Origin of the sequence: Aedoeadaptatus coxii, from assembly GCF_001553115.1 — a bacterium.
Taxonomy (GTDB): Bacteria; Bacillota; Clostridia; order Tissierellales; family Peptoniphilaceae; genus Aedoeadaptatus; species Aedoeadaptatus coxii.
Genome location: NZ_KQ960182.1, coordinates 1 through 230,686, shown reverse-complemented (window position 1 = coordinate 230,686; position 230,686 = coordinate 1). Strand labels below are relative to the sequence as shown.

At 43.4% G+C, this 230,686-nt stretch carries 239 protein-coding genes, 2 tRNA genes and 2 pseudogenes (1 of these 243 cut by a window edge); 154 read left to right on the top strand and 89 right to left on the bottom strand.

All coding sequences use genetic code 11. The features are described from left to right. The 17 genes from HMPREF1863_RS08015 to HMPREF1863_RS07935 all read left to right on the top strand — a co-directional run. Positions 1 to 276: the 3' portion of a hypothetical protein gene (locus HMPREF1863_RS08015; protein WP_068369762.1), read on the top strand. It extends 39 nt beyond the left edge of the window; 276 of the gene's 315 nt are visible here — the last part of the coding sequence; its start codon lies off the left edge, out of view; its stop codon occupies positions 274 to 276. 12 nt (positions 277 to 288) lie between these two features. Further along, a complete protein-coding gene (locus HMPREF1863_RS08010) occupies positions 289 to 672 on the top strand; it encodes a hypothetical protein (RefSeq protein WP_068369759.1) in 384 nt (127 codons plus the stop codon). 184 nt (positions 673 to 856) lie between these two features. Next, positions 857 to 1,588 carry a hypothetical protein gene (locus HMPREF1863_RS08005; RefSeq protein WP_198142736.1) on the top strand — a complete coding sequence of 244 codons (732 nt, stop codon included), beginning with the start codon at positions 857 to 859 and terminating at the stop codon, positions 1,586 to 1,588. A 316-nt stretch (positions 1,589 to 1,904) separates the two neighbouring features. Beyond that, positions 1,905 to 2,735, top strand: a complete 831-nt coding sequence (locus tag HMPREF1863_RS08000; protein ID WP_068369753.1) for a transporter substrate-binding domain-containing protein — start codon at positions 1,905 to 1,907, stop codon at positions 2,733 to 2,735. Between the two features lie 49 nt (positions 2,736 to 2,784). Next, positions 2,785 to 3,450: an amino acid ABC transporter permease gene (locus HMPREF1863_RS07995; protein WP_068369750.1), complete on the top strand. Its 666-nt coding sequence runs from the start codon at positions 2,785 to 2,787 to the stop codon at positions 3,448 to 3,450. Positions 3,451 to 3,459: 9 nt separating this feature from the next. Next, on the top strand, positions 3,460 to 4,284 hold the full coding sequence (locus HMPREF1863_RS07990; protein ID WP_068369747.1) for a DUF169 domain-containing protein: 825 nt from the start codon (positions 3,460 to 3,462) through the stop codon (positions 4,282 to 4,284). After that, a complete protein-coding gene (locus tag HMPREF1863_RS07985) occupies positions 4,277 to 5,011 on the top strand; it encodes an amino acid ABC transporter ATP-binding protein (protein ID WP_068369744.1) in 735 nt (244 codons plus the stop codon). Before HMPREF1863_RS07990 ends, HMPREF1863_RS07985 begins: the two co-directional genes overlap by 8 nt. Positions 5,012 to 5,253: 242 nt before the next feature. Beyond that, on the top strand, positions 5,254 to 6,207 hold the full coding sequence (locus HMPREF1863_RS07980) for a substrate-binding domain-containing protein (RefSeq protein WP_068369741.1): 954 nt from the start codon (positions 5,254 to 5,256) through the stop codon (positions 6,205 to 6,207). Between the two features lie 112 nt (positions 6,208 to 6,319). Next, positions 6,320 to 7,180 (top strand): phosphate ABC transporter permease subunit PstC, encoded by an 861-nt coding sequence (pstC, locus tag HMPREF1863_RS07975; protein WP_068369738.1) that lies wholly within the window; start codon positions 6,320 to 6,322, stop codon positions 7,178 to 7,180. After that, positions 7,177 to 7,998, top strand: coding sequence for a phosphate ABC transporter permease PstA (pstA, locus tag HMPREF1863_RS07970; RefSeq protein ID WP_068369735.1), 822 nt, complete (start codon positions 7,177 to 7,179; stop codon positions 7,996 to 7,998). The genes pstC and pstA overlap by 4 nt, the downstream gene beginning before the upstream one ends. Next, entirely contained in the window at positions 7,995 to 8,753 is a 759-nt protein-coding gene (pstB, locus tag HMPREF1863_RS07965; RefSeq protein ID WP_068369732.1) for a phosphate ABC transporter ATP-binding protein PstB, read from the top strand. Before pstA ends, pstB begins: the two co-directional genes overlap by 4 nt. A 13-nt stretch (positions 8,754 to 8,766) precedes the next feature. Further along, positions 8,767 to 9,438, top strand: a complete 672-nt coding sequence (gene phoU, locus HMPREF1863_RS07960) for a phosphate signaling complex protein PhoU (protein WP_068369729.1) — start codon at positions 8,767 to 8,769, stop codon at positions 9,436 to 9,438. Between the two features lies 1 nt (position 9,439). Further along, on the top strand, positions 9,440 to 10,117 hold the full coding sequence (locus HMPREF1863_RS07955) for a winged helix-turn-helix domain-containing protein (protein WP_068369726.1): 678 nt from the start codon (positions 9,440 to 9,442) through the stop codon (positions 10,115 to 10,117). Then, positions 10,114 to 11,811: a sensor histidine kinase gene (locus HMPREF1863_RS07950; RefSeq protein ID WP_068369723.1), complete on the top strand. Its 1,698-nt coding sequence runs from the start codon at positions 10,114 to 10,116 to the stop codon at positions 11,809 to 11,811. The genes HMPREF1863_RS07955 and HMPREF1863_RS07950 overlap by 4 nt, the downstream gene beginning before the upstream one ends. Before the next feature lie 44 nt (positions 11,812 to 11,855). Continuing rightward, positions 11,856 to 12,533 carry a response regulator transcription factor gene (locus tag HMPREF1863_RS07945; protein WP_068369720.1) on the top strand — a complete coding sequence of 226 codons (678 nt, stop codon included), beginning with the start codon at positions 11,856 to 11,858 and terminating at the stop codon, positions 12,531 to 12,533. Continuing rightward, a complete protein-coding gene (locus HMPREF1863_RS07940; RefSeq protein WP_068369717.1) occupies positions 12,533 to 13,963 on the top strand; it encodes a sensor histidine kinase in 1,431 nt (476 codons plus the stop codon). The genes HMPREF1863_RS07945 and HMPREF1863_RS07940 overlap by 1 nt, the downstream gene beginning before the upstream one ends. A gap of 1 nt (position 13,964) precedes the next feature. Continuing rightward, positions 13,965 to 14,156: a hypothetical protein gene (locus HMPREF1863_RS07935; RefSeq protein ID WP_068369715.1), complete on the top strand. Its 192-nt coding sequence runs from the start codon at positions 13,965 to 13,967 to the stop codon at positions 14,154 to 14,156. A 48-nt stretch (positions 14,157 to 14,204) separates the two neighbouring features. Here HMPREF1863_RS07935 and HMPREF1863_RS07930 read toward each other — a convergent pair whose 3' ends face one another. After that, a complete protein-coding gene (locus HMPREF1863_RS07930; protein ID WP_068369712.1) occupies positions 14,205 to 17,648 on the bottom strand; it encodes a pyruvate carboxylase in 3,444 nt (1,147 codons plus the stop codon). Between the two features lie 132 nt (positions 17,649 to 17,780). Between HMPREF1863_RS07930 and cbiB the strand changes: the two genes are divergently transcribed. The 18 genes from cbiB (at position 17,781) to HMPREF1863_RS07840 (ending at position 31,293) form a co-directional block, all read left to right on the top strand. Beyond that, positions 17,781 to 18,698: an adenosylcobinamide-phosphate synthase CbiB gene (cbiB, locus tag HMPREF1863_RS07925; protein ID WP_068369709.1), complete on the top strand. Its 918-nt coding sequence runs from the start codon at positions 17,781 to 17,783 to the stop codon at positions 18,696 to 18,698. A gap of 9 nt (positions 18,699 to 18,707) precedes the next feature. After that, on the top strand, positions 18,708 to 19,463 hold the full coding sequence (locus HMPREF1863_RS07920) for a sirohydrochlorin cobaltochelatase (protein WP_068369706.1): 756 nt from the start codon (positions 18,708 to 18,710) through the stop codon (positions 19,461 to 19,463). After that, positions 19,456 to 20,160: a precorrin-2 C(20)-methyltransferase gene (locus tag HMPREF1863_RS07915; protein ID WP_068369703.1), complete on the top strand. Its 705-nt coding sequence runs from the start codon at positions 19,456 to 19,458 to the stop codon at positions 20,158 to 20,160. The genes HMPREF1863_RS07920 and HMPREF1863_RS07915 overlap by 8 nt, the downstream gene beginning before the upstream one ends. Before the next feature lie 56 nt (positions 20,161 to 20,216). Further along, the gene (locus HMPREF1863_RS07910) at positions 20,217 to 21,176 is read left to right on the top strand and encodes a pyridoxal phosphate-dependent aminotransferase (RefSeq protein WP_068369700.1); all 960 of its coding nucleotides are present in this window, start codon (positions 20,217 to 20,219) and stop codon (positions 21,174 to 21,176) included. Beyond that, positions 21,148 to 21,768 carry a precorrin-8X methylmutase gene (locus tag HMPREF1863_RS07905; protein WP_068369697.1) on the top strand — a complete coding sequence of 207 codons (621 nt, stop codon included), beginning with the start codon at positions 21,148 to 21,150 and terminating at the stop codon, positions 21,766 to 21,768. Before HMPREF1863_RS07910 ends, HMPREF1863_RS07905 begins: the two co-directional genes overlap by 29 nt. Beyond that, positions 21,765 to 22,820, top strand: coding sequence for a cobalt-precorrin-5B (C(1))-methyltransferase CbiD (cbiD, locus tag HMPREF1863_RS07900; protein ID WP_068369694.1), 1,056 nt, complete (start codon positions 21,765 to 21,767; stop codon positions 22,818 to 22,820). The genes HMPREF1863_RS07905 and cbiD overlap by 4 nt, the downstream gene beginning before the upstream one ends. After that, positions 22,817 to 23,416: a precorrin-6y C5,15-methyltransferase (decarboxylating) subunit CbiE gene (gene cbiE / locus HMPREF1863_RS07895; RefSeq protein WP_068369691.1), complete on the top strand. Its 600-nt coding sequence runs from the start codon at positions 22,817 to 22,819 to the stop codon at positions 23,414 to 23,416. The genes cbiD and cbiE overlap by 4 nt, the downstream gene beginning before the upstream one ends. A gap of 25 nt (positions 23,417 to 23,441) precedes the next feature. Continuing rightward, positions 23,442 to 23,942 (top strand): precorrin-6Y C5,15-methyltransferase (decarboxylating) subunit CbiT, encoded by a 501-nt coding sequence (cbiT, locus tag HMPREF1863_RS07890; protein ID WP_198142734.1) that lies wholly within the window; start codon positions 23,442 to 23,444, stop codon positions 23,940 to 23,942. Continuing rightward, a complete protein-coding gene (cobM, locus tag HMPREF1863_RS07885) occupies positions 23,939 to 24,691 on the top strand; it encodes a precorrin-4 C(11)-methyltransferase (protein ID WP_068369685.1) in 753 nt (250 codons plus the stop codon). The genes cbiT and cobM overlap by 4 nt, the downstream gene beginning before the upstream one ends. Further along, complete coding sequence (locus HMPREF1863_RS07880; RefSeq protein WP_083508578.1) at positions 24,688 to 25,665, top strand: cobalt-precorrin 5A hydrolase; 978 nt, start codon at positions 24,688 to 24,690, stop codon at positions 25,663 to 25,665. Before cobM ends, HMPREF1863_RS07880 begins: the two co-directional genes overlap by 4 nt. Further along, positions 25,662 to 26,390: a precorrin-3B C(17)-methyltransferase gene (gene cobJ / locus HMPREF1863_RS07875; protein ID WP_068369679.1), complete on the top strand. Its 729-nt coding sequence runs from the start codon at positions 25,662 to 25,664 to the stop codon at positions 26,388 to 26,390. Before HMPREF1863_RS07880 ends, cobJ begins: the two co-directional genes overlap by 4 nt. Further along, positions 26,387 to 27,142, top strand: coding sequence for a precorrin-6A reductase (gene cobK / locus HMPREF1863_RS07870; protein WP_068369675.1), 756 nt, complete (start codon positions 26,387 to 26,389; stop codon positions 27,140 to 27,142). Before cobJ ends, cobK begins: the two co-directional genes overlap by 4 nt. Further along, complete coding sequence (locus HMPREF1863_RS07865) at positions 27,111 to 27,371, top strand: cysteine-rich small domain-containing protein (RefSeq protein ID WP_068369672.1); 261 nt, start codon at positions 27,111 to 27,113, stop codon at positions 27,369 to 27,371. Before cobK ends, HMPREF1863_RS07865 begins: the two co-directional genes overlap by 32 nt. Then, on the top strand, positions 27,361 to 28,431 hold the full coding sequence (gene cobT / locus HMPREF1863_RS07860) for a nicotinate-nucleotide--dimethylbenzimidazole phosphoribosyltransferase (protein ID WP_068369670.1): 1,071 nt from the start codon (positions 27,361 to 27,363) through the stop codon (positions 28,429 to 28,431). Before HMPREF1863_RS07865 ends, cobT begins: the two co-directional genes overlap by 11 nt. Further along, positions 28,428 to 28,955: a bifunctional adenosylcobinamide kinase/adenosylcobinamide-phosphate guanylyltransferase gene (cobU, locus tag HMPREF1863_RS07855; RefSeq protein WP_068369669.1), complete on the top strand. Its 528-nt coding sequence runs from the start codon at positions 28,428 to 28,430 to the stop codon at positions 28,953 to 28,955. The genes cobT and cobU overlap by 4 nt, the downstream gene beginning before the upstream one ends. After that, the gene (cobS, locus tag HMPREF1863_RS07850; RefSeq protein WP_068369667.1) at positions 28,952 to 29,680 is read left to right on the top strand and encodes an adenosylcobinamide-GDP ribazoletransferase; all 729 of its coding nucleotides are present in this window, start codon (positions 28,952 to 28,954) and stop codon (positions 29,678 to 29,680) included. Before cobU ends, cobS begins: the two co-directional genes overlap by 4 nt. Further along, complete coding sequence (locus tag HMPREF1863_RS07845; RefSeq protein WP_068369665.1) at positions 29,677 to 30,201, top strand: histidine phosphatase family protein; 525 nt, start codon at positions 29,677 to 29,679, stop codon at positions 30,199 to 30,201. The genes cobS and HMPREF1863_RS07845 overlap by 4 nt, the downstream gene beginning before the upstream one ends. Positions 30,202 to 30,330: 129 nt before the next feature. Next, positions 30,331 to 31,293 (top strand): S-layer homology domain-containing protein, encoded by a 963-nt coding sequence (locus tag HMPREF1863_RS07840; RefSeq protein ID WP_068369663.1) that lies wholly within the window; start codon positions 30,331 to 30,333, stop codon positions 31,291 to 31,293. A 70-nt stretch (positions 31,294 to 31,363) separates the two neighbouring features. On the opposite strand, the gene glmS is transcribed toward HMPREF1863_RS07840, so the two are convergent. Beyond that, on the bottom strand, positions 31,364 to 33,184 hold the full coding sequence (gene glmS, locus HMPREF1863_RS07835; RefSeq protein ID WP_068369661.1) for a glutamine--fructose-6-phosphate transaminase (isomerizing): 1,821 nt from the start codon (positions 33,182 to 33,184) through the stop codon (positions 31,364 to 31,366). Between the two features lie 310 nt (positions 33,185 to 33,494). On the opposite strand from glmS, the gene HMPREF1863_RS07830 reads away from it, so the two are divergent. The 19 genes from HMPREF1863_RS07830 (at position 33,495) to pyrR (ending at position 49,442) form a co-directional block, all read left to right on the top strand. After that, positions 33,495 to 34,244: a peptidylprolyl isomerase gene (locus HMPREF1863_RS07830; protein ID WP_068369658.1), complete on the top strand. Its 750-nt coding sequence runs from the start codon at positions 33,495 to 33,497 to the stop codon at positions 34,242 to 34,244. 112 nt (positions 34,245 to 34,356) lie between these two features. Beyond that, positions 34,357 to 35,694: a GTP pyrophosphokinase gene (locus tag HMPREF1863_RS07825; protein WP_068369655.1), complete on the top strand. Its 1,338-nt coding sequence runs from the start codon at positions 34,357 to 34,359 to the stop codon at positions 35,692 to 35,694. Between the two features lie 8 nt (positions 35,695 to 35,702). After that, on the top strand, positions 35,703 to 36,194 hold the full coding sequence (gene msrA / locus HMPREF1863_RS07820; RefSeq protein WP_068369650.1) for a peptide-methionine (S)-S-oxide reductase MsrA: 492 nt from the start codon (positions 35,703 to 35,705) through the stop codon (positions 36,192 to 36,194). A 45-nt stretch (positions 36,195 to 36,239) separates the two neighbouring features. After that, complete coding sequence (locus HMPREF1863_RS07815) at positions 36,240 to 37,679, top strand: aminoacyl-histidine dipeptidase (RefSeq protein WP_068369646.1); 1,440 nt, start codon at positions 36,240 to 36,242, stop codon at positions 37,677 to 37,679. Positions 37,680 to 37,681: 2 nt separating this feature from the next. Then, a complete protein-coding gene (locus tag HMPREF1863_RS07810; RefSeq protein ID WP_068369643.1) occupies positions 37,682 to 38,008 on the top strand; it encodes a DUF1292 domain-containing protein in 327 nt (108 codons plus the stop codon). Between the two features lie 10 nt (positions 38,009 to 38,018). After that, entirely contained in the window at positions 38,019 to 38,924 is a 906-nt protein-coding gene (locus tag HMPREF1863_RS07805) for a tRNA modification radical SAM protein MnmL/YtqA (protein ID WP_269746521.1), read from the top strand. 16 nt (positions 38,925 to 38,940) lie between these two features. Further along, positions 38,941 to 39,366 (top strand): hypothetical protein, encoded by a 426-nt coding sequence (locus HMPREF1863_RS07800; protein WP_068369637.1) that lies wholly within the window; start codon positions 38,941 to 38,943, stop codon positions 39,364 to 39,366. A 122-nt stretch (positions 39,367 to 39,488) separates the two neighbouring features. Next, positions 39,489 to 40,037 carry a DUF6648 family protein gene (locus tag HMPREF1863_RS07795; RefSeq protein WP_157065105.1) on the top strand — a complete coding sequence of 183 codons (549 nt, stop codon included), beginning with the start codon at positions 39,489 to 39,491 and terminating at the stop codon, positions 40,035 to 40,037. Between the two features lie 18 nt (positions 40,038 to 40,055). Next, complete coding sequence (gene glyA / locus HMPREF1863_RS07790) at positions 40,056 to 41,288, top strand: serine hydroxymethyltransferase (RefSeq protein ID WP_232300141.1); 1,233 nt, start codon at positions 40,056 to 40,058, stop codon at positions 41,286 to 41,288. Between the two features lie 146 nt (positions 41,289 to 41,434). After that, positions 41,435 to 42,742, top strand: coding sequence for a ribosome biogenesis GTPase Der (der, locus tag HMPREF1863_RS07785; protein WP_068369629.1), 1,308 nt, complete (start codon positions 41,435 to 41,437; stop codon positions 42,740 to 42,742). Further along, positions 42,739 to 43,323 (top strand): glycerol-3-phosphate 1-O-acyltransferase PlsY, encoded by a 585-nt coding sequence (gene plsY, locus HMPREF1863_RS07780; protein WP_068369627.1) that lies wholly within the window; start codon positions 42,739 to 42,741, stop codon positions 43,321 to 43,323. Before der ends, plsY begins: the two co-directional genes overlap by 4 nt. A gap of 4 nt (positions 43,324 to 43,327) precedes the next feature. After that, a complete protein-coding gene (locus HMPREF1863_RS07775; protein WP_068369625.1) occupies positions 43,328 to 44,332 on the top strand; it encodes an NAD(P)H-dependent glycerol-3-phosphate dehydrogenase in 1,005 nt (334 codons plus the stop codon). Next, positions 44,329 to 45,624, top strand: a complete 1,296-nt coding sequence (locus HMPREF1863_RS07770) for a biotin/lipoyl attachment domain-containing protein (protein WP_068369623.1) — start codon at positions 44,329 to 44,331, stop codon at positions 45,622 to 45,624. Before HMPREF1863_RS07775 ends, HMPREF1863_RS07770 begins: the two co-directional genes overlap by 4 nt. Before the next feature lie 22 nt (positions 45,625 to 45,646). Beyond that, positions 45,647 to 46,327: a YggS family pyridoxal phosphate-dependent enzyme gene (locus tag HMPREF1863_RS07765; RefSeq protein ID WP_198142732.1), complete on the top strand. Its 681-nt coding sequence runs from the start codon at positions 45,647 to 45,649 to the stop codon at positions 46,325 to 46,327. 10 nt (positions 46,328 to 46,337) lie between these two features. Next, positions 46,338 to 46,811 (top strand): cell division protein SepF, encoded by a 474-nt coding sequence (locus HMPREF1863_RS07760; protein WP_068369620.1) that lies wholly within the window; start codon positions 46,338 to 46,340, stop codon positions 46,809 to 46,811. 1 nt (position 46,812) lies between these two features. After that, positions 46,813 to 47,574, top strand: a complete 762-nt coding sequence (locus tag HMPREF1863_RS07755) for a YlmH family RNA-binding protein (protein WP_068369618.1) — start codon at positions 46,813 to 46,815, stop codon at positions 47,572 to 47,574. A 13-nt stretch (positions 47,575 to 47,587) separates the two neighbouring features. Beyond that, on the top strand, positions 47,588 to 48,043 hold the full coding sequence (gene lspA, locus HMPREF1863_RS07750; protein ID WP_068369615.1) for a signal peptidase II: 456 nt from the start codon (positions 47,588 to 47,590) through the stop codon (positions 48,041 to 48,043). Continuing rightward, positions 48,040 to 48,945, top strand: coding sequence for an RluA family pseudouridine synthase (locus tag HMPREF1863_RS07745; RefSeq protein WP_068369612.1), 906 nt, complete (start codon positions 48,040 to 48,042; stop codon positions 48,943 to 48,945). Before lspA ends, HMPREF1863_RS07745 begins: the two co-directional genes overlap by 4 nt. Then, positions 48,930 to 49,442, top strand: coding sequence for a bifunctional pyr operon transcriptional regulator/uracil phosphoribosyltransferase PyrR (gene pyrR / locus HMPREF1863_RS07740; protein ID WP_068369609.1), 513 nt, complete (start codon positions 48,930 to 48,932; stop codon positions 49,440 to 49,442). The genes HMPREF1863_RS07745 and pyrR overlap by 16 nt, the downstream gene beginning before the upstream one ends. A 45-nt stretch (positions 49,443 to 49,487) precedes the next feature. Here the strand turns inward: pyrR and HMPREF1863_RS07735 are convergent, their stop codons facing one another. Then, entirely contained in the window at positions 49,488 to 50,213 is a 726-nt protein-coding gene (locus tag HMPREF1863_RS07735) for an MTAP family purine nucleoside phosphorylase (protein ID WP_068369606.1), read from the bottom strand. 35 nt (positions 50,214 to 50,248) lie between these two features. On the opposite strand from HMPREF1863_RS07735, the gene HMPREF1863_RS07730 reads away from it, so the two are divergent. The 6 genes from HMPREF1863_RS07730 to HMPREF1863_RS07705 are packed head-to-tail and all read left to right on the top strand — an operon-like array spanning position 50,249 to position 54,926. Next, a complete protein-coding gene (locus HMPREF1863_RS07730; protein ID WP_232300140.1) occupies positions 50,249 to 51,340 on the top strand; it encodes a s-methyl-5-thioribose-1-phosphate isomerase in 1,092 nt (363 codons plus the stop codon). A gap of 1 nt (position 51,341) precedes the next feature. Further along, positions 51,342 to 51,941, top strand: coding sequence for an HD domain-containing protein (locus HMPREF1863_RS07725; protein WP_068369601.1), 600 nt, complete (start codon positions 51,342 to 51,344; stop codon positions 51,939 to 51,941). Continuing rightward, positions 51,919 to 52,614, top strand: a complete 696-nt coding sequence (locus HMPREF1863_RS07720) for a response regulator transcription factor (protein WP_408605346.1) — start codon at positions 51,919 to 51,921, stop codon at positions 52,612 to 52,614. Before HMPREF1863_RS07725 ends, HMPREF1863_RS07720 begins: the two co-directional genes overlap by 23 nt. Before the next feature lie 4 nt (positions 52,615 to 52,618). Further along, on the top strand, positions 52,619 to 54,025 hold the full coding sequence (locus HMPREF1863_RS07715) for a sensor histidine kinase (RefSeq protein WP_068369595.1): 1,407 nt from the start codon (positions 52,619 to 52,621) through the stop codon (positions 54,023 to 54,025). After that, positions 54,022 to 54,564, top strand: a complete 543-nt coding sequence (locus HMPREF1863_RS07710) for a hypothetical protein (RefSeq protein WP_068369592.1) — start codon at positions 54,022 to 54,024, stop codon at positions 54,562 to 54,564. The genes HMPREF1863_RS07715 and HMPREF1863_RS07710 overlap by 4 nt, the downstream gene beginning before the upstream one ends. An 8-nt stretch (positions 54,565 to 54,572) precedes the next feature. Next, positions 54,573 to 54,926, top strand: a complete 354-nt coding sequence (locus tag HMPREF1863_RS07705; RefSeq protein WP_068369589.1) for a hypothetical protein — start codon at positions 54,573 to 54,575, stop codon at positions 54,924 to 54,926. 133 nt (positions 54,927 to 55,059) lie between these two features. Here HMPREF1863_RS07705 and ychF read toward each other — a convergent pair whose 3' ends face one another. Then, positions 55,060 to 56,145, bottom strand: coding sequence for a redox-regulated ATPase YchF (ychF, locus tag HMPREF1863_RS07700; protein WP_068369587.1), 1,086 nt, complete (start codon positions 56,143 to 56,145; stop codon positions 55,060 to 55,062). 119 nt (positions 56,146 to 56,264) lie between these two features. On the opposite strand from ychF, the gene HMPREF1863_RS07695 reads away from it, so the two are divergent. The 28 genes from HMPREF1863_RS07695 (at position 56,265) to guaB (ending at position 80,752) form a co-directional block, all read left to right on the top strand. Beyond that, a complete protein-coding gene (locus tag HMPREF1863_RS07695; RefSeq protein WP_068369584.1) occupies positions 56,265 to 57,560 on the top strand; it encodes an ABC transporter ATP-binding protein in 1,296 nt (431 codons plus the stop codon). Further along, the gene (locus HMPREF1863_RS07690) at positions 57,560 to 58,372 is read left to right on the top strand and encodes an ABC transporter permease subunit (protein ID WP_068369581.1); all 813 of its coding nucleotides are present in this window, start codon (positions 57,560 to 57,562) and stop codon (positions 58,370 to 58,372) included. Before HMPREF1863_RS07695 ends, HMPREF1863_RS07690 begins: the two co-directional genes overlap by 1 nt. Positions 58,373 to 58,417: 45 nt before the next feature. Beyond that, complete coding sequence (locus HMPREF1863_RS07685) at positions 58,418 to 59,257, top strand: HAD-IIB family hydrolase (protein WP_068369579.1); 840 nt, start codon at positions 58,418 to 58,420, stop codon at positions 59,255 to 59,257. Further along, positions 59,247 to 60,110, top strand: a complete 864-nt coding sequence (ylqF, locus tag HMPREF1863_RS07680; protein ID WP_068369577.1) for a ribosome biogenesis GTPase YlqF — start codon at positions 59,247 to 59,249, stop codon at positions 60,108 to 60,110. The genes HMPREF1863_RS07685 and ylqF overlap by 11 nt, the downstream gene beginning before the upstream one ends. Next, positions 60,091 to 60,714 (top strand): ribonuclease HII, encoded by a 624-nt coding sequence (locus HMPREF1863_RS07675; RefSeq protein WP_068369570.1) that lies wholly within the window; start codon positions 60,091 to 60,093, stop codon positions 60,712 to 60,714. Before ylqF ends, HMPREF1863_RS07675 begins: the two co-directional genes overlap by 20 nt. Before the next feature lie 57 nt (positions 60,715 to 60,771). Further along, a complete protein-coding gene (locus HMPREF1863_RS07670) occupies positions 60,772 to 61,146 on the top strand; it encodes an Asp23/Gls24 family envelope stress response protein (RefSeq protein WP_068369568.1) in 375 nt (124 codons plus the stop codon). An 18-nt stretch (positions 61,147 to 61,164) separates the two neighbouring features. Further along, positions 61,165 to 61,665 carry a transcription antitermination factor NusB gene (gene nusB, locus HMPREF1863_RS07665; protein WP_157065102.1) on the top strand — a complete coding sequence of 167 codons (501 nt, stop codon included), beginning with the start codon at positions 61,165 to 61,167 and terminating at the stop codon, positions 61,663 to 61,665. Beyond that, positions 61,649 to 62,980: an exodeoxyribonuclease VII large subunit gene (gene xseA, locus HMPREF1863_RS07660; protein ID WP_068369562.1), complete on the top strand. Its 1,332-nt coding sequence runs from the start codon at positions 61,649 to 61,651 to the stop codon at positions 62,978 to 62,980. The genes nusB and xseA overlap by 17 nt, the downstream gene beginning before the upstream one ends. After that, positions 62,970 to 63,179 carry an exodeoxyribonuclease VII small subunit gene (gene xseB / locus HMPREF1863_RS07655; protein ID WP_068369559.1) on the top strand — a complete coding sequence of 70 codons (210 nt, stop codon included), beginning with the start codon at positions 62,970 to 62,972 and terminating at the stop codon, positions 63,177 to 63,179. The genes xseA and xseB overlap by 11 nt, the downstream gene beginning before the upstream one ends. Continuing rightward, on the top strand, positions 63,166 to 63,945 hold the full coding sequence (locus tag HMPREF1863_RS07650; RefSeq protein WP_068369556.1) for a polyprenyl synthetase family protein: 780 nt from the start codon (positions 63,166 to 63,168) through the stop codon (positions 63,943 to 63,945). The genes xseB and HMPREF1863_RS07650 overlap by 14 nt, the downstream gene beginning before the upstream one ends. A 4-nt stretch (positions 63,946 to 63,949) precedes the next feature. Further along, the gene (locus tag HMPREF1863_RS07645; protein ID WP_068369547.1) at positions 63,950 to 64,744 is read left to right on the top strand and encodes a TlyA family RNA methyltransferase; all 795 of its coding nucleotides are present in this window, start codon (positions 63,950 to 63,952) and stop codon (positions 64,742 to 64,744) included. Position 64,745: 1 nt separating this feature from the next. Further along, positions 64,746 to 66,413: a DNA repair protein RecN gene (recN, locus tag HMPREF1863_RS07640; RefSeq protein ID WP_068369542.1), complete on the top strand. Its 1,668-nt coding sequence runs from the start codon at positions 64,746 to 64,748 to the stop codon at positions 66,411 to 66,413. Continuing rightward, positions 66,410 to 66,964 (top strand): NUDIX hydrolase, encoded by a 555-nt coding sequence (locus HMPREF1863_RS07635; RefSeq protein WP_068369535.1) that lies wholly within the window; start codon positions 66,410 to 66,412, stop codon positions 66,962 to 66,964. Before recN ends, HMPREF1863_RS07635 begins: the two co-directional genes overlap by 4 nt. Then, positions 66,948 to 67,745: a purine-nucleoside phosphorylase gene (locus HMPREF1863_RS07630; protein WP_068369532.1), complete on the top strand. Its 798-nt coding sequence runs from the start codon at positions 66,948 to 66,950 to the stop codon at positions 67,743 to 67,745. The genes HMPREF1863_RS07635 and HMPREF1863_RS07630 overlap by 17 nt, the downstream gene beginning before the upstream one ends. A gap of 2 nt (positions 67,746 to 67,747) precedes the next feature. After that, positions 67,748 to 69,058, top strand: coding sequence for a thymidine phosphorylase (locus tag HMPREF1863_RS07625; RefSeq protein WP_068369529.1), 1,311 nt, complete (start codon positions 67,748 to 67,750; stop codon positions 69,056 to 69,058). After that, a complete protein-coding gene (locus HMPREF1863_RS07620; protein WP_068369525.1) occupies positions 69,036 to 69,653 on the top strand; it encodes a site-2 protease family protein in 618 nt (205 codons plus the stop codon). The genes HMPREF1863_RS07625 and HMPREF1863_RS07620 overlap by 23 nt, the downstream gene beginning before the upstream one ends. After that, a complete protein-coding gene (locus HMPREF1863_RS07615) occupies positions 69,653 to 70,384 on the top strand; it encodes a segregation and condensation protein A (RefSeq protein WP_068369522.1) in 732 nt (243 codons plus the stop codon). The genes HMPREF1863_RS07620 and HMPREF1863_RS07615 overlap by 1 nt, the downstream gene beginning before the upstream one ends. Then, entirely contained in the window at positions 70,374 to 70,895 is a 522-nt protein-coding gene (gene scpB / locus HMPREF1863_RS07610; protein WP_068369520.1) for an SMC-Scp complex subunit ScpB, read from the top strand. Before HMPREF1863_RS07615 ends, scpB begins: the two co-directional genes overlap by 11 nt. Beyond that, positions 70,892 to 71,602 (top strand): pseudouridine synthase, encoded by a 711-nt coding sequence (locus HMPREF1863_RS07605; protein ID WP_068369517.1) that lies wholly within the window; start codon positions 70,892 to 70,894, stop codon positions 71,600 to 71,602. The genes scpB and HMPREF1863_RS07605 overlap by 4 nt, the downstream gene beginning before the upstream one ends. Next, positions 71,593 to 72,150, top strand: coding sequence for a tRNA 5-(aminomethyl)-2-thiouridylate-methyltransferase MnmM (locus HMPREF1863_RS07600; RefSeq protein ID WP_068369514.1), 558 nt, complete (start codon positions 71,593 to 71,595; stop codon positions 72,148 to 72,150). Before HMPREF1863_RS07605 ends, HMPREF1863_RS07600 begins: the two co-directional genes overlap by 10 nt. After that, the gene (locus HMPREF1863_RS07595; protein WP_068369507.1) at positions 72,151 to 73,365 is read left to right on the top strand and encodes a BaiN/RdsA family NAD(P)/FAD-dependent oxidoreductase; all 1,215 of its coding nucleotides are present in this window, start codon (positions 72,151 to 72,153) and stop codon (positions 73,363 to 73,365) included. Continuing rightward, positions 73,362 to 74,018, top strand: coding sequence for a (d)CMP kinase (cmk, locus tag HMPREF1863_RS07590; RefSeq protein WP_068369506.1), 657 nt, complete (start codon positions 73,362 to 73,364; stop codon positions 74,016 to 74,018). The genes HMPREF1863_RS07595 and cmk overlap by 4 nt, the downstream gene beginning before the upstream one ends. After that, complete coding sequence (locus HMPREF1863_RS07585; protein ID WP_068369497.1) at positions 74,008 to 74,592, top strand: lysophospholipid acyltransferase family protein; 585 nt, start codon at positions 74,008 to 74,010, stop codon at positions 74,590 to 74,592. The genes cmk and HMPREF1863_RS07585 overlap by 11 nt, the downstream gene beginning before the upstream one ends. Beyond that, positions 74,558 to 76,651 carry a bifunctional 4-hydroxy-3-methylbut-2-enyl diphosphate reductase/30S ribosomal protein S1 gene (locus tag HMPREF1863_RS07580; RefSeq protein WP_083508574.1) on the top strand — a complete coding sequence of 698 codons (2,094 nt, stop codon included), beginning with the start codon at positions 74,558 to 74,560 and terminating at the stop codon, positions 76,649 to 76,651. Before HMPREF1863_RS07585 ends, HMPREF1863_RS07580 begins: the two co-directional genes overlap by 35 nt. 49 nt (positions 76,652 to 76,700) lie before the next feature. Continuing rightward, positions 76,701 to 77,273, top strand: coding sequence for a DUF5317 family protein (locus tag HMPREF1863_RS07575; RefSeq protein WP_068369493.1), 573 nt, complete (start codon positions 76,701 to 76,703; stop codon positions 77,271 to 77,273). Beyond that, positions 77,257 to 78,057, top strand: a complete 801-nt coding sequence (gene cdaA, locus HMPREF1863_RS07570; protein ID WP_068369491.1) for a diadenylate cyclase CdaA — start codon at positions 77,257 to 77,259, stop codon at positions 78,055 to 78,057. The genes HMPREF1863_RS07575 and cdaA overlap by 17 nt, the downstream gene beginning before the upstream one ends. Further along, positions 78,050 to 79,225, top strand: coding sequence for a CdaR family protein (locus HMPREF1863_RS07565; protein WP_068369488.1), 1,176 nt, complete (start codon positions 78,050 to 78,052; stop codon positions 79,223 to 79,225). The genes cdaA and HMPREF1863_RS07565 overlap by 8 nt, the downstream gene beginning before the upstream one ends. A gap of 69 nt (positions 79,226 to 79,294) precedes the next feature. Then, positions 79,295 to 80,752 (top strand): IMP dehydrogenase, encoded by a 1,458-nt coding sequence (guaB, locus tag HMPREF1863_RS07560; protein ID WP_068369485.1) that lies wholly within the window; start codon positions 79,295 to 79,297, stop codon positions 80,750 to 80,752. A 36-nt stretch (positions 80,753 to 80,788) separates the two neighbouring features. Here guaB and HMPREF1863_RS07555 read toward each other — a convergent pair whose 3' ends face one another. Genes HMPREF1863_RS07555 through HMPREF1863_RS07545 form a run of 3 tightly spaced genes read right to left on the bottom strand, consistent with a single transcriptional unit; the run spans position 80,789 to position 83,182 of the window. Beyond that, entirely contained in the window at positions 80,789 to 81,514 is a 726-nt protein-coding gene (locus HMPREF1863_RS07555; RefSeq protein WP_068369482.1) for an ABC transporter permease, read from the bottom strand. Positions 81,515 to 81,522: 8 nt separating this feature from the next. Beyond that, positions 81,523 to 82,278 carry a hypothetical protein gene (locus HMPREF1863_RS07550; protein ID WP_068369474.1) on the bottom strand — a complete coding sequence of 252 codons (756 nt, stop codon included), beginning with the start codon at positions 82,276 to 82,278 and terminating at the stop codon, positions 81,523 to 81,525. Next, the gene (locus HMPREF1863_RS07545; RefSeq protein ID WP_068369471.1) at positions 82,271 to 83,182 is read right to left on the bottom strand and encodes an ABC transporter ATP-binding protein; all 912 of its coding nucleotides are present in this window, start codon (positions 83,180 to 83,182) and stop codon (positions 82,271 to 82,273) included. The genes HMPREF1863_RS07550 and HMPREF1863_RS07545 overlap by 8 nt, the downstream gene beginning before the upstream one ends. A 128-nt stretch (positions 83,183 to 83,310) precedes the next feature. On the opposite strand from HMPREF1863_RS07545, the gene HMPREF1863_RS07540 reads away from it, so the two are divergent. The 5 genes from HMPREF1863_RS07540 (at position 83,311) to HMPREF1863_RS07520 (ending at position 87,889) form a co-directional block, all read left to right on the top strand. Then, positions 83,311 to 84,006: a response regulator transcription factor gene (locus HMPREF1863_RS07540; RefSeq protein WP_068369468.1), complete on the top strand. Its 696-nt coding sequence runs from the start codon at positions 83,311 to 83,313 to the stop codon at positions 84,004 to 84,006. Positions 84,007 to 84,016: 10 nt separating this feature from the next. Further along, entirely contained in the window at positions 84,017 to 85,315 is a 1,299-nt protein-coding gene (locus tag HMPREF1863_RS07535) for a sensor histidine kinase (protein WP_068369465.1), read from the top strand. 85 nt (positions 85,316 to 85,400) lie between these two features. Next, complete coding sequence (gene purE / locus HMPREF1863_RS07530; RefSeq protein WP_068369462.1) at positions 85,401 to 85,892, top strand: 5-(carboxyamino)imidazole ribonucleotide mutase; 492 nt, start codon at positions 85,401 to 85,403, stop codon at positions 85,890 to 85,892. A 1-nt stretch (position 85,893) separates the two neighbouring features. Then, positions 85,894 to 87,558, top strand: a complete 1,665-nt coding sequence (locus tag HMPREF1863_RS07525; protein WP_068369902.1) for a formate--tetrahydrofolate ligase — start codon at positions 85,894 to 85,896, stop codon at positions 87,556 to 87,558. Positions 87,559 to 87,571: 13 nt separating this feature from the next. After that, positions 87,572 to 87,889, top strand: a complete 318-nt coding sequence (locus HMPREF1863_RS07520; protein ID WP_068369460.1) for a YerC/YecD family TrpR-related protein — start codon at positions 87,572 to 87,574, stop codon at positions 87,887 to 87,889. Between the two features lie 47 nt (positions 87,890 to 87,936). Here the strand turns inward: HMPREF1863_RS07520 and HMPREF1863_RS07515 are convergent, their stop codons facing one another. After that, the gene (locus HMPREF1863_RS07515; RefSeq protein WP_068369457.1) at positions 87,937 to 89,688 is read right to left on the bottom strand and encodes an Rqc2 family fibronectin-binding protein; all 1,752 of its coding nucleotides are present in this window, start codon (positions 89,686 to 89,688) and stop codon (positions 87,937 to 87,939) included. A gap of 67 nt (positions 89,689 to 89,755) precedes the next feature. Here HMPREF1863_RS07515 and HMPREF1863_RS07510 point away from each other — a divergent pair, with 67 nt between their 5' ends. Genes HMPREF1863_RS07510 through HMPREF1863_RS07440 form a run of 15 tightly spaced genes read left to right on the top strand, consistent with a single transcriptional unit; the run spans position 89,756 to position 104,258 of the window. Continuing rightward, the gene (locus HMPREF1863_RS07510; RefSeq protein WP_068369449.1) at positions 89,756 to 90,604 is read left to right on the top strand and encodes a YicC/YloC family endoribonuclease; all 849 of its coding nucleotides are present in this window, start codon (positions 89,756 to 89,758) and stop codon (positions 90,602 to 90,604) included. A 17-nt stretch (positions 90,605 to 90,621) separates the two neighbouring features. Beyond that, positions 90,622 to 91,239, top strand: coding sequence for a guanylate kinase (gene gmk / locus HMPREF1863_RS07505; protein WP_068369445.1), 618 nt, complete (start codon positions 90,622 to 90,624; stop codon positions 91,237 to 91,239). Continuing rightward, a complete protein-coding gene (gene rpoZ, locus HMPREF1863_RS07500) occupies positions 91,236 to 91,523 on the top strand; it encodes a DNA-directed RNA polymerase subunit omega (protein WP_068369442.1) in 288 nt (95 codons plus the stop codon). Before gmk ends, rpoZ begins: the two co-directional genes overlap by 4 nt. After that, complete coding sequence (gene coaBC, locus HMPREF1863_RS07495) at positions 91,516 to 92,709, top strand: bifunctional phosphopantothenoylcysteine decarboxylase/phosphopantothenate--cysteine ligase CoaBC (protein ID WP_068369441.1); 1,194 nt, start codon at positions 91,516 to 91,518, stop codon at positions 92,707 to 92,709. Before rpoZ ends, coaBC begins: the two co-directional genes overlap by 8 nt. A 36-nt stretch (positions 92,710 to 92,745) precedes the next feature. Continuing rightward, positions 92,746 to 95,055, top strand: a complete 2,310-nt coding sequence (gene priA, locus HMPREF1863_RS07490; protein WP_068369439.1) for a replication restart helicase PriA — start codon at positions 92,746 to 92,748, stop codon at positions 95,053 to 95,055. 14 nt (positions 95,056 to 95,069) lie between these two features. Continuing rightward, positions 95,070 to 95,549, top strand: a complete 480-nt coding sequence (gene def, locus HMPREF1863_RS07485; RefSeq protein WP_068369436.1) for a peptide deformylase — start codon at positions 95,070 to 95,072, stop codon at positions 95,547 to 95,549. 2 nt (positions 95,550 to 95,551) lie between these two features. Next, positions 95,552 to 96,469: a methionyl-tRNA formyltransferase gene (gene fmt, locus HMPREF1863_RS07480; protein ID WP_068369433.1), complete on the top strand. Its 918-nt coding sequence runs from the start codon at positions 95,552 to 95,554 to the stop codon at positions 96,467 to 96,469. Next, positions 96,469 to 97,155 carry a zinc metallopeptidase gene (locus HMPREF1863_RS07475; protein ID WP_068369430.1) on the top strand — a complete coding sequence of 229 codons (687 nt, stop codon included), beginning with the start codon at positions 96,469 to 96,471 and terminating at the stop codon, positions 97,153 to 97,155. The genes fmt and HMPREF1863_RS07475 overlap by 1 nt, the downstream gene beginning before the upstream one ends. Then, entirely contained in the window at positions 97,155 to 98,438 is a 1,284-nt protein-coding gene (gene rsmB, locus HMPREF1863_RS07470) for a 16S rRNA (cytosine(967)-C(5))-methyltransferase RsmB (RefSeq protein ID WP_068369427.1), read from the top strand. Before HMPREF1863_RS07475 ends, rsmB begins: the two co-directional genes overlap by 1 nt. Continuing rightward, complete coding sequence (rlmN, locus tag HMPREF1863_RS07465; protein ID WP_068369416.1) at positions 98,410 to 99,435, top strand: dual-specificity RNA methyltransferase RlmN; 1,026 nt, start codon at positions 98,410 to 98,412, stop codon at positions 99,433 to 99,435. Before rsmB ends, rlmN begins: the two co-directional genes overlap by 29 nt. Positions 99,436 to 99,439: 4 nt before the next feature. Then, a complete protein-coding gene (locus HMPREF1863_RS07460; protein ID WP_068369414.1) occupies positions 99,440 to 100,144 on the top strand; it encodes a PP2C family protein-serine/threonine phosphatase in 705 nt (234 codons plus the stop codon). 4 nt (positions 100,145 to 100,148) lie between these two features. Further along, the gene (pknB, locus tag HMPREF1863_RS07455) at positions 100,149 to 102,110 is read left to right on the top strand and encodes a Stk1 family PASTA domain-containing Ser/Thr kinase (protein WP_068369412.1); all 1,962 of its coding nucleotides are present in this window, start codon (positions 100,149 to 100,151) and stop codon (positions 102,108 to 102,110) included. After that, positions 102,110 to 102,994 (top strand): ribosome small subunit-dependent GTPase A, encoded by an 885-nt coding sequence (rsgA, locus tag HMPREF1863_RS07450; RefSeq protein WP_068369410.1) that lies wholly within the window; start codon positions 102,110 to 102,112, stop codon positions 102,992 to 102,994. Before pknB ends, rsgA begins: the two co-directional genes overlap by 1 nt. Beyond that, on the top strand, positions 102,985 to 103,626 hold the full coding sequence (rpe, locus tag HMPREF1863_RS07445) for a ribulose-phosphate 3-epimerase (protein ID WP_068369408.1): 642 nt from the start codon (positions 102,985 to 102,987) through the stop codon (positions 103,624 to 103,626). Before rsgA ends, rpe begins: the two co-directional genes overlap by 10 nt. After that, on the top strand, positions 103,623 to 104,258 hold the full coding sequence (locus HMPREF1863_RS07440) for a thiamine diphosphokinase (protein WP_068369405.1): 636 nt from the start codon (positions 103,623 to 103,625) through the stop codon (positions 104,256 to 104,258). The genes rpe and HMPREF1863_RS07440 overlap by 4 nt, the downstream gene beginning before the upstream one ends. Positions 104,259 to 104,309: 51 nt before the next feature. Here HMPREF1863_RS07440 and HMPREF1863_RS07435 read toward each other — a convergent pair whose 3' ends face one another. Both HMPREF1863_RS07435 and rpmB read right to left on the bottom strand, forming a co-directional pair. Beyond that, positions 104,310 to 105,257, bottom strand: a complete 948-nt coding sequence (locus HMPREF1863_RS07435) for a 2-hydroxyacid dehydrogenase family protein (RefSeq protein WP_068369403.1) — start codon at positions 105,255 to 105,257, stop codon at positions 104,310 to 104,312. A gap of 57 nt (positions 105,258 to 105,314) precedes the next feature. Continuing rightward, positions 105,315 to 105,506, bottom strand: a complete 192-nt coding sequence (rpmB, locus tag HMPREF1863_RS07430) for a 50S ribosomal protein L28 (RefSeq protein WP_068369399.1) — start codon at positions 105,504 to 105,506, stop codon at positions 105,315 to 105,317. A gap of 143 nt (positions 105,507 to 105,649) precedes the next feature. Here rpmB and HMPREF1863_RS07425 point away from each other — a divergent pair, with 143 nt between their 5' ends. Genes HMPREF1863_RS07425 through HMPREF1863_RS07400 form a run of 6 tightly spaced genes read left to right on the top strand, consistent with a single transcriptional unit; the run spans position 105,650 to position 111,256 of the window. Beyond that, a complete protein-coding gene (locus tag HMPREF1863_RS07425; RefSeq protein WP_068369396.1) occupies positions 105,650 to 106,003 on the top strand; it encodes an Asp23/Gls24 family envelope stress response protein in 354 nt (117 codons plus the stop codon). A gap of 8 nt (positions 106,004 to 106,011) precedes the next feature. After that, positions 106,012 to 107,658 carry a DAK2 domain-containing protein gene (locus HMPREF1863_RS07420; protein ID WP_068369393.1) on the top strand — a complete coding sequence of 549 codons (1,647 nt, stop codon included), beginning with the start codon at positions 106,012 to 106,014 and terminating at the stop codon, positions 107,656 to 107,658. 37 nt (positions 107,659 to 107,695) lie between these two features. Continuing rightward, a complete protein-coding gene (gene recG / locus HMPREF1863_RS07415) occupies positions 107,696 to 109,723 on the top strand; it encodes an ATP-dependent DNA helicase RecG (protein ID WP_083508570.1) in 2,028 nt (675 codons plus the stop codon). Positions 109,724 to 109,779: 56 nt separating this feature from the next. Continuing rightward, positions 109,780 to 110,334 (top strand): 16S rRNA (guanine(966)-N(2))-methyltransferase RsmD, encoded by a 555-nt coding sequence (rsmD, locus tag HMPREF1863_RS07410; RefSeq protein WP_068369379.1) that lies wholly within the window; start codon positions 109,780 to 109,782, stop codon positions 110,332 to 110,334. Positions 110,335 to 110,337: 3 nt separating this feature from the next. Beyond that, positions 110,338 to 110,817, top strand: coding sequence for a pantetheine-phosphate adenylyltransferase (coaD, locus tag HMPREF1863_RS07405; protein ID WP_068369376.1), 480 nt, complete (start codon positions 110,338 to 110,340; stop codon positions 110,815 to 110,817). Between the two features lie 4 nt (positions 110,818 to 110,821). Then, positions 110,822 to 111,256, top strand: a complete 435-nt coding sequence (locus HMPREF1863_RS07400; RefSeq protein WP_068369373.1) for an ATPase — start codon at positions 110,822 to 110,824, stop codon at positions 111,254 to 111,256. A gap of 23 nt (positions 111,257 to 111,279) precedes the next feature. Here HMPREF1863_RS07400 and HMPREF1863_RS07395 read toward each other — a convergent pair whose 3' ends face one another. After that, a complete protein-coding gene (locus HMPREF1863_RS07395) occupies positions 111,280 to 112,407 on the bottom strand; it encodes a nucleotidyltransferase family protein (protein ID WP_068369370.1) in 1,128 nt (375 codons plus the stop codon). Between the two features lie 96 nt (positions 112,408 to 112,503). Here HMPREF1863_RS07395 and HMPREF1863_RS07390 point away from each other — a divergent pair, with 96 nt between their 5' ends. The 3 genes from HMPREF1863_RS07390 to rpmF all read left to right on the top strand — a co-directional run bounded on the left by HMPREF1863_RS07390 (position 112,504) and on the right by rpmF (position 114,472). Further along, positions 112,504 to 113,694 (top strand): acetate kinase, encoded by a 1,191-nt coding sequence (locus HMPREF1863_RS07390; RefSeq protein ID WP_068369367.1) that lies wholly within the window; start codon positions 112,504 to 112,506, stop codon positions 113,692 to 113,694. A gap of 62 nt (positions 113,695 to 113,756) precedes the next feature. After that, positions 113,757 to 114,281 (top strand): YceD family protein, encoded by a 525-nt coding sequence (locus HMPREF1863_RS07385; RefSeq protein WP_068369364.1) that lies wholly within the window; start codon positions 113,757 to 113,759, stop codon positions 114,279 to 114,281. 2 nt (positions 114,282 to 114,283) lie between these two features. Then, positions 114,284 to 114,472: a 50S ribosomal protein L32 gene (gene rpmF, locus HMPREF1863_RS07380; RefSeq protein WP_068369361.1), complete on the top strand. Its 189-nt coding sequence runs from the start codon at positions 114,284 to 114,286 to the stop codon at positions 114,470 to 114,472. Between the two features lie 36 nt (positions 114,473 to 114,508). Here rpmF and HMPREF1863_RS07375 read toward each other — a convergent pair whose 3' ends face one another. Then, the gene (locus HMPREF1863_RS07375) at positions 114,509 to 115,738 is read right to left on the bottom strand and encodes an aminopeptidase (protein ID WP_068369358.1); all 1,230 of its coding nucleotides are present in this window, start codon (positions 115,736 to 115,738) and stop codon (positions 114,509 to 114,511) included. Positions 115,739 to 115,915: 177 nt separating this feature from the next. On the opposite strand from HMPREF1863_RS07375, the gene rpsB reads away from it, so the two are divergent. From rpsB to HMPREF1863_RS07220, 31 genes are all read left to right on the top strand, one after another. Then, the gene (gene rpsB / locus HMPREF1863_RS07370; RefSeq protein ID WP_068369355.1) at positions 115,916 to 116,692 is read left to right on the top strand and encodes a 30S ribosomal protein S2; all 777 of its coding nucleotides are present in this window, start codon (positions 115,916 to 115,918) and stop codon (positions 116,690 to 116,692) included. Between the two features lie 81 nt (positions 116,693 to 116,773). Beyond that, positions 116,774 to 117,418 carry a translation elongation factor Ts gene (gene tsf / locus HMPREF1863_RS07365; RefSeq protein ID WP_068369352.1) on the top strand — a complete coding sequence of 215 codons (645 nt, stop codon included), beginning with the start codon at positions 116,774 to 116,776 and terminating at the stop codon, positions 117,416 to 117,418. 13 nt (positions 117,419 to 117,431) lie between these two features. Next, positions 117,432 to 118,139 (top strand): UMP kinase, encoded by a 708-nt coding sequence (pyrH, locus tag HMPREF1863_RS07360; RefSeq protein WP_068369349.1) that lies wholly within the window; start codon positions 117,432 to 117,434, stop codon positions 118,137 to 118,139. Between the two features lie 12 nt (positions 118,140 to 118,151). Continuing rightward, on the top strand, positions 118,152 to 118,712 hold the full coding sequence (gene frr, locus HMPREF1863_RS07355; protein WP_068369346.1) for a ribosome recycling factor: 561 nt from the start codon (positions 118,152 to 118,154) through the stop codon (positions 118,710 to 118,712). 50 nt (positions 118,713 to 118,762) lie between these two features. Beyond that, positions 118,763 to 119,476 carry an isoprenyl transferase gene (locus HMPREF1863_RS07350; protein WP_068369338.1) on the top strand — a complete coding sequence of 238 codons (714 nt, stop codon included), beginning with the start codon at positions 118,763 to 118,765 and terminating at the stop codon, positions 119,474 to 119,476. Continuing rightward, a complete protein-coding gene (locus HMPREF1863_RS07345; RefSeq protein WP_068369334.1) occupies positions 119,476 to 120,246 on the top strand; it encodes a phosphatidate cytidylyltransferase in 771 nt (256 codons plus the stop codon). The genes HMPREF1863_RS07350 and HMPREF1863_RS07345 overlap by 1 nt, the downstream gene beginning before the upstream one ends. An 8-nt stretch (positions 120,247 to 120,254) precedes the next feature. Then, complete coding sequence (gene rseP, locus HMPREF1863_RS07340) at positions 120,255 to 121,253, top strand: RIP metalloprotease RseP (protein WP_068369331.1); 999 nt, start codon at positions 120,255 to 120,257, stop codon at positions 121,251 to 121,253. A 15-nt stretch (positions 121,254 to 121,268) separates the two neighbouring features. Then, positions 121,269 to 122,327, top strand: coding sequence for a flavodoxin-dependent (E)-4-hydroxy-3-methylbut-2-enyl-diphosphate synthase (ispG, locus tag HMPREF1863_RS07335; RefSeq protein WP_068369329.1), 1,059 nt, complete (start codon positions 121,269 to 121,271; stop codon positions 122,325 to 122,327). After that, positions 122,317 to 126,543 carry a PolC-type DNA polymerase III gene (locus HMPREF1863_RS07330; RefSeq protein ID WP_068369328.1) on the top strand — a complete coding sequence of 1,409 codons (4,227 nt, stop codon included), beginning with the start codon at positions 122,317 to 122,319 and terminating at the stop codon, positions 126,541 to 126,543. The genes ispG and HMPREF1863_RS07330 overlap by 11 nt, the downstream gene beginning before the upstream one ends. Before the next feature lie 83 nt (positions 126,544 to 126,626). Continuing rightward, positions 126,627 to 127,085 carry a ribosome maturation factor RimP gene (locus HMPREF1863_RS07325; RefSeq protein ID WP_068369327.1) on the top strand — a complete coding sequence of 153 codons (459 nt, stop codon included), beginning with the start codon at positions 126,627 to 126,629 and terminating at the stop codon, positions 127,083 to 127,085. Positions 127,086 to 127,102: 17 nt separating this feature from the next. Continuing rightward, positions 127,103 to 128,389: a transcription termination factor NusA gene (gene nusA / locus HMPREF1863_RS07320; protein ID WP_068369323.1), complete on the top strand. Its 1,287-nt coding sequence runs from the start codon at positions 127,103 to 127,105 to the stop codon at positions 128,387 to 128,389. Positions 128,390 to 128,415: 26 nt separating this feature from the next. Then, on the top strand, positions 128,416 to 128,685 hold the full coding sequence (rnpM, locus tag HMPREF1863_RS07315) for an RNase P modulator RnpM (protein WP_068369320.1): 270 nt from the start codon (positions 128,416 to 128,418) through the stop codon (positions 128,683 to 128,685). A 23-nt stretch (positions 128,686 to 128,708) separates the two neighbouring features. After that, positions 128,709 to 131,096, top strand: a complete 2,388-nt coding sequence (gene infB / locus HMPREF1863_RS07310; RefSeq protein WP_068369317.1) for a translation initiation factor IF-2 — start codon at positions 128,709 to 128,711, stop codon at positions 131,094 to 131,096. Further along, a complete protein-coding gene (gene rbfA / locus HMPREF1863_RS07305; RefSeq protein ID WP_068369315.1) occupies positions 131,097 to 131,459 on the top strand; it encodes a 30S ribosome-binding factor RbfA in 363 nt (120 codons plus the stop codon). Continuing rightward, the gene (locus tag HMPREF1863_RS07300; protein ID WP_068369312.1) at positions 131,452 to 132,441 is read left to right on the top strand and encodes a DHH family phosphoesterase; all 990 of its coding nucleotides are present in this window, start codon (positions 131,452 to 131,454) and stop codon (positions 132,439 to 132,441) included. Before rbfA ends, HMPREF1863_RS07300 begins: the two co-directional genes overlap by 8 nt. Then, entirely contained in the window at positions 132,438 to 133,313 is an 876-nt protein-coding gene (gene truB, locus HMPREF1863_RS07295) for a tRNA pseudouridine(55) synthase TruB (protein ID WP_068369302.1), read from the top strand. Before HMPREF1863_RS07300 ends, truB begins: the two co-directional genes overlap by 4 nt. Before the next feature lie 7 nt (positions 133,314 to 133,320). Further along, complete coding sequence (locus tag HMPREF1863_RS07290; protein ID WP_157065100.1) at positions 133,321 to 134,262, top strand: bifunctional riboflavin kinase/FAD synthetase; 942 nt, start codon at positions 133,321 to 133,323, stop codon at positions 134,260 to 134,262. Between the two features lie 96 nt (positions 134,263 to 134,358). Further along, on the top strand, positions 134,359 to 134,625 hold the full coding sequence (gene rpsO / locus HMPREF1863_RS07285; protein ID WP_083508568.1) for a 30S ribosomal protein S15: 267 nt from the start codon (positions 134,359 to 134,361) through the stop codon (positions 134,623 to 134,625). 53 nt (positions 134,626 to 134,678) lie between these two features. Continuing rightward, positions 134,679 to 136,796 (top strand): polyribonucleotide nucleotidyltransferase, encoded by a 2,118-nt coding sequence (gene pnp / locus HMPREF1863_RS07280; RefSeq protein WP_068369292.1) that lies wholly within the window; start codon positions 134,679 to 134,681, stop codon positions 136,794 to 136,796. 40 nt (positions 136,797 to 136,836) lie between these two features. Next, entirely contained in the window at positions 136,837 to 137,280 is a 444-nt protein-coding gene (gene dut, locus HMPREF1863_RS07275; protein WP_068369287.1) for a dUTP diphosphatase, read from the top strand. A gap of 66 nt (positions 137,281 to 137,346) precedes the next feature. Next, positions 137,347 to 139,584, top strand: coding sequence for an FtsK/SpoIIIE family DNA translocase (locus HMPREF1863_RS07270; protein ID WP_068369284.1), 2,238 nt, complete (start codon positions 137,347 to 137,349; stop codon positions 139,582 to 139,584). Then, complete coding sequence (gene rimO, locus HMPREF1863_RS07265) at positions 139,581 to 140,906, top strand: 30S ribosomal protein S12 methylthiotransferase RimO (protein ID WP_068369281.1); 1,326 nt, start codon at positions 139,581 to 139,583, stop codon at positions 140,904 to 140,906. Before HMPREF1863_RS07270 ends, rimO begins: the two co-directional genes overlap by 4 nt. Then, complete coding sequence (gene pgsA / locus HMPREF1863_RS07260) at positions 140,890 to 141,423, top strand: CDP-diacylglycerol--glycerol-3-phosphate 3-phosphatidyltransferase (RefSeq protein WP_068369278.1); 534 nt, start codon at positions 140,890 to 140,892, stop codon at positions 141,421 to 141,423. Before rimO ends, pgsA begins: the two co-directional genes overlap by 17 nt. Before the next feature lie 8 nt (positions 141,424 to 141,431). Continuing rightward, the gene (locus HMPREF1863_RS07255; protein WP_068369273.1) at positions 141,432 to 142,688 is read left to right on the top strand and encodes a competence/damage-inducible protein A; all 1,257 of its coding nucleotides are present in this window, start codon (positions 141,432 to 141,434) and stop codon (positions 142,686 to 142,688) included. After that, positions 142,675 to 143,712 (top strand): recombinase RecA, encoded by a 1,038-nt coding sequence (gene recA, locus HMPREF1863_RS07250; RefSeq protein WP_068369268.1) that lies wholly within the window; start codon positions 142,675 to 142,677, stop codon positions 143,710 to 143,712. The genes HMPREF1863_RS07255 and recA overlap by 14 nt, the downstream gene beginning before the upstream one ends. 3 nt (positions 143,713 to 143,715) lie before the next feature. Further along, a complete protein-coding gene (locus tag HMPREF1863_RS07245; RefSeq protein ID WP_068369265.1) occupies positions 143,716 to 144,696 on the top strand; it encodes a metallophosphoesterase family protein in 981 nt (326 codons plus the stop codon). Next, positions 144,693 to 146,132, top strand: a complete 1,440-nt coding sequence (locus HMPREF1863_RS07240) for an AAA family ATPase (RefSeq protein ID WP_068369262.1) — start codon at positions 144,693 to 144,695, stop codon at positions 146,130 to 146,132. The genes HMPREF1863_RS07245 and HMPREF1863_RS07240 overlap by 4 nt, the downstream gene beginning before the upstream one ends. Continuing rightward, positions 146,133 to 146,372: a hypothetical protein gene (locus HMPREF1863_RS07235; protein WP_068369259.1), complete on the top strand. Its 240-nt coding sequence runs from the start codon at positions 146,133 to 146,135 to the stop codon at positions 146,370 to 146,372. Then, positions 146,369 to 147,037 carry a hypothetical protein gene (locus HMPREF1863_RS07230; RefSeq protein ID WP_068369256.1) on the top strand — a complete coding sequence of 223 codons (669 nt, stop codon included), beginning with the start codon at positions 146,369 to 146,371 and terminating at the stop codon, positions 147,035 to 147,037. The genes HMPREF1863_RS07235 and HMPREF1863_RS07230 overlap by 4 nt, the downstream gene beginning before the upstream one ends. An 89-nt stretch (positions 147,038 to 147,126) precedes the next feature. Next, complete coding sequence (gene rny, locus HMPREF1863_RS07225; protein ID WP_068369253.1) at positions 147,127 to 148,668, top strand: ribonuclease Y; 1,542 nt, start codon at positions 147,127 to 147,129, stop codon at positions 148,666 to 148,668. Between the two features lie 57 nt (positions 148,669 to 148,725). Further along, positions 148,726 to 149,721: a tyrosine recombinase XerC gene (locus HMPREF1863_RS07220; RefSeq protein ID WP_068369251.1), complete on the top strand. Its 996-nt coding sequence runs from the start codon at positions 148,726 to 148,728 to the stop codon at positions 149,719 to 149,721. A gap of 528 nt (positions 149,722 to 150,249) precedes the next feature. On the opposite strand, the gene HMPREF1863_RS07215 is transcribed toward HMPREF1863_RS07220, so the two are convergent. The 4 genes from HMPREF1863_RS07215 to HMPREF1863_RS07200 all read right to left on the bottom strand — a co-directional run bounded on the left by HMPREF1863_RS07215 (position 150,250) and on the right by HMPREF1863_RS07200 (position 151,674). Then, positions 150,250 to 150,528, bottom strand: coding sequence for a DUF1648 domain-containing protein (locus HMPREF1863_RS07215; RefSeq protein WP_068369249.1), 279 nt, complete (start codon positions 150,526 to 150,528; stop codon positions 150,250 to 150,252). A gap of 18 nt (positions 150,529 to 150,546) precedes the next feature. Beyond that, a complete protein-coding gene (locus tag HMPREF1863_RS07210) occupies positions 150,547 to 150,981 on the bottom strand; it encodes a hypothetical protein (RefSeq protein ID WP_068369246.1) in 435 nt (144 codons plus the stop codon). Next, positions 150,968 to 151,183 (bottom strand): helix-turn-helix transcriptional regulator, encoded by a 216-nt coding sequence (locus tag HMPREF1863_RS07205; RefSeq protein ID WP_068369899.1) that lies wholly within the window; start codon positions 151,181 to 151,183, stop codon positions 150,968 to 150,970. Before HMPREF1863_RS07205 ends, HMPREF1863_RS07210 begins: the two co-directional genes overlap by 14 nt. 161 nt (positions 151,184 to 151,344) lie before the next feature. Further along, positions 151,345 to 151,674, bottom strand: a complete 330-nt coding sequence (locus tag HMPREF1863_RS07200) for a LysM peptidoglycan-binding domain-containing protein (RefSeq protein WP_068369243.1) — start codon at positions 151,672 to 151,674, stop codon at positions 151,345 to 151,347. A 154-nt stretch (positions 151,675 to 151,828) separates the two neighbouring features. On the opposite strand from HMPREF1863_RS07200, the gene lexA reads away from it, so the two are divergent. Continuing rightward, on the top strand, positions 151,829 to 152,452 hold the full coding sequence (gene lexA, locus HMPREF1863_RS07195; protein ID WP_068369240.1) for a transcriptional repressor LexA: 624 nt from the start codon (positions 151,829 to 151,831) through the stop codon (positions 152,450 to 152,452). Between the two features lie 74 nt (positions 152,453 to 152,526). Here lexA and HMPREF1863_RS07190 read toward each other — a convergent pair whose 3' ends face one another. The 18 genes from HMPREF1863_RS07190 to HMPREF1863_RS07105 form a co-directional block, all read right to left on the bottom strand. After that, positions 152,527 to 153,756, bottom strand: a complete 1,230-nt coding sequence (locus HMPREF1863_RS07190; protein WP_068369237.1) for a methionine gamma-lyase family protein — start codon at positions 153,754 to 153,756, stop codon at positions 152,527 to 152,529. Then, on the bottom strand, positions 153,746 to 154,651 hold the full coding sequence (gene miaA, locus HMPREF1863_RS07185; RefSeq protein ID WP_068369233.1) for a tRNA (adenosine(37)-N6)-dimethylallyltransferase MiaA: 906 nt from the start codon (positions 154,649 to 154,651) through the stop codon (positions 153,746 to 153,748). The genes HMPREF1863_RS07190 and miaA overlap by 11 nt, the downstream gene beginning before the upstream one ends. After that, positions 154,648 to 156,474 carry a DNA mismatch repair endonuclease MutL gene (mutL, locus tag HMPREF1863_RS07180; protein WP_068369230.1) on the bottom strand — a complete coding sequence of 609 codons (1,827 nt, stop codon included), beginning with the start codon at positions 156,472 to 156,474 and terminating at the stop codon, positions 154,648 to 154,650. The genes miaA and mutL overlap by 4 nt, the downstream gene beginning before the upstream one ends. Continuing rightward, entirely contained in the window at positions 156,467 to 159,022 is a 2,556-nt protein-coding gene (gene mutS, locus HMPREF1863_RS07175) for a DNA mismatch repair protein MutS (RefSeq protein WP_068369229.1), read from the bottom strand. The genes mutL and mutS overlap by 8 nt, the downstream gene beginning before the upstream one ends. Beyond that, positions 159,009 to 160,385, bottom strand: coding sequence for a tRNA (N6-isopentenyl adenosine(37)-C2)-methylthiotransferase MiaB (miaB, locus tag HMPREF1863_RS07170; protein ID WP_232300139.1), 1,377 nt, complete (start codon positions 160,383 to 160,385; stop codon positions 159,009 to 159,011). Before miaB ends, mutS begins: the two co-directional genes overlap by 14 nt. 96 nt (positions 160,386 to 160,481) lie before the next feature. Beyond that, on the bottom strand, positions 160,482 to 161,027 hold the full coding sequence (locus HMPREF1863_RS07165; RefSeq protein WP_068369225.1) for a rubrerythrin family protein: 546 nt from the start codon (positions 161,025 to 161,027) through the stop codon (positions 160,482 to 160,484). Between the two features lie 90 nt (positions 161,028 to 161,117). Further along, positions 161,118 to 162,185, bottom strand: coding sequence for a peptide chain release factor 1 (prfA, locus tag HMPREF1863_RS07160; RefSeq protein ID WP_068369220.1), 1,068 nt, complete (start codon positions 162,183 to 162,185; stop codon positions 161,118 to 161,120). A gap of 1 nt (position 162,186) precedes the next feature. Then, positions 162,187 to 163,005, bottom strand: a complete 819-nt coding sequence (gene prmC / locus HMPREF1863_RS07155) for a peptide chain release factor N(5)-glutamine methyltransferase (RefSeq protein WP_068369217.1) — start codon at positions 163,003 to 163,005, stop codon at positions 162,187 to 162,189. Next, entirely contained in the window at positions 162,996 to 163,919 is a 924-nt protein-coding gene (locus HMPREF1863_RS07150; protein ID WP_068369214.1) for a DUF1385 domain-containing protein, read from the bottom strand. The genes prmC and HMPREF1863_RS07150 overlap by 10 nt, the downstream gene beginning before the upstream one ends. 50 nt (positions 163,920 to 163,969) lie before the next feature. After that, on the bottom strand, positions 163,970 to 164,167 hold the full coding sequence (gene rpmE, locus HMPREF1863_RS07145; protein ID WP_068369212.1) for a 50S ribosomal protein L31: 198 nt from the start codon (positions 164,165 to 164,167) through the stop codon (positions 163,970 to 163,972). Positions 164,168 to 164,244: 77 nt separating this feature from the next. Further along, complete coding sequence (glpX, locus tag HMPREF1863_RS07140) at positions 164,245 to 165,213, bottom strand: class II fructose-bisphosphatase (RefSeq protein ID WP_068369206.1); 969 nt, start codon at positions 165,211 to 165,213, stop codon at positions 164,245 to 164,247. Next, positions 165,206 to 165,862 (bottom strand): fructose-6-phosphate aldolase, encoded by a 657-nt coding sequence (fsa, locus tag HMPREF1863_RS07135; RefSeq protein WP_068369203.1) that lies wholly within the window; start codon positions 165,860 to 165,862, stop codon positions 165,206 to 165,208. The genes glpX and fsa overlap by 8 nt, the downstream gene beginning before the upstream one ends. Next, positions 165,862 to 166,719: a class II fructose-1,6-bisphosphate aldolase gene (locus HMPREF1863_RS07130; protein ID WP_068369200.1), complete on the bottom strand. Its 858-nt coding sequence runs from the start codon at positions 166,717 to 166,719 to the stop codon at positions 165,862 to 165,864. The genes fsa and HMPREF1863_RS07130 overlap by 1 nt, the downstream gene beginning before the upstream one ends. A 15-nt stretch (positions 166,720 to 166,734) precedes the next feature. Then, the gene (gene ispF / locus HMPREF1863_RS07125) at positions 166,735 to 167,211 is read right to left on the bottom strand and encodes a 2-C-methyl-D-erythritol 2,4-cyclodiphosphate synthase (protein ID WP_068369198.1); all 477 of its coding nucleotides are present in this window, start codon (positions 167,209 to 167,211) and stop codon (positions 166,735 to 166,737) included. Next, positions 167,208 to 167,909 carry a 2-C-methyl-D-erythritol 4-phosphate cytidylyltransferase gene (ispD, locus tag HMPREF1863_RS07120; RefSeq protein WP_068369195.1) on the bottom strand — a complete coding sequence of 234 codons (702 nt, stop codon included), beginning with the start codon at positions 167,907 to 167,909 and terminating at the stop codon, positions 167,208 to 167,210. The genes ispF and ispD overlap by 4 nt, the downstream gene beginning before the upstream one ends. Then, the gene (locus HMPREF1863_RS07115) at positions 167,902 to 169,350 is read right to left on the bottom strand and encodes a peptidoglycan D,D-transpeptidase FtsI family protein (RefSeq protein WP_068369192.1); all 1,449 of its coding nucleotides are present in this window, start codon (positions 169,348 to 169,350) and stop codon (positions 167,902 to 167,904) included. Before HMPREF1863_RS07115 ends, ispD begins: the two co-directional genes overlap by 8 nt. Next, a complete protein-coding gene (locus HMPREF1863_RS07110; protein WP_068369190.1) occupies positions 169,331 to 170,596 on the bottom strand; it encodes an FtsW/RodA/SpoVE family cell cycle protein in 1,266 nt (421 codons plus the stop codon). Before HMPREF1863_RS07110 ends, HMPREF1863_RS07115 begins: the two co-directional genes overlap by 20 nt. Before the next feature lie 7 nt (positions 170,597 to 170,603). After that, the gene (locus tag HMPREF1863_RS07105; protein WP_068369188.1) at positions 170,604 to 171,041 is read right to left on the bottom strand and encodes an FHA domain-containing protein; all 438 of its coding nucleotides are present in this window, start codon (positions 171,039 to 171,041) and stop codon (positions 170,604 to 170,606) included. 122 nt (positions 171,042 to 171,163) lie between these two features. Between HMPREF1863_RS07105 and HMPREF1863_RS07100 the strand changes: the two genes are divergently transcribed. Genes HMPREF1863_RS07100 through HMPREF1863_RS07085 form a run of 4 tightly spaced genes read left to right on the top strand, consistent with a single transcriptional unit; the run spans position 171,164 to position 173,303 of the window. After that, positions 171,164 to 171,772 carry a RecX family transcriptional regulator gene (locus HMPREF1863_RS07100; protein WP_068369185.1) on the top strand — a complete coding sequence of 203 codons (609 nt, stop codon included), beginning with the start codon at positions 171,164 to 171,166 and terminating at the stop codon, positions 171,770 to 171,772. Beyond that, positions 171,763 to 172,053 (top strand): GIY-YIG nuclease family protein, encoded by a 291-nt coding sequence (locus HMPREF1863_RS07095; RefSeq protein WP_068369180.1) that lies wholly within the window; start codon positions 171,763 to 171,765, stop codon positions 172,051 to 172,053. Before HMPREF1863_RS07100 ends, HMPREF1863_RS07095 begins: the two co-directional genes overlap by 10 nt. Next, positions 172,022 to 172,810 (top strand): threonine/serine exporter family protein, encoded by a 789-nt coding sequence (locus HMPREF1863_RS07090; RefSeq protein ID WP_068369178.1) that lies wholly within the window; start codon positions 172,022 to 172,024, stop codon positions 172,808 to 172,810. The genes HMPREF1863_RS07095 and HMPREF1863_RS07090 overlap by 32 nt, the downstream gene beginning before the upstream one ends. A 1-nt stretch (position 172,811) precedes the next feature. Then, the gene (locus HMPREF1863_RS07085; protein WP_068369176.1) at positions 172,812 to 173,303 is read left to right on the top strand and encodes a threonine/serine exporter family protein; all 492 of its coding nucleotides are present in this window, start codon (positions 172,812 to 172,814) and stop codon (positions 173,301 to 173,303) included. Between the two features lie 46 nt (positions 173,304 to 173,349). Here the strand turns inward: HMPREF1863_RS07085 and HMPREF1863_RS07080 are convergent, their stop codons facing one another. From HMPREF1863_RS07080 to HMPREF1863_RS06815, 55 genes and pseudogenes are all read right to left on the bottom strand, one after another. Continuing rightward, positions 173,350 to 173,766 carry a SoxR reducing system RseC family protein gene (locus HMPREF1863_RS07080; RefSeq protein ID WP_068369174.1) on the bottom strand — a complete coding sequence of 139 codons (417 nt, stop codon included), beginning with the start codon at positions 173,764 to 173,766 and terminating at the stop codon, positions 173,350 to 173,352. Between the two features lie 4 nt (positions 173,767 to 173,770). Next, entirely contained in the window at positions 173,771 to 175,549 is a 1,779-nt protein-coding gene (aspS, locus tag HMPREF1863_RS07075; protein WP_068369172.1) for an aspartate--tRNA ligase, read from the bottom strand. A gap of 8 nt (positions 175,550 to 175,557) precedes the next feature. After that, positions 175,558 to 177,090 (bottom strand): Mur ligase family protein, encoded by a 1,533-nt coding sequence (locus tag HMPREF1863_RS07070; protein WP_068369169.1) that lies wholly within the window; start codon positions 177,088 to 177,090, stop codon positions 175,558 to 175,560. Further along, positions 177,087 to 178,466 (bottom strand): coproporphyrinogen dehydrogenase HemZ, encoded by a 1,380-nt coding sequence (hemZ, locus tag HMPREF1863_RS07065; protein WP_068369164.1) that lies wholly within the window; start codon positions 178,464 to 178,466, stop codon positions 177,087 to 177,089. Before hemZ ends, HMPREF1863_RS07070 begins: the two co-directional genes overlap by 4 nt. After that, positions 178,463 to 179,086 (bottom strand): MBL fold metallo-hydrolase, encoded by a 624-nt coding sequence (locus HMPREF1863_RS07060; RefSeq protein ID WP_068369161.1) that lies wholly within the window; start codon positions 179,084 to 179,086, stop codon positions 178,463 to 178,465. The genes hemZ and HMPREF1863_RS07060 overlap by 4 nt, the downstream gene beginning before the upstream one ends. Then, a complete protein-coding gene (dtd, locus tag HMPREF1863_RS07055) occupies positions 179,086 to 179,535 on the bottom strand; it encodes a D-aminoacyl-tRNA deacylase (protein ID WP_068369159.1) in 450 nt (149 codons plus the stop codon). Before dtd ends, HMPREF1863_RS07060 begins: the two co-directional genes overlap by 1 nt. 9 nt (positions 179,536 to 179,544) lie before the next feature. Beyond that, entirely contained in the window at positions 179,545 to 181,701 is a 2,157-nt protein-coding gene (locus HMPREF1863_RS07050) for a RelA/SpoT family protein (protein WP_068369156.1), read from the bottom strand. Further along, complete coding sequence (recJ, locus tag HMPREF1863_RS07045; protein WP_068369153.1) at positions 181,702 to 183,423, bottom strand: single-stranded-DNA-specific exonuclease RecJ; 1,722 nt, start codon at positions 183,421 to 183,423, stop codon at positions 181,702 to 181,704. It abuts the gene before it with no gap. Beyond that, positions 183,420 to 184,781 (bottom strand): thioether cross-link-forming SCIFF peptide maturase, encoded by a 1,362-nt coding sequence (gene scfB, locus HMPREF1863_RS07040; RefSeq protein WP_068369150.1) that lies wholly within the window; start codon positions 184,779 to 184,781, stop codon positions 183,420 to 183,422. Before scfB ends, recJ begins: the two co-directional genes overlap by 4 nt. Positions 184,782 to 184,828: 47 nt before the next feature. Beyond that, positions 184,829 to 184,975, bottom strand: a complete 147-nt coding sequence (scfA, locus tag HMPREF1863_RS08995) for a six-cysteine ranthipeptide SCIFF (RefSeq protein ID WP_083508566.1) — start codon at positions 184,973 to 184,975, stop codon at positions 184,829 to 184,831. A gap of 8 nt (positions 184,976 to 184,983) precedes the next feature. After that, a complete protein-coding gene (gene yajC, locus HMPREF1863_RS07035) occupies positions 184,984 to 185,313 on the bottom strand; it encodes a preprotein translocase subunit YajC (protein ID WP_068369147.1) in 330 nt (109 codons plus the stop codon). Positions 185,314 to 185,322: 9 nt separating this feature from the next. Then, entirely contained in the window at positions 185,323 to 186,444 is a 1,122-nt protein-coding gene (gene tgt / locus HMPREF1863_RS07030) for a tRNA guanosine(34) transglycosylase Tgt (RefSeq protein ID WP_068369144.1), read from the bottom strand. Continuing rightward, complete coding sequence (gene queA / locus HMPREF1863_RS07025) at positions 186,441 to 187,472, bottom strand: tRNA preQ1(34) S-adenosylmethionine ribosyltransferase-isomerase QueA (RefSeq protein ID WP_068369141.1); 1,032 nt, start codon at positions 187,470 to 187,472, stop codon at positions 186,441 to 186,443. Before queA ends, tgt begins: the two co-directional genes overlap by 4 nt. 12 nt (positions 187,473 to 187,484) lie before the next feature. Further along, positions 187,485 to 188,723 (bottom strand): SpoIID/LytB domain-containing protein, encoded by a 1,239-nt coding sequence (locus HMPREF1863_RS07020; RefSeq protein WP_068369138.1) that lies wholly within the window; start codon positions 188,721 to 188,723, stop codon positions 187,485 to 187,487. Next, positions 188,720 to 189,730 carry a Holliday junction branch migration DNA helicase RuvB gene (gene ruvB / locus HMPREF1863_RS07015; protein WP_068369135.1) on the bottom strand — a complete coding sequence of 337 codons (1,011 nt, stop codon included), beginning with the start codon at positions 189,728 to 189,730 and terminating at the stop codon, positions 188,720 to 188,722. The genes HMPREF1863_RS07020 and ruvB overlap by 4 nt, the downstream gene beginning before the upstream one ends. A 9-nt stretch (positions 189,731 to 189,739) precedes the next feature. After that, positions 189,740 to 190,330 (bottom strand): Holliday junction branch migration protein RuvA, encoded by a 591-nt coding sequence (gene ruvA, locus HMPREF1863_RS07010; protein WP_068369132.1) that lies wholly within the window; start codon positions 190,328 to 190,330, stop codon positions 189,740 to 189,742. A 7-nt stretch (positions 190,331 to 190,337) separates the two neighbouring features. Next, on the bottom strand, positions 190,338 to 190,832 hold the full coding sequence (gene ruvC, locus HMPREF1863_RS07005) for a crossover junction endodeoxyribonuclease RuvC (RefSeq protein ID WP_068369128.1): 495 nt from the start codon (positions 190,830 to 190,832) through the stop codon (positions 190,338 to 190,340). Positions 190,833 to 190,870: 38 nt separating this feature from the next. Then, entirely contained in the window at positions 190,871 to 191,626 is a 756-nt protein-coding gene (locus tag HMPREF1863_RS07000; RefSeq protein WP_068369125.1) for a hypothetical protein, read from the bottom strand. Positions 191,627 to 191,684: 58 nt separating this feature from the next. Continuing rightward, entirely contained in the window at positions 191,685 to 192,683 is a 999-nt protein-coding gene (gene asnA, locus HMPREF1863_RS06995) for an aspartate--ammonia ligase (RefSeq protein WP_068369122.1), read from the bottom strand. Positions 192,684 to 192,905: 222 nt separating this feature from the next. Next, positions 192,906 to 193,541 carry a zinc dependent phospholipase C family protein gene (locus tag HMPREF1863_RS06990; RefSeq protein ID WP_198142729.1) on the bottom strand — a complete coding sequence of 212 codons (636 nt, stop codon included), beginning with the start codon at positions 193,539 to 193,541 and terminating at the stop codon, positions 192,906 to 192,908. A gap of 62 nt (positions 193,542 to 193,603) precedes the next feature. Further along, positions 193,604 to 195,271 (bottom strand): glycosyl hydrolase family 18 protein, encoded by a 1,668-nt coding sequence (locus HMPREF1863_RS06985; RefSeq protein ID WP_068369116.1) that lies wholly within the window; start codon positions 195,269 to 195,271, stop codon positions 193,604 to 193,606. A gap of 66 nt (positions 195,272 to 195,337) precedes the next feature. Then, entirely contained in the window at positions 195,338 to 195,682 is a 345-nt protein-coding gene (gene rplS / locus HMPREF1863_RS06980) for a 50S ribosomal protein L19 (protein WP_068369113.1), read from the bottom strand. Next, the gene (gene trmD / locus HMPREF1863_RS06975; RefSeq protein ID WP_068369110.1) at positions 195,669 to 196,418 is read right to left on the bottom strand and encodes a tRNA (guanosine(37)-N1)-methyltransferase TrmD; all 750 of its coding nucleotides are present in this window, start codon (positions 196,416 to 196,418) and stop codon (positions 195,669 to 195,671) included. Before trmD ends, rplS begins: the two co-directional genes overlap by 14 nt. Next, positions 196,415 to 196,915, bottom strand: a complete 501-nt coding sequence (rimM, locus tag HMPREF1863_RS06970; RefSeq protein ID WP_068369107.1) for a ribosome maturation factor RimM — start codon at positions 196,913 to 196,915, stop codon at positions 196,415 to 196,417. The genes trmD and rimM overlap by 4 nt, the downstream gene beginning before the upstream one ends. Next, complete coding sequence (locus HMPREF1863_RS06965; RefSeq protein WP_068369104.1) at positions 196,899 to 197,138, bottom strand: KH domain-containing protein; 240 nt, start codon at positions 197,136 to 197,138, stop codon at positions 196,899 to 196,901. The genes rimM and HMPREF1863_RS06965 overlap by 17 nt, the downstream gene beginning before the upstream one ends. Before the next feature lie 309 nt (positions 197,139 to 197,447). Then, positions 197,448 to 197,693 (bottom strand): annotated as a pseudogene (gene rpsP / locus HMPREF1863_RS09280) (30S ribosomal protein S16); the annotation flags it as partial. 23 nt (positions 197,694 to 197,716) lie between these two features. Next, positions 197,717 to 199,054 carry a signal recognition particle protein gene (gene ffh, locus HMPREF1863_RS06955; RefSeq protein ID WP_068369101.1) on the bottom strand — a complete coding sequence of 446 codons (1,338 nt, stop codon included), beginning with the start codon at positions 199,052 to 199,054 and terminating at the stop codon, positions 197,717 to 197,719. Further along, positions 199,044 to 199,403, bottom strand: a complete 360-nt coding sequence (ylxM, locus tag HMPREF1863_RS06950; RefSeq protein ID WP_068369098.1) for a YlxM family DNA-binding protein — start codon at positions 199,401 to 199,403, stop codon at positions 199,044 to 199,046. Before ylxM ends, ffh begins: the two co-directional genes overlap by 11 nt. A gap of 73 nt (positions 199,404 to 199,476) precedes the next feature. Further along, positions 199,477 to 200,646, bottom strand: coding sequence for an alanine racemase (alr, locus tag HMPREF1863_RS06945; RefSeq protein ID WP_232300138.1), 1,170 nt, complete (start codon positions 200,644 to 200,646; stop codon positions 199,477 to 199,479). 65 nt (positions 200,647 to 200,711) lie between these two features. Further along, positions 200,712 to 202,181, bottom strand: a complete 1,470-nt coding sequence (ftsY, locus tag HMPREF1863_RS06940; RefSeq protein WP_083508562.1) for a signal recognition particle-docking protein FtsY — start codon at positions 202,179 to 202,181, stop codon at positions 200,712 to 200,714. Next, on the bottom strand, positions 202,144 to 205,713 hold the full coding sequence (gene smc / locus HMPREF1863_RS06935; protein WP_068369095.1) for a chromosome segregation protein SMC: 3,570 nt from the start codon (positions 205,711 to 205,713) through the stop codon (positions 202,144 to 202,146). The genes ftsY and smc overlap by 38 nt, the downstream gene beginning before the upstream one ends. A 4-nt stretch (positions 205,714 to 205,717) precedes the next feature. Then, positions 205,718 to 206,692, bottom strand: coding sequence for a radical SAM protein (locus HMPREF1863_RS06930; RefSeq protein ID WP_068369092.1), 975 nt, complete (start codon positions 206,690 to 206,692; stop codon positions 205,718 to 205,720). Beyond that, on the bottom strand, positions 206,679 to 207,350 hold the full coding sequence (gene rnc / locus HMPREF1863_RS06925) for a ribonuclease III (protein WP_068369090.1): 672 nt from the start codon (positions 207,348 to 207,350) through the stop codon (positions 206,679 to 206,681). Before rnc ends, HMPREF1863_RS06930 begins: the two co-directional genes overlap by 14 nt. Beyond that, complete coding sequence (acpP, locus tag HMPREF1863_RS06920) at positions 207,350 to 207,577, bottom strand: acyl carrier protein (RefSeq protein ID WP_068369087.1); 228 nt, start codon at positions 207,575 to 207,577, stop codon at positions 207,350 to 207,352. The genes rnc and acpP overlap by 1 nt, the downstream gene beginning before the upstream one ends. Positions 207,578 to 207,593: 16 nt before the next feature. Beyond that, positions 207,594 to 208,529 (bottom strand): phosphate acyltransferase PlsX, encoded by a 936-nt coding sequence (gene plsX / locus HMPREF1863_RS06915; RefSeq protein WP_068369085.1) that lies wholly within the window; start codon positions 208,527 to 208,529, stop codon positions 207,594 to 207,596. 303 nt (positions 208,530 to 208,832) lie between these two features. Continuing rightward, positions 208,833 to 208,916, bottom strand: a tRNA-Leu gene (locus tag HMPREF1863_RS06910). 38 nt (positions 208,917 to 208,954) lie between these two features. Next, positions 208,955 to 209,031: transfer RNA gene (locus HMPREF1863_RS06905), tRNA-His, on the bottom strand. Between the two features lie 56 nt (positions 209,032 to 209,087). Then, positions 209,088 to 209,666: an RdgB/HAM1 family non-canonical purine NTP pyrophosphatase gene (gene rdgB / locus HMPREF1863_RS06900; RefSeq protein ID WP_068369082.1), complete on the bottom strand. Its 579-nt coding sequence runs from the start codon at positions 209,664 to 209,666 to the stop codon at positions 209,088 to 209,090. Between the two features lie 37 nt (positions 209,667 to 209,703). Then, positions 209,704 to 210,942, bottom strand: a complete 1,239-nt coding sequence (locus HMPREF1863_RS06895; protein WP_068369079.1) for an N-acetylmuramoyl-L-alanine amidase — start codon at positions 210,940 to 210,942, stop codon at positions 209,704 to 209,706. An 89-nt stretch (positions 210,943 to 211,031) separates the two neighbouring features. Further along, entirely contained in the window at positions 211,032 to 212,033 is a 1,002-nt protein-coding gene (locus tag HMPREF1863_RS06890) for an AIR synthase family protein (protein ID WP_068369076.1), read from the bottom strand. An 8-nt stretch (positions 212,034 to 212,041) separates the two neighbouring features. Beyond that, entirely contained in the window at positions 212,042 to 213,514 is a 1,473-nt protein-coding gene (locus HMPREF1863_RS06885) for a hypothetical protein (protein WP_068369074.1), read from the bottom strand. 58 nt (positions 213,515 to 213,572) lie between these two features. Beyond that, on the bottom strand, positions 213,573 to 214,274 hold the full coding sequence (locus HMPREF1863_RS06880) for a prepilin peptidase (RefSeq protein ID WP_068369070.1): 702 nt from the start codon (positions 214,272 to 214,274) through the stop codon (positions 213,573 to 213,575). Further along, positions 214,271 to 214,636, bottom strand: a complete 366-nt coding sequence (locus tag HMPREF1863_RS09160; RefSeq protein ID WP_332309971.1) for a prepilin-type N-terminal cleavage/methylation domain-containing protein — start codon at positions 214,634 to 214,636, stop codon at positions 214,271 to 214,273. The genes HMPREF1863_RS06880 and HMPREF1863_RS09160 overlap by 4 nt, the downstream gene beginning before the upstream one ends. Positions 214,637 to 214,645: 9 nt before the next feature. Then, complete coding sequence (locus tag HMPREF1863_RS06870; protein WP_068369064.1) at positions 214,646 to 215,833, bottom strand: type II secretion system F family protein; 1,188 nt, start codon at positions 215,831 to 215,833, stop codon at positions 214,646 to 214,648. Positions 215,834 to 215,840: 7 nt separating this feature from the next. Continuing rightward, on the bottom strand, positions 215,841 to 217,178 hold the full coding sequence (locus tag HMPREF1863_RS06865) for a GspE/PulE family protein (RefSeq protein ID WP_068369061.1): 1,338 nt from the start codon (positions 217,176 to 217,178) through the stop codon (positions 215,841 to 215,843). Further along, positions 217,165 to 219,255: a type I DNA topoisomerase gene (gene topA, locus HMPREF1863_RS06860; protein WP_068369058.1), complete on the bottom strand. Its 2,091-nt coding sequence runs from the start codon at positions 219,253 to 219,255 to the stop codon at positions 217,165 to 217,167. Before topA ends, HMPREF1863_RS06865 begins: the two co-directional genes overlap by 14 nt. Before the next feature lie 23 nt (positions 219,256 to 219,278). Beyond that, the gene (gene dprA, locus HMPREF1863_RS06855) at positions 219,279 to 220,355 is read right to left on the bottom strand and encodes a DNA-processing protein DprA (RefSeq protein ID WP_068369055.1); all 1,077 of its coding nucleotides are present in this window, start codon (positions 220,353 to 220,355) and stop codon (positions 219,279 to 219,281) included. Beyond that, entirely contained in the window at positions 220,343 to 221,869 is a 1,527-nt protein-coding gene (locus HMPREF1863_RS06850; protein WP_068369053.1) for a YifB family Mg chelatase-like AAA ATPase, read from the bottom strand. Before HMPREF1863_RS06850 ends, dprA begins: the two co-directional genes overlap by 13 nt. Before the next feature lies 1 nt (position 221,870). Beyond that, on the bottom strand, positions 221,871 to 222,230 hold the full coding sequence (locus HMPREF1863_RS06845; protein ID WP_068369049.1) for a YraN family protein: 360 nt from the start codon (positions 222,228 to 222,230) through the stop codon (positions 221,871 to 221,873). A 574-nt stretch (positions 222,231 to 222,804) separates the two neighbouring features. Continuing rightward, a pseudogene (locus HMPREF1863_RS06840) lies at positions 222,805 to 222,951 on the bottom strand (sigma-70 family RNA polymerase sigma factor); the annotation flags it as partial. 262 nt (positions 222,952 to 223,213) lie between these two features. Continuing rightward, positions 223,214 to 223,447 carry a transcriptional regulator gene (locus HMPREF1863_RS06835; protein ID WP_068369046.1) on the bottom strand — a complete coding sequence of 78 codons (234 nt, stop codon included), beginning with the start codon at positions 223,445 to 223,447 and terminating at the stop codon, positions 223,214 to 223,216. A gap of 12 nt (positions 223,448 to 223,459) precedes the next feature. Then, the gene (feoB, locus tag HMPREF1863_RS06830) at positions 223,460 to 225,481 is read right to left on the bottom strand and encodes a ferrous iron transport protein B (protein WP_068369041.1); all 2,022 of its coding nucleotides are present in this window, start codon (positions 225,479 to 225,481) and stop codon (positions 223,460 to 223,462) included. Between the two features lie 3 nt (positions 225,482 to 225,484). Beyond that, positions 225,485 to 225,709, bottom strand: a complete 225-nt coding sequence (locus tag HMPREF1863_RS06825) for a FeoA family protein (protein ID WP_002416391.1) — start codon at positions 225,707 to 225,709, stop codon at positions 225,485 to 225,487. Beyond that, positions 225,696 to 227,444 (bottom strand): ABC transporter ATP-binding protein, encoded by a 1,749-nt coding sequence (locus tag HMPREF1863_RS06820; protein WP_012290752.1) that lies wholly within the window; start codon positions 227,442 to 227,444, stop codon positions 225,696 to 225,698. The genes HMPREF1863_RS06825 and HMPREF1863_RS06820 overlap by 14 nt, the downstream gene beginning before the upstream one ends. After that, on the bottom strand, positions 227,437 to 229,203 hold the full coding sequence (locus tag HMPREF1863_RS06815; protein WP_068369038.1) for an ABC transporter ATP-binding protein: 1,767 nt from the start codon (positions 229,201 to 229,203) through the stop codon (positions 227,437 to 227,439). Before HMPREF1863_RS06815 ends, HMPREF1863_RS06820 begins: the two co-directional genes overlap by 8 nt. A gap of 216 nt (positions 229,204 to 229,419) precedes the next feature. On the opposite strand from HMPREF1863_RS06815, the gene HMPREF1863_RS06810 reads away from it, so the two are divergent. Next, positions 229,420 to 230,391 carry a helix-turn-helix transcriptional regulator gene (locus HMPREF1863_RS06810; protein WP_068369035.1) on the top strand — a complete coding sequence of 324 codons (972 nt, stop codon included), beginning with the start codon at positions 229,420 to 229,422 and terminating at the stop codon, positions 230,389 to 230,391. Positions 230,392 to 230,686: the final 295 nt, after the last annotated feature.

Genomic DNA, 230,686 nt, shown 5'->3' with positions numbered 1-230,686 from the left:
GCGGCCCTACTTGCGACCTCTTGTCCGTGGCAAGCCTTTGCAGAGAGAAACCAACCCGTCGCACCGCCACCGGTGACGGCAGCACCTGGAAACGAGGATTCAGGAGCTAACAACGAGAACCCAATTGAAAGTCAAAACAAAGACAACAACGTCAAAAATGGCAAACACCGTTACGACCTGGACATCATCGGCCTCGACAAAGACGGCAAAAAAAGTCTTGATAACACGCCGCCTGCGGTCGACCACCAAGAGTATATGGCTGTTATCTACAACTGATCCGGACTAAAAATGGGATCCGACGGCAACGCCTATGACCGCAAGACCGGAAAACTCGTATATGCTCCCCCGGAAGTAAAATACGATGTCGTGGTAAGCTACAAAAACAAAGAAACTAAGCAAGACACTGTCGATGTCTATTCCATGTTTGGCTTTAAAGGCTTTGAGAAGTACCAAGGCAAACAAATCAACTATCAAGATAAATCCGGCTACCATCAACCCAATTACTACGATTACTCCCTAAAAAACTACAATGTTCGCAATGTAATGGATAAACCCATCATGGGCATAATCCCCGAAGATGCGAAGGTAGAAATCATCGAGTATTCCAAACCGGTATTTTCCGATGATAGGAATAATAAAGGGTTTCGTAATCTTGATTTTTTATTATTTTAATAGAATAATGTAGTTATTGAAATCGGCACTGAGAGGGGGATATATGGACTTTTATTTTTGGATATGGACAATTCCGGCGGTGCTATTTTTTATTGGTTTCGTTTATTTAAAGACTCGACAACCTTCTACGCCAAAGAATAAACAAGGGATAGAGAAAACGACTTCGCCGACGGATCGGGATCGAATGATTTCCTCATTAGCTTTAGATGAATCGAGTGAAGATTTGGAAGAGATTATCCAATCGGCTCGAAATGCTTACAAAAGCATCTATGATGCCCTACTTGCAGGCAATATCAGCGAAGAAGTCGCATTATTTTTGGCGCAACTTACCATTACGAATCCATATCTATTGAGGGAGAGCCAAATGAAGGCGGTGTTTCGTTTGGAGGTGCTTATGGAAAAAGGCGACATTCATAACGAAGACGGAACACTATGGAATTTACAATTGTTGCGAGGAATTTTAAATACCCTTGCCGATCACTTTCTGAAAGAAATAGGCCCCGGTTTCTATTCATACGGAGGATATACCGAAGGAAGAGATTTCGGCGAAAAGTTTGAACTGATAAAAACACTGCTAAAAGGTGTCGACATAAAGGAGAAGCTACCCGATTCAGAACCTGAGGCTATAACATCCCGTTTAGAGGAAGAAGAGGTGTGGAGAGCAGAGGATGAATTATTTGAACTCTGGATTGTGCATACCATTATTCGAGAAGAAGAGCGATTAAGAAAAGAACGGGAAGGCGGCAGGAGCATCTTTACCCATAAAGAGGAACATTCCGATGACTACGAACCAGATCTCTTATATGACGAGGAGTATGACGGCGCGGAAGATGAAGCGGAAGTTTACGACGACTATGATAACTATTGGGATGGTTATGATAGCGGCGATGTAGATGATTTGGATTTGGATGTTTAAATTAGTATAGTTAATATTTATAGAGTGCTTATTGTTAATCTAACCACGTTCCGTGATTATTATTCAATTGAGCGTCTTATATTTTTAGGAATGTTTAATCGACTAGAAATTTTTATATCATCAAAAATCACGAAACTTTTATTCCTTCTTTAAAGATTAAAAAACAACAATAAACACCGGAAAGATAGTTAAGAGTAGCGAGTTATAGATTTTACCAATAGCTAATAAATGTATAATGTAAAACACAATAGTATTAAAGCTATTAAAAATTATGGTAATGGTATAATGAAACTATCAATATTTTAGGAGGAATGATATGAAAAGACATTTTAAACTCATAGCTCTTGTGAGTGCACTAGCCATGGTACTTACAGCTTGTGGCAGTCAAAAAAATGCCGCCGACAACAAAGCCAAAGAAGGCGAAGCAACCGAGGCTAAAAAGACAATTACCGTTGCTGCCAACAACTCTTTCTATCCCGTTATCTATACCAATGATAAAGGTGAGCTTGAAGGTTTTGAACACGACGTATTAATGGAAATTGGTAAGCGTGCAGGTTATGAAATAAAATTTGAACCGCTTGAAGATTACTCCGTAATGTTTGAAGGTTTAGATTCCGGAAAATTTGACACCATTGCCGGCCAAATCTCCGTTACTCCTGAAAGAGAACAAAAATATACATTCAGTGATGTATATTGCTACAATGCCATTAAGTTAGCGGTACGTGGCGATGATCCTGCAAAATCTATTGACGATATGCAAGGTCGTAAGGTATGTATTGCATTCGGTACCGAACTTGAAAATATGATGAATAAAATCAATGAAAAATTCCCCGAAGGCAAAAAAATCCAATTAGTTACCACTGAAGGTAATATTTATGAAGAACTTAAGGCCGGTCACTATGACGGTTTCCCCATTACAGTTTTAACATTTGATGAAGTTAACGAAAAAGGAAACTATGGCTTTAAACTTATCGGTGAACCTTTAAACATTGTTAAGACGGCTTTCCCCTTCAAAAAAGATGCAGATCCTGAAATGGTGAAAGCAGTTAACAAAGCGCTAGAAGAAATGAAACAAGATGGTACTTTAAGTAAACTTTCCGAAAAGTACTATAAACGAGATGTAACTCAAGAACAAGTTACCGAATAAAAGAAGAGGAGTATTCTTGGGAATACTCCTTTTTAAATAAGGAGCATTTATGGATTTTGATTTTGCTTTCTGCTCGAGGATCTTTCCGAAACTTTTAGTTAAGATTCCGTATACGTTGTTTTTAGGATGCTTAGCTTTTCTGATTGCTTTTGTACTTGGTTTAATTTTGGAGCTGGTCAGCAGTTCCAAGAATAAAATCTTTTCGGGATTTGCTAAAATTTATATTTCGTACTTTCGATCGACCCCCTACATCACCCAGCTATTTATTTTTTACTTTGGCTTGCCTCAGTTGTTTGAACCTATGAAACATGTAACGGCAGAAACCGCTTTAATTGTTACGGTCGCTATGAATTCTTCCGCTTTTATATCAGAAATTATTCGTGGAGGCTTGTTATCAGTAGAAAAAAATCAAAAAGAAGCGGCGAAGGCATGCGGTATGTCTATGTATCAAATTTATAAAGAAATTATTTTACCTCAAGCCTTTGTATACGCTTTTCCGGCCTTGGGAAATACGTTTATAATGATGATTAAAAATACAGCAATCGGCTTTACCATAGGTGTTGTAGATATTTTGGCTCAGGCTAAAATATATGCATCGTCCTCCTTGAAGTTTTTTGAAGCGTATATTATAGTCGGCCTGGTCTATTGGGTAGTACTTTTATCTGTTTCTCGATTACTAAAAATTGCTGAAAAGCGAATATGTGTCTTTATGTAAGGAGCCATTATGAAGAACGAAGAAGTTAATCGTTTTAAAAAAGCGTTACGATTAAAAAGAAATGTAATAGGTGTGCGGTTTTTGTATTTTCCTTCTGATTATGAGAATTGCAAAGCGCCTCAATCAACTTACAAAGTCAGTTATTGTAAATTAACGAAAATTGCCATAGACGGGAATCATTTTAAAGCGAATGAATCGAATATTATTTGTCGCTGTGCGATAGAGGCTATTGGCTTGGATCGAAAAATGGAAGGCGTTAATTCCGGTCAGAGATACTACAGTTTAAATCTTTATGAATCTCGATCAGTTGCAAAGATTGTAACGGATACGATTGAAAATATCGATCAAACAATTGTCGGTATTGAAATGGGTCCTTTGGAAGAAATGGAAGAAGCGGATTTAGTTATTTTTATGTGTACGCCTTATCAACTTATGCGTGTAGTACAAGGCTATTCTTACAAATGGGGAGTACCGAAAAATATATCTATGGCAGGTAATCAAGGAATGTGTGCCGATTTGACGGCGGCACCTTTTGTTCACAATGATATGAATTTTTCCGTTCTATGCGCCGGTACCCGCAAAATGTGTGGGTGGGGAGAGGATGAAATGGGTGTAGGATTGCCTATTCAGCAATTTACTCCCTTAACAGAAGGCGTTATTGCTACAATGAATTACATTGAGTATCCCGATCATAAGCAAGAGATACGAGATTCGCTTGTAGAAGAAGATGAGCTTGGGGTAATAGTTGATGATAATCTTCATTACGGTAAATTGGGTAAAGATTATATCAATCCTAAGCGATTCAATGATTTAAAGAGGGGAAATCATGATTAAGGTTGAACATCTTTCCAAAAGCTTCAACGGAGTTCCGGTTTTTGAAAACTTAAATTTTCAGGCTAAAAAAGGGGAAGTAGTGAGTATTATTGGCCCATCGGGAACCGGAAAATCCACTTTCTTACGATGCATTAATTTTTTAGAAACTCCTGATAAAGGCACTATAGAAATAGACGGATTGAAAGTCGATGCGGAGCAATTTACGGAAAAGAGCGCAAAAGCCATACGGTTAAAGACTTCCATGGTATTTCAAAATTATAGTTTATTTAAAAATAAAACAGCCCTTGAAAATATAATGATCCCCCTTGTACTTGTTCGAAGAATGGAAAGCAACGATGCAAAGAGATTAGCTATGGATTATTTGCAACAGGTCGGTTTATTGGAGAAGAAGGATGCTTATCCTTCCAGACTTTCCGGTGGCCAACAACAGAGAATAGGAATTGCTCGAGCGATGGCTGTGAATCCCAAAGTGATGCTTTTAGACGAGCCGACATCATCTTTAGATCCGGAATTAGTTGGAGGGGTACTGGAAATTTTAAAAAAGGTGACAAACAAACATAGCTACACGACTCTAGTAGTGACGCACGAAATGAAATTTGCCCGAGACGTTTCGGATCGCGTTATCTTTATGGATAAAGGAAACATTGTGGAAGAGGGTTCACCGGAAGAAATCTTTACGAATCCTAAAAATACTAGAACCCGTGAGTTTTTGAGGACCTTAATTTGAGGCGTCCCCTTTGTTGGATAGGGAATGTGAAAATAATTTAATTCTAAGAAACCTGATTGAGAAATCGTCTTAAGGTGCAGAGGCCTATGCACATGGGAATAGATGAGAACATTTTAAATTTATGAAGCCGATAACAAGATCATCTCAAAGCTTTACATTGATTTAACAATTGAATGACGTTCCCATAATGGAGACTCGTTACAATGCCATTAGCATGATGAAAGTTTTCTTAGGAGGTAAATATGAAAAAGATGAAGAATTTTAAATTGGCTGTCGGTGCGTCTCTTTTAGCCTTGACCCTTGTCGCTTGTGGAGGTAACGATCAAGGAAATAAGGAAAATGACGGATCGAATGCTAAAGGCAATCAAGTGGAAGCAAGTGATAAGGGCGGCGATACTGCTAATTTGGATAAATTAGGCCAAGTAGCCGTCATTACTCGAGAAGACGGCTCCGGCACCCGCGGCGCGTTTACTGAAATTGTAGGCCTTGTGGAGAAAAATGGCGACAAGGAAACGGACACGACGACTCAATCTGCCGCCGTTCAAAACTCTACTAACGGCGTATTGACCACCGTGGCCGAAAATCCGTCGTCCATCGGCTACATTTCCCTCGGTTCACTAAACGATACGGTACACGCGTTAAAGGTGGAAGGTGTGGAACCGTCGGCGGAAACTATTTTAAGCGGCGACTATAAATTGGCTCGCCCCTTCCTCTTGGTAACGAAAGGTGAACCGAAGAGCGGTTCTCTCGAAGAGGACTTTATAAAATTTGCCCTCTCCAAACAAGGACAAGAGATCGTCGAAAAAGCAGGGTATGTAAAAAATGAATCGGCTGAGGATTATAGCCCTTCCAACGTTTCCGGAGAATTGACCGTCGCCGGTTCCACTTCCGTAACCCCCCTTATGGAAAAGCTGGTCGAAGCGTATAAAGGTTTAAATTCCAAGGCATCGATTCAAATTCAATCCAACGGTTCTTCCGCAGGTATTACCGCCGCGGCGGAAGGAACGGCTCAAATCGGCATGTCCTCGCGGGAATTAAAGGACGAAGAAAAATCGAAAGTACAAGGTACGGTTCTTGCACAAGACGGAATTGCCGTCGTCGTCAATAAGGAAAATCCCCTAAAAGAAATAACGCTTGAACAAATTAAATCTATTTTTAAAGGTGAAGTCCAAGATTGGAAAGAACTGGCGAAATAGGATCTAGGCAAGGCCCCGAAAGGGGTCTTTTTTCTTTACATAGATCTTACAAAAGTAAGACGCGATATTAAACTCTCCTTGGTAAAGTAAAGTTAACAAAAGGAGGTAGTCAATGCATTCAAAACCATATGAAAAAATGTGGGAATTTATTTTTCTCATCAGCTCTCTTTTATCTGTACTTTCCATTGTCGTGATTTGTTACTTTATTTTTAAAAACGGCGTGCCTTTTATTTTGAAGACGGGGCCGAGCCATTTTATTCTTGGAAAAGAATGGCGACCGACGTCGACGCCTGCAAGTTTCGGTATTTTACCCATGATTTTAGGCTCCGTGATGGTGACCTTCGGCTCGATTATTATCGGCGTCCCCATCGGTGTGTTGACGGCGATTTTCATGGCCTTTTATTGTCCCGAAAGGCTTTATAAGATTTTAAAGCCTGCGGTGAATTTAATGGCGGGGATTCCCTCCATTATCTACGGCTTTTTCGGGCTAATGGTTTTTGTTCCCATCGTACGCGGGTGGTGGGGCGGCACGGGGATGACGGCCTTTACCGCATCGGTTTTGCTGGGGATTATGATTTTGCCGACGATCATCGGCCTTTCGGAAGCCGCTCTTCGTTCGGTTCCTACGTCCTATTATCAAGGCTCTGTCGCACTTGGCGCTACCAACGAGCGCAGTCTTCTTCGCGTCGTGGTCCCGGCGGCGAAATCGGGCATTTTATCGGCAGCGATTTTAGGCATCGGCCGCTCCATCGGCGAAACCATGGCGGTGATTATGATTGCGGGCAACCAGCCTACCATTCCTACGGATATTAAACACGGCGTGCGTACCATGACGGCAAATATTGTGCTGGAAATGGCCTACGCAAGCGGGGCACACAGAGAAGCGCTAATCGCCACCGGTGTCGTGCTCTTCGTATTTATTCTGGTCATTAATATGGTATTTAACGTGGCTAAAAGGAGGATGGCATCATGAAAAACCGTTCGCTGGCGGCGAAGGTAATGATTATGGGAAGTGCCTTCGTTACCTTTGCCATACTCGCCATTTTAATCGGCTATATTGTCATTAAAGGCGCTCCTCACTTAACCGCCGAAATGTTTGAGCGAACCTATACCACTGAAAATGTGTCCATGTTTCCCGCCATTATTACCACGCTGATCGTCGTCGTGCTTTCCCTTATTGTGGCGACGCCCATCGGCATTTTTACGGGATTTTATTTGGTGGAGTATGCGAAAAAGGGAAGCAAGATCGTTCGTCTGATTCGCCTGGCCACGGAGACGCTTTCGGGGATTCCGTCGATTATCTACGGCTTGTTCGGTATGTTGTTTTTTTCTATCGCACTGAAACTCGGCTATTCGATTTTATCCGGTGTGTTTACGTTGGCTATTATGATTCTTCCCCTTATTATCCGCTCTACGGAAGAATCCCTTCTCGCTGTTCACAGCAGCTTGCGCAGCGGATCGCTGGCTCTCGGCGCCGGCAAATTGCGCACCATTGTACGCGTCGTATTGCCCGTCGCCATGCCCGGCATTTTATCCGGCGTTATTCTCGCCATCGGCCGTTGCGTCGGCGAAACGGCGGCTCTTATGTTTACCCTGGGGACGACGACGGATATGCCCACGAGTTTATTATCCAGCGGAAGAACCCTTTCCCTTCATATGTATGTATTGTCTTCCGAGGGGCTCTTTGTCGATCAGGCTTTTGCGACGGGCTTTATCCTCATCGTTCTCACTTTAGTAATCAACAGCCTGAGTACGTTTATCGGAATTAAATTATCGGGAGGAACTAAATGAATCGCCCTAAACTGTTAGTAAAAGATGTGAATTTGTGGTACGGAAATTTTCAAGCGCTTAAAAATATTAATTTGAATTTACAAGAAAATGAAATTACCGCTTTTATCGGCCCGTCAGGCTGCGGAAAATCGACGATGCTGAAATGTTTAAATCGCATGAATGATCTGGTGGAGGATTGTCGTATCGAGGGGGATATGCTTTTAGACGGAGAGGATATTTATGCATCGAATTACGACGTTAATTTATTGCGTAAACGTGTGGGCATGGTGTTTCAAAGCCCGAATCCTTTCCCCATGAGTATTTTCGATAATATCGCTTACGGCCCCAGGACCCACGGCATAAAAGATAAGGAGAAGTTGGAAGAAATCGTGGAGAAGTCATTGAGAGGCGCCGCCATTTGGGACGATTTAAAGGACAAGCTCCACCAAAAGGCCACGTCACTTTCAGGCGGTCAGCAACAAAGGGTGTGCATTGCCCGCGCTCTCGCCGTGGAGCCGGAAGTGCTTTTAATGGACGAGCCTACATCGGCATTAGATCCCATTTCAACTTTAAAAATCGAAGAGTTGGTACAAGACCTGAAAAAGGCTTATACTATTGTTATGGTAACCCACAATATGCAACAGGCGGCGAGGGTGTCGGACAAGACGGCCTTTTTCTTAACGGGAGAGGTCATCGAAATGGACGATACAGAAAAAATATTTGCCAATCCGAGAGATTCCAGAACTGAAGATTATATTACCGGTCGATTCGGCTAAAGGGGAGGACAACATGAGAAAGCAATACGATATGGAATTGAACGAACTCAATACCAAGCTGGTAGACATGGCGGCTTTTGTAGAGCAAGCAATTTCCGATTCCTTAAAGGCGCTCGAAAAGCGTGATAAAGAGCTTGCCCTTCGCGTATCGCGAAATGATCGGGAAGTGGATCGCATGGAGCGGGAAATAGAAGATATGTGTTTAATACTGCTCTTGCGTCAACAACCTGTAGCGGGGGATCTGCGCTTTATTTCCGCAGCCCTTAAAATTATTACCGATCTCGAACGGATAGGCGATCAAGCGCAGGATATTTGCGAAATCTCTATGACCATGGATCCGAAGCCGATTGCATCGCCCTTGACAATGATTACGGAAATGTTTAAAGAATCTTCCACCATGATTAAAATGGCCGTGGATTCTTATATTACGAAAAATGAAGATCTTGCCAATGAATGTATTCGTCACGACGATGTGGTGGATACTCTTTTCATCGACGCCAGATCGCACATTATAAAAGAATTACAAGGGGGACATAGCGATCCGGAAGAGCTGATCGACCTGTTGCAAATTGCAAAATATTTGGAAAGAGTCGCCGATCATGCTGAAAATATCGGGGAATGGGTCATCTTTTCCCTAACCGGCCACCATAAAGATTACTTGGGCATCGAAACCTTTGGGGTGTAATATGATTTACTGCGTTGAAGACGAAGAAAACATTCGCGATTTGATTATCTACGCTTTAAAGAGTAAATATGAGGATGTTCGCGGCTTTGAATCCGGCGAGGAGCTTTTTAAGGCTTTAAAGGTGGAGTTGCCTGAACTTCTCCTTTTGGATATTATGCTCCCCGGCGAAGACGGCATTCAAATTTTGGATCGCATTCGTTCCGATAAAACCACGGCGGACATCCCCGTCATTATGCTTACGGCCAAGACGTCGGAGTTGGATAAGATCGTAGGCCTGGACAGGGGAGCCGATGATTACATTACCAAGCCTTTCAGCGTGCTGGAGCTTTTGGCCAGGGTAAGGGCGGTGTTACGCCGTGCAAAGCCGAAGAAGGAAGACCTATCCGTTCTTTCCATCGACGGGGTCATCATCAATGAAAAAGAGCACACCGTCACCGTCGACGAGGAAGAAATCGCCCTAACCTTTAAGGAATTCGAGTTGCTTCTCTATCTTTTCCGTAATAAAAACATCGTACTGAACCGGGAAAAAATCATGTCCAACATTTGGGGCTATGATTTTGAAGGGGAGTCGCGAACGGTGGATGTCCACATCGCTTCCATTCGTCAGAAGTTAAAGGATAAGGCCTACCTTATCGAGACGGTGCGCAATGTAGGTTACAAAGTGGGATATAAACAATGAATAAAACGGTGCGCCTATTAAGCGTCCTTATTGCCTTTGTGATCGCCTTGGTATTTCAGTTGGCGGCATCGGTGGAGAGCAACCACAGAGAAGGGGCTTTAAAAGAAGAATCTGCGAATAAGTTTATAAATATCCTTCGTGAAGAAGAAGTGACCCGGCGCGTCGCTATTTTAAATAATAGTGGCGGACGGGAATATTTGCTTTATTTGGACGGGGAGGGCAAGGTTCTTTTCAGCAATTTATCGGCCGAAAAGGAAAATGCCCTTAGAAAAAACCGTGGAACGAGGGGAGTCGACGAATCGTGGCATGAGGTAAGCGAAAGTTCTTTGGAAAAGGGCTATTTCAGAAAAGTTAATTTCCGCGATGGAAGCTCTCTATTTATCGGGATAAATCAAGAATCGCTGACGGCGACGAATTTACATTTCTTGCCCTACACTCTTTTACTTACGATGATCGCCGCCACTTCCCTTTATCACCTTTGGCAATATGCGACCTATCGGGATAGAAGTCAAATTAAACAGCTTTTTAGGCAATTCAGACATTATGTCGTGGACCATCATTATCAAATGGAGTTACCGCCTCAATTATTGGATTATGAGGCCATTTTAATCGACGAATCCTCCCGTTTGCGTCATCGTTTGGGGAGTTTGGAATCGCAACTCCAAGGCTTAAACGACATGATCGGCAATATGACCGAAGGTGTTATTCTCGTCGGCGACGATGAGAAAATTATTACCATTAACTATGCGGCGGTCAAACTTTTAAACGGCTCCATTCACAGCCAATACATTAACAAGGATTTCGACAAACTCTGCGGAAGCGGCGATTTCAACGAGGCCTTTCACCATATTTTTGCCGGGCGAAAAAAAGAAATTCGCAAATTCGAAATGGAAGGCTTTATTATTAAATGCTTTTTTGATCCCGTGTTTAACGGAAGTGGCGGCCTTTACGGCATGTTGCTTCTTTTAATCGACGAAACCCAACAAAGTTTGGCGGAGCGCAGCAGAAGGGAGTTTACATCCAATGTGACCCATGAATTAAAGACGCCTTTAACTTCCATTAGTGGCTATGCGGAGCTTCTTCGTTCGGGTATGGTGAAGGAAGAAGATCGGGATCGCTTTTTGGATATTATTCTGAAAGAATCAGATAATTTATTCCGCTTGATCGACACGGTCATATCCTTTTCCAGATTAGAGGAAAAGAACAGGGCGGAAGAATATCGCACGGTGGACATCGAGGGGCTTCTCGCTGAAATTATCGCGCATTTTGCCCCGGAGATTAAGCATAAAGAACTGCGCGTCGACTTGAAACCAGGGAAGGATAACAGGCTGTATACTCATCCTGTTTTGATGAAAGAGCTGTTAACCAATCTCGTCGACAATGCCATTGCCTACAATGTAGAAGGTGGATCCGTTACCATCACCATCAACGACGGGGACGAAAATGATTTTATTCTCACCATTGAAGATACGGGCATCGGTATTTCCTACGACGATCAAAGGCGAATCTTTGAGCGTTTTTACATGGTGGACAAATCCAGATCCTACAACGAAAAATCCACGGGGCTCGGCCTCGCCATCGTCAAACATAATGTGGAAAATTTAAAAGGCACCATCGATTTAAAATCTCAATTAAATCATGGCTCCGTGTTCACCCTCCGTTTTCCGAAAAGCGGTACAGTTTCCACACATTAATTTCACGAAGAAATTATAGTATAATAAGGATACTGGAGGTGACTATGTATAAAATTTTAGTCGTCGATGACGAGGCGAAAATTCGCGAAGTCATTAGAACCTACGCCGAATTTGAAGGCTATGAGGTTATCGAAGCGGTAGACGGTATGGAAGCTGTGGAAATTTGCCACGACGAAGATTTCGACGTCATCGTCATGGACATTATGATGCCCCGTCTCGACGGTTTCAGCGCCTATAAAGAAATAAAGAAAGAAAAAGACATCCCCGTGTTAATGTTAAGCGCCAGGGGAGAGGAATACGACAAGCTCTACGGCTTTGAAATCGGCATCGACGATTACGTCGTGAAGCCATTTTCACCTAAAGAACTTATGGCCCGTTTGTCGGTGATCATTAAGCGCCATCAACACGTGCGGGAAAATCATTTACTGGAGTTCGACGGTCTCGCCATCGATTTAGACGGCAGGGAAGTTTACGTCGATCACAAACCTGTGGAAATGACGCCGAAGGAATTTGATCTCCTCGTGTTTATCGCCGAAAATCAAAACATCGCCTTGAGCCGCGAAAAGCTCTTGAACAAAGTATGGGGCTACGATTTTTACGGCGACGATCGCACGGTAGATACGCATATTAAAATGCTTCGAAACAGCATCGAGCCTTACAGAGATTACATCGTCACCGTACGGGGAGTAGGCTATAAATTTGTCGGAGAAAGCGGTAAATAGTGAAACGGCATAATATCGTGGATCAAAAGAGCATAAGGGTAAAATTTTGGCTGTACTTTTCAGGTATGGCCATCTTTATATTGATTCTTCTCTGGCTCTTGCAGATCGTCTTCATTAATTCCTTTTACGAATCCATGAAAATTCGCGATACGGAAACGGTGGGGCGCGCCGTCACGCGGCAATTCGGGAAAAAAGATTTCGAGGAAACCCTTCTTCGCTACAGCTTTGAAAAGAATTTGAGCCTTCAGGTTTACAATGATCAGGGCGGGCTCGTGTTTCCTTTAAATCCATTGGATTATATTTACAGGCCCATGTTGTCGAAGGATGATTTTTTCACTTATTTTCTTCCCCTTTTAAAGGAGAATAAGACGGAAGAAACCTATGTGGCAGACTACAAGTATGAGGATTCCTCCTCCATTCTTTACGTTTCCTATTTGGGAGAGCAAGCAGGGGAGCGATTTTTCCTCGCTGTTTCGGCCAATGTGGATCCGGTAGATTCCACTGTGGATATTTTAAAAAATCAGTTGATCATCGTAAGTTTTATTTCGATTTTACTCGCCTTTATTATTTCTTATTACCTTAGCTCCCGTCTCGCCAAGCCTTTATCGGACATGGCCATGACGGCGCGAGCCTTGGGGCAGGGCGATTTCTCCGTGCAATTTAAAGAGCAGGAGTATACGGAGATCAACGATTTGGCGAAGACCCTGAACTACGCGACAGGCGAGCTGACCGACGCTCTGGAAATGCGGAAAGATCTTATCGCCAATGTCAGTCACGATTTTAAAACGCCTTTAACGGTTATTAAATCTTATGGCGAAATGATTCGCGACATTTCCGGCGACAATAAAGAACTGAGGGAAAAACACACCCAAACGATTTTGGAAGAGGTGGATTATCTGACGAATTTCGTCAACGATCTTCTGGATCTTTCCCGAGTGGAAAGCGGACTGGGAACCTTGAGCCTTACCGATGTTAATTTAAGAGAACTTACGGAAGAAGTATTGGCTCGTTTTAAAAATTTGAAGGAGAAAGGTTACGTCTTCCGAATTCACGGCGACGGCATCATGGTATGCGACAGTAATAAAATTCGCCAAGTCATTTATAATTTCATTAGCAATGGCATCAATTATTCCCAAAATAAGAAAGAAATCGACATTTACATTATTTCAGAGGGTCATTTGATCAGCTACTGCGTAAGAGATTACGGCAAGGGCATTTCAAAAGAGGATCAGGACTCCATTTGGGAGCGCTTTTACCGCGGACGGGATCACCACGAGCGTCAAATGGTCGGTACGGGCTTGGGACTGTTTATCTGCAAAAATATTTTGGAACTACACGGCTTCCGTTACGGTGTAAAATCGGCTGTAGGTGTAGGAAGTACCTTCTATTTTCAAGGACCTCTCGGTAAAAATGAAAAAGGGGAGGCATAAGATGAGGAGAAATCAATTTGGAATACTGGCGCTGATCCAGTTATTTGTGGCTATTCTCGCCGGCGATATTCTCGTGAAACAATTCTTTTTTAATCGTGATGTTAACATGAATGCTTTCTTTGTCGCCGTGGCGCTGATCATTGCCTTAGGGAGCAGCTATCGATCCTACAAAAAATACAAAGAAATGAAGTAAATCAAAAAGCGACCGAGTTTAACTCAGTCGCTTTTATAATGGATTGATTTAGTCTTCGCCTTCGAGTTCGATTAAAAGTTGGCCGCTTTCGATGCTGTCGCCTTCTTCAACGGAGATATGTGCGATGACGCCGTCGCGAGGCGAAATAACATTGGTTTCCATCTTCATGGCTTCGAGAACCATAAGAGGTTGCGATTCCTTCACTTTATCGCCTACGGAAACATTGATCTTTGCCACAGTACCGGGAATGGAAGCGCCGACTTGATTCGGATTATTTTCATCTGCCATTAAAGTATCGCTTACGCCGGTGCTGACCATGGGGCGCGTGTGGTCTTCGATATCCACGCTACGTCTGGAGCCGTTGATTTCGAAAGTAACGGTGCGTTTGCCGTCGTCTTTCAAACGTCCTACTTCGACGAGGGTGACGATCATCTTTTGACCTTCATCTACGGAAATTTCAGCGGTTTCGCCTTCTTGTAAACCGTGGAAGAAAACGTCGCTGCCCATGCGCCATAATTGATCGTATTTAGTAAAGTTCGTAACGTACTCTTCAAATACTTTCGGGTAAAGGGAATAGCTGGTGACGTCGCGATCGCTGGGCTCGTGATCCATAATGGTGCGTAAATAATTTTTATCCGCTTCGTAATCTTCGGGATCTAAAAGTTTACCCGGGCGAACCGTAATGGGTTTTTCGTCTTTTAATACGATTTTTTGGAGTTTTTCCGGGAAGCCGCCATATGGTTGACCCATCATACCTTTAAAGTAGGTGACGACGGAATCCGGATAGTCGAGGTTGGCGCCTTTTTCGTAAATATTTTCAGGCGTTAAGTCATTTTGTACCATGAAAATGGACATGTCGCCGACCATTTTAGAGGAAGGCGTTACTTTAATAATATCGCCGACCATTTGGTTGACATCTTTGTACATTTCCTTAACTTCTTTAAATTTATGACCCAAACCGAAACTTTCTACTTGAGGTTTCAAGTTGGAGTATTGGCCGCCGGGAATTTCGTATTTGTAAATTTCGGTAGTGCCGCTCTTTAAGTCGGATTCGAAATTTTCGTAAACCGGGCGAACAGCAGCCCAATAAGCAGAAATGCGGTCGATGGCGTCGAGATCGATTCTCGTGGAACGGGAGGTATTTTCAAGTGCCGCCACGACGGAGTTAAGTGCCGGTTGAGAGGTAAGCCCGCTCATGGAGTTAATGGCCGTATCGGCAATGTCGACGCCGGCTTCGGCTGCCATTAAAACGGTAGCGACGCCGTTTCCGGTGGTGTCGTGGGTGTGCAGATGAATAGGAATGGAGATTTCGTTTTTAAGGGCTTTGACGAGTTTGTGGGCGGCGTAGGGTTTTAAGAGACCGCTCATGTCCTTGATGCCGATAATATGGCAACCGACTTTTTCCAAATCTTTAGCCAAGTTTACATAGTATTCCAGAGTATATTTGTCTCGTGTTTCGTCGAGAATATCGCCGGTGTAGCACATGGTGCCTTCTGCAATTTTTCCGTTGGCGATGGTTTCTTCAATGGCGAGACGCATGCCTTCGATCCAGTTGAGGGAGTCGAAAATACGGAAAATATCGATGCCGCCTTCAGACGATTCTTTAATGAACTTCTTAACGACATTGTCGGGATAGTTTTTGTAGCCGACGGTGTTATTGCCGCGAACGAGCATTTGCATTAAAAGATTGGGCATGGCTTTGCGAAGAACGTCCAGACGATGCCAGGGGTCTTCGTGTAGGAATCGATAGGCTACATCGAATGTAGCGCCGCCCCACATTTCCATACTGAAAATATCGCGGATATTGTAGTTCATGGATTTGGCGACTTTTAAAAGGTCGACTGTACGCATACGTGTCGCCATTAAGGATTGATGAGCGTCGCGCATGGTGGTGTCCGTTAAAAGTAAGCGATCTTGATCTAAAATCCATTGGGAAAGTTTTTTAGCTCCCAACTCGTCGAATATTTGCTTGGATCCCTTAAAAGGCTCTTCCTTATAAGGGGGCACGACGGGAACGTCAAAAGCTTTTTTGCGGGAGGTATTATCGTTGACGACGATGTTTCCAATATGTTCCATGACGCGGAGTTCTCTGTCGGTGGAGGTGCTGATATCGAAAAGTTCGGGATGTTCAGCGATGAAGCCCGTGTCGCAAATACCTTCTCTAAATTCTTTTGTATTGAGTACGTTTAAAAGGAAGCCGATATTGGTTTTTACGCCGCCTACTTTGATTTCCCTTAGGGAGCGAATGGCCTTGTTTACCGTGTCGCTCCAAGTACGGCCTTGGGTAATGACCTTCACGAGAAGGGAATCGTAGTAAGGACTGATAACGGCACCTTGGAAGCCGTTGCCGCCGTCGAGACGAACGCCGAAGCCGGAGGAAGAACGATAAAGGGTAATTTGTCCTGTGTCCGGAGCAAAGTTATTGAGCGGGTCTTCGGTAGTGACGCGGCATTGAATGGAAAATCCGCGGGGCACGATGGCATCTTGAGAGGGAATGTTAATGGGCTCGTCGGACAATGCATAGCCTTGGGCGATTTGGATTTGAGCTTGAATAATATCGATGCCCGTTACCATTTCAGTAACCGTATGCTCTACTTGAATACGTGGGTTGACCTCGATAAAGTAGTGATTGCCGGAGCTGTCCACTAAGAATTCAACCGTACCTGCGGAACGGTAGCCCAGGTTTTTCGTAATTTTCAAAGCGTCGTTACAAATGTCTTCGCGAATTTTTTTGTCCACTGCGAAAGCGGGCGTAAATTCGACGACCTTTTGGTGGCGACGTTGAATGGAGCAGTCCCGTTCGTGAAGGTGGACTACATTGCCGTATAAGTCGCCGAGAACTTGCACTTCGATATGTTTCGGGCGATCCAAATATTTTTCGATAAACATGGAATCATTGCCGAAAGCTTTTTTAGCTTCACTCTTAGCGGAGTGGAATTGATCTAAAAGTTCTTCTTCGCTGTAAACGACGCGCATACCGCGACCGCCGCCGCCGGCTGCCGCTTTAATCATGACGGGGTAGCCCGCTTGTTTTGCAAATTCAAGTGCTTCCGTGTCGGAATGAATGGGCTCTTCGACGCCGGGAATGGTTTTAACACCGGCTTCTCTGGCGATGATTTTAGATGAAATTTTATCGCCCAATTGGCGCATGGTTTCGGGGCGTGGACCGATGAACACGATGCCTGCCTCTTCGCATTTTTGTGCGAAATCGGGATTTTCCGCTAAAAAGCCGTAACCCGGGTGAATGGCATCGACACCTTTATTTTTAGCGAGATGAATAATTTCGTCGATATCCAAATACGCGTCGACGGGATTTTTTCCCTTGCCGATTTGATAGGATTCATCCGCTTTCGTTCGGAACAGGGATAGACTGTCTTCTTCGGAATATATGGCCACAGAACGAATTCCTAATTCGCGACACGCTCTAAAAATACGAATCGCAATTTCGCCACGGTTGGCGACGAGAATTCGTTTAAATTTTCTCTTTTCCATAGTAACCTCCTTGTACCTATTAGGACTATTATAGCCCTTTAAAGCGTGAAGATGCAACTTTACCTCCCTATTTCGGTGAAGATATTGTTCTTAACACCTGCCCATGGTAAACTTACTACAGAAAGGATAATCATGGAAATTTTAGCAGCATTTCTACTAGATATAGTGTTTGGCGATCCGGAATGGATTCCCCATCCCGTAGTCCTTATGGGTCATTGGATTCAATGGGTTTACGGCTTGATTTTAAAACGTCCGCGAAGCCAACAGAAGACCCTCGGGATTGTAATAGCTATCCTAAATTGCGGACTTACGTTTTGCATTACCTATTTTTTAATCAATAAGTTGCCGCCTCTTTTGTCCCTTGCCGCGACTCTTTATGTTTTTTACACCTCACTTGCGGCGAAGACCCTTGCCGATGAAGGGGAGGGCGTTATGATGAAATTAAATTCCTCCCTAGAGGAAGGGCGCACGCAACTTTCTCGTATCGTCGGTCGGGATACGACTCATCTTTCGGAAAGAGAGATCATTCAAGCGACGGTGGAAACCGTTGCGGAAAATACATCGGACGGAATTGTGGCCCCTTTATTTTACGGGCTTCTCTTCGGGCCGGCCGGCGCCTTTGCCTATAAGATGATCAACACCATGGATTCCATGGTAGGTTATCGCAACGAGCGTTACAAAGAAGTGGGTTACGGCGCGGCGAAACTGGACGATTTGGCGAATTTAATTCCCGCACGACTGACGGCCTTTTTATTTTGCGTCGCAGCGGGGAGTTTGGAAAGTTTAAAGCGTGGCTTTAGGAGTGTAAAGAAATTTCACTCCGCCCATTTAAGCCCCAATGCAGGATGGCCGGAAGCTGCCGTCGCAGGAATTCTGGGAATCGAATTGGGAGGCGGCCACTTTTATTTTGGCGAATATGTGGAAAAGCCCACTATCGGCTATGCACTTAAAGAGTCCGAGATAAACGATATTCGATGTACCATCGATCTTATGTGGCGCGTCACGTTTTTCTTTGTCATCATCTGCATGGCAATTGACGCCCTATATTAAGGAGGAAAAATGAAAGCATTGATTATTGCCACCTTCGGCAGTACGCACCGAGACGCACTGGAGCGCGATTTAAAACCGGTGTGCGATCACATTAAAAACTTGGTGCCCGAATGGGAGACTGCTTTGGCATTTACATCCCGTATGGTTATTCGGCGCATCGAATCTCGAGACGGCGAAAAGTTTATGGATGAAATCGAGGCAATCGACTACTTCATTTCAAAGGGTTATAAAAAAGAAGATATTTACATTCAGCCTCTACACTTAATTCCAGGGATCGAATATGAAAAACTTTCTAAACACGTAAGAGACGGTGTCCACGTAGGGGAACCTTTATTCGCCCATAAGGAAGATATTTTACATTTTGCCGAAAAGGCCGAAGATGTATTTCGTGGGCCTGCGATTTTTGTCGGTCATGGAAGCCGCCATGAAGCCGATGAAATGTATATTTCTCTCGACGAGGAGTTGAAGTCGAGAGGTCTTGCCATGGCGGTATCCACCTTAGAGGGCGAGCTTACGGAAGAACCGGTCTTTGATCTCTTTGAACGTAAGGGATGGAGGGAATTAAACCTTTATCCCTTGCTTCTTTTGGCAGGCGACCATGCGAAAAATGATATTGCCGCTGAAAAAGATTCCTATCGCGAAGAATTGGAAGGGAGAGGTTTCAAAGTCCACACATCATTAGATGGCCTTGGAACCTATCCTTTTATTCAAAAAATGTACGGCGAAAAATTGGTAAAACTAATAGGAGAAAGCGATCATGCGTAAATTAATAGGTATCGGCGTCGGACCCGGCGCAGAGGATTTAATAACCCTTAGAGCCCTTCGCTATTTGGAACGAGCCGACCATATTTTTGTTCCTCGTAATAAGGGCAAGACGCGAGCCTACGATATTGTAAAAGATTTTATCGACGAAGAAAAAGTTGTATTTATCGAATTTCCCATGGGGGAAGATATAAGAGAAATTTACGAAGATTCCGCGCGATTAATTGATGAGACGACAAAAAGCGGAGAGCTTTCCGTCCTTATTACACTAGGCGACGGAACGATTTACGCCACCCTACTGGAAGTATTCCATCGCTATCCATCAACGGATATTCAAATGGAACTTGTGCCGGGGATTCCCGCTTTTTTGGCGGCCATTAACGGCATCGTCGAGGCTCTCGTTAAAAAAGGCGATTCCTTTTTACTCGTAGATAATTTGGAAGATGAAGAAAATGTAACCGCCGACATGGTGGCGGTTTTAAAAACCACAAAAGGTGATGAAATTTTCAGCCAATTAAGGGCAAAGGGTTACTATCCCTTATATTTTGAAAACATTGAAACGGATCACTGGGTTATGACTGACGATTCCAAAAAATGCGAGGATCGCAAAGCGTATATGAGTTTAATTTTAGGGAGGAAAGAACCGTGGAACATGGCGGTGATATTGAATCGTATAGGGGATCGCATAAAGGTCCTATAATCGACTTCAGCTCCAATATTAATCCCCTCGGGATACATGAAAAAGTCAACAGGGCCATGAAAAATGCGCTGGGATCAGCGGATCGTTACCCCGATCGCTATTATCGCGCATTGAAGAAATCTCTCGCGGTATTTATGGGCTGCGATGAAAAGAACCTCGTCGTAGGAAACGGAGCCATGGAAATTATCGATGGTTGTATTCGAATGTTCCCCGGCATTTACATCGCCGAGCCGTGTTTTAACGAATATGAGAAAATTGTAAAAAACGAGGGGAAAACCGTCAGTCGTTTTCACATGGATCCGCCATTTCGCCTTTCTGTCGACGACTTTATTCGTAATATGCCTGGCGGCGTTCTCACGATTTTAACCAACCCCAACAATCCAACGGGCTATGTGCTTAAAAATGATGAAATCGAAAAAATATATCATGCGGTGGAATCCAATGACGGGTATTTATTAATCGATGAGACATTTATCGATTTCGTCGACTTACCAAATGTAAACCCTTCCTTTGGGCTATCATATCCACGTATGATAAAAGTCCGTGCCGCCACAAAAAGCGCCGCTTTGGCCGGCGTACGATTAGGATTCGCCGGTATGCCCCATAAATTAAAAGAAGAGTTTGAAGCACGCCAATTGCCCTGGACGGTGAACTGTATGGCGTCGGAAGCGGGGCAGGTATTAGAGGATTTAGACGATTATTTTAAAAACACGAAACGCTACGTTGCCGAGGAACGGGTACGGTTATTGGAAGCTGTGAACAGTTCAGCAGTCGGCAAGGCTTTTAAAGGTGAGGCGAATTTTATCCTGATTGAATTAAAGACTATTTCCACAAAATATGCTTTTAACTTTTTATTGGAAAGAGGAATATTGGTACGAACCTATTCCGATGCTGTTTTAAAAGATTATATTCGCATTGCCGTTCGGAAAATAGAAGAGAACAATCAATTTATCGACGCATGGAAATCATTGGAAAGGAGTGCAGCCCATGTACATCAAGCAACCGAAGGAAATTGAAATGACCTCAATGGATTTAATCGAAGCTTATATGGAAGATGTTGAATTTAAGCCGGAGGAACTTCCCATTGTCATGCGCATGATCCACACCACAGGAGATGTAGATTATCGCTTTATAATTGATTTTCATCCGAAGTTTATTGAATCGGCAAAAGTATCTATATCAAACGGCTTGCCCATTTATACGGATACAAATATGGGCCGTGCAGGTGTGAATAAAAAAGCTCTGGAAGCCAGCGGCTGTGAACTTATGACCTTTATTTCCGACGAGGATGTGGCGGAAGAGGCTAAATCTCGGAAAACGACGCGGAGCATCGTCGCATTGGAAAAAGCGGTAGAGAAGGGATGTAAAGCTTTTATGATCGGCAATGCGCCTACGGCACTTTTCCGCTTGTTGGAGTTGATCGATGAGGAGAGAGTAGAGCCCGATTTCGTCATCGCCGTGCCCGTCGGTTTTGTCGGCGCCGAGGAATCGAAAGATGCTATAGGCAACTACGATATTCCCTACATTCGAACATTGGGAACCAAGGGAGGATCCAATGTAGCGGCCTCGATTTTAAACGCTCTTTTATACGAGGTCGTCGGACGATGAGATCTACCATCGTCGACGGAAAATCCATGCGCATGGGCTATACGACGGGCACGTGCGCCGTGGCGGCGACACAAGCTGCCATTACCTCTCTCGAAAGTGGGGAGACCGTCGATCTCGTTCGCGTGCAGGTTCCGGCGGGAGATGTTCTCGCCATCGAAACGAGGGAAATTTCGCGAACCCATGAGCGCGCCACCTATTCCGTTATAAAAGATAGCGGCGACGATCCCGACATTACCGACGGCATGGAACTGCAGGTCACTGTGGAAAAGACCGAGGATGGAAAGATTACCTGGCGGAAAGGTATGGGCGTCGGCGTTTTTACCGAAGACAGTTTATTTGGAACGGCGGGAGAACTGGCTATTAATCCCGTGCCGAAAAAAGAAATTAAGAAAATTTTAGAGGAGCATAAAGGCGAGGGCATCGCCATCGAAATCAATATTCCCGAGGGAGAAGCTTTGGCGAAAAAGACGTTTAATCCTCGGCTGGGAATCGTCGGCGGCCTTTCCATTTTGGGAACGAGCGGTCTCGTGCGGCCCATGAGTAAAGATGCCTATGTGGCGACGATCAATATGGAGTTGGAGTCCTTAAAACATCTCGGCGTGAAGAGCATTGTGTTGACGCCCGGACATTACGGCGAAAACTACGCTAAAAAACATTACGAAAATGATCGAGTGGTACAAGTATCCAATTATTTCGGCGACGCTTTGTGTCTTGCACGGGACAAGGGATTTCAAAAGATTATCGTCTTAGGTCATATTGGGAAAATGGCCAAACTCGCCATCGGTATTTTTCAAACCCACTCCGCCGTCGCCGACGGCCGTATGGAGTCGCTGGCTTATTACTTATTTAAGATGAATGCGCCGAGAGAATTTATTGAATCCGTGGAAAAAGAAGTTACGGCGGAACGTGCCCTTATCCGTTGCCGAGAAGAGGGCTACGGCGACATTTTAGAGGTAATGGAGCGGGGAATCGAGGAGCGTGTTAAACGCTATTTAAAGCGAGAGGATATGGACATTCACGGGAAGATTTATACCATGGAGGATTTATCATGATTACCTTAGTAGGGGCCGGACCGGGAAGCCGTGGCTCCATGACCCTCGATGCCATTGAGGCCATTCAATCGGCAGATCGTGTCGTAGCCTTTCCCCGATTAAAGGAAAGTTTGGCATTTATTCGCGACGATATCGTTGAAATCCGACGCATAAGTGAAGCGGAAGAAGCCGTCGGTGACGATCATCTCGCCGTCGTCGTAAGTGGCGATCCTCTGTTTTACGGTTTGGCCGCTACACTAAAGCGCCGCGGTATGAACATCCATCGCGTCGTACCGGGGATCAGCAGCATGCAGTATGCTGCATCGAAGTTGCAAATTCCATGGGATAGTATGACATTTTATTCTTTTCACGGCAGGGAGAAAAATGTCGATTTCCTTTTGCGACAAAAGATTTCTTGCGTACTACTGGATAAACATTATTCCCTGACGGAACTTTCCGCCGACTTAAAAGAAAAAGGCGCAGAGGGAATGATCCACGGCGCCAGTTATCTTTCCTACGACAATGAAATGATGGAGACGAAAGCTATTGGCGAAAGTTTCGCCATTGAAGGCGATTTGGCATTAGGGGTGATTGAGCTTGCATTGGATGAAGGATGAAGATTATATAAGGGGAAAAGTTCCTATGACGAAATCGGAGGTACGTACTCTTACTATGGCGGACTTTGATTTAAGTTCAGGCATGGATTTTCTCGATATCGGATCGGGCACGGGCTCCATTGCCATCGCTGCCGCATCCCTCGGCTGCCATGTGACGGCATCGGAATGTAACGAGGAAGCGCTGGATTTAATCGCTATAAACGGAGAGCGCTTCGGAGTGGATCTTACTATTTTACCGGGGAAGGCACCGGATTCCCTTGGCGACAAAATCTATGACCGCATTTTCATCGGCGGAAGCAGGGGAAATTTGAGAGAGATATTGAATTACAGCCATGGTCACTTAAAAACAGGTGGAATTTTATGCGGAAATTTTGTGACCCTTCAAAATGTGGAAACCATGCGGCGCTTTTTAAAGGAAAAAGGATATGAGATGACGGTAAAACATATCGCCGTGTCGCGAGAAGATAAAATCGGAATTTTGCGCGCGGAAAACGGCGTCTTTTTATTGAAAGGAATTAAAAGATGATTGCATTTGTGGGAGCGGGCCCGGGGGATGTGGATCTCATTACCGTAAAAGGAAGAAAGTTAATCGAAGAAGCTGATGTCATCATTTATGCCGGAAGTCTTGTGGACTCCGCCCATTTAAATTTTGCAAAAGAAGGCGCTCGATTTTTCAACAGTGCCACTATGCATTTGGATGAGGTGCTCGACGTTATGCGCATCGCCGATTCACGTAAAGAAAAAGTAGTGCGTCTTCATACGGGAGATCCCAGCGTTTACGGCGCCATTCAGGAACAAATGGACGCTCTAGAGGAAATGGGTATTTCCTACAAGGTGGTGCCCGGCGTCAGTTCCTTTTCTGCGGCGGCTGCCTCTATCGAAAGGGAACTTACCCTGCCGGGCGTGAGCCAGACAGTCATTCTAACCCGTAAAGCAGGGCGAACCCTCGTTCCGGAAAAGGAATCTATTCCTTCTCTCGCAACCCACCGCGCCAGCATGTGCATTTTCCTTTCCGCAGGACAAATTCCTTCTCTCGTAGAGGATCTTTTAACATCTTATGAACCGACGACGCCTATTGCCGTAGTTTACAAGGCGAGCTGGGCGGATGAAAAAATTATACGCTCCACCTTGGAGCATGTCGTAGAAGATGTGAAAGCCGAGGGCATTACGAAGCATGCTCAAATTCTCGTAGGCGATTTTTTAAAGGGAGATTACGAAAAGAGCAAACTTTACGACAAACATTTTTCCACGGATTTTCGAAAGGGCGTACAGTGAAAGCGGCGGTATTAGTTTTTTCACCACAGGGAGCGGAGTTGGCCGCTCGCCATTTATCCGAATACGATCTATACGGGAAGAATTTCGGAAACAATGTGTCGAAGGAAGATTTCGAGGCAATTTTCAACACATACGATCGCATTATTTTTATCGGGGCGGTTGGCATCGCCGTGCGGTATTTGGCGTCCGTCCTTCGCGACAAGCGTAAGGATCCTGCGGTGGTCGTCATCGATCCTACCGGACAATACGTCATTTCGGTTTTAAGCGGCCACTTAGGTGGTGCCAATGATTTCGCTAGAGAGATTGCGGCAATAATCGGCGCCGTGCCCATTATTACGACGGCATCCGATCATTTGGGCTACACTTCCATCGATCTTTTTGCAAAAGAAAATAATTATGTCATCGCCGATATGAAGCGCATGAAAGAAATTGCGGCGGCCATGGTGTCGGGCAAGCCGGTCTATTTTTATTCCGAGAGGAACGTTCGGCCGGATTATCCCCATATAGTTCAAGCACATTCTATTGAAGAAGCTCTCGAACGCAAGGGTATCGTCGTATCTTACGATGCCCTTTGTATGGACGACGGCCTTCAGTTAATCCCGAAGGTACTTCATCTTGGAATCGGCTCAAAAAAGGGGACGAAGGTTGAAGATTTAACGGCTCTTGTCGAAAAGACTTTTGTGGAAAACGGATGGGATTTACGGGCAATATCGGTTGCCCATACCATCGATATTAAAGGCGACGAAGAATCCATTAAAACCTTTTGCAAAGCGGCGGCTATTCCATTAAATGTGTATGATGCAAAGACCCTTTCCAAAAAGGAATCTTTCTGCGGCGGTAGTGATTTTGTAAAACAAACTGTGGGCGTAAAAGCCGTGTCCTGCCCGGCGGCCCTTATGGGCGGCGAGCGATTACTCGTGGAAAAAGTATCGTCTTCAGGTTTAACTTTAAGCGTAACGGAGGAAATAAAGTGAGGAAACTATACATTATCGGCATCGGTCCTGGAGGAAAAGAGCATTTCACTACGCACATGGCGGACTGTCTCAAAGATTCCGAGGCCATCGTCGGCTACACGCCGTATTTGGACTATGTAAAGGATTTTACGGAGGGGAAAGAGTGTTATTCCACGGGCATGAAATCAGAGATTCAGCGCTGTCAAAAGGCCATCGATCTTGCAAAATCCGGGATCACCACTTCCATTATTTCCACTGGCGATGCCGGGCTTTACGGCATGGCGGGGCCAATATTACAGATGGCGTCGAAAGAAGATATAGTGATCGAAGTCGTTCCCGGCATTAGCTCCAATTTTGCGGCGGCTTCTCGCGTAGGGGCGCCTATTATGCACGATTCGGCGACCATTAGCCTTTCCGACTTAATGACGCCCTACGAGCTTATTATGGAGCGCGTACGTTTGGCGGCGCGCGGCGATTTCGTCATCAGTTTCTATAATCCCAGGTCCAAGGGAAGAGCGGATTATTTGGAAAAGGCCTTTGCCATTTTAAAAGAAGAAGGCTTTTCCGGCGATCGACCGGTTGCCGTGGTAAAAGACGCCTGTCGGGAAGGGGAAGAAATCACCCTCGCCACCATCGATACGATAGATTACGAGAAAATAGATATGAAGACCATGGTTATCGTCGGCAACAAGACGACCTATGTGGAAAACGGCTATATGATTACGCCGAGAGGCTACGAATTATGAAAATGTGGATCATCGGCGGCACCTCGGAAGGTGTGCGTCTCGCCAAGACGCTAGATCCTCGTACCTATATTGTCTCTGTCGTGACCGAGGAAAGTCTGGAATTTCTTCCTGAAGAAGCGGAAGTTCACATCGGCTCCATGGATAAAAACGGCATGGTGGACTTTATTAAAGATCACGATATTTGCGCCGTAATCGACATGAGCCATCCCTTTGCGAAGATCGTTTCGAAGGAAGGAAGGGGCGCTGCCGAAATATGTGCGATTCCTTATTATCGACATCTACGCCCTCTCGGCGAAGGCGGCGACATCCTATTTAAAGATTATGCTTCCTGTGCCGAGTATATTTCCAAACACAAAGGCACCTTTTATTTTACGACAGGTTCCAAACACAGTGATTTGTTTCAATCGGCGCGAGGAGAGAACCGCCATATTTATCGCATAATTCCGTCGGAAAAGAGCATCCATATATTAAGAGAGGCGGGCGTGGAGATGAAGGATATGGTGGCTATGCTCGGGCCCTTCGATTACGCTATGAATTACGCCCTTTTTAAACATGCCGAAGCCGATTACTTAGTGACGAAAAACAGCGGAGAAGGCTCCGGATTTTACGAAAAAATAAATGTGGCCAAAGATTTGAACATGACATCCCTCGTCATTTCCACGGAAGGGGAAGAAGGCTACGATTTCGACGAGCTGTCGGCTATTACGGAAAGGATTTCCAATGAAATACTCCTATCGCTTTTACACCAATAGGGACTGTAAATATTTCCCCTGCCACGAATATAAAGGGGATTTTAACTGCATGTTTTGCTATTGCCCTCTTTATTTATTAGACAGAGAATGCGGCGGCAATTTTCAGTATGTCGGCGGCGTAAAAGATTGCTCGAATTGTTTCATTCCTCACACGGTTAAGGGTTACGATTATATTAACGACAGACTGCGAGAGGAAATCGAAAAGAGGAAAAAAACGCATGCTGAATGAGTATCTCGAAGCCATTATTCCGGCCGACAAGAAAAGCATGGAAGAAGCCGAAAAATATTGGGATAAACGAACCCATCCCATCGGTTCTTTGGGAAAGTTGGAAGAGATGACCATTCGCCTTGCGGGAATACAAGGTCGAAAGATTCCCTCTCTTTCAAAAAAATCGATTATCGTAATGTGTAGCGATAACGGTGTGGTAGCGGAAGATATCAGTTCGTCTCCCCAAGAGTTTACGCAAATGCTCGCCAATGCCATGGCACGGGGAGAAACGGGGGTCGCCGCCCTTTCCCGCCACGTGGGCGCCGATTTATGTATTGTGGACATGGGAATGCTCAAGACTATGGAGAGGGAAGAAGGAATTATCGACGGCGTTATAAGTGAGGGGAGCGGAAATATTTCCGTAGAAAACGCCATGACACGGGAAGAAGCCATTCGGGCGATCGACATGGGCATCGCCATTGCCGAAAAGGAAATAAAAAATGGCTCCTCCATTTTAGGAACGGGTGAGCTGGGCATCGGCAACACCACCACGTCATCGGCACTTCTCGCCGCCATGACGTCGGCGCCGATTGAAGATTGCGTAGGATACGGCGCAGGCATTAGCGACGTACAACACGACAAAAAACTCCGCGTGGTCGAGAGGGCGTTGAAAAGACTTTCTCCTGAAAACGACACGATCGACATACTGGCTTCCATCGGCGGGTTTGACATTGCGGGCATCGTCGGCGTCTTTATTGCCGGCGCTTATTATCGTGTACCCGTCGTCGTCGACGGCCTTATTTCCGGTGTGGCGGCTCTCGTTGCCATTGAACTTAATGAGCATGTACGAGATTATCTTTTTGTTTCCCATAAAAGTGCTGAAAAGGCATCGAATGTATTGTTTCGCGCACTTAAAATGGAGCCGAGTTTAGATCTCGCCATGCGTCTCGGAGAGGGAAGCGGTTGTCCGCTCTTTTTTCAACTGTTAGAAACGGCCATTGCGTGTATGACCGGCATGGGTTCTATAGCAGACAATGCCATCGATCCGAATCGCTTAGTTAGTTTAAGGGGGAAAAAATGAAGCTCATAACGGGAGGCGCACGAAGCGGCAAAAGCACTTTCGCCGAATCCTTAATGAAAGATTTTGACGAAGTCTGTTACATTGCTACGGCACGAACATCCGATGATGACGAGATGAACGAGCGCATTGCCAAACATCGGGCGAGAAGACCCGATCATTGGCACACGCTGGAAGGGGATCGCAATCTCGCGACAAAACTTCCCATAGTCGACGCCGTTCTTCTCGATTGCGTCACCGTCCTTATCAGTAATTATCTTTATGACGCAGGGGAAAAACTTGGGGAAGAGTCCCTGCAAAAAGTGGAAGACGACGTTAAGGCGGAATTAAAGGAACTCTGCGATGTTTGCGAAAGAGAAAATAGGGAGCTCGTTCTCGTTACTAATGAAGTGGGGAGCGGCATCGTACCCATGCATCCCCTTTCTCGTGCCTTTCGTGATATTCAAGGGCGTGTCAATCAATTTTCAGCCTCGAGCGCCGAGGAAGTGTACCTCGTCGTGTCGGGAATTCCGGTGAAGATTAAATGAACAGCTTTTTTCTGGCCCTTCAATTTTTAACGCGATTTCCCATTCCCTATGAAACGAATTTTAACGAGTCGGAAGCGGGGAAAAGTTTATTTTGGTTTCCATTTATTTCGGCATTTATGGGTTTTCTCGTAGGCTGCGCTCAAAACATTACCTTCCCCATTGCGCCACAGGTTTCAGGTTTTGTCGCCCTTATGGTTCTGTATTTATTAAATGGCGGACTCCACCTCGATGGCCTCGCCGATACCGCCGACGGCTTTTTGTCCTATCGCGATCGTGATGAGACCCTCCGAATTATGCACGATTCCACCATCGGCACATACGGCGTCGTCGCCCTCGTCTTCCTATTACTCGGCGAGTACGCGGTCTTTTCCTCCGTTATGATAAGCCCCGTAAACTTAGCCATATTATTGGCGTCGTCGCGTATAGGCGTATTGTTTTCTATTTATTTCTTTCCCACAGCGACGTCCTCGACATTGGGGAATTTTTTTAAGCAAAAGAGTAAACCTCTATCCTATATTTTTCAATGGGTCATGTTGTCTGGCGCTATATTGATCATTCGTAAGCCGCAAATGATTTTATTTCCAATAGTTGCTCTTTTGTTCAGCTACTTTTTCAGCCGAGTGTCGATGAAAAAAATCGGCGGCGTCTCAGGGGATGTATACGGCGCCATTATGGAACTTTCCACCCTCTTGCTGCTGCTTATTTATGGGGGGTGGATGGCATGACCATTTATATGATGCGCCACGGGAAAACCGAAGCCAATGTGAAAAAATATTACGCAGGAAAAGACGAACCTATTCTGCCCATAGATCCGAAGCGAATTCACGACATTGCTAATACTGTGAGGGATCTTAATATCCGTTCGATAGTGGCGAGTCCTTACCTGCGAACGAGGGAAACGGCGAAATGTATCGGCAATGAATTACATCTTCCCGTTACCATCAATCGCGAAATTTACGAAATCAATTTAGGCGTCTTGGAAAACAAAACGTTTGAAGAAGCTTTCGCTATTTACGGCGATGCCTTACAGCCATGGATCGACGATCCTTTTACGAACGGTCCGCCGCAAGGGGAGAGCCTCGAAGAAGTTTACGATCGTGCGGCAAACTTTCTTTCAACGGCTCGAGACGATACTCTTTACGTAAGCCACGACGGTTTTATTCGTGCCGTACGCTGCGTATCGTCGGGGGATATCCGTCATTTTTTCGATTATAAAATTGAAAACCTTGAAATTGTAACGATTTAACGTGGCTTAAAATGGTTTCAATTTTGTTACAAATTCAAAGATATACTTTTTCCTAACCTTCCTTTCTGCTATAGTTTCTATGACTTAGAGAAAGGAAGTTTTAAATTGAAACATATAAAGAGAAAATTAATGGCAAGTATTTTAACGGTACTTATGTTGTTTACCTGCACAGGTGCTTTTGCTGCAGGTTACGAGAATCCGCAACTTGTTTCCGTGCAACTTAAGAAAAACGCAAACGGAGTTTACGATCGCTTTGAAATGGCATGGCAAAACCCCGGTTGGGTTCAAAAAAAATTAAGCGAGGGAAAAGTTGTAAGCTATGAAATCGACGGAAAAGTAAATTATAAACCCTGGTCCTCGACGAAGGGGCAAGTGCTTGCAGGTCATTTGAAGAAAAAAGAGATCAAGAACGTAAAGATCGACATTCCTTCAAATGCCTTGGCAGACTTTACATCGGTGGACATTAAGAGTAATCTTTACAGCTTCCGTGTACGCTATACCTGCGGTAAAGAAACCAGCGCTTACAGCGTGCCCGTTGCCGTAGGTTTTCGTCCAGGATTCTCCAACGCCAGCGAATGGTCCATGGAGGAACTCACCTCGGCGGGAAAAAATGGATTTATCCCCGCATCCGTTAAGGCCGATATGAAAAAAGACATTACCCGTCAGGAATTTACGGAAGTGATCGTCCGCGTTTACGAAAAAGTCAGTCGCGTTCATTTGGTGGCAGGGAAGAGTCCGTTTAAAGATACCAACAATGAAGCGGTAACTATTGCGAGCCGTTTGGGGATCGTAAGCGGCACGGGAAATGGAAAATTCAATCCCAATGCAAAGATCACTCGTCAAGATATGGCGGCGATCCTCAGTCGTTTCCTCAAAGTTCTCCATATAGAAGGAAACAGTACAGTACAAAAACCCTTTAAGGATCACAATCAAATCAAACGCTACGCCGTCGAGCCGGTATACAGCTTACAAAGTATGAACGTCTTTTCAGGCTATAATGACAATACCTTTAGACCTTTAACCAACGCCTCGAGAGAACAAGGCGTCGTGTTGGGAGAACGAATTTACCACTTTGTAAATTCTGAAAAATAAAACTAAATCTGAAGATAAAAAATGCCCTTCGACTTTTGCAGATCGAGGGGCATTTTGTATGTTTGTAAGATTATTCTACCGTTACGGACTTCGCCAAGTTTCTAGGCTTATCCACGTCGTTCCCTAAAAGCTTACTTACTTTGTAAGCGAGGATTTGTTGAGGAAGAACGGCGAGGATAGGGGCGTACAAGTCGTCGATTGGCGGAACGCGTATGGTGGCGTCGGCGACTTCGTCGAATTGGGAGCCTTCTTCGTCGGTAATGACGATGGTATACGCGCCGCGAGATTTAACTTCTTTAATATTGGAGATACTCTTTTCCGCAAGATCACTTTGGGTAATAATGGTCACTACGGGAACGCCCTCTTCAATAAGGGCGATGGAGCCGTGTTTTAATTCGCCGGCCGCCATGGATTGAGCATGAATATAAGAAATTTCCTTAAGCTTTAATGCACCTTCTTTGGCGCTTAAATAATCGATGCCCCGTCCTAAATAGAAGACCGCATGATGTTTCGATAGCCGCTCGGCAATAGGATCGAGAGTGTCGATGTCTTTCAAAATGGTTTCGATTTTTTCGGGAACGGATTCGAAAGTATCGATGGCTTTTTTGACATCGTCTTTAGAATATGTTCCCAATTTATAGCCGAAGTCTAATGCCAAGAGGTAAAGACTTAAAAGCTGAGTGGAATAGGCCTTGGTACTGGCGACGGAAATTTCCGGGCCCGCATCACAGTAGAGGACCTTGTCGCTTTCGCGATCTACGCTGGAGCCTACCACATTGGTAATGGCGAGGACTTTAGCGCCTCGTTGTTTCGCTTCCCGAAGGACGGCGAGGGTGTCGCCGGTTTCGCCCGATTGGCTCACGACGATGAGTAGACTCTTTTCATTTAAGAATTTCATATTGTAGCGGAACTCCGAAGCGATATCGGCGGTAATTTCTTTGCCGATAGCATCTTCTATGGCGCGCTTACCCACTTGAGAAGCGTGGAAGGCTGTGCCGCAAGCGGAAATATAAATGTGATCGAAACCTTCAAGTTCTTCTTTTGTAAAGGATTGATCCTTAAGATCGATAAAGCCGTCGGTTACTTTACGGCGCAAACAATCTTTAATCGCCTTCGGTTGCTCGTAAATTTCTTTGAGCATGTAGTGATCGAATCCTTCTTTTCCGGCACTTTCCATGCTCCATTCCACTTTTTTAACGGGGCGTTCTACAGGTTTTCCTCCGTTAAAAATATGGTAGCCTTCGCCGTCAATGGTGACCACATCGTCGTTTTCAAGATAAATCACATCGCGCGTATAGGCGAGAAGAGCGGGAACATCCGATGCGGCAAAAATGCCGTCGTCACAAAGTCCCAAAATTAACGGGGATTCGCGACGTGTGACGATAAGCTTTTCGGGATCATCACCGGATAGAACCGCCAAGCTGAAAGTACCGGTCAGTTCTTTTATGGATTCTTCGACAGCCGCTTTTAAATCGCCTTTAAACTTAGACGCAATTAAATTGGCGACCACTTCCGTATCGGTATCCGAATTGAAAGTGAAGCCTTTTTTAATCAAATCATCTTTTAAGGTTTGGAAATTTTCAATAATCCCGTTGTGTACGACGGCTATTTTTCCGTCGCTGCTTACATGAGGGTGGGCATTGGATTCCGTCGGGACGCCGTGGGTAGCCCAACGGGTGTGTCCGATACCCACATTGCCCTTTAACGGGTGTTTTTCAAGCTTTTCTTCGAGAGCGCCCAATCGGCCCGCAGCTTTTGTGACGCAAAGCTTTCCGTCGTCGATGACGGCAATACCTGCGCTGTCGTACCCGCGATACTCTAATTTTTCAAGGCCTTGAATAATACGTTCTTCCGCATTTTTCGAGCCGTTAAATGCTACAATTCCACACATAATATCCTCCTTATTTGAGGGGGAGCTGCCGTATTGATTTTGTGCAACGGTTGCCCGATGTTTTGTACAATACTAAGGTTGCAGACCTATGAAGCATCCGCCGATGATTTCGATCACTTCATTCCTCGTCCACCATATAGGTGCTGGCGCTTGATCGTCTTCTCCCCATCATTTTAGTTTAGTATCTTGTATTATATCATAGTCTGATAAAAGGTTAAATAAAGGGAATCTTGACGCTTTCCCTCGGTCTTGTTATCATAAATTGATATGATTTTCCGAAAAGATCACTTATTCAACATAGGAGGTTGACATGACAGAAGAAAATAAAGTACTTGCTTCGGTAGACGGAATGGACATTCACGAATCCGACGTCGATGCTTATTTAAAGAGCATGAATCCCCAAATGGCTATGCAATTCCAAGGGGAAGAAGGTAAAAAACACGTATTGGACGAATTGATTCGCCAAGAGCTTTTATTAAAAGATGCCCTCGACAATAAAATGGATGAAGAAGAAGAATTTAAGAAGGTGTTTGAAGATACGAAACGTTCCTTATTAAAATCCTACAACTTCTCCAAAGCCATTGAAGGCGTGGAAGTTTCCGACGACGAAACGAAAGCTTTTTATGACGAAAACAAACAGTTCTTTAAAAAGCCCGAATCCGTTCATGCCGCTCATATTTTAGTGGACAACGAAGACAAGGCAAAGGAAATCGCGCAAAAATTAGATGAAGGCGCTGATTTTGAAGAACTCGCCAAAGAACACTCCACCTGCCCCTCCAGCGAAAGAGGCGGCGACCTCGGCAGTTTCGGTCGCGGTCAAATGGTTCCCGAATTCGACGAAAAAGTTTTCGCCATGAAAGACGGCACCATTTCCGAACCGGTTAAAACGCAATTCGGTTACCACATTATTAAACGCATCGGCAGCGAGCCGGAAGTCGTTCGCGATTACGATGAAGTAAAGAGCGAAATCAATATGGAAATTACCCGTCGTAAACAACAAGAAAAATACTTGGAAAAAGTAAATGGCCTTGAAAAGAAATACAATGTCGTAAGAAAATAAAGAAAGTGGCTTCGGCCACTTTTTTTGTGTGCTCAAATGTGATCTTAGATTTTGCTGTGAGAGCGTTTTCGAAATAGTATGTTATAATATAGACTATCAGGAGGACATTTTAATGGAACAAGATTTATTCGCGTTTATCGATCGCGCCACGGAACTTTTAAAGATCAAAATGGATCACATCGTCGCCTTAAACCGCGAGCTGGAGAATTTCTTCGTCGTGGAATTCGGCGATATGGACAGCTTCCTGGCCGTAAACTCTCGGATCAAGTCTCCGAACTCCTTACGCGAAAAAATTATACGCAATAATTTTTACATGTACTACGATAGCCCCCTTAAAATGATGTTTGCCATTCAGGATATTGTCGGTCTTAGAATCGAGTGTCGATTTACAGACGACGAGGTGGGAATTTATCGGGCTATTTTAGAAAAGTTTAATATTCCGGCGGGGGACGGTTACTACCGCTCGCCGGGACATAAACACATATATTTGAACTTGGATACCTTCCAACCTATGTTGCAGAAAAACGGGTTCGGGATTTATAAAATCGACGGTTACATCGTAGATGAAGGTTTTAAATTAAAGTTTGAGCTCCAAATCAAGTCTCTGGTCAATGTATTCTGGGGCGAAATTGATCACAAAGTGCTCTATAAAAACTTTAACTACATGCTTACGGAAGATTTCTTTGAAGACATTATGCACTCTATTAAAGACAACCTCGCCATGATCGACCGCCAGCTGAAAATACTTTATGAACACGTGAATGATATGGATTCTTCAGCTGCCGTCACCAATCACAATCAGGTAAAGAGTTTGCTTTCAAAAATCATTCACGACATTTTCATTGGATGGGTGCGAAAGGATTTAGGCTTTGTCGTCGATTTAAACGACATTTCCGATATTGCCGTCGATTATCTCGTTTATAAAAACCACTATCTTTTGGATTATGACGACGGCGAAAACTTCATTCGTCTCCTTAATCGCGTAAACACTATTGAACAAGACAGTTTTAATGTAGAGGAGTTAGTAGTTCTCGACAGACGACCGATTTTTTCAACGGATTTTACTTCCCGAGTGGGAAGTGCCGTTTACGACGTGCTCAATAGGGATTTTAGCTGGAGCCTATTCTTTAAAATCGTTACGGCCATGGAGCAAAATGATCCGAGAAGTGATTTCGAAGAATTTTTCCGATATATGGAAAAAAGACTTATAAAAACAATTCAAACCGAAATTAAAAAAGATTCCTTTAGCGAGGAAGAATTTAGTGTCATCGAGAGCTTTGTTTTGGATTGTTTAGCAAGTAATTTTGAAAGCGACCCGTCGTTTGACAATCTAACCGAGGGGTGTTTCAAACAATCTCGCCACACCATGGCGCAATTTTTCAGAAACATCAATACCTTTAATGACTTTAAGGACAATCGAGAGCGCATTGAGCGCATGCTCAGACATTAGGAGGTATTATGGCAAACATTGTCTTGGCAGGAGGCTGCTTTTGGGGACTCGAAGAATATTTTCAACGAACCGAGGGTGTCCTGGAAACGCAGGTGGGTTACGCGAACTCCAATATCGATCACCCGAGCTATGAAGAGGTTTGTGCGGGAAAGAGTAAAGCCGCCGAGGCCGTTAAAATTGAATACGATGAAAGGATTTTGCCCACACAAAAGCTTTTGAATATTTTCTACTCCATTATCGATCCCTACAGCTATTTCAGGCAGGGAATGGACATCGGCAGACAGTATCGCACGGGAATTTATTACGAGCCTGGGGATGAACGAAAAGCTTTGTTCTTAAAAGATAAAGAAGACCGTCAAAAACAATCGACGCGAAAAATTTGGGTGGAGGTGGAGCCTTTGGATAATTTCTGGCCGGCGGAAGAATACCATCAACGTTATCTTCAAAAAAATCCGGGCGGCTATTGCCATATTCCTTTGCCCGATAAAGTTGAAAAGTAATGACGAGTTTCGTCTTTTCGTGTAAGATAAAGAAGAGGTGATATTGTGATAAAAGGATTAAAGGGAGATTCTCCCGTACTCAAGTTTTTTGCCGACATTACGGATATTCCACGATGCAGCAAAAATGAAGAACAAATCAGCAACTATTTGAAACAGTGGGCTCTTGATCGCAAGCTCGAAGTGATTCAAGATCACGTCAATAACATTATTATTAAAAAGCCTGCGTCGAAAGGTTATGAAGAAGAACCGATTACGATTTTGCAGGGCCACATGGATATGGTTTGCGGCGCGATAAAGGGCTATGAACACAATTTCTGCTCCGACCCCATTGAAGCGGTCGTCGAAGGGGATCGCATTATCGCCAAGAACACGACACTCGGCGCAGACGACGGCATCGCCATTGCGATGATGCTCGCGTTATTAGACGGCGATTATCCCCATCCGGCGCTCGAATGTTTAATCACTGTTGATGAAGAAACCAATATGACCGGCGCCCATGAATTGGAAGGCGAACACCTTCAAGGTCGCCGTTTAATCAATATCGACTCGGAAGAAGAAGGCATTATTACCGTCGGTTGTGCCGGCGGACTCATTAACAATGTCGTCTTCCAAAAAGAATTCAAAGAAACAGAAAAAGCTACATTCCTGAAAGTGGAACTCGGCGGTCTGCGCGGCGGACACTCCGGAAGCGACATTCAAGAAGCCAGGGGAAACGCAATTATACTTTTAGCCAGAATCTTAAAAATGGCCTATGAACATCACGACTTCGATATAGCCGACTTCCACGGAGGCTCCCGACCCAACGTCATACCTCAAGATGCCGAAGCTGTTATCGCTCTCGAAAGCGAGGAAATCGACGGCGTCGTAAAGGCTTTAAACGAAGCGGCGGACATTATTAAGAGCGAATACATTGCCACTGATCCGAACGCACATTTGACCATTACGGAAGCGCCTTCTCAAAAAGTGTTGACCCGAAAAGTTTCCGACGGTATTCTAAATTACCTCGTTACCACGCCGAACGGCGTCAATACCTTTAGCAAAAAAATCGAAGGCTTGGTAGAATCTTCCACCAATATCGGCGCTGCTATCAGCTCCGACGACACTTTCGCTTTCTCTTCTCAAATTCGAAGCGATGTGGAAACGAAGATTCTGGAAATTGCCATGAAGAATCGTACGGCGGCGGAAGTAAACGGCGGCGTATTTGAAAAGCTTTCGGCCTATAAACCCTGGGAATACGCCGAAGAATCTCCCTTAAGAGAGAAAGCCGTTAAAATCTGGAAAGACCTTACAGGCGATGAACCGACGGTGGAAATGATCCACGCCGGCTTGGAATGTGGTATTCTACAAGACAGTATCGCTAAGATGGATATGATTTCCATCGGCCCGGATATGGACGGCGTCCATGCACCCGGAGAAAACTTATCGATTCAATCGACGGAAAAGATATTTAACTATCTTTTGAAATTATTAGAACTGAAAGGATAATTATGAGCCACGAACACCATCACGATCACGACTGCAACTGTGGTCACGATCACCACAACGAAGAAGTAGAAGTCATTACCCTTACCTTAGATGATGACAGCGAATTGGAATGTGCCGTTATCGGCATTTTCCCCTTCGAAGAAAAAGATTATATTGCCCTTATGCCTCTTGACGGCGATGAAGTCGATGAAGATGCGTCGGTACTTCTTTACGAATACAATGAAGTCGGTGACGATGATTTGGAACTCGTTTTTATCGAAGATGAAGACTACTTCAATAAAGTAGCCGACGAATTCGAAGCCCTCTACGCAGACGAAGACGACGAGTAGGGAGTTCACTATTACGACGTTACCTTATCTAAGTTACGGAGCGTATTCGCAAAAAACCTACGGTATGAAAGTTTACAAAATCCCCATTCACTTAAAAGGTACCTGCCCTAATCGGGACGGTACCAAGGGAAGGGGAGGCTGTATATTTTGTGGCGAGGAAGGCGGAAGTTTCGACTGGGTTCAGGGAAGTATAAGAGAGCAATATCGCCAGAACAAAGAGCGTATCGCCAAGCGCTACAAAGCGAAGGGCTTTATCGCTTATTTTCAAAATTTCACGGGCACCTATCTTCCAATCGAAGACTTTCGAAAAAGTTTGGAGGAGATTGCCCTTGAACATCCTCTCGGCGTATCCATTTCGACGCGGCCCGATTGTTTGGGAGACGAATACCTTGATTGCGCGGAAACTTTATTCGGCGCAGACAATGTGACGTTTGAACTGGGTCTTCAATCGGCTAACGACGAGACTCTCGCCCTTTTAAATCGAGGCCACAGTGTAGAAGACTATCGTCGCGGCGCTTGTCACTTAAAGGAAAGAGGCTTTCGCTTATCGACCCATATGATTTTGGATCTGCCCTGGGACGATGACGAGGATATTGTAGAAGGCGCAAAGCTTTTAAACCGTGTTCGATCCGACGAGGTTAAAATTCATAACCTTTACGTTCCCAAGGGAACGAAACTTGCCGAATTATATCGTTCAGGTGAATTTCAACCGATACAAATGGAATCGTTCATGGAAAGGGTCATTATGTTTTTGGAGCATCTCGATCCCGAAATGGTGATCGGAAGAATGCTTGGAAGGGCTCCCGAAGAGAATGTTCTCTTCGCCAATTGGGGCCGTAGTTGGTTTTATATACGCGATGAAATCATTCGTCGCATGGAACGGGAAGGCAGGCGACAAGGTCGCTTGTTCCGGTAAAGAAAGGAAGATAATCATGATTCGTTACATCTTAGGAGCAAAAGGCGCAGGTAAAACAAAATGGCTTATCGATCATGCAAATGAAGATCACGAAGGCGGCAACGGAAACATTGCCTTTGTAGAAGTAGACGACGATCACATTTTCAGTCTCGATTACAATGTACGTCTTATTAATGCAACTAATTACGGTTTAACCACACTGGATCATTTCTACGGCTTTATTTGCGGTATGCTCGCCATGGACTATGATTTACAAAAAATTTACGTCGACGGCATTTACAAAGTCATCGATCTTACCATTGAAGACTTGGAAGACCTTACCAAACGCTTGGAAGCACTTAAAGTTGAAAACTGCAAAGTTTACATTAATGTGGACTATGTAGAAAGCGAAATGCCGGACAGCTTAAAAGAATTTTGTGAAGAAGTTTCTCTCGAAGCATAGGTTTTAGACAGGGGATCGTATGAAGTCAAACAAAAACATCGTCCGCGTGATTGCCATTATTTTATGTATTGCTATGCTTTTACCGGTACTGATCAATGCCTTTTTCTGATGACAGTATACTAATGGAGCCAATATGCGATAAGTGGTTTCAACATTTCATTGAACGACGCCTTGCGTTGATTCGCGCGTACGAGCGAGGTGATTTAAATAAAAAAGAGTTTTTAAAGTCCAATTTAAAAGACATCGATAATTGCAATGTACGTCCTTTTTTTATCGTAGACCGCTTGGAGAAGGGGATCTTCAACTATCAGTATTACAATGCCTTGGCGAAACACTATCGCATGGAGGCGCGAAAAGTGAAGCATTGCCGACGCTCTAAGAGGGACTACACCCACTATTTGTCTCTCGCGGAAAAATACTACGGTAAAAAAGACGAGACGATTCTGGATATCCTTAAATTCATGAATTACGATGCTCTTTACGGCTATTTCATTCATTGCCAAAATAAAAAATTGGAAGATCAACTCTTTGAAATCGTGTTTGTCGATTACCCCGAGTATATTTTGCACTCAAAATCGAAACGCATATACGAAATCCTCTGCGATCACAATGTGTTTCACAAGGAGAAGAAGCGTTCAATAATCGATAGTTACATTAACGACAGTTACTAAATGGAAGAGAGGGGTACTTTGGATTACAAAAATTTACAGGTGAGCGATCCTGCAATTTATGAACTTATTCAAAAAGAGACGGAGCGTCAGCAATCCCATATCGAACTGATTGCATCGGAAAATTTTGTTTCGAAATCCGTCATGGAAGCGATGGGATCTCCGCTCACTAATAAATATGCCGAGGGACTCCCCGGGAAGCGCTATTACGGCGGATGTGAAGTGGTGGATCAAGTGGAGCAATTGGCAATTGATCGCTTGAAGGCTCTTTACGGAGCGGATCACGCCAATGTTCAACCCCATAGCGGCGCCAATGCCAATATGGCGGTATACCTCGGTTTACTAAAACCGGGTGATCGTATTCTCGGTATGAACTTAAGTCAAGGCGGCCACTTATCTCACGGAAGCCCGGTCAATATTTCGGGCAAATATTTTGACGTCGTGGACTACGGCGTGGATAAAGATACGCAGCGCATCGATTACGATGCCTTTGAACACGCCGTTAAAGAATACAAACCGAAGCTCGTCATCGGCGGAGCATCGGCTTATCCTCGAAAAATCGACTTTAAGCGCATGGCGGATATCGTAAAAGCGAGCGGCGCCTATTTTATGGTGGACATGGCGCATATTGCCGGCTTAGTCGCCACAGGTTATCACGAAAACCCTGTGGACTACGCCGATGTGGTAACGACCACGACTCATAAAACACTTCGCGGCCCACGGGGCGGGGCGATTTTATGCAGAGAAGAACTCGCCAAGACTATCGACAAGGCCGTGTTCCCCGGACTACAAGGCGGCCCCTTGGAACACGTCATCGCAGCTAAGGCGGTATCCTTTCATGAAGCAGCTCAACCGGAATTTAAAACCTATTGCGGTCAAATTATTGCCAACGCAAAGGCTATGGAAAAAGTCTTTTTGGAAGAAGGCATCGATCTGGTTTCCGGCGGCACCGACAATCACTTGCTCCTCATCGACGTACGTTCGTTGAACATGACGGGTAAAGAGGCCGAAGCCCTTTTAAACGAAAGCGGTCTCGCCGTCAACAAAAATACCATTCCTTTCGATCCCGAAAGCCCGATGGTAACCAGCGGTATTCGCATCGGTACACCTGCCATGACGACGATCGGCGCTAAGGAAGAAGATGCAGCCTTTGTCGCAAAGATTATGGCCGATGTTATGAAAAAATCCATCGACTCCACGGAAGCGAAAGCTCGCGTCAAAACTTTCTGCGACAAGTTTCCCCTATACAAATAATGAAAGGACTCTTAGGAGTCCTTTTTCATTTGCGCCGGTCTTTCAACCTGCGTTGAAAGCTTAATTTAGCGATGTTATAATAAACAGTAATGGATAAAACTTTAATCGTACGGCTACGATAAAATAAATTGCGGAGGTGAGCGGCAATGGAAAGACCGATCGTTTGTATTTTAGGCCGCCCAAATGTAGGGAAGAGCACACTTTTTAATGTGCTGACACAATCAAAAATTTCAATAACCGAAGATACGCCCGGCGTAACTCGGGATCGTATATATGCCAAGGCAACGTGGCTAAATCACGAATTTACATTAATCGACACAGGTGGGCTGGATCCTTCTTCTGACGAAGTATTTATGCCTGAAATTATCGCCCAAGCGGAAGTGGCTGTAGAAAACGCGGAGGTCATTCTCTTTCTCGTCGACGGAAAAGACGGGTTAACGGAAGTGGACAGAGAAGTGGCGGACTACATTCGTCGCTTCGGCAAAAAAGTGCTCCTCGTCATTAATAAAATGGATTCCAAACTGGCTCGAGATCATTTGTACGATTTCTACGAGTTAGGTCTCGGCGAACCTTTTATTATCAGCGCCGAACAATCTCGCGGCATCGGCGATCTACTCGATGCCACTGTGGCATCTTTCCCTGAAGTCGACGATGACGACCATCGTGACGAAATTAAAGTGGCCTTTATCGGCAAACCTAATGCCGGGAAATCCTCTTTGGTAAATCGTATTTTAGGCGAAGAACGCTCCATCGTTACGAATATTCCGGGCACGACGCGGGATTCGATTCACTCTTTCTTCGAATACGAAGAAACGGATTACGTCTTAATCGATACGGCCGGCCTTAGAAAGCGCAAGAAGATCAATGAAAAAGTAGAGCGCTATTCCGTCGTACGCACGTTACGCAGCATCGAACTTGCCGATGTCTGCGTGCTTCTCGTAGATGCGACAGAGGGTATAAGTGAGCAGGATTCCAAAATCGCAGGCTACGCCCACGACAACAAGAAGGCCATGATTATTGCCGTCAATAAGTGGGATGCCGTGGAAAAAGATACCTACACCATGAAACATTTCGAAGCGGAGGTTCGACGAGAGCTTCCTTTCCTGAATTATGCCCCCATGATTTTCATTTCGGCATTAAAAGGTACGCGGGTTAAGAAACTTCTGGATCTTATTCACGTGGTCAATAATAATTATTCGCTTCGCATACAAACAGGTGTGCTGAACGACATTATGAACCGCGCGGTCTTAATGAATCAGCCGCCCAGCGATAAGGGCAAGCGGGGCAAATTGTATTACGCCACACAGGTTTCAGCCCGTCCGCCGAAATTTGTGCTTTCGGTGAATGATAAGGAATTATTCCACTTCACCTATCTACGCTTTCTGGAAAATCAAATTCGTGCGGCCTATCGTTTCGACGGCGTGCCCATTATTATGGAACTTAAAAACCGATGAAGACGGCACTACTTTTCTTTTTATGTTATTTGATCGGCACCATTTCCGGCGCCTACATTGTGGGCATGCTCTTTCGTCATAAAGACATTCGTAAGGAAGGGAGCGGCAACGCCGGAACGACAAATGCTATACGGGTCATGGGCAAGAAATTAGGCTATACGACATTTGCCATCGACGTATTAAAGGGCGTTGCGGTCATGCTATGGGTAGCGCCTATGCTCGACGAATCCATTCGTCTCTTCGCAACACTTTTTGTCGTACTGGGTCATGATTACCCCTTTTATTTAGGCTTTCGCGGCGGAAAAGGCATCGCCACAACCTTCGGCGCATGGGGTACCATTGCGCCGCTATATGTAGCCATTGCCGCTGTAGGCGGTATTTTGACCGGGAAAATTAGCCGCTATGTAAGTTTAGGTTCTTTGGCATTTCTTTCCGTCGTGTCGATTTTAATGATTTTTTCTTGGAGAGGTAGCACATGGAATGTGCTTGCTATCGTACTCGTTTGGATTCTCGGCTTCCTTCGCCATCGCAGCAACATACAACGCATAAGAGAAGGAACAGAGAATAAAGTGGGAGGTTGATTGTTTGAACATCGGAGTTATCGGATCGGGTAGCTGGGGGAGCGCCATAGGAAATTTATTGGCGACCATCGGCCACGACGTTCATATGTATACCAGAAGCGACGAGCAATATCGTCGCATGAAAGAGTATGGCGACAACCCTCATTATTTAAAAGATTTTCACTTTGCCCCTTCCGTTCAATTTCACTGTAATTTCGACGAAGCTGTTCGAGATACGGACGTAATTGTCCTTGCCGTACCTACAGCCGCTATTCGGGAGACGATGGAAAAGATCAGAGACAACGGATCCCGCGCTATTATCGTCAATTTAGCAAAGGGATTGGAGCAAGGGAGCCATTTACGGGTATCGGAAATAGCGAAAGCTATTCTTCCCGAAAATCCTTTTGTCGTCTTATCCGGGCCCTCCCATGCGGAAGAGGTGGCCAAGCTTTTGCCCACTACCGTTCTCGTGTGTTCGGAAAATAAGGACATCGCCCTTAAAGTTCAAGATCTCTTTACATACGATGCCTTTCGCGTCTATGTGCAAGACGACATGATCGGCGTCGAAATAGGCGGTGCGCTAAAAAATATTATTGCATTAGGTGCCGGCTTATCGGACGGATTAGGTTACGGCGACAACGCCAAGGCGGCCCTTATGACGCGAGGTATTACGGAAATTCAGCGCCTTGGCATCGCCTTAGGCGCCAAGCCCGTAACCTTCCAAGGGCTTTCTGGGATTGGCGATTTAATTGTAACCTGTACCAGCGTTCACAGCCGCAATTGGCAATTCGGGAATCGTATCGGCAAGGGCATGGATGTAGAGGAAGCCATCGAGGATATCGGTCAGGTTGTAGAAGGTTATAAGACCACAAAAGCTGCCTACGAATTGGCGAAGGATATGGGAATCGAAATGCCCATTACGGAAAAGCTGTACAAGGTTCTCTACGGCGGACTTGAACCGCGCCGTGCCGTTTTGGATCTTATGCAACGACCCAATAAACACGAAAACGAGAAGATCTTTTTATTATGAAGCGACCGGGAAATTACAAAACAAAACTGCGACGCAAACGTCGATCGAAAATGCGTCGACGGCGACTTTTATTCTTCCTCTTAGCATTGATGATCGTCGCCGCCATTTCCTTTCTTATCTACACTAAATTTGTGGTGGCACCTAAAACGGCTATGCCGCAGGTCGTGGAATATCGTGATGTGGTAAAAGGCAAAGGATACTTGATTTTTGATGAGAAAGTCGTTTTTACAAAAGCCAACGGCATCGCCATTTACAATGTGCAAGAGGGAAAAAAAGTAGCTAAAAACGTCGCCGTGGCGGATATTAACGTCATGAACGACAACTCCAAGGTGAAGGATCAATTAATCCGCATTCAGGCAGCTATCGATTTTAAAAACGACAGTTCAAATGAGGAGGAAAAAGAAGACAAACAGCGTGAGGATGAGACGGTCATTCGTAACATTCAACGCTTTATTCGCGACGAAGATTATGAAAAACTTGTCTCCTCCATTAACACCTTGGATTTAAGTACGAAACATACGGTAAATGTTTCGGAATTGAACGAGCTTTTAAAGCTTTCCATTTCAGATCTTGAAGAAGAAAAAGAAAAGCTTACGGAAAAGATCGCCTCTACGAGCAACGATTATAAATCACCCATATCCGGCATCGTCAGCTATACGTTCGATGATTTCAAAAAAGACCTATCCCTTGAACTCCCCGATGAAACCTTTACGGCGGATTACTTGAAAAAGGTCAACGTAACCGAAATTACGAGGGGAAAGAGCAAGGTCAAGGAGAAGAGAGCCTTCTTCCGCTGTATCGGCGATACTTTTTATAAAATTGCACTTCCCATCGACGATGTGCGACTCTTGAGCCCTTATGTCGGAAAATTTGTACCCGTACGTATCGGAAAAGTTATGACTCAAGCATACGTTAAGGACATTAATGAAGATGACAGTGGCACCGTCGCCATTTTGGAATTAAAAGACCACCTGCAACAAGTTTACGTACCTCGAAATCAAAAGGTAGTGGTCATTAAGGACACCCTTCCGGCAGTAAAAGTGCCGAAAGAGGCCGTCGTAAAAGGTAAAAAAGGTCAGATGGGCGTTTACGTTAACGCCGTACGCCACTTCGTAAAATTTATTCCCGTCGACGTATTAGCGGTGCGAGGGAATTATGCCATATTAAGTCTGGGCGACAGCAAACAAACCGTAGCCGTTTCAGGCGGCAAGCGCGGCAAAACCATTCGCCCGAATGATGAGATTATTACCGAGCCTAAAAAAGTAAATCGGGATAAGATAGTGTATCAATAAGGAGTTGGTAAATTTGTCCGTTATGGAAGAGAATCTGAAGCGCGTGCGCGAAGAAATAGAGAAAAGCCGTGAGCACAGCGTAACAGGCGAAGAGGTAAAACTCATTGCCGTTACGAAAACCCACGGCGTCGATGCTATTGAGGAAGCCATTAAACTCGGCGTTACCGATATTGGAGAAAACAAAGTTCAAGAGCTTACGGAAAAAATGGACATTATCGGCGATAAGGTTCGCTATCATATGATTGGAAACTTGCAATCAAATAAGGTAAAATATATCTATCGAGATGTCGCTCTAATTCATTCGCTGGATCGTTTGTCTCTGGCAAAGGAAATTGAAAAGCGCGCCGAGCAAACCGATCATATTGTTCCCTGTTTGGTACAGGTCAATATAGGCGATGAAGCTTCCAAGGGGGGCTTGGCTTACGACGGCGTGTTGCCTTTTTTAGAATCCATTCTCGACTATGAACACATCAAAGTCGAAGGATTAATGGCAATTGCACCGAATGTAGAGGATGAGGCGTATTTAAGAAAACTATTTCGAAAAATGTTCGCCCTCAAAGAAGACATTGAAAGACGCCGGTATGAAGGGGTTCATATGAATCATCTTTCCATGGGCATGAGTAATGATTTTACCATTGCCATTGAAGAAGGCGCGAACATGGTACGTGTGGGCAGTCGTATTTTTGGAAAACGACATTATTAAGGAGGAAGACATGGCAGATTTCGGCAGTAAATTAAAAAAAGCATTTGGTTTTGGTGACGATTACGATTACGATGACGAGTACGAATACACAGAAGATGAGAAATTCCAAACAACGGAAGTAGAACCTATTACGACGACTCGTACACAAAAAGCGGCTCCTTCCGTTCGCCACAAAGATAACGGCAGCGTCCTCAGTATTCAAACCAAGGCGTCAATGGTTATTACCATTCACGAACCTTTAAGTTACGATGAGTCGCCGAAGATTGTAGACGATCTTAAAGAACACAAGGCTGTCGTTTTAAACTTTGAACAATTGGATCTCGACGTTAAACGGGAAATTTTCGATTTCGTAAACGGCGCTCTTTATGCCATCGAAGGCAAGATTCAAAAGGTAAACAAAGACATTTTCATTCTTGCACCGGCAAACATCGCCATCGACGGTTTAAAAGAAGAGCTTCAAAACTCGGGCATTTTCCCCTGGTAATATGCTCGACAAGAATTTAATCTTACAACATATTCAAGAACCTGAAAAAATCACTATGCTGCGTCATATCCTTGATTTACCGGAGATCGCTTCGAGAAATTATACAGTGACAGCTAGTGATTTTTTAGATCCTTACGAGCAACGACTCGTACAATCCATTCTTCATCATTTTCCCGATGTCGACGCCCATTTCTATCCGGAAGGGGAGAGAGAACGTAAAATCATCGTATTTTCACCGCCCTTTGTCGAAACGAGCGAGGAAGTGGTAGCCTTTAAATTTCAGCCTAAGGAAGAAGTGAGCCATCGGGAGGTTTTGGGATCAATAGTATCCATCGGCATCGAGAGAAGCAAAATCGGCGACATTGTCATAGAAGACGGAGTCTATGTCTTTGCAAAAAGGGAAATTGCCAATTTCATCGCACTCACCCTAACAAAAATAAGACATCAGCCGGTAAAGGGGGAATTGATTCCGGTTGACGACGTACCCGTTCCCGAAGAGCCTTGGCTAAAAAATACGGCGGTAGTACAATCCATGCGAATCGACGCCGTCGTGCGTGCCGTTACACATTTTTCACGAGATGATATTCGGGGAAAACTCGCTAAAGGCTTTATTAAAATTAACTTTAAGTCGATTAAAAAGGCTCATGAAGAAGTTAAGCCGGGGGATCTCTTGTCGGTTAGAGGCTTTGGCCGCATCGCCGTATTCGATGATATAGCCGTAACGAAAAAGGGAAAAGTCAGATTTACCTACGGAACATTATAACAATAGGAGAACTATGGTCAGTATATTATTAATTGCACTTATCGCGCTGGACCAACTAAGTAAATTGTGGGTTCTTGCCAATTTAAAAGGAGCGGAAGCTATGGAAATCATTCCTAATTTCTTCCAACTCCTTTACGTGGAAAATCGCGGAGCCGCCTTCGGTATTTTACAAGACGGGCGTCCGCTTTTTATCGTGATTACCCTCGCCGTTATCGGCGGTTTGGTTTACGGCCTTTACGGCAAACGACACGAACTTAGCCGCGTCATGGAAATAGCCCTTGTCTTAATCTTAGCCGGCGCCATCGGAAACTTTATCGATCGATTGCGTCTACACTATGTCGTAGACTTTTTATCCTTCGACTTTTTCGGCCATCCCTTTGCCGTTTTTAATTTGGCAGACAGCATGATTGTCATCGGCACTCTTCTTCTTATCATTCAATTATTTTTGAAAGAAGAGAAAGCGTCATGAAGACCCGTTTATTTGTAGCTGACCGGGGTGGTGTTCGTCTGGATATCTATTTGGCGGATCAGCTGGAAATGAATCGCTCCCAAATAAAAAACGGCATAACATCCGGTCGAATTCTCGTCAACGGAAAAAAAGTAAAGGCGGGCTACAGTTTAAAAACGGGGGATGAAATTCACTTCGAGGAAGAAGAGGAGCACGTGATCGAGCCGAAAGATTTAGGCGTGAACATACTCTACGAAGACGACTACATTGCCTGCGTTGACAAACCTTACGGCCTCGTCGTGCACCCCGGCGCCGGGGAAGAAGAGGAAACCCTGGTTCATCACATCCTCTGGCGTTTCGGCAAAGTGGCAAAGGGCAGCGATCCCTTGCGACCCGGCATCGTTCATCGCCTGGACAAAGACACCTCCGGCGTCATGGTCGTCGCCAAGACAGACGAAGCCTATGACGGCCTTATAGAATGTTTTAAAACGCGAGCCGTGGAAAAACGCTACGACGCCATTTGCCACGGTGTGATTCGTGAAATGGGAACCATCGATTCTCCCATAGGTCGTGATCCTCGCCGTCGCACACAAATGGCGGTGAACGTTCATCCATCCAAACCTGCTCACACGATTTACGAGCCGGTCATGGGTTTTCGCGATTCCACATTATTAAAGGTGCAGATTTTAACGGGAAGAACCCATCAAATTCGCGTTCACTTGCAATCTATACATCACCCCGTGGTCGGAGATCCCATTTACGGCGTTAAAAGAGAACGTAACGGAAAGCTTCTGCTTCACAGTGCAAGCATCAAATTTCGCCACCCCATAACCGACGAAATAATCTATGCGGAAGCTCCCATGCCGGAACGTTTACTTTCATATATACGAAAGGAGGAAGGCGACCTATGCATAAAATACTAGACGAACTGGCCATTAAGCGCGCCATCGCCCGCATTGCCAACGAAATAATCGAAAGCAATAAAGGGCTCGACGACGTGGTGTTGATCGGCATCATAACGAGGGGAGAATTTTTGGCTCGTCGCCTTTGTGAAAAGCTGGAGGAAATTGAAAACATTCGCGTCCCCGTCTACAGTCTTAATCCGGAATTTTTCCGAGATGATCGTCGCCATCACGATTTTACAGTCATGGACTTTATGGGAAAAATCGACGATAAGCGCGTCGTATTAGTTGACGACGTACTTTACACCGGCAGGACAGTGCGCGCCGCTATGGATGCCTTAATGGTGAAAGATCGTCCGCGATCGGTACAGCTGGTAGGTCTCGTGGACAGAGGCCATCGGGAACTCCCCATTCGCGGTGATTTTATCGGAAAAAATGTTCCCACATCCCAATCGGAAAAAATAATCGTTCATTTAAAAGAATACGACGGGGAAGACGTCGTGTATGTATCGGAATGAGAAGAATAAAACTCACGCATCGAAAAGGTGCGTGAGTTTTTGCATTTAGAGCAAATCGATTCGCGTCTCTCTCGGTTTGCGATCGGAGGTAAAGACTTTGTCGATGGCGTCGATGATCTGTCTGCGAACGGTTTTGGATTTAGTAATGATCATGTCATCGCTGACGCCGGTGCAGTAGTTAACGACGTGATTGATGTTGGCGTAGTGAAGGCCAAGTTCCCTTGCAAGGACTACTTCCGGAACATTGGTCATGCCTACGACGTCGCCGCCGATGGATGCGTAAAATTTTATTTCCGCTTTCGATTCAAAGCGAGGGCCTTCTGTAGAAACGTAGACGCCACGTGGCAATGTTTCGCCGAAAGCGCGTTCGAATTCTTCGTTTAGAATAGGATCGTAAGGCGTATCCATGGCGATGTGCTTCGCTTCGTTGTGATCACCGTCATAAAATGTATTGGGTCTTGATTTCGTAAAATCTAAAAAATCTTCCGATAAAACGACGGCGTCGGGGCCGAATTGTTTTTTCAAACTTCCCACGGCACTGATGCCGTAAACTTCCGTGACGCCTAATTCTTTCAGTGCCCAAATGTTGGCGCGGTAAGGTACTTGATGGGGTGGAATGGTATGATCGGCTCCGTGACGGGAGACGAATACGTAGGGTTTGTCTTTTGGAAAAAAGATTTTCGCGTCGCCGTAGGGAGTGTGCATTAATTTTTCTTCGGCGTTTTGAAAGGGGGCTTCAAAGCCTGTTCCGCCGATAATTCCGTAATACATATTGACCTCGTTTCTCTCGTTTCTATTCTTCCGTTATGGTACTATTATACATGGAAAGTGAGGGAAATATGGACTTTGATCGAGATCTTGCCTATATGTTGCAGGCAAAGCACGTGGCCTATTATGAAGACGGATTGGTATCGATTTTAGATCGACGCATTTATCCCGTCAAAATTGAATATGTTCGCTGCAAAACCTATGTAGAGGTTCGCGACGCCATTCGCGCTATGGTGACGCAATCGGCCGGGCCTTATACGGCGGCGGCCATGGGCATGGCGTTGGCGGCGTATGAATCGCGGCATTTAAAAGGCGATGCACGCTATGGATTTTTAAAGGAAGCGGCTCACTGCATTGCCCATGCGCGTCCTACGACGTCGGGGCGAATGGCGCAGGTAACATCGGGCTCTTTGGAAGTGGCAAAAAAATATTTAGACGATGAGCATCTGGATGATATTTTGCGCGATTATGCGCTGAAATCCATGGAGCGGCGCTACAGTGCCATCGATCGCGTGGCAGAGCATTTTATGCCCGTTATTCCCGATGAAGGTACGATCATGACGCAATGTTTCGGCGAAACGATTATCGGTATGTTGGCTCGCCATATTAAAAGGAGCGACAAAAAGATTCGCTTTGTCTGCCCGGAAACCCGTCCTTTTTTACAAGGTGCCCGCTTTACGGCTTCGGTATTTAAGGATATGAACATGGACGTTACGGTGATTACGGATAATATGGTGGCAGCCTATATGGAAAATGAAGGGGTAAGCCTTTTTACTTCAGCGGCGGATTCTATTTGTATGGACGGCACTATTGTCAACAAAGTGGGAACGCATCAAATTGCTATTTTATGCCGACACTTCGCCATTCCCTATTATGCTACGGGAATTCCCGATATGCACATTCATAGCGCGAAGGATATTACCATTGAAATGCGAGATCCTGAAGAAAGTTTATCGGCCCACGGCATAAAGCACACGCTGGATGGCGTAAAGGGTTATTATCCCGCCTTCGATGTGACGCCTCCGGAACTGGTAACCGGTATCGTAACGGATCTCGGCATTTTCGAATCGAATGATTTAAAACGCTATGAAGAATTAAAAGGAGAGGGCGATTTTTATTTCGCCGTGTAATATGGACGCAGATTTAAAACGACAAATCGATTTTATTTATACACTGGAAAAAATGAAGACCGTCTACCGAAGGACCCACTTAGTTTTCGGCGATCGCTACGAAAATGATGCGGAGCATAGCTTTCACATCGCCGCCATGGCGTTGATTTTAAAAGACCATGCGCCGTCCAATGTGGATATAGGACGTGTCGTATCCATGCTCTTATTTCACGATGTAGTGGAAATCGAAGCGGGGGATACTTTCGCGTACGATAAGGAATTAAACAAATCTAAGCGGGAGAGGGAAGTGGCGGCGGCAGACAAGCTATACGGATCGCTTCCGAAAGATTTAGGCGACGAATTTCGAAATTTGTGGGAAGAATTTGAAGCGCAGGAAACGCCGGAATCTCATTTTGCCCTGGCCATGGATCGCATGGAACCCATTCTTTTAAATGCGGCGCGGGACGGCGGCAGCTGGAATGAACACCACATTCGCTACGAGGATGTGTTGGATCGTATTGCGCCCATTAAGCGCTATCCGAAACTCTATGACGTGATTTTAAGAAAAGTAGATGATTATTTTAATGAAGAGGTAAATCATGACAAAGATATTACTGGTTGAAGATGAAACTTCTATTCGCAAATTTATAAAAATCAACTTGGAGCGAGAAGGCTTTGACGTATACGAAGCAGGAAGCGGCGAAGAGGGCCTCGACATCGCCAAAGAAAAACAGCCGGACATCGTCCTGCTCGATATTATGCTTCCGGGAATCGACGGTTTTGAAGTGTGCGATCGCTTGCGCGCATCGTTCCCCGGTCTCGGCATTATTATGCTGACGGCTAAGGCGGAAGATTACGATAAGATTATGGGCCTTCAAAGCGGTACGGACGATTACCTCACAAAGCCCTTTAACCCTACGGAGCTTACTTTGCGCATTAAATCTCTGGAGCGTCGCATTGGAAAGGATGTGGCGGCGAAAAAGGGGAATCGTTATTTGGAAAGCGGCGATTTTAAAATTGATGTTTACGGCCATAAATTTTATAAAGGGGAACGAGAGATCGAACTCACCCCTACGGAACATGAAATCGTCAAGCTTTTCATGAATAATGTCAACCGCGCCCTAAGTCGCGACGAAATTTTAAACGCCGTTTGGGGCGAAGAATTTTTAGGCGACAGTAAAATTGTCGATGTGAACATCCGTCGTTTGCGTTCGAAAATTGAAGAGGATGCCGCCCATCCCGTGTATATTGAAACGGTTTGGGGCGTAGGCTATCGTTGGAAAATAAATAATTGATTCTATGAAACATTCTATTCGAGCGGTCATTACGCGAAATTTCGTCGCCCTTATCCTCTTAACGGTTAGTTTGCTCGACGTATTTTTGATCTTGGGTTTTCGCCAATATACTTATAACGGCGTGCGTTATTATTTGGAACAGCAATTAAACAGTTCCTATTATACTTACGAGCGCTATTTTAAAAACGTCGATTTGGAAATGCTTTTAGAGAGCGATTACAATATGATTTTTAATCAGTCGGGAGGACAGGTGCAGTTAATCGGCAATGATGGGCAGCTCCTTTACGATTCCATCGGCGCCATTAACGACCCCGTTAAAGATTATCCTGATGTGCAATCGGCTTTAAAAGGTCAGAGCGGATCGCGGGTCGGTAAAGTAGCCTATTCCGATACGCCGGTGCTTTCCGTATCCCGTCCTTTGTTTTCGGAAGATCATGGACTCTTAGGCGTCTTGCGCTATACTTCGTCTTTGGCGCCTGCCCATCGATCGGTGTTGACGCTGACGCGGTATTTACTTATGCTTACCTTTTTGGTCATCCTTATTTCGGTAATCGTCAGCCGATTTTTGGCGAAGGGCATAACCAGGCCTATTGAAGAAATTCAATCTACCGCCATTCAGTTGGCGGACGGGCAGTACAAAAAACGGATTTACATGAAGCGCGACGATGAACTGGGGCAGCTCGCCCAATCCATTAATACATTAGCGGCGGAAATCGTGAGGAAGGAGCAGGTGAAGAATGATTTTATTTCTTCCATCAGCCACGAGCTTCGCACGCCCTTAACTTCTATTCGCGGATGGGCCGCTATTTTAAAGGACACGGACCCGGAAGATAAAGAAGTGCTCACGGAAGGCTTTCATATTATCGAAAGCGAAACGGAAAGACTTTCAAAAATGGTGGAGGAGTTATTGGATTTTTCGCGCTATATTTCCGGGCGCATCACCCTTAAAAAGGATCAATTCGACATTACCTCTACCTGCGAAGGCATTTTAAAACAAATGGAACCTAGAGCGCGGAAGCAGGAAATTCATCTGATTAATGAGGTCAACGACGATATTGTTCTCGTTACAGCCGATGAAGATCGTATTCGCCAGGTACTCATTAATCTTATCGACAATGCCATTAAATTTACCGATCCCGGCGGTTGGGTTTTACTGGAGGCTCGGAAAAATTATCCCAATTACGAAATCATCGTTTCCGATAACGGCGTAGGCATGGATGAAAATGAATTGCGCCTTGCCAAAGAAAAATTCTATAAGGGCAAGCATTCCAATTCCCATTCGGGCCTCGGCCTTTCCATTGCGGAAGAGATTATAAAACTCCATAACGGCGAAATTCAAATCGTCTCGGAGAAAAATGTGGGAACGTCGATTCGCGTTTTTATTCCCTTGGAAAACGAGGCTGTATCATGAAACGATTAAAATATTTACTTCTGATGCTATGTGCCCTTATGTTGACATCCTGCACCTCTGTTGACAGGGAATACCAGCTGATCGAGCGCCCGGAAATCAACCGTTCGCCCCTTCAGGGACGGTGGATTGTAACGAGTGTGGAGGCTCAAACAAATGATGCAAATGATCTCCAATCCATTGTCGGCTCCGATGCGATTTTTGCTCCTCACGCCGTGGTGTTTGCGTCTCAAAAAATCGTCGATCCCGAATATACGGTTAAAAAAGGTAAAACTGACTATTTAATGAAAGTAGGGTATAATAAGACGAAAGAAGACCTGGATATTTCAAATGACAGTCTCTTTGTCATTACCATTTACGATAAAGAGCGCCCGCTTTTTACCGTCTATCGCGAAAAAGAGGACGTCGCCTATATCGATATCTATGGTAACTTATTGCAATTGGTTAAGACCAAGCGTAGTCTCGACGATCAACAGCTTCAAAATTTATTGAAAACTTTAAACTCCGATGCGCGATATTATTCCGGCGCTATGGAGAAGTAGGAGGCAGCATGTTATCTAAAATTTCAGAAAGTTTAAACGGCAATTTCACATATTTGATCATTTTGATCCTGGCCGTTATTATCGGTATTGTCGTCACCTTTATTATTAATATGGCCGGTAAGCGCATGCGTTTTTTACGTTATGTACCGGGGCTTGCCCTCGTGTTTATCGGTATGTTTTCCCTGATGATAGTATTGAACCATCTGTTCGACAGGGGAAGCTTAATGAACATTTACGTGGCGCTGGTATGCGTTACGTCGGGAATATGTTCCTTATTATTTGCTCTTTGCATCGGAATTTATAACAAAGACCGCTATCCCGAAATGTATAGCCCCGACGATCGTCGACGTCGCGACGCGTAAAAGAAGCTCCCTTTGCAAAGGGAGCTTTTTAAATGGCTTTTAACAGAATCAACAATAACATTGATAGAATTAGAAAAAGAATATACTAAAAACAGCTCAATCGTAAAACTGAAACGGTTGAGCTGTTTTTTAATTACACATTAAATTTGAAATTGACTACATCGCCATCGACCATGACATAGTCTTTTCCTTCGCTGCGAATCCAGCCTTTTTCCCGAGCATGGGGGATGGAACCGGCTTCTACGAGTTTATCATACGAAATGGTGTCGGCCTTTATAAAGCCACGTTCGATGTCGGTGTGGATTTTACCTGCCGCTTCGGGGGCTTTGGCACCTTTGCGAATGGTCCAAGCGCGTGTTTCCATTTCTCCTGTGGTAAGGAAGCTGATAAGACCGAGCAAGCTGTAGGAAGCTTTCACTAACCGATCCAGTCCGGAATCGTGGAGGCCCATGGCATCTAGGTATTCCGCCTTATCCTCGTCATCCAGCGCAGCGATTTCTTCTTCAATGGCAGCGGAAATGACAATAGTTTCGTCGTCATCTTTAGAAGCAAATTCCCGTACGCGATCGACGTATTCGTTGCCTGTCAGAATATCATCTTCCGATACATTGGCAGCGTAAATAACCGGCTTCATCGTCAAGAGGCTGAAAGAGGAAAGCATTTTAAGCTCATCTTCACTGTAATCTAAAGAGCGGGCAGGCTTTTCAGCTTCCAGTGTGGCGATCATTTTTTCGATTAATTCTTTTTCCGGTTGTAAACTCTTATCGCCTTTTAATTGCTTTTTAACCCGTTCCAGACGTTTTTCCAAAATTTCCAAATCGGAGAAAATAAGTTCGAGGTTAATGGTTTCGATGTCGCGAATAGGATCGACACTGCCTTCTACGTGAATAATATTTTCATCGTCGAAGCATCGTACCACGTGAACGAGAGCATCTACTTCTCGAATGTGGGATAAAAATTGATTGCCCAATCCTTCACCTTTGCTGGCGCCTTTTACAAGACCGGCTATGTCGGCGAATTCGATAGTGGCGTAAATGATTTTTTTCGATTGGCTAATGGCGCTTAGTTTATCTAAACGGCGATCTTTTACTTCCACCATGCCAACATTCGGCTCGATCGTCGCGAATGGGTAGTTGGCGGCTTCGGCGCCTGCTTGGGTTATGGCGTTAAATAAAGTAGACTTACCTACATTGGGCAGTCCGATAATTCCTAATTTCATTGTCGTCTCCTCTTTTTATAATCGAATCCATTATAACATAGAAATTCTTGTATTTTCAGCGGATCGTTTCCATTTTATTCCTTCATCATGTATAATATGAGAGAAAAGAGAGGTGAAACATGAGTGCTATAGTAGTTAGTGAACTCACAAAAAAGTTTCGTCGTCAATTAGTTTTTAACAACTTTAATCTGGAAGTATTTGATGGCGAAATATTTTCAGTTATGGGCCTTTCCGGCTCGGGAAAGACGACATTGGCACGCATTTTATTTAATTTTTATAAACCGAACAGGGGCAGCGTTACCGTGTTCGATATGAGTGCGCAAAAGGAAGCGAAATCGGTTAAGGAATTTACGAGCTATATTCCGGAAGATGTTTGGATCTACGATAATTTAAAACCTGTCGCTTTATTTAAACATACTCTTGCATTCCACGGATTGAAAAATACAGACGATATTCAATCCTTGATGGAATATTTTGAATTGGATAATAAACATAAATTTATCGACTTGACGGATTCCGAACGGAAGCGCGTCGCTATCGTTAATGCCCTGATTACGAAGCCTAAGCTTTTGATCATCGACAATCCTACAAAAGATTTGAATCACGCCATGATGGATAAGTTATTTACGCATCTGAAACGTCTTCAACGTTCTGAAGGTTTATCGGTTTTACTTTTAACCGATGATCTTTCCGTCGGTCAACGTTTCGGCGATCGCGGTGCGTATATTTCCGGCGGCCGCCTCGTTGGGCTCGAGTACTTGAAGGAAAAGAAGAACAACGATAAAGTCCTTCGCATCTTCGATGAATTGGTTTCAGTACCGGCTTTTGAATCCATCGGTTGTGAGCTGATTAAGGACGAATCCGGCGACATTCAATTTTTCTACGACGGCTATTTGCCTACACTTACCACGGTGCTCCACCAAGAAAAAATCAAGAACTTTACCCTTGAAGATGCTCTTTTGGAAAATAAAATTAATTCTTTCGAGTACGGTGACGGATCCAAGAAAATGGCGAGTGTGCCTACAGCCGATGAAGAGGCAGACAAGGCCATGGATAACGATGACACGATTTTGGCATATGATGAAAAATTAATCGAAGACCATAAGGAAGCAGATGACGAATTAACGAATGATTCCGTCGACGAAGCCGGCGAAGGGGACGAAGAAATTTCTGCAGAACCTTTAGATGAAGAATCTCATGACGCTTCCTTAGCGGAAGATCGTGACGCAACCATTGTCATGGATCGCGAAACCATTGAAGCGGCAGATGGTGTTGAACGGGAAAATCCGGTCGATCCTTACAACAGCGACAAATTAATTCACGACAGCAGAAAAACTGCTCCCATTACGGCAGTAGATGACGACGCGTTGGCGGAAGAACAACTTAAATCTGAAGCCGGGAAGGAGGAGGAATAATGGTTTTTGGTCTTGAAATGAAAAGCAATCGAGGCAAAATGATCTGTTGGTGTTTAATCGTTTCCATTTTAACCGCTTTACTAATGGCCTTTTTCCCATTACTGCAAGATGGCAATTTATTATCCCTGGCGAACAGTTTTCGCGACGGTTTTTCCCCTAATATTCAAGGGGTACTCGGTTTAACCGATAATTTGGCGTTCGATAAATTCACCGAATACATTCCCTTTATTTTCCAATACTTGGGAATCCTCTTTGCTATTTTCGCCATTCAATTAGGCGCAAGAGCACTGTCGAAAGAACAAAGTGCAGGTACGATTGAATATCTTTATGCGAACCCGGTCACTCGAACGGAAATTTTCAGCGGAAAATTTTCCGCCAATATGATGCTTTACGGTTTGACCCTTTTGATTGTCATCATTATCGGTTCCTTAGCATCTTATATTTTCGGCATTCGCGACATTCGAAACTTGGTGCTCGTCATGTTGCAAGTGTTTATTTGCATCTTGCTGCTCGGTTTTGAATTTTTATCCATCGGCTTTTTCTACTCGTCAATTTCCTCTCGTTCATCCCATGCGGAAGGTGGATCCTTACTTTTATTTATTGCCATCTTCTTAGTTTGGGCGGCCCTTACCTTAATGGGCGGAAATTTAGTGGCGATCGCAGGTCTTTTCCCGTTCTCAGCGCTTAATCCGCTATATATGGCCGTCGGCTCCGGTTTCCAATGGGCCGGCATCATTGCCAATATTGTTATAGGCGTTTTATTCTGGGTAATAGGATGTATGATCTACAAAAGCAAAGAACTTAAATTTTAAGCAAGTGAGCGACTCCGAGAGTCGCTCTTTTATTCGAGGAGATATATGATTCAATTAATTGCACTGGATTTTGACGGCACCATAGCGGCTAGAAAACAGCCCGTTGACGAAACTATGGTGAACTATATTAATAAATGGAAAAAAGATTATGTGGAAACCGTCATTGTAAGCGGAAGACCTTATCGTTCCTTGAAGCGGGAATTGGAACCGATTCAAGAAGATGTGTATATTGTTTCGAATAACGGTAATTTAATACGTACGAAAAATTCCGAGCAAACACTTTATAAAAATACATTTTCTAAAGATAAGATAAAACCCATCGCCGAAGCCATGATCGCCAGGGGAATTCACCCTATTTTTCACGTGGACAGTTACTTTAAGGGCTACGATCTCGTCACGTTATTCGATACGACGGAAAGGGAAGCGTCTTATATTTCTTTTTACGAGAATTTATACAAGCGCATGACACTGGACGAGGTGTTGGAAGAAGATGTTCTCGTTATGGCAGGTTATACTACAGCCGATGTGTTCTACGATCTGGAAAAAGACGATGCGTTAACTTCCGGGAAGATGACGGCTCATCTTTTAAAGAGCCGCGACAAAAAACTTTCTTTAATCGAGATAATCGGAAACACCAATAAATGGAACGGTCTCGAAAAGCTTGCGGAAATGAAAGGGATCCATGCGAAAGATATTATCGCTTTCGGCGACGATATGAACGACGAATCTATGATCGAACACGCAGGCATTGGCGTCGCTATGGCGTCTGCTCCCGATGAAGTAAAGGCAAAGAGCGATATAATCTGCGAGGAGCCGCCGGAACACTATGGCGCCTTTAAATTGGCGGATAAGATTTTGAATGAGGAGGTAACCGTTGAATATTAACTGGTATCCCGGGCATATGAAAAAAACCATTGAGTCCATTCAATCGGTAAAGAGTCAATGCGATATCGCCATTGTTTTATTGGATGCCCGCATTCCTATGAGCAGTTACAACCCCTTGCTCGACGATACATTTGCCGATTATCCCGTCCTCTATTTATTAAACAAATCCGATCTCGCCGATCCCGATGTTACGGAAGATTGGATTCGATACTTCAAAAGTAGGGAAGATACATCGGCCATTCCATGGACGGCGACAGGCAAAGCCAATATGCGTGCTCTTGTAAAAGCTATTGAAGAGTTAGCTGCGCCCATCCGTGAAAAAGAACGTGCCAAAGGCATGCAAAAGCGCAAACTGCGGGTCATGGTAACGGGCATCCCCAATGTTGGGAAATCAACTTTTATCAATCAATTGGCGGGAAAAAAATCTGCCGCCATCGGCAATCGACCGGGTATTACGAAGACGAATCAATGGATTCGTCACCATTCCGAATTCGATTTATTGGATACGCCGGGCGTGTTATGGCCTAAACTGGATCCGCCCATTCGCGGCCGCCATTTGGCCTTTACGGGATCCATTAAAGATGAAATTATGGATAGAGAAACATTGGCTTTTGAACTTTTAAAAGAAGGAATGGACAAGTTTTACGAATTGATCGCGAAGCGTTACGATTTAAAAGACAACTATTCTGAAGCCATCGAATTGATGGATGGGATCGGCAAGCGCCGCGGCTGTCTAATGCGGGGCGGCGAAATCGACTACACGAAAGTTGCATCGATTATTCTCGATGAGTTTCGAAACGGTACATGGGGTCGCATTAGTTTGGAGCAAGTAGATGACCGACACACACTTTGATTTGGAAGCGCTGAAAGGCCAATACGATTACATCGCCGGCATCGACGAAGTGGGAAGAGGTTGTTTATTCGGCGATGTAGTGGCGGCCTGTGTCATTATGCCGCTGGATCATATGATCGAAGGGATTACGGATTCGAAAAAACTGTCGCCTAAAAAGCGCGCCCTCTACGAAGATGCTATTTTATCGGAAGCCGTCGCCTATGGTTATGGACGTGAAACACCGGAGGTCATCGACCGAATCAATATAAAACAAGCCACCCGTCTTGCTATGAAATCAGCTGCAAAGGAGGTTTTGGATCAAGGATTTCGGGATAAGTCCATATTATTTTTAATCGACGCCGAAACCATCGATCTCGATATTCCTCAACAAGGCGTCATTCACGGCGACGATATATCCTACACCATCGCTTGTGCCTCGATTCTCGCCAAAGAATATAGAGATCGCCTGTGCCTTCAATGGGAAGAAGCATATCCGGGATACGGCATTGCGGGGCATAAAGGTTACGGCACAAAGAAACATCGAGAGGCGATTTTAGAACTTGGGCCGAGTCCCATGCATCGTCGTTCCTTTTTAACCAAGATATTAGCCCATAGAGAAGGCTAGGCACTTGGTTTTTCAGGTCTTGCATTTATGGTATAATGTGAGCAATAGGAGGAAACTATGGTAGAAAAATATTTTGTCGATCCCACCGGGAATTCGAATGTAAAAATAGCAGACGACGTCGTAACGCGTATTGCGCAAGAAGCGGCAATTCGTGTCGAAGGCGTTTATAATAGTTACACTACACGGCGAGAAATGGTTGGCGAACTTTTAACCGGTCGCAACCCGTCGAAAACAAAAATTACAGGCGACGAAATGTCCAGTATCGTGGATATTTCCATTGTCGTCGAGTACGGCAAAAACATCGTAGAAGTTGCGGAAAAAGTTCAAGACGCTGTAAAAGAAAGCCTCGAAAACATGACCGACATCGCAATCGAAGCGGTAAATGTGCACATTAGCGGAGTAAGAGCGGAACACGAAAATCAAGCTGTTTAAATAGGGAAGGAAGCGCCTGTGAGTCGAAAACTGTCAAGAATTGCCATGATGAAAATACTCTTTGCCATGGAACATCGAAACGAATTCGATGACGACGTCATGGAGTCGTTTTTCGAGACTCAATGGGAAGAGTCGGAAATCGAAAAAATTTATAATCATGTTTTCTCAGGTAAAGCCCTTAAACAACGGCTGGAAAGTAGCTCCGAGTCGCCTTTAAATGAAGACGAGATTCTTTATTGTCGGGAACATATCGGGGCGTTGGTTCGCCATTTGGGAACTATCGACGAGCTGATCGCGAAAAATCTTAAAGATTGGACGCTGGATCGGTTAACGATCGTAGACCTTTCCATTATTCGCCTCGCCGTTTATGAAATTCTCTATTGCGATGATATTGCCAATGCCATTTCTGTAAACGAGGCTGTCGATATTGCTAAAATCTTCAGTACAAAAGACAGTGCTCGCTTTATTAACGGCATACTGGGTTCAATTTTGCGACAAAGTAATGATCAAGCCAATTAGCATTTCGGAACTATTAGACTACACGAAAAAAATAGTAAAATCCGATTACATTTTAAGAAAAGTGCGGGTGAAGGGTGAAATCGCTGAAATCGCTACGGCGCAAAGCGGTCACCTTTACTTTACGTTAAAAGACGACAGTGCTCGGCTTTCTTGCGTCATGTTTCGTGACGATCTAGTGGATAATGTTACGCAACAAGTGGGCATGGAAGTTGCGATCGACGGTTATGTCGATATTTATTCGCCTTCCGGACGCCTTCAATTGATTGCTAAAACCATGGAACCTACGGGTCAAGGCGCACTTTATAAACTTTTTCTTGAATTAAAAGACCTTCTCGAAAAAGAAGGTCTATTTGATATGGATAAAAAACGGCCCCTTCCCGAAAAGCCGTTAACCGTCGGCATGGTCACCAGTACGGCAGGAGCTGCGCAACACGATTTCCTCAGCGTGGCGGCGGCGAGAAATCCTGCGGTTTCGGTCATCATTTCTCCGAGCCGCGTTCAGGGAGAAGATGCCGGCAAAGAATTGGCACGCGCTTTTGAAAGGCTTGATGCGCGAGATGATATTGATTTAATCATTATCACTCGAGGCGGCGGATCCATGGAAGATCTATTTTGCTTTAACGACGAAAATCTTATTCGCGCCATCGACAAGAGACGCCATCCCGTAGTTTCGGCAGTAGGCCACGAAGTAGACACCACCTTGTGCGATTTTGTCGCGGATGTACGTGCGGCGACGCCGACTCACGGCGCGGAGATCATCATTCCGCAAGGGAAAGATATTTTGGAAGAGGCGAAGGCTCAGCTTCTTTCTATGGAGAATGGCCTCGGTCATCGCCTGAGGGATTATGCTCAAGCGCAACAATCTCTGTATTTTCGCCTGAAACACGCCATCTCTTTGGAGTCGGTGGCACATAAAATGGAATTGGCGAAAGAACTCAAGCGGCGTATGGTACGTCAAATGGAGAAAGTCTTAGAAGAGGAAGGAAGGGAAGGGGAATATCTTCTTAAAAGGATATACAAGGTACCTCTTCAAAGACGAGCATTAGAAGAGAGAGCGCTAATAGAAGATGGCCGGCTTAGAATCAATAAAGCGTTACTTAACGGATTCAATCGAGAAAGAGAACGGTTGGAATTATTAAAACTCCGCATTAAATCCGTTGGCGAATCAAAGCGTTCGCCGAGAGTAGTAAAAGACGGCAGGGGAATCCAAAGCATTCACGACGTGGAAGTCGGCGATAATCTTTCGATAGCATTAATCGACGGAACGGTCGATGTTTCTGTAAAGGGAATCATGAGGTATAGAGATGAATTATAGAGAAAAATCCGAAAAGCTTGAAAAAATGGTCGAGCAAATGGAAAATGACGATTTAACATTGGAAGAAATGGTCGCCTTATACGAAAAGAGTACGGCACTTTACAAAGAGCTCGAAAAAGACCTTTCCTCTTTGGAACAAAAGGTGCGCATTTTAACGGATGGGATGGAAAAGAAAGAAGAAGACGATGAATCGATTTGATACGCGTTTAAAAGAGTATTACAATTCTATTCAACTTGCAGCCGAAGAACTCAGAGAATCCATGGTGTATTCACTTTTTACCGGCGGTAAGCGGATTCGCCCGAGGATCTTTTACACCGTTTTGGAGGATTTACATTACAAAGGCGAAGCGGATTTTTATTTTGCCGCAGCTATGGAGTCTATTCATACATACAGTTTAATTCACGACGATCTACCTGCCATGGACGATGACGATATGCGTCGCGGCCAGCCGACAAATCACAAAAAATTCAACGAAGCCCTCGCTATTTTGGCAGGAGACGGTTTACTTTCTCAAGCGGGAGAGCTTGCTGCTCAGGGAGCCATGCTGGAGCCGAAGGGCGGTATTTTAGCCATGACGTATTTATTTAAAGCGGCAGGTACTACAGGTATGGTGGACGGCCAGACCCTGGATATTCGCGAAGGAGCTTCCTCCGGCGATGAGGTAATTTACTCGAAAAAGACGGGTGCTTTATTAGGCGGATGCTTTGCCATGGCAGGCGCTCTTTCGGGGAAGGATTCATCTTTCTGCGACAAGCTCTATCGCGTCGGTGAAACATTGGGGATAAGCTACCAATTTCAAGACGATTATTTGGATTTGGTAGAAGACGGAAAAGACGGAGAACAAGCATTTTTTACGGATAAAGCCGAACGCTACACGTCGGAATGTTTGGGACTTTTAAAAGAGTTAGGTGAGTTTCCCGAGACGGAAGCTCTTATATTAAAAATATTAAAACGGGATCGGTGATGACATGAGAGAGAGGGCAGACCTCTTATTGGTGAAAAAACATTTAGCGCCTTCTCGTGAAAAGGCAAAGACCATGATTATGGCGGGAGAAGCTTTTGTCGGTACGGAGCGTATAGCAAAGGCGGGACAAATGCTCGATGAGGATGTGGAGATTACAATCAAGGGCCACAGCTTGAAATATGTTTCTCGAGGCGGTTTTAAGCTGGAAAAAATCCTCGAAGACTATACTATTGATTTAAAAGACCACGTCTGCATGGATATCGGATCATCTACAGGAGGTTTTACCGACTGCATGCTGCAACACGGAGCAAAAAAAGTATATGCTGTCGATGTTGGCTATAATCAGCTCGCCTACGAGCTTCGCGTCGATCCGAGGGTCGTCGTAATGGAGCGCACCAATGTCCGTCATCTGGATAAAGAGCAATTGGCAGATGCTATCGACTTTATCTCCATTGACGTGTCTTTTATCTCTCTCGAACTCGTCTTACCGAAAGCCGTTTCATATTTGGAAAAGCCCGGTCGTATTTCCGCCCTTATTAAACCGCAATTTGAAGCCGGAAAAGATAAGGTAGGGAAAGGCGGCATCGTCAGCGATCCGAAAGTACACAGAGAAGTGCTTGAAAAAATCGTCGCCCTTGCAAAGGGTCTCGGCATGACCATCGAATCTTTAACTTTTTCGCCCATTCAAGGAGCAACGGGAAACACTGAATTTTTAATGCTAATGACCAATGGAGAGACCGATCGAAAGCCAATGAGCGTCGATGAGGTTATAAAAGCGTCGAAGGAGGAATTTCACTAACATGTTTTTACGTCTTCAAATCGACAATTTTGCTATTATTGAACATTCCCGTATCGAGTTTCACGACGGCTTTTCAGTGTTGACCGGGGAAACCGGCGCAGGGAAATCCATTATAATGGACGCCATCGGTTTATTACTCGGCGGTCGAGCACAAAAAAATATGATTCGAAAGGATGCGGAATTTTCTTCGATCCAAGGCGTTTTTATGACTAAAAATGAAAGAGCATTGGATTTTCTCGCAGAGAACCGTATTCCATATGAAGACGTGATTATTGTGGAAAGGGTCTTATTTAGAGATCGCCCCTCTATTTCCGAGATCAACGGCAAAACCGTAACCAATTCACTTTTGCGTGAATTCGGTTCCATTTTGGCGCTATCGGGTATGCAGGGAGAGAACAGTTTTTTGATCGATCCTAAGTTTCAGCTGGAACTGATCGATACTTTTTGCGGAAAGGATCATGTAGAAACTTTAAAAGAATTAAAGGGTGATGTCGCCGACTTTAAAGCTCTTGAAAATAAGCTTCATAGAGAAAGTGACGATCCTCAAAAAATGGCAAGAGAAATGGATTTGTTGCGTTACCAGGTAGATGAAATCGAATCTTTGGCTTTGGAGCCCGGAGAGGATGAATTTCTCCGAGAGGAGTTTCATGCTATACGCAATCAAAGCTCGACACTGGAATATTTAAAAGAGCTCTCTCAACTTTCTTTTGACGACGGCGGTATAAGAAGTTTAATGGATCGCTTCGCAGCGTCTTTGGAAAAGGTCGCACAAAATGACGGCCATTACGACAAACTTTCTGAGGAGTTTGAAGATCTTCGCTATCGCTTTCAAGACATCGCCTATACCTTAAGAGAGCGGGCGGAAAATTTTGAAGCGGATCCCGAGCGGCTTAACGAAGTTGCCGAGCGGTTGGACGCCATTAACGGTGCCAAGCGAAAATACGGCGATAGTTTGGAAAAGATTCAAGATTTCCTCGAAACGAGCCGTGAACGTTTGGCGTATTTGGAAGATTACGATCAAAACATAGAAGATCTGAAAGTTGAAATAGAAAAGGCAAAAGAAGAGGCGAATCGAAAAGCCGAACGTATTCGAGCATCACGAATGTCCATGGCAAAAAAAGTGGAGCATCGCATCGCCGAGGTTATGAAAGAGTTGGACATTCCCGAGGCGCGGTTTGAGATTCATTTCGAAGAGAAAAACCTGTCTGAAGACGGCAAAGACAGCGTGATCTTTATGGTGTCGACGAATAAAGGGGAAGATCTCCTTCCCCTTTCCGAAGTAGCATCAGGTGGGGAGATAAGCCGTATTTTCCTCGCATTTATCAGCATTTACGCCGAGTTTGACGAACGGGAAATCCTCATTTTGGACGAGGTGGACACGGGAATGAGCGGGAAAACGGCAAAGGTTGTGGCAAATAAAATGTCTCAACTTTCGAAAGATCGCCAGCTTATCGTCGTCAGTCACCTTCCCCAAGTTGTGGCTCGGGGAGACAGGCAATATCAAATTACGAAGAAAGAAGAAAACGGACGGACTGTGTCGATTGTGAAGTCTTTAGATAAAGAAGAGCGCGTCGCCTATTTAGCCACCATGATAAGCGGGGCAGATACGGAGACGACGCGAAATACAGCAAGAGAAATGTTGGAAGAACGATATGAGGAGGAAGTATGATTTCTGAAGAGCGCGTAATACGCAGCGAAAAGATTTATGAAGGCAAGGTCGTTACCTTGCGCTGTCATACTGTTGAATTAGACGGACAACGTTACGGCAAACGTGAAGTTGTGGAACATGCAGGCGGTGCCTGTATCGTTTGTTTCAGAGAAGACGGCAGTATTCCCTTTGTGCGTCAATATCGCATTGCCACGAAGAAAAACCTATTAGAACTTCCCGCAGGATTTATTGAACACGATGAAAATCCTATGACGGCAGCACTTCGAGAACTTTCGGAAGAGACCGGTCTTGAAGCTGATTCTGCTGACTTTTTGCTGGAAGCTTATACATCTCCCGGTTTTACAAATGAGAAAATCTACATCTTCATGTGCGAAAACCCGAAGCAAGGGGAACAATATTTAGATGAGACAGAGGATTTGGAAGTTGAGTATATGCAACTTGACGAAGCACTCCGCATGGTAAAACTCGGCGAAATTATCGACGCAAAAACCATTATCGGCTTGTATGCCGCCAAAGAAATGAGAGATAAAAAAGATGAATCAAGCAATTAATTTCATACAAAGTAAAACAACTATAAAACCAGAAATCGGCATAATTTTAGGAAGCGGCTTAGGGGATTTTGCAGAAACCATCGAAAATCCGACGCGTATTCCTTATGGCGATATCCCCGGATTCAAGGAATCTACTGTTCAAGGCCACAGCGGCGAGTTAATTATTGGAACCCTTAAAGGAAAAAACATCGTCGCCATGAAAGGGCGTATTCATTTTTATGAGGGATTCGATATTCAAGATGTGGTTTACCCCGTCAAAATTCTATGTGGATTGGGCATCGATAAACTTATCGTCACTAATGCCGCCGGAGGAGTCAACCGAAGCTTCAAACCCGGCACACTGATGCTCATCAACGATCACATCAATTTTAACGGCAAAAATCCTCTTATTGGGCCCAATGATCCTGTAGGCGATCGCTTCCCGGATATGTCCTATGCTTACGACCGCACGCTTCTGGATAAAGTGAAAAACATCGCCAAAGATTTAAATGTCGCCTATGAAACCGGCGTGTATATGTACATGACGGGGCCGAGTTATGAAACACCTGCAGAAGTACGTATGGCGGGAATTTTAGGTGCTGATGCCGTGGGCATGAGTACAGTACCCGAAGTCATCATTGCTCGTCATCGCGGCGTAAAGGTCATCGGTATATCCTGTATCACCAATATGGCGGCGGGAATTTTAGATCAGCCTTTGGATCACGAAGAAGTAATTCGCATTTCTGCAGAAGTTTCCGGCGAATTTAAAAAACTTGTTACGGGAATCGTTGAAGGGATTTAATTATGAGCGTATTGGAAGTTATTGAAAAGAAAAAACATGGAGTTCATCTTACTACCGACGAAATAAAAAAGACCATCGACGATTACGTTAGCGGCGTCATTAAAGATTATCAAATGAGCGCGCTATTAATGGCCATTTATTTCAATGGAATGAATGATGAGGAGATCAACGCCCTAACAGCATCCATGATCGATTCAGGCGATACTGTGGATTTATCGTCTATTAAAGGTACGATCGTAGATAAACATTCCACCGGCGGCGTCGGCGATACGACAACTCTGATTTTAGGACCCCTTCTTTCTGCATACGGCTTGCCCTTCGGCAAGATGAGCGGCCGCGGTTTAGGTCACACCGGAGGAACGTTGGATAAGCTTGAGTCCATACCCGGACTTCACGTCGATCTTTCCGTCGAAGAAATTATAGAAGCCACCAATAATGTAGGCATGGCGGTAGCAGGTCAGACGGCCAATATTACGCCGGCCGATAAAAAGCTCTACGCATTGCGGGACGCCACGGCAACAGTTGATGCCATTCCCTTAATTGCATCGAGCATTATGAGCAAAAAACTTGCCATTCACGGTGACTGTCTCCTACTCGATGTAAAAGTCGGAGACGGTGCCTTTATGCGCGACAAAGAAAGCGCTCTTACATTGGCCAAAACCATGGTTTCAATCGGAGAAAATTTCGGAAGAAAAACAGTTGCGATTTTAACGCGCATGGATCAACCCCTTGGAAAAGCTGTCGGCAACGGCCTTGAAGTTCAAGAAGCCATCGACACGTTGCGAGGTGAAGGGCCCGAAGACTTAACGGAACTTTGTATCGGACTCGCCGTGCGTTTAATCGCGATGACATGTGACGACGATAAAAAACGCATTGAACACGACGTTCGCTCCCTTATTAAAAACGGAAAAGCACTGGAACAATTTAGACGTTTTGTTGAAAATCAAGGAGGGGACGGCCGGGTCGTCGAAGATCCTTCTATTTTGCCGAAATCAACTCATAGCCTCGATGTAAAGGCTGTTTCTTCCGGTTATATTCAATCTATTCCTGCTCACGATGTTGGGATTTTAGCCAGAGATTTAGGAGCCGGACGCATAACGATGGACGATACATTGGATATGGCGGCGGGAATCTACCTCCACAAAAAAGTGGGCGATAAGGTAGAAAAAGGCGACGTCCTCGCCACTCTTTACAGCGCCAAACCGGAAGCTCTTCAAGAAGGAGAAAAGCGACTGGACGATATTATCAAGATCTCCTCGGAGGCTGTCCATGTAGAGCCGCTTATAATCGATGAGGTGTACCGTGGATTTTAGCGTGTATCTTTGGTCTATACCTGCCCTGATAATCGCAATTGTCGGCCATGAAATAGGTCACGGCTATGTTTCTTATTTGTTGGGAGATGACACGGCCAAGCGAGACGGACGGCTCAGCATTAATCCATTGGATCACATTGATCCCGTGGGGTTGTTGTTTATGATCGTCTTTCGTTTCGGCTGGGCGAAAGCGGTGCCCATTAATCCGAGATATTACAAAAACAGAAAACGAGGGACGATCATCGTTTCCCTCGCAGGCGTTACCGTGAATTTTATTTTCGCCCTCATTGCCGGAATTCTGCTCGTTTGGACATCAAAGCACAATTTTGTCATCAGCGAATTTTTCTATCAATTCCTTTGGTATAACACCATGCTCGGCGTATTTAATCTCGTTCCGTTACCGCCTCTCGACGGCTCTAAAGTGCTCGCATCCTTGCTTCCCAGCGATTTGGAATATAAATTTTACAGCTATGAAAAATATTTTTATTGGATCTTATTTATAGGCGTCGTCAGTGGATTTATTTCCCGCATTATCGGACCGGCGGTGTACGGTTTGGCAAATTTATTTGTTAGAATTGGAGCATTTTTAGTCTAATGAATTTTGAAATTGTCTACGAATCCTTTTCCGGGCCCATGGAGGTTCTCTTGGAGCTCATTAAGAAAAGAGAAATGGATATTTACGATATTCAAATTCATATTTTAGTGGATGATTTTCTCCACTACATCGACACTATGACCGGACCGATCATGGATTCCGTCGTCGATTTTTTATCCATGGCAAGTTATTTGCTTGCCATTAAAAGTCGTATGTTGTTGCCGGAGCGACCGACAGATGATGAGGAGGAAGAGGAAGATCCGAGAGAGGATCTCGTGGAAAGAATCGTCGAGTATCAACGCATGAAAGCATTGAGTGAACTGTTAGAGGAAATGGCAGCTTACGAAGACGGTGCTATTTACAAAAAGCAAGACGACTTTACCGATTTTTCCGAACAGGATTTGATTAACGACGGTAGCATCGAGGCTTTAACAAAGGCTTTTCGGGAAGCGATGCTTCAGTTTCAGATTCACGAAGAGGCTAAGCGTTCCCTGGAAAAGATTTCTGCCGCTGAATATAGTTTTCATCAGGCGAGGGAAAAAATTCAGTGGGCATTTAATCAATGGGAGAAGCCGAGTTTTCTCGACATGGTGAGGGATGCCGAAAGCCGCATCGAAATCGTTACGATCTTTTTAACTATGCTGGAACTGGTGAAAGGCCAAAGCATTTACTGCGAGCAAAAAGGAAGGGATATTATTTTGTCGAAGAGGGAAATACCATATGCATCCTAAAGCACAACTAGAAGCCCTGCTCTTTGCGTGGGGAGAACCTTTAAGTGAAAAAGAAATCCGTCAGGCATTGGATTTAACGGCCCTCGAGGCAAGAAACCTTTTGTCGGAACTGGGTGAGGATCTGAAAAAAGACGACAGAGGTTTACGCTTGGTTACCGTTGAAGACAGCTATCAGCTTTCGACAAAACCGGAACTTTTCGAAGAAATTGCGGCCTATGCTAAACGCAATCAATCGAAAAATCTTTCGAATGCCGCCCTCGAAACGCTCGCCATTGTAGCCTATAAACAGCCGGTTCTAAAATCCGATGTAGAAGATATCCGAGGCGTACGTTGTGACCAGGTATTAAAAAGTTTGGAACGTACGGAACTTATAACCGTTCTCGGCAGACGGGATATTCCGGGTCGGCCGAAAGTCTATGGAACGACCGAGTTATTTCTTAGAAAATTCGGGCTATCGGGTTTAGATGAGTTGCCGGTATTAGAGGAAGAGATAGAAGAGGAGACGGAATGAGACTACAAAAATACATGGCCCATGCAGGCGTCGCCAGCCGGCGAAAATGTGAAGAAATAATCGCCGAAGGTCGCGTTAAAGTCAATGGCGAAGTTGTCGATACTCAGGGCTATATAGTAGAAGAAGGTGATCGTGTCACAGTCGACGGTAAAAAAGTATGGCCTGTTAAGCGAAACACCTATATTCTCATGAATAAACCGAGGGGGATCGTATCGTCTGCTAAAGATAATAAGGATCGCCAAACGGTATTGGATCTTCTCTCATCCGATATTCGTGCCAGACTTTATCCTGTCGGACGATTGGATATGGACTCTTCCGGACTTATTCTGTTAACAGACGACGGCGAGTTGACAGAACGGCTACTCCATCCAAAGTACGAAATTGAAAAAACGTACAAGGTGACGGTGAACGGACTCGTCACGGAAGAAGAAGCAAAGGAACTTTCTAAAGGCGTCAAATTAAAAGACGGCATGACGGCTCCCGGTGAATTTAAAATTATCGAGCACCGTAATAAAAAAACCCGTTTGGAATGTACGATTCGGGAAGGTCGTAATCGTCAAATTCGCAGGATGTTCGAATCTTTAGGATATGAGGTCATTCAATTGGAGCGCATCGCCTTTGGGCCTTTAAAAATTACAGGTTTGGGAAAAGGGGATTACCGCACCTTGCGCGAAAAGGAAATCAGGTCGTTAAAGTCATGGAAATAATTCCCGGGAATGCCGTCCGTTGGTCCCATTTAATGGCGGAACGAATATTGGAAGAGGATTCCCTTGCCGTGGACCTTACGGCGGGTAACGGACACGATACTCTTTTTTTAGCTGAGGGCGCAGGGCGCGTCGTCGCCATGGACATTCAGGAAGCGGCTATCATATCAACGAATAAGCGATTAGAGGAACACGATATTCATAACGTAAAACTTATTTGCGACAGTCACGAGAAAATCGGACATTATGTTGAGATCGATACAGTGGATGTATTTTTTATGAACCTTGGCTATTTGCCCAAGGGAGATAAGAAAAACACGACGAAATGGGAAACGACGAAGACTACACTGGAGCTCATTTTAAAATCGATGAAAAAGCACGGACTATTTAGTATTTGTGTTTATCCCGGTCATGATGAGGGTGCTCGTGAAAGCCGGGGTTTAGAGGAATATTGCAAAAAATTGAATCCTCGTGAGTATCGCGTTACGGTCGTAGAATTTCCCAATCAGCAGGACGATTCGCCCTACTGGATCGGCATAGAGAGGTTTTAGATGATTATTATAATTGGCGGAGGGCCTGCCGGCATGATGGCGGCCATCCGAGGAGCCGAAAACGATAAGGTTTTACTTATTGAGCAAAATGAGAAGCTCGGCAAGAAACTGTTTATTACGGGGAAGGGTCGTTGTAATCTATGTAATGATTGTGACGATGAATTATTTTTCGATTCCCTTCATCGCAATGGCCGTTTTATGTATTCTTCTTATTACAGTTTTCCGAGTTATAGTTTGCAATCCTTTTTTCAATCAGGGGGCGTTCCCTTAAAAGTGGAACGCGGGCAGCGCGTCTTTCCCGTAAGCGATAAATCCTCTGATATTATTCGACGTTTGGAAAAAGAGCTAAAGAATCGCCAAGTGAATATTAGCTTAAACACGAAAGTGTCGAAAATCAAAAAGACATCTGACGGATTTTATGTCGAAACCGATCGAGGGCCCTTTTACGGCGATAAAGTCGTCGTGGCAACCGGCGGTATGACGTATAAAAATACGGGATCGACAGGTGACGGCTACCGGTGGGCGAAAGCATTCGATATAAATGTAGTGAAACCTGTTGCAGGTCTCGTCGGTTTGAAAGCGGATATCCCTTTTAGAGATTCCCTTCAAGGTTTGTCATTAAAAAATGTAGAGCTTTTCGCCCGTACGGAGGAGGATACCTACAGTGAATTCGGAGAAATGCTCATAACTCATTATGGAATAAGCGGCCCCATCGTTTTGAGTATGTCATCGCGGATTAATAGGGAAAATAAGGTGGACCTTTGGATCGATCTCAAGCCTGTCCTTACGAAAGAAAAACTGAATGAGCGTTTGATTCGTGAAGTAAACGAAAACAGCAATAAAGAGATCCATACGATTTTAAAAAGTATGGCACCGAAATCCCTCGTAGAGCCATTATTATCCCTTGCTAGGATTGAAGCGGCTTTGCCTGCTCATCAATTAACAGTGGACATGCGGGAAAATTTAGTCAAGAGCTTTAAATATTTCCCTCTGACCTATCGCGGACTATTCGAAGAAAACACAGGCATCGTCACAACCGGCGGTGTGGATGTTTCGGAGCTCAATCCCTCTACCATGGAAAGCCGCAAAATCAGCGGACTTTATTTTTGCGGAGAGGTCATTGACGTCGACGGACCGACGGGAGGATTTAATTTACAGATCGCCTTTTCCACCGGCTATCTTGCCGGAATGAGTGCATCAAAGGAGGAAGCATGAGTTTAAAAATTGCCATCGACGGACCGTCCGGCGCAGGAAAGTCCGCCATTGCTAAAGCTTTGGCCAAACGTCTAGATTACGAATACATCGACACCGGTTCTCTTTACAGAACCATTGCCTATATTGCTACAGAAATTGCCAAAACGGACGATGTAGAGGAAATTTTGAAGGCATGCGATAAGGTGCGTATTGGCTATGAAAACGGCGCGGTAACCCTGGACGGCTCGCCTTTAGGTGATGTCATTCGAACAGAGGCAATTTCTCAAAAGACATCGGAGCTTTCAAAAAATCCGAACGTACGACAATATTTGCTCCAATTGCAGAGACGGTTGGCGGAGAATGGCGGAACGGTAATGGAAGGTCGGGACATCGGCACGGTCATTTTGCCCGATGCGGAAGTTAAGTTCTTTTTAACTGCCAGCGAAGAAGAGCGGGCGAGGAGACGTTATTTACAGCGCAAAGAATTGGGCGAAACCGTCGATTTAAAAACCATACAGGCGGATCTACACAAGCGGGATCTTCGCGATCGTACCAGAGAAATTGCGCCTTTAAAGCAGGCGGAAGATGCCGTCGTCATTGATTCCACCAACCTCGGAGAAGACGAGGTCATTGAAAAAATGTTACATTACGTGGAGAAAGCAAGTGTTTTATAATTTTTTAAAGTATATTATCGGCTTTTTTCTTCGCATTATCTATCCTTACGAAGTAATCAATATGCCTACAATCGAAGATAAGGCCTATGTGCTAATAGCGAATCATAAGAGCAATTTAGACCCTTTAATTCTCTCGATTTTATTTCCGAGGAAAATTCGATGGATGGCGAAAAAAGAATTGTTCGAAACGCCCTTTATCAAGCATGTCATGAAAGGCGTGGACGCTATTTCTGTGGATCGGGACAATGGAGATGCAAAGAGTACCCTTCAAGCCATACGCGTCATAAAAGGAGGGGAAGTGCTGGGCATTTTTCCCGAAGGAACGCGGGTGAAGAGGATCGATTATAAAGCGGCTAAACCTGGTACGGTTCTATTGGCGGCGCGGACGGGAACGGATATTATTCCCGTCTATATCGAAGGGGACTATAAGCCCTTCCGCAAGCGTCGCTATATATTCAGAGAAATCATTCCGTTTGAAAAGCAAAAGCTTACAGAAGAGGAATATAGCCGGAAAATGGAAAAGATCATGGAAATCATTTATGAAGGGAGACAGAGCATTGGAGATCATTCTTAGTGATGTTTACGGCTTTTGTGGTGGTGTGAAACGTGCAGTCGATCTGGCATTTACCACGGCTCGAGAAAATTCAAATGTAAAAATGATGGGTGAGCTCGTCCACAATGCAGATGTCAATCGCGAACTTAAAGATCTGGGCGTAAATGTTATTGAAGAAGACGACCTTCCGAACGCAGCCACGGTTATTACAAGGAGCCACGGCACGACGAAAGAATTGAAGGAAGCTCTCGAATCGAAGGAAAATGTCGTCATCGATACGACTTGTCCTTTTGTTTCCCGCATTTACGGTATTGTTCGCGAAAATAACGAAAAGGGGATCCCCGTCGTCATCGTCGGCGACAAAGATCATCCGGAAATAAAAGGGATCGCAAGTTACGGCAGCCGTGTATTTATTGTAAAAGATGAAGATGAAGTGGATATGCTTCCACTTCATGAAGAAAATAAAATTGCATTGGTTTCTCAGACCACAAATCCGAAGAAAATCGTCGATAACGTGGAAGAAAGGCTAAAAGGTGTTTTCACAGGCGAGATTTTAAGGTATAATACCATATGTAAAGCCACAAACGACCGTCAGGATGCCTGTCGCATGTTGGCTCAAAATGTGGATTGTATGCTCGTTATAGGTGGTAAGAATAGTGCGAACACGAAAAAGCTCGCTAAGATTGCGGCGGATCACTGTGATCACGTCTACCATATTCAAACCATAAATCAACTTGATCTACGTCCATTTAAAAAATTTAATAAAATTGGTATTACCGCCGGGGCATCCACTCCGGATTCGGTAATCAAGGAGGCTGTTAGTAGAATGGATAACTTAAACAGGGACGAAATGAACAATGAAATGATGGAGGCCATTGAAAACTCTTTCACTCGTGTGCGCCGTGGTGAAATTGTCAGTGGTGAAGTTTTGTATGTTACCGATGATGAAGTCATGGTAAACATCGGCTACCGTGCAGACGGTATTATCTCCAGAGATGAATTGTCCAACGACCCCGATGTAAAACCTGAAGAACTTTTCAACCAAGGCGATGAAATTCAGGTTTACGTCATGAAAATGGACGATGGAGACGGTAATGTCGTCTTATCCTACAAACGTGTTGAAAACATGAAGGTTTGGGATGAGATGGAAGAAAAATTTGAAAACAATGAACGTGTTATGGCGCACGTTACTAACGTCGTCAAGGGCGGCTTAACTTGCGATGTCGATGGCCTCAACGGCTTTATCCCCGCATCTCACGTATCGGTTCGCTTCCAAAGAGATTTGAGCAAATACGTAGATCAAGATTTGGAATGCGAAATCATCGACTTCGACAAGAGTAGAAGAAAATTTGTACTTTCTCGTAAAAATATCGAATCTACCGAAATCGAAGAAAAGCGTAAAGAAGTTTACGAAACTCTCGAAGAAGGTCAATTCGTTGAAGGTACCGTTCAAAGACTTACCAATTTCGGCGCTTTCGTAGATGTCGGCGGCGTAGACGGATTAATTCACATTTCCGAATTATCCTGGAACCGTGTAAAACATCCCAGTGATGTTGTAAGCCCCGGCGAAAAGGTAAAAGTTTTGGTTCTTAAGATCGATGAAGAAAAGAACCGTATTGCCCTCGGATTAAAACAAACGACACAAAAACCCTGGGATACTTTTGTTGAAACCGTACAAGTCGGCGACGACGTAAAAGGTACTGTCGTAAACATCTTAGACTTCGGTGCTTTCGTTCGCCTCGAATCCGGCGTAGACGGATTACTTCACGTTTCTCAAATTTCCAGACAACACGTCGAAAAACCGGCTGACGTTTTAGAAATCGGTCAAGAAATCGACGTTCGCGTTACCGATATTAACTTCGAAGATAAGAAGATTTCTCTATCTATGAAGGCTCTTCAACCGGGCGGCGAAGATGAATCCGCTACCCAAGAAAAGAAGAGAGAGAAAAAACCTCGTCGTAAAGAGGCTGCTCCGGTAGAAGCAAAACCTGAAGAAGAAAACTTCTCCATGGCTATCGGTGATTTAATCAACTTTGGCGACTTAGAAGCCGAAGCTGAAGAAAGCCAAGACGAAGAATAAAAAAGTAAAATGCGCTTTCCAAGGAGGGCGCATTTTTTGTAGGTGAACAATGACGAAAGAAGCCATTATACTCGGTATGATGCTCGGCCTTATTTTTTCATGGAAAAATAAGGTTTTTCTTTCATTACCGACATTTAAAAATTTAATCATCGCGGGAATCGGTGCATGTATTTTTATCTTAAGCTTAAAAATGGCGCCGAAATCGCCTATGATTTTAACTATTTTTCCTACAGTTCACGGAATCGCCTTAGTGATTATCGGTTTCGGGCTACTGCTCGGGAAGCATATAGGTTATCGTTTAGCAGGTATCGGCGTTCTTTTAAATAGCATCGTCGTGCTGTTAAACGGGGGCATGCCCGTAGAGTCATCTTGTCTCGTTAAAATAGGTGATGTTCGCGCCTTGAATCTTATATCCACCGGCAAAACCTTGACCCATGTTTTAGCCAATGAGGAAACCCAGCTGCGCTTTCTTTGCGATCGATTTATATTTTACTCGCCCATAACCTCGGCACGGGTTATGAGCGTAGGCGACGGGTTTATCGCTGTCGGTATGTTCATTTTCGTTACAAGTGCCGTATCGTATGTATTTAGGAGGGCCAATCTAAATGAAATGGATCAGTGAAACCTTATCCATCCTGCGTATCCAAGATATTATCGATATCGCTATCGTCGCAGTAATTATCTATTGGCTTTTAAAGTTAATTCGCGGGACGCGCGCCGAGCAGCTTAGCAAAGGCATTATCGTCGTGTTAGTTCTTACGAAGGTGAGCGAAGTCTTACAAATCTACATGCTCAATTACCTTTTAAAGAGCATGTTGACTTGGGGATTTTTAGGTCTGTTTGTCGTGTTTCAACCTGAAATTCGACGGGGCCTCGAATTTATCGGTCGTAACAGTTCAATAAAAAAAGGCTTAATTTATTCCAGCAAGCGCGACGAATCGACGATTAATGAAATCGTCAGCGCCGTCGCCTCTCTTTCGCGACAAAAAATCGGCGCTCTAATCGTTATCGAGCGTCAGACAGGGCTTAATGAAATTATCGAAACGGGGACGCCGATTTACGGCGAGCTCTCTTCGGCGTTGCTTATTAATATTTTTATTCCCAACACGCCGCTACATGACGGCGCCGTTATCGTCAACGGCGATCAAGTGGTGTCGGCTGCCTGCTTCTTACCTTTGACGGAACAAAAGGGACTCTCTAAGGAACTGGGAACGCGTCATCGTGCCGCCATCGGTATGAGTGAGAAAAGTGATGCTTTTGCCATCATCGTCAGTGAAGAAACCGGTTCGATTTCCATTGCGGAATACGGTAATATTAATCGCCACTTGGATTTGGCGACGCTGGAGCAATTACTACGCGATATTTATTTTCCCAACGAAATGAAGAATGAGGTGGAAAATGCGTGAGCGCTATTTAAATTTCATAGCAAACAAGCAAGACACCATCGCCAAAATCTTTTCTTTGGTTATCGCCATCTTGCTTTGGTTTTTTATCATCACCGAAATCGACCCGACCATCAAGAAAGACTTTACCAATGTTCAGGTTGAACTTCGCAATCAATCCTCAATGCGTGAAGCAGGCCTCGAATTATTAAAACACGACGACTACACAACGAATATTGTCGTTAGCGGAAAGCGAAGCGCTATTTTGGGGTTAAAGGAAGAGGATATATCCGCCTACGTAGATTTGGAAGATGTGCAACCCGGAACTCAGCGTTTACCAATCCACTACCGATTGAGCGACGACAGCTTAACCATCGAGCGTTCCAATCCAAAAGCCATTACCGTATCGGTAGATGAAATCGTCAAAGAAGAAAAAGCCGTTACAGTTAAAAGTAAGGGCAAACCGGATGATAATTATGTACTGGATCATGTTAGTGTCAGTCCGGAAAAAGTTACGATCAGCGGTCCGAAGCGCGACGTGGATAAAGTTCAATCCGTCGTCGGTTTTGTGACTGTCAACGGAGCAAAGGACACGGTCGTATCGACTGTGGAACTTTTCCCGATGGATCAGAATAAACGCGTCATTTCTAATATCGATATTTCACCGAACAATGTAAGCGTTCAGGCGGTCATATCAAAAGCTGTAAGTGTACCGATCAATGTAAACTATACCGACGAAAATGTGGAAGGATTTAAGCGCGAGCGTGCTATTTTAACACCTACAAGTGTTATGATAACGGGCGAGGGCGAACAGATCGATAAAGTAGAAGCGGTAAAAACCAATCCGGTCGATCCGCGAGAACTTATGAGAGAGTTTACCATTCCCTTAACTCTTAATCTTCCCGACGGCGTGCATCTCGTCAATCCTGACGAATCCATTTTCCTGCGCTACATGAAAAATGAAACATCTAAACGCAGTTTAGAAATCGATCCTAAATCCATTAATATGAACGGGAAACGATTTAAACGTCCGGAGCATGTAACCGTAGAGGTTTACGGAGAGCAAAATATTGTGTCTTCTATTAATCCTGAGGATTTAACCGTGGCAGTAGACAGTAATGGCAAATTGACGGCGAAAGGGCCTAAGGGCGTGGAAGTTATTCAAATTCTTCCTTATCGATTGAACCAATAATCTTGATACAAAGACTAACTTTTGCTAAAATATCCCTTATCTTAAAATGAGGACTGCAAGGAGGTACTGATGAAATATTTAGGAGACGGTTTAACATTCGACGATATTCTGCTGATGCCGGGGTATTCTGAAGTTTTACCGAATGAAGTAAGTTTAAAAACGAAAATCACCAACGAAATCGAATTGAACATTCCCCTTATGAGTGCGGGCATGGATACGGTTACGGAATCACAAATGGCCATTGCCATGGCGCGTGAAGGTGGCATCGGTATTATCCATAAGAGCATGCCTTTGGAGGAACAGGTAAAAGAAGTGGATCGCGTGAAAAGAAGCGAGCACGGCGTCATTACCGATCCCTTCTCACTTTCGAAGGAGCATGTTATTAAAGACGCATTGGAGTTAATGAGCCATTACCGCATTAGCGGCGTGCCCATCGTCAATGCTAAAGGTATTTTAGAAGGTATTATTACCAATCGTGACATCCGCTTTGAAGATGATCTCACCAAAAAAATTGCAGACGTCATGACGTCCGACAATCTCGTCACCGGTCGCGAAGGTATTTCCATGGACGACGCGTTGAAAATTATGAAGGAATATAAGATTGAAAAGCTTCCTTTAATCGACGATCAACATTATTTAAAAGGTCTTATCACGATTAAGGATATCGAAAAGTCTATTCAATATCCGAACTCGGCAAGAGACAAAGGCGGAAGACTTTTAGCCGGTGCAGCGATCGGTGTTACCCACGACGTATACGACCGTGTGGAAGCGCTCGTCGCAGCCGGGACCGACCTTTTCGTCATCGACACCGCCCACGGGCAATCGGCAGGCGTTTTAAAAACCATTCGTGAAATTAAAAAAGCTTTCCCCGATCTTCAATTAGTGGCGGGGAATGTGGCAACTTATCAAGGTACGATGGATCTTATCGACGCCGGCGCAGACTGTGTTAAAGTCGGTATCGGTCCCGGTTCCATTTGTACGACGCGCGTCGTAACCGGTATCGGTGTGCCACAAGTAACGGCGATTTTAAACTGTTCGAAAGCCGGTCAAGAACGGGGCATCCCCATTATCGGCGACGGTGGTATTAAATACTCCGGCGACGTTACAAAGGCGATCGCCGCAGGCTCCGACGTGGTCATGATGGGCTCCATGTTTGCCGGTACCGACGAAAGTCCCGGAGAAGAAATTTATGTCGAAGGACGTCGCTTTAAGACCTATCGCGGTATGGGCTCCTTAGGCGCCATGAGCAGCGGCTCCAGCGATCGTTACTTCCAATCGGAAACGAAAAAATACGTACCCGAAGGTGTGGAAGGTCGAATTCCTTACAAAGGAAAAGTCGGCGACGTGGTCTATCAACTTGTCGGCGGTTTAAAGAGCGGTATGGGCTATGTAGGCGCGAAAGATATTCACGAACTCAAAACCAAGACCGAATACATGAAAATCACGCCGGCCACGCTACAAGAAAACCATCCTCACAATATTACCATTACACGCGAAAGCCCGAACTATATCAGTTCTCGAAAATAGAAAGAATCCCTCGGCGACGGGGGATTCTTTTTGTGCTTATTCATCATATTGTAAGAATGTTTTGGAAAAGCCATATGCAACTGTGGTCTCAACAATTGCAAGGAGAAGTGTTATTAAGAAATCGCCGGGGGAAAGTTGTGTGAAATGATTCATATCGTAAGCTAAGTTATTCAGCGCAAATATTTTTTCTAAATGGGGAATTACTGTCTGCGCACAAGTCAAAAAACCCATAATGGAAATGGCGACTGATAAAATAGTGACGCCACCTAATGATTTCATACGAATGCTCAATGCGGAAAAAACGCAAATAGCCGGAATGGAAAAGAGAATACTCGCTAGAAGATAATAGAGATATATCGTCAAATCCAATGTGCCGAAATGGCAAGCAAATTTGCCGCAGAGATAAAAGGAAAGAAAGAAGTAAGTTTGCGCGATAGAAATGAGGACAAAAGCCAGCAGGTTTTTACAAAGAATAAATCGGCTGTGAGTAATGGAACTTAGTCTTATGAAATTTAATCCTGCACGGTGCTCTGTGTTCCATAAAATACCGACGATGATGGCGATGAGGGGCACAAAGAAAAACGAAAAGTAAAATAAGCCGACCTGGGTAAATAAACTTTCCCATTCATGATGGAGTGTTTGTCGATTGCCGAGATAATTTATTGTGCCGAATACATTGGCTAGAAGAGGCACGAGAAGTATGGCTAACAGCAAGGGAAACCATTTGATTTTCTTCGTTTCAATGGAAAGAACGGATGACATAATACCTCCTAAAATGTTTTATCGTAACGAATGAGTGTATGGTTTTTAATTATGAATAAACAAATCACCAAGCCGATTATAGCAATGAAGGGTGTTACAAAAGGCGTAGGATTTAAAACACTCTCAAATTTTCCGGACTGTTGAACATAGGAAATATTCATCAGAGATATTATCCAGGCGAAGGGATTCATAAAGGTGAGAGCGGAAGACGTAAGCATGGATATAATTCCCGTCAACGTGCCTGCCATGGAAAAGAAGAGGGTGAAATAAGGACTTTTTGAGCGGGTTTCCAAGATGAGGAAAAGTGCAACAAAGGCCGCCGTAATAAGCCATTGGCCCGCGAATTCTATGAGTATGCGAAGGCTCATAATATCGGTGGGGGAAAAGCGACTCGATCGCGATGCCATCATTATTAGCACTGCCCATTCCACTATTTGTAACAGTAATAGCCTTAGATTCAGCCACGACCATTTTTTCAGTAAGAGTGCAGAGGGTTCGATGCCGAGGATTTCCTGATAGAGAAACATATTATCTTTCTCTTCGATTTCTACGACTTTTTTTACTAAAGAAGAAAAAAGCACCGGGCTAAAAATCAGCTGTATCATGAAGTATCCGTCTAAAAGCCTGAAAAGCGGATAGGTTTCATTGACAAAGGAGCTTGAAAAAACTGAAATACTGGACACGAAAATATGGACGAAAAACAATAAGCCGAGTAAGGGATAAATATGAAGATGTCTATATTTTCTAGATTCTAAACTACGCAAAAAAAGTGCCTCCCTTCTTCGTATCGTTAATAAAGAGAGTTTCCAAACTTTCTCGCTCTTCTTCGATGCGGTAAATATCGACGACTGAAGATAAGCGGCGCACAATTTCTGCCACTTCGTCATCGTCAGGATGATTTAAAATTAAGCGTTCTCCGCGAATTGCAAATTCTGTGGAGTTGAGCGCTTTGGCTGCCAAATCATTGTCGGATGTACGTAGGGAGAGAATCGGCGGATGAAGCTCTCGGTAGTTTTCAAGGGTTCCGTTATAGATTAATCGGCCATTCTGTAGCATGGCAATATGGGTGGCGATTTTTTCCACTTCGTCGAGAATATGGGATGAAATTAAAATCGTCGTATTCTTTTCCTCCGCCAATTGTAGAAATAGATGGCGCATTTCCAAAGTGCCGATGGGATCCAGTCCGTTTATCGGTTCGTCGAGAATTAATAACTTCGGCTCGCCGATAATAGCCATGGCGATCCCCAATCGCTGTTTCATGCCCAGTGAATACGTTCTAACCTTGTCGTGACCTTTTTTCTCAATACCGACTGATTGCAGTGTCGGTACAATATGTTTTTTATCGATACCTTTTAAAGTACATAGAATGGAAAGATTTTCTACACCCGTTAAGTGGTCGTAATAGGACGGTCGTTCGATCAATGCGCCCAACTTGCGATTCAGAATCTTTTGATTTTTAGTCGTTACTTTTTGGTCGAAAAGTGTCATCTCGCCGGAGTCTTTTGAAATTAAGCCCAGTATGGACTTCATCAAAGTAGATTTGCCGGCGCCATTGGGCCCGATTAAACCGTAAATAGCACCCTTAGGTAATGTTAAGTGATCGATGTCTAAAACTGTTTTGCCGTTGTAACTCTTTTTTAAATTGTCGATGGATAATAGATTTTCCATAAGAACCTCCTTTTGTGCCATTATAAAATCGGAAGCTCACATACTTATGAAACCTACATCACATTTAGATCACAAGGGATAAACTTCTTTTGCCCTGTGATAAAATAGCCCTAAAAGGAGGCGACACTATGGAGAAGAAAAAAGATCCCGTTATTTTAATCGTAGACGACGAAAAATCCCTGTTGGATCACTTGGATCGTTATTTACGAGGGGCAGGGTACGACTCGATTAAAACGGCATCCAATTTGGCCCAGGCGAAGTATCAACTGGCCCATCATTCCGTGGATTTAATAATTTTAGATTTAATGTTGCCCGACGGAAGCGGAATGGACTTGTTGAAATCCGTCCGTCAACGTTCCCATATGCCGGTTATAATTTTATCTGCTTTAGATGGTATCGACGATCGCCGCGAAGGCTTTGAATCGGAGGCCGATGATTATATCGTAAAGCCTTTTCTCGCAGAGGATCTTTTATGGCGTATAGAGGCTGTGCTTCGAAGAAGTTTTCACAGTGATCAGAGCAAACTTGTCGACTTAAACGGCGCTTTATTCGATCCTTCCAAGGGAACGATCACGAGAGGAAACAATGAAGAGAAGTTGACGGCGAAGCAATTTAAAATTTTGAGTTTACTCGCGGCTAATTTAAATCATATCGTCTCCATCGATCAAATCCTCGAAAACGTCTGGGAAGATACCTTCGGTTATGAAAATACATTGATCACCCATATTTATCGCCTGCGCGAAAAACTCGAAGACGATCCTTCCAATCCTAAACGATTGGTGACGGTAAAGGGTCTCGGTTATAAATTAGTAGGAAAGCCATAACGGAGTTACTATGTTTCAATTTATATTAAAAAAATTACGACGCTTCGTTTTATTTACCGTTGCCTTTTCGCTGACCTTTATTTTTCTAATTTTCGTTATTCTTTACATAAATTACAATGTAAGCAAACAATATGCACAGCCCGACACTGTACACGATTATATTATGAAAAATAAAGACAACGAGTTCTTGTTTACGACGGCAAATCGAGATTTTTTAAAAGAAAATAATCTCTGGGCCATTCGCATTGGCGGAAGTGGCAAAATTATTGAGTCGTATAGAAAGCCTTCTGAAATTCCGGAAGCTTATAAGATGACCGACGTCGCTCGCTTTACCCGTTATTATTTAAAAGATTATCCCGTGATGACGTACATCATCGGTGACGATCTTTTGGTTATCGGGTATCCCAAGGGAACATTGGATAAGCTGCCCTTCAACTATTACAGCGCAGAACAATGGCTCTTAAACGTGGATTTGGCACTGATTTTTTTATTAGGCTATCTGTTTTTCCTCTTTTATATGTACAGAAGGGAAAGGAACAATCTGTTTAAAAAGTTATTTCCTCTTCAAGAGGCGCTGGAGAAGATTTACAGCGCTGATTACACCCCCCTGGAAGAGGCAGGTCCCTTAAAAGATGTGTCTCGTGCAGTAAACGATGCCAATCGACGCTATGAACAGTTGAGTAAAAGCCAAAGCCAATGGATTCGCGGCATCAGCCACGATGTGCGCACGCCTCTTTCAAAACTCAGCTGGGGGCTAAACGATTTAAAGACGGAAGAGAATAAGGAAACGATAGGGGCAATGGAAGATGAGCTTATGCGCATCAGTAAGACCGTACAAGATCTTAATGATACGTCGAGACTTCAAAACCTTAGTGCCGAGCGATTTACGCAAGAATATCCGATTCCCGTTTTACGAAAAATATTAATCCGCTATTTAAATGAACATCCGGAACGAAACATTGCTTTTGAAAATAACATTCGCGAATCTACGACAATTAAAATGGACGCTCACTTGTTTAGCCGAATGATCGAGAACATAATCAAAAACAGTTTGACCTATCAAGAGGGCGATATGGTTGTACGTTGTAGAGAAAATAATGATTTAATGTATATCGAACTATGGGATCACGGAGGGGGCGTCGGCGAGGATGTTTTACAGCGGTTGGCGACATCGGATCTTTCTACTGTAAATGTTCACGGCATGGGATTACTGATTTCAAAACAAATTTGTCAGCTACACGGAGGTAAAATGAAAGCTGTCAATTCAGACGGCGGTTTTAGAGTTGAATTTATCTTGCCGAAAGCGTAATGATCGTCGTAATGTGCTGTATCATCGCTTATTGACAGCATTACTGAGTATTGATAACATGATAAAGGATATAAGGAGGCTGATTATGAAAGTTTCAATTCTTATGGGTAGTTACAGCGATAGAGAAATCGCATTTGATGTTATTAAATCGTTAAAAGAACTTGGCGTAGCCTATGATTGCGTAGTTTACAGCGCTCATCGCACCCCTAATGAGGTGGTTGAGTATGTGAAAGAACAGGAAAAAAACGGTACGGAAGTATTTATTTCCATTGCGGGAAAAGCGGCACACCTTGGCGGCGTCGTGGCGGCGCATACGACGCGTCCCGTTATCGGCGTTCCCGGTAAAACGTCCGTAGCAGGAGGAATGGATTCTCTTCTTTCCACCGTCCAAATGCCTTCCGGCGTTCCGGTGGCGACGGTGGCTATCAACGGCGGCAAGAATGCCGGTATTCTAGCGGCACAAATTTTGTCCGTCGCCGATAGCGATCTTAAAAAACGTCTCGACGATTACAAATTAAAATTACAATCGGAAGTTGAGGAAATGAATCGCAAACTCGAGGAGGACCTACGTGGCTAAAATGAAAACAGATGTTGAAATTGCCGGAGAGGCGACATTAGAGGAAGTCTATAAAATCGCCGAAGACTTGGGGCTGAAAAATGAGGATATTAAACCCTATGGTCATTATATGGCGAAAATTCAAGGGAACCCCTTTCACGAGCCGAAAGAAAAAGAAGGTAAGCTGATTCTCGTTACCGCCATTAATCCTACACCTGCAGGGGAAGGAAAGACGACGACCAATATCGGACTTGCCATGGCAATGTGTCGCATGGGAAAAAAGGCGATCAGCACATTGAGAGAGCCGAGCCTCGGTCCGGTCTTCGGCATTAAGGGCGGAGCGGCAGGCGGCGGTTACTCCCAAGTTCTTCCCATGGATGATATTAACCTCCATTTCACGGGAGATTTTCACGCCATTACCAGCGCTAACAACCTTATTAGTGCCGCCATCGACAACCACATTCATCAAGGAAATGTGTTAAATATCGATCCGAAGAACATTACGTTTAAGCGCGTGTTGGATATGAACGACCGCGCACTACGTCAAGTTATCGTCGGCGCAGGCCCTAAGAAAAACGGTGTTATGCGCGAAGAAGGATTCGATATTACCGTAGCCTCTGAAATTATGGCAATTCTTTGTCTCGCACGAGACCTTGAAGATTTCAAGGCGAGAGTCGCCAGAATCATCGTCGCTTATTCTAAGGATAATAAGCCTATTTACGTAAAAGATTTAAAAGTTGAAGGCGCGGTGGCTATGTTGATGAAAGATGCCATTATGCCGAATTTGGTACAAACCATTGAAAATACGCCTGCTATTATTCACGGCGGACCTTTTGCCAATATAGCCCACGGTTGCAATTCCATTTTAGCGACAAAAGCGGCCTTAAATCTCGGCGAATATGCTATTACAGAGGCAGGGTTCGGTGCCGATTTGGGAGCTGAAAAATTCTTGGACATCGCCGCTCAGGAAGCTGATTTTCATCCCAATTGTGTGGTCGTCGTCGCGACGATTCGCGCACTTAAATACAATGGCGGAGTAGCGGTAAAAGATTTGAGCGAAGAAAATGTGGAAGCTCTTCGTGCCGGATTCCCGAATTTAAAACGCCACGTCGAAAACATGAAGAAGTACGGCATTCCCGTAGTTATTGCCATTAACAAGTTCCCCGCCGATACGGAAAGGGAATTGAACACCATTCACGAACTTGCCGATGAACTCGGCGTCGACGTCGCGCTTTCCGATGTATTTGCAAAAGGCGGAGAAGGCGGAATGGAACTTGCGGAAAAAGTCGTCGCTCTTTGTGAAGAAGAGAGCCACTACAAACCCATTTATGAACGGAACACGAGCATCGAAGAAAAAATTGAAACTATTTCAACAACCATTTACGGTGCAAAGGATGTAGTTTACTCCGATGATGCCAAGGCTGTTATGAAACGGATTCAAGAATTGGGCGCAGGTGATCTTCCCATTTGTATGGCGAAGACGCAAATGTCTTTTACCGACGACGCTACGAAACTTGGCGCGCCGGAAGATTTTACCATTCACATTCGCGACATGCGCCTTTCAAACGGGGCGGGCTTTATCGTGGCACTTACAGGATCTATAATGACCATGCCGGGGCTCCCCAAAGTTCCCGCAGCCAATGGTATGGATATAGACAGTCAGGGAAGAATTACCGGATTATCATAAAGTGAGGTAAAAAATGTCCTATTCATCAAAAATCGAAGATAAAAACATGGACGAATTATTCGAAGCTGTTTTATGCTTAAAAAATAAAGAAGAATGCTACCGTTTTTTTGAAGACATTTGTACGATTAAAGAGTTAAAAGCAATTTCGCAGCGTCTGGAAGTGGTTAAACTTCTCGTATCGGATAACACCTATCACGCGATCGAGGAGGAAACCGGCGCATCGACGGCTACGATTAGCCGTATCAATCGCGCCCTCCATTACGGAGCTGACGGATACAATCTCGTCTTAAAGCGTTTAGGATATTTAAGTGACAAGGAAAAAGAAGACTAACGAAAAGGTCAAAGGCCGGGCGATTTGCCCTAACCTTTGACCTCTTTTTATGCCTTCAATTGTTCAATATGCTCTTTATTCGGCGTTACATAGAGCGTGGAAAAATCCGTATAAATGACCAGTCCCGTTTGATTGGAGGGATGGCGCCTAATAAATTGCCGCTTAGTATAATCCACTTCCACATTGGAAGATTGCCTGCTTCTGCTGTAGTAGGCGGCAAGTTCGGCACATTGTCTTAATACGTCTTCGGAAGGCTCTGTTCCTTCAGTTTTTAAAATGACGTGGCTTCCGGGGCCATTTTTCACGTGGAACCAATAATCATTTTTACGAGCAAATTTCAATGTGAGCTCTTGATTTTGTCGATTATTTCGTCCTACATAAATTGGTTGCCCGTCGGAAGACGTAAATTCAAGATAATCAGCCTTTTTAGAATGTTTCTTTTTGCCACTGTGTCCGTGATCTTTGAATTTCTTTTTGAGATAATCTTCGCGAAATTCTTCCTGAATGCTGTCCACTTCGCCGACAGTCGTGGCATCCTCCAGATTATAGAGCATGGAGTCTAAGTATTGAATGGTGGTTCTATTTTTTTCAATACGGCTCGTTAAAGTAGTTTCTGCATGTTTTAGCTTTGTAAACTTTTTATAATAGCTTGCGGCGTTTTGAATTCCGTCTTTCGTGTCGTCTAATGGAATGGTAATGGGCTCCATGTTGTCGTAAAAATTTTCCAATGTGATCTCACGGCATCCCTTTTCGATTTTCCATGCGTTGGAGGAGAGGAGATCGCCGTAAACTTTAAGCTTTTTACGATCCTTCGCTTCCCGAAGTTCCATTTCCATTTTTTCCTGTTTCGTCAATGCACGCTCCAAATAGTTTTTAATCTGCTTGTGGAGATTTTGACTTTTTTGGCGAATTCTGTCTTCCATAACGCGCATAATAAAGGTTTGATCTAAAAGCTCGGAAGGAGAATCGTAGAATGTTTTATTTTCTTCAGGATAGTGTTTTAGATTTAGGGCTGAAAAAGCGATAATTTTATGTCCGTCGGAAATACTTTGAGGTTTATAGTCGTCATTTCGCAACTCGTCCATCAGTTCTTTAAAGGATCGATAGAGAGGGATTTTATCGACGGTTTTCATAGGATCTTTATCTGAAAATCCTGCGCGATAGGCAATTTCTGAAGCGATAAGGGGAGAGACTCCTAAATAGCGTCGAATAAAAAAGTTTTTGACGGAAAGAGCATCTTCGCCATTTGCCGCTTCTAAAAAAGCATCTTCTTTTTCCTTTAAAGGGTTTACGCGATCCATAATGCCTTCCAAGGTATAGTGAATCCCCGGAAGAATTTCCCTTACGCGGCTCGTGGAATGATTAATGCGCTTTAAGGCATCGACGATTTTGCCGTTTTCGTCGAGAAGAATGATATTCGAGTGACGCCCCATCATTTCGATAATCAAAGTCTTTTTGACTTTATCAAAGAGGTCGTTAAATCCTTCGACTTCAATGCAAAGAATGCGATCCATTTCTATTTGATAAATTTTTTGAATCACCGTAGATTCCACGTGTTTCCGAAGCAACATACAAAAATTAGGAGGCGTTGCGGGATTTTGAAATTTCTTTTCCGTAATATAAGCACAGGGGTTATTTGCCGATGCGGACAAAAGCAAACTTCCCCGAGCCTGATGGCTTCTCAAATTTAAAACGATTGTGTCCTGCTGTGGTTGATACACCTTGTCGATCTTCCCGCCGCTATAAAGCGCATTCAACTCTTCGCTAACCGCTCTTGTCATCGTTCCGTCGTAACTCAATCTATCTCCTCCTTATCGTGATGAAAGCCCATTGTCTTTCATGTATAATAACATAGAGGAGGCGCCTATGCACAGCATGACCGGCTTTGGTTCGGCAGAACAAATGACAACTGATACGACGTTAAGTGTGACGATAAAATCGGTAAATCACAAGAATCGCGACATTCGCATGAAAGGTTTGGGGGATTTCCCGGCGGTAGAAAATAATATCAAAAAAACGCTGGAAAACCGGCTTATTCGCGGACGAGTGGAAGTAAATTTCTCCATTACGCGAAACGCTGAAACGAAACTGAGTTTCTCCGAAGATTCCGCTACATTTTTTAGAGAACTTTATAAAGGACTGACCGGCGAGGATCCGAAAGCCGATTGGCTTTTATCTCGTCCCGGCGTCGTGGAAGCTTTAGATTTAGGTAATGACATAACAGTTGAGTTTATTCACGAAGTATTCGAATCGGCTCTCGACGAATTTCTCGCTATGAGAAAGCGGGAAGGAGATTATTTATTCGAGTGCTTAAGAGAAAAGATCCGTTACATAGAAAATGAATTGAACGAAATAAAGCAATCGACGGAGGAGGATAAAATCGCTCAACAAGACGCTTTCAGAAAGCGCGTCGAAGAATTTATGAATGAATTTTCCATGGATCCTTCACGATTTGCTACGGAGCTTGCACTTTTATACGAAAAGATTTCAATTGAAGAAGAAATCGACAGGCTTTTCTCTCATATTGCCCAATTTAATGTTATAATGGAGAGAAAAGGTTCGGTGGGACGGAGTTTGGATTTTCTCTTGCAGGAAATGTTCAGAGAAGCCAATACCATGGCGAACAAATCGAGAACGATTGATGTCTTGCATCGTCTCGTAGATGTTAAAACGACAATCGATGATTTAAGAGAGCAAGTTGCAAATGTAGAATAGTATAAAGGCGGTGTTGTGTGTCTAAAGGTTTTTTATTGGTACTTTCCGGTCCATCCGGCAGTGGAAAGGGAACGGTAAGTGAAGCGCTAATGGCGAAGAATGAGGAAGTAAAATTTTCAACATCTGTCACGACGCGAAAGCCCAGAGTGATGGAAGTGGATGGAGAAAACTATTTCTTTAAAACGGAAGAAGAATTTAAAGAAATGGTTAAAAACGACGAGCTACTCGAATACGCCCATGTGCATACCAATTATTACGGGACGCCGAAAGAATTCGTCTTTCAAGAAATCGAAAAGGGCGAAATTGTGCTTTTAGAAATCGATGTTCAAGGCGCCCTTCAGATTAAAGAAAAATATAAAGAGGCTGTCTTTATTTTCTTGCTGCCCCCTACCATGGAAGAGCTGAAACAAAGAATCGTAAACCGCGGTACGGAAAGCGAAAAGGATATTGAAACTCGCTTTTCCAATGCTTTTAAAGAACTGGATTTCGTTGGAGAATACGACTATTTTGTCGTAAACGATAAAGTAGAACAAGCAGTCCTCGACATTGAGAACATTATTGCGGCGGAGAAACTTCGCGTAAAGCGTTATAAAGATATTAAAAAGGATATTGTAGAAAGAAGGTCGATACGATGAACATTATGTCATTTGGTGAAATAGCAAAAATTACCGACAGCCGTTACGAACTGGCGACGTTGGTTTCTAACAGAGCCCGCGAACTCGTAGACGGAGATGACCCTTTAATCGACGCCGATCTTGAAAATCCCGTTTCCATTTCAATGGAAGAAGTTTACAAGGGAGCGGTTAAATTTACGAGCAAAGAACGCTTTGAAGAAATTCAAGCAGAAAAGGAACGCCGCGCCGAAGCCTTAAAACGCGAACTGGAACAAGCCGAAGAAGAGGTCGAAGGGGATGAGTAAGCATGTTCTCCTCGGCATCAGCGGGGGAATCAGTGTTTATAAATCGCCGGGAATCGTCAGCCGGCTAAAAAAAATGGGCATAAAAGTGCGTGTCGTCATGACCGAACACGCTACCGAGTTCGTAACGCCCCTTACGTTTCAAACTATGAGCAACGAAACGGTTCATGTCGAAATGTTCAATCAGCTTTCCAATATGGACGTAGAGCACATTTCTTTGGCGAAGTGGGCGGATTGCATGATAATTGCGCCGGCCACTGCCAATACCATCGCCAAGCTCGCTTACGGTATTGCGGATAATATGCTCACAACCGTTGCCATGGCCACACGGGCTAAGATTTTAATCGCACCGGCCATGAATACACATATGCTGGAAGCGGAATCAACTCAAGAAGCTTTAAAAATTTTAGCCTCACGAGAAAATGTGGAAATTCTCCCCACGGCAGAAGGCTTGCTCGCCTGTCAAGACGTGGGATCAGGTAAGATGCTCGAACCCGACGACATCGTAGATTATATTTTAGAAGCCCTTACGCCAAAGACCATGGAAGGTCTTGAACTAACAGTGACGGCAGGGCCAACAAAAGAACGATTGGATCCTGTACGCTTTATAAGCAATCACAGCAGTGGAAAAACGGGCTACGCCATTGCGACGGAAGCGCGCAATCGGGGCGCAATGGTCCATCTTATAAGCGGGCCTACCCATCTTCCGATACCGAGAGGTATCGATTTTATCAGCGTCGAGAGTACGCAGGAAATGTACGATGCCGTAGAGATAGTATTTCCTACAAGCGATATATTAATAAAATCGGCAGCGCCGAGTGACTACAAACCCGTACAATACGCTAACGAGAAGATCAAAAAAAGCAGCGGAGAAAATCTCATTGTCGAATTTTCGCCAAATCCCGATATCGCTAAGCATTTCGGTAATATAAAAGGCGATCGTGTGGTCGTCGGATTTGCAGCCGAAAGCCACCGTGTAGAGGAATACGCGAAGAAAAAATTAAAGAGTAAAAACTTTGATTTTATCGTGGCCAATAATATTTGTGAAGAAAATGCAGGCTTTGCCAGTGAAACCAATCATGTGAAGATTTTTTCAGCAAACGGCAAGGAAGAAGAGCTTCCCATGATGGAAAAAAGTGCATTGGCCGCAGAAATTTTAGATCGTGTAACAGAACGTTTGAAAAGCTAGCAATGCCTAGCTTTTTTTACATGATAGGGAGTTCCTATGATTGTAGATGTTTATATCGACAAGGCTTTGCCTCAAATCGATCAATTGTATAGCTATGCTTGGAACGGCGACGGGGAATCCCTTATCGGTCGTCGGGTCGTCGTGCCCTTCGGAAGGGGGAATAAACCGGAAGTTGCGGTCGTTCTTGCAGAACGTGAAGGTGACAGTACCCATCTCAAACAGATAGCTGAGATTATGGACCATCGCCCCATTCTGTCGAAAAAATCAATCGCCCTCGGCCTTGCCATGCGGGATCGTTTTTTAACTTCCTATGTACAATCATTTCAACCGCTCCTACCCAAATATGTATTGGGAGAGACCATCGAGGTTATTATTAAAGAAAAGGACACGCCGCGAACGAGAGAGCTCATGGGAGATAGGAATAAGATTCCGTCGAAAGAATTGGACGCTCATGGGGAATTTCTTTTATCGGAAGCCGATAAAAATGGGGAAATTTCTTTTTCTTTTGAATCATCAGAAGGAGTTAAGGCGAGAAAAATTCAGCGCTTTCAAGCCGTCTCCGGAAAAGATACAGACTTAACGGATAAACAAAAGATCGTCTTCGATTTACTTCTTGAAAAAGGTCCTCTTACGAAGGCGGAGATTAGAGAATTGACTGCTTTTTCCGATGCTCCCCTTAACGGACTTATGAAAAAAGAAGCTGTGGAAGAGTCTTTTGAAGAGAACTTAAAAGGAGAAGCACCTCCGAATCTTCGTGCAGATCAAAAAAAGGTTATTGAGGATATAGCCAATTCAAAAAAAAGAGTTCATCTATTATACGGTGCCACCGGAACGGGGAAAACAGAGGTTTATATGCAATTGGCATCGCGCGCCATGGAAGAGGGCAAGTCTTCAATGATGATCGTGCCCGAAATCGGTTTAGCGACACAAATGGTAGATCGTTTAAAAGCTCGTTTTCCCGGGAAGGTAGAAATACTTCACTCCAAACGGAGCCAAGGTGAAAAGGCGAAGTCCTGGATTCGATTAAAAACGGAACCCGGTCGCATTCTCGTAGGCGCTCGTTCGGCGATTTTTGCTCCGATGGAACATCTCGGCTATATTTTTATAGACGAAGAACAGGAGGAATCTTACGATTATCAGGAAGGCTTGCGCTATAATGTTCGCACCGTTGCGGAGATGCGTGCAAGAATCGACGATGCAAAGGTAATTTACGGATCCGCCACGCCATCAGTTGCTATGTTTTCAAGAGTTGATGTGGATGTAGAGAAACACGATCTCGTCGGTGACCCTGAAAATATAGACAATAATTTACAGATGAAGGTCGTGGATATGCGGGAGGAGATCCTTCACGGCAATACGGATATTTTATCCGATGAGATGGTGGCAAGTTTAGAGGAAACTCTTAGAAATAAAAAACAGGCCATTTTGTTTATTAACCGACGCGGTTTCAGCCATTTCGTAAGTTGTCGTACCTGCGGCTACGTGATCGAGTGCGACGCCTGTGATATTTCCATGGTGTACCATAGAAAAACCGGAAGATTGCATTGCCACTACTGTGGAAGAACGAAGCCCTATCCCGCTAAATGTCCTTCCTGCGGAAGCGAATATCTTCGCCAGTTCGGAATCGGTACGGAGCAAGTGGAATCGTGGATTCACGACCATTTTCCAAATGCCCGCGTCGCGCGAATGGATAAAGATACTATGGCGCAAAAGGGGAAATTCGACGCCCTTTACCGCGCAATGAATTCTGGAGAAATCGATATTTTAGTCGGTACGCAAATGCTCGCGAAGGGTTTGGATTTTAAGAACGTGGACTTTGTCGGCGTCGTGGCGGCAGATCTTTCTCTTTTTGTATCCGATTACCGCGCTCAGGAAAAGACCTTTCAACTGTTAACTCAAGTTGCAGGTCGCGCCGGACGAAACGATCGAAAGGGAATGGCCGTCATACAAACCTACAATCCCGACAATTACAGCATTCAGTACGCCAAAGGGCGCCACTACGAACGCTTTTATCATCGGGAAATGGAGGAGCGCAAGCATTTCTTATATCCACCCTTTGTCAGGCTACTAAAGATTCATGTCAGAGGACGAGGAAATGTCAATGAAACGGCATATAATTGGATGAAGACCTTAGAGGCGATTAATCGTCACAATCACATGAATATTCAAATCGGCGCACCTGTAGAACAACCTCGCATTCAAAATAGAGAACATATGTCGTTGACGGCAAAAATCTTTTCCGAGGAGTACCAAACTTTTTTAAAGATCTTTAAACGGGTATTAATGCATTATTATAGATCTACTAAAGACAAAAACATTTACGTTACCATCGAGTTGGACGGATAATAGGAGAGTGACTAATGGCTATTTTAAAAATCAGAACAGATGAAGACCCTATACTAAGAAAAAAATCTCGAGATGTTGATACCTTTGACGATCATTTAAAACAACTTATAGACGATATGTACGAAACCATGTACGACGCCGAAGGTGTCGGATTGGCAGCAGTTCAGGTTGGTAAATTAAAACGGATGCTCGTCATCGACGATTACGACGGATCGAAGATCGTCTTGATTAATCCCGTACGCGTGGAAGAATCCGGTGATTCCGAAGCACTGGAAGGTTGTTTGAGTGTACCGGAGCGCATGGGAAAAGTTAAGCGATTCGAAAAGGTAAAGGTAGATTACCAAACGGTAGACGGCGAAGCGGACACCATTGTAGCGGAAGGCTTTTTAGCTCGCATTATTCAGCACGAAATGGATCATTTAGACGGAATTCTCTACACCGATATTGCGGAAGAGATGTTTGATGTTCACAAAGAAACCGGCGAGGTAGAATAACGATGTTAAAAAGTATTTTTTTCGGCACGCCGGAATTTGCCATTCCTACTTTAAATGCTCTGGCGGAACTTACAGATCTACGATTGGTAGTAACTCAAGAAGACAAGCGTAAGGGGAGAGGAAAAAAACTTTTGCCTACCCCCGTTAAAGAGAGGGCAGAGGAATTAAACATTCCCGTATTTCAACCCGGTAGCATTAACACACTGGAAGCGCTACAACGCCTTCGAGACGAAGAGGCGGACTTATTTATTGTCGTGGCGTACGGCCAAATTCTTAAAAAGGAGCTTTTGGAGATTCCGAAGGGCTATATTATGAATGTTCACAGTTCCCTTCTTCCCCGTCATAGGGGGGCCGCGCCTATGCAATGGGCTATTTTATCGGGCGACGAAAAAACCGGCGTCAGTTTTATGCAGATCGAAGAAGGATTGGATAGCGGACCGGTTTACGACACGCGCGCTATTTCTATCGGAGACAAAAACTTCGGTGACATCCACGACGAGCTCGCAGAACTCGGTGCCGATCTGTTGAGGGAATTCATTAAGGATATGGAGGGCGGCAAGATCGTCCTTCAACCCCAAGATGACTCTCTTGCAACGTACGCATCTAAAATCGACGAAGACTTGATGACCATAGACCCTCTTACACTTTCTGCCACGGAAGCACTTCGTAAAGTGCGCGCATTCTCCCCGGAACCGGGCGCGCATTTGACGATGCAGGGGGAAAGATTGAAGATTTATGACGCCGCCATTAGCGACGAAAATCTTGCTCCAGGGGAGTTTATGGCGACAAAGAAGAAGCTTTTTATCGGAACAAGAGAAGGTTCCTTATCCATTCGCGAACTTCAACGGCCCGGAAAAAAACGCATGGCCGTAGGTTCTTATTTAGCAGGCGCTCACTTGCCGGAAAGAGGTGAAGTATAATGTACGGTTACTACGGCTACGATATTCAGTATTTGCTCTATTTATTGCCCGGCATGCTTCTCGCCATGTATGCTCAGGCAAAAATTAAGAGTAACTTCGAAACATATAGCAAGATAGGCAATTCGAGAGGGCTGACAGGAGAAATGGCGGCCCGTCAAATCCTTTCAAGCTATCACATCGATGATGTTCGCGTGGAGCGGATTAGAGGATCTTTAACAGATCATTACGATTCTACGCAAAACATACTTCGCCTTAGTGATTCAGTATATGACTCCACATCCATTGCTGCCGTAGGCGTTGCCGCCCATGAAGTAGGGCATGCGATTCAGCACCACATCGGCTACGCGCCTTTAAAATTTAGAAATGCCATCGTGCCTGCTGCCAATATTGGATCCAATGTATCTTTCCTCTTTGTATTTTTAGGTTTGATGGCCTTTAGACCGTTGCTAAAAATCGGTATTGCATTATTTGCTATAACCGTTCTGTTCCAGCTTTTGACACTGCCTGTAGAATACGACGCCAGTCATCGTGCTAAAGTGATTCTTAGAGACGGCATTTTGTCGGGTAAGGAAATGGAAGGCGTCGAAAAAGTCTTATCCGCTGCGGCACTGACGTATGTAGCCAGTCTCGTTACCGCCATCGGTACACTTCTTCGATTTCTTTCTCTCGATAGGAGACGGGATTAATGAAAAATCCCAGATTTACGGCGCTCAAAACATTACAAAAGGTCGCTCACGGAGAGTTTATTCAGGATGCCTTCGATCGAAAAGGGTTAAATCCTAAAGACGAACGCTTGGCAGAAACGATTATTAACGGAACCGTCCAACACGAGCTTTTCCTCGATTATGTAATCGATCAATTCGTTTCAAACACCGATAAGCTTCAGGCGAATCTTCGCATTCTTTTGAGAATGAGTATTTATCAGATTCGCTTTCTCGATCGGGTTCCCAATCGAGCCATAGTGGATGAAAGTGTAAAAATCGCTAAAAAAATTGCCAACCAAGGAGCTGGCGGCCTCGTCAACGGCGTGTTACGTTCTATTATTCGAGAAGGTGACGATGCATTTAAAATTAAAACTGACGACGACATTACGTATTTGTCCTTACGCTACAGTTTTTCGGAAGAGTGGGTTAAGTATTTTAAAACGCTCTTGGGAAATGATGCGGAGAAATTTTTAGCATCTACCTTTAATCCGGCTCCCATCACGATTCGTCCCATTCATACGAATAAACAAGAATTGCAAATTAGCTTAGAGGAAGAAGGCTTTGAGCTGAGCGATGCCGAAGTTGGCGAAACTGCTCTTAACGTTGAGAATCCTCAAGGCCTATTCGATTCAAAAGCATTTCATAACGGCCATTTTTATGTACAAGACGGCGCCTCTCAGGAAGTGGTATCTTTATTTACCCGTGACGTCAAGGCAGAAGCATTGGATCTATGCGCCGCTCCGGGCGGGAAGAGCTTTCAAATGGCAGAAATATTTCATCACGTGCTTAGTTGTGACAGCAATGGCGAACGCTTAAAATTAATGGACGAAAATATTAAGCGTTTGGGCTATGAGAATATTACGACGCAAGTTCGAAATGCTAAAACCCCTCTTCCTAAAAAAACCTACGACCGAATATTAGTCGATGCACCTTGTTCGGGTCTGGGCCTTTTGCGTCGAAAGCCGGAAATTAAACATCGTGTTACCTTGGATGATGTGTTACGCCTGGCGCTAACGCAACGGCTGATACTGGAAAATGCTTATCATGCGTTGGCGACGGGTGGCGAACTCGTCTATAGCACTTGCACCGTTACTGTCGAGGAAAATGAAGGTGTTCTGGCTTCCTTTTTAAAGGATCACCCGGAATGCACTTTAAGGAGTAAAGGTATACGTTATTGGCCGCATCAAAAAAATTGCGACGGTTTTTCAATGGCCGTTATCGTTAGAAAGGACGACTATGCATTGGATGGAAATGACGCCCAATGAGCTGAAAGACTACATGGTCTCCCTCGGTGAGAAACCATTTCGAGGTACACAGCTTTTTGAAGGCATACACAACCACCACAAGAGCCCGGAGGAAATGAGTAATATTCCAAAGGCGACCATAGAAAAGTTGCCGGATGAACTTGAAGGCATTCAAATCGTAAAGCGTCTCAGTTCGAAAATTGACGAGACTAAGAAATACCTTTACCGCTTAAGTGACGGGGAAATTATCGAGGGCGTGTTGATGAAATATCATCACGGATACAGCCTTTGTGTGTCCACTCAAGTGGGCTGCCGCATGGGATGTCGTTTTTGTGTATCAACTTTAAATGGCAAAATCCGCGATCTCCGTTCCTACGAAATGCTCTCTCAAATTTATGAAGTTGAGCGGGCTGAAGGTGTTTCCATTTCCAATATTATACTCATGGGAAGTGGTGAACCTTTCGATAATACAGACAATGTGTTTCGATTCCTTCATCTTTTACACGACCCTAAGGGAAAAAATATGAGTTACCGCAGCATGACCATTTCTACCTGCGGCCTTATTCAAGGTATCGAGCGGCTAATCGATGAAGATATACCAGTTAATTTAGCCATCAGCCTCCATGAAACGGCGCAGGAAGACAGAGCGTCCCTTATGCCCGTTGCAAAAAGCTACCCCTTAGAGGAATTATTCGACACATTGCGCCATTACGATAAGAAAACGGGTCAGCGTGTTACGTTGGAATATACTTTGATTGAAGGCAAAAACGATACGATGCGAAATGTTGAACAGCTCGCGCGCTGGACGAAGGGGATGCGCTGCCACGTGAATTTAATCCCTCTCAATACGACGAGTCATTTTTCTCATACGAAGCCCGATCGAAGTCACATCCTTCGATTTCAAAGGGAGTTGTCCCAAAGAGGCGTATCGTGTACAATACGAAGAGAATTAGGCAGCGATATTCAAGCCAGTTGCGGCCAATTAAAGGCCGGCACTATGGTAGAAGAAACAAGGTGATGCTATGAAAATATCTGCTTATAGCCATATAGGGGGAAGAGATAACAACGAAGACAGTTACTACGTCGATCCCGAAGGACGTTTCGCCATTTTAGCCGACGGCATGGGCGGTCATGCGGCCGGGGAAAAAGCGAGTGAGCTGGCAGTAGGTGTTATAAAAAACAAATTGTCCGTCCCTGTCGATAGTGAAAAACAGCTTCTAAATTTGCTGAATGAAGGCGTTCAGGATGCCAATCATCAAATATTTAAAAGCTCTGTCGATCACTTGAAGTACAGAGGCATGGGCACTACCTTAAGTTTGGTTTATTTACTTAATCAAAAGCTTTACTATATCAATATCGGCGATTCCAGAATTTACGGTTATAAAGACGAGCTCTTTCAAATCTCAAAAGATGACAGTTTCGTAAATTACCTCGTGGATATCGGCGACATTTCCGAGGAAGAAGCTCGAGTTCACCCGAAAAAGAATGTGCTTACAAAGGCTTTGGGTACAACAAATGGCGTAGAGTTTCAAGTGCGAAGCTTGGATGCTGATTTGCAATTTATCGTCTTGTGCTCCGACGGCTTATCTGATGTCGTGGACTTCGACATCATTGCAAAGATCCTAGAGAGTAGCGAAGGCGACTACTCGAAAATACTAGTCCAAGAAGCTTTGGACCGGAATGGCCAAGATAATATTACGGTTATTGTCTTTAACAAGAGTAGGTGAGAGAATGCAAGGAATGATTTTAGCCGACAGATATGAATGTATAAAACGCATCGGTACCGGCGGCATGGGCGACGTTTATAAAGCCCACGATCGACGCTTGGATCGCATCGTCGCTATTAAGGTCTTAAAAAGTGAATATAACGAAGATGATAATTTTATACGCAAATTTAGGAGAGAGTCCTTAGCGGCAGCGAGTATTTCCCATCCCAACATTGTAAGTATTTATGACGTCGGCATGGAAACTATTGCCGATGAGGATGTGTATTATATTGTCATGGAATATATCGACGGAAAAACGCTTAAAGAGCTAATCCGCGAAGAGGGCGTTCTAAGCCAAAATCAGGCGTTGAATTACCTCATTCAAATTGCTGAAGCTTTGAAAATCGCCCACAACAAAAACATTATTCATCGCGATATTAAATCGCAAAACATTATGGTTACGCGAGATAATCGGGTAAAGGTTACAGACTTCGGTATTGCTCGCATGGCGGGGAATGCTACTATGACGGTTACCAATGCCGTTATGGGCAGTGTTCATTACTTTTCGCCGGAGCAGGCGAGAGGACAAAAGGTCGATGCACGAAGCGATATTTATTCCATGGGTATTGTTCTTTACGAAATGCTCACCGGTGATGTTCCCTTCGATTCGGAAAATCCCATTACCGTGGCGCTTATGCATGTGCAAAATGAAATGCCCATGCCTTCAGAGCGCAATCCTAGGGTCAGCCCGGAAGTGGATATGGTCTTTAAGCACATGACCGAGAAAAAGCCTAGCGATCGCTACGAAAATGTGAATTTAATTATCGACGATGTCAAGACGATTTTGCTCGGCAAGGTATACGGCGATCACGGCCGTACGGATACGCGAACGACGGTGATTCTTCCGCCTAAAGGAGAAGCTGCGGAGCGGCACACTCATCATGGAAATACTGCGCCCATTCGCCCGTCGACCAAAACATCGACGAAAAAATCGAAAAAGAAAAAATCCAATCCTTTGGCGACGATTGGCGGCATCGTACTGGCCCTCCTCGTGCTTTTCGCCTTGGCCTTTGGAGGTTCGAAGATTAAAGATATTCTCAACGGTAATGCCGGTAAGGATACTGTAGAAATGGTAGATTTCATCGGTAAAGATGTTTCCGATGCCAAGGATTTCGCAGGAAGTCACGATTTAAAATTAGAGATCAACGAAAAAATTTCCGATGAAGGGGTTTCACCGGGTACTATACTTTCACAATCTGTAGAGCCCGGAGAAGTTCTTAAGCGTGGCGATCAGTTCTCAGTCGTCATAGCCAAAGAAAAGGAAAAAGTCAAAGTTCCCGATTTGGAAAATATGACCATCGCCGAAGCGCAATCCACTCTTAAATCCCTCGGCCTTAATCTCGTCGTCGATAAAACCGAATACGATGAGGATGTGCCGGCTGATCGCATTATTCGACAAAAGCCAAGATCCGAAGAATCTATTGCCAAAGGTGAAGATGTTCACGTGGTAATGAGTAAGGGTCAAGACAGTAAAATGGGTGTTGTACCCAATTTACGAGGCGTTACTGTTGAAAAGGCGAGAGCTCTCTTAAAACAACAAGGCTTGAAACTTGGCAATGTAGATGAACGAGAAGATCTATCTGTTGGGCCCGGCGAAGTCGTATGGCAACAATATAATAGCGGCAATCAAATTAAACAAGGGGAAACAGTAGACATTATTGTAAGCAAGCGATCCTCTCGAGGCGATCAAGAGGGAAATTCCTCACACGGTCAATCGGGAAGCCAAAAAAGGATTTCTTATCGAATACCCGACGACGGAAATGATCACAATGTCCAAGTAATCATGGAATCCAACGGAAGGGAAAAAGTGATTAGCGAGGAATCCGTTAGCGGCGGTTCTTCCGTAACCTATCCCGTGCAAGGACATTCCGGCGACAGAGTATCCCTTCGCGTCGACGGTAGCACTGTAAAATCGGTGGACTTTTAATGCGTCTTAAAGGAAGAATTACTAAATTACTCGGCGGATATTATTACGTCGCCGGGGAAGACGGCGAATATTACGAGACGAGAGCGAGGGGAATTTTTCGTCACTTGGGGCAAAAGCCCGTAGTTGGCGATTACGTAGAAATTATGGTAGATGAGGGACACCACCTTCATTCTGTAGAAAAGATTTTGGAGCGGACCAATAGTATATTGCGTCCGCCCATTTCCAATGTGGATCAAATATTTCTTTTTATACCTACTGCCAATCCGAACTATAATCTGCTTCTCGTCGATAAAATGCTAGCCTATTATGAATCGAAAAACGTGGACGTCGTTCCCATCGTTTCTAAATTTGACATCAATCCCGAAGAAGCGGGCAAGCTTATTGCACTTTACGAATCTGCCGGATACAAAGTGCAAAGGTTATCGAAATTTAACGAGGATACAGTAAGTTCCATCAAAAAACTGTTACCTGGAAAGACCACGGCTTTAAGTGGCGTTTCCGGCTCCGGTAAATCTACCTTTTTAAATCATGTATTAGGCATAAACTTGGAGACGGGAACGGTAAGCGAAAAAACCAATCGCGGTAAACATACGACCCGTCATACTGAAATTTTTAAAGGTGAAGAGGGAATGTATCTTTTCGATACGCCGGGCTTTTCCAGCATGGAAATATCCGAAATCCAATCCCAAGATTTGGACAAATATTACAGGGATTTTCACGATTATTTAGGCGAGTGTAAATTTATGGACTGTACCCATCGTAAAGAACCTGGTTGCAGAATTTTAAAAGCATTTGAAGACGGTGATATACAACCGACACGGTACGAAAATTATTTGAAAATATATGAGGAGTTATCAGAAAAGGAGAATTCCAAATGGCGTTAGTAGCCCCCTCTATTTTATCTGCCGATTTTTCAAAATTGGGCGAAGAAATAAAATGCTTAGATCGAGAAAAGGTTGATTTTATTCACATCGATGTAATGGATGGCCATTACGTACCTAACTTAACCTTCGGTCCGCCGGTGATAAAATCGATTCGTTCTTACACGGACATCCCCTTTGATGTCCATCTTATGATCGAGCATCCTGAGCGCAGTTTACAGGATTATATCGATGCGGGTGCTGACCGTATTACTTGCCATTTGGATGCGACAAGGCATTTGGAACGATTCGTGCAACAAGTTAAATCCGCCGACTTAAAGGCAGGGGTAAGCCTTTGTCCTCACGAATCGCCGGAAGCCTTACGTTATGTTCTCGATGATTTGGACTTGATCCTTTTAATGAGCGTCAATCCCGGATTTGGAGGTCAGTCTTTTATTGAATCCACCGTTCAAAAAGCGCGTGATTTGCGAAAATTATTAGCAGGCCGTCACTGCGAGATAATGGTGGACGGCGGAATTAATTTAGAAACCGGTAAACGCATGGTGGATGCCGGATGCGATAGTTTGGTGGCGGGATCTTTTATCTTTAAGCATGAGGATCCGTCGGAAGCCATTCGCGGTCTTAAAGCTCTATGAAAAGAGGGCTTATCGTAACGGGAGGGAATAAACCTTCTCGCGAATTACTCTTTCGTGAAATCCATTGGGCCGATATAATCATTTGTGCCGACAGCGGCTTTGATTCTATGGCTGATCATCGAGATAAAATCGTACTCGTTATCGGCGATTTTGACAGTACCCATCGTAGAGAAGCTCTGGAGAAACTTGACGTTCCCGTAGAAGTTCTTTCCCCAATGAAAGACGAGACCGACACTGAGATGGCCTTTTTACGAATGCTGAAATATGAGCTCGATGAAATTCATTTGCTTGGAGGCATGGGTAGCCGATGGGATCATAGTTTAGCGACAGTGCTTTCATTGGAAGCTTACTTGAATCGTTGTAAATGTATAAAGATGATCGACGAGCAGAACGAGCTTCAAATGGTTTTGCCGGGGACCTACCCTGTGGAAAAAGGAGACTATCACTACTTTAGTGTCATTCCCATTAGTGATTCTGTGGTTTTTTCCACTCACGGCTTTAAGTACGAAGTGAGTAAATTGGAAATACTTCGTAAAAAAACGCGAGGTGTCAGCAACGAAATCATAGAACAAAACGCCTTTATAACCCTTCATAAGGGGACTGCTTTATTTATAAAATCAAAAGATGCATAATAAAAAGCCTTTGGTCGCAAGTGGCCAAAGGCTTTTACTATATGAAATAATTTAATTTACTTGATTGCGAGGCTTTACACCCTTTTGGAAATCTTCCAGATTATCGACACAGGCATTTCCCATTTCAAGACGCGCTTCGAAAGTGGCGTTTCCTAAGTGAGGAGCCAGAGTTACATTTGAAAGAGTTAATAAGTCGGCTGTCACTTTCGGTTCAAACTCGTACACGTCGAGAGCTGCGCCGGCGATTTCTCCGGATTTAAGTGCATCGGCAAGAGCCTGTTCGTCGATTAGAGGCCCTCTCGCTGCATTAATAAAGGTAGCAGTCGGCTTCATGGCCTTAAATGCATGTTCATCGAATAGATGATGCAATTCGGGAACAAAAGCGGAGTGAAGACTGATGAAGTCCGATTCACTTAAAAGTTGTTCGAAAGATACATAACGTGCACCGAAGGATTCAATATCATCTTTTCGGTTTCTCGAATGGTAAATAACATTCATGTCAAAGGCGAGGGCACGTTTTGCCAAGTTCTTGCCGATATTGCCCATGCCGAAAATGCCGAGCGTTTTTCCCTTCAATTGTTGTCCGAGGAAATACGTCGGCCGCCATCCCTTAAAGCCGCCTTCTCGCAAATCCTTATCTCCGTTAACAAGTTTGCGCGCTTGAGCGAGCATGAGGGCGAAGGTAAGTTCTGCAGTAGAAACGGCGGAAGAGGGGGCAGGGGCATTGCAAACGACGATGCCCTTACTGCGCGCATAGACGATGTCAATATTGTCGAAGCCGGCACCGTAATTAAGTATAATTTTTAAATCGCCGGCACCGTCGATTACGTCGGCGTCGATTTTATCCGACAAAGGACATATAAGAGCATCCGCTCCCTGTAAGCCTTTAATTAGTTCATCTTTTGTCAGTGGAATATTACTGTCGTTGTAATCATAATCGACATCAGTTAATCGTTCAATGATTTCGTCGGGTACTCTGCTTGAAATAAAAAGTTTCATAGTGACTCCTATCGAATAATAAATAAAAAAAGCCGATTCCCTGGAATCGACTCATTATTAAAGTGCGCGTTCTACCTTACCGGATCTAAGGCAACGTGTGCAGACGTAAATTCTCTTAGTGGAACCATTAACAACGGCGCGAACACGTTGAAGGTTCGGGGCCCACGCTCTGTTTCCCCTTTTATGGGAGAAGGAAATCGTGTTACCAAATTTCTTTTGCTTTCCGCAAATTTCGCATCTTTTAGCCATATTTACACCTCCTCCGACTCTTTTTCTGACTTCTCGTATTTTACCACAGTCGATTTTAAATTGCAATTATTCAAAGATGTTTTCTGAAACTTATCTGTGATATAATGGGGTAAACTCCGCAATAATGGAAAGGAGACTTACTGATGGAAGTTACGATCCCTACTAGCAAGGGCAATATTACAATAGATAATCAAGTCATCGCCACCATCGCCGGCGTATCGGCAATGGAGAGTTACGGTGTCGTCGGAATGGCGTCTAGAAACGCGGCTGACGGTATTTTTCAATTGTTAAAATTTGAAAACTTAACCCGCGGTATTGAGGTCAATACTGAAAACGAACGGGTTGTCATTTGTTTACACGTTATTATCGAATTCGGAATTCGTATTTCCACGGTCGGTCAAAATATAATCGATCGCGTTCGATTTAATGTGGAATCTTTAACGGGTCTCGATGTCGATGATATCGAAGTGCTCGTCGAAGGTATACGGATGAACTAGAGGTAGCTATGCAATTTATTACAACAGAAGATTTTATTGAAGCACTCTATAGTGCTTCGAATTATTTAGAACAGAATAAAACCAAAGTCAATGACCTGAATGTTTTTCCCGTACCCGATGGCGATACGGGAACGAATATGTCCATGACCATTAAAAGTGCCGTTAAACAGGTAAAGAGTACTTCAGCAAAAGCGATCGATGAGGTCGCGACTGAAATGAGTCGCGGCGCTTTAATGGGCGCGCGGGGGAATAGCGGGGTTATTCTCTCCCAATTATTCCGCGGTTTTGCCGAAGGTTTGAAGGGCAAAGAGAAGGTCGACACCCAATCCCTTGCCTATGCAATGAAAAAAGCTTCGGAAATGACCTATCTCGCCGTTATGAAGCCGACAGAAGGTACTATTTTAACCGTCGGACGCGAGAGTGCGGAATTCGCCATGAAAAATGCGAAAAAATATAAGGACATTCTCGAATTTTTCGAAGCGGTCATTGCACGCGCTAAGGAATCCCTAAGCAATACGCCCAATTTATTGCCCGTGCTTAAAGAAGCAGGAGTAGTGGACGCCGGCGGTCAAGGTCTCGTTACGATTTTAGAAGGAGCATACCTTGCATTAAAAGGTGAGGCCGTTACCTCAATCGGCGAGGAAGAGTCGACTGTTTCTAAAGGGGCTCCCGTGCGTTCCGAAATATCTACGGATAATATTAAATTCGGCTATTGCACGGAATTTATCGTCACAACTGAATCTGATCACGTCGAAGATTTAAAGGCGAAACTCGTAGAACGGGGTGACAGTCTTCTCGTCGTCGGCGACGATAAAATGATTAAAGTTCACGTTCATACCAACGATCCCGGCCTAGCACTGCAAAGCGGCTTGGAATTCGGCTTTTTGAAGGATATTAAAATCGATAATATGCGAATTCAACACTCGGAACGCCTCTTTAGCGCCGACCAAGTGAAGGAAAAACAAGCCGAAGAAAAACATGAAGATGCTTCGCCTCTCAAGCCCTATGGTTTTGTATCCATTTGTGCTGGCGAGGGAATTGAATCTATCTTTAAAGATGTCGGCGTCGATTATCTCGTAACCGGCGGCCAAACGATGAATCCGAGTACGGAAGATATTTTAGCGGGGATTAACAAGGTTAAAGCGGAGCATATTTTCGTCTTGCCCAATAACAGCAATATATTCTTAGCCGCCGAAGCGGCGGCAGACATTGCGGAAAAAGATGTTACTGTCTTAAAGACACGCTCTATTCCGGAAGGTATTACCGCCTGTATCCACTTTATGCCCGATCAATCCGTCAAAGATAACATCGAAGCTATGATGGCGGCGGTTGAAGACCTTAAGACGGCTCAAGTAACTTACGCCGTGCGCGATACTGAAATGGACGGTATTACGATTAAGAAAGGTGATTTTATCGGCCTTTCCGGTAAGAAAATCGTATCCAAAGGTCCCTCTATTGAGGAGACGACGATCGACGTATTGAAATATATGATCGATGAGGGCTCCAGCTTTATTTCCCTTTATGCCGGAAGCGATGTGGCCGATGAAGGCATCGCATCTTTGGAATCGGCATTGGATGAAGCGTATCCGGACCTCGATTACGACGTAATGCGCGGCGATCAGCCGATCTATTATTATTTAATTTCAGTAGAGTAAAGGGCAGGCGAAAGCCTGCTTTTTCTTTGGAGGTACTATGTTAGATGCTGCAATAACAAATGTATCAGGTGTAGGACCAAAAATAGCAGAGCGGTTAAAGCGATTAAATATTCATACTGTAGAAGATTTAGTATATACATTACCTTATCGATACGAAGATCGTACAGAGCTTCTTGATTTCCAACATGCTAATTTCGAGGAACCGAAGATGTACCGCGTCCAAATTCTAGAGAAAGAGAAAGTTCGCTATTTAAAAAAGGGTTTAAAGATGCAAAACTTTAAAATAAGCGACGGGATCTCTCAAGCGGAACTCACTTTTTTTAACATGCCTTTTCTCGACAGACAATTGCGCGTGGGAAATTATTACTATGTATATGGTAAGCCTAAATTTTTTAACAGAAAATTGCAGTTTTCAAGTCCGCAATTGTTTACGGAGAAAGAACGTAAAGAGGCTATGCGCATAACCCCTATATATCCCTTAGTTGAGGGGATTCAACAAAAGCGTATGCAAAAGTTTATAGGGGAGGCGTTGGCGAATTTCAGCATTCCTTCAATTGTTCCGGACTATTTATTAGCGCGCTACGGTCTTCTATCCGAGGGGGATGCGCTGAAAAGTATTCACTCTCCGAAAACCATGGAAGAAGCTCACCTCGCCTATCAATCCCTCGTCTTCTCGGAATTTTTATGCTTTCAACTTGCTTTAGGCCGCTTTGATGTAAAGCGAGGATCTAAAGGATTTGTTATGAAGGAAGAGGGGCTGAGTGATGCCATTCTCGATAGTTTGCCATTTGAGCTTACAGTTGGGCAGCAAGAGGCATGGAGGGATATTCAGGAGGACATGGCTTCCGGTGAACGAATGGAAAGACTTGTTCAAGGCGATGTAGGGAGTGGGAAGACAGTCATTGCATTTCTTGCCATGGCGCGCTGTGTAGCGAGCGGATATCAGGCTATGATGATGGCACCGACGGAAATCCTCGCCAAACAACACTACGACGAAGCCTTTAAGCGATTTATGCCCTTAGGGGTGAAAGTCGAATTATTGACAGGTTCTACGAAGCCTGCAAAGCATCGTGAAATTATTGAGAACTTCAATAATGGTGCTTGCGACATTTTAATCGGTACTCACAGCCTTTACAACGAAGATATTCATTCCGAACACTTGGGACTAACCATTACCGATGAACAGCATCGCTTTGGTGTTTTGCAAAGAGAAGCACTTCAGGAAAAACAATCGAAAAGCCATCGATTGATTATGACGGCGACGCCAATTCCGAGAAGCCTCGGCATCGTAATGTATGGGAACACGTCGATTTCCTCGATTCGTTCTATGCCTAAAGGTCGCAAGGCCGTCGAAACCACTGTGATCGGTGAGGATGATCTTGAAAAGGCTTACACTTTTATCGAAAGCTATTTAAAAAGCGGACAGCAGGCATATATAGTCTGTCCTTTAATTGAAGAAAACCTCGAGCTTTCGTTACACGCAGCAGAATCTGTATATCGGTATCTATCGCAAAAGCGCTTTAAAGAGTACAGTGTCGGCCTACTTCACGGTCAACAATCGACAGAGGAAAAGAACGCAGTAATGGAAGATTTTGCGGACAATCGTCACCAAATTCTCGTCGCCACGACAGTTATCGAAGTGGGAGTTAATGTGGTAAACGCCAACCTTCTTTTTGTATTTGATGCCGATCGATTCGGCCTTGCCACATTGCACCAATTAAGAGGCCGGGTCGGCCGCGGCGACAGCCAAGCTTACTGCATTTTACATTCGGCAAATCATTCGCCAAAAACTCAACAACGACTTGCCATTATGGCAGCTTCCAACGACGGATTTTATATTGCGGAAGAAGATATGAAACTTAGAGGCGGCGGCGATTTCTTCGGCACGCGACAATCGGGGATGGTAAGTTTCCGCGTAGGCGATCTTTTTGAAAATATGGATATTATGCGTTACGCTAAACTTGAAGCGGATGCTATTTTGAAGGGTCACCATTTAAATGTTGAGGAGCAGCCGAATCTATTAAATGGCGTCTTAGCGTACGAAAAACGAACACTCGGTATTTAATGTCGTGATAAATTGTCAACGATAGGGGAATATGCTAAAATTTAGGAGAGGATATTATGCGTGTAATTGCAGGCGATGTAAAAGGACGACGGCTTAAAACACCGAAAGACGATCGCGTCCGTCCGACGGAAGATCGCATCAAGGAAAATATTTTTAATTTACTTTTCGGTCCTTTCTACGGCACGACGGTTTTAGATCTTTTTGCCGGAACGGGGCATATGGGAATTGAATTTTTAAGCCGTGGTGCAGATTTTTGTTGGTTTTGCGACAACCATCCCGACAGTTTGCGCCTTATCCATGACAATCTGTCGTTGACAGGGTACATGAACAAAAGCGAAATCGTAAATGGTTCATTTGAAAAATGTTTAAATTTGGCAAAGGAAAGGGACGTACAATTTGACTACGTCTACATTGATCCGCCATACGATCAAAAGGCCTATTACGATAAAGCGGTGACCATTATTGCTCAAAAAAAACTTCTGTCTACGGGTGGAAGGATTATAATGGAAGCACCTGATCGTTATGAATTTTCGGAGTATGAGCATTTAACGCTCCTGCGAAAAAAGACATACGGCAAGAAAAATATTTGGATTTATGAAAGTTGTGATTGAGAAGTGAAGGTTATTTACGCCGGAAGTTTTGATCCGGTCACATATGGTCATCTCGACATTATTTTAAGGGCGCGTAAAGTCTTTGGTGAGGTTATCGTCGCTGTTTTAAATAATAAAAAGAAGACCGGTTTTTTTACAATTTCTGAGCGTTTGGCACTTCTTGAAAAAGCACTTGAAGGCGAAGAAAACATTGAAATCGACAGCTTTGAAGGTTTACTCGTCGATTACGCCAATAGGAAGAATATCGGTACAGTCGTGCGCGGCTTGCGCTCCAATTCCGATTTCGAAAATGAATACATGGTCGCCATGGCAAATAAAAACTATGGCACCGATCTGGAAACTGTTTTTTTACTTACTACTCAGGAGCATCTATTCATCAGCTCATCCCTTGCGAGGGAAGTGGCGATTTTTGGCGGTGATACGTCTTTATTTGTTCCGGAGATTGTGGGAAAGGCCATGAAAGAGAAAGTGAGAGAGAGGTAAAATTATGGAAGTCATGCGTTATATTGAAGATCTAAAGGACTTATTGGAAGTAAGCTCCACCATTCCCCTTACGGGAAAGACAATGGTAGACAAAGAAGAAGTTACAGAACTTCTCAACCAAATCGAATCACAATTCCCCAAAGATATGGCGGAAGCACAAAGTATTCGCGATCGTAAAGACGAAATCTTTAACGATGCCAATATGCAAGCCAAACAAATTATTCAAGCAGCTCATGTAGAAGCTAAGAAATTAATTGACGAAGATGAAATTACATTGGCGGCCCAAGAGCAAGCCAGAGAAATTATGATTCGCGCCGAAACCGAAAGCGAACAAATTCGTCATTCGGCAAGAGAATATGTCGATGGTCTTCTGGAAAATACGCAAGTACAACTTTCCGAATTAATTAAAACCATTAACGAAAACAGAAAAGAACTTTAAAAAAAACGGCCTTGCGCCGTTTTTTATTTTCCTTGAAAAAGTCTATTCATAGAATGGTTCGTTAGTATACTCCAAAGATTCATAGCCTTTTCTTCGTAAGAAAGGAGTTCTCGCTCTTTAGAAGGTAATTTACTGACGGATTTATAGTTGGTAAAAAGTTGAATATCAGTAGATTTCATTTCTTTCAGAAAAGCGGTGCCGCTTTCGGAAAAAGCCAATACGTGGAAAGCTTTTTGTTCATTAGCTGCGATTTGAATTTGGTTAGATGTCATGTTTAAAAATCGGTGGAGGAGTAAACGTGAGATTCTCCAGCGGGAATAACGTTTCGTCTTTGCATTTTCTAAAAAATCGTCATAGGAATTGCATTCACGTAAAAACTTTAAAATGCGGTCGTCGATCCCTTTTTCGTAACCGTCATAAAGATTCCAATCTACAGGATTTTCTAAACAGATGGTGCGATAAAGAGGGTAGAGTGATTCCATCAATCTCTTCTCCGAAAACTGTGGAGGCGTGCCGGCACATGCGCTTTTCATCTCCTTAGGTTTTTCATCGAAGTGTTTACGAATGTAGGAAGCGCTGACGATGGGACTAGAACCCTCTTTTATGCGTTCTACGAGGCGAAAATCAATGTATGAATTAAATTTAGCAAGGGCTTTAAAGTATCCGTAGGCGAGGAGAGCGTTGGATTGAAAAAGTCCATTCCATTTGTAATTTTTTTCTTTTAAAGCAAGTAAATAGGATTCGCTAAAAGAATTTCCTTCGGCCAGAGATTGTTTTAAACGAGCGGGAAAAATCGGATCTTGCTCATAATCAAAAATTTGCTGAAATTCCTCAATGCTTCCCCATTCCGTGCCGCAAAACACAGCGTCAATTTTCCCAAACCGTTCGGCAATGGACATGGCGCCCTCTGAAAACATCTCGCCGTAGCTTGTGGCAATTTGCACGGGAAGGGTAATAACGACGTCGGCACCGGTTTTGACGAGATCTTTTCCTCGTGTAAAGGGATCCGTGACGACGGGAATACCCCGTTGACTAAAGGCCCCGCTCATTAGAATAATGATGCGGTAGCCTTCTTTTTTTGCCTGCTCGATTAAATAGACATGGCCATAGTGTAAGGGATTCGTTTCTGCAACAATTAATGCGTTTTTCATAGTAATTTCATTCCTATTCAGCTCATAGTTTAGACATCGGCCCTTTATATGATATAATAACAAAGGAAAATTTTGAAAGTACTGAGGAGGAAATGTATGAATATTTTAGTCATTAACTGTGGCAGTTCTTCTTTGAAATACCAGCTAATCGATATGGATCGCAAAGAAGTTCTCGCTAAAGGTTTGGCAGAACGTATTGGTATCGAAGGTGGCCGCGTAAAATACGAAGCAACCGGAAAAGATGAAATCGTCATTGAAGAAATGTTAGCTGATCACAAAGCTGCATTAAAAATCGTTCTCGATTCCTTAAAGCATGAAGAATACGGTGCGGTTAAGAGCTTAGATGAAATTGATGCTGTAGGACACCGTGTCGTTCACGGCGGCGAAGCTTTTGCGGAATCGGTTATTATCGATGAAAAAGTAATGCAAGCGATCAACGACAATGTTGAAATTGCACCTTTACACAACCCGCCGAACATTATCGGTATTGAAGCTTGTAAAGAAATTATGGGCGACGTTCCCATGGTAGCTGTATTTGATACGGCATTCCATCAATCGATTCCCGAACTGAACTATATCTATGCATTACCTTACGAATACTATGAAAATTACAAAGTACGTCGTTACGGCTTCCACGGCACCAGCCATCAATACATTACCGAACGCGCAGCAGAAATGCTCGGCAAAAGCCTTAACGAAGTAAACTTAATTACCTGCCACTTAGGCAACGGTTCCAGCATCAGTGCCGTTAAGGGCGGAAAATGCTTCGATACATCCATGGGCTTTACGCCACTTGAAGGCCTTGCCATGGGTACCCGTTCCGGCGACTTAGACCCTGCTATCATTCCCTTCATCATGGATAAAGAAAAGCTCTCCACTGAAGAAATGAGCAATGTTTTAAACAAGAAGAGCGGTGTTTTAGGCGTAAGCGGTGTTTCCAGCGACTTTAGAGATTTGGAAGAAGCAGCTGAAAAAGGCAATCATCGTGCACAATTGGCATTAGATATTTTCGAAAACCGTGTGCGTAAATATATCGGCGCTTATTTAACCGAAATGGATCACTGCGACGGCATCATCTTTACTGCCGGCGTTGGCGAAAACTCCATTACCACAAGAGAACGCGTCGTCGACGGATTAAAGAGCCTAGGCGTCGAAATCGATAAAGAAAAGAACAATATGCGCGGAAAAGAAGCAGTCGTAAGTACCGACGCATCTTCCATTCCCGTTCTCGTCATTCCGACAAACGAAGAATTAAAGATCGCTATGGAGACTGCAAAGCTCGTATAAACTCTTGACATTGGGTCTTTTCCTGTCATATAATAGTGTGCAGCAGTTTTAGAGGTGATACCATGCGTACCGATATTTCTGAATTTTTAAGGGGAAATGGCATTCATAATTCTGTTTCCGGTGAATTGTCGCCTGAAGACAGTCCTTTGAATGTAGAAGGTTTAGGCCTCGAAGATCCTGTAAACTATCAATTGGATATTTACAAGGTCGATGGAGACTTAGACGTGGACGTACATGTTCACTATACATTCAACAGTTGTTGTGACCGTTGTTTAAAACCGTTACGAGAAAGTGTTGAAAGTACGTCCCATATGGTGGTCACAACTGATTCTGATGAAGAGATCGAACCCAATGTGTTGGTTGTGGATTCCCTGGATGCGTTCCCTTTGAGAGAATTGGTATTCTCACAAGTTATAACCTCAGTGCCGACGAAGATGTTATGTGATCCGTCATGTAAAGGACTTTGCCCGGTCTGCGGTGAGGATTTAAATCAACATCCCGATCACGAATGTGAGCAGGGGGGAGTCAGTCCCTTTGAATCCTTAAAAAATCTATTTGATCATGAGTCTGAAGATAGGGAGGTGTAGAAATGGCAGTACCTAAGAGTAAAACTTCAAAACAACGTAAAAATAAAAGACGTGCATCTTCTTATCGTCTAAATAAAGCAACCATCGTTGAGTGCCCTAACTGTCACGAAACGAAATTGCCCCACCGTGTCTGCCCGAGCTGTGGATACTATGCAGGCAAAGAAGTTATTGCTAAAAGCGAAGAAATCTAAAAAAAGCTTCCGGTATACCGGAAGCTTTTTTTATGCTTAAAATGCCCAATTGCCGTCCTTAAATACAGTTATTTTTTCGCCGTCGACAGTGGTGCCGATAATGGACATATCTTTTGAGCCCACCATAAAATCGACATGGACGAGACTGTCATTGACGCCCAGTTTCTTTAATTCTTCTTTCGAGAGTGCATCGGCTCCTTCCAAACAAGTGGGGTAAGCCCGCCCGAATGCTAAATGGCAGGATGCATTTTCGTCAAATAGGGTATTGTAGAAAAGCTGATTGCGATTGGAAATAGGACTGTCGAAAGGAACGAGGGCAACTTCACCTAAACGTTTTGCACCTTCGTCGGTATCCAGTAAATTCTTAAGTGTATCTTTTCCCTGTTCTGCATCAAAATCTACGACAACACCGTCTTTAAACCGTACATAAAATTTATCGATAATATTGCCGTTATATGCTAGGGGCATGGTAGCATAGACGATTCCGTTTACGCCATGGGCGTGGGGTAGTGTAAAGACTTCTTCTGTAGGAATGTTGGCGACAAAAGGTTCGCCGTCCGGTGTGGCACTACCACCCCCTGCCCATAAATGATTTTCGGGAAGCTCGATGAACAGATCGGTACCCAAGCTATTTTGATAGTGAAGGGATGTGAATTTATAGTCCGTCATTTTTTTTGCCAGGGCGTTAATGCGGTTCATATGATCTTCCCATGTTTTTACGGCGTCATCAGTAACTCGCGACATATCAAAAATAGCGTCCCATAAAGTTTCCAGCGCCTCAACTTCGTCGAGTTCGGGATAAACCTTTTTTGCCCAGGCTTTCGTTGCCACGCCGGCGACAGTCCAAGGATTCTTATCGCTCATCATTGCTTCTGAATAAAACTCAAGGGCTTTACTTCTATTCATCATGGCGCCTTGAAGTACTTTCGAATCGATTGTTTTTAATAAATCCGGATCCGAACCTGTAAAGGATAAGAAACCTGCACCTTGATTTAGATAATAGCGATACATTTCTTTTTGAAACTCGGGAACATTATTTAAAACCTCTTCAGGTGCGTGAGTATAACGCAAAAGGGTTAAATCGTCGTCGCTCCAAAGAATATGCACATCACTTGCACCGTTTAAATAAGCGTGTTTCGCTGCAAGCACTGCCAGGTCGCGTGCTTCAATAGGGGCGCGAATGACGAGAGGTTGATCTTTTTTTATACGAATACCTACTTTAATCAACATTTCAGCATAAGCATCTAATCGTTTTTTAAAATTCATAATTCCTCCTTTTTACGATTTTAAGTATATCATAAATTCAATTGTATCCTTGCACAGACCATATGCCCATGTTATAATAAATCGGTACAAATACACACATGAGGCGAGAATGAAGTTGTTGCTGAAAAGTGGCTTTATTTAAAAACCTCATGGAGGATTAAACAATTGGAGGTAAAAATGTCTGTAGTATCAATGAAGAGCTTGCTCGAAGCAGGCGTCCACTTCGGTCACCAAACCAGAAGATGGAACCCGAAAATGAAGAAATACATCTTCACCGAACGCAATGGTATTTATATCATCGACTTACAAAAAACCGTTAGAAAAATTGAAGAAGCTTACGATTTCGTTCGCGAAACCGTTCAAGACGGCGGTAAGGTTTTGTTCGTCGGTACCAAGAAACAAGCCCAAGATGCCATTGAAAAAGAAGCTAAACGTTGTGGTGAATTCTACATTAACCAACGTTGGTTAGGTGGTCTTCTTACTAACTTCCAAACGATTAAAACCAGAATTGAACGTTTGAAAGATTTAGAAGAAATGGAAACGGACGGCCGTTTTGATGTACTTCCCAAAAAAGAAGTTATCGGTTTACGCCATGAAAGAGAACGTCTTGAAAAGTTCCTTGGCGGTATTAAAGATATGAACGGACTTCCCGATGTAATGTACGTCGTGGATCCTAAGAAGGAAAACATCGCCGTTAAAGAAGCACAAAAACTTGGTATTCCCATCGTCGGTATTCTCGATACAAACTGTGATCCCGATGAATTGGATTATCCCATTCCCGGTAATGACGACGCCATTCGTGCCGTAAAATTAATTACGGAAACCATGGCCAATGCCGTTATTGAAGGTAAGCAAGGTGCTCAAGACGATGCAGAAGTTGAAACCGAGCAACAATCCAAAGTGGAAACTGAAAATCAAATCACGGATAGTGCGGCTGAAACAGAAGAACAATAATAAGGAAATTTATAAGAGTTCTGAGCCAACGGAACTCTTATTTTTTTGAAAAACATAGAATTTTATTTAAGGGGGACTATCATGGAAATTACTGCAAAAATGGTCAAAGAACTTAGAGACAAAACCGGCGCCGGTATGATGGACTGCAAGAAGGCTCTTAAGGATTCTGACGGCGACGTCGATCGCGCTGCTGATATTTTAAGAGAACAAGGCCTTAGCAAGGTTGCTAAAAAAAGTAATCGTATTGCAGCTGAAGGTATTGTTGAAAGCTACATTCACAACAATCGCATCGGCGTGTTAATCGAAGTTAACTCCGAAACCGACTTCGTAGCCAAGAACGAAGACTTTAAAGAATTCGTTCGCGATATGGCAATGCAAGTTGCTGCTACAAATCCGAAATACGTTTCCCGTGAAGAAGTTTCTCAAGAAGAACTCGATCACGAACGTGCCGTATTAACGGAGCAAGCTTTGAACGAAGGTAAACCCGAACACATCGTCGAAAAAATGGTAGAAGGTCGTTTAGAAAAATTCTATCAAGAAATCGTCCTTTTAGATCAACCCTATATTAAAGACGGCGATGTAACCGTTAATGAACTTTTAACGAATTTAGTTGCCAAAATCGGTGAAAAAATCAGCATTCGTCGTTTCTGCCGTTATGAAGTAGGCGAAGGCATGGAAAAACGTACCGAAGACTTTGCTGAAGAAGTAGCAAAACAAATGCAATAGGTCGGATTAGACCATGGAACCTAGATATAAAAGAATTGTCTTAAAATTGAGCGGGGAAGCCATGGCTGGCGAAAAGGGAATCGGCATCGATTCCTCTACCGTTCGATTATTTGCAAGAGAAATTAAACGCATTTCCGAAGCAGGCGTGGAAACCTGCATTGTCGTCGGTGGCGGCAACTTCTGGCGCGGCCGCGACAGCAAAGACATGGATCGCGCAACCAGTGACTACATGGGTATGCTCGGCACGGTTATGAATGCCCTGGCTCTTCAAGATGCTTTGGAACAAATGGACGTCGTAACCCGGGTTATGACCGCTATCGAAATGAAACAAGTAGCCGAACCCTATATTCGTCGCCGCGCCATTCGCCATTTAGAAAAAGGTCGCGTCGTTATTTTCTCGGGTGGTATTGGAAATCCCTATTTCTCCACCGACACGACAGCTGCTCTTCGCGCTGCTGAAATTGACGCCGAAGTTATTTTGCTTGCAAAAAAAGGCACCGACGGAATTTACGATTCCGATCCGAACATCAATGCCGATGCCGTTAAATTTGACAGCTTGAGTTATTTTGATATTTTAAGCAAAAATCTCAAGATCATGGATTCTACGGCAACGTCTCTATGCATGGAAAACGACATTCCCCTTATCGTCTTTGGCATCGACATATCGGAAAATATTTTCGATGCGGCTATGGGCAAAGAGTTGGGGACCTGTGTAAAATAAGGAGGATTATGTATGGAGTTCAACGACGTTAAACAAGAAATTCGCACGAAGACGCAAAAAACTCTTGATCGTTTAAAAGAAGATCTAGGCTCCATTCGTGCCGGACGCGCCAATCCAAGCTTATTGGATAGAATTACGGTAGAAGCTTACGGTCAGCAAACTCCGCTGAATCAAGTTGCAGGTATTACGGCGCCCGAAGCACGTCTACTCACTATTCAACCTTGGGATGCATCTTTAATTCCCGCCATCGAAAAAGAAATTTTAAAGTCCGACTTAGGTCTTAATCCCTCTAACGACGGAAAGATTATTCGCCTGGCTATTCCCGCTTTAACGGAAGAACGCCGTAAGGATATGATTAAAGTCGTAGGAAAAGATGCGGAGCAATCTAAGATTGCCGTACGCAATATTCGTCGCGATGCTATCGATGCTATTAAAAAAGCTGAAAAGAATAAAGAAATATCGGAAGACGATTTAAAAGTTTATGAAGAAGAAATTCAAAAGCTTATCGACTCTGCTATTAAAGACATCGACGGAATTGCCAAAACAAAAGAAAATGAATTAATGGAAATCTAAATAAAACTTAATAGAGCCCCCTATGGGGGTTCTTTGTTTTAGGGGGGATTATGGAGTCTAATAAAAAAGAAATGCCAAAACATATCGGCATTATTATGGACGGAAACGGTCGCTGGGCAACCAAAAGGGGATTGCCGAGAACCTACGGTCATAAAGAAGGTGTTAAAAGGGTTTTAGACATTGTGCGTGAAGCGTATCGATTGGAAATTCCTTTTTTATCTTTGTATGCTTTTTCCACGGAAAATTGGAAGCGCCCCAAAAAAGAAATCGATAACCTCATGATTCTCTTGCAACGTTTTTTGGTGAAATACATCGAAGAGTTGGAAGAGAACGGCGTTAAATTAAATATTATGGGCGATATTTCGGCCCTTGACGGCAAAACGCGAGAACTCGTCGAACTTGCGCTGGAGCGCACCTCAAAGGGAACTAAAATGGTTTTAAATATCGGTTTAAACTATGGTGGTCAAGATGAAATTTTAAAAGCGGTCGCCGATATTGCCCATTGTGTTAAAGAAGGGCAAATTGACCCGAATTCAATCGACAAATCCCTTTTCGAATCTTTCCTATATACAAAATGCCAACCGCCCTTGGATCTCCTGATTCGGCCCAGCGGTGAATTACGAGTGAGTAACTTTATGCTCTATCAAATGGCCTATAGTGAATTTTGGTTTTCCAATGTTCTGTGGCCGGATTTTGATGAAGCGGTTTTTAACGAAGCTATAGAAGATTACCGCTCGAGAGACCGTAGATTTGGGGGGCTCTAATGAACAATTTTAAAAAGCGTACCCTTACAGCAGTCGTATTACTTATCGTACTCGCCGGGGTTTTATATATGGGAGGCCACGTTCTTCGCGTTGCAGTTCTCCTGTTTTCTCTCGAGCTCTGCCACGAACTTTCCGGTGCCTTTAAACACAAAGAGCATCATATTCCGGAGCATTACATTCTTTTGTCCTGTTTCATCCATTTTGCCGTTTTTCTATTAAACTGGCCGGCTTTTTTAGCCTTTACGATTTCCACATTTTTACTCGTGCTGTATTATTTGAAGAGTTCAAACTTTTCCCTTGAAGAGTTTGGTTTATGTATGTTGATTTTGATCTACGTACCGAGTTTTTTCTTTCCTATCCTAAATCTCGATAAGACCTTCTATCTCTATCTGGTCTTTATTATTGCGGTTTCGACAGATACCTTCGCTTATTTAACGGGAATGGCTTTCGGCAAGCATAAACTTTGCCCGTCGATCAGTCCGAATAAAACTATTGAAGGAGCCGTAGGCGCTGTCGTATGCACCGTAACTGTAGGATTGATTTACTGTTATTATGTGGGGATTCCGGTCGATTGGATGCACGCTCTTTTTATCGGCATTGCATCCGTTACCGCTCAATTAGGTGATTTGTTTGCATCAAAAATGAAACGAGCTACGGGTATAAAAGATTATGGTCATATTCTCCCCGGTCACGGCGGTTTTATGGATCGCTTCGACAGCATTTTAATGATCATACCGATGGTTTATATGCTCTATCGGTTTCCCCTTTAGGAGGTTATATGGCAAGTTTATTAGGTTCTATATTTGTATTTGTGTTGATCGTTGGGCTCCACGAATTCGGCCATTTCGGAATGGCAAAACTCGTTGGAATTCGCGTCAACGAATACTCCATTGGCATGGGACCTTTGCTTTTTAGAAAACAGATAAATGAAACACAATATAGTTTAAGAGCCCTTCCCCTTGGCGGCTATGTGGCCATGGAAGGAGAGGAAGAAGATTCCGACGATCCGAGGAGTTTTAATAATGCAGGACTTCCTCAGCGCGCCGCAGTCATTGCAAGCGGCGCTGCTATGAATTTCGTCCTTGCCATTGTTGCGTTTATGCTTTTTACGCTTATAAGCGGTTATCCAACGACGACAGTAGGCGAGGTGCTACCCGGTACCCCCGCCGCTCAAATAGGTATGAAGACGGGAGACGTGCTTCAATCTGTAGACGGTCAAAACGTAAAAGATTGGAATGACTTCTCAACGCGCATCGCCGAATCAAAGGGTGAAGTAACCGTCGGTTATAGCAGGGGCGGGAAAAACGAACAAACGACGGTTAAGCCCGCAATGAAAGATGGGCGTCGCTATATCGGCCTTAAACCGGAGAGCGAACGTCATCCGCTGCGAAGCCTCAAAGACGGCTTCACCATGACAGGTAAAGTTGTCGTAACCATTTTCTATGTCCTTAAGCAATTATTTACCGGTGCCTTAGGCGTCGATAAACTTTCGGGACCTGTCGGCGTTGTAAAAATCATTGGTGATTCTGCTAAATTCGGATTTGGGTCGTTAATGTTTATAATGGCCTATATATCGGCGAACCTCGGCGTCATGAATTTACTTCCGATTCCCGCGCTGGACGGCGGAAAATTATTATTTATTTTTATCGAAGCTATTACCGGAAAACCGGTTAATAAAAAAATTGAAATGACCTTATCGTTTATTAGTTTTACGCTCCTTATCGGACTCATGATTTATGTTACGATATTTGGAGATATAGCACGCTTTTTAAACTAGAAAGGACGGCCACATTTGGCAACATATACGAGACAAATTGCAGTAGGTAATGTGCTCATCGGCGGAGGAGCGCCGGTGAGTATTCAATCAATGACCAATACGAAAACAAAAGATATCCGGGGAACTATTGCACAGGTAAAATCCCTGGAAACGGCCGGCTGCGATATTATTCGAATGGCCATTAATGACGAAGAAGATGCCAAGGCTCTGGATACAATTATTCCCTCTATTTCCATTCCTATTATTGCCGACATTCAATTTGACTATCGATTGGCTCTTTACGCCATAGAACATCATGTCCACGGGTTGCGCTTAAACCCGGGCAATATCGGCGAAAAATGGAAAGTAAAGGAAGTTGCAGAGGCAGCTAAATCGGAGGGAATTTCCATTCGTGTCGGCGTGAATTCCGGATCAGTAAAACAGGAATTTATCGAAAAAATGGATGGCGTTAATCCTGATTCCATCGTGGCTTCCGCACTTGAACAAGTCAATATATTAGAGAGCTTCGGTCTAAATGCCATTAAAGTCTCGTTAAAATCATCAAGTGTTCGCCAGTCGGTGGAATCCTATCGCGCATTTAAAAAAGTTTCCGATTACCCATTGCATCTCGGCATTACCGAAGCGGGTTCCAAAATGAACGGCATCGTGAAATCTTCCGTAGGAATCGGATCCCTTCTATTAGATGATATCGGCGACACAATCCGCGTGTCATTGACAGGCGATCCGGTAGACGAAGTACTGTGCGCCAAGTCTATTCTAAAAAGCATAGGTCTTCGCAACGAAGGCATCGATTTTGTTTCTTGCCCAACCTGTGGCAGAACAGAAATAGACTTAATTTCCATTGCCGAAGAAGCTGAAAAACGATTAGCAAATGTAAATTTCCAAGGCAAAATTGCCATTATGGGTTGTCGCGTCAATGGTCCCGGGGAAGCAAAGGAAGCGGATTACGGTATTACCGGCGGCAACGGTCGCGGCGTTATCTTTAAAAAAGGCGAAATCGTACGTTCGGTTTCAGAAGAAGATTTGCTCGACGAACTAATTGATTTAATAGAGAGGGATCAATGTGAAGAATGAAACTATTCATCCATCAGAACAAAATCTGATGGATTTTCTTCTATCAGAAAATCTTCAAATTAATAAAATAATTTACAATCGTAAAAAGGGACGTATCGTGATCGTTTCAGATAGCGAGGAAAATGATCGGTGGCGTAAACTTAAAAAGCAGATGGCCTCTTGTTATGAAGGACTCGATATTACTATCTCGTGTAAGGAAGCGAAAAAAGAAGTCAAGGATATGACGCAAGATGAGTTGTTTCGTTGGATACTGGATCGCTTGCCTTCAAGTAGCGCCTGGTTTAATGAAACCTCTTTCAGTTTAGAATCCCGTTCTCTTACAATACGTGTTCCAAATCATACGGTAGAAAAAAATATTCTATCCCTAAAGTTAGACCAACTTCTTTTAAAAGAAACAGGCGAATTCTATCAAGTCCACTGCCAATGTGAGGGCAATGAATGTGAACTTCAAGAGCTTAGCCAATTAATCGATGAAGAAGAAGTGGTATTCAGAGAAACGTTTGAAGAAACAGCTGTACGTATTGAACAAGTAGATTCCGGAAAAGAAGAGAAGGGAGTCTACATCTACGGCAAAGATAAATTTGATGGGGTAATTCCGCTTTCCCAATGTAGAGTAGGGGAGACCGTCACAATATCGGGAACTATATTTTCCGTCGATTCCCGTCCCATAAAAAACGATAAGACCCTTTTCATTCTCTCTGTTTACGACGGTACCGACAGCCGTAATGTGAAAGCTTTTGTAAAAAATAAGGAAGCAGAGGATTTTGGCTCTACATTTAAGGCGAATAATGCCGTTGAAGTTTACGGAAAATTCGAATTCGACAGCTTTGAGCGAAACGAAAGCATTATGGCGCGCAACATTCGAAAAATACTAAAGGCTTCTACGGAAGATAAAAGCCCCAACAAACGTATCGAACTGCATGTCCATACAAAAATGAGCAATACAGACGGAACCCATACTATTAGCGATTTTGCCAAGCGAGCCAAACTTTGGGGACACGAGGCTATTGCCATTACAGATGACAATGTAGTGCAAGGGTATCCGGAGGCCATGCAGGCGGCGAAGAAAAACGATATTCGCATTTTATACGGCATCGACGCGGATGTTGTGGATGACGATGAAAAGATTTTTAAAAATCCCGCAAATGTAAAATACGGTTCAAGTTTCGTCGTCTTTGACTTAGAGACGACGGGATTTTCGCCGCGTTACGATGAGATTACTGAAATCGGCGCCGTTAAAATTGAACACGGAAGAATTGTCGATCGTTTTTCCACTTTCGTCAACCCTCTTCGTCCCATTCCACCGAAAATTGTCGAGCTTACCAATATCACAGACGATATGGTGGCAGATGCCCCTACTATTGACGAGGCACTTCCTCTGTTTGAAGATTTTATCGGCGACGGAATTTTAGTGGCCCATAATGCGTCCTTCGACTCTCGTTTTGTCGAATATCGCAGAAAAGGTAAGGGGAACTATCCTACGATTGATACGCTGTTGCTTGCTCAATGTTTGGATCTCCACATTAAAAATTACAAACTCGGTACATTGGCCAAGCGATTCGGCATTAATCTTCAAGGCGCCCACCGTGCCGTAAATGATGCCGAAGCTACAGCAGAGCTCTTCTTACATCTCGAGCGACTGGCAGAAAAGGAAGGGGTCAAATCCCCCGAAGATTACAACAAGTTAAAACACCCTGAGCCTGAAAAACTGTTCCCTACGAGATTAACCATTTTCCCTAAAAATGTAGAAGGGCTCACCACCTTATATCGCTTGATCTCAAAATCACACACGGAAACTTTTTATCGTACACCCCGTATTTTAATGAGTGATATTATAAAACATCGCGAGAACTTTATTATCGGCAGTGGCGGCGAACAAGGTCTTTTAATCGACAGCTACTTACGCGGGGCGGACGACGAAGAACTGTCTACCATAATAAAATCCCTCGATTTCGTTGAAGTAGCACCTCCAAAGCGTTACGGGAAAAGTTACATCGATGGTCTTTTGCGTCATGAAGACGATGCGAAAGATATGATTCGCCATTTATTGAATCTATCCGACGACCAAGATGTTCCCGTAGTGGCATCCAATAATGTGCGCTACCTCGATCCTGACGATGAGATTTATCTCAAAGTTTTGGAGTACTCGAAATTTAGAGGGCGCCCCTTTGGTAACGGTGCGGCTCATTTTATGGCCACTGATGAAATGTTACGTGCTTTTGATTTCTTAAACGAGCGCTGTGAAGAAATTGTAATAGATAATCCGAAAGTGATTTGCGACAAAATCGAAGAGTTCCCGCCCATTCCTTCGGGCAAATTTCCTCCGAAAATTGAAAATGCCGATGTTGATCTAAAAAATGATGCAGTAAGTCGTGCGAAGGAAATTTATGGGGATCCCCTACCGGATATTGTCGCCGATCGGCTGCACACGGAGCTGGACAGCATCATCGGTAACGGCTATGCCGTAATGTATCGCATTGCACAGCAGCTGGTACAGAAATCCAATGCCGACGGTTTTTACGTTGGATCCAGAGGTTCTGTAGGTTCTTCATTTGTTGCAACCATGACGGGTATCACGGAAGTTAACCCCTTGGCTCCGCACTATGTATGCCCTCATTGCCAATACAGTGAATTTGTCGAAGATAAAGCATACAGCACGGGATTCGATTTGCCGAAAAAATCCTGTCCCCATTGCGGCACGGAATTGATTCGCGACGGCCATAAGATTCCTTTCGAAGTATTCCTCGGATTTTACGGCGATAAGGAGCCGGATATCGATTTGAATTTTGCCGGAGAGTATCAACCGAAGGCACACCAATTTATCGAAGATTACTTTGGCGAAGGCTTTGTCTTTAGAGCCGGAACGATCGGCACACTGGCGGAAAAAACGGCGTTTGGATTGGTCAAAAAATACTTGGAAGAAAACGGAATCGTTCGAAATCCTGTGGATATTACGCGTTTAGCAAAAGGAATTGAAGGCGTAAAACGAACAAGCGGACAACATCCCGGCGGCATTATGATTGTTCCGAAAGACAACGACATCCATCATTTTACGCCCATTCAATACCCTGCAGACGAAAAGAAGAAAAACGTCATTACGACACACTTCGATTATCACTCCATCAGCGAAAATATTCTGAAGCTCGATATTCTCGGCCATGATGCTCCTTCAATACTACGTATGCTGGAAGATATGACCGGCGTGGATATGAACGATGTGGATATTAATGATGCGAAGGTCATGAGCTTGTTTACCGGTATGGATGCTTTGGAAGCCGATGAGTCTATTTTTCATTTTGACACGGGCACATTAGGCATTCCCGAGTTTGGTACAGATTTTGTAGTGCGCATGTTGCTGGATACCAAACCCGACACATTCGGCGCTCTCGTCAATATTTCAGGCCTTTCCCACGGTACCGATGTATGGACGGGCAATGCTCAAGATCTCGTGCACTCAAATAAGGCGACGATTTCTGAAGTTATCAGTACGCGTGAAGATATTATGAACTATTTAATTATCGCAGGTGCGGAAAATAAAGTAGCCTTCGATACCATGGAGGCAGTAAGAAAGGGTAGAGGCCTTCCTGAAAAATACATGGACGTCTTGAAAACGCTGGATGTTCCAAGCTGGTACTTTGACAGCTGCGAAAAGATTAAATACATGTTTCCGAGAGCCCATGCCGTAGCCTATGTTATGACAAGTATTCGTATAGCATGGTATAAGGTTTATTATCCCTTGGCATTTTATGCCGCCTATTTCACAACAAAGCTCAATGATTTAAATGGCGATCTTCTCATTGGCGGAGTGGACAGCGTAAAGCGTCGCATCGAAAACATTAAAAACCTTGGCGATGAGGCTTCTAAAAAAGAACAAGATGAAGGTTCGTTGCTGCGCGTAGCCTTGGAAATGCTCGCCAGAGGTTACACTTTCGAGCCCATTCACTTAGGAATTTCCCATTATGATCGCTTTGGAATTTACGAGGGAAAAGTTATTATTCCCATCAGTTCACTACCGGGAATAGGCAAGACCATTGCAAATGAAATTTACGACGAGTATAAAAAAGGCCCCTTCTTATCAGTAGAAGATATGATTAAGCGGACGGGAGCTTCTAAAACCGTTATTGAAGCTTTAACACAACATGGCGCTTTAAACGGAATCCCGAAAGATAATCAATTAAGTATGCTTGACTTATTTGGATCTCAGGGAAATTTATGATATAATACCTGAAAGAAAGAGATAGATAGACGTTTAGAACTAGAGTGGGGCCCCCACTCTAGTTTTTTATGGGAGGTGAGTTCTTGAAGCGTCCTCAGGTACGTGAAGAAATTGTTCGTGTCGCTGAAGTTGCTGCAGAAGAACACGGATATGAAATTGTAGAAGTCGAGATTACCAAACAACAACCGACGCGCGTCATCATTACGGTTTTCCGTAAAGAAGGTGTCAATATTGATGATTGTGCGGAAATATCACGGGCCATTAATGACGGGATCGACGATGACCTCATTCAAGGTCAATACACATTAGAAGTGCAATCTCCCGGTTTGGATCGACCTATTCGGACGAAAGATGATTACCGCCGAAACTTGGGAAACAAAGTTGAGGTTCATCTTTATAAGAAACTAAATGACAGAAAAGATTTTATTGGCATTTTGACGGATTACGGCGACGACACTGTCGACATCCGTGAAGAGAACGGTGAAACTGTCACCTTCGATTCAAAATCCATTTCTTTAATGCGACAGGTCATTGAATTTTAGGAGGCAGTTGAAAAAGAATGAATCAAGAGTTTATTTTAGCTCTGAAACAATTGGAAAGCGAAAAAGGCATTCGAGAAGACGTTATATTAGAAGCATTGGAAACAGCCCTTATATCGAGCTATAAGAAGAATTACGGTACGTCTCAAACAGTAGATGTTACTATCGATAGAGATACGGGAGAAATTAGTGTCTCCGCCGAGAAAACTGTTGTGGGCGAGGTAATGGACGATCAAATGGAGATCTCTTTGGAGGATGCAAAAAAAATTAATTCCCGTCTCGAAATCGGCGATATTTATTACGAAGCCATCAATCCCGAAAAGTTCGGCCGAATTGCCGCTCAAACGGCAAGACAAGTGGTTATTCAACGTATTAAAGACGCAGAGCGTGAAGTTATTTACGACGATTATGCCGACAGGGAAAATGAAATTATTACCTGCGATGTTCAACGTGTCAGCAAAGGTAATGTCTTTGTCGACTTAGGTAAAACTGAAGCGATTTTACCCGTATCTGAGCAGACCCCGGGTGAAAGCTATTCCCAAGGCGACCGCTATAAAATGTTAATTTTAGAAGTCAATCGTCAACCGAAGGGTCCGCAAATCGTATTATCCCGAAGCCATCCGAATCTGGTACGCCGCTTGTTTGAATTGGAAGTACCGGAAATTCACGATGGCGTCGTCGAGATCTATTCTGTAGCGCGCGAAGCGGGAAGTCGTACTAAGCTTGCCGTCTTCTCTAAAGACGAAGAAGTGGATCCCTTAGGCGCATGTGTCGGCTTTAAGGGAAGTCGCGTTAAAACGATTGTCGATGAGCTACACGATGAAAAAATTGATATTGTCATTTATGAAAAAGATATAGCAACTTTCATTGGTAACGCCCTTAGTCCTTCAAAAGTGGTCGAGGTTTTCATCAATCATCGAGAAAAAGCGGCCATGGTCGTGGTACCGGATTATCAATTATCACTTGCCATCGGAAAAGAAGGACAAAATGCCAGACTCGCGGCGAAGCTTACCAACTGGAAAATCGATATTAAGTCGGAAACGCAATTTAGCGAATATCTTGATGAACTCGGACAAACAATGGAAGAGTTTCGCGATGAATTTGAAAATACATCTGTTCAAGACGAAGAGACAGCCGACGAAGAAACGCCCGTTGAAAAAGAGTTTAAAGAGTATGATAACTTTGCAAGCATCGGCGGCTTGACGGGCATGGATTTAAATAATTTGTTTGTTGACGCTTCTTCAGAAACTTCAGGAGATGAAATGGAACTCTCCGAAGATTTGGAAGAAGAAATTTCAGACAATTAAACAGACGATATATAACCGGAGTAACAATGAAAAAGCCTAAAAAAATACCTTTGAGAAAGTGTATTGGGTGCTCGGAGTCTAAACCGAAGCAAGAATTAATACGTATAGTTAAAAACAAAGATAATGAGGTTTTTATAGACAGTACCGGGAAAGCGAACGGACGCGGTGCATACCTTTGTCGCAATACGAAGTGTTTCGACAGTGCCATAAAGCACAGGGCCATTCAGCGTGCGTTAAGTCAAGACGTTCCGAAGGAGACAGTCGATGAACTGCGTCGCACCTTAGAAGATCTATAAACCTCGCACTAGGAGGTGTTCTCATGTCGAACAAAAGAGTGTACACAGTTGCCAAGGAAATAGGAATGGCGAGTAAAGATTTAATGGCTATTCTCGACCAGGCAAAGATACCCGTAAAAAGTCACATGAGTACGATTACGGAAGATCAGCAAAAGCAATTATTCTCTTTTATCCGTACAGCACAGGATGCATCAAGCGGAAATAGCCCCGAACCTTCAAAAAAAGAAGAGCGAAAGGCTAAAAAGACCGAGCCGAAGCAATCTCCCGTTAAGAAGGAAAAAACAAAAACTGAAGTAAAATCTACAGACGGACCTAGAGCCGATGTCGTGGTGGAAACCCCTAAGGCTAAAGACTCTCATGATCACAAGAAACGTGCAGAGGGATCCGTTAAAGATCGCAAGCATCATCGCGATGAGTTTGAAGAGGACGAAGCATTTTCTGCAGAAGAACGCCGACGTTCTGAAAAGAAGAAGCAAAAGAAAAATAAAAAGTCCAAACAATCTAAGAAAAAAGATAATGTAGATTTTCAATCCGAAAATACTTTTGTCAATCAAGATTTCGAAAAGCGCAAAGCGCCTAAGAAGAAATCCAGAAGTCAAAAGCGTAAGGAAAGAGAAGCTCGTGAAGAGGCGAAGGGGGATGACGGTATTAAAGTTAAAGCACCGTTAACGGTAAAGGAATTTGCAGATACTATCGGCGTCAGCTTGGCACAGGTCATTACCAAATTAATCGGTTTAGGCGTAATGGCAACTCAAAACGAATCCATAGATCGCGATGTCATTGAGATTTTAGCCGATGAACTTGGTAAGGAAATCGAGTTTATTTCAGAAGAAGAACTGAATATTGAAGAAATTTACGGACTCGATACTGAAGATCCCGAAGAATCCCTTAAGGAAAGACCCCCGGTGGTTACAGTTATGGGCCACGTCGACCACGGTAAAACTTCGATTTTGGACGTTATTAAACGTAGTCACGTAACCGATTCCGAAGCCGGCGGTATTACACAACATATCGGCGCTTATCAAGTTTCCGTCGGCGGAAAACACATCACTTTCCTCGATACCCCGGGCCACGAGGCTTTCACCGCTATGCGTTCGAGAGGGGCATCCATTACGGATATTGCCATTCTCGTAGTTGCAGCCGACGACGGTGTTATGCCCCAAACGAGAGAAGCCATTCACCACGCTAAAGCCGCAGGTGTTCCTATTATCGTAGCGATTAATAAGATCGACCGTGAAGGCGCTAATCCGGATCGTGTGCGTCAAGAGCTCACAGAAGAAGGTTTAGTCGCAGAAGATTGGGGCGGCGACACCATTATGGTAGAGGTTTCAGCAAAGACGAAACAAGGTATTTCCGATCTACTGGACATGATTCTTCTCGTAGCGGAAGTTCTCGAACTTAAAGCCAACCCCGATCGTTTGGCAGTCGGTACCATTGTGGAAGCACGTCTCGATAAAGGCAAGGGACCCATGGCAACGATTCTCGTCCAAAAGGGAACGCTTACGAGCGATAGCTACATCGTCTCCGGTACTTGCTACGGCCACATTCGCGCCATGACCAACGACAAAAAGAAACATCTTAAAAAAGCAGGTCCGGCCACCCCGGTTGTGGTGCTCGGCTTTGACGGTGTTCCCAACGCAGGTGATACGGTCTATGCAGTAAAAGATGAAAAAATTGCAAAAGAAATTGCCGCCAAGAATATCGCTCAAGAGCGCGAAGAAAAACTTGCTTCCAAGAATAAAGTCAGCTTAAACAATCTTTTCGACAAGATTAAAGAAGGCGAATTAAAAGATCTTAACCTCGTCGTAAAAGCTGACGTTAAAGGTACAGTGGAAGCTCTTAATCAATCGCTCTTAAAACTTAATGACAACGAAGATATTGACGAAGTTCAAGTTAATATTATTCACTCCGGTACCGGCGGAATCAATGAAAGTGATATTAACTTAGCTTCCGCATCGAACGCTTTAGTCATCGGTTTTAATGTTCGCCCGAATATTAACGCTTTAGATCTTGCAAAACAAGAAGATGTCGACGTTCGAACCTATCGCGTTATTTACGATATTTTAAATGACGTTAAAAATGCCATTAGCGGTATGTTGACTCCGGAAATCTCCGAGGAAGTTTTAGGACGTTGCGAAGTTCGCGAAACCTTTAAGCTCCCGAGCAACGACATCGTCGCCGGTATTTACGTTCTTAAAGGCAAAATTCAACGGAAAGCAAAAGTTAAAGTGTTGCGCGATGACGTCATCATCCACGAAGGTGAAATTTCTTCTCTTAAACGATTCCAAGATGATGCCCGTGAAATCGCTCAAGGCTACGAAGGCGGCTTAATGGTTGAAAACTTCAACGATATTCAAGTCAATGACTTACTTGAATGCTTTATTGAAAAAGAAATAAAGAAGGAACTGTAAATGAAGGATAAGAGAGTAAATCGCATATCTGAGGAAGTGAAAAGGGAGCTTTCCGAGATCATTCAAACAAAATTGAAGGACCCCAGAATTCCACCCTTAACCAGCGTATCCTATGTGTCGATTACCCGCGATCTTTCCTTTGCCTATGTCGGAATTTCGATCTTTGGAGAAGATGATCAAAAGAAAGACGCCATCGACGGCCTGGAAAGCGCGAAGGGCTTTATAAAAATGGAACTTGGCAAGCGTCTAAAGCTTCGAGCTATGCCGGAAATTATTTTCGAACTTGATGAAAGTATTGAAAAAGGCATGGAACTTCAACAAACTATTGATAATTTGAGAAAAATGGAGCACGACGGTGAGTGATCTACAAAAATTCAGCTTATCTCTATCGAAAAAAATTGAAGATGCAAAAGATATCGCTATTATTTCCCATGTAAGCCCCGATGGTGATAATCTGGGAAGTTTGGAAGGCATGTATGGCTATCTGGAATCTACGGGGAAGGACTTCACGTATATCGGAAACGATTCTGTTCCGGCGGATTTTGCTTTTTTGCCTTCGACGAAACATCGCATCGACATTGATACCTTACAAGGAAAGGTTTTTGATCTCGTCATTACCCTGGACTCTTCCGATATCCATCGTTTTGGAAAAGCGGGAGAGGCTATCGTACAATCGGCGAAATGCACGGCGAACATTGATCATCATTTGAGCAATACGCTATATGGAGATTTAAATTACGTTGTGCCGACTGCAACTTCTACAGGGGAAGTTCTGTTTACTGTTTTAGAAAGCCTGGATGCTCCTTTCACGGTCAATATGGCTACCGGGTTATATACCGCCATCTCGACAGATACGGGGAGTTTTCAATACGACAGCGTTAACGGGAACACCCATCGCATCATCGCTAAACTTTACGACTATGGTTGCGACCACAATATAGTCGTTCAATCGGTGTACCAATCGCGCTCTCGAGAAAAGCTTGCCTTAATGACAAGGGTGTTATCGCGTATAGAATTCCTGGCTGACGGAAAAGTTGCAATGGCAGCATGTACCCTTGAAGACTTGAAAAAATCAGGAGCTCCCTCAGAGGATACTGAGGGTATCGTCGAACAAATTCGAAACATTGAAGGCGTTGAAATGGCGATTTTCTTAAAGGAAAAAGAAGATGAAGTTAAGCTTTCTTTCCGATCAAAATCCTATTTGAACTGCACTGAGTTTGCAGGGGCGTTTGGTGGAGGAGGCCACATTCGAGCCTCCGGAGCCTCAGCTTCCATGACATTAAGTGAAGTTGAAGAGAAGATTAAAAAACTTCTCGAAGAAAAAATGGAACTGATTCGATCATGAACGGTGTAGTTCTCGTAGATAAACCAAAGGGCATTACCTCATTCGATGTCGTTCATCGAATACGCCGCTTATATCACATGAAGCAAGTCGGCCATACGGGGACGTTAGACCCCATGGCAACCGGCTTGCTTCCTATTTGTATCGGAAAAGCTACTAAAATCGCCGATTACGTCGCCGATAATCGAAAAGCATATGTAGCCCACGCCATAAGAGGAATTCGCACCGATACATTCGACATTTCCGGTGTCATTTTTGCAAACAGTGCAAAAGAGATTCCGAAAAATTTAGAACCTGTTTTAGATCATTTTCGAGGTGAACAATTACAACTTCCCCCAATGCATTCGGCATTAAAATATAAGGGGCGAAAATTGTATGAATATGCTCGACGCGGAATTTGCGTTCCCCGTAAAGAAAGACCCATTACGGTTTCGTGCCTTAAACTTTTGGATCACGATGACAACGGCATCTCATTGGAAGCTGAGGTGTCGTCAGGCACATATATTCGCACGCTGATAGATGACATAGGCGTGGCGTCGGGTTGTTATTTCACGATGGACAGTTTAAGGCGTATTTCCGTAGGTAGTGAGACCATCGCGAACGCACATACGCTAGCCGAGATTGAATCGATGAGCAATGACGAAAGACAAAGTATCTTAATTCCTATGGATCGCCTTTTAGATCATATCCCTGAAATTTGTTTACCGCTACATCGCAAAAAGCCTATGTTAAACGGAATGTCCAGTCGAGTTCATTTTCAAATTGAAGAGGCAGCGATGTACCGTATTTATACGGGGGGAGATTTTATCGGAATAGGAACTGTCACAGGGAGTGGGGAAGAAAAAGAGTTGCACATTAAGAAGGTATTATATTGAGGTGCTTATGGAGCTTTTAGAAGTCGATTTAGAATCTAATATTTCCAAAAATACGGCCATTGCCCTTGGTAATTTTGATGGAATTCACCTCGGTCATCGTGCTTTGTTAGATGAAGTTGTCGCCATGGCGAAATCCTTAGGTTGTCCTTCATCTGTTTTGATTTTTAAAAATCACACTAAAAATCTTACAGAAGGTATCTCACAGGAGCTTTTGACGTCTCGCACGCAAAAATACGACATCTTCGAAAAAGCAGGGATCGATGTCATTTATGAAATGAATTTTGATGAACAGATCATGCACTTGAGCCCTTCTGAATTTATAAATCGTTTTTTAGCCGATCACTTAAAGGTTAAAGGCATTGTCGTAGGTTATGATTATCGCTTCGGTTATAAAGCAAAGGGAACTGTTAGAGAATTAGAGGAACTATGTGCCGATCTAAAGATCCGACTTGCTGTAAAAGATGCGGTCACCTATGAAGGGGAGGTTATATCCTCCACACGTATTCGCCGGGCGATAAAAGACGGAGAGCCCGAACTTGCTCACCATCTTTTGGGCAGGCCTTTCAGTATCGAAGGAACCGTTGTAAAGGGGAAGCAGTTAGGTCGCACAATCGGCATTCCTACAGCCAATTTGCTTCTGAATACACACTATGTGACGCCGAAATTCGGTGTTTATTTAGCGAAAGTATCTGTAGAGGGGCGCTCTTATTACGCAGCTACTAATATCGGAACCAATCCCACCTTCAACGAAAATGAAATAAAGGTCGAATCTTATCTCTATGATTTCGAAGGGGACAGCCTCTACGGAAAAAAAATGGAAGTGGCTCTTCTCAGATTTATTCGACCTGAAATTACGTTTAAAAATGTAGAAGACTTAAAGGTGAAAATGGACGAAGACCTCGATAATATGCGACAAGAAATTCAGAGAATGAATTTACAAAGTCATTAGATCATGTTAAAATATAAAAGAATATTTTAGTTTGGCTCGGTTTTGCGTTCCTCGACGCTTACTTAGTTAAACCGAATAAAGTTTTAGGAGGAAATTATGTTATCTAAAGAACAAAAGCAAGCCATCATTAAAGAATATCAACGCGAAGAAGGAGACACAGGTTCTCCGGAAGTTCAAGTTGCTATTTTAACGCACACCATCAATACGTTAAACGAACACTTGAAAGAACATAAAAAAGACCACCACTCTCGTAGAGGTCTTTTGAAAATGGTAGGTAAGAGAAGAAACTTACTTCGCTATTTGAAAAATAAAGACGTCGAACGCTACAGAACGTTAATCGAACGTCTTAGCATTAGAGGATAAGAAATTACTGAAGAGCGGGCAACCGCTCTTTCTTTATAAGGAAAGAGAGTGACATGGAAAAGTCGTTTACTACATTATTAAACGGTGTACCTTTAACCGTTGAAATCGGAAAAGTTGCAAAACAGGCCAATGGCGCTTGCTGGATTAAACAAGGCGATAGCGTGGTGCTTGTAACGGCCACCGCCTCCACAAAAGCGAAGGAAGGAGCCGACTTCCTTCCCCTTAGCTGTGATTATGAGGAAAAATACTACGCCTCCGGTAAAATTCCCGGCGGTTTTAATAAACGTGAAGGCCGCCCGGGTACCAATGCCATTTTGACGAGCCGCTTGATCGATCGTCCCATTCGTCCTCTTTTCCCGGACGATTTTCACCATAGTTTACAGGTCACGGCTACCGTCTTAAGTTATGATCCCGATTATCCCACGGATATCTTAGCTATGATCGGTTCTTCCATCGCCTTGTCGATTTCAGATATTCCCTTTCAAGGACCGACTGGTTCCGTGCGCATCGGTATGAAAGACGATAAGTTTATTTTAAATCCATCCGTAGACGATCAAAAGGATTCGGATCTAAACCTTGCAGTTTCGGGAACCAAAGGCGCTATTATGATGGTAGAAGCTGAAGTCAATCTTTTAAGTGAAGATGTCGTCCTGAACGCCATTATGTATGCTCATGATGAAATTAAAAAGATCGTCTCCTTTATTGAAGACATCGTTTCTGAAGTCGGGCGAGAAAAAATGGATTATGAACGCCTTGAAATCGATAAAGCGTATGAAGAAAAAATTAGCGGAATGGTTTACGGCAAAATCGAAGAAGCATTGCGTATAGCCGATAAAACGGAGCAAGGTCATGCCCTCGGCCTTATTAAAGATGAACTTGTAGCGAATCTTGAAGAAGAGGAAGATTACCGAGACGTTCAGGTAAATGAAATTTTCGAATCTTTTACTCAAAAAATTTTCAAGAAACAAATTCTCGTCGAAGGCGTTCGGAGTGACGGCAGATCCTTTACGCAAATCCGTCCCTTATCCTCTGAAGTCGGTTTATTACCGCGAGCGCACGGCAGTGCCCTGTTCACACGCGGTCAAACCCAAGCGCTCACATCCGTAACATTAGCCGCACTTACGGAGGGACAAATCATCGATGGCCTCGATCCGGAATATACGAAACGCTACGTACATCACTATAATTTCCCCTCTTACTCCGTAGGAGAGACACGTCCTCCGAGAAGCCCGGGACGTCGGGAAATCGGACACGGTAATCTCGCCGAACGTGCCCTCATACCCGTTCTACCCACAGAAGAAGAATTCCCCTATTATATTCGCGTCGTCAATGAGATCCTGGAATCCAACGGTTCCTCTTCTCAAGCGAGCATTTGCGGCTCCACTTTAGCCCTTATGGATGCAGGCGTTCCCATTCATGATCCGGTAGCGGGTATTGCCATGGGCCTTATCGACAATGGAGACAAGCCCGTTATCTTAACGGATATTCAAGGCTTGGAAGACCACTACGGCGACATGGACTTTAAAGTTGCCGGCACGAGAGACGGAATCACGGCTCTTCAAATGGATATTAAAATTGACGGCGTCTCCAGAGATATTTTAAAACGCGCTTTAGCTCAGGCGAAAGATGCGCGTATCGAATTATTAGACCATATTCACGGTACCATTGCCGAACCTCGTGAAGATCTCTCACCCTATGCTCCCCGCATTACAGGCCTTATGATCGATCCCGAAAAGATCGGTGAAGTCATCGGTAGCGGCGGGAAAGTCATTCATAAAATTACAGAAGAAACCGGCGCTCAAATTGAAATTGAAGACGACGGAAGAATTTCTATTATTGCCAACGATGACGGGGCATTAGCTGCTAAAAAGATTATTGAAGACATTGTACACGAACTCGAAGTAGGGGAAGTATTTGAAGGTACGGTTACAAAAATCGTGGACTTCGGCGCCTTCGTAGAAATCTTATGGCAAAGAGAAGGGCTTCTTCACATCTCGAATATCGACCATAAACGCATTAGTCAAGTAGGCGATGTATTAAGCGTCGGCGATAAAGTGAAGGTTAAAGTAATCAATCTCGAACGAGGTAAAATTGGTCTTTCGAGAAAAGCACTTTTACCAAAACCCGAACGTAAAGATAAAGAAGATAAGCCACAAGACAATAGAGAATAAGAATAAAACCGCTTCGGCGGTTTTTTCATATGGAGGAATAATGAAAGTAAAAGTTTTTAACCAGTCCCATCATCCCCTTCCAAGCTACAAAACTGCAGGATCCTGCGGCATGGATCTTCAAGCAAATCTCAAAGAACCGATGACGCTCGAACCTTTAGATCGCGTCATGGTACCAACAGGCTTATTCTTAGAAATTCCCGAAGGAGTGGAGGGTCAAGTGCGCGCAAGAAGCGGACTCTCCTTAAAAAAAGGTATCACGACTGTTAACGGCATCGGCACCATCGACAGCGATTATCGCGGAGAGTTAAATGTCCTTTTGGTCAATCTTTCAAAAGAAAGTGTCACTATTGAAGACGGCGATCGCATTGCTCAAATCGTCTTTATGCGCTACGAAACCGCTCAATGGGAAGAAGTAGAGGAACAGAGTGATCTTTCTAAAACTGATCGGGGAGAGGGAGGATTCGGTCATACGGGCGTGCGCTAATTCTTTCAGAATCTTGGAATTATGGTATAATAGAGGCGAACATATATTTGATTAAAGGAGATTAATTTGCCTAAAAAAAGAAAAGCCAAGAAAAATAAAAAAAACAACGGCGACGAACAGCGTCCTTATTTAATCGGCGGTTTCCTCGTTATTTTAGCCGTTTTATCTCTTATTAGTTTATATAGCGACCAAATGGGCCTTTTCGGAGAGTGGACGAGCAGTTCGATTTACTTTCTATTTGGCTCTGTGGCGCCTCTTTTTTGCGCTCTGCTTTTTATTATCGGCATTTGTATTATCACGGAATGGCCACTTAGTATTAAAGTTAAGTGCTTCATTTTATCGATCGTACTATTTTTAAGTGGCATGCTTTATTCCTATAATCCTGCTCAACTTCCCCTAACTTGGGGAGAGCGTGTGGAGAATTTTCACCGTCTTCCCGTAGACGGAGGTCTTTTCGGAAATCATTTTGCGCGCCTGCTCGTAGGATTTTTAGGTGTACTCGGCAGCCGTCTATTACTTGCCCTTATTACTCTTTTTATCCTTTATCGAATACCGACAAAGGAACAAAGGGAGCGCTTCCGGATGGGTTTGAAAAATAAAATTGACGACTCTCGTGCGGCCCTTAAAGAATCTAGAAAAGAGCGACCTGCTGTCAAAAAGTCTAAACCAACGGAAGCACGAAAATCTGTAAAAAAAGAACCTGTCGTTTCAGGCGTGACCGCTTTCCAAAATGACGATCATAAGAAAGAGCCTATTGTAGAAATTCGCGATTATATTCCCGAGCGAGAAGAAAAGCCCAAGCGTGTGGAACCTTTGAATGAAACGGAAAAAGAATCTTTTTCGAAAACCATTCAAACGGAAAATGTCACAAAAGAATATGACTATCCGCCTATATCGCTACTCCATCCCATTGAAGGCAAGCGGGCGGGAAGCAACGAAGATATTCGAAAAAATGCGGCTATTATTGAAGAAGTAATGGATAACTTTAATGTAGACTGCCATGTTACCGCCATTAATCGCGGACCGTCCATAACATCTTATGAGCTGGAGCCTGCTCCCGGAGTTAAAATCAGCCGTATTGTCTCGCTTCACGATAATTTAAGTTTATCATTGGCAAGTTCCGACATTCGTATCGAAGCACCTATACCGGGGAAAAGTGCGATTGGTATTGAGGTTCCCAATGCTAAAAAAGAAAGCGTCGGCTTACGGGAGATTATCGAAAGTAAGGCATTTAAGCAATTGGATTCCGCCGTTCCGCTTTCCCTCGGAAAAGATGTAAGCGGTGAAACGATTATTTCATCTATCGACAAAATGCCACACCTTTTGATCGCCGGAGCCACGGGATCGGGTAAATCCGTATGTATCAATTCCATATTAATGGGTATTTTATATAAAGCACCGCCGGAAGAAGTACGTCTCATTTTAATCGACCCGAAGGTCGTCGAACTTGGGATTTACAATGGCATTCCTCATCTTTTAATCCCCGTCGTAACAGATGCAAAGAAAGCAGCCTTCGCCTTGGCATGGGCAGTAGAAGAAATGGAAAAACGTTACAAAGCCTTTGCTGAAAACGGCGTTCGCGATATTTCCGGTTATAACGAAAAAATTCGCGGGGAAGACGGCGAAAAAATGCCGAAGATTGTCATCGTAGTCGACGAGTTGAGCGATCTAATGATGGTAGCTGCAAAAGAAGTAGAAGACTATATAACGCGACTTGCCCAAATGGCACGTGCTGCCGGAATTCATCTTATTTTAGCGACACAACGTCCCTCAGTCGATGTTATTACGGGGACGATCAAGGCAAACATTCCGTCGCGCATTGCCTTTTCCGTATCATCATCTATCGATTCAAGAACAATTTTAGATATGTCCGGAGCGGAACGACTCCTCGGCAAAGGTGACATGCTGTTTTATCCGGGGAGCTATTCCAAACCGAAGCGCGTTCAAGGCGCTTTCGTTTCCGACAAAGAAGTTGAGCAGGTCTTAAACTTTGTAAAATCGAACGGTAGCGAAATCGAATACGACGAAGAAGCAATGGATACATTGGAAAAGAAGGTAACAAAAGCTATTTCCGACGAAGATCCTCTTCTTTACGACGCCATCGATATCGTCTTAAACCAAGAGCAGGCCTCTATTTCATTTTTGCAACGTAAATTAAAAGTCGGATACGCGCGCGCTGCCAGAATAGTAGATCAAATCGAAGAAATGGGGATTATTGGACCCCACGAAGGTTCAAAACCGAGGAAGTTGCTTATGACCAAAGAGCAGATAGAAGCCATGAAGGAAGATCAGGAGAATATATGAAGCAAGTGTCCATCGTAACATTAGGTTGTTCTAAAAACGACGTCGACTCAAACCAAATGCGGGGAATTTTAGATGAGGAAAAATATCGCTTTACAAATTCCGTAACGGATGCAGAAGTAATCGTCGTCAACACCTGCGGTTTTATCGACGCGGCAAAGGAAGAATCTATCGATACCATTTTAGATCTCGCCCGTCTAAAGACAGAAGGTAAGCTCGAAACCCTTCTTTTGGCCGGCTGTTTAGCTCAACGCTATCCCGACGAGCTTCTCGAATCTATTCCGGAAGCCGACGGTATTATAGGTCCCGGCCATATCCGATCGATTAACGATGCTATCGAAGGGGCTTATGAGAATAAAAAGCCTGTTTATACCGACTCCATCGAAACGGACTATATAGAATCCTTTAAGCGCGATGAGGTCTCGATTACGGAGTATGTAAAGATTTCAGAAGGCTGCAATAATCGTTGCACTTACTGCATTATCCCTTATTTAAAGGGAAATAATATTAGCCGACCTATGGAAGCAATAATCGATGAAATCCAAAATCTGGTGGCGCGAGGAACGCGCGAAGTTATTCTCATTGCCCAAAATACGACAGATTATGGTATCGATCTCTATGGTCGTTATGCCCTTGTGGATCTGTTAAAGGCGTTAAGAGACATCGAAGAATTAAAATGGGTACGCATTTTATACGCTTATCCCGATCATTTCGACGATGCGTTAATCGATGAAATGCGCGATAATCCTAAGGTATTACCTTATATCGATATTCCCATTCAGCATGCGTCGAACAATGTGTTACGTGCAATGAACCGTAAAACCGATCGAAAATCGATCGAACAATTAATTGAGCGTTTACGACTTCAAATTCCGCATATGGCCATTCGATCTACATTTCTATTAGGTTTTCCCGGTGAAACTGACGACGACTTCCAAGAGGTTATGGACTTTATCGAGAATACGCCGATTGATCGCGCCGGAGCCTTTGCTTACTCAAAAGAAGAGGGCACACCGGCTGCTGATATGGAGGACCAAATTGCCGATGAAATTAAAGGTGAGCGCGTGGAAAATTTTATGGCCGCCCAAATGCTATCCTCTGAAAATCTTATGGAAAAGCATATTGGAAGGACTTTAGAAGTTCTCATTACGGAAGAAGGGGATGGCGGCTATATCGGCAGATCCTATTTAGATGCGCCGGATATCGACGGTATCGTTACGGTTCAATCAGAAAAAGTATTAGAACCCGGAGAATTCGTATACGTGGAAATAACGGAGGCATCGGCCTACGATTTAGGAGGCATTTACATTGAACATAGCAAATAAACTTACGGTTTTGCGACTCGCATTGGTGCCGATTTTTGTAGTACTGATGCTGATAGGTACGCAAGCGACAACCATTTTAGGCGCCATCGTCTTTACTATCGCCTCGTTTACCGACTTCCTCGACGGCCATTTGGCGAGAAAGTATAATCTCGTCACGACATTCGGTAAATTTTTAGACCCGTTAGCAGATAAGGTTCTCACCATATCAGGGTTCATTATTTTAGTAGAGCAAAATATTATACCCGCGTGGGGAGTCATCGTGATCGTAGCAAGAGAATTGGCTATTACGGGATTCCGTATTATTGCGGCTTCAGAAGATATTACTATTGCCGCCAGTCCCTTCGGTAAACTGAAGACCATTACACAGTTGGCTTCGTTAATCGCTTTATTATTTTCTCCACCCATTCCTCAGGGAATCGGCGTATTTATCTTCTATATTGCCGTCATTTTAACGGTACTTAGCGGTATCGACTATTTCATTAAGAATAAAACCGTCCTCGACTTGGAAAATATGTAGGAGTTTTTATGATTTCAGAAATCATCACCATCGGAACGGAGATCCTCATCGGTTCCATTACTAATACAAATGGCCCATACCTCTCTCGAAAGCTTACGGATTTCGGCTACGAGGTACGCTATCACGAATCCGTACGGGACAATTACGACGATATACGAGACGCCATTGAACTTGCTATGAAAAGAAGTGACGTTATCTTTCTCTGCGGCGGTTTAGGGCCTACTCAAGATGATATGACTAAACAAGCTTTGGCGCATGCTCTTGGGTTGGAACTCGTTTTTGACGAGGAGACGTGGAATCATATCGTAAATGTCTCCATGAGTTTTTCGAAGAAGATTACGGAAAATAATAAGCGTCAGGCAGAATTTCCAAAAGGCGCCATTATTATCGATAATCCCAAGGGAACGGCACCGGGGTGTCTTCTGAATTACGAAGGAAAGCAATTTTTCCTTATGCCCGGTCCGCCGAGAGAATTCGAACCCATGGCAGACGATATCGTCGAAAATTACTTAGAAAAAGTAGCAGGCGAAAACTTTGTTACGAGTCTTCTCCTCGTTAATATCGGCGAATCTCTTTGCGAATCCATTTTAAGAAAGGAAAAGATCGAAACGGAAAATGTAGAGATCAATACTTTTGCTAAAACCGGAGAAGTTGAAATTAAATTAATCGCCCATGCGGAAAATCCTGAGGATGTTCCAAAAATCGGTAAGGAGCACGCTATGGCTGTGGATCGCGTTAAAGAGCTTTTTAAAGATAACCTTTACGGCAATGGCGAAAGGGATTCTTTCGAAACTCTCGTCGATCTTTTGCGCGAAAAGAAGATGACCATCAGCTTTGCCGAATCAGTAACCGGTGGCACGCTCGCGACGATGATTACAGGGGTTGCCGGTGCCAGCGACATTTTAAAAGAAAGCTTTATTACCTACAGTAACGAAACGAAAGAAAAGCTTTTAAAGGTGAACCCGGAAACCATTGAAACCTATAGCGTAGTGTCGGAAGAAGTGGCTAGGGAAATGAGTGAAGGGCTGTATCATAAGACGAACTCCACTTACACCGTTGCCACAACAGGGGAGGCAGGACCCAAGCCCTCTACGAACCACGAAGTAGGCACAGTTTTTTATTCTATTCGAAAAGAAGGAGAAGAAATTCTCGGCGGCAAACGACTTTTTAAGGGAGATCGTAAGGCTATCCAGTATAGAAGTTCTAAATTTATTTTAGCTTCCATTTTATTACACGAGTTAGGAGTGCATCATGGACGAAAGTAAAAGAAGAGCGTTAGACGACGCCATCGCTAAAATTGAAAAAGAATATGGCAAAGGCGCCATTATGCGCCTCGGTGAAAATGCAAATTTACATGTGGAATCCATTCCCACAGGATCTTTAAGCTTAGACGTGGCATTAGGTATCGGCGGTATTCCACGCGGTCGCATTTTAGAAATTTACGGTCCTGAATCTTCCGGTAAAACGACGCTGGCTCTTCATATGATTGCTGAAGCGCAAAAACTCGGAGGAACGGCTGCATTCATCGACGCAGAACATGCTTTAGATCCGACCTACAGCAAGAATTTAGGCGTCGATACAGAAAACCTCATTATTTCACAACCGGATACCGGAGAACAGGCTCTTGAAATTACAGAAAGTTTGGTTCGCAGCAACGCAGTCGATTTAATCGTCGTCGACTCGGTAGCCGCCCTCGTTCCCAAAGCCGAAATAGAAGGGGAGATGGGCGACAGTCATATGGGCCTCCAAGCGCGTTTGATGAGCCAAGGTTTAAGAAAGCTGACAGGCGCCATTAGCAAGTCAAAGGCGTCGGTTATCTTTATTAACCAACTTCGCGAAAAAATCGGCGTCATGTTCGGTAATCCGGAAACTACGACCGGTGGGCGAGCTCTTAAATTCTTTACCTCAGTACGTATGGATATTCGTCGCATCGACAGCATCAAAAAAGGCGACGATATTATCGGAAACCGCGTTCGCGTGAAGGTCGTAAAAAACAAAGTGGCACCGCCATTTAAAAAGGCAGAATTTGATATTATGTACGGCACCGGTATTTCAAAAGTAGGAAGTACTTTGGACGCCGCCGTCGAAGCGGGCATCGTCGAAAAAGCGGGATCCTGGTTTAGCTATGGCGATGAGAAACTTGGCCAAGGCCGCGAAAATGCTAAAAGTTTCTTACTAGAAAATCACGATCTTTTAGAGGAAATTGATCATAAAGTTCGCCAACATTATCATATGGAAAATGATCAAGATACTATGGAGGCAAGTAATCGACCGTCTGAGGAGGAATAATCCTTGAGATTTATCTACTTCACCGATAGCCATATTCGCGGCACGAATCCGAAATCACGGACGGACAATTTTTTTGAGACGGTAATGGATAAGCTTCGGGAAATTCAAGAAGTTTCCCTTTCTTGGAATGCCGACTATATTCTACACGGGGGCGATCTCTTTGATCGTCCCGATGTTTCCATATCGGTTATGAATGACGTTATCCCCGTCCTTCAAAAATTTACAATGCCCTTTTATGCTATTAGCGGCAATCATGATATTTACGGCCATAATCCCATCACCTTGCCACGGACCATGATGGGATTATTAAATACACTCGGAATTATTCATATTATTAATGACGAAAGCATATTGCTAGAAGATGGAGAAACGACAGTTCAACTAAGCGGTTCACCATATATTTATGGCCTCGATCGGGAGGAAAATCGCGAACTCTATCTCGTCAAGGAGAAGGATCCAAAGGCGGATTTTGCCATTCATTTGGTCCACGGATTTTTAATGACCGACAGCACCAAAGCCATGTTTTCCCATACCACTATTTCCGATATCGTCGATACTAAAGCGGATTTAACATTATGTGGACATTTACACGACGGCATTCCTATTACTGAAGTTGAAGGAAAAATATTCGCAAATCCCGGGGCGATGGTACGCATTTCAAATTCTCTTACAGAACTTAAACGTCGCCCGAAAATTCTTTTAATCGACGTTATCAAAGATCAATGTACCATTGAAGAGTATGAACTGAAATCAGCCAAACCCGGCGACGAGGTTTTGGATCGTACGGAAATCGAAATGCACAAATTCAAACGTAGGGAACTCGCTGAATTTAAAGAATCCATTGAAAGTACGGGAACCTATGATCGCATCAATTTTCTGGACGTCATCGTCGATATCGCCGAAAACGAAAAGCTGGATAAAAATATAAAGGAAGAAGCGTTAAAGCGCATTGCGGATGTAGAGGAGCGAAGGAGTAATCTGTGAAGTATATTGAAAAAATTATCCTAAAAAATTTTCAATCCCACGACTATACCGAGCTCGATTTATCCCGCGGCGTCAATGTTATCGTCGGCCCTTCCGACAGCGGTAAAACCGCCATTATGCGCGCTTTACGCTGGAATCTGTTCAACGAACCTTCCGGTGTGGATTTCGTTCGGGAAGGGGAGAGCGAAGTATCGGTTACCATTCGCTTCCAAGATCGCGTGGAAATTGTTCGGCTGAGAAGCAAATCTAAAAATCAATATATTTTGAGAGAACCGGATGAAGAGGAAGTTATCTTCGAGGGATTCGGTACTTACGTTCCTCAGGAAATTCGCGAGGTCACCGGCATCTATAAAGTGATGCTCGACGATAAAAAATCTCTTCCCCTGAATTTTTCCGATCAGTTGGAAGGACCTTTTTTACTCCAGGAAACCGATGCTTACAAAGCACAGGCCATCGGACGCATGGTCGGAGTGGACGTTTTAGACGAAGCCATGCGCAATACCCTTCGCGATAAAAAACAATTATCGACTCAAAAAGACCTTATAGAATCGGAGATAGAGCAAACAGAAAAATCCCTCGAAGTGTTTCACAGCCTCGACGAAAAATTAAATCGCCGCGAGAAGCTGAACGCCTATTTGCATAAATTAAAGACTATGCAAAACCGTTTAGAGGAAGCCAAGAGACATATGCAGCGGTTTCAAAACATAAAAGACGAACGAGGTAAGGTCGTTTCAGTGTTGAGGGAATACGATCATCTCGACGCCATAAAAGAACAACTGCTTTTGTTGGAATCTAAGGCGCGGCGTTACACTCAAGATCGTTTGCTAATGGATAGCTACATCCAAAATCGTCGAGAACATGCGGATACTAAGAATCTTATCGGACAATTGGGCGACGGCGCAACACTCGATGAACTGTTCCGTTCTCTATACCTAAACAACGAGCGTTTAACGACGATTCAACCCTTACACCATGCTTATCAGCGTTTGCGTGACGATTTAAATACTACGAAAAATACTTTAAATCGTCTATCCTCTATTGATGAATATCGTGGGGAGGAACTCCTCGCTAACTTTGCAATATTTAAAGAGCGCCAAGAAATACTTCGCAACTATCGAGAACTTCAAGATCGCCTTCGACGGGGTCGTGAATTTATGAATCAATTTAAATCAATTGACAGAGTTGGCGAAATTTTAGTTCAATCCGAGAAAGAAAAAGAGAATATTAAAATCTTTAACGTTGTTTTAGCTTCTTGGAAAGAGCTTTCGATAGAACAGGATAATTGTAAAAAGGTACTTACTGAGGCGCAAACACAAACACAAAATGCGTTGGATGAATATATGTCTGCGCTCTCCCGAGCAGGCACTTGTCCGCTCTGCAGGCAGCCCATCGACGAAGAGCATCTCACAGCCATTAAGAAAAGTTTGGAGGACTAAATGAATCTTGAACAACAAATTAATGAATTAAATCGCCGCTATGAACGAGCAAAAGACACTCGTAAACGTGCGGAATGGCGTATGGAAGAGCTTGAAAAAGAAGAAAAGGAACTCAATGAAAAGATCAAGGCATTGGGTTTAGACCCGGATTCTCTCGAAGCGGAAATTCAAAAAATCGAAAAGGAAATTCAAGATTTATTAAGTGAAGCGGAACGTCTGCTTCCCGAGGAACGTTCATGATTATTCAAGAATTTGAAGATCGTCTTCAAACATTTTCTAAAACTGTGGATCAGGAAGAGGCACGTCGCGATCTCATTCGCGACAATCTAAGAAAACAGGAGGCCTCTTTAAAAGCGATCGAAACAAAAGAAAAACTTTTAAACGGCGTGGTTATTCTTCTTCAAAAGGCGGCAGATTATTCGAGGACACAAGCCAAACGCCAAATTGAAGATATTGTAACCCAGTCCATCGCCTATATAATGCAAAACAGTTCAAAGTTCACCGTCGATCTTTTGGAAAAGCGCGACCTTCCCATTGCCGAATTCTACGTGGAATCGGACTATGGCGATTACAGTGTCAAAACAAAACCCGAACAGAGTAGAGGGGGAGGGGTGGTAGACATCGTCTCTCTAGCCCTTCGCATCGCTTTTTTAGAAAATCATCGTCCTAAAATCGAAGGCCCTCTCTTTTTAGATGAACCGGGCAAACACATTAGCAATGATTATATTTTTAATATGGGCGAATTTTTAAAAGAATGTTCCCGCTTATTTAATCGTCAAATTATTATGGTGACCCACGACGATTATCTTACGAATATTTGTGACAAAGGTTTTCGCGTAGACATTCGTAACGGTAAAAGCTCTGTTAGAGCCATCATAAATGATGAAAGTGACAGCATTGGTTAATGCTTTACACGGTAATAAGATTCTATGTTATAATGAATACGTGGTTTTTTACCATTTGAAACTTGAAAATTGAATAGGAGGTGTTCCATTTGCCAGCATACATTTTAATCATTGTGGCATTGTTTATTGGAATCCTCGGAGTAGCAATTGGTTATTTTATTCGTCGTAACATAGCAGAAGGTAAACTGAAGCATGCAGAAGAATTAGCCAAGAATATCATCATTGATGCGGAACGAGATGCAGAAAACAATAAACGGGATATTTTATTCCAAGCGAAAGAAGAAATTCATAAGCTAAGAGACACGGTACAACAGGAAAATGATGCTCGAAAGTCGGAACTTCAGCGTTTTGAAGACCGCTTGATTTCGAAAGAAGATCTTCTTCAATCCAAAAGTGCAACCCTCGAAAAGAAGGAAGCTCAGATTCTTGAACAACAAGAACGTATTCAAGAAAAAGAAGATTCAGTCGATGCGCTCATCGAAAAGAAATCGGAAGAGATTCAACGAATTTCGGGATTATCAAAGGATGAAGCTAAGCAGATTCTTTTAAATCAGCTGGACAGCGAACTCACTCAGGAATCGGCTATTAAAATTCGCGAATTTGAACGCCAAATCAAAGACGATAGTAAAAAGATTGCTCAAGATATCATCGTGCATTCTATTCAACGTCTTGCCGCCGATCAGGTAGCGGAGGCTACGGTTTCTGTCGTGTCCCTTCCCAATGAAGAAATGAAGGGGCGCATTATCGGTCGAGAAGGACGCAATATTCGTGCTATCGAATCTTTAACCGGCGTCGATTTAATCATCGACGACACGCCGGAAGCAGTGGTCGTTTCTTCCTTTAATCCCATCCGACGGGAAATTGCGCGACTGGCCCTTGAAAAGCTCGTTTTAGACGGTCGTATTCACCCAACGCGTATCGAAGATACCGTTGAAAAAGCGCGACAAGAAGTCGACGATATTATTAAGGAAAGCGGCGAAGAAGCTGCATTTGAAGCCGGTGTTCACGGTTTACATCCTGAACTTGTGAAATACTTAGGCCGTTTGAAATTCCGTACAAGTTTCGGACAAAACTGCTTGAGACATTCCATCGAAGTATCGAAAATCGCCGGTTATCTGGCTGAAGAAGTGGGAGTCGATTCAAAATTAGCAAGACGTGCCGGTTTACTTCACGATTTAGGAAAATCCATAGATCATGAAGTAGAAGGCCCTCACGTAGAACTCGGTGTCGAGTTGGCGCGACGGTACAAAGAGCCTGAAGCTGTTATTAACGGCATCGAAGCTCACCACGGCGACGTAGAGTTTGCCAATTTAGAGGCTATACTCGTACAGGCTGCCGACGCCATCAGTGCGGCGCGTCCGGGCGCTCGTAGAGAAACAATCGAAACCTACATTAAGCGCTTAGAGCAATTAGAAGCCATTGCCGAAAACTTTGAGGGCATTGAAAAATCCTACGCCGTACAGGCCGGTAGAGAATTACGTATTATTGTAAAACCCGGCGAAGTGGATGAGGCGCATATGGTAACGACGGCTCGAAAGATCGCGCAGGAAATCGAATCACAATTGGATTTCCCCGGTCAAATCAAAGTCAATGTTATCCGCGAAACGCGCGCCATCGAGTACGCAAAATAATAACCTGCCGCAAGGCAGGTTTTTTATTACGAAAAACATTGAGAAAGGAATCGATCGATGATCCAATCCGGTATAGTCGACGACTATTTAAATTATTTAAAGGCGGCGCGAGGCCGATCAGAAAGCACGGTAAAAGAATATTACTATGATATTCGCCAGTTTCTCCGCTATATGCGCATACGAAAAGAACATTTGAAGGTTGAAAATTTAGACGAAGTATCGATCGACGACGTCGATATTGAGCTGTTAGAAACTATTCAGAAATCCGATATCTACGCCTATATTTCGTACTTGGATTCAACACGGGGCAATAGCGGCCGTACGAAATTTAGAAAAATTTCCTCTGTTCGCTCCTTTTTCGATTATCTTACCTATAAAATTGAGCTATTGGAAAAAAATCCGACGGAAAACATCGATATGCCCAAGATTGAACGGTCACTGCCCGTCTATTTGACACTGGAAGAGGCTGTTCATCTCTTAAACACCGTTGAAAATTCCAAGCAAAAGGAAATCTACCGCTTGCGAGATTATGCGATTACCACTTTATTTTTAAACTGCGGCTTGCGATTAAGTGAGCTCGCAAACTTAAACATTGCCGATTTAAATAAAGACAATACTCTGCGCATTATGGGGAAAGGTTCTAAAGAAAGACTCGTTTATTTAAACAATAGCGTACAAGAGGCTCTCAGAGGCTATTTAAGAAAGCGAAATGAATTAGAGGTAGATCAGGATGCCTTATTCCTAAGTATGCGTAAAAATCGAATGAGCAATCGTTCCATTCAACATATGCTCGAAAAGCACCTGAAAGCCGCCGGATTCGATACCCGTAAATACACAGTGCATAAATTGCGCCACACAGCCGCCACCTTAATGTATCAATATGGCAATGAAGATCTTAAATCACTTCAGGAAATCCTGGGCCACGAATCCGTATCGACGACCCAAATTTATACCCACGTCAATTTAGAAGACATTCGATACACCATGAGCCAAAACCCCCTTTCCAATATGGATGACGTTAAAAAGATGATCCATGACGAAGAAAAGAGGTAAACATATGTTTGAACGATTGTTCTTTTTACTCGTTGATTGTAGAGGTCTTAAATTGATTCTAATGGCGAATACGGATTCACAAAGTGATTAGAGTTGAACATTATTAGTGGAATACTCTTAATGTAACGATAAGAATATCCATTAAACTAAACTTAACCATGGTTCGATCTATATTGATTCCAAAATAATGATTTATTGCGGGACTTAGTATAGTCACTGAACGAAAGAATAATCAGTAAGAATAGAGTTTTATAACGATATTAGAATGAAATCAATACACTGTTCAAGACTGATCAATCGAATTGAACTTTCGAAACCCACTTTCCATAAAAGCTAACCTTATTTAGTCACAAAATTGTTATTTTGTGACTAAATTTTTTCTGCCTAATAAGTATTTTGACGTTGTATTCCTCTCTCTTCTTTTAAGGAAAACTAAGGATACGCTAATGTACTATTTCTAGAATCAAAAAAAGCCTTCTCTCATTAGGAGAAAGCTTTCCGCACAAACTAAATGTGCTCTTATATTTATCAGACATTATAAATCAGCGTTAACACCGATACTAATAATCCGACCATAGCAAGTACCAAGTATTTTCTTCCTTTATTATCGGATAGATACCATCCTATAGCGCCACCAATAGATAGTAATAATTGGAAGGCGATCTCTGAATTTTTGGGATAGGTATTCGATGGATTGCCATGTAAATCTATTTGTACTACTACGGTCTCTGGCAATACCATATATCCATATATCCCAAGTGCGAGCGCTAGAACTATGATGATCCCAAGTACAAACTTTTTATTCATTTCACTTCTCCTCCGATTCTACATTTCCCTTTCAAGTTTATTTCGCCAGTACACACCATATAGTTGTATCGATAGATATAAAGCGACTATGATTATAATTTGCAATTTATCGACTCTCATCAATGAAAATATCAGGAGCACTGCCGCAAATAAATAGATCATAAGATCGTAAGCCTTTGCTTTTGATTTTTCAGCAATTAAAATATTTCGCTCGTCATTTTCATCAATTTTAATTTGCCTTCTAAGATCTTCACGATTTTTTAAGGAGAAATATTTGATCATTTTTTCTGTATAATGACCAAAGATTCCGCAACCTAAGGCAATCATTATATATGGAAAAATGCCGATATTATTTGTGTTGATATTTTTGAAAATCAGAAACCCTATGATAACAAGTCCTGCGCCTAAAAGTGCCAATAGCCCCTCGATAAAAACACTCTTATTTTTGTTCATCGTCACTCTCCTCCTCATATATGAAAATATCTTCTATGGTCGTATTAAAATATTTTGAGATTTTAAAAGCCAGTAGAATTGAAGGATTATATTTACCATTTTCCAACGATCCAATAGTTTGCCTGGACACTTCAAGAACATTGGCCAATTCCTCCTGTGTTATTTTTCTCTCTTTTCTGATCTCTTCTAATCTATTTTTCAAATACAACCACCCCCTCTAAATGACAAGTTAACTTTACATATAGAATAATCGATGTGCTTCGTCATGTCAAGTTTACTTTACATTTTATGGCCTGGATCATGGCAATATAAAAAGCACTTACATATGTAAGTGCCTAAAAGTTAAAAGGAATCTTCGAGCTGTTATCGCGATCGTGTCACAATTTGCAATACATCGCCGGGATGAATGTCGGCTGAATTTTTTAGTTGATTTTCTTCTACTATTGAATCGACGATCATGCGCAGATCATCTTTTTCATTGGCAAATGACGACGCTATATTCCATAGCGTATCGCCGCTTTTGACGTGGTACTCCTCGCGAACAACATATGTTGTCTTTGCAGTCGGTGCAAAGTTCATGCCCATCATTATGAAAAGCATAATGCCTATAATGGGGATTAAACGTAAACGGCGACGTCGATAGGCCGATTTTGAAACGAGACGCTTTTTATTATTTAATACTACTTTATTCATAAAACCCTCCGATCATGTTCAGAACGCTTGTTCGATCATTTGTTCTTATTGTAATCGAACATTCGTTTGAAGTCAAGGGTTTTTAGAATATATGTTTGAAATATATGTTCGTTTTTGGTATACTGTCATTAACTTAGAAAAGGAGCTTTATTCTATGTATGAAGATTTGACCGATCGCGAATCAACTATTCTTTTATTTATAAAACGTTACATCGAAACGAATGGCTACCCCCCTTCTATTCGCAATATATGTGAGGGCTGCAATATTAAAAGCACTTCAACGGTTCATTCCCATTTGGAAAAGCTTGAATATAAAAATTATATTCGTCGAGGTGCTACTATTAATCGCGCCATTGAAATCGTACAGCAAGATGACGACTTTCTCTACTCTAAAAAGAAAACGGTAGACGTTCCGATTTTAGGCCGTGTCGCCGCCGGTATGCCTATTCTCGCCGCTGAAAATATTTCGGATACGATTCCCTTGGCAAATGACGTCGTCAGGGATCGAAATCTCTTCTTTTTAACCGTCCAAGGCGAAAGCATGATCGAAGCCGGAATTTTAGACGGCGACCAAGTCCTTATCGAGCAATGCTCTACGGCTCGGGAAGGCGAAATTGTTTTGGCCCTTATCGACGAAGAGGCGACGATTAAAACATTTTACAAAGATACGGAAAATCACCGCTATCGTCTACAACCTGAAAATTCTTCCATGGAACCGATTTATGTAGAGGATTTGCAAATCCTCGGAAAAGTTATCGGGCTCTATCGCATGTTTTAAACTTAAAGTGCTTATAGGCCTCTATAAGCACTTTTTTGTTGCACTAAAAAACCCTCGGCTTCCCGAGGGTCATGTCAATCCATTAAGTTCATGGCTTTTAAAACTTTTCGAAGGGTGATTTTAATATGATCGAAGGTCAACCCGCCTTGGAAATAGACGCGATAAGGTTCCCGCATGGGGCCATCCGCGGAAAGTTCAATGGAAGAGCCTTCTATAAAGCCGCCTGCCGCCATGATCACTTGATCTTCATATCCCGGCATATCCCAAGGATACGGGGTTACATGTGAATCTACGGGAGATGCACTTTGAATGGCGCGGCAAAAAGCGACGAGGTTTTCGTCTGTTTTTAGCGCTATGGACTGGACGATATCGCTCCTCGGATCTTTCGAAGAAGGAATGCAATCGAATCCTAAATATTCGAATGTCTTTGCAAAGAGCAGCGCCCCTTTTATGCATTGATTGACGCGGTGTGGCGCTAAGAATAGCCCCATTAATGTGTTGCGCGTTTGACCGAAACTTAATCCGCATTCTTTTCCGATGCCGGGAGCTGTTAGCTCAGATGCTACGCGTTCGACGATTGCTTTGCTGCCGACGACATATCCGCCGGAAAGGCTTAAGCCGCCGCCCGGATTTTTAATGAGCGATCCCGCCATGACGTCGACGCCGACTTGGCTCGGTTCAATAAGTTCCGTAAACTCGCCGTAGCAATTATCCAAAAAGATAATGCCATTGTATTTTTTGCGAATTTCTTTTGCGGCACGCTCGATTTCGGATACGGTGAAGGCGCGGCGATCGGAGTAACCTGTAGAACGTTGCATAATGACGAGATCGACGTCGTCAGTAATGGCATCGCGAATGCCATCAAAGTCGATCATACCGTCTTGTAGGGGCAGTTCCTTATATGCAACCCCTCGCTCCTTTAAGTTCCCCGGCGCATTTCCCGCAACACCTAATACCTTGTGGAGCGTATCATATGGCGCGCCGGTGACGGATAAAATAGTAGACCCGTGGGATGTGAGGGCGCGAAGCACTAAGGAGATGGCATGGGTACCCGATACCATGTTCGGTCGAACCAAGGCGTCTTCCGTGCGAAAAATATCGGCGTAGACGGCTTCCACCTTCTCTCGCCCTACATCGCCATAGCCGTAACCGGTGGCCCAATTAAAATCCGTCGATGCCAACCTAACTTTTTGCAATGCATTTAGCACTTTTTCCTGATTCTCGTAGGCGATGTGATCCAATTCCAAAAATTCTCTTTCCAGACTCTTCTCTATGGTCTGTAATTCATTTTCATTAATCTTCATAGTTCACTCTTTCCAATATAGTCTCGATCGCCTCGTCTGTGCCCATAGCTTCCATATCCAGTAGAATGCCGTCTTCTTTACGGAACCATGTAAGCTGACGTTTTGCAAAATTACGGCTGTGTTGCTGAATCTTTTCGATAGCGGTGTCTCTATCCCACTCCCCTTTTAGATAGTTCACCACTTCCTTGTAGCCGATGGCCTGAAGGGGTTTTACATCGCCGTAATGCTTATAGAGGTTCTCCACTTCGTCAAAGAGACCGTCTTCTACCATGTGAAGAACTCTTCGATTAATGCGGTCGTAAAGGGTATCCCTATCCCAATTGAGGATAAAATAATCCCATCGTATATTCTCTCTTTTTTTGCGAAGATTTTCTCCGTCGTAATGTCCGCTTTCTAATTTTTCCAACGCCCGCATTACGCGACGAGGATTTAACAAGTCGGTGTTTTCGGCGAGTTTCGGATTTTTCTCTTCTAGGATTTTTACGAGATACTCGAGACCTTTTTCTTCATAAATAGCGTTTAGTTCATTGCGATAGTTTAAAGAAGGCTTATGACCAAACTGAATGTCGTAAATAAGGCCGTGAATATAGAGGGCCGTACCGCCGCAAATAATGGGAATTTTGCCTTCTCCGTTTAATCGATCGATAATGGGCGTAGCCTCTTGGTAAAAATCGGCAGCGGAATAGGGTTCGTCACCTTCTCTTATATCGATTAGATGGTGCGTAATGCCCTCCTTTTCCTCCTCCGTAATTTTTCCGGATCCGATGTCGAATCCCTTGTAAACTTGCACGGAATCAGCGGAAATAATCTCCGTCTCCATTGTCTTAGCCAGTTGAACGGAGAGGTTGGATTTTCCCGAACCTGTCGGCCCCGTAATTAAGATAAAGCGTCTCATAGACCCTCCCTCAAAAACAACTTCTCGAATGTTCGCTTTTCCAAGTGAATCATCGTTGGTCTTCCGTGAGGACAGGTGAAGGGCGTTTCCGCTCGATTTAATTCATCTAAAAGAGCATAGGCCTCTTCTTCCGATAGTCTATCCCCTGCTTTAATAGCGCTACGACAAGCCAATCGCATGATCTTGTAAATGTGTTGTTCCTTCACATCGACGCCTTTATCTAGACTGTGAAGAGAATCAAGGAAAAACTGACGGATATCGGGAATTAAAATATGTTGCGGCACTTCACGAATAAGCACGGTATTTTCACCGAATGGTTCCGGCGCAAAACCCAATAAGCTGTAAGCCTCTCCGTAAGTTTCAATGAGCTGCATCTCTTCAGGCGTCAGATGAATCTGAATGGGATCGAGGAGCAACTGGGTAGATACAGCTCCTCGATCAATGGCGCGGCTATACTTTTCATAAAGTATGCGCTCGTGGGCTGCGTGTTGATCTACTAGCAACACGCGATGATCTCGTTTATTTTCAAAGAGAATGTACGTGCGAAAAATGACCGCTAGGAACTCGTAAAGCTCCACGTCGAGAGGAGGTACTTTCGGTTTGGCCTCTTGCACACAAACCTCTTCGCTTTCTTCTTCCGGCTCTTCGTGATTGGCACCATAAGATGCTTTCGGTTCATAAACCCTTTCGGGAACATGTACTTGCTTCTTGTATTCCATCCCTTTTAGCGCATCCTCTTTTTCGCGATGAAGTTGAAAGATCGTCTTCTCAGGTTTTTGAACCTCTTCTATTTTAGATGAGGGTTCGGTGAACTCTTCCACGACCGGAATTTCTCTGTTCGGTTCCAAAGCACGCGCCACTAACCTTTCCAGTAGGACGGCAATTTGATTGTGGTTCGATAAACGCACCATCTGCTTTTGAGGATGAATGTTCACGTCTATTAAAACGGGATCAATTGTTAAATAAAGTATAAATACCGGATAGTGATGCAGAGGAATCAGAGAGCGATACACTTTTCTCACGGCATTGGAAATGTCGTCGCTCTTTACGCCTCGACCGTTAACAAAAATATATTCGCGTTCAGGGGTAGATCGATGTAATAAATTATTTCCTACATAACCTTCGATGCGGTATGACTCTGTTTCGAATTCAATGGGCACGAGATTTTTGGCGATCTCTTTACCTAAAATAGAATAAATGTGATTAAGATTATCCCCCGAGGCGTGAGACTGCAATAACGTCTTACGATCCCATAAAAGATGGAATGAAATATCCTTTCGACTCAGCGCAATAAGTTCCACCATTTTTATAATTTGGCGAATTTCTTTGCCGGAACTTTTCAAAAATTGTTTACGCACCGGCGTATTATAAAATACATCTCTGACGATCATGGTCGTTCCCGTGGCGGAACCTACGGGCGTTACATCGGATACTTTTCCTTCTGTAATCGAAACGGAATACCCAAAAGGCTCGTCATCGGTTTTGGTAATACATTCCATATTGCTTATATTGGCAATACTCGCTAAAGCCTCGCCGCGAAAGCCGAGACTTGTAATAATGGAAAGATCGGAAATAGTACGAAGTTTCGACGTCGCATGACGATTAAAAGCTTTTTTAATTTGATCCTTCGGAATGCCTTCGCCATTATCGGAGATGCGTATTTCGTCGAGTAAATTTTCAGACAGTCGTATACTGATAGAAGTGGCCTTTGCATCGATGGCATTTTCGACCAACTCTTTAATAATCGATGCCGGATTTTCGACAATCTCACCGGCCGCGATCTGAGAAATGGTTTGATCACTTAATGAAATAATCTCACGCATGGTCCACCTCCTCTTTTAAAGACTGTAAAAGCATAAGGGCCTCTAGCGGCGTCGTGTGATCGAGGTCGATGGATCTGATTTTTTCCCTCAGTTCATCATCTACCATAGTTTCGACAGCATCATCTTTTACGTGAATAGAAGCTGTTTCCACATTATTTTGCCTTTCCAAATCAACTAAAACACGACGCGCCCGTTCAATAACGGTAGGCTTCACGCCGGCAAGCTTGGCGACATCGATTCCGAAGGAGTAATTGCTTTCGCCCAATACGATTTTGCGCAAAAAGAGAATTTCTTCATCTACCTCTTCAGTTGCTACGGTGACGTTTAAAATTCCCTCATATTGATTCGCAAGCTCGGTCAGTTCGAAATAATGTGTCGCAAATAGGGTTTTGGCGCGAACGTCATCGTAAATATACTCAATAATAGACCAGGCGATGGAGAGCCCGTCGTAGGTACTCGTTCCTCTACCAACTTCGTCGAAAAGAATTAGGGAACGGGGTGTCGCGAGGCGTAATATTTCCGCTACTTCCGTCATTTCCACCATAAAAGTGGATTTACCGCGAGTTAGAAAATCCGATGCGCCGATACGCGTAAAAATCTGATCCACTATAGGTAAATTTGCTCGATCGCAGGGAACGAATGAGCCGATCTGCGCCATAATTTGAATCAGCGCCACCTGACGCATATAGGTAGATTTTCCCGCCATATTCGGCCCGGTAATCACTTGTAGGAAATAGCCATTAGGATCGAGACGCGTATCATTCGGGATATACTCTTCTTCAATGGTGCGCTCCACGACGGGATGTCGACCATTTTCAATGGAAATACTCCCCTCTTGATTAAGCGTAGGACGTACGTAGCCGTAGCGGTCGGCAATGAGAGCGAATGAACATATGACATCCAGTTCGGCAACAGCTTCGGATATATTTTGAATATTTTCGAGCTCTGTAGCAATGCGACAGCGAAGGGAATCTAAAAGCGCTAATTGACGCTCCAAAGCCCTTTCTTTGGCGTGGAGAATCCTTTCTTCCTGTTCCTTCAACTCATCTGTAAAAAAACGTTCCGAACCTACCAGCGTCTGTTTTCGAATAAATCGATCGGGTACCAGTGATAGATTCGATTTCGATACATCGAAGAAATAACCGAGAATTTTATTATATTTAATTTTTAGGTTCTTAATACCCGTACCTTCTCGTTCCCGTTCCTCCAGATCTAAAATCCATTGAGCGCCGCCCTCCGAACTGTCGAACAGCTCGTCGAGTTCCGAATCGTAGCCCTCACGGATGAAACGCTGCTCCTGATAACTTGCAGGCGGATCGTCGATAAACACAGATTCCAGTTCCTTTGCAAGATCCGAACAAGGATCTACCTGCTCAAAAAGACGGTAAAGAACCATTTCCCCTTCACTAGTGAGAAAGTCGAGGATTTCCGTAAAAGCCGCCAGACTTTTTTGAAGTCGAACCATTTGTTTCGGCGATAAATTTTGATTGGCGATGGAAAGTGCCAAGCGATCAATGTCGTAAATCGAGGCGAGCTTTTCGAGAATATCGTCGAATAAGATGCGGTTCGATTGGAGGGATTCGATTCGATCGTATTGCTCATTTAGCGAATCTGCCGACATCATGGGACGAAGAATTTTTTCCCGCATTTTACGGCTTCCCATTCGGGTAGTACAGCGATCTAAAATAGCATAAAGAGAATCTTTTTTTGTGCTGTCGTGGGTATTTTCGACGAGTTCTAAATTGCGAATGGTCGTATCCGATAAGTCCATATGCCCGTCGCCGTCATTCATACTTTGAATGTAAAGGTGATCTTGCCGACGAATCTGCGTCATCTCCAAATAATACACGAGCAAGTTGAGTGCCGGATGGTATTGAGAGTCAAACAACTCCGGATAGCGTTGATAGAGTTCCTCATTGCAATCCTCTACCCCATGCAGACTGACTACGCCGGCTTGTTTCGATGATGCCGAAAGCTCCCGCTCGTAGGCCAAGTCGCTAAATATGACTTCGGCAGGACGATAAAACTCCAGTTGTTTGTCGAGAAAACTCAAGGCATCTCGATAATCCCAAATGATTTTTTGTTCCAGATTGATACGGCCCGAAGCGTAATCACAATGGGCAAGCATCATCAATTTACCCTGCATGGCAACTGAAGTAATTCTCCGCGTATCGTCCGGATTTTCTTCGTCGACAAAAGTTCCCGGCGTCACGACCTTAATGATCTCGCGCTTGACTAATCCCTTAGCCTCTTTCGGATCTTCGACCTGATCGCAAATGCTGACGGAATAGCCCTTCTTTACGAGACGCTTTACATATTGATTGGCTACGCGAAAGGGAACGCCGCACATGGGAATCTTATCTTCCAATCCTCCGCTTTTTTTCGTAAGTGTAAGATCCAGAAGAGACGATACCTCGACGGCATCGTCAAAAAAGAGCTCGTAAAAATCGCCCATTCGATAGAATAAATAGGCTTCGGGATTTTTATTTTTTGTCTCGACATAATGGCGCATGGCCGGCGTCAATTTTTCAAAATCACTTATTTCCATGGACGATTTCTCCTCTGAGCGAGAAAGTGTTTCCTCCCACAATCTTAACCTTACGAATTTTGCCGATGGAATCTTCTTCATAGGGTACGTGAACGAGCTTAAAGCCGTTTGTTCGGCCACTCATCATGGTCTCGTCATTTTTGCTCCTGGAATCGAAGAGAACATCCTGCTCCGTACCGATTAAGGCCTCGTATTTTTCCCTCTGAATACGGTAGATTTCGTCTAGTAATCGTTGGAAGCGAGCGTCCTTAACTTCTTTCGGCACCTGATTTTCCATGCGATCGGCCCGTGTACCTTCTCTTCTCGAATAAATGAAGGTAAAGGCACTATCGTAACGAACGCGCCGCACAAGGTCTAGAGTATCTTCAAAATCTTCTTCCGTCTCTCCGGGAAAGCCCACCATAATATCGGTAGATAAAGCAATGTCCGGACGGACAGCCCGTAATTTGTCGATTAAAAGAAAATAATCTTCTCGCGTGTAATGGCGATTCATAGCCTTCAGCACGCGATTCGACCCCGCTTGTACGGGAAGGTGAAGGAAATTGGCAAGCTTAGGCAATTCGCCGTAACACGAAATTAAATCGTCGCTCATATCCTTAGGATGGGATGTGGTAAATTGAATACGCTCGATACCTTCAATCTCATGGACTCTACGTAATAAGTCGGCAAAAGACGTCTTTTCCTCCAAAGTGTTACCATAAGAATTTACATTTTGACCAAGTAGAGTCACTTCGTTGACGCCGTCGGCAACCAACGCTTGAATTTCTTCGATAATGTCCTCAGGAGATCGGGAAATTTCCCTTCCCCGCGTGTAAGGCACGATACAATAGGTACAAAAATTATTACATCCATAAATAATATTCACATAGGCCGAATTCCCCTTTACTTCGGAGAAAATTCGATTGTCTAAATTCGAATAGCTTTCCTCAATATCCACGATCCGTGTATTCCGATCGTCATTTTCTAAAATCAACTGAGGTAGTCTGTAAATATTATTAGTGCCGAAGACGATATTAACATGAGGGAAGGTTTCGAGAACATAATCTCTCGATTCCTTTCTCTGCATCATGCAACCGCAAACTGCTACTTTTAACTTCTTATTCGTTTTTTTAACGTGCTTTAAACGTCCGATATGGCCGATAACCTTATCTTCCGCGCTGTGACGCACAGAACAGGTATTAATAATCGAAAAATCCGCCTGCTCTTCATCATCGGTTTCGATTAAGCCCATGGTATCTAATAGAGTTTTTATTTTTTCCGAATCGTGTTCGTTCATTTGGCATCCGTGGGTTGTTATAACATAACGTTCGCCGCCATGTGTTTCTCGAACACGTTGAATAAATTCTGTATTTAAATCTTGCATAGTCGCTCCTTTAAATAATCTAACTTTCATTATACCATAGACATTTCGCCAATTTTAGGCATCAAAAAAGACATCCGAAGATGCCTTTTTCTCGATTTAGTAAGCTACGAAAGCTTTGGATTTAGTACCGCAAATGGGGCACGTTTCTTCGCTTTTATCAAAGGTAATGTAACCGCATACCGGGCAGAGTAAAATATCTTCAGCTTCTAAGTCTTTACCTGCGTCGACAGCCTTTTTAGCTTCTCCGTAGCGCTCAGCGTGAACCTTTTCTGCCGCTACTGCATATTCCATGGCCTTCACTGCTTCATCTTCGCCTTGCATTTTAGCTACTTCGATGAATGCGGGATACATTTCGGTGTATTCGAATACTTCGCCGTCGATACCTTTTTGAAGGTTTTCGGAAGTTGATCCGATACCGAATCCGGCCATGCTGGTTACGGGGAAATCACCGTGTACATTTTTCATTGCTTGGAAGTGTAGATTAGCGTGAACTTTTTCAGCATCTCCTGTGCATTTGAAAAGACGTTCTACATTCGCAAAGCCTTCTTTTTTAGCGGTTTTACCCCAAATACCATACCGCATGCTCGCTTGGCTTTCGCCTCCGAAAGCACTCCTTAAATTATCTTGTGTCATTGCGTGCATAATGAGTCCTCCTTATACAGTTTCTATATTTTCATTATAGACGTTTAGGAAAATATTACAAGCTTATAAGGTGTGCTCATGTACTTGGCATTATTGCATATTTTCAATTTTTGCCGCTTGATCCGCTGCTGTTAAAGCGTCGATCAAATCGTTTAAATCGCCGTTATTAATGTCGTCAATCCTATGGCTCGTGTAATTAATGCGATGATCGGTTACGCGGCCTTGGGGATAGTTATAGGTACGAATACGTTCGGAGCGATCGCCGGAGCCGATTTGGGATTTCTTTTCCTGACTTACGGCATCTTCTTGCTTTTGACGTTCCAAGTCGTAAAGTTTCGTCTTTAAAATTTTAAAAGCTTTATCTTTATTTTTAAGCTGACTCTTTTCGTCCTGACAGCTTACGACAATGCCCGTAGGTTCGTGAGTTAATCGAACGGCGGAGTCCGTCGTATTAACAGACTGCCCTCCGTTTCCGGATGAACGGAATACATCGACGCGTACGTCGTTAGGATCGATTTCGACTTCCACGTCGTCAATTTCCGGCATGACAATAACCGTTGCGGTTGAAGTGTGAATTCTTCCTGAAGATTCCGTTTCAGGCACACGTTGAACCCTGTGCACGCCCGATTCGTATTTTAATCTGGAAAAGGCTCCCTTGCCCTGAATCAAAAGGATGGCTTCCTTATATCCGCCAATGCCGTTTTCATTGCTGGAAAGAAGTTCCGATTTCCATCCGTTATTGTCTGCATAATGAATATACTGGCGAAGAAGAACGCCGGCAAATAGTGCAGCCTCGTCGCCTCCTGCACCGCCACGAATTTCCACGATGACGTTTTTATCGTCATTTTCATCTTTTGGAATTAATAGGATTTTAAGTTCGTCTTCAATCTTTTCGAGGGTTTCTTCGTCTTTTTTTATCTCTTCTTTAATGAGTTCGCGCATTTCGTCGTCTATTTTCTCATCGAACATACTCTTATTGTCCCTGAGATCTTGCGAAACTTTTACGTACTCTCTGTATTTCTTTACAATAGGTTCGATCTCCGCGTGTTCAATGGCGGTTTTTTGCAAGAGCTTGCTGTCGCTTTGAACCTCGGGATCCATCATCATTTTATTTAATTCTTGGTAACGATCCTCATATACCGTTAAATTTTCAAACATCTTACAACCTCCCATATAGTACGCGGTCGAGACCGGAAAAATCTCGCCGTATTTGTATATCTTTAAAATGGTGTTTTTCTAAAAGGTTTTTCACGGCGTCGCCTTGATCTGCGCCGATTTCAAACACAAGATAACCATTTGGATTCAAATAATGACGGGCCTCCTTTGTAATGGCCTCATAAAAGTCCAACCCCTCTACTCCTCCGTAAAGCGCGAGATGGGGTTCAAAGTCGAGGACGCTTTTATCCAATACCGCCATTTCCTTTTCGCTGATATAAGGCGGATTTGAATAAATCACATCAAAGGTATTCTCTATTTTATCAAATAAATCGGAATGAAGAAGTTGTAAATTATCCGCCTCGTGATTTTTTACATTGATCGTAGCAACATCTAATGCATCTTTCGATATGTCGGCGGATACAATGTAACCTTCCGGAAAAAGCTTAGCCAATGTTATGGCAACACAACCTGAACCCGTTCCGATTTCAAGAATTTTCGGCGCTTCCGGAACCAATGAACGAATGACTTCGATGCTATGCTCCGTATCGTATCGCGGAATCAGAACGCGTTCGTCGACATAAAAGCTTTCGCCCATAAAATAAGCTTTGTGAAGGATATAAGGTAGAGGTCTTCCCTTCTTGACATCCTCCAAGGCAGAATAAAGGCTCCTAGTTTCTTTTGATGTGAGCTTACGATCAGGTTGAAGAATAAAATCTTTTCTCGTAACCTTTATAAGCTCCTCCAATAGATCATATGCCTTAATTTCCTCGCCTTTTCCAAAGGCATCGAGACATAAATGAAAGGCCTCTCTTAATTCCATGTGTCGTCTTCTCCATCTTCAGGAAGTACGGCCTTCAAAGATGCGATCCCCACTTCCATTTGTTCCTCATTAGGTTCCTTGACGGTAAAATACTTTTGGATCATAAGGCCGGGATAACGCAATATGAGAGTTAGACGATTATCGTATTTTCCAATTAAGCGATTAACTTCAAATCCGATACCTGCAATCACCGGGAACATTAGTAGCCGCACGATAATCCGCCCTAATAAAGAAGGCCATCCGAAAAAAGATAGCACGACGACGGAAATAACCAACACCATAAAGAGAAAGCTCGTGCCACAGCGAGGATGAAGTCTAGAATACTTACGTACCTCATCCACTGTAAGGGGTGCTCCCGCTTCATAGCAGGCGATGGATTTATGTTCGGCCCCGTGATATTGGAAGACCCTGGCAATATCCTTCTGCTTGGAAATAAGTCCTAAATAGAGGAAGAAGATAAAAATGCGGAAAACGCCCTCCATTAAATTAAGCAAAATATGATTTTCAATTTTAGATTGGAAAAAAGTCGCCATTAAATTCGGTAAAATCATAAAGAAAATAACCGCCGACAAAAGAGAAATCAATACGGAGAGCACTTCTTCCATTTTTTTATGGTGTTTAGGGAAATGCTTTTCTAAAAATCCCTCTTCATCCTCATCAACTTCCCAAAACGAAGCCGAATAAATAATAGCATCTACACCGACGAGCATAGCCTCGATCAGTTTAACAGCACCGCGTAAAATAGGAACATTTAAAAAGGGAACCCGTTCTAAAATACTGTTATTTTTTTCGATACGCATGGCGATGTCGCCGTCAGGCTTGCGAACGGCGTAAGCCGTTTTGGAAGGTCCTTTCATCATGACGCCCTCGATGAGCGCTTGCCCGCCGATAGTGGTCTTAAAGGATTGTTTCATATAGTTAAGATACTCCTTATAAAAAAAGGTCCGCTTCCACGGACCATTCTTTATCTCTTATATTTTTTGTTAAATTTATCAATACGTCCGCCAGTATCCGTAAACTTTTGGCGTCCTGTGAAGAAAGGATGACATTCGGAACAAACTTCCACTTTTAAATCCTCTTTTACAGAGCCCGTCTTGAAGGTGTTGCCGCAAGCGCAGGTTACAGTTGCTTCTTTGTATTCGGGATGGATACCTTTTTTCATCTGTCCACACTCCTTTCTCTAAAATTTTACTCAATTACTAACTAATTTAGGATAACATACGCACCCTGAATTGTCAATTACTTTGCGTATTCCGGCTTGTGATTTAAATCGTGAACGCTGTCGATAAAACGAACCGTGCGAGAAGGTAATCTCAATACAAGGGATTGTGTCGATGCCTTATTCCCCTTCATAAAATGAACGCCCTTCAATAAATCGCCGTTGGAAACACCGGTTGCGGAAAAAATGACATCATCGCCTTTTACTAAATCATCGATCGTATAGATCTTTCCTTCTTCCGCCGGACTCTTTTCGATTCTGGAAAGTTGTGCGTCGTCGAAGTGAACGAGGCGTCCTTGAAAATCTCCGCCGAGGCATTTTAATGCCGCTGCTGCCACGACACCTTCAGGCGCCCCGCCGATACCCATAATTAAATCGATACCGCTTTCTTCAAAACAAGTATAAATCGCCGTCACAATGTCGCCGTCACTTATTTTTCGGATGCGGGCACCGGTTTTACGAATCTCTTGAATGAGATCGTCGTGACGCGGACGATCCAATACGGAAACCGTAATATCCTCCATAGACTTGCCTACTGCTTCTGCAACCCGTTTTATATTATTTTCGACGGTGTCGTCCAACTGAATTTTACCTTTTGCCGCAGGTCCGCAAGCAATCTTTTTCATGTATACGTCGGGAGCGTGAAGCAGGCATCCCTCAGGCGCTACAGCCACAACGGCGATGGCATTGTTCATACCGTTGCTTATGGCCGTCGTACCGTCGATGGGATCCACGGCAATGTCCACCGCCACGTCGTCATTTTGGCGTGTGCCGATTTCTTCGCCAATATAAAGCATGGGGGCTTCATCGATTTCCCCTTCGCCAATGACGACGGTTCCGTTAATATGCACCGTATCAAACATGCGACGCATAGCATCGACAGCTGCGCCGTCTGCACCGTTTTTGTCGCCTTTGCCTAAGAATTTTGCGCCGGAAAGAGCGGCCGCTTCAGTAACACGTGCTATATTCAGACTTAAATCTCTATCCATTCGCTCTCCTCGTTCCTTCGAAATCCTTGTTAAATTGATCGATCCCCTTGTCGGTTAAAGGATGGCTTACCATTTGTTTGAAGACTTTATAGGGCACGGTAGCAATGTGAGCTCCTGCCATAGCCGCTTGTTGTACATGCAGCGAATGACGTACGCTTGCGGCAATTATTTCGCTTTCATAACCATAAAAGTCGATGATTTCCGCCAGGGATTTAATTAAATCCATACCGTCGTTTCCAATATCATCTAATCGACCGATAAAGGGACTAATATAGCTGGCCCCTGCTTGTAGTGCAAGTAAAGCCTGATTGACCGAAAAAATCAGAGTGCAGTTGGTAGGAATACCCACCTCTTCCAGGGCACGAATAGCTTTTAAACCTTCGGTCGTCATGGGAATTTTTACGACTACATTTTTATGGATGTCGTGAAGTGCTTTCCCTTCTCGAATCATGCTTTCCGCATCTTCCGATGTTACTTCGGCACTAATAGGGCCGTCGACGATAGATGTGATCTCTTTGATTACTTCTTCAAAGACCACATCTTTTTCTTTTGCTATAAGGCTGGGATTAGTCGTAACGCCGGAAATAACGCCCCAGGATTCGATCGCTTTTATCTCTTCAATGTTTGCTGTATCAATAAAAAACTTCATTATTTCCAAGCCTTACCGTCACTGCCGAATACTTTGATTTTTTCTTTTACCGTGTCGGCCATGCGGGCGCGAGCAGGTTTCAAGATTTTACGAGGATCGATTTCGCTCGGATTTGCTTCGACAAATTCCTTAACGGAAGTTGCAAAACTTGCGCGAATATCCGTGTCGATGTTGATTTTACGAATACCTGCTTTTACTGCGTTTTCGAGGGTGTCGTAGGGAACACCGCTAGAGCCGTGGAGTACGAGGGGTACGGAGACTACGCGATCGATTTCTTTAATACGTTCAATATCGACTTTAGGTTCACCTTTATACACACCGTGTGCCGTACCGACGGCGATGGCAAGAGAATCCACGCCGGTTTCCTCTACGAAAATACGCGCTTCTTCGGGATCTGTATAAGTGGCTTCCGATTCAGAAACTACGATATGATCTTCCGTTCCGCCGATTTTACCGAGTTCCGCTTCTACCGATACACCTACGGAATGGGCGATGCGCACAATTTCTTTTGTAAGACGAATGTTTTCTTCCAATTCATGCTTTGATGCGTCGATCATAACGGAGGTAAAGCCATTGCGAATACATTTCATAATTTCATCGAAATCTGTACCGTGATCCAAGTGGAGCGCCATAGGAACGTCGATTAATCCCGCCGTGGTTTTTACGAGAGAGGTGATGTATTCGACGCCTGCATACTTAATGGCGCCTTGAGAGGCTTGTAAAATAACCGGTGCCTTTAAATCTCCTGCTGCCTCTGCAATAGCTTGAATAATTTCCATATTATTAACATTAAATGCACCGACGGCATATCCGTTTTGATCGGCGTGTTCAAGTATTTGTTTTCCTGTAACTAACATAAACATATCCTTTCTCTAATCGATTGATTCCAAAAGTACAACGGCCATTGCCGTCATGCCCTCTTTTCTTCCTTCATACCCCATTTTTTCCGAAGTTGTCGCTTTCACGGAAATATCGTCCATGTCTTTCCCGCAAACACGAGCAATGTTTTTACGCATATCGTCGATAAAAGGGGCAAGTTTCGGCGATTGGGCAATAATGGTACTGTCGATATTTCCGATGCGGTAGCCTTTTTCTTTTGCCAGTTCTACGACCTCTTCCATCATTTTTAAACTGGACGCATCTTTAAAGGCAGGGTCCGTGTCGGGAAATAATTTACCGATATCGCCCAAGGCCAAAGCGCCTAAAATGGCATCTTCGATGGCGTGGACGAGAACATCGGCATCAGAGTGGCCTAAAAGTCCTTTTTCATGGGGAACTTTTACGCCGCCCAAAATCAAGTCGCGATCCTCCACGAGGGCGTGAACATCGTATCCTATTCCAATTTTCATTCTTCCATCCTATCTGAATAAATAGCATCTGCAAAAATTAAATCTTCAGGTGTTGTAATTTTAATATTTTTATAGGATCCTCGAATAAGGCGTACTTTTTTCCCCGTTTTTTCTACGAGAGAACAGTCGTCCGTTCCGTAATATCCTTCTTCATACGCCTGTTTATAGGCGCTAATTAAAACTTCCTTGTGAAAACCCTGGGGCGTTTGAATGGCGAAAAGCTTTGAGCGATCCGGCGTAAACTGTGCCCAGTCTCCGTCTTCGCTGATTTTCACCGTATCCTTCATCGGCGTCATGAGACAGCAGGCGCCTGATGTACGTGCCCCCTCGATGACCGATAAAATTTCCCTTTCTGTGACAAAAGGCCGGGCACCGTCATGGGTCAAAATAATGCCGTCAAAGTTTTCTAAATAACGTAAACCTTCCCATATGCTGTCTTGTCGTTCATCGCCTCCGAGAACGATGGATACTTCGTGATGAAGCTCCATGGTCTTTAGAATGGTGCGCATCATCTCTTCCTCGCCGGAGCGTATGAGAAGTATAATCTTATCGATCTCACTCAAACCGTCGAAAATTTCGATAGTGTGACGGATCATGGGCTTTCCGTGAATAGGAAGGTATTGCTTATTCTGGCTGATGCGCATGCGCTTCCCCATTCCGGCCGCGGCGATTAAGACGCACACTTTTTCGCTATTCATCCCTCGACCCCTTTTCCAAATTTTGGGAGAAGTCGATATTGTTAAGGGCGTAAGCTATAATATCGCGCGCCATGGGAGCGGCAACGCTGCCGCCTGATCGGCCCGCTTGCTCGACGATAACGGCAACGGCCACTTGAGGATCATTGGCGGGAGCATAGCCGATAAACCACGCGTGGTTTTCACCCGATGCATTTTCTGCTGATCCGGTTTTACCCGCCACTTTAACGCGGCGCATGGCGGCGCGTTTCCCCGTACCGTTTTGAACGACTGAGAGCATGAACTCGTTAAGTTTTTTAGCTGTTTCCTCAGAAATGGAATCTTGCAAAACTTTAGGTTCATGTTTACGAATACTTTTACCTTTAGGATCTTCCACTTCTTTTACGAGAATGGGCTCCATCATTTTTCCGTCATTGGCGACAGTACTTGCCACCATGGCCATGTGAAGCGGCGTAACTAAAACATCACCTTGTCCAATGGCAGACGCCGCTAGGGTCGTCTTCGGAATATTCTTTTTGTAATCAAATACCGAAGGCGATACGGGAAGATCAAAGGGAATTTTTTTATTGAAATAGAATTGATCTGCTGTCGATCCCAAACGTTCCTTACCGAGTTTAGCACCTTTTGAAACAAAATAAGTGTTAATAGAATGGGTAATGGCGTCTTTTAAATCGACATTTCCGTAAATGCTTCCTTCCGCATTTTTAAATTCTCGTCCGTCGATAGTTTGCGATCCTTTATCGTCGTAATTCAGGTTTAAATTACTGTCGAGTAATGAGGCTGCCGTAATAATCTTAAAAGTTGAACCGGGAGGATACCTCCCGTTAATGGAGCGATTTAATAGGGCACCCGCTTTATTCTTTTGTAGAGAATTCCAATCTTCCGCTACAGACATGGCGTTGAAATCCGGCAAAGAGGCCATGGCATAAATCTCTCCCGTTTTCGGATTCATAACCACAATGCTGCCGCGCTCTGCGTTTTCTTCCAAAAGTTCCCGCGCCTTCGATTGCACCTGTGTATCTACCGTTAAAATAAGAGAATTCCCGCCCTGCTTTTTATTGCTGAGCCAATTGGAAATTTGGACTATGGCGCGATTGCTGTTTCGATTCAACAAATCGTCGTTATGACTTGCTTCAAGTCCGCTCTTGCCAAGCGAAGGATGAGAATAGCCGATCATATGGGAATAAAGAGTAGGATAAGTATACTCTCTATGATAGTGGCCGGGCTCCCCTTTCGATGTTGCGAGGAGTTCGCCGTTGCGATCGTAAATATCTCCTCGTTTAATTTGAGCTTCTTCAATATAACCCCGACGATTGGATGGATGGTTGCGCACGGTCTCCGCTTCGAAAAGATAAAAATACGTGAGGTAGACGATGGCGCCTAAGAATAACGCGATTAAACCTACCATAAGGATGACGATTCGCCTAAGCTCTGATTTGTTCATCGTTCACCTCATGCTTTCCGTCTCGTTCATACTTCCAGGAAAGATCCTCAGAAGCTACCTGCAAAATTCCAAGCGCGATGAAACTCGACAAAATAGAACTTCCCCCATAAGACATAAAGGGCAAAGTTATCCCCGTCATAGGTATAAGTTTCGTTACACCGCCGATATTTAAAAACGCCTGTATGGAAATCATAACCGTTGCGGAAATTGCCAGAATTCTGTAAAACTTATACTCTTGCTCGAGGGCAATTTTAATGCCTCGATAAACCAATAGAATGTAAAGAAGAATAATGGCGAACCCGGCAAAAAGTCCCATTTCCTCACAAATAACGGGGAAAATAAAGTCCGATACCGATACGGGGATAAGTTCCGGATGTCCAAAACCGATGCCCACACCGAAAAATCCGCCCTCTGCAATGGCGAAGAGGGACTGCACGATCTGACGTCCCGAGGTGTAAACATCCTTCCATGGATCCAACCACAAATCGAAACGAACGCGTACGTGGGAGAATAAAAAGTATCCCGCAATGGCACCTAAAACCAATAATACAATATTGATAAGAACGGCTTTAATATCCGGGTCATAGACAAACTGAACAGACATATACATAGCCATAAACATAACGGCCGTTCCCAAGTCCCTTTGAATGAAAAGCATGAGAACGAAAAAATAGATGATGGCCATTATAATGTAACTGGCATAGGGATACTTCTTATATTTTTCATAATTTGTATAAAAGCTCCCCAGTATAAACATCAGCAAGATTTTAATAAATTCCGTAGGTTGAAAGCCGATAGAACCGAACTTGAGCCAGTTTTTAGCGCCGCCTTCCGCCTTCCCGAAAATCAGAGTAGATAGAAAAAGCAACACACTAATAATCAGTGCTAAGGATCCGTAGCGTTCCAAATTAGGAAAAATTCGCACTACAAAATAGGTGGCATAAAAAAGCAGAACGCCGATAAAGGCCCACTGCAGCTGTCTAATACCGATGGCAGGCTTGATTCTAAAAATAGTGACAACGCCGATCGTTAAAAGTAAGGATATAATGAGAAAAATATAATTGTCCCCGGTCGTAATTTTTCCCAGTATAAAATTCGAAATATAGATGACAAAAACAAGGCCGCCCGTTAAGAATAACAGTTGGCGGTCGAGATCTCCTTCATAAGTATAAAAAACCAAAATAATGGCCAATACTTCAAAGATCAAGAGAATATCCCGAGGTCGTTTTAATAATTTATTGATCACGATCCACCTACTTTGCTTGATCTACAAATAAAAACTGAATAAAGCCGACGCCGATCCGGTCGCCGTTTTTAAGTTCCGCTTCATCGTATAATGTTTGGCCGTTTAAAAAAGTACCATTGGCGCTGTGCAGATCACGAATATAATAATGGCCGTTTTCTTCCTGAATGACCAAATGATTTTTAGATACGAAATTATCTTTAATCACGATGTCATTTTTACTGCTGCGGCCCAGCTTCGTAAGACCTTTTAACACATAGTACTCCTGCATTTTAAAATTTAAAGAATCTAATCGGTTAACTACTTTTAAATAGGCTTCATCCTTATTCGCGTCTATCGAACGCATGGAACGAATATCCAAATAAATCATTCGAATAATGGTGAAGATAAATAAGTAGATGATTAATATAAAAATGTATTTAAATAACTGCGAAAGTAATAAAATCATCGTCCACCTCAACTTAATTTTACATAAATATTATCACAGAAATCGCTTATTTTCAACGAGTCGGCTCTTATGAAGCCATGGATTTAAGAGAAGAAATTCCTAAATTATGTTAAAATATAGCGATGATGACTATGGAAATTAAACGCATTAGAAAATTAAATAATCTCTTTGTCGTCGATCTGAATGACGAAATCTCCTTGAGTTTGCCGGAGTCGGTTTTTGTGCGGCACAATCTCTACAAGGGAAAAGAGCTTGGTGAAGAGGATCTTTTGGATATCCGAAAAGACGGCGAACGCCAAATTGCCATCGACTTTGCTCTCAAAAAGCTTCGCAATCGAAAGACGACATGGGAAATTAAAGATCTGCTGTTCAAAGAAGGTATCGACGAGGATGCGATATTAGCCGCTGTCGATTATCTGCAAGACTACGGCTTTCTAAATGATCGAGAGTACGCTGAACTGTATGCTCGCGACAAACGGAATCTTAACGGCTATGGGCCGGTTAAAATTCGTTATCTCTTAAAACAAAAAGGCGTCGACGACGAACTTATCGCCGATGCGCTTGAACATTTTACACAGGATGATGAAATTGAATTGGTGGAAAAGATCGTCCATAAGAAATACGTTCGAAACCGGAATTTATCCAAGGAGAAAACGAAGATCATTCGCTTCCTCCTCTCTCGCGGATTTGAATATTCTGCTATTAAGGCGGTGCTTAGTCGATGGCCGTAACGCATTACGTCTATATTTTGGAATGTAGCGATAAGAGTTTTTATACCGGCTATACTACCGATCCCAAACGTCGATTATCAGAACACAATAAGGGAACGGCGTCGAAATATACTCGTAGTCGCCTTCCCGTTTCCATGGTCTATTTAGAATCAGTAGCCGATAAATCGACGGGTTTAAAAAAAGAACTCGCTATTAAAAGTCTAACGCGCGAAAAAAAGAAACAGCTTATAGAAAAAGGAGGCGGTTGTCTTGTCCCGACAAGAGATAAGGAGCTTAAATGAAGCTAAGAGCTTAATCAACATTTCCATGACGACCGGTCAAATGCTTATTAAAAACGGAGCCGAAATCTATCGTGCCGAAGATACCATCGAGCGTATGATTTCTTCGATGAAAAGTATTAAAGAGGTCGATGTCTTTGGCTTGAATTCCGCCATTTTTGTTTCGGCGGAATATGAAAATGAAACCATTACCATGTTTAAAGATATCGAAAACGGCGGCGTTAATCTCAATCAAATCGACGCCCTCAACACGTTCTCCAGACGTTTTGTAGCCGGCGAAATATCAATTCAAGATGCACGAAACGAACTGATCGCTCTCTCCAAAGCTACTAAGCGTTCTCTACCCGTTACCATGTTTTTTACGGGCCTATGTAGTGCCTCCTTTGCCGTTTTATTCGGCGGCACTTGGTACGACTTTGCCTACACCTTTTTCGTCGGCTTCATCTTAAATTATTGCATGCGTTTCACGGCACGCTATAACGTTTCTTTTTTCCCCGAATCCTTTATCGGTACCCTCGTCGTTTCCATTCTCGCATTAATCGGGGTTAAGGCAATGCCCGTTCTTCACATGGATATGATCATCATCGGTGCCATAATGCCCCTTGTACCCGGCATGGCGGTAACCAATTCCTTCCGTGATATTATCAGCGGCGATTATGTATCCGGACTCATCGGTATTACAAAGGGAATCTTCGTTGCCCTTGCCATTGCATTAGGCGTCGGCGTTATTTTAAATTTGGAAAAAATGATTGGAGCGTAATATGACCCTTACAAAAGCTCTCATTATGTTTTGTGTTTCTTTTTGCGGCGCCCTCGGCTACGCTATACCTGTGGAAGCTCCAAAACGATCTCTTCTTTCAAGCTGTTTAAGTGGCGCTATTTCATACCTTCTGTATCTAAAGATTATAGATTTAGACGGCAATGCTTTCTTCGGAGCTTTTCTCGCCGCATTTTTAATCGGTATTCTCGGCGAACTTTTTTCCCGGTATTACAAAATGCCCGCCACTATTTTCATTATGCCGCCTTTGATTATTTTGGTCCCCGGCGGCGGAATGTATTACACCATGAGTTATTTAATTCAAGATAATATGGACATGTTTCTCCGCGAAGCGGTCAACACATTCTCTATCGCCATTGCCCTTTCCTTGGGAATTGTTGCTTCCGGTATGTTTTCAAAATCTCTCCGCGCCTTCCGACGACGTTCCATTCATAAAGGTCAACCACGTTTAGATCATTGGCGAGACTCTATGTAATAGAAAAGCCATAGTTCAGAAATTTCAAACTGAACTATGGCTCTTTTTATAATATCTTAATCATTTTCAGTTGGCCTCGGTTCCCATTTTTTTTATCAGCTTTTTTCAAAACAATAAAGCTGAGAACAAAGGAAAGAGCACCTAAGCCAAATATATAGAGATCGCGATTCGCTAAACTTTTCGGCAGCAAGAACTGGCCAATAAAAATTAAAGCGAGAAACGCCGCTAATGGTATGCCATAGACTTTATAGATAGACTGTAAGACGAAATGATCGTTTACATAAAGTTCTACCGTGTCGCCGGCTTCAGCGTTTAAATCGTTGGATACGGAAATAAATTCAGACTTTGATTCACATGCCGTACTGGTACAAGTCGCGCACCCCGAACCGCAAGCTCCTTTCCGTGTCACTTCCATATAGGCCATGCCTTTATTAACCGATAAAACACGCCCAATTTGAATCATGCTATCACTCCTCTATAACGCGAATATGCACCTCTTCAAGTTGTTTTTTCGAGAGACCTACAGGTGCACCGGTTAACAAGTCGCTTGCCGATTGTGTTTTAGGGAATGCAATAACATGGCGCATATTCTTTTCGCCGGTCAGCAACATAATTAATCGATCCAATCCATAGGCTAGGCCGCCGTGTGGCGGTGCACCGTATTTAAAGGCTTCCAACAAGAAGCCAAATTTATCTTGTGCTTCTTCTTCCGTAAAGCCTAATGCTTTAAACATTTTCTTTTGAATTTGTCCGTCATGAATACGAATGGAGCCGCCGCCCATTTCGTCGCCGTTCATGACAATGTCATAAGCCTTCGCACGGCAATTGGCGGGGTCGGTTTCAATTTTGTCGATATCTTCATCCATAGGTGCCGTGAAAGGATGGTGTTTTGCCACGTAACGCTCTTCTTCGTCGTCGTATTCGAATAAGGGGAATTCGACGATCCAAAGAGGTGCAATGACATCTTTCGGAATTAAATCCATTTCATCGGCAATATGGTTTCGAAGATTTCCGAGAGCAGCAAAGACCACGTCGTTTTTATCGGCGACGAATAAAATTAAATCCCCCGCTTCCCCATCGACGCGCTCGATAATACTCTTCATAACATCGTCGCCAATAAATTTAAGTATCGGCGATTGAATATCGTCTTCTTTTATCTTAGCCCATGCCAGGCCCTTCGCCTTAAAGTCTTTTACGAAGGACTCCAACTTGTCGATTTTCTTACGGGAATAAAATTCCTCGCCGCCTTTTACGACAATGGCACGTACGCTGCCGCCGGATGAAACGGCACCGGAAAATACTTTAAAGTCACAGTTCTCTACGATGTCGGATACGTTTTTAAGTTCCATTCCGAAACGAACATCCGGTTTATCCACGCCATAGCGATCCATCGCTTCCCGATAGGTCATGCGATCGAAAGGCGTCTTTAAGTCTACATCGAGCACTTCTTTAAAGAGCATTTTTAAATAACGCTCGTTAATTTCCATTACATCGTCCGCTTCCACAAAGCTCAGTTCCATATCGATTTGCGTAAATTCAGGTTGACGATTGAAACGCAAATCTTCATCTCTGAAACAACGGGCGATTTGAATATAACGATCAAATCCCGACACCATCAATAATTGTTTCATTAATTGAGGCGATTGAGGTAAAGCATAAAATGCACCGTCGTGGATACGGCTCGGCACGAGATAATCCCTCGCCCCTTCCGGCGTCGGCTTGTTTAACATGGGAGTATCAACTTCCACAAAACCTTCGTCGTAGAAGAAGTCCCTCGTCAATTTATATACCCGGGAACGCGTCCTTAAAACCTGTTGACTGTGAGGTTTACGTAAATCAAGTGTGCGATATTTTAAACGAAGGTCGTCGCTTACGTCGTCGTCATCTTTGACATAAATCGGAGGAACTTCGGACTCATTAAGAATCTTTAATTCGCGAGCCAAAATTTCAATATGACCCGTCGGAATGTTTTCGTTAACGGCACTGCGGGCCCTGACATTCCCTTCGACAGCTACGACAAATTCAGAACGTAAAGACGTTGCTTTTTCAAATACACTTTCGTCCACTTCACTATCGAAAACGACTTGAACGATACCCGTGTAATCGCGAACATCGGTAAATACAAGTGCCCCCAGATTTCTGGATTTTTGCACCCAACCCATAATCGTGACCGGACGATCGATATATTCTTCATTTAATGTTCCGCATAAATGTGTGCGCTTTAATGTTCCCAGTGATTCTCCCATGATTCCTCCTAACAAATTCTTTCATCTATCTTTTTAAGCCAGTGCGCCCTCTCGTCTCCTGAAGAACTATCGGCCAACATTTGCCAAATATATTTTGCTGCATGGTCCATGCCTTGACATCCTGCCAAAAGCAGAACATCTCCCGGCTCGACCTTTGGAAGTATGGCATCGATGGCCTCCTTCAGGGAATCGATGACAGGTACGGAATGGCCTGCTTTTTCCATTTCGCTTAAAAAAGCTTCGAGCTCTTTGTCCGTCACCACGTCTTTAGACGATACTACCTCGACGGATTTTGTCGCTATAAAATCTTTAAGAGGCAGTTTCGGCATCCACTTGACGGTTTCTTCCGCATTTTCGCGATTAAGTTCCGCTCCCCTGCCGCCGCGAATGGCGTAAAGTAGATGCAAATTCTTATAATCCATACGACATAATGTTTCCAGCGTAACGGCAATATTTTTAACATTGGCGTAATGATCGTCGATGATCATATACTCTTTATTATAGATCAACTCGAAGCGTCTTTCGACTCCTCTGAAATTATATAATGCTTTTTGAATAATGGACGGTTCCACGCCCACCAATAAACCGAAGCTAATGGCTACCATGGCATTTAAAACTGTATGAAATCCCGTTACCTGAAGCTCGATGGGGAGATCCAATTTTTTGAGAGACCACTTACCGGCCTTATGATCATCCTTTACCGAGTAAATAAATTTAGGAAAACCGCTCGAAATATCTATATCCGAAACACCAATTAAGGCATCTTTTTCAGCACCTGCCGTAAAAACTTGTCCCTCCGTCTTATCTTTCAGATTCTCAATAAGCGGGGCGTCGATGTTTAAGATAACCGCCGTTTCTTTATCCGCATGGCGAATTAAACGACTTTTAAAACGGAAGTAATTTTCAAATGTTCCGTGTTGCTCCAAGTGTTCAACGGAAATATTATTGAAACTGACTATATCGTAATCAATTCCTCGGCTTCGATAAAGTTCTTGGGCCGAAGAAGATACTTCCATTACCACAACTTCTACACCGCTATCCGCCATGTTGCGCAAATGCTTTTGCAGATGAATGGACTCCGGGGTCGTTAAAATCGAAGGAATGGAAACATCCTTATATTGGACTTCAACTGTTCCGATAACGCCTACTTCAAAACCTGCGGCCTTAAAAATATCCCGCATCATGTAGGCTGTAGAGGTTTTTCCGTTGGTGGCCGTTACACCGTAAACCTTCATTTCTTTGGAAGGATCGCCGTAAAATGCGCAGGCCAGGTCGGCAAGCGCCATCCGTGGATTTTCAACGACGATTCGCGGAACATCGATCGATACTTCGTGATCGCATACAATTAACGCTGCGCCGCGCTTAATAGCCTCTTCGATATAATCATGACCGTCAACTAAAACGCCTTTCATGGCGACGAAAATGTCGCCCTCTCCGATTTCTCTCGAATCATTTGAAATATGGGGAATGTCCAATTCCTCGTCTATGCTGCCGATTCGTTTTTGAATCTCTACTCGTTCCAGTAAAGTCTTTAACTTCATAAAATGTCTCCCAAATACCTTTTCTTTTTGCCGATGATTTCCCCAAATCGATCGGTATAATCTCTCATATTTCTAAAATTGGAAAATTTGCGAATAGTCTTTCCCTTTTTGTCTACCAATTTTGTCGTCGATGACATGCCTACGCCCAAAACCGAATGGATCTCCTCCATCATAATCATATTATAAAGATTGTCGTGACCTTCCCTCGAAAATCCGATATTCGATCCATTACCCATGATCCGCTTTTGACGGTATAGGTAATAGGGATGGTAGCCCGCCTCGTCCATGCGCTTCATAGAATAATTCTGCATCCGACGAATATTTTTGGTATATACCCCTTCGTTTTCAAATAACTTGGATCCATTTTTAAGGGACAAGACGTGAATCGTAATATTTTCCGGATTTAAAGCGATGATTTCATCAAATGTGTGGGCAACTTCGGGTATTCCTTCATCGCCGAGCCCCAAAATCAGGTCCATATTAATTTCAAAATCCGTTAGCTCCCGCACCATATCGTACGCTCGCTTAATATCTTCGCTCTTATGCGGCCGCTTCACCCTTTTTAAAGTTTCATCCACCATGGTTTGGGGGTTAATGCTTATACGCGTAACAGGATATTCTTTTAGCATATTCAAAAGATTTTCATCGATGGTTTCAGGTCTGCCCGCTTCCAACGTAAATTCGACAGGCTTTAGATTTGTCAGTCGATCCAATAATTTACTAAGCATTGGAAGCGGTATGGAAGTCGGCGTTCCGCCGCCAATGTAAATTGTCGTGGGATCTTCTTTAATTGTTCCCAATACGTAGTCCAGTTCCTTTAAGAGGTAATCCATATAAAGTTCGACAGCATCGAGATTATCGCTCCTAATCGTGGGATAGCTGCAGTAATCGCAACGGGTTGCACAAAAGGGAATGTGAATGTAAAGAGAATAACCTTTCCCCTTGATTCCATCGGTCTTTTCGCTTTCCAACAAGGCGATATCCATTAAAAGATCCGCCATATACGGGCTGAGTAAATATTCGTCGATTAAATACGCCTTTGTTTTTTCGTCACCTAAAAGGCGCCTCTGTTTTTGAAGAAATTTAATAGGACGCGTGCCGGTAAGGGTTCCCCATAGGCAATCCTCTTTAGAATCATGTTCAATATCGCGCACAATCCAAGATGCAATGGCGCGCTTAGCCTCATATTCATCTTTAAAATTAAAATCTTTTTCAAAGCGATCCTCGCCGATTACGAGGACGGCTTTTTTTATATCCCCAATCGTTTCAATGGACAGAAAAAGCTCGCCGGATGTTTCGTAATACGGAAAATAGATTCGGAGAAGTTCATAAAATGTATGAATCTCCGAATCTGTACCTTTTACAATGCGAATCATAGGACGTGTTGCATATAGGGATTAATACGCTTTTCGATGCCGATAGAGGTTTCAGGGCCGTGACCGGGTAAAACTCTTAAATTTTCATCGACCTGTGCAAGTTTGCGCAATGAGTGCATCATAGCTTGCATGTCCCCTCCCGGAAAATCTGTACGACCTATAGAGCCCTGAAATAAAGTATCCCCACTTAAAAGGAGATTCCCATAAAAATAACAAACCGAACCGGGGGTATGCCCCGCTGTTTGCATCACTTTAATTTTACCGCAGTCCAATTCGATCGTGTCACCGTCATTTAATAGGACATCCGGTTCTTTATCGGGCACCTCTCCGCCCATCATGGCAATAAATTGAGGCACTTGATGGTTGAAGTTTTCCAATTCATCTTTATCCATGTATACTTTTACGCCGAGAGCATCGCGCACCTGATTAAGTGCCGCTACGTGATCTCCATGAGCGTGGGTCAATAAAATCGCTTCAATGGTTAAGCCCAGATGCTCGACCTCGGCTAAAATACGACCGGATTCAGCACCCGGATCCACAATAAATCCTTTTTTATTTTTTTCATTGTAGACGATGTAGCAATTGGTCGTACCGCCGACTAAAACAGTTTTAAAAGCCATTAAAAACCCCTTTCGCTATCCAATAAAATAGTAACCGGTCCATCCGCCACCATATCAATGGACATATCGGCACCAAACTTTCCGCGAGCTACGGAAAAGCCCTTAGATTCCACGTACCGAATTAAATCTTCATACATGGGTTCGGAGACATCACCTTTCGCCGCGCGAATGTAGCTCGGACGATTGCCTTTTCGGCCGTCGCCATAAAGGGTGAACTGGCTGACAATCATAATCTCGCTTCCGCTATCTGCAGCATTTACGTTCATGACGCCCTCTTCATCTTCGAAAATACGAAGGCCGACTATTTTATTTCCGATGTACTCCATGTCTTTTTTCGTATCTTCCGTCGATACGCCGACTAAAACCATCATCCCTCTTTCGATGGATGAAATGAACTCGCCGTCGACCGTGACGGCGGCACGTTTAACGCGTTGAACCACTGCGCGCATAATTCCTCCTTAACCGCTTACGCGATAGACTTCTATGACATGCTGAATATTTTCAAGCTTTTTAATCAACCGTTGCAATTCTTCAATGTGGTGAATACGGACGGTAGTACGAATTACGAGCATTCCCTCTTTGTTTTCTCTGGCAGATAGATTTTGAATATCGAGACGGGCATCATGAATCCGATTGGCTATATCAGCGAGTACATTGCTCTTGCTGTCTGCTCGTACTTCAAGTTCCGCACTATAGGTTTCCTGTTCATCTATATCCCAACGAACGGGGATAAGCCGTTCTTCATTCATATTATTTTTTAGATTAATGCAATCGGATCGATGAACGCTTACGCCGCGTCCCATGGTAATAAAACCGACGATTTCATCTCCGGGAACCGGTGTACAGCACTTGGCAATACGTACTTTTACATTGTCTATCCCCCTGACGATAACACCGCCTGTACTGCGATGATCCGGCCGTGACGACGTCGTAAATTCATCCGTATCGAATGATGCAGGATGGGAAAGCTGCATCTCTTCTTTATAATGTTCCGTAAGTTTCGCCGTGACTTGGCGCACGCTCATGCTGCCATAGCCTATTTGAGCGTATAGATCGTCGAGGTTATCAAATTTTAGTCGTTCTCTGACATCCTCCATCCAGTCTTCGCGAATAACTTCATTCGGTTTTAAGCCTATGCGTTTAATTTCCTGCTCGATCATCACCTGACCTTTGGCAATATTCTTATCGCGATCTTTCACTTTAAAATACTGTCTGATTTTTGTCCGAGCTTGGGGACTGGCGACGATGGAAAGCCAATCCAGAGAAGGCTCCGAATTTTTATTGGTAATGACTTCGACGATTTCTCCGTTTTTAAGTTTATGACTCAAAGGCACAATGCGACCATTAATTTTGGCGCCGACACAGGTATTCCCTACTGCCGTGTGCACGCGGTAGGCAAAGTCGATCGGCGTTGAATTATCCGGCAAATTGATAACGTCGCCGTTAGGTGTAAATACAAAAACTTCGTCGGCGAAAAAGTCCACCTTCAGAGTTTCCATAAACTCGTTGGGATCTTTTAAGTCTTTTTGCCATTCCAATAATTGGCGCAACCAGGTGAGATTTTCATCAAAGGACGTCGATTTCTTCGCGCCTTCTTTATATTTCCAGTGTGCTGCAATCCCATATTCCGCCGTCTTATGCATTTCCCAAGTCCGAATTTGAACTTCAAAAGTTTCTCCATTGTCGTCGATAACCGTCGTATGAAGGGACTGGTATTTGTTAGGCTTCGGCATGGAAATATAATCTTTAAAACGTCCGGGAATCGGCTTATACATCGTATGGACGACGCCCAATGCACCGTAACAATCTTTTACATCGTCTACGAGGATGCGGATAGCCTGAAGATCGTAAATTTCTTCAAAGGTCTTGCCTTTTTTCATCATCTTTTTATAGATGCTGTAAAAATTCTTAGGCCGACCCGTAATATCCGCCGCTATACCCGTGCGCTTTAATTGATTGGAAATGTCACGTATCAAATGATCGATAAGTTCTTCCCGCTCACTGCGTCTTTTGTTGATCATGTCCACGAGCTTGTAATAGTTCTCCGGATCGAGGTAGCGTAGAGATAAATCCTCCAGCTCGCTCTTTACACGGCTCATACCGAGGCGATCTGCCAAAGGCGCATAGATTTCAATGGTTTCCAGAGCTTTATCGTGTTTTTTGGCAGGCGTCATATATTCCAATGTTCGCATATTATGAAGGCGGTCAGCAAACTTAACGATAATGACCCGAATGTCTTTCGCCATGGCGAGAACCATTTTCCGAATATTTTCGGCTTGCTTCTCCTGCTTCGTTTGATAGGAAAGCATCTTTAATTTCGTGACGCCGTCTACCAAATCGGCGACTTCTCCTCCGAATTTATTTTTAACTTCGTCGTATGTAACGCCGGTATCTTCAATGGTATCGTGTAAAAGACCTGCGATAATCGTCGAAACATCCATGTTCATTTCCGCTAAAATATAAGCCACATAAAAGGGGTGAATAATGTAATCTTCTCCTGAATTACGTTTTTGCCCTTTGTGGTGTATTTCTGCGAACGTAAAAGCTTCGCGAAGGATGTCGATATCCGCTTCGGGATTATAAGATAGAACCTTGTCAATTAATTTTTGAATCATTTAATCACCATGTTTAGATAGTCGCAGTTCTTCAATTTGCAATTGAAGCGTGTTTTTATCTCTATACGTATCAATTGTCGGCACATAGGCTATATCGACGAGCAAGCTGCCGTCGGACCGTCTCGCAGTTTGAGTAAATGCAATAAACTCGTCGCCATCTTTAAATAAGATACCGTCGTAATCTCTTCCCTTGTAATGAAGGGTTAACTTGATCACGTTTTTATTTTTGCCGAAAATTTTAAAATCACGGATGTAAATTCCCGTGGCACCGAAAAGCGGTTTAGGATTGCCGTTTCCATAGGGTTGAAAGCGTTCCAACCTCGACACCGTTTCAAAGCTGACTTTGTCGATAGAAACAATAGCATCGAGGCGAATGCGCGGAATTAGATCCCGCTCATTCAAGCCACATTTTTCTAGCGCGTCCAGTTTAAACGGAACAAAGCGATCGCGATTTAAGCTTAAGCCGCACGCCATGGCGTGACCGCCGAAACTCGTCAAATATTCCTCGCTCTTTCGTATATTTTCAACCATATTATAGGCTTCGATGCTGCGTCCGCTGCCTTTTAAGCCGTTTTCGCCTCTCGTAATCACGATGCAGGGGCGATTATATTTCGACTTCAGCTTCCCGGCAATGATTCCGGCAATACTTTCATCGATCGTTTCATCTTTTAGAATGTAGAGAAGCTGTTCTCTCTCTTTCGGGCTTTGAAGTTGTGCTTCCAAGCGCTTTGTTCCTTCGATCGTAAGAGCTTGACGCTTGGCATTTAAATCTCTAAGATAAATCGCCGTTTTTTGCGCGAATGATTCGTCGTCGGTTAAAAACAACTCCACGGCATCCTTCGCCGTCTCCAGCCTTCCGGCCGCATTGATTGTAGGTCCTATAATAAAACCGATATGATATCCTGCAACATCGCCTCGAATACTGGCTGCTTCTCGAAGCGCATTAAAACCGATATGATCGGTTCGATTCAAACGTTCAAGACCGGCGATGGTTAGATTGCGGTTTTCGCCCTTTAGAATCATGACATCGCATATGGTGGCTATGGCGGCAAAACCTATTAAATCGAGATCTAATTCCTCTATTTTTCCGGAAATGGTATATAAATAGTTTATAAAATAATATGACAAAGCGCCACCGCATAATTCTTTGAATGGGTAGCGACATTGTTCTTGATGAGGGTTAATAATGGCATCGGCTTCAGGGAGGATTTCTTCGCCATCTTTTTTAACAACCTGATGGTGGTCGATGACGATGACTTTAATGCCAAGCTCTTTACAGCGTCGAATGGCATCAAATTGTGCAATTCCATTATCGCAAGTAATGATGAGCTCAACGCCGTCTTTTGCCGCCTCATCCGCCATTTCCACCTGCATGCCGTAACCGTCTTTTCTGCGATGAGGAATATCGTAATCCACATCGTAACCAAGGCCTTTTAGTCCCTTTAAAAGAATGGTCGTACTCATGGTTCCGTCACAATCATAATCGCCGACAATACGCACTTTGCCTTTAACCGACTGGAGAATATTACCCGCTTTTACCATATCTTTCATGGTAATAGGAGATGCAATATGCTCCATCGAAGGATGAATGTATTCCTCGATGGCATTTTTCGTATCCAATCCGCGATTTAATAAAACCCTATATTCCCATTCCGTCAGTCCTAATGCGCGGAAATCGATGGTTTCTTGTGGTTGATTGTTTTTGACGGACCAGTATTTCATACAACTTCACTAGACTCCTTGGCATAAACTGTAAGGGCACATTCTAAGCGTTTTCGTTCCATTTGACAGCCTACATCAAATGGCTCATAGATCGTGCCGTTATTGTGATAAGCATTGGCGTGACAGCCTCCGCTACAGAAATATTTTGCCCAACATTCCGTACAGGCATCCTTATGGAAGACGTCGGCTTCGTGGAATTGTTTTTGTAATTCCTTATTGACGATGCCGTCATTTACATTTCCCAATAAGAAATCTTCTTCGCCTACAAATTGATGGCAGGGATAAATTTCTCCCGTCGGGGTTACGGCTACATATTCGCTTCCCGCGCCGCATCCAATACTTTTTTTGTAAGCACAGGGACCTCCCGAAAGATCGATCATGTAGTGGAAAAAGAGAAAATCAGGATCGTCTTTTCGGATGCGAAGGTACTCTTCACTTAGCTTTTCATATTCCTGTAGAATTTGGTCCAAGTGCTCTTTGCGAATGGCATATTCTTCGTTTGGATCCGTAACCACAGGCTCCATGCTCGTCTTTTGAAAGCCAAGATCGTGATAAAGCATCACATCTTTTGAGAAATCGAGATTATGATTGGTAAAGGTGCCGCGAATGTAGTAATCCTTATCCCCTCTTCCGGCGATAAGCTTTTGGAATTTCGGAACGATTGTGTCGAAACTTCCCTTTCCGTTAACCGTGGGGCGCATAGGATCGTTGATTTCTTTTCTGCCGTCCAGAGACAGTACCACATTGGCCATTTCTCTGTTTAGGTATTCGATGTTCTCGTCATTTAATAAGACGCCGTTGGTGGTCATGGTAAAGCGAAAATGTTTGTTATATTCCTTTTCCCTTTCCCTGCCGTAATCCACTAATTGTTTGACCACGTCGAAGTTCATCATGGGCTCGCCGCCGAAAAAGTCTACTTCCAAATTATAGCGATTACCGCTGTTTTCAAGTAAGAAATCCAATGCCTTTTTACCGGTTTCCAAGTCCATCATCATGCGATCTCCGTGGAAATCCCCTTGAGATGCAAAACAATAAGCACATCTCAAATTGCAGTCGTGGGAAACGTGAAGGCACATGGCCTTAATATGGCAATTCGGATTGAATCCGCTTAAATCTACCGGTTCATCTTTAGAATAGAGCAAACCCTCTTCCATTAAATAATAAAGCTCGTCGTATCCTTCAGCTAATGCTTTTTGATCGTAGCGATCTTTATATTTATCGATAATTTCTTCTTTGGATAAATCTAAAAGATCCGCTGCCATATCAAAAATCATTTCATCTACGACGTGTACCGATCCCGATGCCACGTCCAGTAAAACAAATTGACCATTTCCCTTAAAACGATGAATGTTACGCACAAATTTCCCTTTCTAAAATAAAAAGGTGTGGGAGCCCCACAACCTTTTTATCGTTCCTTATTTTCGCACTTTTGATTGCCTACTGTACAAGATGTTTTGCAGGCGGATTGACAAGATGTTTGGCACTCGCCGCAACCGGCTTTTTCAAGATTTTTACGTAGCGAACGTTTCGTAAGTGTCTTTATGTATTTCATACAAACTCCTATTCTGTTTCTTTAGCTTCTTTGGTTTCTTCCGTATTCTTGCGGTGTCCCGGTTTTATAACCGATTTAATTCCCCATTTGGCAATTTCAAGTCGCGTCTTCATGCCGGTGCTTTCGATAATCACCACATCAGACTTTACCTGAACAATTTTACCGATAATGCCTCCAATCGTTTGGATGACATCATCTACCGCAAGTTTTTCCATCATTTCAAGCGTTTCTTTTTCTCTTTTCTTATTCGGGCGAATAATTCCAAAGTAAAAGATTGCGATCATGAGGACGACGGAAATCAACGTAGGGATCATCGAATTTCCAGTTCCGAATTCCATACAAACCTCCTATCCGTTTATATTATTATAACCATATTTAGCGTAAAAGTCATCTTTAAAGGACAAAAAGCTGTCATTTTCGATGGCGGTACGAATATTTTCCATTAACTTTAGCAAGAAATAAAGATTATGGTAACTTGCCAGTCTGAGCCCTAAGATTTCATTCGCTTTAAATAAATGGCGAATATAAGCGCGGGAGTAGTTTCTACATACATAGCAATCACATTCCGGATCCAGGGGAAGGAAATCTTCGGCATATCGTGCATTTTTTATGACCAATTTCCCATGTGCGGTAAAGACCGTACCCTTTCTCGCATTTCGCGTCGGCAAGACGCAATCCGCCATATCGATGCCACGTTCCACCGCTTCAAAAAGATAATCCGGTGTCCCGACGCCCATTAAATAACGGGGCTTGTCTTTAGGCATAAAATCGGTGGTATAGTCTAAAACATCGCACATTAATTCAATAGGTTCTCCAACGGAAAGACCGCCTACAGCGTATCCGGGAAAATCTAAGGATACGAGCTCTTCAGCACTTTTTTTTCTTAGGTCTTTGTACATTCCACCCTGAACGATGCCGAAAAGATTCTGTCCTTCTTTATTATTGTGATAAATCTTGCAACGTTCTGCCCAACGGGTCGTGCGATCGCTGGAATGGGCAATGTACTCCCTCGTCGCAGGATAGGGTGCACATTCGTCAAAGGCCATCATAATGTCCGACCCTAGAATATGTTGAATTTCCATGCTCTTCTCAGGGGATAAAAATTGTTTGGAGCCGTCGATATGGCTCCTGAACATAACTCCTTCTTCCGTAATTTTTCGGCGATGAGAAAGACTAAAAACTTGAAATCCTCCACTATCGGTGAGAATGGGCTTATCCCAATTCATAAACTTATGGAGTCCCCCCGCTTTTGCGATAATGTCCGTTCCGGGGCGCAAAAATAAATGGTAGGTATTGGACAAAATAATTTGAGCGTTCATAGATTCTAAATCTTCAGGCGTCATAGTTTTCACTGTAGCCTGTGTACCCACCGGCATAAAAATCGGCGTTTGGATTGTGCCGTGTGCTGTTTCCAATACACCTCTGCGCGCCTTTGTATTAGACGATTCATGGGTTACGGTAAATTTCATTCTTTCCTCGATTCTATAAACATGGCGTCTCCAAAGCTGAAGAAACGGTATTTTTCTTCCACTGCATGTCGATAGGCATTTAAAATAACATCCCTTCCTGCAAAAGCGGAAACGAGCATAATAAGCGTCGATTCCGGCAAATGGAAGTTGGTAATAATTGCGTCGACGATTTTAAACTGATAGCCGGGATAAATGAAAATATCCGTCTCTTTAGCAATCGGTTTAATTTCACCCATAGCTGCCATGGCACTTTCAAGAGTGCGTATGGACGTGGTACCTACGGCAATAACCCGTCCCCCTCTAGCTTTTGCCTTATTGATTTTTCGAGCCGCTTCCTCGTCGATGCGATAATACTCGCTGTGCATATGGTGATCTTCAATGGTATCGGTCTTTACCGGTCTGAAAGTACCGAGACCTACATGGAGGGTGATTTCGGCGATTTCGGTTCCCTGTTCGCGAATCTTTTGAAGCAAATCTTGTGTAAAGTGAAGACCTGCCGTAGGCGCTGCGGCAGATCCTTCATACTTTGCATAAACCGTTTGATAGCGATTTTTATCCTCTAATTTTTCATGAATATAGGGGGGCAATGGCATTTCGCCAAGTTTTTCTAAAATTTCAAGAAAAACTCCATTGTAATGAAATTGAATCAAACGAAGACCGTCTTCCGAAATATCTACAACTTTACCGGACAGTCCGTGAGGAAATTCGATGATCGTATCCTGTTTCATTTTTCTTCCAGGGCGTACCATGCACTGCCAAAGATCTTTGTCCAGTTCCTTAACGAGCAATACCTCTATGTGCTCATCCTTTCCCGGACGAGAACCGAAAATGCGCGCAGGCAATACTTTCGTATTGTTTATAACCAACACATCTTCCGGCTTAATAAAGTTTACGATGTCTCTAAAGTGAAGATCTTCGAAGCTCCCGTCGCTTTTTAAATGCAATAAACGGGATTCGTCGCGTTTTTCCGCCGGATGCTGTGCGATTAATTCTTCCGGTAAATCGTAGTAAAAATCATTTGTCTTCATAATGTCCTTTCTCTACTGAATATGGGTTCCCGGATAGTAATAGGCGAGAATTTCGCGGTAACCCATGCCCTTCTTCGCCATATTAATGGCGCCGTATTGGCTCAGACCTACACCATGGCCATAGCCTCTGCCGTAGAATGTGGTATCGCCAGAAATATCCATAAGGGAATCTCCCGGTTGTTTTTGCGTATCCACAGATTGAATGCCATTGGCAGTCAGTACATTTTGTCCCGCAACGGCTACAAGGCCTTCCGATGTGATGGCGTGTTGTTGTGTAATGGGCGTCATGCCGTTTGCCGTAATCGCAGTACCTGTCGTCTCTTGCATCGGCGTTTCAAGAGCACTCATTTGGAAATCCGTACTCTTAAATCTTACAGATCCCATGCGCATACGGAATTGATTGCCCGTCATTTCCTTTATGCCGCGGGAACCTTCCACTGCAAGACGCTTAATGCGACCGCTGCTGCTTCTGTCGATGACGCGAATGGCGCGCACATCCCCGACTTCAGAGAATATACGATTAAGTTCGGATTTTTTATAAGTGGCTTTCCACTGACTGTTGTGGGTTTTAACGGAATGAGGATCAGCCATAGATTTTAAATAGGGAACGCCATTTCCGCCCCAAACATCTTCAATTGATTCGGTCATGCCGCCGCTGGTGGCGTGGAAGATCGTATTGGCTACTTCATTTCCGTAATAGAGTACTTGGCCTCTCGTTTCGTCAACGGCGAGGTTAGTATTTTTAGTTTCCACACTCATGCCGGCATAAGCTTGAGAGGCGGAAGTGTCGTCGAGATTGTAGCCCTGTTTTTCAAATTTATTCCAATTGGCATAGGCGAAGGATCTGGAAATTACCGCCTGCACTTTAAGGGCCTCCATTGTAGTGGAAGCGCCGATTTCTTTCGGTATAATCCCCTTAACATAATCTTCGACATCTACAATATTGACGGTGGCTAAGCTGCTGCCCATAGGAATAAAGCGAATGGATCCGCGATAGTTTTTCCCCTGCACACTTAAGTAACCGATAGGAGATGAAAAATCATCACTGCCTACTACATTTCCTGCCGATAAAGTGGCGCTGTTTCCGAGAAATTGACCGTTTTTATAAATTCCGCTTGGGGATGAAAGGGTAACTGAACTGCGATTGGGACCAATTTTTACGTGAATGGGCTCGCCTGCCGCCTGAACATGTATTACATGACCAAATGCCAATAGACAAACTGCCATTAGTAAACCTAAAACTTTTCTCATTGCTCATCCTTTCTGAAGGGAATGCCTAAATGATCGTAAGCGTTGCGAGTAGCCACTCGACCCCTCGGTGTTCGTTGAATAAAGTTGATTTGAAGCAAGTAAGGTTCATACACATCTTCGATGGTGATTCTCTCCTCCCCGATGGAGGCGGCGATCGTATCGATCCCAACAGGTCGTCCGTCGTAATCCAATATCATGGTTTTTAAAATTCGCCGATCCAACTCGTCGAGACCGAAGGCGTCTACGTCCAAAAGTTTCAAACCTTCCCCTGCCACTTCTTCATCGATCAAGCCATCTTTACACACTTCGGCAAAGTCGCGGATTCGCTTTAAGAGTCGATTGGCGATACGCGGCGTTCCCCGACTGCGTCGTGCAATTTCCATGGCGCCTGAAGTACTTAAAGGGATATTTAAAATTTGAGACGATCTTAGTAAAATGCGCTGTAAACTTTCTTCGTCGTAAAGCTTGAGATTCAATAAGACGCCGAAACGATCGCGAAGGGGCGATGCCAATTGCCCTGATCGCGTCGTGGCACCGATAAGGGTAAAGTGATTTAAATCGAGACGCAGCGATCGAGCGGAAGGACCCTTCCCGACAATAATATCCAAAGCGTAATCTTCCATGGCGGGGTACAATACTTCTTCCACCGTTCGTGGAATTCTATGAATCTCATCGATAAACAACACATCGTGTTCTTCTAAATTCGTGAGAATACTTGCAAGATCTCCCGGCCGCTCAATAGCAGGTCCCGACGTAACGCGAATATTGACGCCCATTTCATTGGCGATAATATTGGCGAGCGTCGTTTTACCGAGGCCCGGAGGACCACTCAAAAGCGTATGGTCAAGAGCCTCACCCCGTCGTTTCGCAGCTTCGATGAATATTTCCAATTTTTCTCTTGCCGCATCCTGCCCGATATACTCGGAAAGAAAACTTGGACGCAAAGCCGTTTCTACTCGATCTTCTTCCGGTAAAATTGTGCGCGAGACTAAACGTTCCTCTTCCATGCTCCCCCCTTATCGATTAATCGAAAGCTTTTTAAGCGCTGATTTTAAAATTTCTTCCACCTCGTCGCCTTCGGCTTCAGAAACAGCGGATTTTGCTTCGTTGGCGGAATAACCAAGACTCATTAAAGCGTCGTATGCCTCATCTTGAGCACTGGTCGTCGCTAAAGGCGCTGCCGCTTCAAGCTCTCCGCTTACTTCGAATCCGTCGACCTTATCTTTTAATTCAAGTAAAATGCGTTCCGCCGTCTTTTTGCCGATGCCCGGCGCCTTCATTAAGCTCCTTACATCTTCGTTGCGAATAAAGCTGATAATGGATTCAGATTCGTAGCCACTTAAAATACCGATAGCTACTTTCGGACCTACTCCCGATACGGTAATCAGAAGGTGGAAAAGTTCCCGATCTTTTTCATTATTAAAACCGTAGAGCATAAAACCATCATCTCGTACTTGCAAATGTGTATAGAGCAAAACATCCTCACCTAAAGGAACTCGGCTGATACCGATAATCGGCAGATAAACGGCATAACCCAATCCCCCTGCTTGCACCACAATATGGTCTGATCTTTTATCTACCACTTTTCCGATTATACGATCGATCATTCTCCACCTACTTTATTTTGAACTTCTCTTTGCTTTTCATGGAATGGCTGTGGACGATGGCAATGGCCAATCCGTCGGCTGCATCGTCGGGCTTGGGAATTTCGGGAAGATGTAAATACATCTTTACCATTTCCTGAACTTGCCGCTTTTCCGCACGACCGTAGCCTGTAATGGCCTGTTTTACTTGCAAAGGTGTATATTCATATACTTCCAATCCTTCACGCATACAGGCTAAAATCTCCACGCCTCGCGCCTGGGCAACCGAAATAGCGGTCGTAATATTTTTATTGAAGAAGAGCTCCTCCATGGCCACTTCATCGGGCTTGGATTCGCGAATCAAATGCGTAAGCTCTTCATATAATTGATACAGTCGTTTCGAATACTCTGTGGTACTCGCAGTTTCGATTGTGCCGTATTCTACAGCCCTTAATCGATTTCCTTCTACATCAACTATTCCGTAGCCCATAGTCGCTAGGCCCGGATCGATTCCCAATACTCTCATAAAACTCCTTAAAAAAAAGGCTCTTGCGAGCCCTTTACTTACGGATGATAACGTCTTAAGACCAGATCATTAATTCCGCACCAATACGCGGAACAATAGATTCGCAATCCGTCACGGTATATAAATTTCTTAAGCTTACGGTTCAAACCGGCAAGCTCTTGCTGGCTCAAGGTGTAATTCGATTCCCTATAAGGGTTTTTCGGCGATTGAAAATTCACCTGCAGTTGGCGATCTACATAGTGGTTTAGGGTGTAGACTTTACGTTTCAAGATATATCTCGAAAAACGAGCCGCCTGCTCCCTAACGAGATCTTCGCCGTAGCCGTGAACATGGCTAGCAATACAGCGTTTGTAAAATGCTTCGACGGCGTCGCATCGAATGTCGTATTGATATAAAATTCTACGTTCAAACATAGAGCCTATATCAAATTCTTCCAATGCTAGAACTTCTAATTCATTGGCTTTCGCTACTTCGTTTAATCCCTGTCTGTAGCCTGCTAAATACATTGCCAGTTCAAAGCGATTGACATCATCGTAAATAGCATCGGTTAAACTGCCGGCAAAAAGAGAGCGATTGTCTTTTCTCCTTAAAAAATAAAGGATATCTCTCTTTAAATTTTTCATCGATACATAGGATGGAAAAATATTGTGAATTTTTTCTTCCAAATCATATAAGTTGAGGAGAATTTGCATGGCCGAGCTGTCACAATGGTATAAAAACCGATGCATCAGCTTCGATTTTACATCGACAAAATCTACAATTTTATTTTGTGCTTGTAAACTGTTTTGCGACATGCTTCTCCTCCTTATCGTCTAACATTTTACCATAAAGACGATAAGACTTCACCAGAATTTATAATATGACTTCTCCTCGTAATGTAGCATCCATAATAAAAGATTCGGGCCAAACGGAAGCCTGTACTTCGGCAATGGATTTCTTTTCTAAAAAGAACATGCAAATTCTGGATTGTCCGATACCGCCACCGATAGTATAGGGTAAATCCCCTGCCATTAAATTTTTATGGTAATCAAGTTCCATGCGATCCGTCATACCGGAAATTTCCAATTGATGCTTTAAGCTTTCTTCATCGACGCGAATACCCATAGAAGATAATTCGAGGGCGGAATCGGTGACCGGGTTGTAAAACAAAATGTCGCCGTTTAGTTTCCAGTCGTCGTAATCCGGGCTTCTACCGTCATGAGGTGCGCCACTTTCAAGATCGCCGCCGATACCTTGTAAAAAGACTGCCTTCTTTTCGCGGCAAATAGCATCCTCCCTTTCCTTCGGCGTAAGGTCGGGATACATATCCTCTAATTCCTGAGTCGTCATAAAATAAATGGAGTTCGGTAACTTTTTGGATAGAATATAAGGGTATACGCTGTTAATATACGTTTCCGTTCTTAAGAAGACGGAATAAATTTCAGAAACGACGAAGTGAAGATAGTCGCTCGTGCGATCTTCTTTTCGGATTACTTTCTCCCAATCCCATTGATCGACGTAAATAGAATGCGTTGCATCGACGACTTCATCGGGGCGAATAGCATTCATATCTGCATAGATGCCCTCATAGAAATCGAAATCATATACTTTTAATGCATTGCGTTTCCACTTAGCCAATGATTGCACAATTTCCACATCGATATCGTATTTTCTAAGTTTAAAACCTACCGCCTTTTCGACACCGCTTAGATTGTCGTTGAGCCCGGTTTCGGGACGCACAAACAAAGGCGCCGAGACTCTGGTTAAGTTTAAGGTATTGGCCAGGTCCCTTTCAAAATAATCTTTTAAACTTTTAATTGCGATTTGTGTCTCTTTAATCGTAAATTTCGTTGCTTCCGAATTGTTTCTCATAATTTCTCCTTAAAAAAAAAAAGCGAATTTTCATCACTTGGACGAAAAATTCGCTATGCCACCACTTCAAGTACTACATACTCTATTATAATGTAACGGGTAAAACCGTCTGTCCTTTTGAGAACAGAACCTCCAAGATGTTCTCGGCAAATACTCATCAGCGGCTCACACCATCCCGCCTCGCTGAAAATGAGCGTACTTTGCGTCGCTTCTTTTCACAGGTTATGCAATTTGAACTTGTCTCATTACTGCGTAGCCGTAAGCGGCCTCGCACACTATCTTTAAAATCATAACATTCAACGCATACGCCGATGCTGCGTCATTTTCAAAGCTGATGTCTTCCGCCAAATAGGCTTTAACTTCGGCTTCTATTTTTTCTTTTATCATGACGCGAAGATCCTTTTTTTCAATTAAGAGAGGATGGCTTCTTTGATCAAAAGATAGATCGCGATCAATACCATTGGATCGAACGTATCGATTTAAATCCCTCTCATAGAGCAAATGCTCACGCATATCCTGCACGGATGTGCAGCGAATACGCCGCGCGTGGGGATGGGTCATATAGTCACAAAGATAATGACTGATGACGCCGATTTTATAGCTGATAGCATGAACTAAAAGCTTTCGCCACGGCGTGTCGTGAATAATCTCAGACATGTAAGGAACTAAACGAACGATATTTTCAACGATATAATCGATGCTTTCGTCGTAGTAATGGGGAATAAATTTGTATTTCGGATAAATGTCGGGCGCAATCGATCCACGCAAAAGCTTGGATCGGTCGAGTTCGACGCCGAAGGTGGAGCTCATATATTGATCCAACGCTCCGGCGATCATCCTATGTGTTTCAGGTACCATGGACACTCCTTTATCACTACTCAATACCATACAATTATATCAAAAATTCGTCGAATTGCAATTTATTGGTAGGGATATTTGTATTTTCCAAATTGATCGTGGATTGTCGTCCACACATCGGGAGTTTCAAAGCCTAAACGCCATGAGGAAATGCCCGCAAGATTATATTTTCTCATGAGAGAAACTTTCCATGCGACGGACTCTCCGTTTTCGATCCAAATTTTTTCCGATTTCCCGTTTACATCTTGCTGAATGGCGTATTGTTTTGCATCGTCATCCCATACGGGTTTTAATTTATGAGATGCAACATAGTCGGACGTCGTCTTCATACCGACCGCTTGCGACGTCATTTTGGAATTTTGTTCCTGCCACAAGCGGGCATAGAAAGGAACGGATAAAATGAATTTTTCCGGCGGGATATCTTTCAAACTTAAATTGACATTACCCTCTACCCATTTATATTCCGCTACGGAACCGGCTTTTTGCGATGTGCCCCAATGTTGATCGTATGCCATGAGTACGACATAATCACTTACCTTTGCTAAGGCCTTACGATCGTATAGCTCGTCTTCAACATCTTTTGAAATTTGCGGCGTCACACAGACGGAAACTAAAAGATTTTCCGCCTTGGCAGCTTCTGCAACTTCACGAACAAAGGTCGTAATGCCGTCGCGATCTTCCAGCTTCGTGTTTTCGAAGTCGATATTAATACCTTTCATACCGTAGGATTTCGTCAAATTAACGAGTAAACCAACGGCCTTTTGGCGAGCTTCTTTATTTTGCAGGAAGGCGTGGGTCAATTCGGGATCGAAGCTGTTATCTAAATAGGCCCAAGTGTCGATGCCTAATTTAGCATAATTTTCTACATAGCGAATATCCCCGCGATCTTTAATTTCACCATTGGCATTTTCAATAGAAAACCACGTGGGAATAACGACATCTAAACCTTCAATGGGCTTGATGTTTTGAATGACGCTGTCCTTCACTTGTCCGTAAGTGTAATCGTAGGTAATATTAAGCGGCTTTTTCACTGCTGAATAGGTTGACTCGTCGCTTTTTTTCACGTATTCACCGTCGATCGTGTCGACCGAAATATTATCTTTACGAATCCACCCTAAGAGGCCATCGCGTTCACGCACATGGAACCAATCGCCTTCTTTTCCAAAGACGATAAGATCACTGTCGGCTTTAAGGGTTGCCATAATGGGCGAGTCTGTCGTAGCCTTTTCACGTAAATTAACGCCATCGCCGGAAAGTTTACCGGTGGCGTATTCCGTGTTGCGATCGTCAATCAGCAGAACATTTTTATCTTTGTTGTAATGCATAATGACGTGATAGTCGTACACAAAGGCTTCTACAGGGACGAATATTTGATCGCCTTTTTTGACGATGGGATCGCGCAAACCAATTTTGCCACCGTTAACCGTTCCTTCTTTACTATCCAAAGGAAGAATTTTTTCGCCAAGTTTATTATTAAATATAACGGCCTTCTTACCTTCATCGTAGTGGGCCGTTTTATCGAAATTTTCGTGAATACCTTCTAAGGAAATATAAAACTGGCCGTCTTCACGCATGGTCTGCTCTTTTGGTAAAACGTGGTCTCCGTAAATAATATGAAAGGATTCGGAAAATTTCGAGTATTGATTATTTCCCTTTAGCTTATTCAAAACGGTAAAGCCACCAAATAAAAGGATGGCGAAGACCAGGAGTATTGTAAATAATTTTTTCATGGCACCTGCTACTTTCCAAGTTCAATGTACAAAGAATAGGCATCGCGTTCGCAATGCCTATTTACATTAAAACTTCTTTTCTTTAACCTTTGCTGCCTTACCTTGACGAGAACGTAAATAGTAAAGTTTTGCGCGACGTACTTTACCGCGTTTCGTAACTTTGATTTCCGCGATTCTCGGAGAATGTACAGGGAAAGTTCTTTCCACGCCTACGCCATAGGATAATCTTCTAACGGTGAATGTTTCGTTGATGCCGCCGCCTTGACGTTTAATAACCGTACCTTCGAACGCTTGAACACGCTCTCTGGAACCTTCGATAATGCGGTAGTTTACGACAACCGTATCCCCTACTCTAAATTCGGGTACATTGTCTTTTAATTGTTCTTGCTCAATGGATTTAATGATGTCCATTCTTCTCCTCCTTAATCTGTTTTTTTAATGCTCTCAAATAATCTATATCGGATGAAGAGAGTTCGGCCGATCCCAAAAGATCGGGGCGACGTAAGTAAGTCACTTTGAGAGACTCTTTTCGTCGATAGTCTTCAATTTTTTTATGGTTTCCACTTAATAGAATATCGGGCACTCGGTAACCTCTAAAGTTATAAGGTCTTGTATAGTGACCGTGCTCTAAAAGTCCACTTGAGTGTGATTCTTCGATTGCGGAATCTTGATTGCTCAGGACTCCCGGCACTAAACGGCTTACAGCATCGATTAAAATCATAGAACCTAACTCTCCGCCGGAAAGCACATAGTCGCCAATGGATATTTCCTCATCGATGTAATGATCCAATACCCGTTGATCGATGCCTTCATAATGGCCGTTGACGAGGACGATGTGCTTCTTCTCGGAAAGCTCTTCCACCTTTTCCTGGGTCAAAACCTTTCCTCTGGGAGAGAGGTGGACGACGTGTCCTTCCCAACCCCGATTTTTCAAAATCGCATCTACTACCGGTTGTGGCTGTATAACCATTCCCGGTCCTCCGCCGTACCCGTAGTCGTCAACATTATTGTGCTTGTCTAGGGTATAGTCGCGAATATTGACACATTCCAGAGAAATGAGCCCCGACTGAATACCTCTGCCGATGACCGAATAGTCCGCCATGGATTCTACGAATTCCGGAAAAAGCGACAGTACGGTAAACCTCATGACAGCATCCCCTCAATGGGATCGACGATAATGCGATCTTCTTCTACGCTTTTTATAAAAGCGCCGACAAAGGGAATTAAATGTTCTTTTCCCTCATCCCGAATGACGAGAATATCGTTAACGTGCTGCGTTAAAATGTCGGAAACGTTACCGATGGAATCCCCTTCCACAGTATAAACGGGAAGATCAATTAAATCATCTATGAAGAATTGTCCTTCTTCCAGCGGTTTTCGATCTTCAAGGGGAATGTAAAGTTTCACGCCGCGAAGACGCTCCGATGCATTTCTGTCGTCGATGCCTTCGATTTTCAAAAGCACCATGGATTTTTGAACCGAAGACGATTCAATTTCTCTGAGCGATGTATCATCACCCAAGTAAATTCTTTGAATTTCCGCTAAGCGCTCGGGGGTGTCCGTCGACGGGTAAACTTTTACCATTCCTCGGATACCGTGAGCCGATGTTATTTCGCCGACGAGAACTTTATCTTTCTCGTTCATCGAAATCCACCGATACCATCACTTGCTCCTTTGTGCCTACGGCTTTAATAATGCTTCGGATCGAGCGGGCAATTTTTCCTTGCCGACCGATCACTTTCCCCATGTCTTCAGGTGCAATATACACTTGAATATGGACCCGATCTTCTTCTCTCGTTTCAATAACTTCGACAGCGTCGGGATTATCAACGAGTTTCGAGACGATGTAGCAAACTAATTCCTCCACAGTCTCACCTCCTCAAGTGGTTGAAACTTACGCTTCTTCAGTAGCTTCTGCGGCTTCTTCAACTTCTTCGGATTCTACAGCTTCTTCTGCTTCCTCTTCTGTTGCTTCTTCAGCAGCTTCTTCTTCGGCTTTTGCTGCTTCCGCTTCAGCTTGAGCTTTAGCTTCTTCGGCTTCTTTTGCCTTACGTTCTTTAGCTTCTTCGTCGAGACGATCTAATTCAGCTTCGCGTTCAGCGCGTGCTTTAGCTTCTTGTGCTCTTACTTCATCGCGTTTAGCTTTTTGAACGTCGGTATTGTCATAATTGCCGGTAGCTTCGTACACTGCATTTTCTTTGAAAAGACGATCGACGGTGGTCGTCGGTTTTGCGCCGTTTTTAATCCAGTTGTTAGCTTTGTCTGCATCAACTTTTAAGATCTTCGGTTCCGTTAAGGGATTGTAGTAACCAATCTCTTCGATGAAACGACCATCTCTAGGTTTTCTGGATTCTGCCACTACAATTCTGTAAAAAGGACTTTTCTTAGAACCCATTCTTTTTAATCTGATTTTTACTGCCATTCTATCCTCCCAAAAATTTCTGTTTAAAAGGGAAAAGGCATCTTCATTTTTCGTTTGCCTTTTCCGCCACTCATGGCTCCCAGTTTCTTCATCATCTTCTTAAGATCTTTAAACTGTTTCAGAAGCCCGTTAACCTGCCTAACATCGGTGCCTGAGCCCTGTGCAATGCGCTTTCTGCGCGAACTGTCGATGATTTCAGGATGTGTTCTTTCCTTTTTCGTCATCGATTGAATAATCGCCTCGACGCGGGCAAATTCTTTTTCGTCGATTTTCATATTCTTCAAGGCCTTGTTGTTCATACCCGGCAACATGCCGAGAAGATCTTCCAAGGGACCGAGCTTTCGCATTTGTTGCATTTGATCCAGGAAATCGTCAAATGTAAAAGTTTGCGATCGAATTTTTTCTTCTAATTCTTTCGCCTTTTTTTCATCTACGAATTCTTCCGCTTTTTCGATTAAACCGACGACGTCTCCCATTCCAAGAATGCGCTTCGCCATGCGATCGGGGTGGAACACCTCGAGGGCATCGAGTTTTTCCCCTAATGCGATAAATTTAATCGGAACATCCGTAACCGAACGAATGGATAGTGCCGCACCGCCCCGGGCGTCACCGTCGAGCTTCGTTAAAACGACGCCCGTTATGGAAACTGCATCGTGGAATGACTGTGCTACTTGAACGGCATCTTGACCGGTCATTGCATCTAATACCAGGAGAATTTCCGTAGGGTTAGTAGCTTCCTTAATGCCTTTAATTTCATCCATTAAGGCTTCGTCCACGTGAAGGCGGCCTGCCGTATCGATTATAACCACGTCGTTACCTTTCGCCTTGGCATGGCGTAAACTATTCGACGCGATTTCTATAGGATCGGCATCGGTTCCTTCCGAATAAACGGGAACATCGATTTGTGAAGCCAATACTTCCAGCTGCTTGATGGCCGCCGGTCGATAGACGTCACAGGCAACAAGCAAAGGTCTTTTATTTTGTTTCTTTAAAAGACGGGCAAGCTTTGTCGTGGTCGTGGTTTTACCGGCCCCCTGAAGGCCCGCCATAAGAATAACCGTCGGGTTTTTAGAAAAATCGATTTTTTTGGCATCGTCACCCATAAGAGAGGATAACTCTTCCATTACGATTTTAATAACTTGTTGCCCCGGCGTTAAACTCTCCATGACATCGGAACCGAGGGAACGTTCCTTCACTCGCTTCACGAAGTTTTTTACCACTCTAAAGTTGACGTCGGCTTCTAAAAGTGCCAGTTTAACCTCACGCATGGCCTCATCGACATCTTGCTCGGTAACTTTTCCTTTTCCGCGCAATTTTCCGATAGTGCCTTGCAATTTGTCGGCAAGGGATTCAAATATCATAGTATCCCTCCTTATCTATACGAGATTTTATCGAGTGAATAAGCTTAAGAAAAGCCGGATCGTCGGAAAAAGCTTTTAGTTCATCCAATTCTCTTTGAATGTACTTGGCATCTTCTTCCCATTTATGATTTTTTTCAGCTAATCTTAACGACTCTTCAAAGGCAGTCAGTGCCGCTTCCCCTCGTTTAATATTTTCGGAAACAGCCTGCTTTGAAGTGTTGACGATATCGGAAATTTCATTTAAAGAATAATCTTCCCGATAATAGAGATCCATCACTTGTTTTTGCTTTTCGCTCAATAATTGATCGTATAAATCCAGCAAAACATTGATGTGTATTGTCTTATCCATGATCACTCCCATAAAAAACAGGGTCAGGTTAAATCCTTGACCCTGTGAATTATACTATCTCTGCGGTTTAATGTCAATAATCAATTCCTAAAATTTCATCTACCGTCTTATAGCGCTTGCCGTCTTTTAAATAAACTTTAGGTAGTCGTTTCTTAAAATGTGTGCAGAAGGATGTGGGGATTTCATTATTCGCTTTTGCAAGCTCCTCTACCGTAATCTCTTCATCCCCTTGGCGACCGAGGATGACCACTTCATCGCCGACTTCACAGTCTACGCCTGTCACATCTACCATCATTTGATCCATGCAAATTCTGCCGATTTGCGGGCAACGCTTCCCGCCAACTAAGACATCGAATTTCTCAGACATGGATCTCTCCATTCCGTCGGCATAACCGATGGGGAGTGTGGCGACTTTTGTTTCGCGATCGGTCGTGTAAATCTGTCCGTAACTGATTCCTTCTCCCGGACCGATGATTTTAACGTGAGCAATGTCGGCTTTTAATTGGGCAATAAAACGAATATCGTAATCCTTACCCGCAGGATCGCCTTCCGCCGTGCCATATTGGATAATACCGGGGCGTACGTACTCAAGATCGAATTCTCTGAAATTCATAATAGCATGAGAGTTCGACACATGACGTTTTAGCCGTATATTTCGCTTGGCAAGCTCCTTAACAAACCAATCGTAGCGTTGGAATTGTTTTTTTGTAAATTCAGGGTCGGTGTCGGCCTTGGCAAAGTGCGTAAACATACCCTTAATTTCGATATGATCCATTTTACTGATAGCTTCTACAGCATCTACGCTTTCTCCACAGGGTCTAAAACCGATACGATTCATTCCCGTATCGACTGCAATATGAACGCCGGCCTTTATCCCCATGCGCGCCGCCAGGTCATTTAACTCCTTCGCCACATCCAATCGATAAAGCGCCATATCAATTTTGTTTTCGATCATGCTGCCGGCCGCTTCTTGGGGAGTAAAACCTAAAACCAGTATTTCAACGGATGGCAAAGATTTTCGCAAGGATATTCCCTCATTGCCCGAGGCTACGGCGAAATGATTTACGCCGCTTTCAACCATAACCTTTGCAATTTCCACGGCGCCGAATGAGTACGCATCGGCCTTTACAATGGAAATAATGTCCGTATTTTCTTTTAAATGGCTCTTAATTTCCTCGATATTGTGTTTTACTTGATCGAGATCGACTTCAAGCCATGCAGGTCTTGTAATCAGAATATGCACCTCTTCTTCATCTTCCTATTGTTTCACTTCTCAGAAATGATTTAGTTGATTAGAAATACATTCTATTACCCATTGACGAGTGCATCTGCGAATTCTTCTCCGGAAAATTCCTGTAAATCATTCATCCCTTCGCCAACGCCTATGAGTTTAATCGGTATATCCAGCTCTTGAATTAATGGTAATACTACGCCGCCTTTCGCCGTGCCGTCAAGTTTTGTCAAGACGATTCCCGTTAAATGCGTAACTTCGTCAAAGGATTTGGCCTGTAAAATTGCATTTTGACCTGTGGTGGCATCGAGTACCAAAAGGGATTCTTTTTGAGCATTGGGAGATTCTTTTTCGATGATACGATGAATCTTTTCCAGCTCGTTCATAAGATTTTTCTTATTGTGAAGACGCCCTGCCGTATCGCAAATCAAAACGTCGATATTTCTCGCTTTTTGTGCCTGAATAGCATCAAAAACGACGGCGGCAGGATCTGCCCCTTCTTTATGGCTGATCACCGTTACACCTGAACGTTCACCCCAAGTTTCCACTTGTTCGATGGCGGCAGCTCGGAAAGTATCGGCTGCGGCGATTAATACGGATTTCCCTTCGCTTTTTAATTTGTGAGCGAGTTTTCCGATGGTCGTCGTTTTTCCCACACCATTCACACCGACGATTAAAATGACAGCGGGTGAAGGTTCAAGGTTTAAACGACTCACATCTCCGTTTTTTTCTAAAATCTTGCGGATTTCTTCAGCAAGAACAGGTTTAACTTCCTTCGGATCTTGAATTTGCTTTTCGCGAATACTGTCGCGCAAATTATCGATAAGGGTCATGGTCGTTTCCATGCCGATATCCGATGAAATTAAAAGATCTTCAAGGTCTTCGATCATGTCCTCGTCGATTTTTACGTAATTACCCAAGATATCGTTGATCTTGTAGTTCATATCGTCGCGGGTTTTGGAAAGCCCGGCTTTTAAACGACCAAACCAACCGATCTTTTCTTCTTCTACTTCGTCTTCGTCTTCTTCAACTTCATCTTGTGACGCTTCCTCAGGTTCGATTTCATCCGTTTCAGTAAAATCCGGCTCGTCGAAGCTTTCTTCAACCTCTACATCATCGATTTCATCTACATCGTCATCTTCGATATTTTCTACTTCTTCAATTTCTTCGAAAACAGTTTGGTCTTCATCCGTTGCATCGTCATCTTCTTGTAGATGGGATTTTTCCGAAACTACTTCCGTTTCTTGAATGGGCTGACCTTCCTTTGGCTCATCAGTTGGTTCTCTACGGTCGAATGAATATTTTTCCGTGACAACTTCATCTTTCGGAGCTTCCGTCACAGCCTCATTGTCAGGTAAAGTCTTTTCGCCGCCTTCAATTTCTTCATCCGTCAGTTCCTTATCTTCTATGAATTCTACCTGAAAGTCTTCTTCAACAGATTCCAGCTCTTCAGTTTCTTCGGTATTTTCAAGTTCCTCGGTTAAAGACTCTTCTTTATCTTCTGTTTCCTCATTTGGATTGAATTTCTTTTTCAGCCACTCCAACATGTGCTTCGACCTCCTCTAATTCCAAGAATAAAATTCTGGAGATTCCTTTTTCTTCCATGGTAACGCCATAGAGTTGATTGGCCATTTCCATGGTTTGCTTACGGTGGGTAATCATAATAAATTGCATATCGTCGATATGTTTAACGTAATGTGAATAACGTCTAATATTGGCGTCGTCCAGCGCAGCGTCGATTTCATCGACAATACAGAACGGGGACTGACGCATTTTTAAAAGAGCGAATAAAAGGGCTACGGCCGTCATAGAGCGCTCGCCACCGGAAAGTAAGCTTAATGATTGAAGCTTCTTTCCCGGCGGACGTGCACTGATTAAAATGCCCGCTTCCAAAATATCTCCTTCTTCCCAAGCGAGAGAGGCTTCCCCGCCCTGGAAGAGCTGCTTAAAGATATCGTTAAAGTAACCGTTAATCAGCACGACGGCCTCATCTAACTGTTTACGCATTTCCCTATCCAATTGGCGAATCATTTTCTCCAACTTCTCTTTCGAAAGTAAAAGATCCTCCCGTTGATCGGATAAGAAAGTAACACGCTCATTCCACGCCTCATATTGCTCCAGGGCATCTCCGTCTACCGGGCCGATCGCAGCAATTTTATCGGAAAGTTTTTTAGATTTTTGCCGTAAACTCGTAATGGATTCGCCTTCGATTTCCTCAAGACCTTCAGGCTTTTCCATGGTTTGCAGTTGTTGCGTCGATTCATTATACGCTTTTTCAGCATCTTCTAAACGGTTGTTTAAGCTGACCAACTCTTTTTCTTTGGAGAAAATGGATTCCCTCAACACATTGAGTTCATCGCTTAAATCCCTTAGCCCTTTACGACCTTCGCCATAATCATCTTGTAGATTTTTAAGCTCTTGTTCAAGGGATAATCTATTTTCTTCAAGGGCATCCGTTTCCGGTGTACGCTCATTAATGATCGAGTGGACCTGGTTAAGCTCCAAGTTTATTTCATCTATATTGCCGTGCGCAATTTCCATTTCTCTTTGCACATGCTCAAGGCGTGTCCGTGCTTGATCTCGTTTGATCTCGATTTCACGAGTTTCAGAAATAAGTTTTTGATGGGTAACTTTTTCTTCTGAAAGCAAATCTCGTTTGCTCTCCAACTCTTTGGAAAGAACATCGTCATCAGATTCCGTTCCGTCGAGAAGAGAGGCTAAATCACTGTCGATGGATTGGAGGATCGAACGCTTTTCTTCACGTTCCCCACTATCTTTCGAAATAGCTTCCTCTTCTTTTTCGATTTCGCCCGTAATGGATGCAATTTGATCCACACTGTTGTTAATAGAAGAAGCCAACCTGCGCAAAGTTTCTTCTAATTTTTGGTTGGACAGTTCTTGTTCTTTAAAAGCGGCAACATTATTTTTAAGATTTTCCTCGCCGTTTTCTATATCGCCGAGAAGCTCCGCTCTGCGATTTAAGATGTTGCGAAGTTCATTTTCCGCAGCTGCCTTATCGCGGCTTTTCTTGTCGATTTCCGCCTCGCGATTATATAAATCCAATGAGGTGTTTTTTGACTGCCCGCCGGTAACGGCGCCGCCGGCCTGAAACACATCGCCTCCCTTTGTGACGATGCGGTATTTATAGTTCAGGTCTCTCGCGAGTTGTTTCCCATCTTCCGCATTTTCTACAAGTAAAATACGACCGAGCAAATGAAGGGCGACGGGTCGAATATCCTCGTCACATTGAATGCAATCCGATGCGAGTTTAAATTTAATGGAACTTTTCTGCTCAATGCCCCTTTCCATTGTGCGGATCTTTAAATTATTAATGGGCAAAAAAGTGATGCGGCCCATCTTTTTGCGCTTTAAATATCCTAGAATATCGCCAATGTAACGATCGTCCTTTAAAATGATGTTTTGACCGCTAAAGCCCAGTGCCGTCGAAACGGCCAAGGTGTATTCATGATCGATCCTAAAAGAATCTGCCACCGGCCCGATAACCGATGAAGCGAAATGTTCGCCGCCATAGGATTTCAGGAATTGTTTTACCGCATATTGAAAGCCCTCGTGATTATCTTTTAATTTGACGAGGTAATCATGCTCTCTTGCCAAAGATTCTATTTTCAATTTAAGGGGCATGGTTTCATTATCCAACGTGGCAATGGATTCTTTTAAGTGGTTTTGGCGATCCTGTTCCTTGCCGATTTCCTCCCCAAGCGATTTCAACTTTTCTTTTAAAGTCGTTTCTTTTGTCTTATAGCCCGCTAAAGATTCCTTTAAGGCTTTGTATTCGCCATCGAGTTGCGTTTTTCGATCCTTTAAACGATCTAAGCGTTCATGGCGTTCTTCGAGCAAATAATCCAAAGCCTGTTTGCGAGATTCAGCGTCGTGACGGAGATTCTTTAGCCGATCTTCCTCCGCCTGCCTGCTTCTCTCCCCTTCATCTCGTAGCGCTACTTTTTCTCTCAGCTTTTCCAAAGAATTGGCAATCTCATCGATTTCGACTTGCTTTTCATTTTGCTTTGTTTGAGCTTCTTCTAACAGAATCTCCGTTTTTTCCAGCTCACTTTTAAGATTCTCCGCCTCTTCATTAAGCTGTTCCGTCTTTCCTTTTTCATCCGCAAGTCGATGATTTAAGGTTTCTTGTTGTTCATTTTTTAACTGCAAAAGCCCTGCAAGCTGTTCCTTTTTTTGCACAAGCGCTAAAAGGCCGTCGTGAAGTTCCGATTCCCGTCCCGTGAACGTTTCTAAACTTTCTTCCAGAGCTTTTCGTTCATCTTCTTTCGCATTAAAAAGGCAACGCTCTTTATCTCGTTCTTCTTCAACCTTGCGGCAAGACTCCGTAATGTTTCGCCGCTTCTCATCGGATGAAGTCGATTCTCGAAGGGCCAATGCATAAGTATAGAGATGGTGATCTTTTTCCAAGGCGTCGATGGCGAGCGCTTTTTCCCTTCGCTCTTCCATATCCTCGCGTCGGCTTAACAATTCGGAGTAAATGTCGTCGATCCGATCGATATGATCCGAAGTCTTCGTTAAATTCCGCACCGTCTCTTCTTTTCTCAGCTTGTATTTGGATACGCCCGCCGCCTCTTCAAAGGCATGGCGACGATCTTGGGGGCGGGTCGAAAGTATTTCATCAATTTGACCCTGACCAATAAAAGAATAGCCGTTCTTTCCGATGCCGGTATCGAGGAAAATCTCCCGAATATCTTTTTGACGCACTCTTTTCTTATTAATGGCATACTGGCTTTCTCCAGAACGGAAGTATTTTCTGGAGATGGAAAGTTCTTCGTAAGGCAAATCAAAAAAGCCGTCCTTATTGTCGAATACGAGGACGACCTCTGCATAATTAACCCCTTGTTGCCGATCGGTCCCGCTAAAAATAACGTCTTCCATCTTATTTCCGCGCAGTTGCTTAACACTGGATTCACCGAGAGCCCACATAATAGCATCGACAATATTGCTCTTGCCGCTTCCATTAGGCCCCACAATGGCGGTAATGTCCTCGGAAAATTGAATCCGTGTGCGCTTGGCAAAGGATTTAAAGCCGTATAATTCCATTTCAATTAAGTGCATAGCATCATCTTTCTTTTATAATTACACTACCGTTCGTCTCGTCTTTTAAAATATTAAAACGAATGGGGCCGAATCTATCTTCCAACAATTTCCGACCGTAACCCCTCGGCCCTATTATGCGATTAATTTCTCCGGAAGATGCCCCAATTTCACCAATAGAGTCATAGAGGCAAAGAAGTTTCTCCACACGGCGTTTCGATTCAGCGAATTCTCTAAAATTATCATCATAAGGGCCTTCGACATAGTCCTCCCGATCCATCTGAGGAAGCCCTACGCGTATGACGGGAATATGATGGCATTCATAAAAATCCAATAGATCAGCTGATATGGCGATAGCCTTATTTAAGCTAAGGGGGCGATAGCTTCCTTCCAGATATCGCTCGTAAAGTGCTGTGTTCTCAAATACAACCGTAGGATAGATTCTGACAAAGTCGGCGTATTGTACGATCCACTTCGCAGTATCCTTATCCTTTTCATAAGTATCTTCCGGCAGGCCGATCATTTGCTGTAGTCCCAAGGATAATCCGTGACTTTTTGCAAGGCGAACTGTCTTTTCCATGGTTGCCAAGTCCAATCCTCGCATGGACTCTGACAGTACCTGATGATCGATGGATTGAATGCCGAATTCAATGGTCTTCACCCCTGCCGCCTTTAAACGTATAAAATCTTCAGAGGTTAATTGTTCAGGTCGCGTCGACAGGCGAATGGATGAAATGTCGCCACTTTTAATAAAGGGCCCTACAGCGGAAAGTAATTCTGTTTGTCGCTCTAGTGACAGCATGGTAAAGGTTCCGCCGTAAAAAGCAGCCTCCGCCGAATCGCTTCCCATTCGATGCAGACCCTCTAAAATTTCTTCCCTTACATCTTCTCCGGTTTTAAAAGAAGAAGCGCCGGTAATGCGGTTTTGATCGCAGTAAACGCATTTTATCGGACATCCGGAGAAGGGAATAAAAATAGGAATAATATTACACTTCGCCATGATCGATCTTTTCTATAAGTGCCTCGGCAGCACTGTTTTCGGCACTTTTCTTATTGCGTCCTCTTCCCGCTGCCAGCCTTTTTCCGGAAATCCAAACTTCCGCTTCGAAACGATCTTCATTGCCCAGAGCTGCCGGATTGATTTCATGGGTCGTGTAACTCAAGACATTGTCGCGGTATCGTTTTTGCATAATCTCCTGTACTCGCGATTTATAATCATCGTCGATGGTGACATCATATTGCAAAAGCGTCTTTTCAACAAAATACTTTGCACTCTCGAAACCCCGGTCGAGATAAATTGCCGCCACAAGAGCCTCGTAAAGATCATCGATTTGAACATTATACTTCTCGTCACGGCGAAGTTCTGTGCCCATTAAGAGAAAGTCCGACAAGTTTAAATCTCGAGCCGCTCGCTTTAAGGACTTTTCCCTCACAAAAGCCGAACGATATTTCGTAAGCATCCCCTCGTTGTAACGTCCGCGATGAAATAAATAATCTCCCACGATAAAATTTAGAACACTATCGCCTAAAAACTCCAAACGTTCATAGGAATTGGTGTTATGTTCTTTGGCGTAGGTTTTATGAGTAAATGCCGCTTCCAATAGAGACTTATCTTTAAAATGAATCCCTATTTTCTCTTCCAGAATAGTGAAATCCACTAGATGTCTAATTCCTCTACTAAATCGAGGACATCGCCGACTGTGCGCACTTGTTCCAGTTTTTCCTCGTCCACTTCAATGCCGAACTCATCTTCTAAACTCATAATTAATTCTACGAGCTCAATGGAATCTTGGTTTAAATCATCGACAAAATCCATTTCAGGTTCTAAATCTTCCGGCTCCATATTGAGCTGTTCGGCAATAATTTGTAACACTTTTTCTTTCATAGTAACGATCCTCCCCTTATTCTTTAATCATTTTAATTAACGCTTTAGTCGCCGATACAATGGCCTCTTCATCTGAGGAACCGTGAGCTTTAAATAAGGGCTTTTTCAATCCCAATAAAGGCACGCCACCGTATCGAGTATAGTCGAGAGCTCCAAGGGCTTCCTTTGCGAACTTCCCAACCCATGCTTGAACTTCAGGACTGCAATCTTCTCGCATCAATCCGCTTTTTAACGCGTGTTGCACGTAACCGATAACCCCTTCCATGCTTTTCAACATTACATTACCGGCGAATCCGTCACACACGATAACATCGCTGCTTTTAAATAAAACGTCTCGCGCTTCCACATTGCCGTAAAAATTCGGAAGATTTTCTTCAAAAAGTTCGTAGGCATCTTTTGTCTGACGGTTGCCCTTGCCTTTTTCCGTCCCGACATTTAAAAGCCCGACGGACGGATTCTCTACTCCTTCCACATGGGAAAGGTAATCCGCACCCATCTTGGCAAAACTCAGGAGCATTTCAGGCGAAGCATCCATATTCGCACCGACATCCAATAATAGTTTAGTTTGAGAGCCGACAGTAAGGATTACCGGAAGCGCTGCACGTTCCACCCCTTCTTGTCGCGAAACGATAAACATACCGCCTGCCAATAAAGCGCCCGTGCTGCCGGCACTAATTACACCGTCCACGCGATCTTCCTTTAAATCGAAAAGAGCACGAACGATTGCACTGTCTTTCTTTTTTCGAATTGCCATCGTCGGGCTCTCATCGCCTTCAATGGATTCGCTGCAGTGGATCACATAATCGGGATCGACGCCGTCAATTACTTTTATACGATCTGCATCGCCATAAAAATATGGCGTACAGTTAAATACTTCTGCGGCTTTCAAAGCACCGCGTACAATAGCTTCGGGCGCGTTATCTCCGCCCTGACAATCATATGCTATTTTCATAATAACCCCTTTGAAAAGAATTTACGCACATACCGTGCACTATCTTCATCATTGTAATATAAACACGCCGTCATCTTCAACACATTGCATAAAAAGACGATGGGTAAATTAATCAATTTTATAGAATAAAAGAATCCAATCGGTACACCACGTTGAATAACGCCTTGTAAGTTGCCCTCACAATGAGAAAAGAAATCGTCAGCATAGCACAAGATCGCTCCCCGGTATAACTATTGAAAATAAAAAAACACCCTCTCTCGAAGGTGTTGTCGTCATACGTTATCGTCTTAACCGTATGATAATTGGTGCGGGAAAGAGGACTTGAACCCCCACGTCAATGACACTAGATCCTAAGTCTAGCGCGTCTGCCAATTCCGCCATTCCCGCAGAACTCGCCGAAGCGAGTTTAAATCCTAAAAGGATTATGGGGTGGATAGTGGGAATCGAACCCACGGTCTCCAGGACCACAATCTGGCGCCTTAACCGACTAGGCCATACCCACCACAAATTTGACGATAGATACATGTTAACATCGATTAAGGTTTATGTCAAATGCTTTTAAGCTAAATTAATAGATTTAATAAATGCCTGCAAGGCGCGGCCTCGATGGCTAATGGCATTTTTTTGTTCATCGCTCATTTCGGCAAAAGTTTTTTCCTCACCTTCGGGAACAAATAGAGGGTCGTAACCAAAACCGGAGTTTCCTCTTTCCTCTTCAATGATTTTTCCACGACAAATTCCTTCTACCGTATAGTTTTCTTCTCCTCGTTTGACGGCGATCACCGTTTTAAAATAAGCGGAGCGATCCTCCACGCCGTCCAGGGCTTTTAATAATTTTTTTCGATTCTTCTCATCGTTTCCTTCCGGGCCGGCATAGCGTGCAGAGTAGACGCCCGGTTCCCCATTTAATGCATGAACAAAAAGACCGGTATCGTCGCCGATTACAATATCATCAGCGTCGCAAAGGATATCTTTTATTTTGATGAAGGCATTGGCTTCCAGCGTATCGCCGTCTTCAACAGGATGGAGATCTCCGAAGCCCGCTTCCGTTTTGCTCAGAAGCTGCACTTTGCCTTCCAATAATTCTCCAATTTCATTTAATTTGTGAGCGTTGTCTGTGGACAGAATGATTTTCATAGTTTCTCCTTTAAAAAAGGAAGGCTTTCCGCCTTCCTTACAAGTATTTTTGATCAAAGTTTACGATACCGTTGACGATACCTCTCGCCAATTTATCGAGATAGGCATCCGATTTAATAATATCCATCTCATCGGGATTGGACATAAATCCGCCTTCGACAAGTGCGGCATTCATCTTCGTCAAACGCAATACGGCAAGTTCCGGGCGATTTTTAATGCCGCGACTGCTCATACCCGTTTCTTTTAACACCGATTTCAAAACTTCATTGGCCAAACGGCGTTGATCGCCGGCTTGTTTTTTTAGACTAACATTGTTTTCCGAAGCATAAAGCACTTCGACCCCTCTCGGTTTTTCGCTACCACCGGAATTAAAGTGAATACTTAAGAAAATGTCGGCATTGGCATCGTTGGCAATTCTGGCACGTTCCGCCAATTGGATATACTCATCCCGTGTACGCGTCATAATGACTTGATAGCCTTGTTGTCTCAGTAAACCTTCGACACGTTGAGCCGTTTTAAGAGCCCAAGTTTTTTCCATGGACCGATCGACACCGATAGCACCACTGTCTTTGCCGCCATGACCGGGATCGATGACGACTGTCGGTTTTCCATTTTTCGGCTTTTCAACGCGACGGGGAACTTCTATTTGATTGGATCCCTTATCTTGTACTGCAACACTTGGTTTATTTGCAGGGACCGTGTTAGGCTTTTTGACCTGCGGCTTCGGCGGTACTGCCGGTTTGTTATTTTGATTTACTCTTTTTTGAGGAGCTTGAACAGAACCGTTTGACACGCTGGCTTGCCGTGCAGCATTGTTCCATTGCACATTAAAGCCTAAGTTCTCCGAGAGAAAACGTAGGGGTACCATGGTTTTGTAGTCGCCGTTTTGACGCACGTATTGCGTAAGTCTCGGAGTGGATTGTTTGTCCATCTGCATTTTTTTATTGTTGACGTAGACGACAGAGCTGTTGATTTTGAGTTTTACGTCTTGATTGCGAAGTCTGATGCGAACCGATTTTGTTCCTTGATCCCATTGAACATCGGCGCCCATTAACTCCGTCAATTCACGAATAGGTACAAAGGTGCGATTTCCATCCACGTAAGGCGCATAACGACTTTTTAGATTGTAGCCGTTAACCACTACATTGGCAGTTGCAACATTTTTACGCGCGCCTTTAACTTTTATCTGAACATTCGATCCCTTCGCCATGGCATACGAGGATAAAGACATCATCATGGCCATACTGAGGGCAAGGGTTTTAAATAATCGTTTCATGAAAACCTCCTCATAATTTGTAACATTTTGTCATTATTAATTATGAAGAGAAGATCCATTAAAGTCAACGCATGAAATGTTTTGTAATTTTATTGTAATTGAGCGATAGCTTTAAACAAATCATCGGGGCCGGGCGCCTCAATGGCGACGCCTTCATCTGCAAAAATCATTTGATCCGTTTCCACAACTTTGCCGATAACGGTCAACAAGATTTGATCCTTTTGAAGGTCGCACGTCATGTCTTCCACATCACGTTCATCCATGACGATGACCATGGAGCCTGAGGAAATGAGTCGATAAGGATTAATGTTCAGCATCCCCGCTATTTTTTCGGTGGATTCGTGAATGGGAATATCTTTTTTATTGATTTCGATTCCCTTACCGATAGCTTTCGACGCTTCCCAAAGAGCGCCTTCAATACCGCCTTCCGTTACGTCGTGCATATAGCCGATACGGTATTTAGAGGCGATTTCTCCTTCTCGCCGAACACTCGTGTTGCCAATCAAGGATCTTCCCTTGGAAAGAATATCGTCGCCGATGGCCTTTAATTCTTCGCCGAAATCATTGCACAGAATGGCGGTGCCCTCCAAGCCGGCGTATTTCGTCATGGCGACAACGTATCCGGGCCGGATCGCACGGGCATCGGGCATAGCGTTCTTTTTTACGCGTCCGACTACTGTCGAGACCATGACGGGCTTTGTCACCGCATCGGTAATTTCCGTGTGGCCGCCGATGATATCCATGTCGACGTCATCAGCCGCCTTTTGAGCGTCGTACATTATTTTTTCGATTTCCACTGAAGTAGTATTCACCGGCAAAAGTAACGTAAGCAACACCCCAACGGCGTCGGCTGATTTTGTCGATATATCGTTGACGCTGATATTGATCGCAAGGGTGCCGAGATGATCTGCCGCGCCCGTTATGGGATCGCTGCTCAAAACGACGTAATCCCCTTCTAAATCCAATACTGCTGTATCTTCACCTATGGATGAACCGCCGATGATTTCGGGGCGACGATTTTTAATTTTTGAAAGAATAAGCTCGTCCAGTTCATCATTTGGAAGTTTCCCTACTTTGTCGTATCGTTTCATAAACACTCCTACAGGCTTTGTCCCTGATTACTATCGGTTCCACTATTTTCATGTAGATCGGAACTCGAATCTTCGCCTGTGTCAGTAGATTGTTCCTCACTATTGGAAGCGTCTCCTTGGAGGGGCACAGTGAATTTAAAATAAATGGTATCACCTATAGTCGCTGTGGGCTCTTCGTTTACGGATTTGCCGAGGACGCTTTCAAGTTCATTTTTCCAGCTTTCAATAGCGGCGGAATCTGTCGTTTCTCCGGAAATCGCCAGCGTATCGCTTTGATAATCCAAGTTAGTAACCGTTATGCTGTCCGGCGCAGAATTCTTAACCTTGGTAATAATATCAGCGATATCTACTTGATCTCCGCCATGATCGGATTGTGATGCTTCCGCTTCTTCCTGCTCTTGTTGTTTTGTAGATTCGACGATCAGTTCGCGATTTTCCTGTTTGATTTTTTCGCCGTACATAAAGGATCCGACGAGAATCGCGAAGGCTGCAACGACGATAACTATGGGTAGAATTAATTTTTTATCGAAAGTTGTTCCCGATTCTTTTTTCGAGAAGAATTTTAAGTCGTCTTTATGATCCGTTGCCAATGAAAAAATGTCGTCCAGCGGCAATAGAGTGTACTCGGAATCCGTTGTAATGTCACTGTAAAGCCCGCATTCGGCAAGAGATCCCGTAAGAAGTTTATGGTCTTCGAGAGCAAAATCATTGCCAATGTTTTCAATATGGCTTAGAGCGTCGTAAAAAGAAGATTCCAATTCTCTACGAAATGCGTCGCGGTCGATATCGACGATTCGCTCATCGTATTGGCCTTCATAAACGCGCAAAAGATCGGAAAATTCGATATCGTGGCGGTCCAACAGATCGGCTAATGCATCATTTGATTCGGTTCTTCCGTAATATCTGTTTTCATGTGCATAATAAAAACCGTCGTGGGTCGCCGCCATTAAGCCGATTCGTCCGCCACCTAAAAAATGTGCGTATTGCATGAGATAGGTCGAAAGAGGAAGCAGACCGGTCATTTTAATACCGAGTCCTTTGGCAAGGTCTACATAGCCTTGAATTAAATCCTCTGCACAGATGCTGATGAGCAAATGGTGAATGTCTTCCCCGCTTTCCAGATCGTGATAGATCATGCGGTAATCTTCTAAATTCTGAACGAATAAATTGTCGCTTTCATTATCAATGAGGGAACGAATTTCTTTATCGCTCATAGTAGGCACTTGCATGGTGCGGTTTACGGCATCGGTTGTGCTTACGACAAAGAGGCACGGACTTTTAGGCGCGCCTGCTTTTTCAAGATTTTGTTTTATTAAATAGTGTAACTGGCTGTTGTCTCTAATGCGCCCGTCTTCGATGACGTTCGCGGGAACGTCAAACGCTACCGGGGCAGTTTGTTCTTTATCGTTACCTTTTGTAGCTATATATCCGACGCGATCTTCTAAGTAAATGATGGTCGGTTTTGAATTAAATAAGTTCATCCCATCCTCCTGATTATATTATAACCTATGGATTTGAAAATTTTATGATACCGAAAGATTATCCGAAAAAAAGATAAACTGTTAAAAAGCCCGTCAGAAAAAACGGAAACATTGGTAGGTGACGTACACTTTCCCCTTTCCATTTTAATGCCAGACCTACAACGGCCGCCAACACGAAACTCGCGGTAAAGTAAAGATAACTGCTCCAAATACTCGGCAATAAAAGGGCCAACAACGAGCCGAAATAAATATCCCCTTCTCCGAACCCTTTTGGAAATAATAGATAAATCGCGCCGAGTAATATAAAGAGAAAGCCGCCGCATAAGAAGTAAAGAGGTTCGCCTATAACTTTGTAAATGCCCAGAAAAACGGCACATAGAAAAAGTTCCAAGGTGTAGACTTCCTTGTATTTTATATCTTCCAAAGCGACGAGTAGGAAATACGCCATTAGAAAGCTAAACACCAAGCCGTCGACTTCCCTTTCCTGAATAATGAAAAGCACGAGAATCGCAATCATTCCGCCGAAGCTTTCCGTTACGGGATGAAGCGGAGAGATTTTTTCTCCGCAAGTGCAAGACTTTTTCGAAAGAAAGTAGCCCACCACGGGGATTAAATACTGCCACGGAATAATCTTTCCACAATGATCGCATCGGCTGCGGTCAAAGATCCAATCCGCTTTCTTTTCTCTCCGCTCGATCACCACATTAAAAAACGAACTGATGGATGCTCCTGTGAAAAAAGCTAAAAGTGCGATGATCATTGTTGATCGTTATCTTCGACCAGCTTTTTATCTTGAACCTTTACGGGGCCGGGATGTACGATGACTTGACCGTCTTGAAGTGTTACTGAAAATTCCCCTTTTCCCAATGCTTTGGCGGGTTTCGGCAATTTTTTCGATTCGAGATATGGTTGAAGCTTATTCATGGGGATCGATGTCGTATCGGGATTATCTACAGAATAGAGGATAGCGGCGTTTTTAATGGCTCGCACATTGGCATTATGGGTCGTCGCCTGAGCGCTTAAATTCGATTGTTGATACTTCGGAATGGCAATGGCGATAAGTAACGCGAGAATTGCAATAACGATAATAAGCTCAATAAGAGTAAAACCTTTTTTCTTCATCATAACCTCCTAAAAATGATTGACCATGTCGAACATGGGAATGGCGATTGAAAAAATAATAAAACCTACAATGAGCGCCATGAAAATGATAAGTGCCGGCTCGATGTAAACGGCAATCCGTTCCGCTCGATTTTTCTGTCGGTAATCTTCCATTTGAATGGCAATGGCGAGCATATCTGAAAGAGCGGATGATTCTTCCCCTAAGGAAATATACGTGCAAATTTCCTTTTTAAACAAATTCGATTTTTCCATGGCGAGGGAAAGATTGTCGCCGCGAATTAAATGTTTTTTTACCTCTTGAAGGCGATCCCCTTTATAGCTATTCGTTTCAGACGCTTCGCCGTTTTCTAAAATCTGCAACATATCGACGCCATTGTCGATTTGCATCTTCATCGTTCGTAAAAATCTCAGCTCGAAGAGATCTTTATAAAAAGGCTTCAGCGGCGGCAGATGATATAACATCTTTTCCACGGATTTTTTCGTCTTGCCGTAATTTTTTAAAAAGATAAAGAGCAAAACAGCGAATGAAAAAATAAGGAGATACACACTTCCGAAGCGATTAAGATGTTCGGAGATGGCGATCAATAATCGCGTAGTGGCAGGCAACTGGGCGTGATCATTTGAAAATACTTCCGTAAAGACGGGCAACACCGTTTGAAGTACGATGTTTAAAACGACCACCGATGTGATCATGAGGATCACGGGATACGCCAGAGCATTGAGCATTTTCTGTTTCATGGCGTGTTCTTCTTGAAAAAAGACGGCGAGCTCGTCAAAAACAGTGGACAAGCGACCTGCCGATTCTCCGCTTTTAATCATGCCGGAGACGTAAGGGGGAAAGGCACCGGTTAAAAGAACGGCTTCCGATAAAAGCTTTCCGCTTTCTAAATAAGCTGCCAGTTCACCGATGATCTTTTTCTCGTAGGACTTGGCGTTTTTTTCGATCAATTTTAAAACCGTGGCAATGCCCAATCCGCCGGATAGCATTAAACTCATTTGCGAAAATAGAATCGATAAACGCTCGGCAGACAAGCGACGTTGAACACTTAATTTCAATCGATGCTTTTCCCTTTGAAGGTTTACGATTTTCAGATTCTCTCGCCGAAGTTTTTCTTCCGCGTCCCTTACAGAATCCGCCTGAATTTCACCGGCGACGAGGACGGCATTTGAATTAATTGCTTTATATGTAAACTTCATAACACACCTACAAGGTCATAATGGTTCGATAAGCTTCTTCCATGCCGGTGGTTCCGTCGATTATTTTTTTGCGAAGTGATTCTCTCAAGCTTACCATCCCCTCTTTCATTGCCTCGCTACGAAGCGCATCCAATGTTACGCCCGGTTTAATAAGACTACGAACAGTCTCCGAAAGGATCAGTAATTCAAAAACAGCCTCGCGCCCAATGTATCCGCTATCGCAGTGGGGACAACCTACCGGCTCGAAGGTGTCGCCGTGAATGTCGAAATAATCATCGTGAGTTTCCACTTGCCGTTTGCATTTCGGACAAAGCGTGCGTACCAATCGTTGGGAAATAACGCCGATAACGCCGGCAGAAAGCATATAGGGCTCTACACCCATATCCATTAGGCGAATCATGGCCGAGGGAGAATCTGTAGTGTGGAGAGTGGAAAAAATTAAATGACCTGTAATGGAAGAGCGCAAGGCGATTTCTGCCGTCTCTTTTGAGCGGATTTCGCCCACCATCATAACCTCGGGATCTTGACGGAGCATGGATTCCAAACCGGTGGTAAAGGTTATATTCGCCTTTTGATTAACCTGCATTTGATTAATGCCGTCGATGGCGTATTCTACGGGATCTTCAATGGTCAATATATTTCGCTCCACCTTATTTAAAAGTTGTAAAAAAGTATAAAGCGTGGAGGTCTTTCCGCTTCCCGTCGGCCCGCAAATCAAGACAAGACCTTGTGGCTGGCGCAAAAGTTTTAATACGTCTTCCAATTGTTCCCCTCTTAAACCGATACCCTGCGGCGTGTAGTCGAGGCCTTCCCGATCCAGCAAACGCAACACGAGCTTTTCCCTTCCCTTTACGGGAATCGCCGACACGCGAACATCCACTTGTTTACCCTCGACTGTTTCAGTAAACCTGCCGTCTTGCGGACGGCGGCGCTCGCCGATGTCCATTTCACTCATAATTTTAATACGGGTAACCAACTCGGAATACTTGTCGTCGTCGTATTCCCCATATAAAAATAAAGTACCGTTCCGACGCATACGAACCCGCCAATGACCATCGGCAGGTTCGATATGCACATCGGAACAGCACTTTAAAATGCCGTCTCTTAAAATTTGCTCACTTAAAGCGACCGCACCGAGAGAAGATTTCGAGCGGTTCGTTTTAAGTTCTAATGGATTTACTTCCGACGATTTAAGGATGACGACGTCTCTTCCGAGGGCATCCTTTAAATCGTCACGGATTTCAGCGGAAATGGCATCTCCGCGAAAATAAGCGAGATTATTCTTTTCACCGAGAAACTCGATTCCGAATTTTGATGCTAAGCCAATACCATCATTTCTCTTCATTCTCCCCGCTCTCCCATCTGACATAATCACATTCCGTATTATGGCATTTAATGCGTTTACCTTTGCGCGTTTGTTTTACCGTAAGCACGTCGCCGCATTTCGGACATTTTTCCTCAATGGGCTGATCCCACGACACAAAGTCGCAGGTAGGATACTGATCGCATCCGAAAAACTTGCGGCCTTTTTTACTTCGCTTAATGACGACTTCGCCTTTCCCACATTTAGGGCACTTGACGCCGATGGTTTCCACCAAAGCCTTGGTGTTGCGGCAATCGGGAAATCCCGGACAAGCGAGGAATTTTCCGTAGCGACCCATTTTTATCACCATATTGCGTCCGCATTTATCGCAGATCACATCGGTGGGCTCGTCGCGAATTTCAACCTTCTCGATTTCTTTTTCCGCTTGATCTAAATAGCCCACGAGTTTTTTATAGACGGGGTCCACTGCTTTTTGCCAGGTTAACTCGCCGTCGGCCACCGAGTCTAAACTGTGCTCCATATTGGCTGTAAATTCTTCATCGACAAACATGGGGAAATATTCTGTCAACAAACCGTTGACCGTCTCCCCTAATTCTGTCGGTACAAATCGTTTTTCCTCAATTACCACATAGTAGCGAGCGAGAAGCGTATTAATAATCGGTGCATAGGTACTGGGGCGACCGATTCCAAGTTCTTCCAATAACTTAATCAGCGACGCTTCATTATAGCGAGCAGGCGGTTGCGTATAATGTTGCTCCGGCAAAATTTCTTTAACTTTTAGAGATTCGCCCTTTTCCAGCGCCGGAATTTCCTTATCCTGTTGATCCTTGGAGGAAAGAACACGTAGAAAACCGTCGAATACCAAAGTATTGCCGTTTAATTGAAAGAGCTCTTCGTTGCTGAGCAGTTTTACTTTTTGCGTCGCATATTCTGCCCCCGTCATTTGAGACGCTACAAAACGAGACCAAATGAGTTGGTACAGTTTATACTCATCTTTTCCCAAACTGTCCTTCAATTCAAAAGGCGTACGCAAAACATCGGTTGGACGAATACATTCGTGGGCATCTTGTGTGTTTTCCTTTTTCTTCGACCAGGTCGAGGGCTTGGAGTACTCTTTCCCGTAGGTTGATAAAATATATGATTTTGTCTTTGCCACAGCTTGTTCGGCGATGCGCGTCGAATCCGTACGCATATACGTGATTAAACCGACGGATCCTTCGCCCGGTACGGTAATACCTTCATAAAGTCTTTGCGCCACTTGCATGGTCTTTCGCGTGGAAAAATTCAACCGCTTGTTTGCTTCCTGCTGCATGGTGGAGGTGGTAAAGGGCGGCAACGTGCGACGTGTGCGCGTGCCTTTTTGGATGTCGTGAACGATGAATTTTTCCTTGTCCATTCGTTTTAAGACATCGTCGGCATCTTGTTTTGTCGCCAAAGGTACTGATTCCACGCGTCCGCCTTTTAAACGGCCGGCGTATTTTGCTTCTATATGTTTGCGATTCTTTAAAAGCTTCGCCATAATCGTCCAATATTCGGACGGCTCAAATTCACTGATCTGCTCTTCCCTGTCGCAAATGATTTTTAAAACTACCGATTGCACGCGGCCGGCACTTAAACCGGATTTTACTTTTTTCCATAACAACGGACTGATTTTATAACCGACGAGACGATCTAAAATACGGCGAGCCTGTTGCGCATCGACAAGTTCCATGTCGATGGGCCGCGGGTTTTTTATGCCGTTTTTAACCGCATCCTTCGTAATTTCATTAAATGAAATGCGCACATTGTCTTTGGGATCGAGATCTAGAATATGGGTCAAGTGCCAGCTAATGGCTTCTCCCTCTCTATCCGGGTCGGTCGCGAGCAATACTTTGCTAGCTTTTTTTGCTTCGTTTTTTAATTCTTTTATAACCGGCCCTTTTCCCCGAATGTTAATATACTTCGGTTCATAATCGTGTTCCGTATCGATCCCGAGTTTCGATTTCGGTAGATCGCGAATATGGCCTACAGTGGCCACAACTTTATAATGGCTTCCGGCCATTTTCCGAATGGTTTTCGCCTTCGTAGGCGACTCCACAATGATTAAATTTCTTGCCAAAAAAATCCCTCTTCCTCGAACTCTTATAAAAGTTCAATGCTTTGACTATCGACACCTGTTATATAATTCTTTAATTCCAACATGGTTAAACGAGCTAATATCTCGGTCATATCCCACCCGAGATCGACTGCAAGTGATTCAGTCGTTTGATTGCCGTTCTTTATACTATCATACAATCTTTTTTCTTCCAAAGAGAGTTGTGATAAATCCACTGTTTTTTTCTCTTCTTTTAAATTAAATACGGGATCCTCGGCAATATCATCCACATCCAATACCATTTGCGCACCGTCTAAAATGAGGCGATTGCATCCTCTGCTGTAGATAGAATCCAAATTACCGCAAATGGCGAACACCTCTTTCCCGTATTCCGCCGAAAGACGAGCGGTAATGAGAGAACCGCTCCGTTCCTTTGCCTCTACTACTAATGTACCGTCGCCGAGAGCGGAAATAATTCGGTTTCTCTCAGGATAACGGAAAGGCTTCGGCGGCGTAAAGGGCGGATATTCGCTTAAAACGAGACCCTTTTTTAAAATACGTTCATAGACGCTCCGATTACTCTTCGGAAAACACTCCCCGATACCGTTTCCTAAAACGGCAATGGTGTCGCCGTCGGCGTCCAACGCTTCAATATGGGCAAGCTTGTCAATTCCGAGGGCTAAACCGCTGACGATAACGAGCCCTCGCTCCGCCAAAGGCCCGACAAACTTTTTGCACATCTTCTGACCGTAAGGCGTGTGTTTACGGGCTCCTACTACCGAAAGTGCAGGGCGCGCCATCAACTCGATATTCCCGATAGCGTACATGACCACCGGAGGATTCGGCGTAAGGGCGAGTTTTTCAGGATAAAAATCGTCGCCTACGACCAGAACATAAATGCAGTGATTTTCGATAAACTCTTTTCGCCTTTGAATGTCTTGTGCCAGATAATACTCCACCCGTTCTTTCAAGGGGCCTAGCTTACTGAAATCGATTCGATCGTCGAAAGAAAGCTGCTCGTCTTCGGCAAGCAATCCGTAAACTTGTAAAAGCTCATCGCAGGCCATGCCGGCGAGGGATAATCGAATAAAAAGTTTTCTAAGGGTTTCACTTATTCCGACCAATATTTTCCCTCCACGGTTTTATAGCGAATGGCCTCCAATACATCTTCATCGCTTATATCTTCTTCTCCGCGAAGGTCTGCTACCGTACGGGCCACTTTTAATATTTTATGAATGGAACGTCCGCTGAATTTATATTTCTTATACGCCATATCCAACAGCTTCTGCGACGATTCCTTAAGCTTACAATATTGATCGATTAAATTTTCGGGAATATCCGCATTGGTACGAATAGCGGTGCCGTTAAATCGCTCTCTCTGGAGAGCGCGGGCTTTTTCAACACGTTCCCGTACCACTTCCGATGTTTCGCCCTTTTCCATAGTCTTCATATCGTCGTAATTGACAGGCTTGACTTCCACCTGTAAATCGATGCGATCCAAGAGAGGATGGGAAATTTTTCCCAAGTATTTTTTTATCTGCTGCATACTACAACTGCACTCGTGATGAGGATCTTGGTAATAACCACAGGGACACGGATTCATACTCGCCACCAGCTGGAAATCTGCGGGGAATTTTAGCCTTGCCTGAGCCCGTGAAATGTGAATGGCACCGTCCTCCATCGGTTGCCGTAAAACTTCGAGAACTTTACTTTGGAATTCGGGAAGTTCGTCGAGAAATAAGACGCCGCGATGGGCTAAGGATATTTCGCCGGGTTTCGGTATGCGACCACCGCCGATTAAAGACACCCCCGACGCCGTATGGTGCGGTGCGCGGAAAGGTCGCTCGGTCATAAGGCCGCTGGATGTCAATTCCCCGGATACCGAATAGATTTTCGTCACTTCCACCGCCTCGTCAAATGCCATTCGCGGCAAAATGGTGGGAAGCCTTTTGGCGCTCATACTCTTCCCGCTTCCCGGCGGACCGATCATTAAGAGATTGTGACCTCCTGCCGCCGCCACTTCCATAGCACGCTTTAAGCCGCTTTGTCCTTTAATATCTGAGAAATCCAAAGTATAGAGACGATCCTCTTCATCAGGCTCAGGAGCTTGTGCAGGAGTGATAGATCCTTCCCCATTTAACTGGTCGACGACTTCCCTTAAATTTGACGCAGAATAAATAGATACATCCTCAATAACTGCCGTTTCTTTTTCATTTTCCTTAGGAACGATGAATTTTTTATAACCCAATTCCCGTAGAGACGCCACCATAGGTAAAGCACCTCGAATCCCGGATACCTCGCCGTTTAATTGCAGTTCGCCTAAAAATATGTACTGTTCCACAAGCTCCGGATCGCAAAGTCCCTGAGCCGATAAAACGGAAATGGCGATGGCGAGATCCATTTGGGAGCCGTCTTTGCGGCGGTTGGCAGGCGCTAAATTAACCGTAATCTTTTGTTGCGGGTAGGGCATGCCGATGTTTTTAATAGCGGAATGTACGCGTTCGCCGGATTCACGAATTTGCGCGTCGGGCAGGCCTACCATTAAAAAACGCGGCAGTCCGCGACCTAAATCGCATTCCACCTCGACGACAAAGCCCTCAAGTCCCTCAAGGCTGCATGTTTTTACTCTTGCATACATCTCACGCCTCCAAATCGTTCCCGTTAAAAGCATTTTTTATGTAATGAATCATGGATTGCTCTCCGATAAACACTTCGATTACATCAAAGCGAGTCGAATGATAGCGAATGGATTGAGTGGAAAGAAAATATTCCGCCGTCGTAAAAATTTGCCGACGCTTAAAACTGTCCACCGCCTCCATAGGTCGCCCATAACGCTCACTTCTGCGGGTCTTGACTTCCGTAAAAATCAATACGCCTTTATGAAAGCTAATGATATCGATTTCACCATGGGCAAAACGAAAATTTCGCTCCACTATTTCGTGGCCCCGCTCCTTTAAAAAGCGAACAGCCAACTCCTCGCCAACTTGTCCGAGATTCATAGCGCCTCCTCCGTGTTTTCTATTTCAATATATAATAATGAAGGGTAATTTACAATATAAAACCGTTTCATCTCATATTAAAATTCTCACTTTTCTCGTAGAGGCTCTTTATTTTACTGCTCTTTTACTATTTCATTCAAATTTAAACCTATCGATTTTTAGGAATTGAAATAGGGGCAGAAGTATTTGTTCAACTTCACCTCGTTCGTCAGGCGTTAAATTGGTAAGGTAAAGTTCCCTTACATAATGCACACTACAAAATTTTTCTCCGATTTCCAGAATGTTGAAAGGACAATAGGAATCTATGTCATGGCAAAGTTCCGGCTTGTAATTTGATTCAAATGGTCGATCATTTCAGTGCTGAGTAAGCCTGAAAAAGTAACTTCATGATCCTTCCCCTTTGTAACGCAAACGGATTGATCGGTCGTGGTATATCATCTTCGTCATCTTCGGCATAAAACTTTCCCCCACTTTTAAAAACAGATTGGCCATCTGAATCCACCAATTCGAATTTTTATGGGATAACTCAAAGTCGATAACAAAGATATCCAGACAATGCTTTCAACTTATTCATCAATGATGAAAAAAAGAGCAAGTGGTTTTTCTTGTCCACCTGCTCTAAATACTTTTCGTGTTCTTTTTCTCGCCAGTAGACTTTATAAATATCTTCACTGACTTTCACCTTTTGTCCTCCGACATAAAGGTAATACTCTTTTGCCATAAAGTTTCCTCCATTTCTTTTTTATCTGTTTGTTTTTCAGACAAAAAAGGAGGACTCCTGCATCTTGGCATACGAAGTCCTCTAAAATGAACGAAACCCGTTCTTTACTTAATTGTATTTAATTGTTTAGACGAGTGAGTATATGAAAAGACTGACAGATATAAAGTCTATAGAAAAAAGGGCTATTTTTATTGCGACTTATTATTTGAAATAAACATATAGACTTTCCCATTTTATTCCTCCATTTATTTACCGTTTATTATCAATCTTTTACAATCCAAATATCATCTTGATTAACAACACAATTCGAGCATCCCAAACATTGACTTTGGCATTTACTTGTTGCAGACCTTTTAGTTTTTACCAAATATCCATTATTTTCGAGATATTCAATTTTCATTTTTACACTATCTAAATCCTCACCTGTCAGTTCAGCAAGTTCTTGCAAAGTGCAAGTCTTTTTCTTTTTCAATACTTCTAATAGTTGTATAAGCATACTTATCACACCTTAAAAAATCAGTAGTCCAATATGATACGCAACACAAGATATAATTAGAGCCGATAATATATAATACAGTGCTATTTTTATCGTCCATTTTTTTGAATGTGTTTCTTGTGCGGTAGCTGCAAGAGCCATCAAACAAGGCATATTGAAGAAAAAGGCAAAAGTAAATGCTAAGGCTTCCGGCTTTGAAATCATTGTCAACATATTATTGCTTAGAATAGCGGTATCTACTGTCCCTTTAACCTCAACTGCATGCCATATTCCTGAAGAAGTAAATAATGATGCCATTACTCCTAATGCCGATTCTTTTCCCATTGCAGAAGCAACAAAAGCCATAAATAATTGCCATGGTAACCCAAACAATTTTGTTACAGGCTCTATAAATGTTCCTACTTTATAAATAAGGCTGTTAGCTATATTTCCATCAGGCGTATAGGCAAGAATCCAAAATATAACAGAAATAAGGATAATGATACTCAATGCCCTTTTCAGTACATTTCCCATCCTATTCATTACAGAAGAAAGTAAATTTTTCCAATGTGGCTTGTGATATGGTGGAAGTTCCATAATCATTCCAAAATGTTCACTTCCCTCATAAAGCGATTTTCTGAAAATCCTATATGTGATTAGTAAATGTAGAAAAGCAACTGCAAATAGGCTTAATATCACAAATACTGCCTGTTTTCCGAAGAATGTTCCTGTAACAAGCCCGACTACTCCCCATGTTGACCCGCAAGGGACTACCCAAGATAATGCAATCGTCATAACCCTCTGTCCCCATGAATCAATTACTCTCGTTCCTGTGATTCCACCTATATTACAGCCGAAACTTAACAAGAACGGCATAATTGCTTTTCCTTGCAATCCTAATTTCGACATAGTGTTGTCAAAGACATAGGAAACTCTTGCCATATATCCTACATCTTCCAAGAATCCAAATACTAAGCTAATTCCCAATACATAACTTGCCATTTGCAATGCAAAAGTAATTGCAGTCATTACGGCTCCACACAAAAGTGAAATCAGCCAATTTGATACTCCAATGGCGACAAGCCCCTTTGCCAACAATGTTGATATTTTAGGTATAACAAACCCAAATAACCCCATTAGCGGAAATCCGATGAGCATAGAAGCAACTAATCCTAAAATGATAACTCCGATAGCCATAGGTTTTCCGAAAGCTTTACTTGTGGCTATACGATCAAATTTGCTTCTCTTAAATACTCTCTTTTTCTGAATAACATTTGCATTGATAAGTTTATCTATCCATTCAAATTTACAATTACCGGTTATTAAATTGCCATTTTTTATGCTTTTTAATACGTTCTCTATTTCTTCAAATTCGACTTTTTCAACATTATCTTTTACTAACGCAATTACTTTTGCATCCTGATCTAATAATTTTCCGATAATCCACGACTTTGAAAATACAGCTATACCTTTATCAGGGATATGTTTTTTTAATAGCTTATAGTTATCTCCAACAATATTTTCATATGCCCTTTCTAAATTTTCGTCAGATAAAATTTTTCCTCTATCTGAATGCTCCAGAAAAGCATAAAACTCTTTGTATTCCTTTTTATCTGCCGCAACGATAGGAATGACAGGTATATTCAAGGATTTTTGTAACCCCTTTATATTTATATTTTTCCCTTGACTTGTAGCAACATCCATCATGTTCATGATTAAGACAACCGGAATATTTATTCCAATGTAGTCAGAGAGCATAAATAGACTTCGATTTAATTGTGAAGCATCTGCCATAATAGCAATTAGGTCTGCGTTCCCGGTTTCTATATATTCTCTTGTTATAACTTCTTCCTCTGAATTTGCTGATAATCCATATGCTCCGGGTAAATCTACAATCTTATAAGTAGTGCCTTTATATGAAAACTCACCTTCTTTTTTCTCAACGGTTTTACCCGGCCAATTTCCAACATGTTGATTTGAGCCTGTCAACCCATTAAACAAAGTTGATTTTCCGGAATTAGGCTGCCCCAACAAAGCAATCGTTATTTTCTTCATACCTCAAAGTACCTCCATCATTATTTTCTCCGCCTCTATCTTATTGACAGCTATCATCGTATCTCTGCAATAAATGAGAATAGGTTGCTTTTTATAATTCTGGATAACTTCAACATCGCTTCCGACAGTTATTCCGATAGATATTATTCTGCTTTGAAAATGTGTATCACCAATAATTTCAACAACTTTACCTTTTGTCTTTTCTTTCAAAGTACTAAGCCTCTCCATAACTATTCTCCTTTATCATCCACTTTTTCGCTCTTTCCTGTGTATTTACCATTTCATAGTAATGTCCTTTTTTTCCATAAAGTTCATTATGATTCCCTTGTTCTTCAATTCTTCCGTTATTTATCAAAATAATTTGATTAGCGTTTTTAATGGTATTCAATCTGTGAGCAATAACAAAAACTGTCTTTCCTTGCATTAAATGCTCCAAAGCATTATTGATTTTAGCTTCATTATCAGGATCAAGAGAAGCTGTAGATTCATCCAACAAAAGAATTGGTGCATCCTTCAGAATCGCTCTTGCAATAGCAATCCTTTGTCGTTCACCGCCGGATAATGTACTTCCTCCATCTTTTATTTCCGTTTCATATCCATCCTTCATTTTCAAAATAAATTCATGGCAACAAGCTAATTTTGCAGCTTGATAAACTTCTTCCTTTGTTGCATTAGGTTTTCCAACCCTGATATTGTTATAAACAGTATCGGTTAACAGTACATTATCTTGAAAAACCTGACTAACATATTTAAGCAACACATCAGGTTTTATGGATTTTATATTTTTTCCACCAATTATAATTTCTCCACTATTTACATCCCAAAATCTTGCAATCAAATTAGCGATTGTAGTTTTTCCTCCACCGGAAGGACCAATTAAAGCTGTAGAAGTCCCCTCTTTTGCTTCAAAAGAAATATTGTTCAGAATCGTTTTATTTCTATCATAAGAAAAATTTACATTCTTAAATTGAATATCAAAATTTTCTAATTCAACTTCATTTTCAGAATAAGGCAATGGCTTCGTTTCATAAGCTTTCTCAAGATTACTTGCAGCTAATTTCAAATCTTTCAATAGTCCATAGGAATGTTGAAAGGCAATAAGAAGTGCAGATAATGCTAAACTCATAAGCATAAAAGCCACAAACTGTTCAGTTCTAACACTACCATTTATAAGCAAATATCCTCCTATAAGAAGAACTATCGGAAGCAAAAAGTTAACTGTGATAAAGTACATACTTGTAGGTAACGCCATTTTCTTTTCTGCGTTTACGCTTGTCTTTCTAACATTTTCAAGTGTATTTATCATTCTTTCAAAATGTTCACTTGTCATATTAGCTGACTTAAACGCTTTCATACCTTGAATGTACTCTAAAATAATAGAAATCATCTTAGAATTTAAATTTCTTTTTCTTGCCCCGTATTTTTCTATCAATTTGTTGCCCCATATCAACATAGGATATGCGATAAGCAATACTAAACACTCTAATAATGCGAGCTTCCAATCGATAAAAAATGTGCCTAATAAAATCAATATTGCTGTAACTGCCGTTTTAATAACCGATGGTAAAGTGTGCGTTATGATCAGTTCAAAACTACTCAAATCCTTTGTAAGAGTTGATAATAGATAACCACTACTATTTTTTTGGAAATGACCAAGGCTCAAACTCCTATAATGATTTGCTAAATCCAAACGCATATCTCCACACATTTCAGCTCCTCTTGAAAAGCTCAAATAGTATGCATGCCTATAAATCAGTATCCTTGCAATCATACTGATGAAACATATTACCGTATATTCTATGATTAAGGTTTTAGTTAATGTATTTTGCAATATACTAACTACGGTAAAATAGAGCATTAAATACAAAACAATGCTTCCTATCGAATCAATAACCATTAGAAAAATCGGTAAATACAATTTTTCTTTTTTATCTTTCAGAAGTGTTCTAATAATCTTAAGCATTTCCAGTTACCCCCTCTCCAAAGTAATCTTTTGTGTATGTATTCCACATACTTTCATAGACCCCTTTTCTTTCTAAAAGAGTTTTATGTGTTCCAACCTCTACGACTTCCCCTTCATCAAATACAACAATTTGATCTGCATTCTTAATAGTATGCAAACGATGAGCAATCATAATGATTGTTTTATTTTTCAACAAGTTTTGAAGTGCTAACTGTATCTGGTACTCATTTTCTATATCTGAATAGGAAGTTGCTTCATCAAAAATAATAATTGGAGAATCTTTGAGTATTGCCCTAGCGATTGAGATTCTTTGTTGCTGTCCACCTGACAATTTCACCCCTTGATCCCCGATTCTTGTCTGATATCCATTCGGTAAACTCATAATAAAGTCATGAATTTGTGCTGCTTTTGCAGCCTCAATAATCTTATTTTCATCTGCATCTGTTCCCATACGAATATTCTCATAGAGAGTGTCCTCCAAAAGAAATACATCTTGAAAAACAAATGATGTAATATCCATCAAATTATCTATTTTTAATTCATTGATCGGTATGCCGTTAATTTTAATTGCTCCACTTGTTACATCCCAGTACCTCCCAATCAATTGTGCAGCAGTTGTCTTGCCTGCACCGGAAGGTCCCACAAAAGCATTTATTGTATTCGGTTTTAAGGATAAATTTATATGTTGTAATGCTTTATTTTTTGTTTCTTCATCGTCATAACTGAAAGTAACGTCTTTAAAATCTATTTTCATACACTCATTCTTGTTTATGATTTTTGTTCCGTCTTTCAATTCATCCATATCCATTATTTTTTTTATGTTATCCAATCCACTTCCAAGCTCCATAGATTGCATAAAGATTGTTACCATATTTAAGAACGAAACAAAAAAGCACATTGTAAGCATAATAAATAGCAAATAGGATGTTGCTGATAAAGAATTTCTCAAAAAGAAATATCCTCCGAACGGCAATGTAAATAAGATTGCTGAATCCAAAACCACTAAAGTTATTGATAAAGGATAGCAAGAACTCATACACATCTTTTTCCAACAAGTAATATACGCATTCAATGAGCTTCTATATTGTTCAAATTTTTCTGCTGTTAAATGATACATTTTTATTACAGGCATAGCCTTTATAAATTCGTTTGCCGAAGCATTTAAATCAGCAATATCTTCGGATAGCTCCGTTGACATATCCGGATAATTTTTCATTAGCATCATAGGAATTCCTAATCCCAAAATCATAGGAATAAGCATAACAAGTGCCATCATCCAATTTAATTTCAACATGAAAATGAACATAATAACCGGAACAACTGCTACCTGAGCTAATTCCAAAGTGCTATGAGCCAAAAAATTTTCAACTCTATCTACATCATCAAACAACAATGTTTTAATTTCTCCGGGGGCATGCTCTTGAAAGAATCCCAAATTAAATTTTGAAATATGATTTACAACTTTCAGCTTAATTCTGTGTATTGTGTTAAAAGCTGCTGTATGAGATAAAATGCCCGCAAAGGACATTAGTATTGCTTGCAAAACAGCACTTATAATTCCTATACCTGCCCACATTAAAATTTCTGTATACGAAATATTTTTCTGGAATATCATTAGTAATATCTTATAAACTACAAAATAAGGAACTAATGATAAAGCCGCAGAAATGACAGATAAAAACATTCCTAAATGTAGCTTTTTTCTCTCATCTTTTGCTAATTGGAATACATAAGATATCCCTGTCTTCTTTTTTTCCATTAGTTATTCCATCTCCTTTCCTGACCGTTAGCTATATCTAACTAACTACACTTATTATAAAGCTAATTTTTTATAACTAAAAATCTAACCATGAATTTCGGTATTCCTTGTAATCCCTTTATTTGTAAGCTTTTCATCAGTATTTCTATTTTCAATTTTATAAATTTGAGATATAATTAAATAAATTTGTGATATTAAAAGAGGTGAGCAGAATTGATGGATAGAACAGTTATTGATTATTTAACAAACTTAGTACATGACGCTCCTTTTATTCCTGTTCCAACTTTATCAACTGAAAACAAACAAATCTTTCAAATAGATCCCCATTTTGGCAAAGGTACTTTTCGCATACTAAAATTTGACAGCAGTTTAATTCTAATTTTAATTGCTGACTTTACTCCAAATGAAACAATGGAGAAAATAACCGAAGTATCTGAAAAGTATTTAGAGATTAGCCAATTTGAAACAGAAAGCAGTTCATTTAAAGTCGGTGGCAGAAAGTTAAATAATGTAGAAAAAGGTATATATTGTTACTTAAATACAGAAAAGAAAACTTATACCTATTGTGAGGCAAATAAGCCTGTAAAGTTTACGAAAATAATCCTAACCAAAGAATACTTTGATACTTTCTTAAAATTAAAATATGATGATTTTGAATATGAAAAAGCAAAGATTCTTAATTCTTATTTGTTAAAAACTCAAAATTCTCCGCAGTTGAATTTTATATTTCAACAGATAAGAGAATCCCAAGCCGAAGGAAAGATTTTGCCTTTATATTTGGAAGGCAAAGTTATGGAACTATTATCTATCATAATTACAGGGTTAGAAGAAAAGGAAAAAAATATATCCGTTGTCTTAACTAAAAAAGATAAGCAAAATCTGAAAAGGGCTGTATCGGCTATGAAAAAAGATTTATCGGTTCATATTGACGGACTTGAACTCTCTAAAATTGCTTTAATGAGTCCTGCACGATTTCAATTAGCTTTTCGCAAATACTACGGTGTTCCTCCCTACGAGTACTTAAAAGAATTAAGGCTTAATAAGGCATTATTATTGCTGAAAAATCCTGAGTATAAAATATCTACGATAGCAGAAAAAGTTGGCTATACACACACAGGACATTTTGCTAAAATATTCAAATCAACTTATGGAATCACACCAAGTAAATATAGAAGTACGATTACATAACCTAATATTAGAATTCAGTGTGTGCTTAACGCTTGCTATCTAATTTATTCTTTTGAGCAAGCACAGTAAGTGTACGGACACTTACGGAAAAATTGACGAAGCAGCCCTTGGGGATCTGCTTCTTTTTTTATCAAATTTTAGCTTGTTAGGGAGAACCCTAAGACCCCGAAATACATTCAAAGGAGGAACTAACTATGGCAAATAGAATAAGAAACGAAAGACTTGAAATTAAACTAACTGAAGAAGAAAAGGCTCTTTTTGAACTTGAATTTACAATCTAAGTGCAACAAAAAAT

Coding starts and splice junctions, on each gene's coding strand:
- HMPREF1863_RS07865 (WP_068369672.1), top strand. CDS start 27,111: ATGAAATACTCCTATCGCTTTTACACCAATAGGGACTGTAAATATTTC.
- HMPREF1863_RS07555 (WP_068369482.1), bottom strand. CDS start 81,514: ATGTCATCCGTTCTTTCCATTGAAACGAAGAAAATCAAATGGTTTCCC.
- xseB (WP_068369559.1), top strand. CDS start 62,970: ATGAATTATAGAGAAAAATCCGAAAAGCTTGAAAAAATGGTCGAGCAA.
- infB (WP_068369317.1), top strand. CDS start 128,709: ATGTCGAACAAAAGAGTGTACACAGTTGCCAAGGAAATAGGAATGGCG.
- HMPREF1863_RS07685 (WP_068369579.1), top strand. CDS start 58,418: ATGATTCAATTAATTGCACTGGATTTTGACGGCACCATAGCGGCTAGA.
- rimM (WP_068369107.1), bottom strand. CDS start 196,915: ATGAACGAGAAAGATAAAGTTCTCGTCGGCGAAATAACATCGGCTCAC.
- HMPREF1863_RS07630 (WP_068369532.1), top strand. CDS start 66,948: ATGAATCAAGCAATTAATTTCATACAAAGTAAAACAACTATAAAACCA.
- HMPREF1863_RS07545 (WP_068369471.1), bottom strand. CDS start 83,182: ATGGAAAATCTATTATCCATCGACAATTTAAAAAAGAGTTACAACGGC.
- miaB (WP_232300139.1), bottom strand. CDS start 160,385: ATGCAAGATTTAAATACAGAATTTATTCAACGTGTTCGAGAAACACAT.
- HMPREF1863_RS07390 (WP_068369367.1), top strand. CDS start 112,504: ATGAATATTTTAGTCATTAACTGTGGCAGTTCTTCTTTGAAATACCAG.
- HMPREF1863_RS07085 (WP_068369176.1), top strand. CDS start 172,812: ATGACCCTTACAAAAGCTCTCATTATGTTTTGTGTTTCTTTTTGCGGC.
- HMPREF1863_RS07755 (WP_068369618.1), top strand. CDS start 46,813: ATGCTCGACAAGAATTTAATCTTACAACATATTCAAGAACCTGAAAAA.
- hemZ (WP_068369164.1), bottom strand. CDS start 178,466: ATGATTCGCATTGTAAAAGGTACAGATTCGGAGATTCATACATTTTAT.
- HMPREF1863_RS06810 (WP_068369035.1), top strand. CDS start 229,420: ATGGATAGAACAGTTATTGATTATTTAACAAACTTAGTACATGACGCT.
- pnp (WP_068369292.1), top strand. CDS start 134,679: ATGGAAAAGTCGTTTACTACATTATTAAACGGTGTACCTTTAACCGTT.
- HMPREF1863_RS07720 (WP_408605346.1), top strand. CDS start 51,919: ATGACAAAGATATTACTGGTTGAAGATGAAACTTCTATTCGCAAATTT.
- pknB (WP_068369412.1), top strand. CDS start 100,149: ATGCAAGGAATGATTTTAGCCGACAGATATGAATGTATAAAACGCATC.
- rpe (WP_068369408.1), top strand. CDS start 102,985: ATGGCGTTAGTAGCCCCCTCTATTTTATCTGCCGATTTTTCAAAATTG.
- HMPREF1863_RS07990 (WP_068369747.1), top strand. CDS start 3,460: ATGAAGAACGAAGAAGTTAATCGTTTTAAAAAAGCGTTACGATTAAAA.
- rpmE (WP_068369212.1), bottom strand. CDS start 164,167: ATGAAAAAAGGTATCCATCCCGAATACAAAGAAGCAACTGTAACCTGC.
- HMPREF1863_RS07575 (WP_068369493.1), top strand. CDS start 76,701: ATGACGAAAGAAGCCATTATACTCGGTATGATGCTCGGCCTTATTTTT.
- acpP (WP_068369087.1), bottom strand. CDS start 207,577: ATGAAAGAAAAAGTGTTACAAATTATTGCCGAACAGCTCAATATGGAG.
- HMPREF1863_RS07460 (WP_068369414.1), top strand. CDS start 99,440: ATGAAAATATCTGCTTATAGCCATATAGGGGGAAGAGATAACAACGAA.
- HMPREF1863_RS07425 (WP_068369396.1), top strand. CDS start 105,650: ATGGAAGTTACGATCCCTACTAGCAAGGGCAATATTACAATAGATAAT.
- cobU (WP_068369669.1), top strand. CDS start 28,428: ATGAAGCTCATAACGGGAGGCGCACGAAGCGGCAAAAGCACTTTCGCC.
- dtd (WP_068369159.1), bottom strand. CDS start 179,535: ATGCGCGCAGTGGTTCAACGCGTTAAACGTGCCGCCGTCACGGTCGAC.
- HMPREF1863_RS06815 (WP_068369038.1), bottom strand. CDS start 229,203: ATGGAAAAAAAGAAGACAGGGATATCTTATGTATTCCAATTAGCAAAA.
- HMPREF1863_RS07985 (WP_068369744.1), top strand. CDS start 4,277: ATGATTAAGGTTGAACATCTTTCCAAAAGCTTCAACGGAGTTCCGGTT.
- HMPREF1863_RS06835 (WP_068369046.1), bottom strand. CDS start 223,447: ATGCTTATACAACTATTAGAAGTATTGAAAAAGAAAAAGACTTGCACT.
- cmk (WP_068369506.1), top strand. CDS start 73,362: ATGAGTTTAAAAATTGCCATCGACGGACCGTCCGGCGCAGGAAAGTCC.
- HMPREF1863_RS07070 (WP_068369169.1), bottom strand. CDS start 177,090: ATGAAGTTAAAGACTTTACTGGAACGAGTAGAGATTCAAAAACGAATC.
- HMPREF1863_RS08000 (WP_068369753.1), top strand. CDS start 1,905: ATGAAAAGACATTTTAAACTCATAGCTCTTGTGAGTGCACTAGCCATG.
- fmt (WP_068369433.1), top strand. CDS start 95,552: ATGTTAAAAAGTATTTTTTTCGGCACGCCGGAATTTGCCATTCCTACT.
- glmS (WP_068369661.1), bottom strand. CDS start 33,184: ATGTGTGGAATTGTAGCATTTAACGGCTCGAAAAATGCGGAAGAACGT.
- HMPREF1863_RS07675 (WP_068369570.1), top strand. CDS start 60,091: ATGACCGACACACACTTTGATTTGGAAGCGCTGAAAGGCCAATACGAT.
- HMPREF1863_RS07770 (WP_068369623.1), top strand. CDS start 44,329: ATGAAGCGACCGGGAAATTACAAAACAAAACTGCGACGCAAACGTCGA.
- ispD (WP_068369195.1), bottom strand. CDS start 167,909: ATGAATAGCGAAAAAGTGTGCGTCTTAATCGCCGCGGCCGGAATGGGG.
- pstC (WP_068369738.1), top strand. CDS start 6,320: ATGCATTCAAAACCATATGAAAAAATGTGGGAATTTATTTTTCTCATC.
- HMPREF1863_RS07080 (WP_068369174.1), bottom strand. CDS start 173,766: ATGATTCAAATTGGGCGTGTTTTATCGGTTAATAAAGGCATGGCCTAT.
- HMPREF1863_RS07580 (WP_083508574.1), top strand. CDS start 74,558: ATGAAGGGAGACAGAGCATTGGAGATCATTCTTAGTGATGTTTACGGC.
- HMPREF1863_RS06850 (WP_068369053.1), bottom strand. CDS start 221,869: ATGTATGCAAGAGTAAAAACATGCAGCCTTGAGGGACTTGAGGGCTTT.
- HMPREF1863_RS07710 (WP_068369592.1), top strand. CDS start 54,022: ATGAAACGATTAAAATATTTACTTCTGATGCTATGTGCCCTTATGTTG.
- HMPREF1863_RS06845 (WP_068369049.1), bottom strand. CDS start 222,230: ATGAATCTCGGACAAGTTGGCGAGGAGTTGGCTGTTCGCTTTTTAAAG.
- HMPREF1863_RS07510 (WP_068369449.1), top strand. CDS start 89,756: ATGCACAGCATGACCGGCTTTGGTTCGGCAGAACAAATGACAACTGAT.
- cobM (WP_068369685.1), top strand. CDS start 23,939: ATGATTGCATTTGTGGGAGCGGGCCCGGGGGATGTGGATCTCATTACC.
- mutS (WP_068369229.1), bottom strand. CDS start 159,022: ATGGAAATAAGTGATTTTGAAAAATTGACGCCGGCCATGCGCCATTAT.
- prmC (WP_068369217.1), bottom strand. CDS start 163,005: ATGGAATTAAGAGAGGCCTTTCATTTATGTCTCGATGCCTTTGGAAAA.
- rpsO (WP_083508568.1), top strand. CDS start 134,359: ATGTTATCTAAAGAACAAAAGCAAGCCATCATTAAAGAATATCAACGC.
- fsa (WP_068369203.1), bottom strand. CDS start 165,862: ATGAAGTTTTTTATTGATACAGCAAACATTGAAGAGATAAAAGCGATC.
- HMPREF1863_RS07945 (WP_068369720.1), top strand. CDS start 11,856: ATGTATAAAATTTTAGTCGTCGATGACGAGGCGAAAATTCGCGAAGTC.
- recN (WP_068369542.1), top strand. CDS start 64,746: ATGTTTTTACGTCTTCAAATCGACAATTTTGCTATTATTGAACATTCC.
- pstB (WP_068369732.1), top strand. CDS start 7,995: ATGAATCGCCCTAAACTGTTAGTAAAAGATGTGAATTTGTGGTACGGA.
- aspS (WP_068369172.1), bottom strand. CDS start 175,549: ATGGGAGAATCACTGGGAACATTAAAGCGCACACATTTATGCGGAACA.
- HMPREF1863_RS07605 (WP_068369517.1), top strand. CDS start 70,892: ATGAGACTACAAAAATACATGGCCCATGCAGGCGTCGCCAGCCGGCGA.
- HMPREF1863_RS07935 (WP_068369715.1), top strand. CDS start 13,965: ATGAGGAGAAATCAATTTGGAATACTGGCGCTGATCCAGTTATTTGTG.
- rimO (WP_068369281.1), top strand. CDS start 139,581: ATGAAGCAAGTGTCCATCGTAACATTAGGTTGTTCTAAAAACGACGTC.
- HMPREF1863_RS07190 (WP_068369237.1), bottom strand. CDS start 153,756: ATGAAGATTAATGAAAATGAATTACAGACCATAGAGAAGAGTCTGGAA.
- HMPREF1863_RS07715 (WP_068369595.1), top strand. CDS start 52,619: ATGAAACATTCTATTCGAGCGGTCATTACGCGAAATTTCGTCGCCCTT.
- def (WP_068369436.1), top strand. CDS start 95,070: ATGGCTATTTTAAAAATCAGAACAGATGAAGACCCTATACTAAGAAAA.
- frr (WP_068369346.1), top strand. CDS start 118,152: ATGGAGTTCAACGACGTTAAACAAGAAATTCGCACGAAGACGCAAAAA.
- HMPREF1863_RS08005 (WP_198142736.1), top strand. CDS start 857: ATGATTTCCTCATTAGCTTTAGATGAATCGAGTGAAGATTTGGAAGAG.
- recJ (WP_068369153.1), bottom strand. CDS start 183,423: ATGAAATACTGGTCCGTCAAAAACAATCAACCACAAGAAACCATCGAT.
- ychF (WP_068369587.1), bottom strand. CDS start 56,145: ATGAAATTAGGAATTATCGGACTGCCCAATGTAGGTAAGTCTACTTTA.
- HMPREF1863_RS06820 (WP_012290752.1), bottom strand. CDS start 227,444: ATGCTTAAGATTATTAGAACACTTCTGAAAGATAAAAAAGAAAAATTG.
- der (WP_068369629.1), top strand. CDS start 41,435: ATGGAAAGACCGATCGTTTGTATTTTAGGCCGCCCAAATGTAGGGAAG.
- HMPREF1863_RS07905 (WP_068369697.1), top strand. CDS start 21,148: ATGTACATCAAGCAACCGAAGGAAATTGAAATGACCTCAATGGATTTA.
- HMPREF1863_RS07350 (WP_068369338.1), top strand. CDS start 118,763: ATGGAGTCTAATAAAAAAGAAATGCCAAAACATATCGGCATTATTATG.
- HMPREF1863_RS07765 (WP_198142732.1), top strand. CDS start 45,647: ATGGAAGAGAATCTGAAGCGCGTGCGCGAAGAAATAGAGAAAAGCCGT.
- HMPREF1863_RS07745 (WP_068369612.1), top strand. CDS start 48,040: ATGAAGACCCGTTTATTTGTAGCTGACCGGGGTGGTGTTCGTCTGGAT.
- HMPREF1863_RS07165 (WP_068369225.1), bottom strand. CDS start 161,027: ATGCACGCAATGACACAAGATAATTTAAGGAGTGCTTTCGGAGGCGAA.
- coaBC (WP_068369441.1), top strand. CDS start 91,516: ATGAGTAAGCATGTTCTCCTCGGCATCAGCGGGGGAATCAGTGTTTAT.
- HMPREF1863_RS07645 (WP_068369547.1), top strand. CDS start 63,950: ATGAGAGAGAGGGCAGACCTCTTATTGGTGAAAAAACATTTAGCGCCT.
- HMPREF1863_RS07620 (WP_068369525.1), top strand. CDS start 69,036: ATGAGGTGTACCGTGGATTTTAGCGTGTATCTTTGGTCTATACCTGCC.
- HMPREF1863_RS07395 (WP_068369370.1), bottom strand. CDS start 112,407: ATGAAAAACGCATTAATTGTTGCAGAAACGAATCCCTTACACTATGGC.
- HMPREF1863_RS07910 (WP_068369700.1), top strand. CDS start 20,217: ATGAAAAATGCGCTGGGATCAGCGGATCGTTACCCCGATCGCTATTAT.
- cbiE (WP_068369691.1), top strand. CDS start 22,817: ATGATTACCTTAGTAGGGGCCGGACCGGGAAGCCGTGGCTCCATGACC.
- HMPREF1863_RS07810 (WP_068369643.1), top strand. CDS start 37,682: ATGAGCCACGAACACCATCACGATCACGACTGCAACTGTGGTCACGAT.
- HMPREF1863_RS07840 (WP_068369663.1), top strand. CDS start 30,331: ATGGCAAGTATTTTAACGGTACTTATGTTGTTTACCTGCACAGGTGCT.
- HMPREF1863_RS07520 (WP_068369460.1), top strand. CDS start 87,572: ATGTCCTATTCATCAAAAATCGAAGATAAAAACATGGACGAATTATTC.
- HMPREF1863_RS07980 (WP_068369741.1), top strand. CDS start 5,254: ATGAAAAAGATGAAGAATTTTAAATTGGCTGTCGGTGCGTCTCTTTTA.
- rdgB (WP_068369082.1), bottom strand. CDS start 209,666: ATGAAAATCATTCTGTCCACAGACAACGCTCACAAATTAAATGAAATT.
- tsf (WP_068369352.1), top strand. CDS start 116,774: ATGGAAATTACTGCAAAAATGGTCAAAGAACTTAGAGACAAAACCGGC.
- yajC (WP_068369147.1), bottom strand. CDS start 185,313: ATGGAATTCGGAACTGGAAATTCGATGATCCCTACGTTGATTTCCGTC.
- HMPREF1863_RS07230 (WP_068369256.1), top strand. CDS start 146,369: ATGATTATTCAAGAATTTGAAGATCGTCTTCAAACATTTTCTAAAACT.
- HMPREF1863_RS07235 (WP_068369259.1), top strand. CDS start 146,133: ATGAATCTTGAACAACAAATTAATGAATTAAATCGCCGCTATGAACGA.
- lspA (WP_068369615.1), top strand. CDS start 47,588: ATGGTCAGTATATTATTAATTGCACTTATCGCGCTGGACCAACTAAGT.
- HMPREF1863_RS07095 (WP_068369180.1), top strand. CDS start 171,763: ATGGCCGTAACGCATTACGTCTATATTTTGGAATGTAGCGATAAGAGT.
- mutL (WP_068369230.1), bottom strand. CDS start 156,474: ATGCGTGAGATTATTTCATTAAGTGATCAAACCATTTCTCAGATCGCG.
- HMPREF1863_RS07920 (WP_068369706.1), top strand. CDS start 18,708: ATGAAAGCATTGATTATTGCCACCTTCGGCAGTACGCACCGAGACGCA.
- HMPREF1863_RS07200 (WP_068369243.1), bottom strand. CDS start 151,674: ATGAATAAAGTAGTATTAAATAATAAAAAGCGTCTCGTTTCAAAATCG.
- HMPREF1863_RS07950 (WP_068369723.1), top strand. CDS start 10,114: ATGAATAAAACGGTGCGCCTATTAAGCGTCCTTATTGCCTTTGTGATC.
- HMPREF1863_RS07290 (WP_157065100.1), top strand. CDS start 133,321: ATGGAGCTTTTAGAAGTCGATTTAGAATCTAATATTTCCAAAAATACG.
- HMPREF1863_RS07220 (WP_068369251.1), top strand. CDS start 148,726: ATGATCCAATCCGGTATAGTCGACGACTATTTAAATTATTTAAAGGCG.
- HMPREF1863_RS07730 (WP_232300140.1), top strand. CDS start 50,249: ATGGTACTATTATACATGGAAAGTGAGGGAAATATGGACTTTGATCGA.
- HMPREF1863_RS07385 (WP_068369364.1), top strand. CDS start 113,757: ATGCGTACCGATATTTCTGAATTTTTAAGGGGAAATGGCATTCATAAT.
- plsX (WP_068369085.1), bottom strand. CDS start 208,529: ATGAAAATAGCATATGATTGTCAGGGCGGAGATAACGCGCCCGAAGCT.
- HMPREF1863_RS07800 (WP_068369637.1), top strand. CDS start 38,941: ATGATTCGTTACATCTTAGGAGCAAAAGGCGCAGGTAAAACAAAATGG.
- HMPREF1863_RS07650 (WP_068369556.1), top strand. CDS start 63,166: ATGAATCGATTTGATACGCGTTTAAAAGAGTATTACAATTCTATTCAA.
- msrA (WP_068369650.1), top strand. CDS start 35,703: ATGGCAAACATTGTCTTGGCAGGAGGCTGCTTTTGGGGACTCGAAGAA.
- recG (WP_083508570.1), top strand. CDS start 107,696: ATGTTAGATGCTGCAATAACAAATGTATCAGGTGTAGGACCAAAAATA.
- HMPREF1863_RS07670 (WP_068369568.1), top strand. CDS start 60,772: ATGGTAGAAAAATATTTTGTCGATCCCACCGGGAATTCGAATGTAAAA.
- HMPREF1863_RS07735 (WP_068369606.1), bottom strand. CDS start 50,213: ATGTATTACGGAATTATCGGCGGAACAGGCTTTGAAGCCCCCTTTCAA.
- HMPREF1863_RS07595 (WP_068369507.1), top strand. CDS start 72,151: ATGATTATTATAATTGGCGGAGGGCCTGCCGGCATGATGGCGGCCATC.
- HMPREF1863_RS07000 (WP_068369125.1), bottom strand. CDS start 191,626: ATGTCGCAAAACAGTTTACAAGCACAAAATAAAATTGTAGATTTTGTC.
- dut (WP_068369287.1), top strand. CDS start 136,837: ATGAAAGTAAAAGTTTTTAACCAGTCCCATCATCCCCTTCCAAGCTAC.
- phoU (WP_068369729.1), top strand. CDS start 8,767: ATGAGAAAGCAATACGATATGGAATTGAACGAACTCAATACCAAGCTG.
- HMPREF1863_RS07535 (WP_068369465.1), top strand. CDS start 84,017: ATGTTTCAATTTATATTAAAAAAATTACGACGCTTCGTTTTATTTACC.
- HMPREF1863_RS06880 (WP_068369070.1), bottom strand. CDS start 214,274: ATGATCATCGCACTTTTAGCTTTTTTCACAGGAGCATCCATCAGTTCG.
- HMPREF1863_RS07930 (WP_068369712.1), bottom strand. CDS start 17,648: ATGGAAAAGAGAAAATTTAAACGAATTCTCGTCGCCAACCGTGGCGAA.
- pyrR (WP_068369609.1), top strand. CDS start 48,930: ATGCATAAAATACTAGACGAACTGGCCATTAAGCGCGCCATCGCCCGC.
- HMPREF1863_RS07060 (WP_068369161.1), bottom strand. CDS start 179,086: ATGGCTTTTAAAACTGTTTTAGTCGGCGGTACGACCAATTGCTACATC.
- HMPREF1863_RS06895 (WP_068369079.1), bottom strand. CDS start 210,942: ATGAAACGATTATTTAAAACCCTTGCCCTCAGTATGGCCATGATGATG.
- ftsY (WP_083508562.1), bottom strand. CDS start 202,181: ATGTTGGAGTGGCTGAAAAAGAAATTCAATCCAAATGAGGAAACAGAA.
- ylxM (WP_068369098.1), bottom strand. CDS start 199,403: ATGGATAAGACAATACACATCAATGTTTTGCTGGATTTATACGATCAA.
- pstA (WP_068369735.1), top strand. CDS start 7,177: ATGAAAAACCGTTCGCTGGCGGCGAAGGTAATGATTATGGGAAGTGCC.
- HMPREF1863_RS07215 (WP_068369249.1), bottom strand. CDS start 150,528: ATGAATAAAAAGTTTGTACTTGGGATCATCATAGTTCTAGCGCTCGCA.
- rpoZ (WP_068369442.1), top strand. CDS start 91,236: ATGAACATTATGTCATTTGGTGAAATAGCAAAAATTACCGACAGCCGT.
- HMPREF1863_RS07525 (WP_068369902.1), top strand. CDS start 85,894: ATGAAAACAGATGTTGAAATTGCCGGAGAGGCGACATTAGAGGAAGTC.
- rsmB (WP_068369427.1), top strand. CDS start 97,155: ATGAAAAATCCCAGATTTACGGCGCTCAAAACATTACAAAAGGTCGCT.
- HMPREF1863_RS07440 (WP_068369405.1), top strand. CDS start 103,623: ATGAAAAGAGGGCTTATCGTAACGGGAGGGAATAAACCTTCTCGCGAA.
- HMPREF1863_RS07050 (WP_068369156.1), bottom strand. CDS start 181,701: ATGATTCAAAAATTAATTGACAAGGTTCTATCTTATAATCCCGAAGCG.
- HMPREF1863_RS06985 (WP_068369116.1), bottom strand. CDS start 195,271: ATGAAAAAATTATTTACAATACTCCTGGTCTTCGCCATCCTTTTATTT.
- prfA (WP_068369220.1), bottom strand. CDS start 162,185: ATGTTTGAAAATTTAACGGTATATGAGGATCGTTACCAAGAATTAAAT.
- priA (WP_068369439.1), top strand. CDS start 92,746: ATGATTGTAGATGTTTATATCGACAAGGCTTTGCCTCAAATCGATCAA.
- HMPREF1863_RS07130 (WP_068369200.1), bottom strand. CDS start 166,719: ATGTTAGTTACAGGAAAACAAATACTTGAACACGCCGATCAAAACGGA.
- rsmD (WP_068369379.1), top strand. CDS start 109,780: ATGCGTGTAATTGCAGGCGATGTAAAAGGACGACGGCTTAAAACACCG.
- HMPREF1863_RS07915 (WP_068369703.1), top strand. CDS start 19,456: ATGCGTAAATTAATAGGTATCGGCGTCGGACCCGGCGCAGAGGATTTA.
- HMPREF1863_RS07995 (WP_068369750.1), top strand. CDS start 2,785: ATGGATTTTGATTTTGCTTTCTGCTCGAGGATCTTTCCGAAACTTTTA.
- HMPREF1863_RS07105 (WP_068369188.1), bottom strand. CDS start 171,041: ATGATTTTATTACTTTCGCAGTTATTTAAATACATTTTTATATTAATC.
- HMPREF1863_RS07830 (WP_068369658.1), top strand. CDS start 33,495: ATGACAGAAGAAAATAAAGTACTTGCTTCGGTAGACGGAATGGACATT.
- guaB (WP_068369485.1), top strand. CDS start 79,295: ATGAAATATTTAGGAGACGGTTTAACATTCGACGATATTCTGCTGATG.
- HMPREF1863_RS07435 (WP_068369403.1), bottom strand. CDS start 105,257: ATGAAACTTTTTATTTCAAGCAGAGTACCCGACGAAATCATTGAACGA.
- cobK (WP_068369675.1), top strand. CDS start 26,387: ATGAAAATGTGGATCATCGGCGGCACCTCGGAAGGTGTGCGTCTCGCC.
- cbiD (WP_068369694.1), top strand. CDS start 21,765: ATGAGATCTACCATCGTCGACGGAAAATCCATGCGCATGGGCTATACG.
- ruvB (WP_068369135.1), bottom strand. CDS start 189,730: ATGGAAGAGGAACGTTTAGTCTCGCGCACAATTTTACCGGAAGAAGAT.
- HMPREF1863_RS07475 (WP_068369430.1), top strand. CDS start 96,469: ATGTACGGTTACTACGGCTACGATATTCAGTATTTGCTCTATTTATTG.
- HMPREF1863_RS07255 (WP_068369273.1), top strand. CDS start 141,432: ATGATTTCAGAAATCATCACCATCGGAACGGAGATCCTCATCGGTTCC.
- rpmF (WP_068369361.1), top strand. CDS start 114,284: ATGGCAGTACCTAAGAGTAAAACTTCAAAACAACGTAAAAATAAAAGA.
- HMPREF1863_RS07565 (WP_068369488.1), top strand. CDS start 78,050: ATGCGTGAGCGCTATTTAAATTTCATAGCAAACAAGCAAGACACCATC.
- purE (WP_068369462.1), top strand. CDS start 85,401: ATGAAAGTTTCAATTCTTATGGGTAGTTACAGCGATAGAGAAATCGCA.
- HMPREF1863_RS07690 (WP_068369581.1), top strand. CDS start 57,560: ATGGTTTTTGGTCTTGAAATGAAAAGCAATCGAGGCAAAATGATCTGT.
- tgt (WP_068369144.1), bottom strand. CDS start 186,444: ATGAAATTTACCGTAACCCATGAATCGTCTAATACAAAGGCGCGCAGA.
- HMPREF1863_RS06930 (WP_068369092.1), bottom strand. CDS start 206,692: ATGGCGAAGTGTAATATTATTCCTATTTTTATTCCCTTCTCCGGATGT.
- HMPREF1863_RS07020 (WP_068369138.1), bottom strand. CDS start 188,723: ATGAGAAAAGTTTTAGGTTTACTAATGGCAGTTTGTCTATTGGCATTT.
- HMPREF1863_RS06885 (WP_068369074.1), bottom strand. CDS start 213,514: ATGAACTTATTTAATTCAAAACCGACCATCATTTACTTAGAAGATCGC.
- HMPREF1863_RS07600 (WP_068369514.1), top strand. CDS start 71,593: ATGGAAATAATTCCCGGGAATGCCGTCCGTTGGTCCCATTTAATGGCG.
- rsgA (WP_068369410.1), top strand. CDS start 102,110: ATGCGTCTTAAAGGAAGAATTACTAAATTACTCGGCGGATATTATTAC.
- HMPREF1863_RS06865 (WP_068369061.1), bottom strand. CDS start 217,178: ATGAAGAGAAATGATGGTATTGGCTTAGCATCAAAATTCGGAATCGAG.
- smc (WP_068369095.1), bottom strand. CDS start 205,713: ATGCACTTAATTGAAATGGAATTATACGGCTTTAAATCCTTTGCCAAG.
- HMPREF1863_RS07825 (WP_068369655.1), top strand. CDS start 34,357: ATGGAACAAGATTTATTCGCGTTTATCGATCGCGCCACGGAACTTTTA.
- HMPREF1863_RS07795 (WP_157065105.1), top strand. CDS start 39,489: ATGGAGCCAATATGCGATAAGTGGTTTCAACATTTCATTGAACGACGC.
- HMPREF1863_RS07625 (WP_068369529.1), top strand. CDS start 67,748: ATGAGCGTATTGGAAGTTATTGAAAAGAAAAAACATGGAGTTCATCTT.
- trmD (WP_068369110.1), bottom strand. CDS start 196,418: ATGAGGTTTACCGTACTGTCGCTTTTTCCGGAATTCGTAGAATCCATG.
- HMPREF1863_RS08010 (WP_068369759.1), top strand. CDS start 289: ATGGGATCCGACGGCAACGCCTATGACCGCAAGACCGGAAAACTCGTA.
- HMPREF1863_RS07705 (WP_068369589.1), top strand. CDS start 54,573: ATGTTATCTAAAATTTCAGAAAGTTTAAACGGCAATTTCACATATTTG.
- HMPREF1863_RS07845 (WP_068369665.1), top strand. CDS start 29,677: ATGACCATTTATATGATGCGCCACGGGAAAACCGAAGCCAATGTGAAA.
- cobS (WP_068369667.1), top strand. CDS start 28,952: ATGAACAGCTTTTTTCTGGCCCTTCAATTTTTAACGCGATTTCCCATT.
- HMPREF1863_RS07375 (WP_068369358.1), bottom strand. CDS start 115,738: ATGAATTTTAAAAAACGATTAGATGCTTATGCTGAAATGTTGATTAAA.
- HMPREF1863_RS07100 (WP_068369185.1), top strand. CDS start 171,164: ATGATGACTATGGAAATTAAACGCATTAGAAAATTAAATAATCTCTTT.
- HMPREF1863_RS07695 (WP_068369584.1), top strand. CDS start 56,265: ATGAGTGCTATAGTAGTTAGTGAACTCACAAAAAAGTTTCGTCGTCAA.
- ruvA (WP_068369132.1), bottom strand. CDS start 190,330: ATGATCGATCGTATAATCGGAAAAGTGGTAGATAAAAGATCAGACCAT.
- HMPREF1863_RS07400 (WP_068369373.1), top strand. CDS start 110,822: ATGGAAGTCATGCGTTATATTGAAGATCTAAAGGACTTATTGGAAGTA.
- cbiB (WP_068369709.1), top strand. CDS start 17,781: ATGGAAATTTTAGCAGCATTTCTACTAGATATAGTGTTTGGCGATCCG.
- HMPREF1863_RS06990 (WP_198142729.1), bottom strand. CDS start 193,541: ATGGTACCTGAAACACATAGGATGATCGCCGGAGCGTTGGATCAATAT.
- feoB (WP_068369041.1), bottom strand. CDS start 225,481: ATGAAGAAAATAACGATTGCTTTGTTGGGGCAGCCTAATTCCGGAAAA.
- asnA (WP_068369122.1), bottom strand. CDS start 192,683: ATGAGAAACAATTCGGAAGCAACGAAATTTACGATTAAAGAGACACAA.
- plsY (WP_068369627.1), top strand. CDS start 42,739: ATGAAGACGGCACTACTTTTCTTTTTATGTTATTTGATCGGCACCATT.
- HMPREF1863_RS06890 (WP_068369076.1), bottom strand. CDS start 212,033: ATGAAACGATACGACAAAGTAGGGAAACTTCCAAATGATGAACTGGAC.
- HMPREF1863_RS07150 (WP_068369214.1), bottom strand. CDS start 163,919: ATGAAACAATCCTTTAAGACCACTATCGGCGGGCAAGCGCTCATCGAG.
- queA (WP_068369141.1), bottom strand. CDS start 187,472: ATGAAGACAAATGATTTTTACTACGATTTACCGGAAGAATTAATCGCA.
- rplS (WP_068369113.1), bottom strand. CDS start 195,682: ATGGACATCATTAAATCCATTGAGCAAGAACAATTAAAAGACAATGTA.
- scfA (WP_083508566.1), bottom strand. CDS start 184,975: ATGAAATACATAAAGACACTTACGAAACGTTCGCTACGTAAAAATCTT.
- pyrH (WP_068369349.1), top strand. CDS start 117,432: ATGGAACCTAGATATAAAAGAATTGTCTTAAAATTGAGCGGGGAAGCC.
- truB (WP_068369302.1), top strand. CDS start 132,438: ATGAACGGTGTAGTTCTCGTAGATAAACCAAAGGGCATTACCTCATTC.
- ffh (WP_068369101.1), bottom strand. CDS start 199,054: ATGATATTTGAATCCCTTGCCGACAAATTGCAAGGCACTATCGGAAAA.
- rpsB (WP_068369355.1), top strand. CDS start 115,916: ATGTCTGTAGTATCAATGAAGAGCTTGCTCGAAGCAGGCGTCCACTTC.
- HMPREF1863_RS07725 (WP_068369601.1), top strand. CDS start 51,342: ATGGACGCAGATTTAAAACGACAAATCGATTTTATTTATACACTGGAA.
- rbfA (WP_068369315.1), top strand. CDS start 131,097: ATGAAGGATAAGAGAGTAAATCGCATATCTGAGGAAGTGAAAAGGGAG.
- HMPREF1863_RS09160 (WP_332309971.1), bottom strand. CDS start 214,636: ATGAAGAAAAAAGGTTTTACTCTTATTGAGCTTATTATCGTTATTGCA.
- HMPREF1863_RS07115 (WP_068369192.1), bottom strand. CDS start 169,350: ATGAACAAATCAGAGCTTAGGCGAATCGTCATCCTTATGGTAGGTTTA.
- rnpM (WP_068369320.1), top strand. CDS start 128,416: ATGAAAAAGCCTAAAAAAATACCTTTGAGAAAGTGTATTGGGTGCTCG.
- HMPREF1863_RS07615 (WP_068369522.1), top strand. CDS start 69,653: ATGAATTTTGAAATTGTCTACGAATCCTTTTCCGGGCCCATGGAGGTT.
- cdaA (WP_068369491.1), top strand. CDS start 77,257: ATGAAATGGATCAGTGAAACCTTATCCATCCTGCGTATCCAAGATATT.
- lexA (WP_068369240.1), top strand. CDS start 151,829: ATGTATGAAGATTTGACCGATCGCGAATCAACTATTCTTTTATTTATA.
- HMPREF1863_RS07345 (WP_068369334.1), top strand. CDS start 119,476: ATGAACAATTTTAAAAAGCGTACCCTTACAGCAGTCGTATTACTTATC.
- HMPREF1863_RS07635 (WP_068369535.1), top strand. CDS start 66,410: ATGATTTCTGAAGAGCGCGTAATACGCAGCGAAAAGATTTATGAAGGC.
- nusA (WP_068369323.1), top strand. CDS start 127,103: ATGAATCAAGAGTTTATTTTAGCTCTGAAACAATTGGAAAGCGAAAAA.
- HMPREF1863_RS07540 (WP_068369468.1), top strand. CDS start 83,311: ATGGAGAAGAAAAAAGATCCCGTTATTTTAATCGTAGACGACGAAAAA.
- ruvC (WP_068369128.1), bottom strand. CDS start 190,832: ATGAGAGTATTGGGAATCGATCCGGGCCTAGCGACTATGGGCTACGGA.
- cobT (WP_068369670.1), top strand. CDS start 27,361: ATGCTGAATGAGTATCTCGAAGCCATTATTCCGGCCGACAAGAAAAGC.
- rlmN (WP_068369416.1), top strand. CDS start 98,410: ATGCATTGGATGGAAATGACGCCCAATGAGCTGAAAGACTACATGGTC.
- rseP (WP_068369331.1), top strand. CDS start 120,255: ATGGCAAGTTTATTAGGTTCTATATTTGTATTTGTGTTGATCGTTGGG.
- rpmB (WP_068369399.1), bottom strand. CDS start 105,506: ATGGCTAAAAGATGCGAAATTTGCGGAAAGCAAAAGAAATTTGGTAAC.
- HMPREF1863_RS07420 (WP_068369393.1), top strand. CDS start 106,012: ATGCAATTTATTACAACAGAAGATTTTATTGAAGCACTCTATAGTGCT.
- HMPREF1863_RS06870 (WP_068369064.1), bottom strand. CDS start 215,833: ATGAAGTTTACATATAAAGCAATTAATTCAAATGCCGTCCTCGTCGCC.
- HMPREF1863_RS07210 (WP_068369246.1), bottom strand. CDS start 150,981: ATGAACAAAAATAAGAGTGTTTTTATCGAGGGGCTATTGGCACTTTTA.
- HMPREF1863_RS07760 (WP_068369620.1), top strand. CDS start 46,338: ATGGCAGATTTCGGCAGTAAATTAAAAAAAGCATTTGGTTTTGGTGAC.
- xseA (WP_068369562.1), top strand. CDS start 61,649: ATGATCAAGCCAATTAGCATTTCGGAACTATTAGACTACACGAAAAAA.
- ispF (WP_068369198.1), bottom strand. CDS start 167,211: ATGAAAATTGGAATAGGATACGATGTTCACGCCCTCGTGGAGGATCGC.
- cbiT (WP_198142734.1), top strand. CDS start 23,442: ATGACGAAATCGGAGGTACGTACTCTTACTATGGCGGACTTTGATTTA.
- scpB (WP_068369520.1), top strand. CDS start 70,374: ATGCATCCTAAAGCACAACTAGAAGCCCTGCTCTTTGCGTGGGGAGAA.
- glpX (WP_068369206.1), bottom strand. CDS start 165,213: ATGGATAGAGATTTAAGTCTGAATATAGCACGTGTTACTGAAGCGGCC.
- miaA (WP_068369233.1), bottom strand. CDS start 154,651: ATGAGACGCTTTATCTTAATTACGGGGCCGACAGGTTCGGGAAAATCC.
- recA (WP_068369268.1), top strand. CDS start 142,675: ATGGACGAAAGTAAAAGAAGAGCGTTAGACGACGCCATCGCTAAAATT.
- HMPREF1863_RS07955 (WP_068369726.1), top strand. CDS start 9,440: ATGATTTACTGCGTTGAAGACGAAGAAAACATTCGCGATTTGATTATC.
- HMPREF1863_RS06825 (WP_002416391.1), bottom strand. CDS start 225,709: ATGGAGAGGCTTAGTACTTTGAAAGAAAAGACAAAAGGTAAAGTTGTT.